Origin of the sequence: Streptomyces sp. NPDC005898, assembly GCF_040629635.1 — a bacterium.
GTDB lineage: Bacteria > Actinomycetota > Actinomycetes > Streptomycetales > Streptomycetaceae > Streptomyces.
This window is the reverse complement of record NZ_JBEXWC010000003.1, coordinates 278,018-467,688: the sequence shown is the minus strand read 5'-3', so window position 1 is coordinate 467,688 and position 189,671 is coordinate 278,018. Positions and strand designations below refer to the sequence as shown.

At 70.6% G+C, this 189,671-nt stretch carries 162 protein-coding genes and 3 pseudogenes (1 of these 165 cut by a window edge); 47 read left to right on the top strand and 118 right to left on the bottom strand.

All coding sequences use genetic code 11. The annotated features are described in order from the left end of the window. A pseudogene (locus tag ABZ385_RS07385) lies at positions 1–100 on the bottom strand (TetR family transcriptional regulator); the annotation flags it as partial. Positions 101–233: 133 nt separating this feature from the next. Here ABZ385_RS07385 and ABZ385_RS07380 point away from each other — a divergent pair. From ABZ385_RS07380 to ABZ385_RS07340, 9 genes and pseudogenes are all read left to right on the top strand, one after another. Continuing rightward, complete coding sequence (locus tag ABZ385_RS07380) at positions 234–2,192, top strand: RiPP maturation radical SAM C-methyltransferase (RefSeq protein WP_358910263.1); 1,959 nt, start codon at positions 234–236, stop codon at positions 2,190–2,192. 17 nt (positions 2,193–2,209) lie between these two features. Beyond that, a complete protein-coding gene (locus tag ABZ385_RS07375; protein WP_358910300.1) occupies positions 2,210–3,133 on the top strand; it encodes a TauD/TfdA family dioxygenase in 924 nt (307 codons plus the stop codon). Positions 3,134–3,155: 22 nt separating this feature from the next. Beyond that, a complete protein-coding gene (locus ABZ385_RS07370; RefSeq protein WP_358910262.1) occupies positions 3,156–4,481 on the top strand; it encodes an MFS transporter in 1,326 nt (441 codons plus the stop codon). Further along, positions 4,459–4,734: an MbtH family protein gene (locus ABZ385_RS07365; RefSeq protein ID WP_358910260.1), complete on the top strand. Its 276-nt coding sequence runs from the start codon at positions 4,459–4,461 to the stop codon at positions 4,732–4,734. The genes ABZ385_RS07370 and ABZ385_RS07365 overlap by 23 nt, the downstream gene beginning before the upstream one ends. 52 nt (positions 4,735–4,786) lie before the next feature. Continuing rightward, entirely contained in the window at positions 4,787–8,110 is a 3,324-nt protein-coding gene (locus tag ABZ385_RS07360; RefSeq protein ID WP_358910258.1) for an amino acid adenylation domain-containing protein, read from the top strand. After that, positions 8,107–15,033 (top strand): amino acid adenylation domain-containing protein, encoded by a 6,927-nt coding sequence (locus ABZ385_RS07355; protein ID WP_358910256.1) that lies wholly within the window; start codon positions 8,107–8,109, stop codon positions 15,031–15,033. The genes ABZ385_RS07360 and ABZ385_RS07355 overlap by 4 nt, the downstream gene beginning before the upstream one ends. Continuing rightward, complete coding sequence (locus ABZ385_RS07350; RefSeq protein WP_358910254.1) at positions 15,030–19,208, top strand: AMP-binding protein; 4,179 nt, start codon at positions 15,030–15,032, stop codon at positions 19,206–19,208. The genes ABZ385_RS07355 and ABZ385_RS07350 overlap by 4 nt, the downstream gene beginning before the upstream one ends. A gap of 223 nt (positions 19,209–19,431) precedes the next feature. Beyond that, positions 19,432–20,934, top strand: coding sequence for a cellulase family glycosylhydrolase (locus ABZ385_RS07345; protein WP_358910298.1), 1,503 nt, complete (start codon positions 19,432–19,434; stop codon positions 20,932–20,934). A 67-nt stretch (positions 20,935–21,001) separates the two neighbouring features. Beyond that, a pseudogene (locus ABZ385_RS07340) lies at positions 21,002–21,592 on the top strand (transposase); the annotation flags it as partial. 5 nt (positions 21,593–21,597) lie between these two features. Here ABZ385_RS07340 and ABZ385_RS07335 read toward each other — a convergent pair. Together ABZ385_RS07335 and ABZ385_RS07330 are read right to left on the bottom strand one after the other, a co-directional pair. Continuing rightward, positions 21,598–22,002: a hypothetical protein gene (locus ABZ385_RS07335; protein ID WP_358910253.1), complete on the bottom strand. Its 405-nt coding sequence runs from the start codon at positions 22,000–22,002 to the stop codon at positions 21,598–21,600. Positions 22,003–22,215: 213 nt separating this feature from the next. Continuing rightward, positions 22,216–23,100 (bottom strand): hypothetical protein, encoded by an 885-nt coding sequence (locus tag ABZ385_RS07330; protein ID WP_358910251.1) that lies wholly within the window; start codon positions 23,098–23,100, stop codon positions 22,216–22,218. Between the two features lie 516 nt (positions 23,101–23,616). Between ABZ385_RS07330 and ABZ385_RS07325 the strand changes: the two are divergent. Beyond that, positions 23,617–23,838, top strand: a pseudogene (locus tag ABZ385_RS07325) (alpha/beta hydrolase); the annotation flags it as partial. Between the two features lie 336 nt (positions 23,839–24,174). Here the strand turns inward: ABZ385_RS07325 and ABZ385_RS07320 are convergent. The 4 genes from ABZ385_RS07320 to ABZ385_RS07305 form a co-directional block, all read right to left on the bottom strand. Further along, positions 24,175–25,017 carry a MerR family transcriptional regulator gene (locus ABZ385_RS07320; RefSeq protein ID WP_358583343.1) on the bottom strand — a complete coding sequence of 281 codons (843 nt, stop codon included), beginning with the start codon at positions 25,015–25,017 and terminating at the stop codon, positions 24,175–24,177. A 206-nt stretch (positions 25,018–25,223) separates the two neighbouring features. Next, positions 25,224–26,057 carry an alpha/beta hydrolase gene (locus tag ABZ385_RS07315; RefSeq protein ID WP_358696351.1) on the bottom strand — a complete coding sequence of 278 codons (834 nt, stop codon included), beginning with the start codon at positions 26,055–26,057 and terminating at the stop codon, positions 25,224–25,226. Between the two features lie 107 nt (positions 26,058–26,164). Further along, the gene (locus ABZ385_RS07310; protein ID WP_358910249.1) at positions 26,165–27,004 is read right to left on the bottom strand and encodes an alpha/beta hydrolase; all 840 of its coding nucleotides are present in this window, start codon (positions 27,002–27,004) and stop codon (positions 26,165–26,167) included. Between the two features lie 407 nt (positions 27,005–27,411). Continuing rightward, positions 27,412–28,593 carry a serine hydrolase domain-containing protein gene (locus ABZ385_RS07305; RefSeq protein WP_358583348.1) on the bottom strand — a complete coding sequence of 394 codons (1,182 nt, stop codon included), beginning with the start codon at positions 28,591–28,593 and terminating at the stop codon, positions 27,412–27,414. A gap of 387 nt (positions 28,594–28,980) precedes the next feature. Between ABZ385_RS07305 and ABZ385_RS07300 the strand changes: the two genes are divergently transcribed. Continuing rightward, positions 28,981–32,079, top strand: a complete 3,099-nt coding sequence (locus ABZ385_RS07300; protein ID WP_358910247.1) for a BTAD domain-containing putative transcriptional regulator — start codon at positions 28,981–28,983, stop codon at positions 32,077–32,079. A gap of 122 nt (positions 32,080–32,201) precedes the next feature. Here the strand turns inward: ABZ385_RS07300 and ABZ385_RS07295 are convergent, their stop codons facing one another. Then, complete coding sequence (locus tag ABZ385_RS07295; protein ID WP_358910246.1) at positions 32,202–32,783, bottom strand: sigma-70 family RNA polymerase sigma factor; 582 nt, start codon at positions 32,781–32,783, stop codon at positions 32,202–32,204. Between the two features lie 496 nt (positions 32,784–33,279). Here ABZ385_RS07295 and ABZ385_RS07290 point away from each other — a divergent pair, with 496 nt between their 5' ends. Continuing rightward, the gene (locus ABZ385_RS07290; protein ID WP_358583394.1) at positions 33,280–33,513 is read left to right on the top strand and encodes a beta/gamma crystallin domain-containing protein; all 234 of its coding nucleotides are present in this window, start codon (positions 33,280–33,282) and stop codon (positions 33,511–33,513) included. Between the two features lie 556 nt (positions 33,514–34,069). Here the strand turns inward: ABZ385_RS07290 and ABZ385_RS07285 are convergent. Then, positions 34,070–34,387 carry a cupin domain-containing protein gene (locus tag ABZ385_RS07285; RefSeq protein ID WP_358583354.1) on the bottom strand — a complete coding sequence of 106 codons (318 nt, stop codon included), beginning with the start codon at positions 34,385–34,387 and terminating at the stop codon, positions 34,070–34,072. Between the two features lie 487 nt (positions 34,388–34,874). On the opposite strand from ABZ385_RS07285, the gene ABZ385_RS07280 reads away from it, so the two are divergent. Further along, positions 34,875–35,330, top strand: a complete 456-nt coding sequence (locus tag ABZ385_RS07280; protein ID WP_358583356.1) for a hypothetical protein — start codon at positions 34,875–34,877, stop codon at positions 35,328–35,330. Positions 35,331–35,491: 161 nt separating this feature from the next. On the opposite strand, the gene ABZ385_RS07275 is transcribed toward ABZ385_RS07280, so the two are convergent. The 4 genes from ABZ385_RS07275 to xylB all read right to left on the bottom strand — a co-directional run bounded on the left by ABZ385_RS07275 (position 35,492) and on the right by xylB (position 41,127). Further along, complete coding sequence (locus tag ABZ385_RS07275) at positions 35,492–37,015, bottom strand: aldehyde dehydrogenase family protein (protein WP_358583358.1); 1,524 nt, start codon at positions 37,013–37,015, stop codon at positions 35,492–35,494. Positions 37,016–37,287: 272 nt separating this feature from the next. After that, the gene (locus ABZ385_RS07270) at positions 37,288–38,565 is read right to left on the bottom strand and encodes a GAF domain-containing protein (RefSeq protein WP_358910245.1); all 1,278 of its coding nucleotides are present in this window, start codon (positions 38,563–38,565) and stop codon (positions 37,288–37,290) included. A 45-nt stretch (positions 38,566–38,610) separates the two neighbouring features. Further along, on the bottom strand, positions 38,611–39,210 hold the full coding sequence (locus tag ABZ385_RS07265) for a peptidoglycan recognition family protein (protein ID WP_358583362.1): 600 nt from the start codon (positions 39,208–39,210) through the stop codon (positions 38,611–38,613). 462 nt (positions 39,211–39,672) lie between these two features. Continuing rightward, positions 39,673–41,127, bottom strand: coding sequence for a xylulokinase (gene xylB / locus ABZ385_RS07260; protein WP_358910243.1), 1,455 nt, complete (start codon positions 41,125–41,127; stop codon positions 39,673–39,675). A 123-nt stretch (positions 41,128–41,250) separates the two neighbouring features. Here xylB and xylA point away from each other — a divergent pair, with 123 nt between their 5' ends. Next, positions 41,251–42,417, top strand: a complete 1,167-nt coding sequence (gene xylA, locus ABZ385_RS07255) for a xylose isomerase (protein ID WP_358696361.1) — start codon at positions 41,251–41,253, stop codon at positions 42,415–42,417. 155 nt (positions 42,418–42,572) lie between these two features. On the opposite strand, the gene ABZ385_RS07250 is transcribed toward xylA, so the two are convergent. Beyond that, positions 42,573–43,913, bottom strand: coding sequence for an SWF or SNF family helicase (locus ABZ385_RS07250; RefSeq protein WP_358910241.1), 1,341 nt, complete (start codon positions 43,911–43,913; stop codon positions 42,573–42,575). After that, entirely contained in the window at positions 43,910–46,789 is a 2,880-nt protein-coding gene (locus ABZ385_RS07245; protein WP_358910239.1) for a DEAD/DEAH box helicase, read from the bottom strand. Before ABZ385_RS07245 ends, ABZ385_RS07250 begins: the two co-directional genes overlap by 4 nt. A 251-nt stretch (positions 46,790–47,040) precedes the next feature. Between ABZ385_RS07245 and ABZ385_RS07240 the strand changes: the two genes are divergently transcribed. After that, positions 47,041–48,096, top strand: coding sequence for an acyl-CoA desaturase (locus ABZ385_RS07240; RefSeq protein ID WP_358910237.1), 1,056 nt, complete (start codon positions 47,041–47,043; stop codon positions 48,094–48,096). A 146-nt stretch (positions 48,097–48,242) separates the two neighbouring features. Continuing rightward, positions 48,243–48,425, top strand: coding sequence for a hypothetical protein (locus tag ABZ385_RS07235; protein ID WP_358583373.1), 183 nt, complete (start codon positions 48,243–48,245; stop codon positions 48,423–48,425). A 79-nt stretch (positions 48,426–48,504) separates the two neighbouring features. On the opposite strand, the gene ABZ385_RS07230 is transcribed toward ABZ385_RS07235, so the two are convergent. Further along, a complete protein-coding gene (locus ABZ385_RS07230; RefSeq protein ID WP_358910235.1) occupies positions 48,505–49,365 on the bottom strand; it encodes a hypothetical protein in 861 nt (286 codons plus the stop codon). A gap of 100 nt (positions 49,366–49,465) precedes the next feature. Further along, positions 49,466–49,792, bottom strand: coding sequence for a hypothetical protein (locus ABZ385_RS07225; protein WP_358583376.1), 327 nt, complete (start codon positions 49,790–49,792; stop codon positions 49,466–49,468). 114 nt (positions 49,793–49,906) lie between these two features. Between ABZ385_RS07225 and ABZ385_RS07220 the strand changes: the two genes are divergently transcribed. Continuing rightward, positions 49,907–50,812 carry an oxygenase MpaB family protein gene (locus ABZ385_RS07220; protein WP_358910233.1) on the top strand — a complete coding sequence of 302 codons (906 nt, stop codon included), beginning with the start codon at positions 49,907–49,909 and terminating at the stop codon, positions 50,810–50,812. Here ABZ385_RS07220 and ABZ385_RS07215 read toward each other — a convergent pair. After that, a complete protein-coding gene (locus ABZ385_RS07215) occupies positions 50,789–51,322 on the bottom strand; it encodes a PadR family transcriptional regulator (RefSeq protein ID WP_358696412.1) in 534 nt (177 codons plus the stop codon). The genes ABZ385_RS07220 and ABZ385_RS07215 overlap by 24 nt on opposite strands. A 137-nt stretch (positions 51,323–51,459) precedes the next feature. Here ABZ385_RS07215 and ABZ385_RS07210 point away from each other — a divergent pair, with 137 nt between their 5' ends. Next, positions 51,460–52,218 (top strand): alpha/beta hydrolase, encoded by a 759-nt coding sequence (locus ABZ385_RS07210; RefSeq protein ID WP_358910296.1) that lies wholly within the window; start codon positions 51,460–51,462, stop codon positions 52,216–52,218. 77 nt (positions 52,219–52,295) lie between these two features. Here ABZ385_RS07210 and ABZ385_RS07205 read toward each other — a convergent pair whose 3' ends face one another. Together ABZ385_RS07205 and ABZ385_RS07200 are read right to left on the bottom strand one after the other, a co-directional pair. After that, positions 52,296–52,895 (bottom strand): class I SAM-dependent methyltransferase, encoded by a 600-nt coding sequence (locus tag ABZ385_RS07205; protein WP_358910231.1) that lies wholly within the window; start codon positions 52,893–52,895, stop codon positions 52,296–52,298. 134 nt (positions 52,896–53,029) lie between these two features. Then, entirely contained in the window at positions 53,030–53,458 is a 429-nt protein-coding gene (locus ABZ385_RS07200; RefSeq protein ID WP_358696417.1) for a PPOX class F420-dependent oxidoreductase, read from the bottom strand. Between the two features lie 92 nt (positions 53,459–53,550). Between ABZ385_RS07200 and ABZ385_RS07195 the strand changes: the two genes are divergently transcribed. Both ABZ385_RS07195 and ABZ385_RS07190 read left to right on the top strand, forming a co-directional pair. Continuing rightward, positions 53,551–53,964, top strand: coding sequence for a roadblock/LC7 domain-containing protein (locus tag ABZ385_RS07195; protein ID WP_358696418.1), 414 nt, complete (start codon positions 53,551–53,553; stop codon positions 53,962–53,964). 174 nt (positions 53,965–54,138) lie between these two features. Next, positions 54,139–55,062, top strand: coding sequence for a DUF6397 family protein (locus ABZ385_RS07190; RefSeq protein ID WP_358910229.1), 924 nt, complete (start codon positions 54,139–54,141; stop codon positions 55,060–55,062). Between the two features lie 46 nt (positions 55,063–55,108). Here ABZ385_RS07190 and ABZ385_RS07185 read toward each other — a convergent pair whose 3' ends face one another. The 4 genes from ABZ385_RS07185 to ABZ385_RS07170 form a co-directional block, all read right to left on the bottom strand. Further along, a complete protein-coding gene (locus tag ABZ385_RS07185) occupies positions 55,109–55,633 on the bottom strand; it encodes a tetratricopeptide repeat protein (protein WP_358910227.1) in 525 nt (174 codons plus the stop codon). A 127-nt stretch (positions 55,634–55,760) separates the two neighbouring features. After that, positions 55,761–56,954 carry a winged helix DNA-binding domain-containing protein gene (locus ABZ385_RS07180; RefSeq protein WP_358910225.1) on the bottom strand — a complete coding sequence of 398 codons (1,194 nt, stop codon included), beginning with the start codon at positions 56,952–56,954 and terminating at the stop codon, positions 55,761–55,763. A 37-nt stretch (positions 56,955–56,991) separates the two neighbouring features. Beyond that, positions 56,992–57,894 carry an acyl-CoA thioesterase II gene (locus ABZ385_RS07175; RefSeq protein WP_358910223.1) on the bottom strand — a complete coding sequence of 301 codons (903 nt, stop codon included), beginning with the start codon at positions 57,892–57,894 and terminating at the stop codon, positions 56,992–56,994. Between the two features lie 46 nt (positions 57,895–57,940). Further along, positions 57,941–60,505, bottom strand: coding sequence for a DUF3516 domain-containing protein (locus tag ABZ385_RS07170; RefSeq protein WP_358583398.1), 2,565 nt, complete (start codon positions 60,503–60,505; stop codon positions 57,941–57,943). 70 nt (positions 60,506–60,575) lie between these two features. Between ABZ385_RS07170 and ABZ385_RS07165 the strand changes: the two genes are divergently transcribed. After that, positions 60,576–61,370, top strand: a complete 795-nt coding sequence (locus ABZ385_RS07165; protein WP_358583389.1) for a metal-dependent hydrolase — start codon at positions 60,576–60,578, stop codon at positions 61,368–61,370. Positions 61,371–61,438: 68 nt separating this feature from the next. On the opposite strand, the gene ABZ385_RS07160 is transcribed toward ABZ385_RS07165, so the two are convergent. From ABZ385_RS07160 to ABZ385_RS07145, 4 genes are all read right to left on the bottom strand, one after another. After that, positions 61,439–63,229, bottom strand: a complete 1,791-nt coding sequence (locus tag ABZ385_RS07160) for an ABC transporter ATP-binding protein (protein ID WP_358910294.1) — start codon at positions 63,227–63,229, stop codon at positions 61,439–61,441. A 32-nt stretch (positions 63,230–63,261) separates the two neighbouring features. Beyond that, a complete protein-coding gene (locus ABZ385_RS07155) occupies positions 63,262–65,172 on the bottom strand; it encodes an ABC transporter ATP-binding protein (protein ID WP_358910221.1) in 1,911 nt (636 codons plus the stop codon). A 78-nt stretch (positions 65,173–65,250) separates the two neighbouring features. Beyond that, positions 65,251–67,032, bottom strand: a complete 1,782-nt coding sequence (locus ABZ385_RS07150) for an ABC transporter ATP-binding protein (protein ID WP_358584247.1) — start codon at positions 67,030–67,032, stop codon at positions 65,251–65,253. Then, positions 67,029–68,975, bottom strand: coding sequence for an ABC transporter ATP-binding protein (locus tag ABZ385_RS07145; RefSeq protein WP_358910293.1), 1,947 nt, complete (start codon positions 68,973–68,975; stop codon positions 67,029–67,031). Before ABZ385_RS07145 ends, ABZ385_RS07150 begins: the two co-directional genes overlap by 4 nt. A gap of 249 nt (positions 68,976–69,224) precedes the next feature. On the opposite strand from ABZ385_RS07145, the gene ABZ385_RS07140 reads away from it, so the two are divergent. Together ABZ385_RS07140 and ABZ385_RS07135 are read left to right on the top strand one after the other, a co-directional pair. Beyond that, positions 69,225–70,010 carry a L,D-transpeptidase family protein gene (locus ABZ385_RS07140; protein WP_358584249.1) on the top strand — a complete coding sequence of 262 codons (786 nt, stop codon included), beginning with the start codon at positions 69,225–69,227 and terminating at the stop codon, positions 70,008–70,010. A 100-nt stretch (positions 70,011–70,110) separates the two neighbouring features. Continuing rightward, positions 70,111–71,745, top strand: coding sequence for a peptide-N4-asparagine amidase (locus ABZ385_RS07135; protein ID WP_358910219.1), 1,635 nt, complete (start codon positions 70,111–70,113; stop codon positions 71,743–71,745). 108 nt (positions 71,746–71,853) lie between these two features. On the opposite strand, the gene ABZ385_RS07130 is transcribed toward ABZ385_RS07135, so the two are convergent. The 3 genes from ABZ385_RS07130 to ABZ385_RS07120 all read right to left on the bottom strand — a co-directional run bounded on the left by ABZ385_RS07130 (position 71,854) and on the right by ABZ385_RS07120 (position 77,082). Next, on the bottom strand, positions 71,854–73,344 hold the full coding sequence (locus ABZ385_RS07130) for a Gfo/Idh/MocA family oxidoreductase (RefSeq protein ID WP_358910217.1): 1,491 nt from the start codon (positions 73,342–73,344) through the stop codon (positions 71,854–71,856). A 207-nt stretch (positions 73,345–73,551) separates the two neighbouring features. Then, complete coding sequence (locus ABZ385_RS07125; RefSeq protein WP_358910215.1) at positions 73,552–76,482, bottom strand: FAD-binding and (Fe-S)-binding domain-containing protein; 2,931 nt, start codon at positions 76,480–76,482, stop codon at positions 73,552–73,554. A 144-nt stretch (positions 76,483–76,626) separates the two neighbouring features. Continuing rightward, on the bottom strand, positions 76,627–77,082 hold the full coding sequence (locus ABZ385_RS07120) for a MarR family transcriptional regulator (protein WP_358584254.1): 456 nt from the start codon (positions 77,080–77,082) through the stop codon (positions 76,627–76,629). Between the two features lie 117 nt (positions 77,083–77,199). On the opposite strand from ABZ385_RS07120, the gene ABZ385_RS07115 reads away from it, so the two are divergent. Together ABZ385_RS07115 and mltG are read left to right on the top strand one after the other, a co-directional pair. Beyond that, a complete protein-coding gene (locus ABZ385_RS07115; RefSeq protein ID WP_358910213.1) occupies positions 77,200–79,005 on the top strand; it encodes an ABC transporter ATP-binding protein in 1,806 nt (601 codons plus the stop codon). 43 nt (positions 79,006–79,048) lie between these two features. Further along, positions 79,049–79,864 carry an endolytic transglycosylase MltG gene (gene mltG, locus ABZ385_RS07110; protein ID WP_358910211.1) on the top strand — a complete coding sequence of 272 codons (816 nt, stop codon included), beginning with the start codon at positions 79,049–79,051 and terminating at the stop codon, positions 79,862–79,864. A 28-nt stretch (positions 79,865–79,892) separates the two neighbouring features. Here the strand turns inward: mltG and ABZ385_RS07105 are convergent, their stop codons facing one another. From ABZ385_RS07105 to ABZ385_RS07085, 5 genes are all read right to left on the bottom strand, one after another. Beyond that, the gene (locus ABZ385_RS07105; protein ID WP_358910209.1) at positions 79,893–81,002 is read right to left on the bottom strand and encodes an NAD(P)-binding domain-containing protein; all 1,110 of its coding nucleotides are present in this window, start codon (positions 81,000–81,002) and stop codon (positions 79,893–79,895) included. A gap of 38 nt (positions 81,003–81,040) precedes the next feature. Continuing rightward, positions 81,041–82,216, bottom strand: coding sequence for an LLM class flavin-dependent oxidoreductase (locus ABZ385_RS07100; protein ID WP_358699931.1), 1,176 nt, complete (start codon positions 82,214–82,216; stop codon positions 81,041–81,043). Between the two features lie 2 nt (positions 82,217–82,218). After that, positions 82,219–83,265, bottom strand: coding sequence for an ABC transporter substrate-binding protein (locus tag ABZ385_RS07095; RefSeq protein WP_358910291.1), 1,047 nt, complete (start codon positions 83,263–83,265; stop codon positions 82,219–82,221). A gap of 78 nt (positions 83,266–83,343) precedes the next feature. Next, entirely contained in the window at positions 83,344–84,102 is a 759-nt protein-coding gene (locus ABZ385_RS07090; protein ID WP_358584259.1) for an ABC transporter ATP-binding protein, read from the bottom strand. After that, positions 84,075–84,968 (bottom strand): ABC transporter permease, encoded by an 894-nt coding sequence (locus ABZ385_RS07085; RefSeq protein WP_358910207.1) that lies wholly within the window; start codon positions 84,966–84,968, stop codon positions 84,075–84,077. The genes ABZ385_RS07090 and ABZ385_RS07085 overlap by 28 nt, the downstream gene beginning before the upstream one ends. A gap of 420 nt (positions 84,969–85,388) precedes the next feature. Between ABZ385_RS07085 and ABZ385_RS07080 the strand changes: the two genes are divergently transcribed. From ABZ385_RS07080 to ABZ385_RS07070, 3 genes are all read left to right on the top strand, one after another. Further along, complete coding sequence (locus ABZ385_RS07080) at positions 85,389–85,811, top strand: secondary thiamine-phosphate synthase enzyme YjbQ (RefSeq protein WP_358910205.1); 423 nt, start codon at positions 85,389–85,391, stop codon at positions 85,809–85,811. 103 nt (positions 85,812–85,914) lie between these two features. Next, complete coding sequence (locus ABZ385_RS07075) at positions 85,915–86,472, top strand: PadR family transcriptional regulator (protein ID WP_358584262.1); 558 nt, start codon at positions 85,915–85,917, stop codon at positions 86,470–86,472. 46 nt (positions 86,473–86,518) lie between these two features. Then, positions 86,519–88,240 (top strand): acyl-CoA dehydrogenase family protein, encoded by a 1,722-nt coding sequence (locus tag ABZ385_RS07070; RefSeq protein ID WP_358910203.1) that lies wholly within the window; start codon positions 86,519–86,521, stop codon positions 88,238–88,240. A gap of 52 nt (positions 88,241–88,292) precedes the next feature. Here ABZ385_RS07070 and ABZ385_RS07065 read toward each other — a convergent pair whose 3' ends face one another. Further along, positions 88,293–88,709, bottom strand: a complete 417-nt coding sequence (locus ABZ385_RS07065; protein WP_358584264.1) for a Fur family transcriptional regulator — start codon at positions 88,707–88,709, stop codon at positions 88,293–88,295. A 218-nt stretch (positions 88,710–88,927) separates the two neighbouring features. On the opposite strand from ABZ385_RS07065, the gene katG reads away from it, so the two are divergent. From katG to ABZ385_RS07045, 4 genes are all read left to right on the top strand, one after another. Beyond that, positions 88,928–91,159, top strand: a complete 2,232-nt coding sequence (gene katG / locus ABZ385_RS07060) for a catalase/peroxidase HPI (RefSeq protein ID WP_358910201.1) — start codon at positions 88,928–88,930, stop codon at positions 91,157–91,159. A 225-nt stretch (positions 91,160–91,384) separates the two neighbouring features. Next, positions 91,385–92,749 (top strand): FAD-dependent oxidoreductase, encoded by a 1,365-nt coding sequence (locus ABZ385_RS07055; RefSeq protein ID WP_358910199.1) that lies wholly within the window; start codon positions 91,385–91,387, stop codon positions 92,747–92,749. Positions 92,750–93,078: 329 nt separating this feature from the next. Beyond that, complete coding sequence (locus tag ABZ385_RS07050; protein WP_358910197.1) at positions 93,079–96,171, top strand: BTAD domain-containing putative transcriptional regulator; 3,093 nt, start codon at positions 93,079–93,081, stop codon at positions 96,169–96,171. Positions 96,172–96,448: 277 nt separating this feature from the next. Further along, a complete protein-coding gene (locus ABZ385_RS07045; RefSeq protein WP_358910195.1) occupies positions 96,449–97,120 on the top strand; it encodes a M15 family metallopeptidase in 672 nt (223 codons plus the stop codon). A 376-nt stretch (positions 97,121–97,496) separates the two neighbouring features. Here the strand turns inward: ABZ385_RS07045 and ABZ385_RS07040 are convergent, their stop codons facing one another. From ABZ385_RS07040 to ABZ385_RS07030, 3 genes are read right to left on the bottom strand one after another with little or no spacing between them, the layout of a single operon-like run. Next, on the bottom strand, positions 97,497–98,876 hold the full coding sequence (locus ABZ385_RS07040; RefSeq protein WP_358910193.1) for an aldehyde dehydrogenase family protein: 1,380 nt from the start codon (positions 98,874–98,876) through the stop codon (positions 97,497–97,499). Further along, the gene (locus ABZ385_RS07035; protein ID WP_358910191.1) at positions 98,876–99,472 is read right to left on the bottom strand and encodes a helix-turn-helix domain-containing protein; all 597 of its coding nucleotides are present in this window, start codon (positions 99,470–99,472) and stop codon (positions 98,876–98,878) included. Before ABZ385_RS07035 ends, ABZ385_RS07040 begins: the two co-directional genes overlap by 1 nt. Before the next feature lie 3 nt (positions 99,473–99,475). Then, positions 99,476–100,171 carry a type 1 glutamine amidotransferase domain-containing protein gene (locus ABZ385_RS07030; protein ID WP_358910189.1) on the bottom strand — a complete coding sequence of 232 codons (696 nt, stop codon included), beginning with the start codon at positions 100,169–100,171 and terminating at the stop codon, positions 99,476–99,478. Between the two features lie 171 nt (positions 100,172–100,342). Between ABZ385_RS07030 and ABZ385_RS07025 the strand changes: the two genes are divergently transcribed. Then, positions 100,343–101,260: a DNA-binding protein gene (locus tag ABZ385_RS07025; RefSeq protein WP_358910188.1), complete on the top strand. Its 918-nt coding sequence runs from the start codon at positions 100,343–100,345 to the stop codon at positions 101,258–101,260. A 110-nt stretch (positions 101,261–101,370) separates the two neighbouring features. On the opposite strand, the gene ABZ385_RS07020 is transcribed toward ABZ385_RS07025, so the two are convergent. Beyond that, a complete protein-coding gene (locus ABZ385_RS07020; protein WP_358700238.1) occupies positions 101,371–101,949 on the bottom strand; it encodes a TetR/AcrR family transcriptional regulator in 579 nt (192 codons plus the stop codon). 292 nt (positions 101,950–102,241) lie between these two features. Here ABZ385_RS07020 and ABZ385_RS07015 point away from each other — a divergent pair, with 292 nt between their 5' ends. The 4 genes from ABZ385_RS07015 to ABZ385_RS07000 are packed head-to-tail and all read left to right on the top strand — an operon-like array spanning position 102,242 to position 107,049. Continuing rightward, complete coding sequence (locus ABZ385_RS07015; RefSeq protein WP_358584161.1) at positions 102,242–102,784, top strand: 2Fe-2S iron-sulfur cluster-binding protein; 543 nt, start codon at positions 102,242–102,244, stop codon at positions 102,782–102,784. Further along, on the top strand, positions 102,781–103,773 hold the full coding sequence (locus tag ABZ385_RS07010; RefSeq protein ID WP_358910186.1) for a xanthine dehydrogenase family protein subunit M: 993 nt from the start codon (positions 102,781–102,783) through the stop codon (positions 103,771–103,773). Before ABZ385_RS07015 ends, ABZ385_RS07010 begins: the two co-directional genes overlap by 4 nt. Beyond that, positions 103,770–105,908: a xanthine dehydrogenase family protein molybdopterin-binding subunit gene (locus tag ABZ385_RS07005; RefSeq protein ID WP_358910184.1), complete on the top strand. Its 2,139-nt coding sequence runs from the start codon at positions 103,770–103,772 to the stop codon at positions 105,906–105,908. Before ABZ385_RS07010 ends, ABZ385_RS07005 begins: the two co-directional genes overlap by 4 nt. After that, entirely contained in the window at positions 105,901–107,049 is a 1,149-nt protein-coding gene (locus ABZ385_RS07000; protein ID WP_358910182.1) for an XdhC/CoxI family protein, read from the top strand. Before ABZ385_RS07005 ends, ABZ385_RS07000 begins: the two co-directional genes overlap by 8 nt. Here ABZ385_RS07000 and ABZ385_RS06995 read toward each other — a convergent pair. The 5 genes from ABZ385_RS06995 to ABZ385_RS06975 all read right to left on the bottom strand — a co-directional run bounded on the left by ABZ385_RS06995 (position 107,028) and on the right by ABZ385_RS06975 (position 115,384). Continuing rightward, complete coding sequence (locus ABZ385_RS06995; RefSeq protein ID WP_358910181.1) at positions 107,028–109,268, bottom strand: glycosyl hydrolase; 2,241 nt, start codon at positions 109,266–109,268, stop codon at positions 107,028–107,030. The genes ABZ385_RS07000 and ABZ385_RS06995 overlap by 22 nt on opposite strands. Positions 109,269–109,334: 66 nt before the next feature. Continuing rightward, a complete protein-coding gene (locus ABZ385_RS06990) occupies positions 109,335–110,126 on the bottom strand; it encodes an SDR family oxidoreductase (protein ID WP_358910290.1) in 792 nt (263 codons plus the stop codon). A 151-nt stretch (positions 110,127–110,277) separates the two neighbouring features. Further along, the gene (locus tag ABZ385_RS06985; protein WP_358910179.1) at positions 110,278–111,828 is read right to left on the bottom strand and encodes an FAD-dependent oxidoreductase; all 1,551 of its coding nucleotides are present in this window, start codon (positions 111,826–111,828) and stop codon (positions 110,278–110,280) included. A 120-nt stretch (positions 111,829–111,948) separates the two neighbouring features. Continuing rightward, positions 111,949–113,988: a CocE/NonD family hydrolase gene (locus ABZ385_RS06980; protein WP_358910177.1), complete on the bottom strand. Its 2,040-nt coding sequence runs from the start codon at positions 113,986–113,988 to the stop codon at positions 111,949–111,951. A gap of 82 nt (positions 113,989–114,070) precedes the next feature. Further along, positions 114,071–115,384 (bottom strand): ATP-grasp domain-containing protein, encoded by a 1,314-nt coding sequence (locus tag ABZ385_RS06975; RefSeq protein ID WP_358697695.1) that lies wholly within the window; start codon positions 115,382–115,384, stop codon positions 114,071–114,073. Between the two features lie 122 nt (positions 115,385–115,506). Between ABZ385_RS06975 and ABZ385_RS06970 the strand changes: the two genes are divergently transcribed. Then, complete coding sequence (locus ABZ385_RS06970) at positions 115,507–116,172, top strand: endonuclease (protein ID WP_358910175.1); 666 nt, start codon at positions 115,507–115,509, stop codon at positions 116,170–116,172. 90 nt (positions 116,173–116,262) lie between these two features. Here ABZ385_RS06970 and ABZ385_RS06965 read toward each other — a convergent pair whose 3' ends face one another. The 5 genes from ABZ385_RS06965 to ABZ385_RS06945 form a co-directional block, all read right to left on the bottom strand. Continuing rightward, positions 116,263–117,660: a VWA domain-containing protein gene (locus ABZ385_RS06965; protein WP_358910288.1), complete on the bottom strand. Its 1,398-nt coding sequence runs from the start codon at positions 117,658–117,660 to the stop codon at positions 116,263–116,265. Positions 117,661–117,704: 44 nt separating this feature from the next. After that, positions 117,705–118,574, bottom strand: coding sequence for a MoxR family ATPase (locus ABZ385_RS06960; RefSeq protein ID WP_358910173.1), 870 nt, complete (start codon positions 118,572–118,574; stop codon positions 117,705–117,707). A 284-nt stretch (positions 118,575–118,858) separates the two neighbouring features. Continuing rightward, positions 118,859–119,299 (bottom strand): nitroreductase family deazaflavin-dependent oxidoreductase, encoded by a 441-nt coding sequence (locus tag ABZ385_RS06955; RefSeq protein ID WP_358584140.1) that lies wholly within the window; start codon positions 119,297–119,299, stop codon positions 118,859–118,861. Between the two features lie 95 nt (positions 119,300–119,394). Continuing rightward, on the bottom strand, positions 119,395–119,802 hold the full coding sequence (locus ABZ385_RS06950) for a CoA-binding protein (protein ID WP_358910171.1): 408 nt from the start codon (positions 119,800–119,802) through the stop codon (positions 119,395–119,397). A gap of 55 nt (positions 119,803–119,857) precedes the next feature. Continuing rightward, entirely contained in the window at positions 119,858–120,433 is a 576-nt protein-coding gene (locus ABZ385_RS06945; RefSeq protein WP_358584137.1) for a TerD family protein, read from the bottom strand. Between the two features lie 154 nt (positions 120,434–120,587). On the opposite strand from ABZ385_RS06945, the gene ABZ385_RS06940 reads away from it, so the two are divergent. After that, complete coding sequence (locus ABZ385_RS06940) at positions 120,588–120,998, top strand: BlaI/MecI/CopY family transcriptional regulator (RefSeq protein ID WP_358584166.1); 411 nt, start codon at positions 120,588–120,590, stop codon at positions 120,996–120,998. Positions 120,999–121,021: 23 nt separating this feature from the next. Beyond that, complete coding sequence (locus tag ABZ385_RS06935) at positions 121,022–121,954, top strand: M56 family metallopeptidase (protein WP_358910169.1); 933 nt, start codon at positions 121,022–121,024, stop codon at positions 121,952–121,954. A gap of 32 nt (positions 121,955–121,986) precedes the next feature. On the opposite strand, the gene ABZ385_RS06930 is transcribed toward ABZ385_RS06935, so the two are convergent. The 7 genes from ABZ385_RS06930 to ABZ385_RS06900 all read right to left on the bottom strand — a co-directional run bounded on the left by ABZ385_RS06930 (position 121,987) and on the right by ABZ385_RS06900 (position 128,307). Next, positions 121,987–122,442 carry a TerB family tellurite resistance protein gene (locus tag ABZ385_RS06930; RefSeq protein ID WP_358584133.1) on the bottom strand — a complete coding sequence of 152 codons (456 nt, stop codon included), beginning with the start codon at positions 122,440–122,442 and terminating at the stop codon, positions 121,987–121,989. A 45-nt stretch (positions 122,443–122,487) separates the two neighbouring features. Further along, positions 122,488–124,395 carry an ABC transporter ATP-binding protein gene (locus ABZ385_RS06925; protein WP_358910167.1) on the bottom strand — a complete coding sequence of 636 codons (1,908 nt, stop codon included), beginning with the start codon at positions 124,393–124,395 and terminating at the stop codon, positions 122,488–122,490. Continuing rightward, positions 124,392–124,835 (bottom strand): lasso peptide biosynthesis B2 protein, encoded by a 444-nt coding sequence (locus ABZ385_RS06920; RefSeq protein WP_358910165.1) that lies wholly within the window; start codon positions 124,833–124,835, stop codon positions 124,392–124,394. The genes ABZ385_RS06925 and ABZ385_RS06920 overlap by 4 nt, the downstream gene beginning before the upstream one ends. Further along, the gene (locus tag ABZ385_RS06915) at positions 124,832–125,086 is read right to left on the bottom strand and encodes a lasso peptide biosynthesis PqqD family chaperone (RefSeq protein WP_358584127.1); all 255 of its coding nucleotides are present in this window, start codon (positions 125,084–125,086) and stop codon (positions 124,832–124,834) included. The genes ABZ385_RS06920 and ABZ385_RS06915 overlap by 4 nt, the downstream gene beginning before the upstream one ends. A 31-nt stretch (positions 125,087–125,117) precedes the next feature. Continuing rightward, positions 125,118–126,956, bottom strand: a complete 1,839-nt coding sequence (locus ABZ385_RS06910) for a lasso peptide isopeptide bond-forming cyclase (RefSeq protein ID WP_358910163.1) — start codon at positions 126,954–126,956, stop codon at positions 125,118–125,120. 26 nt (positions 126,957–126,982) lie between these two features. Beyond that, on the bottom strand, positions 126,983–127,093 hold the full coding sequence (locus ABZ385_RS06905) for a keywimysin-related RiPP (RefSeq protein WP_358584124.1): 111 nt from the start codon (positions 127,091–127,093) through the stop codon (positions 126,983–126,985). A 539-nt stretch (positions 127,094–127,632) separates the two neighbouring features. Beyond that, entirely contained in the window at positions 127,633–128,307 is a 675-nt protein-coding gene (locus tag ABZ385_RS06900; protein ID WP_358910286.1) for a 4'-phosphopantetheinyl transferase superfamily protein, read from the bottom strand. A gap of 169 nt (positions 128,308–128,476) precedes the next feature. Between ABZ385_RS06900 and ABZ385_RS06895 the strand changes: the two genes are divergently transcribed. From ABZ385_RS06895 to ABZ385_RS06880, 4 genes are all read left to right on the top strand, one after another. Then, entirely contained in the window at positions 128,477–129,103 is a 627-nt protein-coding gene (locus ABZ385_RS06895; RefSeq protein WP_358910161.1) for a YigZ family protein, read from the top strand. A 95-nt stretch (positions 129,104–129,198) separates the two neighbouring features. Next, positions 129,199–130,362, top strand: a complete 1,164-nt coding sequence (locus ABZ385_RS06890; protein ID WP_358910159.1) for an exonuclease SbcCD subunit D — start codon at positions 129,199–129,201, stop codon at positions 130,360–130,362. Further along, positions 130,359–133,409: an SMC family ATPase gene (locus ABZ385_RS06885; protein ID WP_358910157.1), complete on the top strand. Its 3,051-nt coding sequence runs from the start codon at positions 130,359–130,361 to the stop codon at positions 133,407–133,409. The genes ABZ385_RS06890 and ABZ385_RS06885 overlap by 4 nt, the downstream gene beginning before the upstream one ends. A gap of 352 nt (positions 133,410–133,761) precedes the next feature. Then, positions 133,762–133,953 (top strand): hypothetical protein, encoded by a 192-nt coding sequence (locus ABZ385_RS06880; RefSeq protein ID WP_358910155.1) that lies wholly within the window; start codon positions 133,762–133,764, stop codon positions 133,951–133,953. Between the two features lie 69 nt (positions 133,954–134,022). Here the strand turns inward: ABZ385_RS06880 and ABZ385_RS06875 are convergent, their stop codons facing one another. From ABZ385_RS06875 to ABZ385_RS06730, 30 genes are all read right to left on the bottom strand, one after another. After that, positions 134,023–134,427 (bottom strand): hypothetical protein, encoded by a 405-nt coding sequence (locus ABZ385_RS06875; protein ID WP_358910153.1) that lies wholly within the window; start codon positions 134,425–134,427, stop codon positions 134,023–134,025. A 504-nt stretch (positions 134,428–134,931) separates the two neighbouring features. Then, positions 134,932–135,231 (bottom strand): YgjP-like metallopeptidase domain-containing protein, encoded by a 300-nt coding sequence (locus ABZ385_RS06870; RefSeq protein ID WP_358910151.1) that lies wholly within the window; start codon positions 135,229–135,231, stop codon positions 134,932–134,934. Between the two features lie 23 nt (positions 135,232–135,254). Further along, the gene (locus tag ABZ385_RS06865) at positions 135,255–135,614 is read right to left on the bottom strand and encodes a hypothetical protein (protein ID WP_358910149.1); all 360 of its coding nucleotides are present in this window, start codon (positions 135,612–135,614) and stop codon (positions 135,255–135,257) included. A gap of 66 nt (positions 135,615–135,680) precedes the next feature. Further along, positions 135,681–136,175 (bottom strand): hypothetical protein, encoded by a 495-nt coding sequence (locus ABZ385_RS06860; protein ID WP_358910148.1) that lies wholly within the window; start codon positions 136,173–136,175, stop codon positions 135,681–135,683. Beyond that, positions 136,172–136,528 carry a hypothetical protein gene (locus ABZ385_RS06855; protein WP_358910147.1) on the bottom strand — a complete coding sequence of 119 codons (357 nt, stop codon included), beginning with the start codon at positions 136,526–136,528 and terminating at the stop codon, positions 136,172–136,174. The genes ABZ385_RS06860 and ABZ385_RS06855 overlap by 4 nt, the downstream gene beginning before the upstream one ends. Before the next feature lie 112 nt (positions 136,529–136,640). Then, on the bottom strand, positions 136,641–138,317 hold the full coding sequence (locus ABZ385_RS06850) for a ParB N-terminal domain-containing protein (RefSeq protein ID WP_358910145.1): 1,677 nt from the start codon (positions 138,315–138,317) through the stop codon (positions 136,641–136,643). A 28-nt stretch (positions 138,318–138,345) separates the two neighbouring features. Further along, entirely contained in the window at positions 138,346–138,966 is a 621-nt protein-coding gene (locus tag ABZ385_RS06845; RefSeq protein ID WP_358910143.1) for a hypothetical protein, read from the bottom strand. Positions 138,967–139,034: 68 nt separating this feature from the next. Beyond that, positions 139,035–139,427, bottom strand: a complete 393-nt coding sequence (locus tag ABZ385_RS06840) for a hypothetical protein (RefSeq protein WP_358910141.1) — start codon at positions 139,425–139,427, stop codon at positions 139,035–139,037. Between the two features lie 103 nt (positions 139,428–139,530). Next, on the bottom strand, positions 139,531–140,598 hold the full coding sequence (locus tag ABZ385_RS06835; RefSeq protein ID WP_358910139.1) for an N-6 DNA methylase: 1,068 nt from the start codon (positions 140,596–140,598) through the stop codon (positions 139,531–139,533). 85 nt (positions 140,599–140,683) lie between these two features. After that, complete coding sequence (locus ABZ385_RS06830; protein WP_358910137.1) at positions 140,684–141,256, bottom strand: hypothetical protein; 573 nt, start codon at positions 141,254–141,256, stop codon at positions 140,684–140,686. Position 141,257: 1 nt separating this feature from the next. Then, positions 141,258–141,383: a hypothetical protein gene (locus ABZ385_RS06825; protein ID WP_358910136.1), complete on the bottom strand. Its 126-nt coding sequence runs from the start codon at positions 141,381–141,383 to the stop codon at positions 141,258–141,260. Between the two features lie 138 nt (positions 141,384–141,521). After that, positions 141,522–142,535: a DUF3560 domain-containing protein gene (locus ABZ385_RS06820; protein ID WP_358910135.1), complete on the bottom strand. Its 1,014-nt coding sequence runs from the start codon at positions 142,533–142,535 to the stop codon at positions 141,522–141,524. Continuing rightward, positions 142,532–142,768, bottom strand: coding sequence for a hypothetical protein (locus ABZ385_RS06815; protein WP_358910133.1), 237 nt, complete (start codon positions 142,766–142,768; stop codon positions 142,532–142,534). Before ABZ385_RS06815 ends, ABZ385_RS06820 begins: the two co-directional genes overlap by 4 nt. After that, the gene (locus tag ABZ385_RS06810) at positions 142,765–143,454 is read right to left on the bottom strand and encodes a hypothetical protein (RefSeq protein WP_358910131.1); all 690 of its coding nucleotides are present in this window, start codon (positions 143,452–143,454) and stop codon (positions 142,765–142,767) included. The genes ABZ385_RS06815 and ABZ385_RS06810 overlap by 4 nt, the downstream gene beginning before the upstream one ends. Continuing rightward, the gene (locus ABZ385_RS06805) at positions 143,451–143,765 is read right to left on the bottom strand and encodes a hypothetical protein (RefSeq protein WP_358910129.1); all 315 of its coding nucleotides are present in this window, start codon (positions 143,763–143,765) and stop codon (positions 143,451–143,453) included. The genes ABZ385_RS06810 and ABZ385_RS06805 overlap by 4 nt, the downstream gene beginning before the upstream one ends. Before the next feature lie 74 nt (positions 143,766–143,839). Continuing rightward, positions 143,840–144,148 carry a hypothetical protein gene (locus ABZ385_RS06800; protein ID WP_358910128.1) on the bottom strand — a complete coding sequence of 103 codons (309 nt, stop codon included), beginning with the start codon at positions 144,146–144,148 and terminating at the stop codon, positions 143,840–143,842. Between the two features lie 82 nt (positions 144,149–144,230). Continuing rightward, the gene (locus ABZ385_RS06795; protein ID WP_358910126.1) at positions 144,231–144,566 is read right to left on the bottom strand and encodes a hypothetical protein; all 336 of its coding nucleotides are present in this window, start codon (positions 144,564–144,566) and stop codon (positions 144,231–144,233) included. Positions 144,567–144,734: 168 nt separating this feature from the next. Next, complete coding sequence (locus ABZ385_RS06790) at positions 144,735–145,190, bottom strand: hypothetical protein (protein ID WP_358910125.1); 456 nt, start codon at positions 145,188–145,190, stop codon at positions 144,735–144,737. A gap of 28 nt (positions 145,191–145,218) precedes the next feature. Next, positions 145,219–145,737: a hypothetical protein gene (locus tag ABZ385_RS06785; protein ID WP_358910123.1), complete on the bottom strand. Its 519-nt coding sequence runs from the start codon at positions 145,735–145,737 to the stop codon at positions 145,219–145,221. After that, positions 145,734–146,138 carry a hypothetical protein gene (locus ABZ385_RS06780; protein WP_358910121.1) on the bottom strand — a complete coding sequence of 135 codons (405 nt, stop codon included), beginning with the start codon at positions 146,136–146,138 and terminating at the stop codon, positions 145,734–145,736. The genes ABZ385_RS06785 and ABZ385_RS06780 overlap by 4 nt, the downstream gene beginning before the upstream one ends. Positions 146,139–146,322: 184 nt before the next feature. Next, positions 146,323–147,177, bottom strand: coding sequence for a hypothetical protein (locus ABZ385_RS06775; RefSeq protein ID WP_358910119.1), 855 nt, complete (start codon positions 147,175–147,177; stop codon positions 146,323–146,325). A gap of 88 nt (positions 147,178–147,265) precedes the next feature. Then, positions 147,266–148,411, bottom strand: coding sequence for a hypothetical protein (locus tag ABZ385_RS06770; RefSeq protein ID WP_358910117.1), 1,146 nt, complete (start codon positions 148,409–148,411; stop codon positions 147,266–147,268). A 91-nt stretch (positions 148,412–148,502) separates the two neighbouring features. Then, positions 148,503–149,603, bottom strand: coding sequence for an AAA family ATPase (locus tag ABZ385_RS06765; RefSeq protein ID WP_358910115.1), 1,101 nt, complete (start codon positions 149,601–149,603; stop codon positions 148,503–148,505). 32 nt (positions 149,604–149,635) lie between these two features. Beyond that, the gene (locus tag ABZ385_RS06760) at positions 149,636–149,977 is read right to left on the bottom strand and encodes a hypothetical protein (protein WP_150220395.1); all 342 of its coding nucleotides are present in this window, start codon (positions 149,975–149,977) and stop codon (positions 149,636–149,638) included. A 249-nt stretch (positions 149,978–150,226) separates the two neighbouring features. Then, the gene (locus ABZ385_RS06755; RefSeq protein WP_358910113.1) at positions 150,227–150,784 is read right to left on the bottom strand and encodes a hypothetical protein; all 558 of its coding nucleotides are present in this window, start codon (positions 150,782–150,784) and stop codon (positions 150,227–150,229) included. A 77-nt stretch (positions 150,785–150,861) separates the two neighbouring features. Then, entirely contained in the window at positions 150,862–151,245 is a 384-nt protein-coding gene (locus ABZ385_RS06750; protein ID WP_358910111.1) for a hypothetical protein, read from the bottom strand. Between the two features lie 889 nt (positions 151,246–152,134). Beyond that, the gene (locus ABZ385_RS06745; protein ID WP_358910109.1) at positions 152,135–152,344 is read right to left on the bottom strand and encodes a hypothetical protein; all 210 of its coding nucleotides are present in this window, start codon (positions 152,342–152,344) and stop codon (positions 152,135–152,137) included. Positions 152,345–152,348: 4 nt separating this feature from the next. Then, the gene (locus tag ABZ385_RS06740) at positions 152,349–153,413 is read right to left on the bottom strand and encodes an N-acetylmuramoyl-L-alanine amidase (protein WP_358910107.1); all 1,065 of its coding nucleotides are present in this window, start codon (positions 153,411–153,413) and stop codon (positions 152,349–152,351) included. 56 nt (positions 153,414–153,469) lie between these two features. Beyond that, positions 153,470–153,829 carry a hypothetical protein gene (locus ABZ385_RS06735; RefSeq protein WP_358910106.1) on the bottom strand — a complete coding sequence of 120 codons (360 nt, stop codon included), beginning with the start codon at positions 153,827–153,829 and terminating at the stop codon, positions 153,470–153,472. Positions 153,830–154,401: 572 nt separating this feature from the next. Continuing rightward, entirely contained in the window at positions 154,402–154,527 is a 126-nt protein-coding gene (locus ABZ385_RS06730; RefSeq protein WP_358910105.1) for a hypothetical protein, read from the bottom strand. A gap of 276 nt (positions 154,528–154,803) precedes the next feature. Between ABZ385_RS06730 and ABZ385_RS06725 the strand changes: the two genes are divergently transcribed. Then, positions 154,804–155,661, top strand: a complete 858-nt coding sequence (locus ABZ385_RS06725; protein ID WP_358910103.1) for a hypothetical protein — start codon at positions 154,804–154,806, stop codon at positions 155,659–155,661. 213 nt (positions 155,662–155,874) lie between these two features. On the opposite strand, the gene ABZ385_RS06720 is transcribed toward ABZ385_RS06725, so the two are convergent. From ABZ385_RS06720 to ABZ385_RS06590, 27 genes are all read right to left on the bottom strand, one after another. Continuing rightward, positions 155,875–157,185 (bottom strand): hypothetical protein, encoded by a 1,311-nt coding sequence (locus tag ABZ385_RS06720; protein WP_358910101.1) that lies wholly within the window; start codon positions 157,183–157,185, stop codon positions 155,875–155,877. Positions 157,186–157,201: 16 nt separating this feature from the next. Then, positions 157,202–158,278, bottom strand: coding sequence for a hypothetical protein (locus ABZ385_RS06715; protein WP_358910099.1), 1,077 nt, complete (start codon positions 158,276–158,278; stop codon positions 157,202–157,204). A 21-nt stretch (positions 158,279–158,299) separates the two neighbouring features. Further along, the gene (locus ABZ385_RS06710) at positions 158,300–159,232 is read right to left on the bottom strand and encodes a hypothetical protein (RefSeq protein WP_358910097.1); all 933 of its coding nucleotides are present in this window, start codon (positions 159,230–159,232) and stop codon (positions 158,300–158,302) included. Further along, positions 159,229–160,140, bottom strand: coding sequence for a hypothetical protein (locus ABZ385_RS06705; protein WP_358910095.1), 912 nt, complete (start codon positions 160,138–160,140; stop codon positions 159,229–159,231). Before ABZ385_RS06705 ends, ABZ385_RS06710 begins: the two co-directional genes overlap by 4 nt. Continuing rightward, on the bottom strand, positions 160,137–165,113 hold the full coding sequence (locus ABZ385_RS06700; RefSeq protein ID WP_358910093.1) for a phage tail tape measure protein: 4,977 nt from the start codon (positions 165,111–165,113) through the stop codon (positions 160,137–160,139). Before ABZ385_RS06700 ends, ABZ385_RS06705 begins: the two co-directional genes overlap by 4 nt. Positions 165,114–165,175: 62 nt before the next feature. Continuing rightward, complete coding sequence (locus ABZ385_RS06695; RefSeq protein ID WP_358910092.1) at positions 165,176–165,385, bottom strand: hypothetical protein; 210 nt, start codon at positions 165,383–165,385, stop codon at positions 165,176–165,178. A gap of 116 nt (positions 165,386–165,501) precedes the next feature. Beyond that, entirely contained in the window at positions 165,502–166,095 is a 594-nt protein-coding gene (locus ABZ385_RS06690; RefSeq protein ID WP_358910090.1) for a hypothetical protein, read from the bottom strand. Further along, positions 166,092–166,526: a hypothetical protein gene (locus tag ABZ385_RS06685; protein WP_358910088.1), complete on the bottom strand. Its 435-nt coding sequence runs from the start codon at positions 166,524–166,526 to the stop codon at positions 166,092–166,094. Before ABZ385_RS06685 ends, ABZ385_RS06690 begins: the two co-directional genes overlap by 4 nt. Before the next feature lie 320 nt (positions 166,527–166,846). Further along, positions 166,847–167,416, bottom strand: coding sequence for an SMI1/KNR4 family protein (locus ABZ385_RS06680; protein ID WP_358910086.1), 570 nt, complete (start codon positions 167,414–167,416; stop codon positions 166,847–166,849). An 87-nt stretch (positions 167,417–167,503) separates the two neighbouring features. Next, on the bottom strand, positions 167,504–169,870 hold the full coding sequence (locus tag ABZ385_RS06675; RefSeq protein ID WP_358910084.1) for a hypothetical protein: 2,367 nt from the start codon (positions 169,868–169,870) through the stop codon (positions 167,504–167,506). Between the two features lie 625 nt (positions 169,871–170,495). Further along, positions 170,496–170,912 (bottom strand): hypothetical protein, encoded by a 417-nt coding sequence (locus ABZ385_RS06670; protein ID WP_358910082.1) that lies wholly within the window; start codon positions 170,910–170,912, stop codon positions 170,496–170,498. Between the two features lie 14 nt (positions 170,913–170,926). Then, positions 170,927–171,166, bottom strand: a complete 240-nt coding sequence (locus ABZ385_RS06665) for a hypothetical protein (RefSeq protein WP_358910080.1) — start codon at positions 171,164–171,166, stop codon at positions 170,927–170,929. Beyond that, a complete protein-coding gene (locus ABZ385_RS06660) occupies positions 171,163–171,564 on the bottom strand; it encodes an HK97 gp10 family phage protein (protein ID WP_358910078.1) in 402 nt (133 codons plus the stop codon). Before ABZ385_RS06660 ends, ABZ385_RS06665 begins: the two co-directional genes overlap by 4 nt. Then, on the bottom strand, positions 171,561–171,983 hold the full coding sequence (locus tag ABZ385_RS06655) for a DUF6093 family protein (RefSeq protein WP_358910076.1): 423 nt from the start codon (positions 171,981–171,983) through the stop codon (positions 171,561–171,563). Before ABZ385_RS06655 ends, ABZ385_RS06660 begins: the two co-directional genes overlap by 4 nt. Further along, positions 171,976–172,344 carry a hypothetical protein gene (locus ABZ385_RS06650; protein ID WP_358910074.1) on the bottom strand — a complete coding sequence of 123 codons (369 nt, stop codon included), beginning with the start codon at positions 172,342–172,344 and terminating at the stop codon, positions 171,976–171,978. The genes ABZ385_RS06655 and ABZ385_RS06650 overlap by 8 nt, the downstream gene beginning before the upstream one ends. A 264-nt stretch (positions 172,345–172,608) precedes the next feature. Next, positions 172,609–173,712 (bottom strand): hypothetical protein, encoded by a 1,104-nt coding sequence (locus tag ABZ385_RS06645; protein ID WP_358910072.1) that lies wholly within the window; start codon positions 173,710–173,712, stop codon positions 172,609–172,611. A gap of 1 nt (position 173,713) precedes the next feature. Beyond that, positions 173,714–175,798, bottom strand: coding sequence for a methyltransferase, FxLD system (fxlM, locus tag ABZ385_RS06640; RefSeq protein WP_358910070.1), 2,085 nt, complete (start codon positions 175,796–175,798; stop codon positions 173,714–173,716). A 13-nt stretch (positions 175,799–175,811) separates the two neighbouring features. Further along, positions 175,812–177,077 carry a lanthionine synthetase C family protein gene (locus ABZ385_RS06635; protein WP_358910068.1) on the bottom strand — a complete coding sequence of 422 codons (1,266 nt, stop codon included), beginning with the start codon at positions 177,075–177,077 and terminating at the stop codon, positions 175,812–175,814. Beyond that, entirely contained in the window at positions 177,064–180,165 is a 3,102-nt protein-coding gene (locus ABZ385_RS06630; protein WP_358910067.1) for a lantibiotic dehydratase, read from the bottom strand. Before ABZ385_RS06630 ends, ABZ385_RS06635 begins: the two co-directional genes overlap by 14 nt. A gap of 84 nt (positions 180,166–180,249) precedes the next feature. Next, entirely contained in the window at positions 180,250–180,429 is a 180-nt protein-coding gene (locus ABZ385_RS06625; RefSeq protein ID WP_358910065.1) for an FxLD family lanthipeptide, read from the bottom strand. Positions 180,430–180,467: 38 nt separating this feature from the next. Further along, positions 180,468–180,599, bottom strand: a complete 132-nt coding sequence (locus tag ABZ385_RS06620; RefSeq protein WP_358910064.1) for an FxLD family lanthipeptide — start codon at positions 180,597–180,599, stop codon at positions 180,468–180,470. Positions 180,600–180,702: 103 nt separating this feature from the next. Next, the gene (locus tag ABZ385_RS06615; protein ID WP_358910062.1) at positions 180,703–180,879 is read right to left on the bottom strand and encodes an FxLD family lanthipeptide; all 177 of its coding nucleotides are present in this window, start codon (positions 180,877–180,879) and stop codon (positions 180,703–180,705) included. A gap of 315 nt (positions 180,880–181,194) precedes the next feature. Next, positions 181,195–182,115: an endonuclease/exonuclease/phosphatase family protein gene (locus ABZ385_RS06610; protein ID WP_358910060.1), complete on the bottom strand. Its 921-nt coding sequence runs from the start codon at positions 182,113–182,115 to the stop codon at positions 181,195–181,197. Positions 182,116–182,233: 118 nt separating this feature from the next. After that, a complete protein-coding gene (locus ABZ385_RS06605; RefSeq protein WP_358910058.1) occupies positions 182,234–182,569 on the bottom strand; it encodes a hypothetical protein in 336 nt (111 codons plus the stop codon). Beyond that, a complete protein-coding gene (locus ABZ385_RS06600; protein WP_358910057.1) occupies positions 182,566–183,051 on the bottom strand; it encodes a hypothetical protein in 486 nt (161 codons plus the stop codon). The genes ABZ385_RS06605 and ABZ385_RS06600 overlap by 4 nt, the downstream gene beginning before the upstream one ends. Before the next feature lie 10 nt (positions 183,052–183,061). Then, positions 183,062–183,628, bottom strand: a complete 567-nt coding sequence (locus ABZ385_RS06595; protein WP_358910055.1) for a hypothetical protein — start codon at positions 183,626–183,628, stop codon at positions 183,062–183,064. Further along, a complete protein-coding gene (locus ABZ385_RS06590; RefSeq protein WP_358910053.1) occupies positions 183,625–184,182 on the bottom strand; it encodes a hypothetical protein in 558 nt (185 codons plus the stop codon). Before ABZ385_RS06590 ends, ABZ385_RS06595 begins: the two co-directional genes overlap by 4 nt. Positions 184,183–184,825: 643 nt before the next feature. Here ABZ385_RS06590 and ABZ385_RS06585 point away from each other — a divergent pair. Beyond that, positions 184,826–185,782 (top strand): hypothetical protein, encoded by a 957-nt coding sequence (locus tag ABZ385_RS06585; RefSeq protein WP_358910051.1) that lies wholly within the window; start codon positions 184,826–184,828, stop codon positions 185,780–185,782. 48 nt (positions 185,783–185,830) lie between these two features. Here the strand turns inward: ABZ385_RS06585 and ABZ385_RS06580 are convergent, their stop codons facing one another. From ABZ385_RS06580 to ABZ385_RS06570, 3 genes are all read right to left on the bottom strand, one after another. Next, entirely contained in the window at positions 185,831–186,808 is a 978-nt protein-coding gene (locus ABZ385_RS06580; RefSeq protein WP_358910049.1) for a hypothetical protein, read from the bottom strand. Between the two features lie 614 nt (positions 186,809–187,422). Continuing rightward, positions 187,423–188,457, bottom strand: a complete 1,035-nt coding sequence (locus ABZ385_RS06575; RefSeq protein WP_358910047.1) for an NAD-dependent epimerase/dehydratase family protein — start codon at positions 188,455–188,457, stop codon at positions 187,423–187,425. Between the two features lie 147 nt (positions 188,458–188,604). Further along, positions 188,605–189,153: a hypothetical protein gene (locus ABZ385_RS06570; RefSeq protein WP_358910045.1), complete on the bottom strand. Its 549-nt coding sequence runs from the start codon at positions 189,151–189,153 to the stop codon at positions 188,605–188,607. 252 nt (positions 189,154–189,405) lie between these two features. On the opposite strand from ABZ385_RS06570, the gene ABZ385_RS06565 reads away from it, so the two are divergent. Beyond that, positions 189,406–189,671: the 5' portion of a WhiB family transcriptional regulator gene (locus ABZ385_RS06565; protein WP_358910043.1), read on the top strand. 55 nt of this gene lie beyond the right edge of the window; the window shows 266 of its 321 coding nt (coding positions 1–266); the start codon lies at positions 189,406–189,408; its stop codon lies beyond the right edge, outside the window.

Here is a 189,671-nt window from a genome sequence, read left to right as displayed (position 1 = left end):
CGGCGGTGATCCACATGCGTACGGTCATCCGGAGCCGGGGGCCCGGCGCGGCCACGTCCAGGTGGGCGAGGATGTGCTCGGCGGCGGCCCGGCGCCGACCACGGTGAACGCCGCTGTGTGGCGACAGACAGAGAACCCGGGTCCCGTCGGAACTCACCCCGCGTCCGCCGCAATCCCCGTTGGCCTGAACGTCTCTGCCGACTCGAGCCACGGCGCGACTAGACTCGGAATGAATGATCACGGGGAGGCCGCAGTTGTTGCATGTCGCTTTAGTGAACATGCCGTTCGCCGACTGGAATCGTCCGTCATTCGCCCTGGGGCAATTGTCGACTCTCGTACAGCGGGAGTTCGACGGCCGGGCGCGAGCGCACGTGTGCTATCTCAACCAGGACATGGCCGAATTCTTCGGGACACGTCTGTACGAAGACCTCTCCGTGAGCCACGACCACGTGGACACGGGAATCGGGGACTGGTTGTTCCGGCACATCGCCTTTCCCGGCGAGGCCGACACCGCAACCGAATACTTCCAGCGCTATTACCGGGGCGCCCGATGGGCCGACTTCCGTGAGCGGATCCTGTCGGCGCGGGACGGACTGCGGGAGTTCTGCGAGGAGCTGATCGACCGCTACCGGCTCGATCAGGCCGACATCGTGGGGTTCAGTTCGATGTTCGCCCAGCATGTGCCGAGTATCGCCCTGGCGCGGCTGATCAAGGAGCGCAGCCCGCGGACGCTCGTCGTGCTGGGCGGGGCGAACTGCGAGGCGCCCATGGGCGCGGTGGTCGCCGAGCAGGTGCCGGCCGTCGACTTCGTCTTCTCCGGGCCCGCGCTGAACACCTTCGGCGAGTTCCTGCGGTGTGTCCTCGACGAGGACCTGGAGCGCGCCGACGCCGTCCCGGGAATCCTCTCCGAGCGGAACTGCCGAGACCCGCGCTACCGCAAGGCCATCGGCGCGGACCGCGACATAGACGACTTCTTCCTGCCCGACTACGACAGTTTCTTCGAGGCACTGGAAGGCCACCCCGAGCTGCGGCGCACGGGTACCAGCAAACCCATGCTGTTCTTCGAGACGTCCCGCGGCTGCTGGTGGGGGCAGCGTTCGCACTGCACCTTCTGCGGCCTCAACGGCCAAAGCATGGACTTCCGGGCCATGGCGCCGGTCCTGGCGGTCCAGCAGTTCGAGTGGCTGTTCGGCTTCGCGCCCACCTACACCTCGCTCTTCTGCACGGACAATGTCATGCCACGCAATTACCCGCGTGACGTGTTCCCCCGGCTCGACCCGCCGCCGGGGGCCGAGATCTTCTACGAGGTCAAGCTCCCGCTGAGCCGGCAGGACCTGCGCGCCATGACGGACGCGGGCGTCACCGTCGTACAGCCCGGCATCGAGGCGCTGTCCTCCTCGACGCTCAAACTCATGGGCAAGGGCACGACCGCGTTCCAGAACCTCCAATTCCTCAAGAACTGCGAGGAGTTCGGGATCAAGCCCGAGTGGAACCTGCTGATCGGTTTCCCCGGCGAGGGCCCGGAGGTCTACCGCAAGTACGCCGAGGAGCTGCGCGACTTCGTCCACCTGGTGCCGCCGCACGGCGTGTACATGGTGCGCTTCGACCGCTTCAGCCCCTACTTCAAGCGCAGCGACGAGTACGGGCTCGACCTGAAGCCGGTGGACTACTACTCCCTGACGTATCCCTTCGACGAGTCGGCGCTGGCCGACCTCGCGTACTTCTTCGCCGACCAGAACCTGGCGCCGTACATGCTCGACGCGGTCGAGTGGCACGACGAGCTGAGCGGACTGATCGCCCAATGGCGCGCGGCCCGGTCCGGGGAGGACGGGGCGGTCCGCCGCGAGCTGCGGCTGGTCGCCGGTGACGACGGCCGGCTCACGGTCCGGGACTCCCGATCCGGAACTCTCCAGGAACGCCCGGTCGACGCGGCCACCGGTCGGCTGCTGCGCCGGCTGTCCTCACCGGCCAAGCCCGAGCAATTGGCCAAGGACTGGCCGGAGGGCCCCGACGACCTGCGGCGACGCCTGGACGCGCTCACCGAACAGCGGTACCTCTTCACGGAGAACGGCCGGGTGCTGAGCCTGGTGCTGACCGGAGCGGACGGAGAGACCGAGGAGCCGCCCCGGCAGGAGCCCGCCGCGGTCGGCGCCCGGCGGCTGCTGCCGCTGCTGTCGGAGGCACCGCGATGACGGTCGGGGCCACCCCGATGCTCCCGCTGGTCGTCGAGGGGCACGGCGAACCGGCCGGGCCACGGCTGCGCGCCCGGCGCAGGGACCTGCGGGCCGCGCTCCGCGACCGCGGTGCGCTGCTGCTGCGCGGCTTCGACGTGGGCGGCGCCGACGGCTTCGCGGACATCGTCCGCGCGCTCTCCGGCGAGCCACTGCCCTACACCGAGCGCTCCTCCCCGCGCAGCGTGATCAAGGGGAACGTCTACACGTCCACCGACTACCCGCCCGGCGAAGAGATCTTCCTGCACAACGAGAACTCCTACCAGGCGAGTTGGCCACTCACGCTGTACTTCCACTGCGTGCGCCCGCCGCTCACCCGGGGCGCCACCCCGCTGGCCGACACCCGCCGGGTGCTGACGGCCGTCGACGGCGAGGTGCGCCGGGAGTTCGTCCGGCGCGGCTGGACGGTCGTACGCAACTACGGCGACCTGGTCGGCCTGCCGTGGCAGGAGGCCTTTGCCACCGCGGACCGCGCGGAGGTCGAGCGGTACTGCCGGGAGCGGGGCATCGAGGCGACGTGGCTGCCCGGCGGCGGCCTGCGCACCCGGGCGGTCCGCGAGGCCGTGCGCCGGCATCCGGCGACCGGCGAGCCGGTGTGGTTCAACCACGTGACGGTCTTCCACGTCACCACGCTGCCGGAGTCGGTCCGGCGCGGGCTGCTGGAGATGCTGGGCGAGGAGAACCTGCCCAGCCAGACGTACTACGGCGACGGCGAACCGATCCCGGACGACGTCATGGACCATCTCCGGGCCTGTTACCGGGCGGCGTCGACCCGCTTCGACTACCGTGCGGACGACGTCCTGGTGATCGACAACATGCTGGTCTCGCACGGCCGCGAGCCGTTCACGGGGCCCCGCCGGATCGCGGTCGCCATGGCGGAGCCGTACACCCCCGACCGCTAGCCCCAGGACGGAACACCCCCACATGGTCGCGCGTTCGCTCCGGTCCAACCGGGACTTCTCCGTCTTCTGGGTGGTCCAGGCACTGTCCGAGGTCGGCAACGCCTTCTCCCTGGTGGCGCTTCCGCTGCTGGTGCTGCACACCACCGGCTCGGCGGCGCAGATGGGACTGCTGACCGCCGTCGCGGGCGCCACCTCGCTGCTCACCGGCCTGGTGGGCGGCTCCTGGGCCGACCGCTTCGACCGGCGGCGGCTGCTGATGCTCTGCGACGCCGCCCGGCTGGTGCTGTACGGCGCGATCCCGCTCTGCTGGGCCCTGAGCCCGCAGATCTGGCTGCTGTACGTGGTCATGGCGCTGGCCTCGGTCTTCGAGATGCTGTTCAAGATCACGTACGTGACCGCCGTGGCGAACCTCGTCGACAAGGAGCAGATCGTCGCGGCGAACGGCCGGCTGGAGGCGACGAACGCGATCGCGTACATCGCGGGCCCGGCGCTGGCCGGTGTGGTGGCCGGGTTCTTCGGGCCGACGGCCGCCGTCGCCATCAACGCGGGCAGCTTCGGCATCTCCCTCGTGGGCCTGGTGTTCATCAGGCTCAGACCCACCGCGCGGCCACCGGCCGACAGGAGCGAGACCGAGAGCAAGGCGGGCCGGGCCCGGAACGGGCTCGCCGGCTTCCGGACCGGCGCCGCGTTCCTGTGGCACACGCCGGTGCTGCGGGCGCTCACCGTGCTGCTGACCGTCACCACCTTCCTCAGCCTGGGCATGACCGACGTGTTCATCTACCACCTGCGCCACGGGCTGGGCCAGGACGAACGCACGGTGGGCTACGTCCTCGCGCTGGCCGGAATCGGCACCTGCGTGGCCGCCGCCGCGACCGCCCGGCTGCGCCGCTCCTGGGGCTTCGGCCGGTGCTGGCTCGGCGCGCTGAGCCTGTGCTCGGTGTCCGTACTGGTGCTGGGCCGTACCGGGCGGGTGTCCGTGGCGGCCGTGACGATCTGTCTGTACTCCTTCGGCATGGCGCTCGCGGGGGTCTGCTCGATGTCCCTGCGGCAACAGGTCACGCCGGACCATCTGCTCGGCCGGGTCACCTCGGCGTTCTGGACCATCCACGGCAGCCTCGCGCCCCTCGGCGCCGCCCTGCTCACCGCCCTGGTCGGCATGCTGGGGACCCGCGGGCCGCTCACCGCGGTGGCCGTCGTCTTCCTGGCCGTGGTGGTGGCCGCCGCCTTCACCCCCATCCGCCAGCGCCACCCGGAACAGACCGCCGTACCGCCCCGGCGGACGCGGCCCGCCGACACGTCGCCACCACGAGAGGAGAGCCACGGGGATGACACCGAAGCCCGACGATGACGAGCGGCCGTACAAGGTCGTGGTCAACCACGAGGAGCAGTACTCCATCTGGCCCGCCGACCGGGGCAACCCGGCCGGCGGGTCGGACGCGGGCAGGACAGGACCGAAGGCCGACTGCCTCGCGCACATCGCGGACGTGTGGACCGACATGCGCCCCTTGAGCCTGCGCCGCCGTCGCCTGCGGGAAGGCGGACAGGGCGGACAGGACGACCACGACGCACCGTCGGCGGAGGGCGCCGACCGGGCGGGCTGACTCCCCGGCCCCCTCACCGCACCCGCCGTACCGCGAACCAGGGAAGGCCATCGTGCACGACGACCTGGAAACACGACCGCCGGCCGACTCGGCCCAGGCACCCCGGCTGCCGCTCTCCCACGCCCAGGAACGACTCTGGTACCTGGAGCAGATCGCCGCCGGCGCCCCCGTCCACCACGTGTCCGCCGCCACCCTCGTCGAGGGCCCACTCGACGCCGAGCGGATCGCGGCCGCGCTGCGGGACTGCGCCTGCCGCCACGAGCTGCTCCGCAGCACCTTCGACGACCGCGGGGACGGTCCGCGCCGTACCGTCCGCGCCACGGCCGAGGTACCGCTGCGGCGACTGGACATCGGGGGCGCAACAACGCCCGAGTCGCGACTGCGCGGTGTGCTCGCCGAGGAGAGCGCACGGCCCTTCGCCCTCGACCTCGGGCCCGCGCTGCGCGCCACCCTGGTGCGCACCGGCGAGGAGCGGCACGTGCTGCTGCTCACGGCCCACCGCATCGTCGCCGACCGGACCTCGCTCACCGTGCTGGAACGCGAACTGGCGCAGCACTACGCGGCGTTGGGCGAGAAGCGGCAGCAGCTCCCGCCCGCGTCGCCCTCGTACGCGGATCCGACGGCCCTGGAGAGGCAAGCTTCGGACGGAGAAATCTCGTACTGGAAACGGCAGTTGGAGGATTTCGAGCCGCTCGACCTGCCGCTCGACCGGACCAGGCCGAGGACGCCGACCCACCGGGCGACGCTCCGCGAGCTGCTCCTGGACGCCCGGCACACCGAGGCCCTGCGGCGGCTCGCCCACGAGGAGGACATACCCGCGTGGGCGGTCTTGGCAGCCGCCTTCGCCGTGCTGCTGGCGCGCTGGACGGGCCGGCCCGACGTGGCCTTCGCCACCCCCGTGGACCGGCGCCCACCGCAGGTCGCGCGGACGGCGTTCGGGCCGTACGAGGACCTGCTCCTGCTGCGGGCCGATCTGACGGGCCGCCCCTCCTTACGGGAAGCGGTCCGCCGGGTCGCGCGCACCCGGGACGAGGCGGAGCGGCACGCCGCGGTCCCCTTCGGGCGGCTCGTCCAACTCCACGGCCAGGAGCGGGACCTGAGCCGCCATCCGCTCTGCCAGGCGGTGTTCGCCGTGACGGGCGCGCGGCGTACGGGGTTCACCGCGGCGGGGTGCACCACGTCCGCGCTCACCCCGGACGACGCGAGCGTCCCCTATGACCTGCTGTGCACGGTGACCGACGACGAGGAAGGCGCCGACGGGCGGGGTGGCCTCGGGGCCGAGCTGCGCCTCGCGTCCGACCTCTGGCTGCCGGAGTCGGCCGACCGTATGGCGAGCGCCCTGCGCGCCCTGCTCACCGCCCTCGCCGAGAACCCCGACCGGCGGATCGGGGACATCCCGGTGCTGTCGCCCGAGGACCGGGCCCGGCTCGACGCCTGGAACGCGACCGAACGGCCGCTGCCCGAACCGGCCACGGTGGACGGCCTGTTCCGCGCGTGGGCGGACCGCACCCCGCAGGCCCTCGCCCTCACCGAGCGCACCGGCACCTGGACGTACGCCCAGCTGCGGGAGCGGGCCGGCCGCGTCGGCCGGAGTCTGATCGCCGCCGGCGTCACCCAGGACTCCGTCGTCGCCCTGCACATGCGGCGCTCCGCCGACCTGGTCACCGGCATGCTCGGCGTGCTCCTGGCCGGCGGCGCCCCCCTCGTCCTCGACCCGGCCCACCCCGAGGAACGGCTGCGGGGCATGGCCGCCGACGCCGACGTCTCGGCCGTCCTCAGCCGCGCCGAACCCCCCGCCTGGCTGCACGACTTGGGCGTACCCGTCCTGCGGCTCACCGACGCGGAACAGGTCGGCACGGCGCGGCAGCAACTCCCGGCGGCCGACCCGCTCCTACCCGCCCGCTCCCACCCCCTCGGGCTGGCCGCCGTGGTGCACACCTCCGGCTCGACCGGGCGGCCCAAGGCCGTCGGGATACCCCATCGGGCCGTCGTACGGCTGATCACCGTGACCGACTACGTGTCCATCGGCCCCGGCGACGTCCTGCTGCACCTCGGCGACCCGGCCTTCGACATCACCGCCTTCGAGGTGTGGGGGGCGCTGTGCAACGGCGCACGGGTGGAGGTGCTGCCCGGCGACGAGCCCCTCGGACCCGACGAGGTGCTGGCCGCACTGCGCGAGCTGCGGCCCACGATCGTCGCCCTCACCGGCACCCTCTTCAACCGGGTGGCCGACATCGACCCGAGGTCCTTCGGCGGACTGCGCCATCTCTTCGTCGTCGGCGAGGTGATGGACCCCCGCCGCACCCGCGCGGTGCTGCGCGGCGGCGCACCCCCAGCCCATCTGCACAACGGCTACGGCCCGAGCGAGAACGCGACGTTCTCCACGACCCACCTGGTGGACCGGCTCCCCGAGGACGCCCCGAGCGTGCCCATCGGCCCCGCCCTCACCAACACCACGCTGCACGTGCTGGACCCGGAACTGCGCCCCGTGCCGATCGGGGTGACCGGCGAGCTGTACGTGGGCGGACCGGGCGTCGCCCGGGGCTATCTGGGCCGCCCGGGCCACACGGCGGAACGCTTCGTGCCGGATCCGTTCGCCGCCCGGCCCGGTGCGCTGATGTACCGCACCGGCGACCTGGTGCGCAGGCTCCCGGACGGGGCGCTGGACTTCCTCGGCCGGGCCGACCAGCAGGTGAAGATCCGCGGCTACCGCATCGAGCCGGGAGAGGTCGAGGCCGCCCTGCTGGTCCGCGACGACGTGCGCGAATGCGTCGTACGGGCGGTCGACGTCGCCGGGGACCGGCGGCTCGTCGCCTACGTCGTCCCCGCGCCGGGGCGGCGGCCCTCCCCGCCGGAACTGCTGGGCGCGCTGCGGGGCCGGCTGCCGTCGCACATGGTGCCCGGCCATGTCGTCCTGCTCGACGCGCTGCCCACGACACCCAGCGGCAAGATCGACGCGCGGGCGCTGCCGGGTCTCACCGAGGGCGCGGCCGGCCCGCCGGACGCCGGCACGGTGGCGCCGAGGACGGCGACGGAACGCGCCCTGTGGGAGATCTGGGCGGACGCCCTGCGGGTGCGGTCCTTCGGGGTGCACGACAGCTTCTTCCTCGTCGGCGGCCACTCGCTGCTCGCCTCGGTGGTGCGGACCTCGGTCCGCGAACGGCTCGGCGTGACCCTGCCGTTGCGGACCCTGTTCGACGTGCCGACCCTGGCCGGCCTCGCCGTCGAGGTCGAGCGGGCCACCGCCGGAGCGGCGGCCGTACGGCCGAGCGAGGAAGCGGGCGACGGATCGGCACAACTCGACGGCCTGGTGGCCGAACTGGAGCGGCTCGCCGAATCCCGGCGCGCCGAGGGACGAGCGGGGGGAACCGCATGACGCACACGACGAGGACGACCGACGCGACCGAGGCGGAACTGCGGGGCCGGATCGAACGCCTCCCCGCCGGACAGCGGGCCCTGCTGCGCCAACGGCTGTGGCAGAAGGGCGCCCCGACCGGGCTGCCCGCCCTGGACGACGACGGCGAGGCCCCCGCGTCCTTCACCCAGCGCCGGATGGCGTTCCTGTGCGGGCTCGATCCGGACAGCCCGGCCTACCACAGCCCCGTCGTGCACCGCCTCACCGGACCGCTGGACGACACCGCCCTCGAAGCCGCCCTCAATGACCTGCTGCGCCACCACGCGGCCCTGCGCACCGTCCTGCCGGTCCGGGACGGCCGCACCGTGCAGCGGGTCCTGCCGCACCGGCACCGCGCGCTGCCCGTCGTCGACCTGACCGCACTGCCCGCCGCCGAGCGGCAGGCGGAGGCCGAGCGGCTCGCCCGGGTGGACGCCGGGGAGCGGTTCGACCTGGCCGAGGGGCCGCTGGTGCGGTTCCTGCTGCTGCGTGTCGCCGCCGACGACGCGGTCCTTGCGCTCACCTTCCACCACGCGGTCGTCGACGGCTGGTCGCTGGGCGTCCTCCTGAACGACCTCGGCACCGCGTACGGGGCGCGCCTGGAGGGGCGGGAGCCCCGGCTGCCCGTCCACACCGTCCAGTACGCCGAGTACGCCCGCTGGCAGGAGGAGTGGGCCGAGGGCGACGAGGCCGCCGCCCAACTCGACTACTGGGAGCGTCGGCTGACCGGCGCCCCGGACCCGATGCCGCTGCCCGCCGACCGCCCCCGGCCCGAACGTCCCGAAGGGCGCGCCGCTTCCACGGCGTTCACCGTCCCCGCGCCCGTCACCGACGAGCTGCGCAAACTGTCGGCCCGCACCGACAGCACCCTGTTCATGGTGCTGCTCGCCGCGTTCCAGATCGTGCTCGCCCGGTACGGAGGCCACGACGACGTGGTGGTCGGCACCCCCGTCGCCAACCGGCGGTACCGCGGCTTCCACGATCTGGTCGGCTTCTTCGCCAACTCGGTCCCGCTGCGCTCGCGGGTCGCCCCGGAGACGTCCTTCGCGGACTTCCTCACCGAGGTCCGCACCACGTGCCTGGAGGCGTACGAGAACCAGGACGTGCCCCTCGACCTGGTCGCCCGGCGCCTGCACCCGCAGCGCAGCCCCGGCCGGAACCCGGTCTACCAGGTCAACTTCACCCTCCACAACACACCGCTGCGTCCCGTGCGCACTCTGCCGGGCGGGATCGGTCTCACCCCGCTGGACCACCTGGACCACGACGCCGCCCGCTTCGACCTCGACCTGAACATGTGGGAGACCGACGCCGGACTGGAGGGCCGGCTCATCCACGCCACGGACCTGTTCGACACCGCGACCGGCGAGCGGCTCGCCCGGTCGCTGGGCGTCCTGCTCGCCGCCGCGGCCGCCGCCCCCGACACGCCGACCGGTGAACTGCCGCTGCTGACGGCCGAGGAGCACGACCAACTCCTGCGCGAGGGCCGCGGCGCGGCCCCCGCCCGCCCCGAGGACATGCGCGTGGACCGGCTCTTCGCCGCACGGGCGCGCACCGCCCCCGACACGGTGGCCGTGTCCGCGCCGGGCCGCGCCGACCTGACCTTCCGGGACCTCGATCGACACGCCAACGGCCTCGCCCACCGGCTGCGCGGCCTCGGCGCCGGTCCCGGCCGCGCGGTCGCGGTGCTGCTGCCCCGCACACCCGAGGCGGTGGTCGCGCTGCTCGCCGTACTGAAGAGCGGCGCCGCGTACGTGGCGATCGACCCGGCCTACCCGCCGGCCCGGCGCGCGTACATGCTGCGCGACAGCGAGGCCGTCCTGCTGGTCACCGACGAGCCGCCCCAGGACCCCGGCGTCCCGGTCGTCGTGCCCGACCCGGACCGGCTGGCCGAGGAGGCGACCGCGGCACCCCCGGAGGGCGGCGGCGGATCCGACGACCTGATGTACCTGATGTACACCTCCGGCTCGACCGGCGGGCCCAAGGGCGCCATGCTCTCCCACCGCCAGGTCGCCAACTACCTGCTGTGGGCGGTGGAGACCTACCTGCCGCCCGAGGCGGACGGCGCCGTCCCCGTGCACTCCTCGCTGGCCTTCGACCTCACCGTGACCAGCCTGTTCGCCCCGCTCCTGGCCGGCCGGCGCCTGCTGCTCGCCGACGACTCCGGCACACCCGGCGAGGGCCTGCGCGCCTCGGCGGCGGCGGACACCGGCCTCGGCTTCGTCAAGCTCACCCCCTCGCACCTGAAGATGCTGGAGGACTCCCCGGCCCCCGCGCGTGCGGGGCAGTGGACCCGCACCCTGGTCGTCGGCGGCGAGGAACTGCACGAGGAGCGGCTCGCGGCCTGGCGCACGGGTGTCGAAACACCCCGGATCGTCAACGAGTACGGCCCCACCGAGACCGCCGTGGCCTGCGCGGCGTACGACAGCGCGCACCCGGTCGGCGGCTTCGGCCGGGTGCCCATCGGCAGGCCGGTGCACCACGCCCGGCTGTACGTGCTGGACGAGGCGCTGAACCCGGTGCCACCGGGCGCGCCCGGAGAGCTGTACGTCGGCGGGGCGGGTGTCTGCCACGGGTACTGGAACCGCCCCGGCCTGACGGCGGAGCGCTTCGTCCCCGACCCCTTCGGCGACGAGCCGGGCGGACGTCTGTACCGGACCGGTGACCGGGTGCGCCGGACGACCGCCGGGGCCCTCGAGTACCTCGGCCGTCTCGACGACCAGGTCAAGATCCGCGGCCACCGGGTCGAGCCGCAGGAGGTCGCCACCGCGCTGGCCGGGGACCCGGCGGTCCGGGAGGCCGCCGTGATCGCGCACGGCCCCACCCCCGAGTCCCGGCGGCTGCTCGCCTTCGTCAGCCCGGACACCGACGCCGGCGCACCGGCGGACACGGCGGCCGAGACGGACTGGGTGAGCCACTGGCGAACGCTGTACGAGGACACCTACGGCAGCGCGGAGCGTCCCGCCGATCCGTCGTTCGACCTGGCCGGCTGGAACAGCAGCTACACCGGCGAGCCGATCGGGGCCGACGCGATGCGCGAGTGGCTCGACGCCACCGTCGAGCGCATCCGCGCGCTGCGGCCGCGCCGGGCCCTGGAGATCGGCTGCGGCACCGGCCTGATCCTTGCCCGGATCGCCCCCGACTGCGACTTCTACCAGGGCGTCGACCTGTCCGAGCAGGTCGTCGAACGCCTGCGGCACGGACTTGCCACCGTCGTCGACGCCCCCGGACGGATCGGGCTGCGGGCCGACCCCGCCCATCGCGCGATCCGCCCGGGCGAGACGTACGACACCGTGATCCTGAACTCCGTGGTCCAGTACTTCCCGTCCGTCGACCACCTGACGGCCGTCCTGGAGCAGGCGATCGACGCGCTGCCCGCCGGGGGGCACATCTTCCTCGGCGACCTGCGCAACCTCGCCCTCCTGGACGCCTTCCACGCCTCCGTCGCGGCCCACCGGGCGAAACCGGGCACCCCCGACGCCGTCCTGCGCGCCGAGACCGCCTGGGGCGTGGAGACCGAGAACGAACTCTGCCTCGACCCCCGGCTCTTCGGCGCGCTGACCGCACGGTGGCCGCGGATCACCTCGGTGCGCGTCCTGCCCAAGCGGGGAACGGCCGACAACGAACTGACCCGGTACCGCTACGACGCCATCCTCACCGTCACCGGGGAGGACACGGCGGACGACCCCGGCCCCGGAACCGCGACACCACGGGAGCGGGACTGGCAGGCGGAGAGCCTGGACCCGGACGGGCTGGACGCGCTGCTCGGCGCCGAGCGCCCCGACCAGCTCGTGCTGCGCGCCATCCCCAACGCACGGCTGACGGAGGACCTGCGGCTGCTGGCCCGCCTCTCCGGCACGGCGCCGGACACCGTACGGCCGGGCGCCGACCCGGAGGAGCTGTGCCGCCTGGCCGCGCGGCACGGATACGACGCCGAACCGAGCTGGGCCGAGGGACGGCCCGACGGCTGCTACGACCTGCTGCTGCACCGCCGGGGAACGCCCCCGCCCGTGCTGCCGCCCGTCGTCACCGTCATGGAACCGGACCGGCTCGCGACCGCACCGCTGTGGCGCCCCGCGGCGCTCGCCGCCCTGCCCGGGATCGAGTCCCGGCTCGCCGGACGGCTGCCCGCGCCCCTGCTCCCCGCCCGGTACATCGTGCTGCGCCGGATCCCGCTCAACGCCAACGGCAAGATCGACCGCGCCGCGCTCGCCGACCTTTCGCTGATACCCGAGGAAACAGGCGCATCCGGGCGGCCGGAGACCGAACTCACCCCCACCCAACGGCGGATGGCCGCCATCTGGACCGAACTCCTCAACCGCGACGGCATCCGCGCCGAGGACGACTTCTTCGACCTCGGCGGGCACTCCCTGCTCACCTTCCGGCTCGTGTTCCGGCTGCGGGAGGAGTTCGAGGTGGAGGTGCCGATCCGCGGTCCGTTCGACGCGTCCACCCTCGCCGCCCTGTCGGCCCTCGTCGACGGCCTGGTCGCCGAGAAGAACCGGCCCGTGCTCCCCGCGCTGGCCCCCGTCGAACGGGAGGGGCCCGTACCGGCCTCGTTCGCCCAGGAACGCCTGTGGTTCCTCCACCAGATGGACCCGGGCACCGCCCAGTACAACTTCCCGGTCTTCGTCCGGCTGACCGGCGAACTAGACGTCGACCTGCTGCGCCGGGCGCTCGCCGGGGTCGTACGGCGGCACGAGGTGCTCAGGACCGTGATCACCACCCGGGACGGGCAGCCGTTCCAGACCGTGCTGCCCGCCGAGCCGCCCGCGCTTCCGCTCACCGACCTGACGCCGCTCCCACCGGAGCAGCGGGAACCGCAGGCGCGCCGGCTGGCCAAGGAGCAGTACGCCGAACCCTTCGACCTGGCCACCGGGCCCGTACTGCGGGCCGGGCTGCTCCGCCTCGGCCCGGCGGACCACGTCCTGCTGCTGACGGCCCATCATGTGACCGTGGACGGCTGGTCGGCCACCGTCCTGCTGGACGAACTGGCCGAGCTGTACACGGCGGCCCGCGAGCAGCGCCCGCCCCGGCCGGCCGAACTGCCCGTGCAGTACGCGGACTACGCGATCTGGCAGCGTCGGCTCGCCGAGGCCGGGCACTTCGACCACCTGGTGGAGCACTGGACGGCACGCCTGCGGGGCATCCTCGACCTGCCCGGACTGCCCCTGGACCGGCCGCGCCCGGCCCACCCCGAACACCGGGGCGAGAGCCTGCGCTTCCGGATCCCGGCCCCGGCCGCGGACGGGATGCGCGCGCTGTGCCGGGAGGAGGACGCCACCCTGTTCATGGCGCTGCTCGCCGCCCTGTACGCGGTGGTGAACCGGCGGAACGGGGAGACCGATCTGGTGGTCGGCTCGGACGTCGCCGGCCGCTCCGACAGCAGGACCGAACCGCTGATCGGCTTCTTCGTCAACCAGATCGTGCTCCGCGCCGACCTCACCGGCGCCCCGACCTGGCGGCAACTGCTCGGCCGTACCAAGGAGGTGGCCCTGGACGCCTACGCGCACCAGGATCTGCCGTTCGAGGAGGTCGTCAAGGCCCTCAGTCCGCCCCGCACCCGCAACCAGAGCCCGCTGTTCCAGATCAAGCTGGTGCTCAACAGCAACCGGCGGGCGGCCGACACCATGGCCGGGGCGCGGATCAGCCCGTTCACCGTGGACCTCATCGACACCAGCCGCTTCGACGTCACCCTCGTCCTGGAGGACGACGACGAGGGGATCGCCGGATTCCTCAACTACGACCCCGACCTCTTCGACGCGTCCACGATGGCGGAACTGCGCGAGCAGTACGTCACGCTGGTCGCGGACATGGCCGCCCGCCCGGACGCCTCGATCGCCGACGCGCCCCTGCCGACGGCGGCCCGCGAAGCGGCCGGCCGCCCGAGGCGACGAGGCCCCGGTGTCCTGCGCGGCATCAAGCCGACCAAGGTCGCCGTGGCCCCGGACGACATGGTCGTACGGGAGCCGCTACGAGAGGGCGCCGACCTGCCGCTCGTGCTGCGGCCGGCCCGCGCCGACGTCGACCTGGTGGCCTGGGCCCGCACCCACCGCACCCGGCTCGACACCGACCTGGAACGGCACGGCGCGCTCCTGTTCCGGGGCTTTTCCGTCACCGACCCGGACGCCCTGGAGCGCTTCGCCTCCGTGTTCGTCGACCACCTCTTCGGCGAGAACGGCGAACACCCGCGCGCCGCACTCGGCGGCAACGTCTACACGCCGGTGTTCTTCCCACCGGAGGAGAAGCTCCTGTGGCACAACGAGAACTCCTTCAACGACGAGGGCCCGACCCGCATCTGGTTCTGCTGCGCCCGCCCGGCCGACTCCGGCGGCGAGACACCCGTGGTCGACAGCCGCGCCGTCCACCGGGCGCTTGACCCGGCGCTGCGCGAGGAGTTCACCGCCAAGGGGGTCATGTACCTCCGCACCTACGGCACCGGCCTCGGACTCGACTGGCGGGACGTCTTCAGGACCGGGGACCGGGCCGAGGTCGAGGCCCGCTGCGCCCGGCAGGGCCTGCGCCACGAGTGGCACGGCGACCGCTTGCACACCACGGCCGTCCGGCCCGCCGTGCTGCGCCATCCGCGCACCGGCGAGTGGTCCTGGTTCAACCAGGCACAGCACTGGCACACCGCCTGCCTCTCCACCGACGTACGGGATTCGCTGCTGGCCACCATGTCCCCGGAGGAACTCCCGCGCAGCTGCCGGTTCGGCGACGGCACCGCCATACCCGACGAGGCCATGCACGAGATCCTGCGGGTCTACCGGGAGCTGGAGGTCTCCTTCCCCTGGGAGCGCGGAGACGTGCTGCTGCTCGACAACATCCTCACCGCCCATGCCCGCAACCCCTTCCGCGGCGAGCGCGAACTCCTCGTCGCCATGGGCGACATGGTGAGCTACCGGTGACGGCGGAGACGGAACAGCCGCGGCAGGTCGAGGGGTACCGGCTGTCGTTCCGGCAACAGCGGCTGTGGGAGCTGGCCCGACTCGGCGTGCCGTCCTGGGCCCAGGTGCTCGTCACCCTCGACGGCGAGCTGGACACGGACCGGCTCACGGCCGCGCTGCGCGACACGGTGGCCCGGCACGAGAACCTCCGCTCGACCCACCGGCCGGTGCCGGGCGCCCGCACCGCGCTGCTCGTCGTCCACGACGCGGACCGGCCGGGCCCGCGCTGGACCCACGAGGATCTGACGCACCTGGACGAGACGGCGCGCCCGCACAGGATCGCGGAGGAGGCCCGCGCTCGACGGGAGTTGCCGCACGGCGGGCCGGACGACCCGGTGCTGCGGGCGGCCCTGTTCACCCTAGGCTCCCGCCGGCACGCCTTGCTGCTCACCACCACCGCCCTGGCGGCCGACGGCCGGGCGCTGCGGCTGCTCGTCGACGAGCTGGCCGAGCGGTACGGGGGCACACCGCCCACCGACGAGGTGCTGCAGTACAGCCAGTTCGCCGAGTGGCAGTACCAGGAGTTCGGCGAGGAGCCACCGTCCCCGGCCCCCGACGGCCCCGCCGCACGATTGTCCCTGCCGCTGCCGCTGCCGCTGCCGTTGCGTCGGCGGCCCGGCGCCGGCCGATCGGATCGGCGTACCGTCACCGCGCCCCTGCCGGACGGTGTCACGGACGCCGTCCACGCCTACGCGCTGCGCCGCCGTGTGCGTCCGGGAGCTGTGCTGCTCGCCTGCTGGCAGATGCTGCTGGCCAGGGTCGGCGGACAGCCCGACGTCACGGTCGACGCGCTGCTCGACGGCCGGGAGTTCGAGGAGACGGCCACCGTCATCGGCCCCTTCGCGCAATGGGCCGAGGTCACCGCGCGGATCGACCCCGGTGTGGTCCTCGACGCCCTCGCCGCCCGCGCGGACCGCGCCCTGACCGACGCCGAGGAAGCCCGGCAGGACGCCCCTTCCTCCGGTGCCGGGGAGCAGCCCGGGCGTGACATCGGCTTCGCCTGGACGGACGTCCCGGCACCGCGGTGTGCCGACGGCGTCACCTTCACCGTGGCCTGGGACGACGTCGAGACCGAGCCCCATGCCCTGCGGCTGGTCTGCGCGCTGGGTGCGAAGGACGGGCGTACGACCTGGCACTACGACGGCCGTCAGTTCGACGACGCCTATGTACGGGTGCTCGCGGACCAGTACGCGACACTGCTCGCCGGGGCGCTGGCCGCGCCCGCCATGCCCGTGCGCGAGGTCCCTCTCCCGTACGGGCTGCCGGCGCGCCGCCCGGAGTCCGGGGCGGGCCGGTGCCTGCACGAGCTGGTCGAACGGCAGGCCCGACGCACCCCGGACGCCCTCGCCGTCGTGGCCGGAACCGATCGGCTGACCTTCGGGGAACTCGACGCGCGGGCGAACCGGTGGAGCGGTGTGCTGCGCGCCCGGGGAGTCGGGGTCGAGATCCCGGTGGGGGTGCTGGCGGCCCCCTCGGCCGCGCTGGTCGTGGCGCTGCTGGCCGTGCTCAAGGCCGGCGGGACATATGTGCCGCTCGATCCGTGGCTGCCGCCCCTGCGCTCACGGGAACTGCTGGAACGGGCCGGATGCCGCCTGCTGCTCACCGACCGGCCGGACGAGGCGGTGACGGCCGAGGGCGTCGCGTGCGTCGACCTGCGCGGCCTGCCGCCCGCCGGTACGGACGCGGAGGCGGAACCCGGGCCGCCGTGCGAGGTGGGGCCGGACCATCTCGCGTACATCATGTTCACCTCCGGCTCCTCCGGGACCCCGAAGGGGGTGATGCTGCCCCACCGGGCCGTGTGCGACTACCTGCTGTGGAGCGCTCGGACCTACCTCGCTCCGGGCGCCGTGCACGACGACGGGGGAGAGGGGGCGGGCAGCGGGAGTGACGGTGGCGGTACGGGCATGGGCACTGGCGGCCTCGGTGATAGTGGCGGGGGCGGTAGCGGCGGGGATGGCACTGGCGCTGGCGGTGGCAGTGATGGCGAGGGCGGTGGCAACGGTGGTGGCGGCAGCGGGGATGGTGTGGGCGGGGGCGGCGGCAGCGGTGATGGCGAGGGCGGTGGCAGCGGTGATGGCGAGGGTGGCGGCAGCGGGGATGGCGGGGGCGGTGGCAGCGGGGATGGCGGGGGCGGTGGCAACGGTGATGGTGAGGGCGGCGCGATGGCGCACTCCTCGATCGGCTTCGACCTCACCGTCACGAGTCTGTTCCTGCCGCTGGTCACCGGTCGTCCCGTCCTCCTCGACCCCGCCTGGCGCGACGCCCTCGCCCTCTCCGTGGACCTGGCGGACCGGGCCGGCCTGGACCTGCTCAAGCTGACCCCGTCCCACCTGAAGGTGGTCAACCAGTCCGTGGCACCGGAGGACTTGGCCGGCACCACCGGCTCTCTCGTCCTCGGCGGTGAGGCTCTCGACCGGGACGCGGTCGACACCTGGACGGCAAACGCCCCGGGGACGAGGATCTTCAACGAGTACGGGCCGACCGAGACCGCGGTCGGCGTGTGCGTGCACGAGATGGGCGCCCACGAAGGCCCCGGCCCCGTGCCCATCGGCCGGCCCATGGACCACGCCGAGGTCCTCGTCCTGGACGGGGACCTCACCCCGGTGCCGGTGGGCGTGCCGGGGGAGATCTACATCGGCGGCACGAGCCTGGCCCGCGGATACCTGGACGCCCCCGCCGCCACCGCCGAACGGTTCGTACCGCACCCCTTCTCACCGGAACCCGGCAGCCGCCTGTACCGCTCGGGCGACCTGGCCTGCGTCGGCCCGGACGGCCTGATCCGGTATCTGGGGCGAGTGGACGACCAGCTCAAGGTCAACGGCGTACGGGTGGAGCCCGAGGAGATCCGGGCCGCGCTGCTGCGGCACCCCGCGGTGCGGGACGCCGCGGTCGTCCTGGTCGCGGACGAGGAACGCGGCGACCACCTGGCCGCCTGTGTCGTCGCCGACGACGTCCCCGCCGCCACGCCACGGGCCCTGCGCGCCCACTTGGCGGAGCGGCTGCCGGCACAACTGGTGCCGGCCACGTATGCCAGGACCGGGGCGATACCCCTCACCCCGAACGGCAAGGTGGACCAGGCCGCGGTGCGGTCACTCGTCCGGGCAGACGGCACCGGGTCCCCGATCTCGTCGCCGGGCGGAGTCGGCACGCCGTCGACCGACCCGGTGGAGGCCGCCGTGGCCCGGGTCTTCGAGGACCTGCTCGACGTCGCCCCCGTCGGCGCGGACGACGACTTCTTCGAGCTCGGTGGCCACTCCCTGCTGGCCGTACGGCTGATCGCACGGCTCAACGGGGAGTTCCACACCGCGCTTCCGGTGCCCGTCCTGTTCTCGGAACCGCAGCCGGGGCAGGGGAGGGCGGCCACACCGAGGCACCTGGCCCGGCTGCTGAAGGCGGGCGACGCCGTGCCGCCCGCCCTCCCGGACGACATCGTGGCACTGCGGCCCCGAGGCGAGGGCACCCCTCTTTTCTGCGTCCACCCGGCGGGCGGCGAGGCCACCGGCTTCCGCCATCTCGCCGCCTGCCCCGAGCTGCGGGGCCCGCTGTACGCCCTCCAGACGACGCCGGACGGTGCCGACGAGGACCGGAGCGTCGAGGCGCTGGCCGCCCGCTATCTGACGGCCGTACGCGCGGTGGCGCCGACCGGCCCGTATCTGCTGCTGGGCTGGTCGATGGGCGGGCTGGTGGCCTTCGAAATGGCCCGGCTGCTCGAACTGCGGGGTGAGCAGGTGGAGATGGTCTTCCTGGTGGAGAGCTACCTCTCCGCACAGCTCCCGGAGTTCGAGGAAGACGACGGGGACGACGGGGGTGACGAGCTGGAGAAGCCGGGCCCTGTGGCGGCGGAGGAAGACATGACCGCCGCCGAGGCGCTCCGGCTGGCTCTCCGGCGGCGCACCAACCGCGCCCATCTGCGGGCCGCCCGGGCCTACCGCCCGTCGCGGTACGCCGGCCCGGTCGCACTCGTCCAGGCCGACAAACAGGACGCGGACTTTCGGCACGCCGCGATCCGCTTCTGGTCCCGCGTCTGCGCCCCCGCCCAACTGACCCCCCACACCCTGGAAGGAGACCACCTGACCCTGTTCGAGCCCCCGTACGTCACCGAACTCGCCCGCCTGATCGACCGGATGACGCGGTAGCCCAGGGATGTAGGGGAGCGGAGCGGTGGCGTGCTGGTCCTGGCGGTGGGGGGTTCCCGGCGGCCCGTGTCCCGTGTCGTCGGTTCGCTGGTGTGTGCGAGCGGTTCCTGATAGGTGCGGTGCGAGCGGAGTGGATACACGTACGTGACCGCGTGTCCCCGAGTGGCGGAGGTCTGGCATGGGCAAGCGTTTCACGCGGCGGCACCTCGGCCTGATGGCTCGGATGGCTCCGATGGCCCGGATGGCGCTGCTCGCGCTGATCGGCCTGATCGCCGCCGCCCTGCTCGGTGCGGGTTTGCCGCCGGCCGCTTCGGGGGGAGCGGAGAGTGGGCGCACCGCCACCGTTGCCGGCGCCGTCAGGAGGGCCACTTCCGGTGGCGGGTCCGCAGCCGCCCCTATCACCACCGGTATACCCCGCCTCACCGACGCCCGCGGCCGCACACTCACCCTGCGCGGCTGGAACGTAGAGGACAAGATCCACCACGGCCCGGACGCCCTCAGCGCGATCACCGAGCGGCACTTCGCCGACTTGCGGGCCAACGGCTTCAACTTCGCCCGCCTGCTGGTCTTCTGGGACGACCTGGAGCCGCGGCGCGGGCACTACAGCGAGCCCTACCTGCGCAAGATCCGACGCATTCTGAACTGGGCGCACAAGCACGGGGTGCACGTCGTCATCGACGCCCACCAGGACGTGTTCGGGCCCGAGTTCGGCCATCGCGGGATCCCCGCGTGGGCGACGCGGACCGACGGGCTGCCGTTCACCGCGCACCCCGAGGACTGGTTCGCCGAGTACTTCGAACCCGCCGTCCAGCGCGCTTTCACCCACCTCTATCAGGACGCCGACCTGCAACGCGCGCAGGCCCGCATGTGGCGCCTGCTGGCGGACCGCTTCGGCGGACACCCCGCGGTCTTCGGCTACGACCTGCTCAACGAGCCGATGGGTGAGCTGCGTGCGGGTGAGGACCTGGCCAGTGCCGCACGCCGCATCGAGGCGACGCAGCTCACCCCGATGTACCGCCGCCTCGCCACCGCCATCCGCACCCGCGACCGCCTGAACCACTTGTTCATCGAGCCGACCCCGATCGTCGGCGAAGGCGTACCCACCGGCCTGGGAAGCGTCCCCGACGAAGGCCTCGTCTACGCCCCGCACTTCTACAACACCGCCATGGAGGCGGGCGCCGACTACGACCCGGCGGCCGGCTGGATCACGGCGTACGAAAACGCCGTCACCACCTACCCGCGCAAGCACTCGATCCCCGTCGTGGTCGGTGAGTGGGGCCCGCTGAACAGCGGCCTGCCGAACATGCGCCGCTTCCACGACGACGCCCTCGCCTCCTTCACCCGCTACTCCTCGGGCTGGGCGGCCTACGTCTGGTGCTACGGCGGCGGCTACTGCGCCCTCGACCCCCAGGGCCGCTTCCGTACGAACAAGGAACGCACCGCCACGCCGTACGCCCCGGCAGTCGCAGGCACCGTGCGCACCGAGGCCCACGACCCGGCCCGCGCGACATACCGCCTCGCCTACCGCTCGACACGCCGCCCCGGCACCACCGTGCTGTCGCTGCCACCGAGCACCACCGGCTGGCACATCAAGGTGTCGGGCCGCACGGCCCACCCCAGCACCCGAAGCGTGCCACCGGGCCAGGCCCGACAGGTACGCGTACGGGCATCCGAGGCAACAGAGGTGAAGGTGACAGTAAGCCCGGCCTCCGGCCTCCCGGACTGAGACCCGGGCCGCCCCAGTTCCCCAGTCCGACTTCGCGTGTCGTCACTGCCCTCGCCAGGGTCACCGGCCACCGCCTCCGCCCCGAACGACGCCATCGCCACCCGGGGCGGCTACGTGTTCCCGATCGAGTGGCGCTCGTCGGCGTCATGTACGTGCTGCGGACCGGTGTCGCGTGGCGTGCCGTCCCCGCAGAGGCGGTGGGCTGTTCCGGGGTGACGGCTTGGCGTCGGCTGCGGGACTATCCGAGGCCGGCGTCTGACTCGTCTGCATGCCGCCTTGTTGACCGAGCTTCGTCGCGCCGGCCTGCTAAACCTGGACGACTGCTCCGTGGACGGATCGCACGTCCGGGCGCTCAAAGGGGGGACCACGTCGGACCCTCACCTGTCGATCGGGCCCGCTCTGGCTCGAAGCACCACCTGACCGTCGACCGGCCGCCGCCTGCTGTGAAGCGGGGCATCAAGCCGATGATCGCCCGGCGCGGCGTCGTTCACGGCTCCGGACTGGCAAGGTGCGCTGGGTGGTCGAGCGGGCCTTCGCCTGGCTGCACCAGTTCAAACGGCTCCGTACCCGCTACGAACGCCGCGCCGATCTCCACCAGGGCCTGCTCGAACTGGCCTGGAGCCTTATATGCCTGCGCCGCCTGCGAAGCTCATCCTGAAGCACTCAACTGGCGACGCTGAACCACCCCGGTCGCACCTCGTTCAGAAGCGGTTCCAGGGACAGCACCGCGGTCCGCAGGATCTGATCCGTGACGTCAAGAGGCTCGGGCAGGCTCAGCCCGTACCGGCGCAGCCGCCAGAGGTCGAAGATTTCGCTCCCGTCGGGCGCGAAGTCGACATCGACCTCGGTGCCGTCGTCGCTGACGAAGCGGCACCCTGCCCCATGAACTGTGTAGGAGTAGGTGCCGGCCTGCCCGAACCGGCTGATGATCCGGCGCGAACGGACCAAGTCGAGGACATCTGCGAGACGCTCAAGCGAAGGGATCGCCGCCCGCATGGCTTCGTCAACCGCGCTCAGAGCGTCGACGTAACCAAACACGAGCTCCCGTGCATCCTCTACCCGTTCCATATGATGTCCTCCCCCTGAGCCCGTGGCTGCAGGGGATTGTTCCATGGGCTTCACGCGTCTCCGCAGGGCCGCGTCCCAGACGGCCCATTGGCTCCGCCGCGTCGTAGGGACGTGCTACCGGCACGCCCATGACACACGTGACGGTGCGGGAAACTGCTGCACGGCCGAGCTGGCGTCCTGCTTCCGAGGCTCAGCCGCAAGAGTCGCCCCGCCTCAGTCCGTGGCGGTCCACTGGGGCGCGGGGGAGGGGCCAGGGCGGGCGGTGATCGGCTCGCCTTTGGCCCAGTCGCGGTACTCCACCTGGAAGGACTCGTAACCGGTCGCTGTGTCGGCCGCCGAAGGCACCCGGGTCTCCAGGTTCTTGGGCAGGTCGCGCGCGGTGACGACCAACGTGAAGCGGACGGTGTCGCCGGAGCGGGCGGCCGCGTAAGGGCGGTAGAGGGCGCCGATGGCCGGGTCGGCGGCCAGGGCGCGCAGCGGGGTGCTGCCGGTGAGCGTGCGGGTGCCGCCGTCCTGCTCGGTGCGCACACCGGTGGCGCCGTCGAGGAGCGCCTCGATGTGGGCGGGCTGGGCCAGCCACCGGGTCTCCAGGGCGGCGTGGAGGTCGGCGTCGTCCTCAGCCGCCGCGGTCGCGTCGGGCTCGGTGCGGTATTCGCCGCCCGGGCCGGTCCCGGGCCCGGCCATCGCCTCGTGGGGAGTAATGGTGGCGCGGTCGCCGATCAGCACCACCTCCGGCGGATACCAGGGGTGGCCCTCGCCCCCGTCGTAGGCGACATGGGTCGCCGCCTTCGCGGTGTCGGCGTCGACCAGGTCGAGGCGCGCCTGGCCGTGGAACGAGTCGGACGCACCGAGCTCGCGTGCTTGGACGTCGACACCGACCCGCCGCTGGGCCAACATCGCGGAGCCGACGGTCTCGGCCCGGGAGCCGGCCGGTGCGGCGGCGGACGCCTGGGACCCGCCGTCCTTGCCGGGCCACCACAAGTGGGCGGCCAGGCCGCCCAGGGCGCCGACCACCAGGCCGACGACGACCGCCACCGCCACCGCCATCGCGCGACGGCGCGGCCGCGCGGACCGCCGCGGGGACTCTTCCTCGGACATGACCCAGCCCCCTTCAGCACCGCCCCGGCACGAGAAGCGCCGCGTCCCGTACACGGTAGGGCCGCCGGGGCGCACACCACGGTGCTTCACCGGATTCTTTGCGGGCCGAATGAACCAACGCGCCGCAGTGGCCAACTGACGGACGTCAACCCCAGCAGCCGGTCGGCCGTCTCGTGGTAGTCCCGAACCGGGTCCCGCTCCGAACCAGCCGAACGAAAGGCGCCTGACTGTCAAAGGACCAGGTCAGGCGCCTCTCTGTACGCCTCTAGAAGAAGCCGAGCTTCTTCGGTGAATACGAGACGAGGAGATTCTTCGTCTGCTGGTGGTACAGCACCCGTACCCCGACTGACCAGGGAAAACGGTGCTTTGTAAGCCCTTCACGCGGGGGCTGGTCCGGGAATGGTCCGGATCTCGTCGACGTCCCCCTTCTCGCCGGCGACCTGGAGAACGGCACCGCCAAGCTGGTCAGCACGCAGTCCATCAGCCGTGTCCCAACGGCAATGGGGCCCCACCTGCTACATCGATGACGACGGTTACCGCGGCGGCTTCACCGCGGACGACATCGAGGAACTGTGGGGGTCGCTGGATTCGAACTATCTGGGCTGGTCCTCGGCGATGGCTCCCGTGATCACGGGGAATCCGGAGCGGCCGGAAATGGGTAAGGAGCTGACCAACGGTTTCTGTGCCACTGACCCCGACATGGCGGCAGTCTTCGCCCGCACGACGTTCCTGTCAGACAAGCGTCTGCTCCAGCAGGCCCAGGCTACGGCGGACGCGGCGGGTGAGATCGACTGGGACGTCTTGGTCGACTCCACCGTCGTGCGGGCGCACCAGCATGCGCCGGCGCGGTCAGGGCCGCCAGGGCCACAACGAACGGGGCTGCGATGCTCATCGTGCGGCGCGTTTTGGCAGTCATTGTTCCTCTTCACTGATTGAGGGTTCGCCCGGAAGGTCAAGGGCACGCCCACGTTTTCGCAGATCAACGCCGCTGCCACATGGGTGCCCCCAGAGCGGTGTGAGTGGGCTTCGTAGTCGCGGACCGACACGCATGGACCGGCGACGGCGGTTCTGAGGTCACTCGACGGCGCTCGGCTCACGGAACTCACACAAGGCCACGGCAGTTTCGACCCCGTTGGGGTGCAGCAGACAGCGCATACGGGAGGTGTCGGCGTAAGCGCCGTCAAAGGGGTGCGCGAGGAGACGCGACAGGGCAGTGGCGTGCTTGGCCATCGAGCTCCTGCCCGGCATGAAGATCGACAGCTCGTCACGCGACCCGAACGTCTCCACCTCGATGTCGGCAGGCAGAGACGCCAACGTCTCTTCATCCGCCGTGACGGGGACTTTGACCAGCCAATGCGGTCCCTCGCCGGCGTTGACTCGGCTCTTCTGCTCCGGCGTCTCGGTGGCCAGGGCCCGCCACGGCGTCCCGGCTACCACGCCTCCGTACGACTCCACGGTCCTCACCACGTGCTGAACAGCGGCAGCGACCGCGGCGTCGGCCGCATTCCAGTCGTACCGGTTGCGCCCGGCGGGCGGGCGCGGCACCAGCTTCGACGCCACGGTCATCTCGTCCACGTGGCGCAGGACCGCTTCGGGAGGCGACGCGAGCAACTCGCGTGCGTCCCTGATGGCCTCGTCTTGGATTCGGCGCTGCCGACGTACCTCCGTCACGTGCTGCCGCAGGAGGATCAGTGCCTCGTCAGGTTGGTCGAGAGCGCGTCGGACGAGCGTCACGCTCATACCGGTGCCGCGCAGTACGGCGACCAGCATGGCCCGTTCGACCTGCCCGAACGTGTAGGAGCGGTAGCCGGTCCACTCGTCGACATCGGCCGGAACGAGCAGGCCTTCGGCGTGGTAGTACCGAAGTGTCTGCGGCGGCAGGTCACACATCTCACTGAACTCACTGATCGACAACATGCTGCCATCCTCGGCCTTGCAGCGACCGCAAGGTCCAGTCCCGAGCCCGTGCCACGTGGAAGCGGCACGGGCCTGTCAGCCCGCGCTACGTCGAGGCCCCACGGCGAACGGTCCTGCCGTGCAGCAGCGGGGGTACGGCTCAGCTTCCCGCCCGGGGCGTGACCGGCCGCTTGCCGTCTCGCGTCAGGTGAGGCGTCGGCCGCTGGTCACTTGGCGAGGAACGCGAGCAGGGCGTCGGTGACTTCCCGAGCATGGGTCCACAGCAGGCCGTGCGGTGCGCCGTCGATGACGACGTAGTCGGCCTGCGGGAGTGCCTGGTGGAAGCGCTCCCCGGTGGCCTCGATGGGCAGGATGCGGTCGGCGGTGCCGTGCAGGATCAGTGCCGGAACGTCGATCTTGGACACGTCGGCACGGAAGTCGGTGGACCAGGTGGCCACGCAGGCCAGGGAGGCGTACGAGGAGGCACCGGCGGCCACGTTCCAGCTGTTGCGGACGGCTTCCTCGCTGATGCGCGTGCCGAGGTTCTCGTCGAGGTTGTAGAAGTTCTCGTAGAAATCCGTGAAGTAGGCGTAGCGGTCGGCGGTGACGGCACCTTCGATGTCCTTGAAGATGGTGCCGTCGACGCCGCCGGGGTTGTCGTCGGTCTTGAGGAGGAAGGGCTCCAGCGAGGCGAGGAAGGCGGCCTTGGCGATCCGGTCGGAGCCGTAGGTGCCCAGGTAACGGCCGACTTCACCGGTGCCCATGGAGAAGCCCACCAGAACGGCGTCGTTGACGCCGAGGGTCTCCAGGACCACGTTCAGGTCGGCGGCGAAGGTGTCGTAGTCGTAGCCGGTGGTGGGCTGGCTGGAGCGGCCGAAACCGCGCCGGTCGTACGTGATCACGCGATAGCCGGCCGACAGGAGTGCGGCGGACTGCTTCTCCCAGGAGTGGCCGTCGAGCGGGTAGCCGTGGATCAGCACGACCGGCTGCCCCGCGCCGTGGTCCTCGTAGTACAGCTCGATGCTGGTGGAGTTTTCCTGGTCGACGGTGATGAACGCCATGGTGGTTGCTGCCTTCCGGTGTGAATACGTCTGAGGGTGAAGTGCACGGTCGGGCACGGCTGTGCGGGTGCGGTGAGGTGTGACGGGCGACAGGGCGGGCCCGTCGGTCATCGGACCGTGCGGGCTGCTTGCTCGACGATGCGGGTGACGGCGTCGGGGCGGGACACGGATACCGCGTGTGACGCGTCGACGGTCGTCGTGCGGGCCTTGGCACGGGCCGACATGTAGCGCTGGGTGGCCACGGGGATGTTGCGGTCTCCCGTGGTGACCAGCGACCAGGAGGGGATCGTCTTCCAGGCGGCCTCGGTGGACCTCTCCTCCAGTGCGGCGACGGCGATCGGCCGCTGTCCGGTTGCCATGAGCCTGGCCTTGGCCGCCGGCACGTCCGCGGCGAACTGGCTGCGGAACTTCTCGGGCTTGATGTACACGTCCGCGCCTTGACCGCCGCCGGGCAGGGAGTAGTTGACGGACTCGACGGCCTGGCCGAGGGTGCTCCCGGGGAACTTGTTCGTCAGCCCGATCGAACTCTCGCCCGTGTCGGGGAGGAACGCCGCGATGTAGACCAGAGCCTTCACCTTGTCCTCCATGCCCGCGGCGGCCTGGCTGATGACGGTGCCGCCGTAGGAGTGGCCGACCAGGACCACGGGCCCGTCGACGTGTTCGAGGACGCTGCGCAGGTAGGCGGCATCGCTCGCCGGACCGCGCAGCGGGTTGGCGGCCGACACCACCGGATAGCCGGCGCGCTGCAGCCGGGCGACGACACCGTCCCAGCTCGCGGCGTCGGCGAACGCTCCGTGCTCCAACACGATCGTCGGACGTTCCGCGTGGTGGGGCGTCGCGCCCGCGGTGCCGGGCAGGGTGACGGCGGCGACGGACAGACCTACGGCCGCGGTGACACCGAGCAGTGCGGTTCTGCGGCTCGGGCGGACGTGGCGGGTGATGCGCATGCGTGAAATCCCTCTTGGTCGGTTGATGGCCCTCGACGGGCGGGCCAGGCGAAACAGGCCGACATGTTCGAGGAGCAAGGCCCCGAGCCGCCTGGCGTGTGACTGAGTTGACGTACGTCCGCACCATGTGTCCGGCCCGGACCGGGGCATTGCTCTCGTCCGGTCACCGGGAGTGGGGCGTCCTTCGTCTCGTATGACGACTCGTATTACGACGGGACGGCCGGGCCGGTTCACTCGGAAATGAGCTGCTCGTTCCCGGGCAGTGGAATGGCTGTGCGGGCCACGGCGATCAGCGGCTTCCCGCCGTGATCGATTCCATGGCCGAAGGGATGCCGCGGAGCTCACGCTGCGAGGCGATTGCCGCGTCGCACCGGCTGCCGCGCTCCGGCCGCGGGCACGGGTACACCTCAACCGGCGGACTCCAAGACTTCGTAGACACGCCTGAGGTAGCTGTACGTGCGCTCCGAGCCGAGGATGCCGTCGCCCACCCGGTTCATCACGTACGAGAACGTGACGCGCCGGTCGAGGTCCATCACGACGATCGAACCGCCCCGACCGACCCAGAAGCAGATCCTTCCGGTGGGCATGTGCGGCATCGTCCTCGGATCGGCGAGCGCGTAGCCCATGCCCCAGCGGACGGGGACGCCCAGGAACAGGTCGACTCCATCGGCCTGGACGTCGAACACCTTGTCCACCGTCTCCGCGGAGAGAAGCCGTAGGCCGTTGACCCGGCCGCGCCGTGAGATGACGGAGAGCGCTCGGGCCATGCCTCGTGCGTTGCCGTGACCGTTGACGGCTCCGAGTTCGGCGGAGCGCCACCGCGGGGTGTCGACGTGCTCGTCACGCGCGGGGCTTCCGAACAGCGTCTTGGTGAAGATCCCGTCGGGATCGAGGCCGGTGGGTATACCGGAGAGCTGCGAGGGCGCCACCAGATCGGCGATGCGCGGCCAGTCGGCTTCGCGCGCACCGAGCTGGACATCGGCTCGCGCCGGCTCGGCGATCTCGGTGTCGACGAATTCCCTCAGAGTACGGCCACTGACCCGCCGGACGAGTTCCCCCACCAACTGTCCTTGGGTCTGCACGTGGTAACCCGAAGCGGAGCCCGGTTCCCACCAGGGTGCCTGCGCCGCCAGCCGGGCACTCGCCGTGGGCCAGTCGTACAGGTCCTCCACGGAGAAGGGCTGCTCCCAGCCGGAAAGTCCCGAGGTGTGGGCCAGGACGTGCCGCACCTCGATGTGCTCCTTTCCCCGGGCGGCGAACTCGGGCCAGTAGTGCGCGACCGGGCGGCGCAGATCCAGTGCGCCCCGGTCGACGAGGATGAGGGCCGCGAGACTGGTGAGGGTCTTCGTGGTCGACCACATGCTCACCAACGTGTCCCGTTGCCACGGAACGGTCCGCGCTTCGTCCGCGTGGCCACCCCACAGATCGACTTCCATGACCCCGTCCACATCGACGGCGATCGATGCCCCCAACTCCTCGCCGGCTTCGAGATGTGCTGTCAGCGCCGCTCGTACCGGTTCGAACCGGTCGGTGCTCGTTCCCTCGACGATCATGTTCTTCTCCGCTCTGGACGACAACCGTTCGCTCACTCAACGGGTTGTACGTCGCAGCGGTTCACGCGTCGCCGCAGGTCATGACGCATGGCGTCTGTTCATGTGCCGCGCCCGAGGGGGCCGGTGACGGAGCCGTCCGCCGACGCGCCGATGCGCTCGCCTTCTCCGCGGAGGTGCTGGTTGACGAGCCCTGCCGCCGGATGACGTCCTGCTATTGTCCTGTCCGATATGCGGGAAGCGGACAACGGGGTCCTCATCGCTCCTGTGCCCTGAGCCGCCGCCACACCCTTCCTGTGGTGCCCGGTGGAGCCGAGGCCGGTTTTCGTCACCGCGCGATACGTTGTCCGTGTGCCGGATCCTGGTCAGGTGTGCGTCCCAGGGGTGACGCCGCCGGTGGAGATTCTGTTGGGTACGGTGACAGCTGTGGTTCAAGGTCTCGACTTCGGACTGCTGGGTCCGCTGGAGGTGCGGCGGGCGGGGGCGGTGCTCGATCCGGGTCGGCGCAGGCAGCGACTCCTGCTGATTCGTCTGCTGCTCGCCGACGGCCGGGCGGTCTCTCCGCAGACTCTGTTCGAGGAACTGTGGCCGCAGCAGCCGGGGCGTGCACCGAGCGCGGCCATGGGTTCCCTGCACGCCCACATCAGCAAGGTACGCGCGACGCTGGAACCCCAGCGTCTGCGCCGCCAGGGGGCGTTCGAGGTGTTGGTCACCGAACCCTTGGGCTATGCCCTGCGTGTGCCGCCCGAGAACCGTGACACCGTACGCTTCGAGCGGTCCGCCGCCCAAGCACACCGGTACTTGGACCAAGGCCGACCCGATCGTGTCGTGGAGGAGGCCCAGAAGGCCCTGGGCATGTGGCGCGGCACGGCGTTCGCCGACGCAGCGCACCACCTGTTCGCCGTCCAGGAGACAGCACGTCTGGAGGAGCTGCGGCAGACCACTCGCGAGATCCACACCACTGGCCTGCTCCTGCAAGGCCGGATCACCGAAGCCCTCAACGCGGCAGAGGAGATAACCGCGCAGCACCCGCTGGGCGAAACCGGCTGGGCCCTGCTGCTGCGAGCGCTGTACCTCGCCGGCCGGCACCCCGAAGCCCTGCAGCGCTACACCGACGTGCGCCGGCATCTGGCCGACGAGCTCGGCCTCGAACCAGGTCCGGCCCTACGCGCTCTGCACCAGGGCATCCTCCACCACGACCTCCCGCCTCTGCACCCGGCCGACCTGACGAATGACACGGTGATCCAGCACGACCGCCGTCCGAGAGGCACCACCACGTCCGGGGCACCGGACGGGGGCGAGGCGACCTCGTCGACCGGCCCGGCCGTCGACCGACCCGACGACACGGAAGCCGAGTCCGACACACGTGGCGCCCCGGTCGCGGACGGCGGGAGAGCAGCGTCCCTTCCTCCGTCATTGGCACGCCCGGCGCAACTGCCGCGCGACCTGCCGGCGTTCGCGGGACGGGCGACCGAAGGCGCGTGGCTGTCCACAGCCATCGGTGCGACGGGCCACCCCGGACCCACCACTGCCCCCGCCGTGGTCATCAGCGGCGCTCCCGGTGTCGGCAAGACCACCTTCACGATGCACCACGCGCACCGCATCGCCTCCTCGTTCCCCGACGGGCAACTCTTCGTCGACCTGTGCGGATTCCACCCGCACGCACCCGCCGTCGAACCCGGTAGCGCCCTGCACGGCTTCCTCACCGCCCTGGGCGTCCCCGCCCCGCGCATCCCCGAAGACACCGCCGGCCGGAGCACACTCTTCCGCAGTCTCCTCGCCGACCGGCGGGTCCTCCTCGTCCTGGACAACGCCCGCGAGGAGCAGCAGGTGCGCCCACTCCTTCCCGCGGGAGCGGGCTGCCTCACCCTGATCACCAGCCGTAACCAGCTTCTCGGCCTCGTCACCACCGACGGCGCCAAGCCCCTCCGGCTCGCGCTGCCCACACCGACCGAGGCGCACGAGGCCCTCGAACGACGTCTGGGACCCGAACGACTCGCCGCCGAGCCCGCCGCCGCAGCCGACATCATCCAGCTGTGCGGACGGCTTCCCCTGGCCATGGCCGTGGTCGCGGCCCGCGCCGAACTCGACCCCGGGCTCCCCCTCCACGCCGTGGTCGACGACCTGCGACACACCCACGGCGGACTCGAGGCATTCACCGGCTCCGACACCACCACAGACGTGCGCACCGTCTTTTCCTGGTCCTACCAGTCACTCGATGAGCAGGCCGCCCGGCTCTTCCGCCTGCTGGCCCTGCATCCCGGCCCCCACATCACCGCCCCCGCCGCGGCCAGCCTCGCCGGCCTTTCCCTCGCCCGGACCCGCCGCGCACTCGGCGAACTGCTCAGCTCCTGCCTCGTGGAACAACCGCTGCCCGGTCGCTACAGCCTGCACGACCTCCTCCGCGGCTACGCCACCGAGCTCGCTCACGCCCACGAGACCGGCCAGGGTCGTCATCACGCCACTCTCCGGATCCTGGACCACTACATGTTCACCGCCTGCGAGGCAAACCGGTTCCTCAAACAGGACACATCGCACGACCTCGAACTCGGCACACCCCGCTCGGGCGTCACTCCGGAGGAACTCACCACCGTCGAGCAGGCGACCCGATGGCTCACCGCCGAACACCACGTGCTGACGGGCCTGCTCCACACCGCCGTCAGCCAGCAGCTCGACCCTCACATCACGGGGCTCGCCTGGTCGCTCAAGGAATACCTCAACCGTCAGGAGTTCTGGCCAGAAGCCATCGCCGCGCTGACCCCCGCCCTCGAAGTGGCCCGGCGTCGGAACGACCTCCTCGAAGAGGGCCGCTGCCTACGGCACCTGGGCGGGATCCACGGCTACCTCGGCCATCAGGAGCAGGCCCTGCAGCAGCTGCAACACGCGACAGCGATCTTCGCAGAGCTCGACGACATCGGTGAACAGGCACGAGCCCACTACGTCACGGCCTGTGCGCTGTTCCTGTTCGGGCGGACGGGGGAAGCCGTGGCGGCCTCCGAGCGGGGACTGGAACTCTCCCGGATGACAGGCGAAGAGTTGTGGTTGGCCGAGTGCCTCCTCGAGCTCGCCTGGTTCCATTCCAACCTCGGGAACCTCGAGAAGAGCCTCGTGTACAGCGAGGAAGGCATCGCCTTGTTCCACCGCCTCGACGCGCCCTGGCAGCTCGCCCAGGGGTGGGACATCCTGGGCCACAACCTTCGCCTGCTCGGCCGCTACGAGGAATCGGTGACCACTTACCAGCGGGCGTCGAGGGCGTTCGGTGAACTGGGAGACCACAGGAACGCCCTCGGCACCCTGATGCGGCTCGGCGACACCCGGCTGGCCATGGGCGACCGGGAAGGGGCACGGGCGGACTGGGTCAACGCCCTCCAAGACGCTGAAGCGCGGGCGATGACACACAGCGCTCAGCAGGTCCGTGACCGGCTCGCCGCCCTCGACATGAATGAGGACCCCGCGCCCACCGTGCCCGAGAGGGCGGTCGGGAAGCACAAGCTTCCTGTTCCGAGGAGCAAGGGTCCTGCATGATGCTCCCGTCGGCACCCGTCGTACTGGTTTCCCTCGCGCGCGCGTGTACTTGAGACCTGTCAGGCCTCCCAGCCTGGATCACAGGACCCGTTGACGACCGTGCGACCGGGGCCGCGCCATGGTCACACCCCTAGGATCCCCTGCTTCTCCAGCGCTCTGCGCAACGCCCGTATGGCGTAGAAGGCGCGGCTCTTGACGGTGCCCGCCGGTATGCCGAGGTGCTCGGCCGCTTGGGCAACGCTGCATTCCAGGTAGTACATGAGGCGGATGACGGTTCGCTGCTGCTCGTTCAGCTCCCCCAGGGCCTGCGCCACCACATGGGAATCGATCGTGGATGCCGTGTTGTCGCTGGAGACGTCCAACTCCTCGACGGACATGTGCTCCAACGGCCGCACCTGACGCGCCCGGTGATGGTCGATCGCGAGATTCCTGGTCACGGTGAACAACCACGGTCTGAGGCTGTCGCCGCGGCTGCCCAGGAAACGGGCGTGTTTCCAGGCTCGGGCCGCAGTCTCCTGGAAGACGTCCTCCCCCTTGTGCCAATCGCCGTCCAGCAGTCGCGCGGCATACCGGACGAGCAGCAGGCCGTACTGGTCGTAGATGTCTCTGATGAAGGCGTCACAGTCAGCGTCGGAGGTGAGGTTCCGATTACGCGACCAGGTCGGAGCGGAGGCAGTGGTCCGCGTTTCCGTGATTCCGTTCATGCGTGGTGCTCGATCCTGTCCAAGTGTTCCGTGGCGTGCTCAGCCGCATGCGCGGACGAACGGCTCACACACTCGCCGGAAGCCCTTCGCGGGACCTTGTCGCTTTCTTGCCGTTCCGTAGGGGCCGAAGTACTGTCCCGACTGCCGGAACGAGGGAGGTGACCCGTTCTCGGACCGCTCGTACATCTCGGCGGCTGTGATCGGCGAGCTCGGCATGCCTCAACTGCACTTCCTTATCGCGACCGCCGTCCGAAGCAAGGCACTCGAGTGGTGAACGGGAGTGCCCTTTCTCCCGTTGCGTTGATGGGACGTGCATGCGTCCCTGCGTTGCCGCCGTGCGCTGTCTCCCTCGGCGGCACCGCACCACCATGGAAGGAACAACTCACCAGTGAAGCGCTTCATCACACGCCTCGCAGTAGTAGCGGCAGCCGGAGCCGTAGCCGTGGTTCTGCCTGCTTCGTCGGCGTCCGCCATCAACCGCGTCGGTTGCTCTGAAATGGGTTACCTGACGCTTCACAACGCAGGCGGCTCCCTCTGCTTCGCCAACGCGGGGGCGGTAAGCGTGGCGATCTACGGCGTCGACCAGATCTGGACCGGCAACAACAAGGTCACGTTGGAGTACGTGCCGAGGCTGGGCGCGCCGGCGACCAGCGGAACCGTGGAGAAGTGGAGTTACGGGAAGATCACCGGCGAGCCCCTCCACAAGATCACGAAGATCAGGATCTGGTAGCACCCTTCCGCGATCGGCGCGCCCGTCGCACGACGCCGGTGGCATGTCCGTAGGCCGTGCCCACGGGTGTGCCCGGCCGGGCCACGATCCGCGCGAGGGCGAAAAGGGCGCGCTTGTGCGGCGGTAGTCCGCAGCGGCGGTCGCCCTCACGCCGACAAGCATCGTGACCCGGTCGACCGGCTCATACGGCAGGGCAAGTGCGGCAGGACAGGACCCACCAGGGCTCTCGAGCCGGCAGGTTGAGACTTCGAACACCTCACCCAACGGCACGGGAGCCCTGCCCGCTGCATACGCTTCTCATGGGTCGCTACAAAAGGGCAGGTCCCGAGCAGGTCCCGAGCAGGTCCCGACGCGGCTAGAGGGCGTCCGCCTGTCGCGACAGCGGATCAGGACCCACCGGGGGCTCCGAGAGGCTCGCCCCGCTCGACAAGATCGCGAGCGAGGCATACGCCCGGTGACCGCTAACTCGGCCGACCCCCGGCACCGGCCGACGCATCAGCCGCACCCTCCACACAGTCCTTGCCCTCCTGGCCGATGACTACGCAGTCGGAAAGACTCAATGGGTGTACGTAGTGACCAGCGGCTTCGTCTCGTCGACGACGTAGGTGGACAGCATCATGGTCGTCACCTTCCCAATGTTGCGGGCATTGTGGATGGTGTCAGAGGGGATGAAGAAGGGGTCACCCGTGCGAAGCCGCAGGGTGGTCCCGTCGTCGAACTCCATGGATACATCGCCGCGGACGATGTATCCGACTTCCACTCCCGGGTGGCTGTGGCGGCCCGATTCCCTGCGCCGCGGTATCTCGACGAGGGTCTGCACGGTCTTCCAGCCCTTGGCGGGCGAGGGGTTCTCCTGGAGCAAGGTGCGCGTCACGCCGTCGGTCGGGGCGTGAACGGACGAGTGATGACCACGGAATGGCGTGGAAGCTGCCTCAGCGGTCGAGGCAGAAGCGACGGCACCGAGCGCGCCGGCTGCCGCCACGCCACTGGTCCGCAGAAGAGAGCGACGATCCAACATGATGAACTCCCCGATCGACAGGCGGAATTGCCTTTCTCCCCTGTGAACGCCCGCGACAGCGTGACGGTTCAGGCCCACCTTGTTCTTTCTGGTCCGAGAACCGTCGCGCTGCGCTGACGTACGCCCTGCCACATCGGAGAAAGTGGGGTGCGGCGGTTGCTCGGCAGCGCGGGCGCGGACTCCATCTGGAGGCGTTCTTCGGCTGTATGTACTACGCGGTCGTGCGGCCGGGGGAGGTCATTCACCTCCGCCTCGAACAGTGCCATCTACCCGAGACCGGGTGGGGGATGCTCAACCTGTCGGGCGGCATCATCACCGCGGGCAAGGAGCGCACGACGGCGCGGTGCACGAGGTGCACTCGCTCAAGCGTCGCGCGGCTACCGCGACCCGGCCGGTGCCTATCCCTCCGAAGTTCGTGCGCGTCCTACGTGCGCACATCAAACGGTTCGGCGTGGCGCCGGACGGTCGGGTGTTTCGGAACCAGGCCCGCACCTACGTGGACGCTTCCGCAGATGGCATTACGTGGGCGCGGGCACGGAAGCATGTCCTGACCCGCACGGAAGTCGCCTCCGGTCTGGCCAAGCGGCCCTACGATATCCGGCACGCCGGGATCTCGTTCTGGTTGTACTCCGGGGTGGACCCGGCCGAATGCGCTCGCCGCGCGGGCCAGAGCATCGAGGTCCTCTTCCGGCATTACGCCACGTTCCTGGATGGCGTGAGGGAGCAGGCCAACCGGCTGATTGAGCAGTCCATGCAGGAGTGGGGCCGCGTCAGCGAGGGCGCGACGCTCGAGGGGTAAGCCGGGATGTGGACCGGAAATAGACCGGAAGAGCTGGTCAGGGACGGGATGACGGCGGGAGGAATTGGGAGTTGTGGCGCACATCGATCCCCGCTATGAATGGGTCGAGCGGAAGGCGCCTGACCGGCAAAACCCCAGGTCAGGTGCCTTCTCTCGAGCCCCTAGAAGAAGCCGAGCTTCTTCGCCGAGTAGGACACCAGGAGATTCTTCGTCTGCTGGTAGTGCTCCAACATCATCTTGTGCGTCTCCCGCCCGATGCCCGACTGCTTGTAGCCGCCGAAGGCCGCGTGCGCCGGATAGGCGTGGTAGCAGTTCGTCCAGACGCGGCCCGCCTGGATGGCCCGGCCCGCCCGGTACGCCTTGTTGATGTCCCGCGTCCACACACCGGCACCGAGCCCGTAGAGCGTGTCGTTCGCGATCTTGATGGCGTCGTCGAAGTCGTTGAACGACGCGACCGAGACGACCGGGCCGAAGATTTCCTCCTGGAAGATCCGCATCCGGTTGTCGCCTTCGAAGATCGTCGGTTGGACGTAGTAACCGCCCGCCAGATCGCCGTCGTACTCGATGCGCTGCCCGCCCGTCAGGACCTTGGCGCCCTCCTGCTGGCCGATGTCCAGGTAGGAGAGGATCTTCTCCAGTTGGTCGTTGGAGGCCTGCGCGCCGATCATGGTGTCGGTGTCCAGCGGATGCCCGGCCTTGATCTGCTCGGTGCGGGCGATCGCCGCTTCGAGGAACTCGCTGTAGTGCCCGCGCTGCACCAGCGCCCGCGACGGACACGTGCAGACCTCGCCCTGGTTGAGGGCGAACATCGTGAAGCCCTCAAGCGCCTTGTCCCGGAAGTCGTCGTCCGCGGACCACACGTCGTCGAAGAAGATGTTCGGTGACTTCCCGCCCAGCTCCAACGTCACCGGCTTGATGTTCTCGGAGGCGTACTGCATGATCAACCGCCCCGTCGTGGTCTCCCCGGTGAAGGCGACCTTGGAGACACGCGGACTGGACGCCAACGGCTTGCCCGCCTCGACGCCGAATCCGTTGACGATGTTCACGACACCCGGCGGCAGCAGGTCGCGGACCAGGCTCATCCAGTAGTGGATGGAGGCCGGGGTCTGCTCGGCGGGCTTGAGGACGACCGCGTTGCCGGCCGCGAGCGCCGGCGCGAGCTTCCAGGTCGCCATGAGGATCGGGAAGTTCCACGGGATGATCTGCGCGACGACGCCGAGCGGCTCATGGAAGTGGTACGCGATGGTGTCCGCGTCCACTTCGCTGAGCGACCCCTCCTGCGCGCGGATGACCCCCGCGAAGTAGCGGAAGTGATCGATGGCGAGCGGGATGTCGGCCGCCAGTGTCTCGCGGATCGGCTTGCCGTTCTCCCAGCTCTCGGCGACCGCGAGTTGTTCGAGATTGGCCTCCATCCGGTCGGCGATCTTCCGCAGCACGTCCGCGCGCTCGGTGACGGACGCCCGCCCCCACGCGGGCGCCGCCGCGTGCGCCGCGTCGAGGGCGCGCTCGACGTCCTCGGCGGTGCCCCGGGCGATCTCGGTGAAGGGCCGCCCGTTGACCGGGCTGGGGTTCTCGAAGTACTGGCCACGGGCGGGAGCCACGTACTCGCCGCCGATGAAGTGGTCGTAGCGCGACTCGTAGGAGACGATGGCGCCCTCGGTGCCGGGCGCTGCGTAACGGGTCATCTTGGCTGGCCTCCCGGGGAAGACTGCCCGCCGTTGGGCAGCTCTCGCCCGGAGGCTAGAACCACGGACGTTGCATCCACGTTGCGTTCCCCTTCGCGCTTTCCTTCGGGTCCTCCTTCTGGGCTGCTGAGGGCGAGGGTCGCTCCTTCCCGGGGGCGGCCGCGGCTGATGCCTTCCCCCCTCGGGGCCGGTGAGCGGTCCCCGGCCATCCCAGGGCCCGTGGGCGGTGCCTGGCCACCCCCGGCCCCGAACACACCCCCCTCGGTGAGGGATCAGTACGACTGCACGGCGCTCCGCCCGGTCACGGCCAGCTCCGCATCGAGCTCGCGCAGGCGGGCCAGAGTGCCGGGCGTCGGACGCAGTGCGGCCAGCGCCCGCCACGCCACCAGATCCTCCTCGCCCCAGGGTGTGTGCACCCAGTCCGCCAGCAGGTCGGGGTCGTTGTGGCCGACCAGCGCCGCCCGCAGCTGGTCGGCGAGTCGGCGCCGCAGCCGGACCAGAGCGGGCGCCCGCGACTGCGGCAGCAACGGCCCGGCATACGCGGCGGCGGCCGCCGCCACCGCACCCACCGCCAGGCGACGCTCGACCGTGTCGACGTCACACTGCACGGGCTCCGCCAGACGGTACGGCCGCGACCGCAACAGCTCCGCCCCGAGCGCCCGCCGCAACCGAGCCATCTCGGCGCGCAATGTCACCTGCGGAACCGACTCGTCCTCGTACAGCGCGTGCAGCAACTCGTCCCCGCTCAGCCCCTCCGGATGACGGGCGAGCAGCACCACGATCTCGCTGTGCCTGCGACTGAGCCGCACCTTGCGCCCACCCGCCACTAGCAGCGCCTCGTCCCGGCCCAGCACCGAGAGCTCGACGCCACCCCGGGCTCTCGCGGAAGGAGCCAGCAACGCCAGTTGGGACTCGGCGGCCCTCGCGACCGCCTGCACGAAGGCGAGACTGTGCGGATGCGCCAGGCCGTTCCCACCGGTGATGTCGACCGCCCCGAGCAACCGCCCGGTCCGCGGATCGTGCACCGGAGCCGCCGCGCACGTCCAGGGCTGCACCCGCCGCATGAAGTGCTCGGTGGCGAAGACCTGCACGGGCCGGTCCAGGGCGACCGCCGTTCCCGGCGCGTTGGTCCCCACGGCGGACTCGGCCCATCGCGCCCCTGGTACGAAATTCATCCGGTCCGCACGCCGCCGCGCCACCGCGTGGCCCTCGACCCACAGCAACCTGCCCTGCCCGTCGCATACGGCCAGAAGGTGCTCCCCGTCCATCGCGAAGGTACCCATCAGCTCACGGAACAACGGCATCACCCTCGCCAGCGGATGCTCCGCACGATAGGCGCCGAGGTCGCCGTCGGTCAGCTCCACCGCCGCGCCGCTCCCCTCCGGGCTGACCCGCGCCCTGGCCGACCTGCGCCACGATTCGGCCACCACCGATCGCACCGGCCGGACGACCGTGCCCGCCGCGGTGAACGTCTCATGTGCCTGCCGTACCACCCGCTCGCGCTCGGCGGGATCGGCACCCGGCTCCAGGGCCACCCATGGATCGGTCAACTCGGCCTCCCGCTCCCTGCCGGGACTCGGTGAACATTCTGTCGTTCAGGCAAAGTTGACGAGGCGTATGTAGCGCGACCAGTCCCAGTACGGTCCCGGATCCGTGTGGTCCGATCCCGGCACCTGATAGTGGCCGATGATGTGCTCGCGGTCCTTGGGAATGCCGTACTTCGAGCAGATGGCGGCGGTCAGCGCGGCGGACTGCTCGTACATCGCGTTGGTGAAGTACTGGGGCTTGTCGATCCATCCCTCGTGCTCGACTCCGATACTGCGCGTGTTGTACGTCCAATTGCCCGCATGCCAAGCGACATTGCGGTCACGGACACACTGGGCGATGTGACCGTCGCCGGAACGGACCACATAGTGGGCGGACACCTTCTTCGCGGGATTCTGGAAGATGGCGAGCGTGTCGGCGTACGTCTCCTGCGTGACGTGGAGGACCACGTAGTCGATGGGGTAGGTGCTCGGGCGGCTGGCAGCGGTGTAGTTGGACGTACTGGCCGGCACCCACTCGGCCAAGGGGTAGTCGACCGACAGAGCCTGGGCGCTCGCGCGTGCGGTGGGCACGAGCGTCGCGGGCACGGCGGCCGCGGCGGCGCCTTGCAGCAGTCGGCGCCTGCTGGGGAAGCGTCTTGTCCGATCCATGACTGACCTGCCTCTCATTGAGGAACGGCTGGACTGACGCGAATTCCCCGGGCTGTGGGGGGACACCGTCACCTCAGTCGGCCGATCGCGGCCTCGCGTGAATTACGTTACGGCGCCCGCTGGTTGAGACGGAAGGGCAGAGCTCGCATCTGTGTACGGCAGCGCATTTGTGGAAATCTCGGCCACCCGTATGGGGGACAAGAGGATCATTCTGCGGTGGCCGCGGTGGCCGCGGTGGCCGCGGTGACTGGAGTGGCCGGGGTGGCGCCGGTAGCTCCTGAGGTCAGGGAGGTTCCTGCGGCCAGGGCGGCTCTAGCAGTCAGGACGGATCTCGCGACCAAGGCGGCTCCCACGGCCAAGGCGGCTCCCACGGCCAAGACGGCCACAGCAGCCGCGCCGGCCTGGCCACGGCAGCCGCCCCGGCCCGGGCCCCGGCGACGGCAATCCCACCGGTCAAGAGCATCACTCCCCTTGCCGCACCGCCTTCGTCAGCGGCGCCGCATCGGAGAGCACTCGGGAGATCCGCGCCAACGCCGCCTCATCCCGCTCGACCGGATCGAGTACGGGCCCATGGGCCGTACCCCAGCGCCGGGCGATCGCCCCGGGGTCCTCGCCGGTGAGGACCCCGGCTGCTTGCGCGGCGGCGCCGAGGGCCACAAGCTCCTGCGCTCGGGGCACTTGCACGGGGCGACCGGAGAGGCGACGGACCGCGTTCTGCCAAGCCGCACCGCGCGCCCCGCCACCGATGAGCAGGAGCGGCGACGAGCGGTCGGCGTCCTCATCCAGGACGAGGTCGAGGGCGCCCAGCAGTGAGTGCACGGCCCCGTCGTACGCCGCCTGCAACAACTGCCCGGGCGTCGTGTCGTGCCGCAGGCCGTGCACCATCCCAGAGGCGTGGGGGAGGTCCGGCGTCCGCTCACCGTCCAGGTAGGGCAGCAGCGTGACGGTGCCCCCCGGTTCCACCGCCTCGCGGTCCAGGCGCAGCAACGCCGCCACCCGGTCGACGGCCAGCGTGCAGTTGAGGGTGCAGGCCAGCGGAAGCCACGCACCACGCGCGTCCGCGAACCCCGCCACCGTGCCGGTCGGGTCCGAGGGGCGGCGTTCCGAGACCGCGTACACCGTGCCCGACGTGCCCAGGCTCAGCACCGGCGTGCCGGGACGCAGGCCGAGGCCCAGCGCGGCCGCCGCGTTGTCACCGGTACCGGGAGCGACCAGCGTCCCCTTGGAGAACGGCAGCGCACTGTCGCCACGTACGGTGCCGACGATCTCGCCGGGACGCGCGACCCGGGGCAGCAGCGCCGGATCGAGGCCCACCATGCCGAGAATTTCCTCGTCGTAGGTCTCCGGAGCCGACGCCCACCACCCGGTCCCCGAGACGTCGCCGCGGTCCGTGGTGGCGAGTCCGGTGAGGCGTTCCGTGAGGTAGTCGTGGGGCAGGCGCACGGCGGCCGTGGCGCGCGCGGCCGCCGGCTCGTGCTCGGTGAGCCAGGCCCACTTCGTCACGGTGAAGGAAGGCCCAGGAACACTCCCGACCCGATCGGCCCACTCCTTGGGACCACCGAACCGCTCCAAGAGGGTTCGTGCCTGTGCGGCGGAGCGCACGTCGTTCCACAGGAGCGCGGGGCGCACCGGTGCACCGTCCTTGCCCAGCGTGACCAGCCCGTGCTGCTGGCCCGCGACCGACACCGCGGTGGCCTCCCGGGCCACGGGCCCGCACTGCCCCAGTGCCGCGCACAGCGCCTCCCACCACTCCCGGGGATCGCTCTCACGCCCCTCGCCCGAGCTGACCCGGTGCGGTGCCTGGCCGCTCGCCACGACCTGGCCGGTGGCCGCGTCGACGACCAGCACCTTCGTGGACTGCGTCGAACTGTCCACGCCGACGACAAGAGGTCCCTGAGCTGATGGCGCTGATGACATGACGTCTCCGTTCCTGTGGCTCTCCGGGGCCTGCCCCGAAGATTCTTCCCACCGACCTTCCCAGCGAGGCCCCCGGATACTAATTTGTAAAGTGACATGACGAAATAGTCGAGGGAGCCACACATGAACTACCGGCCCACTCCAGAGGACAAGTTCAGCTTCGGCCTGTGGACTGTCGGCTGGCAGGGGCGTGACCCGTTCGGGGACGCCACCCGGTCAGCACTCGACCCGGCCGACACGGTGCGCCATCTGGCCGAACTGGGCGCCTACGGAGTGACATTCCACGACGACGACCTGATCCCGTTCGCCTCGACCGACGCGGAACGCGAAGGCCACATCAAGCGCTTCCGGCAGGCCCTCGACGCGACCGGCCTGGTCGTACCGATGGCGACCACAAACCTCTTCACCCACCCCGTCTTCAAGGACGGGGCGTTCACCGCCAACGACCGTGACGTGCGCCGATACGCCCTGCGCAAGACGATGCGCAACATCGACCTCGCGGTTGAGTTGGGCGCGCGCACCTACGTCGCGTGGGGCGGCCGGGAAGGAGCCGAGTCCGGGGCCGCGAAGGATGTCCGCGACGCGCTGGACCGGATGAAGGAGGCCTTCGACCTGCTCGCCGAGTACGCCACCTCGCAGGGGTACGACATCAAGTTCGCGATCGAGCCGAAACCGAACGAGCCGCGCGGCGACATCCTGCTGCCGACGGTGGGACACGCCCTCGCCTTCATCGAGCGCCTGGAGCGGCCCGAACTGTTCGGCGTCAACCCCGAAGTGGGCCACGAGCAGATGGCGGGACTCAACTTCCCGCACTCCATCGCCCAAGCGCTGTGGGCGGGCAAGCTCTTCCACATCGACCTCAATGGCCAGACCGGCATCAAGTACGACCAGGACCTGCGGTTCGGCGCCGGGGACCTGCGCAGCGCCTTCTGGCTGGTGGACGTCCTGGAGAGGGGTGGTTACGAGGGGCCGCGGCACTTCGACTTCAAGCCGCCCCGTACGGAGGACCCCGAGGGAGTGTGGGCCTCGGCCGCCGGCTGCATGCGCAACTACCTGATCCTGCGGGAGCGGGCCGCCGCCTTCCGCGCCGATCCCGAGGTACGCGAGGCCTTGAGGGCGTCGCGCCTGGACGAGCTGGCGCTCCCCACGGCGGACGACGGGCTCGCCGGACTGCTCGCGGACCAAGGCGCCTACGAGACCTTCGACGTGGAGGCGGCCGCCGCGCGCGGGATGGCCTTCGAGCACCTCGACCAGCTGGCCATGGACCACCTCCTGGGCGTGCGGGGCTGAGGCCAGGACGTGTGAGGCCGAGAGTCCGGATGTGCGGGGGCCTTGCGGCCACCGCACATCCGGGCGTTGCCTCGGGATCCTTGGGCTCAGTAGGGGTGCGACAGTCCTACGTACGTCACCGACGTCTCCACGCCCCTGTCCGCCAGCCGCCCTTCCTACGTACTCGTCTCGCTCGCCACGGCCAGAGCGGTCGCCGGATCGTGGGCCGCCGGCCCCGCCGGGACCCAGCGGCCGCGTTCCTCGCGGTAGGGCCACCAACGACCGTCGGGCCCATGGCGCAGTTGAGCGAAGCCCACCACGGTCCACCGGTTGCGGGCGGCCTGCAACCGCGGGCGCTCGCCCTCGTCCCACGCAGCTTCCAGCGCGGCACGCGCGCGTGCCAGCGCATCCCCCTCGGGCGTCCACTCCTGTTCAAGTATGTGCAGCGCGGCGCGACCCCCGTACCGCCAGGCCCGGACCGCGAGCGCGAGACCGTCCGGCCCGCGCTCCGACACCTCCGCCAACCGCGCCTCGACCGTCGGCCCCGGAGCAGCCGCGGCCAGGCGCACGGCGTCCTCGCTCACCGACAACTCCTCCTCGACAGGGTGTCCCTCGTGACCGGGCACGAGCGCGTCAGTCAGCATCCGGCACGCCTCGGCGGCCGCCTGTGCCGCAAGGAACTCGACCGCGGCCACGTCGAGGCCCGCTGCGGGCTCCGTCTCCGTGTCGAGCGCCGGCGGCGATCCCGGCCCGGAGGGCGCCGCGGGCAGCTCGGGAAGCGGTGGCAGGATGGCGCCGTCCGCGTACGCCTCCGCGGCGCTGACGCCCTCTGGAGCGGCATCCTGGTGCTCCTCAGGGTGCTCCGGGGCATCGGTGCGCCCGGCGCTGCGCACGTGGAGCGCGTCCAGGAGTTCGCGTTCCCCGCGGCCCCGCATCAGCAGCAGCACGAAGGGATCCTGGTCGAGCAGCCGCGCGACCTGGTAGCAGAGCGCGGCCGTGTGCCCGCAGTGGTCCCACGCCTCGCAGTCGCACTCCGCCTCCAGGTCCCCGATGCCGGGCAGGAGTTCGACACCGGCGGCCGAGGAGTCCTCCACCAGGTGCGGCGGCATGTCACGGTCCAGGAGTGCCGCGATGTGTCCGGCCTGCTCGACGGCCATCGCCAGGAAGCGATCCCACTCCTCCGCGCTCAACTCCTGGAGCAGCACATCGGAGCGGTGCGGTGTGCCGTCGCGGTCCTGCACGACCGCGGTGATCCGGCCCGGCCGCACCGAGACCGCACCCACCGCGCCCGCGCGTGCCAACCGGCGTCCCGCTTTCAACTGGCCCAAGTCGAGGGCGGTGTCCTCGAGCGCCTTCAGCCAGGCCTGGCCCCACCATGTTTGTGCGAAGCCCTGCCCGCGCGCGGGCGGCATGGCTTCGAACGTGCGCTCGTCCGCCGCTCCAGGATCACGAGCACCCGTCACCGCTCCGGCGCGCCCATCCCCGTACGCGTACTCCTCGTCATGGATGTCGCTCATCGGGTCCCCCCTCGCAGCTCGACCAGATCGGACAGTTCGGCGTCGGTCAGCTCGGTCAGAGCGGCCTCTCCGGAGCCGAGTACGGCGTCCGCCAACTCCCGCTTGCGCAGCAGCATGTCGGCGATGCGGTCCTCGATGGTGCCCTCCGCGATCAACCGGTGCACCTGCACCGGCTGTGTCTGCCCGATGCGGTACGCACGGTCGGTGGCCTGCGCCTCAACGGCGGGGTTCCACCAGCGGTCGTAATGCACGACATGTTCGGCACGGGTGAGGTTCAGCCCGGTGCCCGCCGCCTTCAGGGAGAGCAGGAAGACGGGAACCTCTCCGTCCTGGAAGCGCTGCACCATCGCCTCACGCGTCCCGACGGGCGTGCCGCCGTGGAGGAACTGCGAGGGGATGCCACGGTCGGCCAGATGCCGCTCGATCAGCCGCGCCATCTGGACGTACTGCGTGAAGACGAGCACGCTCGCGCCCTCGGCGAGGATCGTGTCCAGCAACTCGTCGAGCAGCTCCAGCTTGCCGGAACGGCCCGAAATCCTGGGCTCGTCCTCCTTGAGGTACTGCGCGGGGTGGTTGCAGATCTGCTTGAGGCCCGTGAGGAGCTTGACGATCAGACCCCGGCGCGCGAACCCGTCGGCCCCGGAGATCTCGGCGAGTGTCTCCCGCACGACGGCTTCGTAGAGGCCCGCTTGCTCCGCGCTGAGCGAGACCGCGCGATCGGTCTCCGTCTTCGGCGGGAGCTCCGGCGCGATCCCGGGGTCCGACTTGCGCCGTCGGAGCAGGAACGGACGCACCAGCTGTCCGAGCCGCTCCGCGGCCCCAGGGTCCGCGCCGCTCTCGACGGCTTGGGCGTAACGCGTCCGGAAGGTCGCGAGTTTTCCGAGCAACCCCGGAGTCGTCCAGTCGAGGATGGCCCACAGCTCGGAGAGGTTGTTCTCCACCGGGGTGCCGGTGAGCGCCACGCGCGCGCGTGCCTGGATGGCGCGCAGTTGCCTGGCCGTCGCCGAGTACGGATTCTTGACGTGCTGGGCCTCGTCGGCGACGACCATGCCCCAGGCCGTCCCGCCCAGCCGGTCCGTGTCCAGCCGCATCGTGCCGTACGTGGTCAGGACGAACTCGCCGTCCGCGAGTCCTTCCAGGTCCCGCTGGGCGCCGTGGAACCGTCGCACCGGCGTGCCGGGCGCGAACTTCTCGATCTCGCGCTGCCAGTTGCCCATGAGGGACGTCGGACAGACCACCAGCGTGGGGCCAGCCGTGTCCTCGTGGGTCTGGCGGTGCAGATGCAGCGAGATCAGCGTGATCGTCTTGCCGAGGCCCATGTCGTCGGCGAGGCAGCCGCCGAGACCGAGGGACGTCATGCGCGCGAGCCAGTTCAGGCCGCGCAGCTGATAGTCGCGAAGCTCCGCGGCGAGGGCCTCGGGCCGGCCGACGGGCTCCATGCCCTCGGGGTCCGCGAGCCGCTCGCGCAGCGTGGCGAGCCACCCCGTCGGCTCCACGTCGACGCGCCGGCCGTCGACCTCGGTGGTGCCGGTGAGTGCGGCGCCGAGGGCATCGATCGGTGTGACCTTGCGGTCCTGCCGGTCGCGGGCGCGGCGCGCCTCCTCGGGGTCGATGAGTACCCACTGGTCGCGCAGACGGACCACGGGGCGGTTCGCCTCGGCGAGGCGGTCGAGTTCGTCACGCGTGAGTTGCCGGTCGCCCAGGGCGAAGCGCCAGTTGAACGCCAGCAGTGCCTCCGTGGAAAGGAACGAGGGGGTGTCCGCGGACGGCTTGAACGGGCTCTTCTCGCCGCCGTCCTGATCACCGTCCGGCGGACCGATGACGGCGCGCGCGGTGAGACTGCGGGCCAGCTCTCGCGGCCAGTGCACATCGACGCCCGCGGCCGCGAGCATCCGAGTGCCCCCGCCCAGAAGGTCGGTCACCTCTTCGTCGGCGAGTTCGATCGCGTCGGGCACGGTGGCCGACAGCAGTGGAGCGAGTGGGGGCCACGCGCGCGTGGCGCGCCGCAGCGCGAGGAGCGTGTCCATGCGTGCTCGCGGTCCGAAGGCCTGCCCCGTGGCTCCGGCACCGGCCCACACCTCAGCGGTGTCCGCGACGAGCCCGGGATCGCTGACGCTGTGCAGTTGCAGCACGGCGCGGAACGGCAGACGGGTGCCGTCCTCGGTGACCGAGACGAGCCCGGGGATCTCCACCCGCAGGGAGATCCGCACACCGGCGTCATGGCCCGCCGCCACATCGGCGGCCCAGGCCCGCTGTTCGGGTACGTGTTGCGGCTCCCTGGCGGCGAACACGGGTCCGCCGGCGGCCGACGGCGCGGCGGGGGAGCGTGGCAGAGTGTCGGCGACCGCGTCGAGGAACCGGCGCAGCAGGCTCTCGGGCTCGGGCAGCCGCAGCGGTACGGCGGAGTCCAGCGGCAGGGCGTGAGCGGCCGGCGGCATCGCCGCGGCGAGCTCGCGCAGCCGCTGCAGATCCGCGGTCCCCAGCGGACCGGCACGCCAGGAGTCGTGGTCGCCGGGAGTCAGGCCGGGCAACAACAGTCCACGAGCAGCGAGTTGCAGTGCGAGGACGCCTGCCGCCCCCCAGAAGGCAGCCGTCGGGTGCGATCCCGATGCGGCACGCGCGCGGGTGAGGACCGGCAGCGCGGCACGCATGGGAAGCAGGACCGCGGGCACCGTGCTGAGTTCGATGTCCTCGCCCCCGGGGACGGCGACATCCACTTCCTCGAAGGCGCCCCCGACGACCGAAGGCGGTTCGGTGCCATCAGGGCGCCAGAAGGCCATGCGGCCCCCGCGGGCGGGGTCGCCGGGCACGAAGAGCACGGAACAGTGCGACAGTTCGGAGACCTCGGAGAGGGGAATGGCAGGGATCCTGTGCACAGCGATGGGGCATTCCTCAAATTTGACTACTGAGACCGGAGCGGCCGAGAGTACAGGACTCGAGCCGCCCTCGGCCCGCATCGAATGGTGTTCCCCGTCACATCTCCTCTCAGGGGGGTGGGGCCAACCCCCCTGACCCATGGTGCTGGCCCCCCGGCGAACGTGGGTGGTGGCGCCATAGTTGCGGAAGGCCCCCGATCCGTACGTTTCAGAGGTCAGCCCCTGTCGTCTCGGATACCGGAGACCCGCCCATGCCCCAAGCCGCAGCAGCACTCGCGGAACGCCCCACGGCCGGCGTCGGCGAGCAACCCGCCGGAAGCGAATTCGCCCCCCTTCTGCGCACTGTCAAGGAGCAGGGCCTTCTGAGCCGACGTGTCGGCTGGTACACGCGCACCATCACGGCCAACACCCTGGCGCTGCTGGCCGTGGGTGCCGGGATGTTCGTCATCGGAGCCTCGTGGTGGGTGCTGCTGCTTGCGCCCGTGCTGTCCGTCCTCTGCGCCCGCACGGCATTCATCGGCCATGACGCGGGGCATTCACAGATAACCGGCAACCGATCCGTCAGCCGTGTCCTCGGTCTCGTGCACGGCAATCTACTGCTCGGGATGAGCTCCGCCTGGTGGAACGACAAGCACAACAGACATCACGCCAACCCCAACCATGTCGACAAGGACCCCGACGTCGCGGCGGACGTCCTCGTCTGGACCACCAGACAGGCACGTCTGCGTGTCGGATTCCGCCGCTGGCTCACGCGCAACCAGGCCTGGCTCTTCTTCCCGCTGACGCTCCTCCAGGGCGTCGCCATGAAGATCTACGGCTTCCAGGACCTTCGGCGCCAGCCCCCGCGCGAGCGTGCCGTGGAAGGAGTGCTCCTCGTCGCCCACCTGGCCGGCTACGTGACCTTGCTGCTCGTCACCATGCCTCTGGGGCACGCGCTCGCCTTCGCCGCCATCCACCAGGCACTGTTCGGCCTGCACCTCGGACTCGCCTTCGCACCCAATCACAAGGGCATGGAGATGCCCGACCCGGACGGGGAGCGCTGGGGCCACCTGCGCCGCCAGGTCCTCACCTCGCGCAACGTCCGCGGTGGTCTGCTCACCGACTGGTTCCTCGGCGGACTCAACTACCAGATCGAGCACCACCTGTTTCCCAGCATGCCCCGCCCTCATCTGCGACTCGCCCAGCCCGTGGTACGCGCATACTGCGCCGCGGCCGGCATGTCCTACGCGGAGGCCGGCTTCGTCGACTCCTACCGTCAGGTGCTGCGCCACATGTACGAAGTCGGCGAGCCCCTGCGGGTCGAATAGGGCGACCGGGCGTGGTGTCGGCAACCAGTAGGGGGGCGACTCAGCAGTCTCTCAGGGTCTCTCAGGGTCGCGATCAGGAACCGCGGTGCCACCGGCGCCGTTCTTCCAGACAGAGAGCGGCACCAGCCGCGAAGGAGGCGACGGGCATGTCGAGGAACGCGAAGATTGCCGCGGGTGGTGTCGCGGCCGGGCTCATCATGCTGTTCTGGCTGCCCTGGTGGGCCGCACTCCTGATCGTGCTCGGAGTCCCCGTGGCCGCCTATCTGGCACTCGACCCGGGGCAGCGGCGCAGGCTGCGTCGTGCCAGACGCAGGGAGCTCGGCCGCTGAGACCGGACCGCCGAGTCCACCGCGGAGCCAGCCCGATGACCGGGCGCGGACACTCCTCACGTCGGGCCGTCGACGGTGCTCAGGCGGGACGGACCGCCATCTCGTCGAGGGCCTCCAGGAGCGCGGGAAGCGCCGGCCCACGACCCACCGGCAGCACCTCGCCGGGCTCCTCGTCCAGAAGGACGAACGCGATGTCGTCGGTTCTGGCGACCATCGACCAGCCGGGACCGTCGGCGCGCAACGTGCGGGCGTCCCCCGAGGCGAAGGACGAGCGCACCCGACCCAAGGGCGGCGGAGTCTCCAGATAGGCGCGGGCCTCGGTGAGGACACGTCGGACACCAGTCATCGGCGCCTCGCAGGCTTCCGCCGATGTGACGCCCGGGGCCCCGTCCGATGTGAAGCCGACACCTTCCGCAATACCGGCATCATCCGAGAAGTCGGCATCATCGACCTGCTCCCGCCACTTCGCCCACTGCAGGGCTATCTCGTCGGCGCCGAACCGCCGCTGAGCCGGGCCCCAGCCGTCGGCTCGCGGCGGAGCGAGTGGCTGTCGTCCCTCGCACCTGGAGTCGGGTTCAGGGTCGTGTGGAGCGGGCACGCCGGGCGCCGCGACAGCGACCGCGAGAGGCCACCCGGGCAGCGCGGCCACGACGGTGTGCTCCTCGGGGGACAGGTCGTACTCCATCCCGCAGTCCCAGGAGGCGATCGCCACGGCGACGAGAGAAACGTCGTCGACGACGACCGTCCACCGCGCCCCGCCACCGTCCTGGCCGAGCACCAACCCGTAACCGGCGGCGAGCGGCGCCAGACCGAGCGCCGCACAGGCCTCCGGATAGTCGTCGCCCAGCACGCTGGGGAACTTCGCGGGCGTCAGGAGCACCGCCGTCAGCACGTACAGCGCGTCGTCATCGGCGACGACAGCGTCGTCCGTCCCAGGCATGCCGGCCTCCCTTCGCTTGATCCGTCGGCGCACCCTAACCAGTCGCCCCGGAAACCGTCGAGGGGTGGACGGTCAGGAGAATCACCGGACGCCTGTCCCGTTACGTCTCGTGGGGAGCGGGCGACGACTCAGGACGCGGCAGACCCAGCAGCGTACGAGCCACCTCTCGGGGGGACTCGTCGCGTTCCCTCGCGAGGGCGATGACGGCCCGGCACGCGAGTTCGCTGACGCCGAAAGACAGCGCCTCCGGAGAGACCCACCCCGTGGCCTCGTCCATCTCGTCCTGATCGTCCTCGGCGCAGGCCGCCACGTACACGGCGGCCGCTTCGAAGAGATTGTGCGGGCGTCGGCGCTTGCTCGGCGCCGGCGCGCGTTCCCCGACGCCCCGCTTGCCAGCGGGCAAGTACTTGCGGAACCTGGCAAACATATGGACGACCTTCCCCCGGAACGGCTGCCCCCGGAATGACTTTCCTCGTTGCTCTCTGCGGTGTCCCTCACCAACGTAGAGTGAGTACTCCGGTCGCAGAAGGGGGACCACGCGGTGAAGCGTTTCGAGCGGCTCAGGCAGATCAGGCGCCTCGACCCGGAGCGGGACCACCTCGAGATCTACCGGCTCACCGCGACCCTCGAGTTCCCGTGGGACTACACGCGTGCACTCGAACTGGCCCTGTACCGCACCTATGCGGTGCCCAGTATCGGCCGACTGCTGGCGGCGACAGCCGAACTGACGGACCGTACACAGAAGAGGTACGACGACACGGCGCTGCTCCTCGACGCCGTAGTGGAGCACGGATTCGGCAGTGACGAGGGCCGCACGGCGATCCGCCGCATCAACCAGATGCACCGCAGCTACGACATCAGCAACGATGACATGCGCTACGTACTGTGCACGTTCGTGGTCATGCCCAAGCGGTGGATCGACTCCTACGGCTGGCGCAGACTCTCGCGCCATGAGACGGCTGCCGCCGCCGTGTACTACCGCACCCTCGGGCAGCACATGGGGATCAAGGAAATCCCGGCCTCGTACGAGGAGTTCGAACGCTGCCTCGATGACTACGAAGAGGCCCACTTCGGCTGGGACCAAGGGGCGCGTGAGGTGTCCGACGCGACCCTCGCCCTGATGGCGTCCTGGTACCCCCGCCCCCTGGCGCCCGTGTTGCGCTCCGCGACCCTCGCCCTGCTGGACGAGCCCCTGTTGCGCGCGTTCCGCTACGAACAGCCGAGTGCGGTCGTTCGCTCACTGGTCAGGGGCGGCGTGCGACTGCGTGGACGCGCCGTACGGCTGATGCCGCCGCGGAGCACGCCGCGCTACGCCCGACAGAACCGGGAGATCAAGGGCTATCCCGAGGGGTACGAGGTCTCCGAGCTCGGGTCGTTCCCCGTGCCGGGCCTCCGCGGATGTCCGGTCCCGCATCAGGGCAGGTCAGCGGCCGCCCCCGCCGAGTGACGCCAAGGTTTCGCGCAGCCAGGTGAGTTCCGCCAGGCTGGTCGCGCGAGCGATCTGCAGAATGCCGCGCCGGAAGGGGTCGTCGAGTTCCTCCGCGCGCAGCGGCCGATCTCCGTCATAGAAGAAGCTCGCCGGCTCCTCCAGAAACGCCAACCGCCTGCGCAGCACCGCGGCTTGGGCCGTCTCGTCGTCCAGATGGCGCAGGAAGGCGAGAAGCGTGAACCAGCGGTTCTCGTCGGTGATGTCCCCCCGCGCCGGGTCCGCGAGCCGGTTGCGGAGCTCCTGCCTGCCGTCCGATGTGAGAGTGAGGACATGTCGCGGCGCCGCGACGGCACCTGGTTGCGTCTCGCGGGCGAGGAGGCCCGCCTTCTCCAGCCGTTTGATGGCGGGGTACAGAGTGCTCTCCGGGACGGGCCGCACGTGCCCGGTCAGCGCGTTGATCCGCTTGCGCAGCTCATAGCCGTGCAGGGCGGAGTCATGGAGAAAACCGAGGATGGCCAGTTCGAGCATGGCCAGCATTCTGCCGCACCCCAGCTCCACCCGGTGTACATCACATACGCAATACATCGGTGACGATGTATTGTCGGTGGCTCGTGACGGACGAGCACCGTCAGGGATGAACGGAAGGGCGAAGGGCGGCCATGGCCATGCGTGAGGTGCGCTTCGACGCACAGGGCAGCATTCTGCGATGGACGGAGGTCGACGGGGCCGAACCGGCACGGGTGTACGTCCACGGTCTCGGTTCGGCGTCGACCGTCTATCACGCCCACATCGCCGCCAGACCCGAACTGGCAGGCCGACGCTCGTTGTTCGTGGACCTCCCCGGTCACGGCATCAGTGACCGGCCCGCCGACTTCGGTTATACGCTCGACGACCACGCGGAAGCGTTGGCCATGGTTCTTGACGAGGCTCGGGTCGCGGAGGCGGAGATCATCGCGCACAGCATGGGCGGCGCCGTCGCCATCGTGCTCGCACATCGGCGCCCCGAACTGGTGTCGCGCCTGGTCCTCACCGAGGCCAATCTGGACCCCGACCCGCCGTTGACGGCGGCCAGCAGCGGCATCGCCACGTACACGGAGGAGGACTTCGTCAACGGCGGCGGCTACACGCGCGTGCTGGAGAAGGTGGGACCCACCTGGGCGGCCACCATGCGGCTCACCGACCCTCGGGCCCTGCACCGAAGCGCGGTCGGTCTCACGGCCGGGACGAGGCCCACGATGCGCCGCATGCTGATGGCGCTGCCCATGGACCGCGTCTACGTGCAGGGCGCGGCGTCCGGGGACCTCCCCGGACGGGACGCACTGACGGCGTCCGGAGTACGGCTGGTGACCGCTCCCGGAGCGGGGCACAACGTCATGTTCGACAACGCCGAGGCGTTCGCCGCCGTGGTCGCCGGCCGTTCCTGACTGTCGTCCTCGATGCGCCGAACATCCGCACCAGACCGGAAGGCGGGGCCTGACGCGGGCCCGAGCGCCGGGCGGGCTCAGCCCTCTCGTGCGGCCAGGGCGAGGAAGCGGGCATCCTCGTCGACGTACGACGTCATGCGCCAGCCGGAACCGGCGAGGAGCGGGCCGAGTCGGGCTTCCGCCCGCAGATCGTCCGGGGTGATCTGCCGTCCCTGCCGGGCCGCGAGCGCGGCCCGGCCGATGGGATGGAAGAGGGCGAGCAGGCCCCCGGGGCGCACCACGCGCCGCAACTCCCGCAGATCCTCCGCCGGACGCGGCAGGTGTGAGATCAGCCCGGCACCGAAGACGGCGTCGAATGACCCGGTGCGCAGCGGCAGGCGCTCCACGTCGGCGAGCAGGAGCTGCCCGGCGCGGTCCCTGCCCGCCCGCCTCGCGGCCTCCAGCATGGCGGGCGTCAGATCGGCGCCGAGGACGACCCCCGTGGGGCCCACGGCCTCCCTCAGAGGTGGGAGGGCGCGTCCGGTGCCGCAGCCCGCGTCGAGTACCCGCGCCCCCGGACGAAGGCCCAGTTCGGCGACAGCGGCCCGGTAGGCGGGGCCGTCATCGGGGAAGCGGGCGTCCCAATCGGCGGCGCGGGCCGTGAAGAAGTCCTGGACCTGTGTCGGGTCATCGCTCATGCGAGCCATGATCCCTCAAGGAACCGTGCACGCGTGGGGTGCACTCGTTCGAGCATGACGCGAGCGGTCAGGGCCGCCGGGTGCATGCCGCCAGGCTGCTCGGCTCGGTGCGCTGACCTCGTCGGTGCGCCGACTCAGTCGGAGACGTCGGCGTATGCGAGCACCTTGTCGATCGTCACGCGCACCAGGAGTTCGCCGGGGACGCCGTTGCGCTTGCCGAACTCCTCGGCGCGTTCCTCACCCATGTACCGCGCGCCGAGCCGAGTGGCCCAATGCCGCACCTGGTCGATGTCCTCGATCAATTCGGCGTGGCCCTGCAGAACGACGAACGCGAACGGCGGCCGGTCGTCGTCCACGCACAGGGCCACGCGCCCATCGCGGGCCAGGTTTCGTCCCTTGACCGTTTCCTTGCCGGTGTTGAACACCAGGTCATCACCGTCGAGCAGAAACCAGATCGGTGCGATATGCGGGGCGCCGTCCGCTCTGACGGTCGAGAGCTTGCCGGTTCGGGTGCCGTGCGAGACGAAGTCCCGCCACTGTTCATCGGTCATCTTCTGTGCCATGTCCCCATCATGCTTGCCGGGGCGCCGGTCGTGGGGAAGGCTGGCAGGTCAGATCCTCCGGCCAGGGGGAGCGGACACGGGGAGACGGGACCATGGGGCAGAGCACGGGGCTTGGCTGGCTGCTGGACGACCTGACGCGACGGATGGAACATGTGCGCCATGCGCTGGTGCTGTCCAACGACGGGCTGGTGACAGGTGCGAGTTCGGACCTGGAGCGCGAGGACGCGGAGCACTTGGCCGCGGTCTCCTCGGGACTCCACAGCCTCGCCAAAGGGTCGGGGCGCCACTTCCGCGCCGGCAATGTCCGCCAGACCATGATCGAGTTCGATGACGCGGTCCTCTTCGTGACCGCGGCGGGCGACGGCAGCTGCCTGTGCGTCCTCAGCTCCGCCGAGGCGGACATCGGCCAGGTCGCCTACGAGATGACGCTCCTCGTGAACCGTGTCGGGGAGCACCTTGGCGTGGGGGCCCGCCACCCGGAGCGCACGCCGAGCGTGGACCTTTGATCGGCGTCGTGGGCCTCTGACCAGGCCTGACACTGCCACGACCCAGGCTTGACGCTGCCACGATCCAGGCCTGACGCCGCCACGACAAGAGTTATCCACAGGCTCAGCGAAGGTCGTGGTGATCGGGCTACGGTTTTTCCCGAGAGCAATCACGTCTCACGGGGGAGCAGCACGATGACAGGTGACACCATCACGCAGCCGACCACGGCTTCGGCCGCTCGGCCGTCGTTCACGTTGAACGGCGCCGCGAGGGAGCTGGGTCTCAAGCGCGGCGAGTTCGACCTCGCGGTCATGCTGGGGCGCATTCGTACCTTGGGGGACGGGGCCGGCGGTCAGCGCCGGGTCACCCGCGAGGAGATCGCCCGAGTACGGGGTGGGGAAGGCTTTCCCGAGGCGCTGCGCGAGAGCGTCAGAGCCGTGGGCACCACCGAGGGCGCGGACATGATGGACATCAGCCCGGCCCGCTTCACCCGGCTCGCCCGCGTCGGCGCTCTGACGCCGGTCAAGTTCTACCTGAACAGGTACCGAGCGGTCGTCTGGCTCTACCTCGCCCAGGAGCTACGGCAGTTCGTCGAGGCTGAAGCCAATGCCGACCTCCTCACGAGGCGTCTGCCGGGACCGTTGCGCGCACAGCTCGAAGAGGGGCAGGACCTCAGGGCGCGCAACTGGCGCGGCAGGTACGCGGACTTCCTGCTGCGGCAGTCCGAGGACCCGTGGGAGCGCGTCGCGGCCATGGCCTCCCTGCTCGATCCGGCGCAGACCGCGGAGATCGTCAGCGATCCGTACGAACGCGCCTACCTCAACCGGCTCAAACCCGCACCGCGCTCCCAGGGAGCAGCGGATTCACCCGTGGCGCGCATCGTCGAGAGGATCACGACCGCGGATGACCCGGACGAGATCCGTTGGCTGCGCTCCAGCCTGCTGATCGGCCTCATGCAGGCCCGCTCACTCCGCCCGGCGCCCCGGCCCGCGCCACGGCCCGCGGATGAACCGCGGGCTTCCACCGAAGAACGCGAGCCGCCGACGGATGCCGTGGTCGACGTGCCGGTCCAGGAGAGCCGGGGCCTGCTGACATGGTTGCGTCGCAGACGTACCTAGGCTCACGGCGCGACGTCACCCGCGTCGCCAGGGCCGAACCGTCGCCTCAGACCGTTGCGTCCAGGTCTTTGGCGTACTCCTCGATGGCGGGCCGATAGCCCGCGATGTCCGGGTCGTCGCTCGTGGCGGCGAGCAACCGCAGGAGCATTTCCATCGCATCGTGTGTGCGGCCGGTGTTGTACAGCGCCATCGCCAGGAACGTCTTGAGGGCACCGTCATCGGAGAACTCCGCCGCCGCAGCGCTCAGGGTGGTGACGGCTTCCTCGTAGCGGCCGAGAATCCGGTAGGTGCTGCCAAGCCCCAGAAGGGCCCCGCGCCGATCGCCCTCAGTGAGGCCGGCACCGGCGAGCGCGCGCTCGTAATACGGGACCGCCTCGGCCTCCAGACCGAGCGTGTCGTGAACCCAAGCGGTTTGGTACGCCACTTCGACGTCCTGAGGAAACCGCGAGGAGAGGGCCACGAGCCGATCGCGGGCCTCCTCCTTTCGACCTGCCTCGCGCAAACCGACGGCCTCGGCAAGCAGCCGATCCCGTTCCCCGCCCTCGACCACATTCCCACCCGAGCCGCTCATGTCCCCGCCGTCCCCTCACTGCCTTGCCCACTGAAGTTGCGCTGTCTGACGTGACCGCCCTGAATCGTTGCATGGAACGGAGACACACATGCCCGGCCATTGCCGCCCGAACTCCGCCCGCCGGTCGTCAACCGGCCAGTTCCTCCTCGAGCCACGTGCGGCCACGGGTGCGCGCGGCCAGTCGTACACCGCCCAGCCGTTCGGCGAGACGCTCGGCCTCGGCCCGCACCGCACTCCGCGCGTCCGATCCGACGTCTTCGAGGAACCCGCACACGATCTCGCCCTGGCCGTCCTGGGCCCAGCCGCCCACGATGCGGCCGTTCCACCACAGGGAGGGGCCGATGTTGCCGTTCCTGTCGAACAGGCGCGGGCCGTGGTCGCCGAGAAACCAACCGCGGTGCTGCCACCCCATCGGCGTCGAATCCAGCGCCGGCAGCAGCGCCGCCCAGGGCTCCGGCGCGGGCGTCTCCGCCACGTCGTCCGGCAGGAGAAGGCCGCTCTGTCCGTCCAAGTCGACCTCGACGGGGCGCAGTTCCGACAGGGCCCGCTTCGTCTGGGTCTTCGTCCACCCCGCCCACCAGCACAGGTCGTCCACCGTGGCCGGACCGAACACCCGCAGCCAGCGCCGGGCGAGCTCGGTCTGCGCGTCCTGGGTGCTCCAGTCGGTGAGTCCACCGGGGAGCCAGTCCGTCAAAGGCGCCCAGCGGTACTGGTGCGAGGTCCACGTGCCGCGGGGACGGCCACGCACGACATGCCCCTCGGCGGCGAGCAGCAGGAGGAGCCTGCTGGCCAGCTTCTGCCGACCCTCGTAGCTCTTGCCCCGCGACACCACCAACTCCGTGCCCAGCCGAGGGTCGTCACTCGCCAGCTCGGCCGCGGTCGCCTCACCCCGCTCCTTGAGGGCCCGCAACGCCGCCTCCTCGGCGGCCGCCAGCCACGCGGTGACTCCCGCCGTGTCGGCGGCGACCCCGGCCTCCGCCAGCATCCTCAGCACCAGGCGACGCTCCCGGGCGGCGACAGCCCGCGAACACGCGGCCTGCAGAACGGGAGCGACATCGAGGGAGGTCACGAAGACCGTGCGGCGCATTCCCAGCAACCGGATCAACGAGCGGTCCTGGTAAAGCGCCCGCTCGACGTCCGCCACCCGGCCGTCCCGCATACGGGCCCAGGCGCCCACGTACACCGACGACGGATCGGTCCCGTGCAGCGCCAGCAGCGACCGCGCCACCTCAACCGGATCGTCCGCCCTGGTATCGGCCGTCAGCCGGTGGCGCACCGCCAGACGCGCCCGGCGCTCGGCCACATCGATCCGCCGCAACATCCCTCCCGAATCTGTCCCCGGTTCTGTCCCCGGTCGCTCACGCGCCCGCCGTCGGACTGTCCATGTGGCGCTCTCCGTAAGGGCGGAACAGCCCTTCCTGGACGACCGACACCAGGAGACGGCCCTCGGTGTCGTAGATGCGGCCCCGGGCGAGACCGCGTCCCCCGGTCGCGATGGGGGACTCCTGGTCGTACAGGAACCAGTCGTCCGCGCGGAACGGCCGGTGGAACCACATGGCGTGGTCGAGCGACGCCATGTCGAATCCGCGCGGGCCCCACAGCGGCTCCACCGGGATACGCACGGCGTCGAGGAGCGTCATGTCGCTCGCGTAGGTGAGCGCGCAGGTGTGCACGAGCGGGTCGTCGCCCAGCGGGCCGACGGCGCGCATCCACACCGCGCTGCGCGGCTCGGCGTCCTTGATCTCCTCGGCCGTCCAGCGCAGGCGATCGACATAGCGGATGTCGAAGGGCTGACGACGCGCCATGCGCTGCAGCTGCTCGGGGAGCGCGCCGAGGTGCTCCTTGATCTCCTCCACGACCGTCGGAAGGGACTCCGGGTCGGGAGCGACGATGCGTGGCGGCAGCTGGTGTTCGAAGGCGCCCTGTTCGGGCTGATGGAAGGAGGCGGTGAGGTTGAAGATGGTGCGGCCCTGCTGGACCGCGGTGACGCGGCGCGTGGTGAAGGAGCGACCGTCCCTCACCCGCTCGACCTGGTACACGATGGGCACGCCCGGGCGGCCCGGACGCAGGAAGTACGCGTGCAGCGAGTGCACCGGCCGGTCGCCCTCAGTGGTGCGGCCGGCCGCCACCAGCGCCTGTCCGGCGACCTGCCCGCCGAACACCCGCTGCAGGGACTCCTCGGGACTGCGGCCCCGGAAGATGTTGACCTCGATCTGCTCCAGGTCCAGCAGATCGACCAGCCGGTCGGCGGGATTGTTCATGGCAGTTCCTCGACTCCTGTCCGGGACGCGCGGATCCTCGGGGCGGTCAGAGCTGGCCGACGTCCGTGACCCGGACGACGGCACGGCCCTCCTCGTCGGAGGCCGCGAGATCGACCTCCGCGCTGATGCCCCAGTCATGGTCGCCGTTCGGGTCGGCGAACGTCTGCCGGACGCGCCACAGACCGTGGTCCGGATCCTCCTCGATGAGCAGGAGCTTCGGGCCACGGGCGTCGGGGCCGGTACCGAGATCCTCGTACTCGTCCCAGTACTTGTCCATGGCCTCGCCCCAGGCGTCGGCGTCCCAGCCGGACTCGCCGTCCATCTCGCCGAGCTCCTCGACATGGTCGAGAGCGGCCAGCTCGACCCTGCGGAACAGAGCGTTGCGCACCAGGACGCGGAAGGCGCGGGCGTTGGCCGTGACCGGCTTGACCTGGTCGGCCTTCTCCTGGGCCTCCTCGGCCGTCATGACCTCGGGGTTCGCCAGCTGCTCCCACTCGTCGAGGAGGCTGGAGTCGACCTGTCGGACCATCTCGCCCAGCCAGGCGATCAGATCCTCCAGGTCCTCGGACTTCAGGTCGTCCGGGATGGTGTGCTCCAGGGCCTTGTACGCGCCGGCGAGGTAACGCAGCACGATGCCCTCGGTGCGGGCCAGCTCGTAGAAGGACGTGAACTCGGTGAACGTCAGCGCCCGCTCGTACATGTCGCGGACGACGGACTTCGGGGAGAGTGGGTGGTCACCGACCCACGGGTGGCTCGTGCGGTACGTGTTGTACGCGTGGAAGAGCAGTTCCTCCAGGGGCTTCGGGTAGGTGATGTCCTGGAGCCGCTCCATCCGGTCCTCGTACTCGACGCCGTCCGCCTTCATCAGCGCCACGGCCTCGCCGCGCGCCTTGTTCTGCTGGGCGGCGAGGATCTGGCGCGGGTCGTCGAGGGTGGACTCGACGACCGACACCATGTCGAGCGCGTACGAAGGCGACTCGGGGTCGAGGATGTCGAAAGCGGCGAGGGCGAACGTGGACAGCGGCTGGTTGAGCGCGAAGTCCTGCTGAAGGTCGACCGTCAGGCGCACGACACGGCCCGTGGCGTCCGGCTCGTCGAGCTTCTCGACGACACCGCCGGCGAGGAGCGAGCGGTAGATCGCGATGGCCCGGCGGATGTGCCGCAGCTGCTGCTTGCGCGGCTCGTGGTTGTCCTCGAGGAGGTGACGCATCGCCTTGAAGGCGTTGCCGGGGCGGGCGATCACGGACAGCAGCATCGTGTGCGTGACCCGGAAGCGGGAGGTCAGCGGCTCGGGCTCGGACGCGATCAGCTTCTCGAAGGTGTTCTCGGTCCAGCCCACGAAACCCTCGGGAGCCTTCTTGCGGACCACCTTGCGACGCTTCTTCGCATCGTCACCCGCCTTCGCGAGCGCCTTCTCGTTCTCGATGACGTGCTCGGGCGCCTGCGCGACGACGAGGCCCGCGGTGTCGAAGCCCGCGCGCCCGGCCCGACCGGCGATCTGGTGGAACTCCCGCGCGCGCAGGGTACGGACCCGACTGCCGTCGTACTTGGTGAGCGCGGTGAACAGCACGGTGCGGATCGGGACATTGACGCCGACACCGAGGGTGTCGGTGCCGCAGATGACCTTGAGGAGTCCGGCCTGGGCCAGCTTCTCGACCAGGCGGCGGTACTTGGGCAGCATGCCCGCGTGGTGCACGCCGATGCCGTGGCGGACGTACCGCGAGAGGTTGCGGCCGAACTTGGTGGTGAAGCGGAAATTGCCGATCAGATCGGCGATCTTGTCCTTCTCCTCGCGCGTGCACATGTTGATGCTCATCAGCGACTGCGCACGCTCGACGGCCTGGGCCTGCGTGAAGTGCACGATGTAGACGGGCGCCTGTTTCGTCTCGAGCAGCTCGGTGAGCGTCTCGGTGATCGGCGTCAGACGGTACTCGTACGACAGCGGCACGGGGCGCGTCGCGGAGCGCACCACCGAGGTGGGCCGGCCCGTGCGGCGCGTCAGGTCCTTCTCGAACATGGAGACGTCGCCGAGCGTCGCCGACATGAGGATGAACTGGGCCTGGGGCAGTTCGAGCAGCGGGATCTGCCAGGCCCAGCCGCGGTCCGGCTCGGCGTAGAAGTGGAACTCGTCCATCACCACCTGGCCGATGTCGGCGTCCTTGCCGTCACGCAGCGCGATCGAGGCGAGAACCTCGGCGGTGCAGCAGATGACGGGGGCGTCGGAGTTGACCGACGCGTCGCCCGTGAGCATGCCGACGTTCTCGGTGCCGAAGAGTTTGCACAGGTCGAAGAACTTCTCCGACACCAGCGCCTTGATGGGCGCCGTGTAGAAGGTGACCTTGTCCTGGGCGAGAGCCGTGAAGTGGGCACCCGCGGCCACCAGGCTCTTGCCCGAACCGGTCGGAGTGGACAAGATCACGTTGGCCCCGGAGACCACCTCGATCAGCGCCTCCTCCTGAGCCGGGTAGAGGGTGATCCCCTGGTCCTCGGCCCACGAGGAGAAGGCTTCGAAGAGGGCATCGGGGTCGGCATCCGGCGGCAGCTGATCAATAAGGGTCACACCCCCATCTTGCCTTCCTTCCCTCCCGATGCGGGAACCGGACGTCCCCATGAAGATCACGGCCGCTACGCTGTGTCGCCAACGGGGCGTCAGAAGACTGGAAATGGGGCGGGCAGCAGCAATGATGGGACCGGCGCACTCACTGTCGGGGGCCGCGGCCTGGCTCGGCGTCGGCGCGGCCGCCGCGGCCGCGGGGCACACGATGCCCTGGCCGGTCCTGCTCGCAGGGGCCCTGATCTGTGCCGGGGCGGCGCTCGCACCCGACCTGGACCACAAGTCCGCGACCATATCGCGTGCCTTCGGGCCCCTCTCGCGGGGCGTGTGCGAGATCGTCGACAAACTCTCGTACGCCGTCTACAAGGCGACACGCAAGCAGGGGGACCCGCGTCGCTCGGGCGGGCACCGCACACTGACGCACACCTGGCTGTGGGCGGTACTGATAGGGGCGGGCGCCTCGGCCCTGGCGATCTTCGGTGGACGCTGGGCGGTTCTCGGGCTTCTCTTCGTCCACATGGTGCTCGCCATCGAAGGCCTGCTGTGGCGGGCGGCGCGCGGGTCGAGCAGCGATGTGCTGGTGTGGCTGCTGGCCGCGACGAGCGCCTGGATCCTCGCCGGGGTCCTCGACAAGCCCGGCAACGGTTCGGACTGGCTGTTCACCGCGCCCGGCCAGGAGTATCTGTGGCTGGGACTGCCGATCGTGCTGGGCGCGCTGGTGCACGACCTGGGGGACGCGCTGACGATCTCCGGGTGCCCGATCCTGTGGCCCATCCCCATCGGACGCAAGCGCTGGTACCCCGTCGGGCCGCCGAAGGCGTTGCGCTTCCGGGCCGGCAGCTGGATCGAGCTGAAGGTCCTGATGCCGGTGTTCATGCTGCTCGGAGGCGTGGGCGGCGCGGCCGCACTCAACTTCATCTGATCGCCGGCGCCCCTTGGACCGCTGACCCTTCCCGGACCGCCAGCCTTTCGTGGGCAGCCGGCCCCGGCTCAGGTGTGGGCCCGAGATCTCGGGGCCGGCAGGTGCTCGCCGTGCCAGGAGTGCCAGAGCGCGGCGTAGGAGCCGCCGCTCGTCACCAGGTCCTCGTGGGTGCCGAGTTCTGTCACCCGACCGTCCTCCATGACAGCGACACGGTCCGCGTCATGGGCCGTCTGGAGACGGTGGGCGATGGCGATGACCGTTCTCCCGCGCAGGACAGCGGCCAGCGCCCGTTCGGTGTGGCGTGCGGTGGTCGGGTCCAGGAGTGCGGTGGCCTCGTCGAGGATCAGTGTGTGCGGGTCGGCGAGCACGACTCGGGCCAGCGCCAGCTGCTGGGCCTGCGCACCGGTCAGCCGATGTGCGCCGGAACCCAGCTCGCTGTCCAGGCCGCCCGGCAGCTCCGCCGCCCACTCGGCGCCGACCGCCTTCAGGGCGGCGAGCAGCTCGTCGTCCGTGGCGGACTCCGCCGCGATCACCAGATTGTCCCGGAGTGTGCCCAGGAACACGTGGTGCTCCTGGGTGACGAGGACGACCTGACGGCGCAGCCGCTCGGGGGACAGGTCGATGACCGGGACCCCGCCGACGGTCACCGCGCCCTTGGCCGGCGCGTCGACCCCCGCGAGGAGTCGGCTCAGGGTGGTCTTGCCCGCGCCGGAGGGGCCCACGATCGCCAGGCGTTCGCCGGGCCGTACGGACAGGTCGACACCGCGCAGGACCTCGGCGCCGTCGCCGTAGGCGAAGTGGACACCGCAGACATCGATGCGGTCGTCTTCAGGGGCGCGGTCGGCGGACGCGGGCGGGGCGGCCGGTCCGGAAGGTTCCGTCGGTTCGACCGCCAGGCCTTCGACACGGGCGAAGGAGGCTCCGCTGCTCTGCAGCTCCTCGACCCGTTGCAGGATCGTGTCCAGCGGCTGGGAGAGCTGACGCAGATAGAGCGCCGAGGCGATCACCGTGCCCAGGCTCACCGCGCCGTGCCCGTGCAGCGTGCCGCCGACGAGGAGCACGGCGACCACCGGGACCACGTACGAGATGTCGATGGAGGGGAACAGGACACTGCGCAGGAACAGGGTGCGCTCCCGGGAGACGACGCACCGTTCGATCTCCTTCTCGCTGTCCGCGATGCGACGCTCCCGCAGACCGAAGGCCTCGATGGTGCGCGCCCCGGACGCGGTGGCGGCGAGCACCTCGGCGAGCGCGGAGTGGGCCTCGCCCTGGGCGAGGTAGGCGGCGCGGGCCTGCCGCAGGTACCAGCGGGTGGCGAACCAGATGCCGATGAGGCCGAGCACTCCACAGGCACCGAGCAGCGGATCGAGCAGAAACACCGCACCGAGGATGAACAGCGCCTGCACGGCTGCCACGAACACGTCGGGCCCGGTGTCGCGCAGCGTCTGCCCGGCGGTCGCGACGTCGGAGGTGCCGCGTGCCGTGAGATCTCCCGCGCCGGCACGCTCGACGACAGAGGCGGGCAGCGCGAGCGCCCGGTCGACGAACTGTTCGCGGATGCGGGCCAGGGTGCGCTCGCCGAAGCGGTGTCCGAGGTGGCGGGCGTGGCGCGCCAGGAGGAGTTGCGCCAGGGCGGCGACAAGGATGCCGAGGGCGAGGCGGTCCACGGCCTCGACGCTTCCGCCGTCCTTGACCGTGTTGACGATACGGCCGAGGAGCCAGGGGCCGACCAGGCCCGCGGCAGCGGCGAGCGCATTGAAAACGATCATGGCGGTGAAGGTCCGGGCGTCCCGCCGTATCAACGCCCACGCGGCGCGGCGGACCTGGTGGGGGCCGGCGACGGGCAGGTGCCCCGGCATGGCTTCCGGGCCGCCATCCATGTGGCTGGTCGTCATCGGAGGGCCTCGTGACTCGGTTCGGGGGATGCGGGTGGTGCTGGTGTGCCGTCGTGCTCCTTGTCGCCGTCCGCTGGTTCCGGCTCTGCGCACGCACTCGAAGTATTGGAGCCTCGCGAGACCAGGCTCCGGTAGTCCGGGTGCGTGGCCAGCAGGTCGGTGTGGCGGCCGACGGCGGCCACACGGCCCCCGACCAGGTGGTAGACGATGTCGGCCTGGTCGAGGAGGAGAGGAGAGGTGCCGGCCACCAGGGTCGTGCGACCGCTGCGGGCGGCGCGCAGCCGAGCCGCCATCCTGGCCTCGGTGTGGGCATCGACAGCCGAGGTGGGTTCGACCGCCAGCAGGATCTCGGGGTCGGCGAGCAGGGCGCGTGCCAGGCGGATGCGCTGGCGCTGGCCTCCGGAAAGGTTGTGGCCCTGGGCATCGAGGCGGGCGTCGAGCCCGCCGGACAGGCCGAGGACGATGTCACGGGCCACGGCCTCGTCGATCACACGGGCGAGGGCCTGGTCGTCCGGGTGCAGGCGGCCGGATACCGCCGCGCGCAGCGTACCGGCGAAGAGGTCTGCTTCGTTGTCGGCGACGAGGATCCGGGCGCGGACCTGGTCGAGGGGGACGGCGTCGAGGCGGACCTCGCCCCAGGTGGCCGCGGAAGGAGCGAACCGGCCGAGCCGGTCGACGACAGCCACGGCCTCCGACGGCTGGGCGCTGATGAGCGCGGTGAGGACGCCGGGTGCGACTTCCACGCCGGACAGCGGATCGCGCAGCACAGCGGACGGTCCGGGTGCCTCCGCGGAGCCGTCACACTCGCCGGGGGAGCCCGCCTCCATGGGCGCCTCATGCTCGCGAGTCCCATGACTGCTCCCTCCACCCTCTTTCGGCTCCCGCCCCTCTTCGGCGGTGAAGTCCTCCGGCTCCAGGTTGAGGAAGCGCACGACCCGGCGGGCCGAGACCAGGCCCCGGCCGATGTCGTAACCGCTCTCGATGAAGGACGACACCGGCACCACGAGCACGGCGACGTACCCGTAGACGGCCACCAGTTCCCCGACCGTGATGGTTCCCTCGGCGGCCATGCGGGCGGCGAGCCACGTCACGGTGGCGAGGAACACCGTGGGCAGTCCGAGCGCGAAGGCCTGGATCCAGCTCATCGACGAGCCCACGCGGTAGCCGTCATGGAGCAGCTTTCGCGAACCGTCGCGGTAGCGAGCGGCGAAGCCCCCCTTGCCGCCGAGGCCGTTGAGTACGCGCAGGCCGCCGACCAGGTCGCCGAGGACGGCGGCAAGGGCGCCCTGTCGTTCCCGGTAGGCGGTCTCCGCGCCTTGCAGGCGCCCGAGGAAGGGGCCGACCAGCAGGGCGAGCACGGGCACCCCCACCAGCACCACCACCGCGAGCAGGGCGGAGACGGACAGCAGCAGCACGGCCACCACCACGTAGGCGGCGACCGCGCCCACGCCGGGGCCCGTCACGGTGAGGGTCTGGCCGATGACGCCCACGTCGGAGTGCCCGATCGTGACGACCTCACCGGCCGAGACACGGCGGGGCAGCGCGGCGCCGAGGCGGGTCGCGTGGTCCACCACCACGCGCACGGTGCGGAAGTAGGCGTCCAGCCGGACCCGGGTCATGGTGCGGTGCCGCATGATCGACAGCCAGGCGTCGAGCACCCCGATGCCGAACAGGGCGGCCGTCCAGCCGAGCAACGCCCCCTGGTCGCCGGGCCGCAGACCGTCATCGATGGCGCGCGACAGGACATACGGAGGCAGCGTCAGGCCCATCATCCACACGGTGCCGAGCACGGCCCCGCCGGCGACGCGCCGCCACTGCATGGCGGTGACCCACCAGAGATAGCGGGCAGCCCCGCGCCGATCGGGGACACCGGGGTCCGTGGAGGGATCCGAGCAGGGTGCGGCCATCCACGTACCCTAACCACCCCGGCAAGGGCGAGCCGAGAGACGTCAGGCCCGCCCCTACCCCCACACGGACCGTCGAGGCTATCCGTGCCAGGACCGCCACAGTGCCGCGTACGCCCCGTCGGCGGACACCAGTTGGTCGTGGCTGCCGAGTTCGCTGATACGGCCGTTCTCGACCACCGCGATGACGTCCGCGTCGTGCGCGGTGTGCAGGCGGTGGGCGATCGCCACGACGGTGCGGCCGTCCAGGACACGGGCGAGCGAGCGTTCCAGGTGCCGTGCGGCACGCGGGTCGAGCAGCGACGTCGCTTCGTCCAGGACCAGGGTGTGCGGGTCGGCGAGGACGAGCCGGGCCAGCGCGATCTGCTGGGCCTGCGCGGGTGTCAGCGCGAACCCGCCGGAGCCGACCTCGGTGTCCAGGCCGGCGTCGAGCCCCCGTGCCCAGTCGGCCGCGTCGACGGCGCCGAGCGCGGCCCACAGTTCGGCGTCCCGCGCACCGGCCCGGGCGAGCAGGAGGTTGTCGCGGAGGGAGCCGACGAAGACGTGGTGCTCCTGGTTGACCAGCGCCACATGGGAACGCACTTCCTCGGCCGGCATGTCCGACAACGCGGCGCCGCCCAGCGTCACTTGCCCGGTGCGCGGGCCGTAGATGCCGGCGAGGAGCCGCCCCAGCGTGGACTTGCCCGCGCCCGAAGGGCCGACGAGGGCGACGCGCGAGCCGGGCTCGACGGCCAGGGACACCTCGCGCAGCACGTCCACGCCCTCGCGGTAGCCGAAGTGCACGTCGTCCGCGAGGACGTCACGGCCATGGGGGACCAGCGACGCGTCACCCGCGTCCGGCTCGATGTCGCGCACGCCGACGAGCCGGGCCAGGGACACCTGCGCCACCTGCAGCTCGTCGTACCAGCGCAGGATGATCCCCAGGGGGTCGACGAGCATCTGGGAGATCAGCACACCCGCGGTGAGCTGGCCCACGCCGATCCAGCCCTGGAGGACGAAGACTCCACCGATCATCAGCGTCGAACAGAGCACGGTGGTGTGGGTGAAGTTGATCACCGGGAAGAGGACCGAGCGCAGGTAGAGGGTGTAGCGCTCCCATGCGGTCCACTCCTTGATGCGGCGTTCGGACAGCTCGATGCGGCGCTCGCCGAGCCGGTGGGCCTCGATGGTGCGGCCCGCGTCGACGGTCTCCGCGAGGGCGGCGGCCACGGCGGCGTATCCGGCGGCCTCCGAACGGTAGGCGGCGCCCGCCCGCTTGAAGTACCAGCGGCAGCCCACGACGAGGAGCGGTACGGCGACGAGGACCGCGGGTGCCAGTGGCGGCGCGGTCACGACCAGGCCGCCGAGCAGCAGCGCCACCCACACCACGCCGATCGCGAGCTGCGGAACGGCCTCGCGCATGGCGTTGGCCAGGCGGTCGATGTCCGTGGTGATCCGGGAGAGCAGATCGCCCGTCCCCGCGCGCTCCAGGACACCCGGCGGCAGCCCGACGGACCGCACGAGGAAGTCCTCCCGCAGATCGGCCAGCATCCGCTCGCCGAGCATCGCCCCGCGCAGCCGCACCTCCCGTACGAAGTAGGCCTGCACGGCGAGGGCGAGCGCGAACAGGCCGATGGTGCGCTCCAGATGGAGGTCGCGGGCACCGTGAGAGACCTTCTCGACGAGGTCGCCGAGAAGGTACGGGCCGGCCATCGAGGCGACCACGGCGAGTGTGTTCACCGCGATGAGCAGCAGGAAGGCCCGGCGGTGGCGTCGGAACAGGTCGCGTACGTAAGCGCGGACGGTCGCGGGTGCGCCGATGGGCAGGGTGTCCGCGGTCGTCGGGGCCGCCGGGTCGTACTCCGGTGGCGCCAGGCCGATCATGCCGTCTCCTCGATGTCGAATGCCGTGAGGGCGTCCGCGCGGGCGCGCTCGTCGTCGGTCTCGCGGGTCACGACCGCGCGGTATCGCGGTTCGGCGTGCACCAGTTCGCGGTGCGAGCCCACGGCCGTGACCTCGCCGCCGGCCAGGAAGACCACCCGCTCGGCGCGGTCCAGGAGCAGGGGCGAGGAGGTGAGCACCACGGTGGTGCGTCCGGATCGCAGCCGGCGGATGCCGTCGCCGACCCGCGCCTCCGTGTGCGAGTCGACGGCGGACGTCGGCTCGTCGAGTACCAGGACCTCGGGGTCGGTGACCAGCGAGCGGGCCAGGGCGAGGCGCTGGCGCTGGCCTCCGGAGAGGGAGCGGCCGCGCTCCGTGAGGTGGGCGGCCATCGGGTCGTCGTCCACCGAGGCCTGGGCGAGGGCGGTCAGTACGTCCGCGCACTGGGCGGCCGCGAGCGCTTCCTCGGGGGTGACGGCCCCCGAGGCGGGCACGTCGAGGAGGTCACGGAGCGTTCCGGAGAGCAGCACGGGATCCTTGTCCTGGACCAGGACGGCGGTACGGGCGGCGGACAGCGGCAGGCCGTCGAGCGGTGCGTCCCCGAGGCGTACGGACGGCAGGCCCGAGGCCTCCTCGAAGGCCGGGTGGCCGCCGAGACGTTCGGCGATTCTGCCCGCCTCGTCCGGGTCGCCGCAGACCACGGCGGTGAACCGGCCGGCCGGGGCGAGGAGCCCGGTCACGGGGTCGTACAGGTCGCCGGTGGCCCGGGCGCCGCCCGGCCACGGGCGTGCGGCGCGCCCTCCACCCACGACGTCACCGGCTGCCTCGGCAGGCGGCGGCTCGGCCGGGCCGAAGGGCCTGCCCGGGGCGTGTTCCCGGTCCTGCCCCGAGGTCCGGCCCGAGGCCTGCTCCGGCATCCGCGCCGCACCGGAACCGGCCATGGGCTCAGCCGTGCGTTCCAGGGCCAGCACCCGTGCCGCCCGCTTCGCGGAGGGGCGGGAGAAGGAGTACGCCATGGCGATCTCCTCGAAGTGCCGCAGCGGGTAGTTGAGCAGCATCACCGCGCTGTAGACGGTGACCAGTTCGCCGACGGTGATCCGGCCCTCGCGGGCCAGATGCACGCCGTGCCAGACGACCGCGATCAGCAGCAGCCCCGGCATCAGGACCTGGGTGGCCGAGATCACCGCCCACATGCGGGCGCTGCGCACCGCGGCCGTTCGGACCTCCTGCGAGGCGCGGCGGTAGCGGTCGAGGAAGAGTTCCTCGCCGCCGATGCCGCGCAGGACCCGCAGACCGGCGACGGTGTCCGACGCCAGTTCGGTGGCCCGTCCGGCCTTCTCGCGCTGGAAGTCGGCCCGCCGGGTGGCGCGCGGCAGCAGAGGGAGCACGGCGAGCGCGAGCACCGGCATCCCGGCGGTGACGACGACGCCGAGCGCGGGCTGGTAGACGAGGAGGCCGACACAGACCAGGACGACTGTCAGGGCGGCCGCGGCGAACCGCGACAGGGTTTCCACGAACCAGCCGATCTTCTCGACGTCTCCGGTGGAGACCGCGACGACCTCACCGGCCGCGACGCGCCGGGTGAGGGCGGAGCCGAGCCGGGCGGTCTTACGGGCGAGGAGCTGCTGCACGCGGGCCGCGGCCGTGACCCAGTTGGTCACCGCGGTGCGGTGCAGCATCGTGTCGCCCAGCGCGATCCCCACGCCGAGGAGACCGATCAGCATGCCCGCGAGGGCGAGCCGTGCCCCGGACCGGTCGAGTACGGCCTCGACGGCGAGGCCGACCATGTAGGGCAGGCCCGCGATGGAGGTGAAGTGCAGCAGGCCCCAGGCGAGGGACTTCAGCTGCCCCCCGAGTTGGTTGCGGCCCAGCCACCACAGGAAGCGTGGCCCTGACCGGACATCAGGGAGGCCGGGGTCGGAATACGGAAGATCGCGAATCTGCATGACGTCCCAGGACTCGGAGCGGCTGCCGTCGGCTCGGGTGGGCCGCGAGGCGACGAGATCTCGCACGTGAGACCACGGTCGGGCTCGGGCCAGGGGAAGCGGGCGGCGGTGACGAGCTGTGAAAGGTTCGCCTCGGACGGTGGTCCGAGGCAAACGGTTTTCCGGCCGGGGGTAAAGAATCGGCTCCGAACCTCGCGTCGGCTCCGAGGCCGGGCGGGGGAACCGGACGCCGGATGCGACCATGGGCGGATGCGTATAGCCGGTGCGGTGCGAGCGGTGGTCGCGGCAGCGGCCTGCGGTGTCCTTCTGACGTCCTGTGGGAGCGACGGCTCGTCACAGGCGAAGACGAAGGACGACACCAGAGCCGGGGGAGCGGGCGGGGCGGGGGGCGCCGACCGGCGCGCCACCGGCCTGAAGAGCATCCCCGCGGTCGGCGACCGCCTGCAGGCGCGGATTCCCGCGGACTCCCGGCAGGTCCTCGCCGTGTACGGCGACGGTGAGGACTCGGCGAAGTCGACCGTCGTGCTCTACACGAAGGCCGCGAAAGCCGCAAAGCCCTCACGGGCCGAACGCGGGGAGAAGGACGCCACCTGGTCGAAGGTCCGCAGTTGGTCCGCCCACAACGGCAAGAAGGGCTGGACCACCGACCACCGCGAGAACGACAAGCGCAGCCCCGTCGGAGTGTTCACGCTCAGCGACGCGGGCGGTGTCCTCGCCGACCCGGGGTCCAAGTTCCCGTACACGAAGTCGTCCTCCATGCAGGCGCCGCACTACTGGCCCAAGACGCACTGGCACGATTTCGACTACGTCATCGCCATCGACTACAACCGCGCCAAGGGCACCCCGCCGAACGACCCGACGCGCCCGCAGGGGCAGGCGAAGGGCGGCAGCATCTGGCTGCACATGGACCACGGCAGCGGCACATCGGGCTGTGTGAGCCTGTCCAAGTCGGCCATGGAGTACCTGCTGCGCACCCTGGACCCGAAGCAGCACCCGGTCGTGGTGATGGGGGACAAGGCGAACCTCAAGGCGTGAACGCGGCCATGGAGGCCGCGGGGACGCAGGCGTGAGCACGGATATCAGTGGGGCCGAGGCCCCATTGCGGTGCACGACGACTGCCCCATAGAACACCTCCATGAGAAGACGCGTCATGTCCATGCTCGCGGGACTCACTCTCGCCGCGAGCGCACTCCTCGGCACGGGCCAGGCCACGGCCACGGCCGTCACCACACCCCCCGCCGAGTTCGGCACCGACTGGCACGACCCGTTCACCGCCGCGCCCCCGGTCCCCAAGCCGCGCACGAAGTCCTGTGCGGTGACGGTCGCCGAGGCGCGGTTCAAGGACTTCACGCCCTTCCAGGGGCGCTACACGCCTCCCGAGGAGTGCGGTGACCGCTGGGAGAAGGTGGTGCTGCGTCTGGACGGCAAGGTCAAGGGGCGGCAGTACGACCGGCTCGGTTATCTGCGCATCGGGGGCGTGGAGGTGTTCCGCACCTCCACTCCGGAGCCGTCCCCCGAGGGCATCGCCTGGTCCGTCGAGAAGGACGTCACCCGCTACAGCGAGACGCTGGGGCACGACCAGACGGTCGAGATGCTCATCGGGAACGTCGTCGACGACACCTACACGGGAATCATCGACGTCAAGGTCACACTGACGTTCTACGCGAAGAAAAAGGCGGCCGGGGTGAAGGCCGAGGCGGGGAACGCGCCGCCCGACCGCGTCCTCCCCCTGGGGGACGCGGTGAGGGACGGCGCCGCCCTCACCACCCCGCGCAACAGCGAACGCATCGTCGCCGAGGTCTACGCGACCGGCTCCGGCGGCGGCTGCGAGGAGTACTGGTACCTGACGGTGCCCGACACCGCGCCCTACTCCTGCACAGCGGACGACGGCCCCTACCGCGAGGTCCAGATCAAGGTCGACGGACGACTGGCCGGGGTCGCCGCGCCGTTCCCGACCGTGTGGACCGGCGGCTGGTCCAACCCGTTCCTCTGGTACGTGATCCCGGGCCCCCGCGCCTTCGACATCAAGCCCGTCGAGTACGACCTGACGCCGTTCGCCGGGCTCCTCAACGACGGCCGCCCGCACGAGGTGAAGGTCTCCGTCGTCGGCGTACCGAAGGCGCGGGCCGGCTGGAGCACCCCGGCGAACGTGCTGGTCTGGCAGGACGAGAAGCGCGAGCACGTCACCGGCGCCCTGACCCGCCATCGGGAGGGCGCCCCCACGAACACGTCCACGTACACACCCGCTTCCGGGGAGGTCGCGCACCGGCTCGACACCAGGGGCGGCCACCGGCTGAGCGTCTCCGGGTACGTGAACACCTCGCACGGCCGCGTCGCCACGACCGTGACCCGCACCCTCGCCACCACCTCCGCGCACCGCTGGACCGACGGCGAGTCGCTGGACGCGCTCCAGGCCACCTGGACCGACCGCGAGACGGTCACGACGGGCGGCGGGGCGGTGCGCACCGATCGCACGTACACCATGGACGGCACCACGACGCTCGGTACGGGAGACCGGCTGCGCACCGCAATCTCGCTCGGTGACCGTGCCGAGAAGGTCGTGACGCGCGGCCACCGGCGTGTGGGTGGGTCGGTGACCGACGACCGGTACGAGGGCGACGCGTCGTACCTCACTCAGGTGCCCCGCGAGGAGCGGCACGCCGTGGGCACCTCCCGCGAGCGCTATCGGCAGTACGGCGACACGGGCTGCCACGACCGTACGTTGGCGACCGTGCAGGGCGTACTGACGGAGGACCGACTGCGCTGCTGAGCTGGCCCACGACCCACGGCCCACGGCCCACGGCCACCGTCAATGGCCCACGGCCCACGGCCCACGCCCCGACGGCCCAGGGGGTCACGCCGAAGCCGGCAAGTACGCCTACGCGTCAGGCTTCGGCTTCGGCGAGTCCACCCCCGGACGCTCCCTCTCCCACAGCCCACGAGTGAAGTCGGGGATCGCCTGCGGCGCCCCCTTCGCCTTGATCGACAGGTGGCTCAGCGGCACGGGTGCCGTCCACGTCGCGGCGTCGTACACGTCGAAGTCCGGGACGAGGCCGAGCCGCATGGTCTGCATCAACCGGAAGATCATGATGTAGTCCATGCCGCCGTGGCCCCCCGGCGGGTCGGCGTGCTCCTTCCACAGCCAGTGGTCGAAATCGGCGTACTCGGAGAAGTCGGCCCACTTGTCGTCCGTGTGGTCCGGTTCGAGGTAGACGCGGGCGGGGTAGTCCTCGAAGACGCCCTTCGTGCCGCCCAGGCTGTTGACGCGGCTGTAGGGGTGCGGTGTCGAGACGTCGTGCTCCAGGCGGATGACCCGCCCCTTCGCCGTCTGAACGAGACTGATGGTGCGGTCGCTCTCGATGTACGTCTCCTTCCAGCTCGGGTCGCCCGCCGGCATGTGCGCCTCGCGGTACTCGGCGAGGCCGAGCGCGGGAGTGCCGAAGCTGGATATGTGGGTGACACGGTCGCCCCGGTTGACGTCCATGTAGTTGGCGACCGGGCCGAAGCCGTGGTTGGGGTAGAGGTCACCGCGCAGCCGGGTGTGCCACAGGCGGCGCCACGGCCCCTCGTAGTAGTCGGGGTCGAACATCAGGCCGCGCAGATCGTGGTTGTAGGCGCCCGCGCCGTGCAGCAGCCGGCCGAACTTGCCCGCGTGCGCCATCCGCAGGACCCGCATCTCGTTCTTGCCGTAACAGCAGTTCTCCAGCTGCATGCAGTGTCTGCGGGTGCGCTCCGAGAGGTCCACCAGCTCCCACAGCTCGTCCAGACGCATGGCGAGGGGGCACTCCACGCCCACGTGCTTGCCGCCCAGCATCGCCGACTTGCAGATGGCGAAGTGGGAGTCCCAGGGCGTCGCCGCGTACACGAAGTCGATGTCCCCGCGCCGGCACAGGTTCTCGTAGTCGTGCTCGCCCTTGGTGTACGTCGCCGGGGCCGGCTGACCGGCGGCGGTGACCTTCTGCGCGGCGGCCGCCGCCTTCTCCTTGACCGGGTCGCAGAGGGCGACGACGCGGACACCGGGAATCGCGAGGAACAGGTCGATCATGGAGCCGCCGCGGTTGCCGAGCCCGACGATGCCGACCCGTACCGTGGAGCGCCGCTGGAACGGCACGCCGATCATCGTCCTGCCCTTGCGGGCCGGCGTCTGCCCCGCGTCCTCGGCGGCGGCGCCGGTGGAGGCGGCTGCCGGCGTACCGGCATGTGCCGCGCCGCCCGCGAAGGCGCCGACACCGAGCCCGGCCCCGGCGAGCCCCGCCGTGCGCAGCACCGCGCGGCGCGAGCGGCCGTCTCCGGGTGTGCTCGTCGTTCCCGCCGCGCTCTCCTCGGGAGGGGCGCCGTCAGGGGTCGGTGTCGCGTTCTCGTCGTGCATCGGACCTCCGTAGCCTTATGTCGGGTGGTCTCCGCCACTGGGGCGGAAGCCACCCTGAGGGGGCCGCGACGGGGACGCAAGAGACGGAAGTGGTCGAGGAGTTGGACTTCTCCGCAGGGAGATCCGGACCGCACGGCGCCAGAGCTGAGGCGCGGATCGCACGGCACCAGGGGTGAGGTCCGGGAGCGAGGCCCCGCAGACCCACAGTCACACGCGGGGGAGCGGGCGCGTCGCACGCTCCAGTTCCAGAAGTACGGAGTGGTACCCGCGACCCGTGGCATGGTCCATGCCGACCTCGCACATGCGGTTCGCCGAGAGGTGGGCGTCGAAGGGGCGGGCGGTGACCTCGGCGGCCTCCTTGCGGGTGGCCGACTCCGTGAGTTCCCGGTGGAGCATGCCGCGGTCGCCCGCGAACGCGCAGCACCCCGCGTCGTCGGGCACGACCACCTCGTCCGCGCAGGCCTCCGCGACGGCGCGCAGCTGCGGCTCGTCCCCGAGGTGGTGCGTGGAGCACGTGGGGTGTAGGACCGCGGAGGCGATCGTGCGGTGCACGGTCAGGTGGGGGAGCAGCTCGTCGGCGGCCCAGACGACGGAGTCGAGGACGGTCAGTTCCCGGTGCAGGGCGCGGTTGTCGGCCGTCAGATACGGCACCACCTCCTGTGCGATGCCGAGCGTGCACGACGAGGCGTCGACGACCAGCGGCAGCCGGCCGCCCGCGGTCCAGCCCCAGGCCGCCTCGACGACGCGATTGGCCATGACCCTGTTGCCGGCGTCGTACCCCTTGGAGTGCCAGATCGTCGCGCAGCACGTCCCGGCGACGTCCCCGGGAATCCAGACGGGCCTGCCCGCGCGCGCGGAGACCGCCACGACCGCCTCGGGCAGCGAACGGTCGCCGGGGCCGCCGAAGACGCGGTTCACGCACGCCGGGTAGTAGACGGCCGCGGCGCCCGCGCGCGCGGTGCGGGGCAGGGTGCGCGGCGCGGCGCCGGGCATCCCCGGCAGCCACTCCGGGACGAGGTCGGGGCGTACGGCCTTGCGGGCGGTGCGGGTCACCGCGGTGAGCAGGCGGTCGTTGATCCGGTCCGCGGCGGCCACCGCGAGCCGCGCGGCCGCCTCGACGCCCTTGAAGTGGCGCGCGGCGAACGCAGCCGCCCGCTCCTCGCGCCGTGAGTGCCGCGCGTGCCGGAAGTCCTTCATCAGGGCGCCCGTGTCGATGCCGACGGGGCAGGCCAGTTTGCAGGTCGAGTCGCCCGCGCAGGTGTCCACGGCGTCGTATCCGTACGCCTCCACCAGGCCGTCCTCGACCGGGGAGCCCGGCGCCTGGCGCATCATCTCGCGGCGCAGGACGATGCGTTGACGCGGCGTTGTGGTCAGGTCACCACTGGGGCAGGTGGGTTCGCAGAAGCCGCACTCGATGCAGGGGTCGGCGAGGGGCTCCACCTTGGGGATGGTCTTCAGGCCCCGCAGATGGGCCTTGGGGTCACGGTCGAGCACCACGCGCGGGGCGAGTACGCCGTCCGGGTCGATGACCTGCTTGGTGCGCCACATCAACTCCGTGGCTTTCGGGCCCCATTCGAGCTCCAGGAAGGGGGCGATGTTGCGGCCCGTGGCGTGCTCGGCCTTCAGGGAGCCGTCGAAACGCTCCACGGTCAGTCGGCAGAACGCGTCCATGAAGGCGGCGTAGCGCCGCACGTCGGCGGGCAGCGCCGCGTCGAAGGCGAGCAGGAAGTGGAGGTTGCCGTGCGCGGCGTGGCCCGCGACGGCGGCGTCGAAGCCGTGGCGCGTCTGGAGGTCCAGGAGTGCCTCGCAGGCCTCGGCGAGCCGGCCCGGTGGCACCGCGAAGTCCTCGGTGATCAGCGTGGTCCCCGCGGGGCGGGCGCCGCCGACGGCGGTGACGAACGCCTTGCGCGCCGTCCAGTAGCCGCCGATCGTCCGCGCGTCGCGCGTGAAGGTGTTCGTCACGGACGGGACCGGCGCGATCAGTTCGAGCCGCCGCACCACCTCGGCGGCCGCCGCCTCGTACGCCTCCCGGGTCGCTTCGTCCGGCGCCCGGAACTCCACCAGGAGCGCGGCCGCCGACTTCGGGAGCCGGGCCCAGTCGGCCGGCACCCCGCGCACGCTGACCGAGGCACGCAGCGTATTGCCGTCCATCAGCTCGACGGCGAGCGCGCCCGCCGCGTTGAACAGCGGCACCGCCGCCGCGGCCGCAGGCAGCGAGGGGAAGAAGAGCAGCGCGGCGCTCAGGTGCCGCTCCAGCGGCAGCGTGTCGAAGACGACCTCCGAGATGAAGCCGAAGGTGCCCTGCGAGCCGACCATCAGACCGCGCAGGATCTCCACGGGCGTCGCACCGTCGAGAAAGGCGTCCAGGCGGTAACCGTTGGTGTTCTTGATCTGGTGCTTGGCGCGGACGCGGGCCACCAGCTCCGGGTCCGCCTCGATCTCGCGTTTGATCGCGAGCAGCCCCTCGCACAGGGCGGGCTCGGCGTGCGCCAGCCGCTCGTCGGCGTCCGGCTCGCCCGTGTCCACGACCGTGCCCGAGGGCAGGACGAAGGTGAGCGAGGCCACCGTGCGGTAGGAGTTGCGGGTGGTGCCCGCGGTCATGCCCGAGGCGTTGTTCGCGACGACGCCGCCGATGGTGCAGGCGACGGCGCTCGCCGGGTCGGGGCCGAGCACCCGGCCGAAGCGGGCGAGGGCGGCGTTGGCGCGGACGACCGTGGTGCCGGGGCCGATGCGGGCCCGCTCGCCCGAGCCGAGCACCTCGACGCCCGCCCAGTGCTTGCGCACGTCGACCAGGATGTCCTCGCCCTGGGCCTGGCCGTTGAGCGAGGTGCCCGCGGCGCGGAAGACGACCTCACGGCCCTTGCCGTGCGCGTAGGACAGGACGGCCGATACGTCGTCGATGTCCTCGGGGACGACCACGACCCGCGGCACGAAGCGGTAGGGGCTCGCGTCGGACGCGTACCGCACCAGGTCGGAGACCTTGGTGAGGACCTTGTCCGCGCCGAGCAGCGCGGTCAGTTCGCGGCGCAGCGGCTCCGGGGTGCCGGCGGCCCCGTAATCCGGCACCCGGTCCGGTGACGGGCCCGCGGCGCGCGCCGGGGGGCGCAGGGCGTCCGGCTCGGGCTCCAGCAGCGGCATGGGCTCTCCCTCGACGGCGGCGACGAGCCGATGACGACCCCTTCCCGCGGGTCAGCAACGGCCTTCCGGTCCTTCCGGCGCGCCAGCAACGGCCTTCCGGTCCTTCCGGCGCGCCAGCAACGGCCTTCCGGTCCTTCCGGCGCGTCAGCAACGGCCTTCCGGGTCGTCCAGCAGCGCGGTCAGCAGTCCGCCGAGGACCTCGCGCTGTTCGGCGGTCAGTGGGGCCAGGATCTCCTCCGCGGCGGCCCGGCGCGCGGCGCGCAGCTCTTTGAGGGCACTGTGCCCCGCATCGGTCAGTTCGATCCGGATGACCCGGCGATTGCTCGGATCCGGCACGCGCCGCACCAGGGCGCCCGACTCCAAGGTGCCCGACTCCAGGGCGTCCACCAGGCTCGTCACCGCGCGGGGCACCACTTCCAGGCGCTGCGCGAGGTCGGCCATGCGCGGCGGCGCCTCGTAGTGCGCGAGGGTGCGCAGCAGCCGGGACTGGGCCGGGGTGATGCCGACCGGCCCCAGGTGGTGCTTCTGGATGCGGTGCAGCCTGCGGGTGAGCCGCAGCAGCTGTTCGGCGAGGGGGCCGTCGGTGTCCGGGGCGCTCATGACGGGAAGTCCGGGGTACGCATGGCGGGAACATTATCAGGACCTAGTGCATTGTGAGTATAGGTAACAGTGAGCTATGCTCCCCGAAGAGCACCGTCCGACCTCCCGTAGGAGCCCATGCGTCACGACGAACCCACCTGGACGCCGCCGCCCCAGGCCCCCGGCCAGGAACCGCCGCGGCAGCTGCGCCGCATCCTCCGCCTCTTCCGCCCCTACCGGGGCCGTCTCGCGATCGTGGGCCTGCTGGTCTGCGCCGCCTCCCTCGTCTCGGTCGCCACCCCCTTCCTCCTGAGGGAGATCCTCGACACAGCGATCCCGCAGGGGCGCACCGGCCTGCTGAGCCTGCTGGCGCTCGGCATGATCCTGAGCGCGGTGGTCACGAGCGTCTTCGGGGTCCTGCAGACCCTGATCAGCACCTCCGTGGGGCAGCGGGTCATGCACGACCTGCGCACGGCCGTCTACGGCCGGCTGCAGAGCATGTCCCTGGCCTTCTTCACCCGCACCCGCACGGGCGAGGTCCAGTCCCGCATCGCCAACGACATCGGCGGCATGCAGGCGACCGTCACCTCCACCGCGACCTCCCTGGTCTCGAACCTCACGAGCGTGATCGCGACCGTCGTCGCCATGCTCGCCCTGGACTGGCGGCTGACCGTCGTCTCGCTGCTGCTGCTCCCGGTGTTCGTGTGGATCAGCCGTCGCGTCGGCCGTGAGCGCAAGAAGATCGCCACCCAGCGCCAGAAGCAGATGGCGGTGATGGCCGCGACCGTCACCGAGTCGCTCTCCGTGAGCGGCATCGTCCTCGGCCGCACGATGGGCCGCGCCGACTCGCTCACCCGGTCCTTCGCGGAGGAGTCCGAGCGGCTGGTCGACCTGGAGATCCGGTCGAACATGGCGGGGCGCTGGCGCATGGCCGTCATCTCGATCGTCATGGCCGCCATGCCCGCCGTCATCTACTGGAGCGCGGGCCTGGCCTTCCAGCTGGGCGGCCCGACCGTGTCGATCGGCACGCTCGTCGCCTTCGTGTCGCTCCAGCAGGGCCTGTTCCGGCCGACCGTCAGCCTGCTCTCCACCGGCGTGCAGATCCAGACCTCGCTCGCGCTCTTCCAGCGCATCTTCGAGTACCTGGACCTGACCGTCGACATCACCGAGCCGCCCCGGCCGGTCCGCCTCGACGCGATCAGGGGCGAGGTCCGCTTCGAGGACGTCGAGTTCCGCTACGACGAGAAGTCCGCGCCCACGCTCCAGGGCATCGACATCGCGATACCCGCGGGCGGCAGCCTGGCCGTCGTCGGGGCCACCGGCTCGGGCAAGTCGACCCTGAGCCACCTCGTCCCCCGGCTGTACGACGTCACGGGCGGCCGCGTCACCCTCGACGGCGTCGACGTGCGCGATCTGGACTTCGACACCCTCGCGCGGGCCGTCGGCGTGGTCTCCCAGGAGACCTACCTCTTCCATGCCTCGGTCGCCGACAACCTCCGCTTCGCCAAGCCCGACGCCACCGACGAGGAGCTGGTCACCGCGGCCCGGGCCGCCCAGATCCACGACCACATCGCCTCCCTGCCCGACGGGTACGACACGGTCGTGGGCGAGCGCGGCCACCGCTTCTCCGGAGGCGAGAAGCAGCGCCTGGCCATCGCGCGCACCATCCTGCGCGACCCGCCGGTCCTCATCCTCGACGAGGCGACCAGCGCCCTGGACACCCGCACCGAGCGGGCCGTGCAGGAGGCCATCGACGCCCTGTCGGCCGACCGCACCACCCTCACCATCGCCCACCGGCTCTCCACCGTCCGGGGCGCCGACCAGATCGTGGTCCTGGAGGCGGGGCGCACCGCCGAGCGCGGCACGCACGAGGAGCTCCTGGCCCGCGACGGGCGGTACGCCGCCCTGGTCCGCAGGGACGCCCAACTGGAGCCGACAACCTAGATATATGTCGGGAATAAGACTATTTACGGGTTAATGTGCCCCCATGCAGACCAAGACTCCGCGACGGGGCACGATTCGACTGACGCGGCGGGGCCGGATCGCCCTGATCGCGACCGGAGCCGTCGTGGCGGCCACCGCCGTGGCGGTGCCGCTGCTGCTCCCGGACGACGACGCGCACCCCCAGACCCTGACCATCCCCGAGGGCTGGCGATCCACCCAGGTGTACGCGGCCGTGGACAAGGCCCTGAAGGTGCCGCCCGGCACCACGAAGAAGGCCGTGCCCAAGGCCGGTCTGAAGCTCCCCCGCGACGCGGGCGGCAACCCCGAGGGCTATCTCTTCCCGGCGACGTACCCGATCGACTCGCGGTCGACCCCGGCGTCCGTCCTGTCGTACATGGTGAACACGGCCAACAAGAAGTTCGGCGGCGGCCAGGTCACGGCGGGCGCCGAGCGCAACACGGTGAACGTCTACCAGACCGTCACCATCGCCAGCATGGTCGAGGCGGAGGCGGGCTCGAAGCAGGACATGGGCAAGGTGGCCCGGGTCATCTACAACCGCCTGGACCGGGGCATGCCGCTCCAGATGGACTCCACCATCAACTACGCCCTCAACCGCTCCACGCTGGCCACCAGCGACCGCGACACGAAGGTCGACAGCCCCTACAACACCTACGCCCGCATGGGGCTGCCGCCCACGCCCATCGGCAATCCCGGTGAGGCGGCGATGCGGGCGGCGGTCAGCCCGGCCGCGGGGGACTGGCTGTACTTCGTGACGGTCAAGCCGGGGGACACGCGCTTCACGGCGGACTTCGAGGAGCACCAGAAGAACGTCGTGGAGTTCAACAAGCAGAACTCCTGAGGGGCGAGCACCCGGAGGGGGCGGGGGTTCACACCGCCGCCGGGGCTCCCGCCAGCAGCCGCTGGATGTCGCGTACGGCGGCGCGTCCGGCGCGGTTCGCGCCGATCGTGCTGGCCGAGGGGCCGTACCCCACCAGGTGGACGCGGGGGTCGGCGGCCGCCCTGGTGCCCTCCATGCGGATGCCGCCGCCGGCCTCGCGCAGCCGCAGCGGCGCCAGGTGGTCGATCGCGGCACGGAAGCCCGTGGCCCAGAGGATCACATCCGCCTCGACGTGGCGCCCGTCGTCCCACGCGACGCCGGTCGGCGTGATCCGGTCGAACATCGGCAGCCGGTCGAGGACCCCCTCGGCCCGGGCCCGCCGGATCGCGTCGTTCACCGGCAGGCCCGTCACCGACACGACACTGCGCGGCGCCAGCCCCCGACGGACGCGCTCCTCCACCATGGCCACCGCCGAGCGGCCCCGGTCCGCGTCGAACGGCCCCTCGCGGAACACCGGCGGGCGCCGGGTGACCCAGGTGGTCCCGGCCGCGTACGGGGCGATCTCCATCAGGTGCTGCGTGCCGGACGCGCCGCCGCCGACGACGACCACCCGCTGCCCGGCGAAGGCCTCGGGCCCCGGGTAGAGCGCCGTGTGCAGCTGCCGGCCGAGGAAGGTGTCCTGGCCCGGGTAGCGCGGCCAGAACGGCCGGTCCCAGGTGCCGGTCGCGTTGATCAGCGCACGGGCCGACCAGGCACCCGCCGAGGTCTCCACGAGCAGCCGCCCGTTCTCGCCCTCGCGCACCCGGCGCACGTCCACGGGGCGCCGTACCCGCAGGTCGAAACGGTTCTCGTACGCCGCGAAATACGCCCCCACGACCTCCGACGAGGGCCGCTCGGGGTCGGCGCCGGTCAGTTCCATGCCGGGGAGCGCGTGCATGCCGTGCACCTTCCCGTACGTCAGGGAAGGCCAGCGGAACTGCCAGGCGCCGCCCGGCCGGGGCGCGTGATCGAGGACCACGAAGTCCCGGCCGGGCTCGAAGCCGACCCGCCGCAGGTGGTAGGCGCCGGACAGGCCCGCCTGCCCCGCGCCCACGACGACCACGTCCACGTCCTGCGCCACCGCTCCGGCGACCGCGTCTCGTACCCCGATGTCGTTCACGTTTCTACTAACTTCCCCGGGGTCCGGGATCTTCCCCGCTACCGGGGCGCGCCCGGTGTCCGCAGGACAGGGGCCCCGGCGGAAGGGACGTCCGGCACCGCCCGGTGCAGCAGGCCGCGCTGAGCCAGGTCGGGGATGACGCCCTCCCCGAACCAGTACGCCTCCTCCAGATGCGGATAGCCGGACAGCACGAAGTGCTCGACGCCGAGCGCGTGGTACTCCTCGATCCGGTCCGCGACATCCGCGTGGCTGCCGACCAGGGCGGTGCCCGCGCCCCCGCGGACGAGCCCCACCCCGGCCCAGAGGTTCGGCGCGATCTCCAACTGGTCGCGGGAGCCGCCGTGCAGCGCGAGCATCCGCTGCTGGCCCACCGACTCGCTGCGTCCGAGGGCCTCCTGGGCCGCGGCGACCGTCTGCGGGTCGAGGTCGTCCAGCAGCCGGTCCGCGACCGCCCAGGCCTCGGCGGCCGAGTCGCGGGAGATGGTGTGCAGGCGGATGCCGAAGCGGACCGTGCGCCCCTCCCGCTCGGCGAGGTCCCGGATCCAGTCGATCTTCTGCTTGACCTGCCCCGGCGGCTCGCCCCACGTCAGGTACACGTCCGTGTGCCGCGCCGCGACCGGGCCGGCCGCCGCCGACGACCCCCCGAAGAAGATCTCCGGCAGCGGATCGGGCGGCAGCGCGGTCAGCCCGCCCTCGACCTGGTAGTGCTCGCCGGTGAAGTCGAAGGGCGTGCCGCTCCACACCCCTCGTACGACCGAGAGGAACTCATCGGTGCGGGCGTAGCGGCGATCGTGGTCCAGGTGGTCGCCGAACCGCCGCTGTTCGGTCGAGTCGCCGCCCGTGACCACATTGAGCAGCAGGCGGCCGCGCGTGATGCGCTGATACGTCGCCGCCATCTGCGCGGCGAGCACGGGGGAGAGGACTCCCGGGCGGAAGGCGACGAGGAACTTGAGCCGCCGTGTGTGCTGGGCGAGCGCCACCGTCGTCAGCCAGGCGTCCTCGCACCACGTGCCGGTCGGCGTGAGCACCGCCTCAAAACCCAACTGCTCGGCCGCCTTGGCGATCTGCGCCAGATACTCGATGTCCGGGGCTCGCACGCCGCTCACCGGTGTGACGCGGGAGCGCGTGATGCCGCCGTCGGTGTACGCGTGCCGGTCCACGAGGGTGCGGCCGTCGCCGCCGGTCGGCAGGAACCAGTGGAGATGGACGTTCACGGTCAGGACTCCTCGCGGTAGGTGCGCGGCTCGCTGGTGGAGGGCGGCAGATCGCCGTTGAACCGGGTGTCGACGAAGTCGCCGAAATCGACGCGGCGCGGGATGAGCTCGAGCCCGGCGAAGGTGTCGGCGATCTCCTGCTCGGACGACACGACGTTCTTGTCGACGGCCACCGGGATCCGGGTGCCGTTGGTCCGCTTGACGGCGTCCAACGCGACACCGTAGGGCAGGCCGGTGTCCTTCGCCCAGACCTTCGCCCACGCCCGGGGGTGCTTGTACACCCACTCCTGTGCGGTGCGCAGGCGCCGCAGATAGTCGGCGACGGCAGCGGACTTCTTCTTGTCCCGCAACGCGCCGGGCGCCGCCACCTGGAAGCCGAGGCCGTTCACGACGCCGTCCCCGTCGGTCAGGACACGGCCCTTCTTCCCCCGCAGCACCTGCGAGGTGTACGGGTCCCAGACGGCCCAGGCGTCCACCTTGCCGCTCGTGAACGCCGCCAGCGCGTCGGCCGGCTGGAGGTACTTGACCTCGACGTCCTTCAGGCCGAGGCCCGCCTTCTCCAGGGAGGCGATCAACTGGTAGTGCGCCGACGAGCCCTGGGCCACGGCCACGGACCCCCCCTTCAGGTCGCGCGGCGCCTTCAGGGGCGAGCCGTTCGGCACGAGGATCGCCTCGCCCGCCGCGGTGCCGCGCGTCGCCGCGACCACGGAGATCTTCGAGCCCGCGCCCGCCGCGAACACCGGCGGCGTGTTGCCCACCCCGCCGACGTCGACCGCCCCGGCGTTCACGGCCTCCAGGAGGGGCGGTCCCGAGGTGAAGGTCGACCAGCGGATCTTGTACGGCAGGCCGTCGAGCTGCCCGGCCGCGCGCAACACGGCCTCCGAGCCACCCTTCTGGTCACCGACATTCAGGGTGAGCGACCCCTGGCCGTCGACGCGTCCGCCGGAGCCGCCCACCGAGGTGCCGGCGGCGGAGGTGCCGGAGCAGGCGGCGAGCAGCATGGCCACAGGGAGCAGGAGAGCGGCCGGGGCGTGGCGGGGCCGTCGCATGGTCTTGTTTCCGGGCATGGTGGTGGTTCCGATCGTCGGATGTGGCACAGGGGTCGTCGGATGGGGCACAGGGGCGGTTCAGGTGGTGGCGGTCCCGGCGGGCGTCTCGACGCCGAGCCGCTGGAGCAACTCCTCGCGCAGCGCGGTGAAGCGGGGGTCGGAGATCCCGCGCGGCCGCTCCAGGCCGATCCGGGTCTCGTACGCGATCACGCCCGCGTCCATCACGAGGACCCGGTCGGCGAGGAGCACCGCCTCCTCGACGTCGTGCGTGACGAGCAGCACCGCGCAACCGCGCCGCTGCCACAGCTCGGCGACGAGCCGCTGCGCCCTGACGCGGGTGAGGGCGTCGAGCGCGCCGAACGGCTCGTCGAGCAGCAGCAGATCGGGCTCGCGCACCAGCGCGCGGGCCAGTGAGGCACGCTGGGCCTCGCCCCCGGACAGCGTCCTGGGCCAGGCGTTCGCCCGCTGTTCCAGGCCCACCTCGGCCAACGCCCGCTCGGCGACGGCGCGTTCGGGCCTGCCCGGCAGGCCGAGCAGCACATTGCGCCACACCCGCTTCCAGGGCATCAGCCGTGGCGCCTGGAAGGCGACGGCCTTGCGGCGCGGCACCAGCACGGTGCCCGTGATGTCGCGGTCGAGGCCGGCGAGGACGCGCAGCAGCGTCGACTTGCCGCAGCCGCTGCGTCCGAGCAGCGCCACGAACTCGCCGGGGCGGACGTCGAGGCGCAGGTCGTCGAGGACGGCACGGCCGTCGAAGGTGCGGGTGAGCCCCTCCACGCGCACGGCCGGTGCCGTGTCCGCCGCGGGGGTCACCGGCCGGTGAACGTCGGTCGCCATTGCAGCAGCAGCCTTTCGAGGGTGCGGACGAGGAGATCGGCGAGGAGGCCGAGGAAGGCGTAGACGATCAGGCACACCACGATCACGTCGGTGCGCAGGAAGTCACGGGCCTGGACCATGAGGAAGCCGAGGCCGGAGTCGGCGTTGACCTGCTCGGCGAAGACGAGCGCCAGCCAGGCGATGCCCAGCGAGTAGCGCAGGCCCGTCAGGGCGCCGGGCAGCGCGCCCGGCAGGACGACGTGCCGCACGAGCCCCCACCGCGACAGGCCGAGCGACTCCCCGGCCTCGATCAGCTGCGTGTCGACGCCCCGGATGCCCGCGTACACGTTGAGGTAGAGCGGGAAGGAGACGCCGAGCGCGATGATGGCGATCTTCGGTGTCTCGCCGATGCCGAACCAGATGATGAACAGCGGGATGAGCCCGACGAACGGCACGGTGCGCAGCATCTGCACCCCCGCGTCCACGAGGTCCTCCCCGACGCGGAAGAGCCCGGAGAGCAGTGCGAGGGCCGCGCCGGTGACCGTGCCCAGCAGCAGCCCGACGGCGACCCGCCGCAGCGAGACCCCCATGGCGGAGGTCAGCGATCCGTCCGAGACCAGCTCGGCGCCGACCCGGGCGACGGTCCCGGGCGAGGCCAGCACGTCCTCGGCCAACACGCCGGTGGCGCTGAGCAGTTGCCAGACGGCGAGGAGAAGGACCGGCCCCGAGGTGCGGCGGAGCCAGCGGGGGACGAGGGCGCGACGGCTGGAGGAGGGGACGAGGCGTTCGAGTGCCGGAGCGGGGTCCGGTCCGGGTCCAGGTGGCGATGTCTTGGATATGACGGAAATGTCGGGTGAGGCGTGCGGTGACGCATGACTGATGCTCACAGGCGCTCCATGGCGGGGCAGGGGGAGCCGGCGGCGGTGGCGGGTCTCAGCGCGCTTCAGATCGGCGTACGCGCGTCAGACGTACGGCGCGTACGGCCGCTCGCCCCCGCTCGGTGACCGCGAGGAGCACGGCGGACCGGAAGAGGGGGAGCGGGAAGAAGTGAAGAGGCGAAGGGGTGGGCCGACCGGCCGGGACAACGGCGAAGAACAGGAGGGCGAAGCCGTGAAAAGGCGTCAGCGGCCGCGGCGACACGCGGAGGAGGCCACCCGCAGCAGGTCGATGTGACCGCGCGTGATGAGCAGGGCTGATCGCGACATGCCGCAGAACGTAGCCACGCCTTGCGCGCAGGGTCAATGGCGTCTCGAAAGACGGACGCCCGGTATCGCAGACCGAGAGGCGGGATGGGGGAGGATGGGGGTATGTCCGATGCGTTCACCACCCGAGTCCTGCGAGTCACCACCGGTTCCCGCGAGACGGTCCACGACCTCACGCATGACTGCGAGGCCTTCCTGCGCGAGGCGGCGGCCGGCCGTGACGGCCTGCTCAACATCTTCGTGCCGCACGCCACGGCGGGCGTCGCGATCCTGGAGACGGGCGCGGGCAGCGACGACGACCTGCTCGCCGCGCTGCACACCCTGCTCCCCGCCGACGACCGCTGGCAGCACCGCCACGGCAGCCCCGGCCACGGCCGCGACCACGTCCTGCCGGCCCTCGTCCCGCCGCACGCGACCCTGCCGGTGGTGGCCGGGTCCCTGGAGCTCGGGACCTGGCAGTCGGTGTGCCTGGTCGACACGAACGTCGACAACCCCGAGCGCCAGGTCCGCCTGAGCTTCCTCGGCTGACCGGGGCCGCCGGCGCGACGGGTCGGCGATCTCGCAGGTGAGCCGTGTCTCACTGGGCCGGTGCCGCTTGTCTATGCAACGAATTGCATAGAAGGATCGGCGCATGGCGCTAGAGCACGCGATCCTCGTCTCGCTGCTGGAGAAGCCGGGCTCCGGCTATGAGCTGGCCCGGCGGTTCGAGCGGTCCATCGGCTATTTCTGGACCGCCACCCATCAGCAGATCTACCGCGTCCTCAAGCGCATGGAGGGCGACGGCTGGATCGACGCCCGCGCGGTGGCGCAGCAGACCCGGCCGGACAAGAAGGAGTACTCCGTCACCGCCGCCGGGCGGTCGGCCCTGACCGCGTGGCTGCACGAGCCCATCGCGCCCGAGAGCGTCCGGCACGAGCTGGCCGTGAAGATCCGCGGCGCGGCGTTCGACGACCCGGCCGCACTGATCCGCGAGGTCGAGCGGCACCGCCAGGAGCACGCCGACCGGCTCGCGCGCTACCTCGCGGGCGAGCGGCGCGACTTCACCGGCCCACAGGCTCCCGCGGCGCCCGACGCCGGGCGCGAACTCCAGCACGTCGTGCTGCGCGGCGGCATCGCGTACGAACGCATGACGCTCGACTGGCTCGACGACGTGATCGCCACCCTCCACCGGCTCGGCCCCCAGGGCTGAACCGGGCCACCCATCCCGACCCCCGACCAGGAAAAGGCGACCCCTCATGGCCGACGCGCTGCTGTTCAACCCCCGGACCTACGACCCGACGCACTTCGACCCCGAGACCCGCAGGCTGCTGCGCGCGACCGTCGACTGGTTCGAGGCCCGCGGCAAGCGCAGGCTGATCGAGGACTACCGCTCGCGCGCCTGGCTGGCGGACTTCCTGGAGTTCTCCGCCAAGGAGAAGCTGTTCGCGACGTTCCTCACGCCCGCGTCCGCCGCCGACGGACACCCGGACAAGCGCTGGGACACCGCCCGCATCGCCGCCCTCAACGAGATCTTCGGCTTCTACGGCCTGGACTACTGGTACGCGTGGCAGGTCACCGTCCTCGGCCTCGGCCCGGTCTGGCAGAGCGAGAACGCCGCGGCCCGCACCCGGGCGGCGGAACTCCTCGAACAGGGCGAGGTCTTCGCCTTCGGCCTGTCCGAGAAGGCCCACGGCGCCGACATCTACTCCACCGACATGCTTCTCACGCCCGACGGCGACGGCGGCTTCCGGGCGAGCGGCTCCAAGTACTACATCGGCAACGGCAACGCCGCCGGCCTGGTGTCCGTCTTCGGCCGCCGCACCGACATCGAGGGCCCCGAGGGCTACGTCTTCTTCGCCGCCGACAGCCGCCACCCCGCGTACCACCTCGTGAAGAACGTCGTCGACTCCTCGAAGTTCGTCAGCGAGTTCCGCCTCGACGACTACCCGCTCACGCCCGACGACATCCTGCACACCGGCAAGGCGGCCTTCGACGCCGCCCTCAACACCGTCAACGTCGGCAAGTTCAACCTCTGCACCGCCTCCATCGGCATCTGCGAACACGCGATGTACGAGGCCGTCACGCACGCCCGGGGCCGCGTCCTCTACGGCCGGCCCGTCACCGACTTCCCGCACGTGCGGCGCGAGCTGACCGACGCCTACGTACGCCTCGTCGGCATGAAGCTGTTCAGCGACCGCGCCGTCGACTACTTCCGCTCCGCGGGTCCCGACGACCGCCGCTACCTCCTCTTCAACCCGATGACGAAGATGAAGGTGACCACCGAGGGCGAGAAGGTCATCGACCTGATGTGGGACGTCATCGCCGCCAAGGGCTTCGAGAAGGACAACTACTTCGCGCAGGCGGCGATCGAGATCCGCGGCCTGCCCAAGCTGGAGGGCACGGTCCACGTCAACCTCGCGCTCATCCTGAAGTTCCTGCGCAACCACCTGCTGGACCCGGTCGCCCACCCGCCGGTGCCCACCCGCCTCGACGCGGCCGACGACGCCTTCCTCTTCCGGCAGGGCCCCGCCCGCGGCCTCGGCGCCATCCGCTTCCACAACTGGCGCACCGCCTTCGACACCTACGCCGAGGTGGCGAACGTCGCCCGCTTCCGCGAGCAGGCCGACGCGCTGTGCGAGTTCGTGACGAGCGCCGCCCCCGACGAGGCGCAGAGCCGCGACCTGGACCTGCTGCTCGCCGTCGGGCAGCTGTTCGCGCTCGTCGTGCACGGCCAGCTGATCCTGGAGCAGGCACGCCTGACCGGTCTCGACGGGGACGTCCTCGACGAGCTGTTCGCCGTCCTGGTGCGCGACTTCTCCGCCCACGCCGTCGAACTGCACGGCAAGGACTCGGCCACCGAGGAGCAGCAGCGCTGGGCGCTGGGCGCGGTACGGCGGCCGGTCGTCGACGACGCCCGCTCGGCGCGCGTGTGGGAGACCGTCGAGTCCCTCGCCGGAGCGTACGAGATGGCGCCCTGACGGTCCTCGGGACGGGCGCGGCCGGGCACGGAACAGCCCGGCCGCGCCCGTGTCATGTGCGGGCGCACTCGGGGCACCGGCCGCGGTAGGTCACCTCGACGTCCGAGACGGCGTAGCCGAACCTCTCGGAGTCCGGCAGGTCGCGTAGGGGGTCGCCCCCGGGGTGCACGTCGCGGATCGTGCCGCAGTCCGCGCACACCAGGTGCTGGTGGGGGCGGCGGGCGTTGGGGTCGTAGAGCTTGGCGCGGCCGTGGGTGGTCACCTCGATCACCTCACCGAGCGAGACCAGCTCGCCGAGCGTGTTGTAGACCGTGGCGCGCGAGATCTCCGGCAGCCGGGCCGCGGCGCGCGCGAGCACCTCGTCGGCGGTGAGGTGGATGTGGTCGCCGTCGAGCACCTCGGCGACCACCCGGCGCTGGGCGGTCATCCGCCAGCCGCGTCCGCGCAGTCGTTGCACCAGGTCACTCATGGCCACCAGCCTTACTGTGCGTCGTCCGAGAAATGACTTCGTACGGGCCTGTCTGTCGTATTGACTTGGACTAGGTCCATCGTAGGATCGGATCCGGCCGTCGGCCAAGAGTCAGGGCAACAGCGGGGAAAAGTACGTGACTTGACCCGGGCCAGGTTCGTGGACGCGACCGTCCGCAGTTTCGAGCATCGTGATCCGCCCCGTCCGGAAGGATTCCCATGACCGAGAACCATGACGCGATCGTCACCGACCCGAAGCCGGAGGAGGTGTCCGGCTGCCCGGTCGAGCACACGCGCGCCCCGCACCCCACCCAGGGAGGCGGAAACCGCCAGTGGTGGCCGGAGCGGCTCAATCTGAAGATCCTCGCCAAGAACCCCGCCGTGGCCAACCCGCTGGGCGAGGAGTTCGACTACGCCGAGGCGTTCGGTTCCCTGGACCTGCCGGCCGTGAAGCGGGACATCGCGGAGGTCCTCACCACCTCCCAGGACTGGTGGCCCGCCGACTTCGGCCACTACGGCCCGTTCATGATCCGCATGGCCTGGCACAGCGCGGGCACCTACCGCATCAGCGACGGCCGCGGCGGCGCCGGCGCCGGACAGCAGCGCTTCGCGCCCCTCAACAGCTGGCCGGACAACGCGAGCCTCGACAAGGCCCGCCGCCTGCTGTGGCCGGTCAAGAAGAAGTACGGCCAGAGCATCTCGTGGGCCGACCTCATGATCCTCACCGGCAACGTCGCCCTGGAGTCGATGGGCTTCGAGACCTTCGGCTTCGCCGGCGGCCGCGCGGACGTCTGGGAGCCCGACGAGGACGTCTACTGGGGCCCCGAGACCACCTGGCTGGGCGACGAGCGCTACACCGGCGACCGCGAGCTGGAAAACCCCCTCGGCGCGGTCCAGATGGGCCTCATCTACGTCAACCCCGAGGGCCCCAACGGCAACCCGGACCCGATCGCCGCGGCCCGCGACATCCGCGAGACGTTCCGCCGGATGGCGATGAACGACGAGGAGACCGTCGCCCTGATAGCGGGCGGTCACACCTTCGGCAAGACCCATGGCGCGGGCCCCGCCGACCACGTCGGCGCCGACCCCGAGGCCGCCCCGATGGAGCAGCAGGGGCTGGGCTGGAAGAACTCGTACGGCACCGGCAAGGGCGCCGACACGATCACCAGCGGCCTCGAGGGCATCTGGACCAACACGCCGACCACCTGGGACAACAGCTTCTTCGAGATCCTCTTCGGATACGAGTGGGAGCTGTTCAAGAGCCCGGCGGGCGCGCACCAGTGGCGGCCGAAGGACGGCGCCGGCGCCGGGACCGTCCCCGACGCCCACGACGGGTCGAGGTCCCACGCCCCGACGATGCTCACGACCGACCTCTCGCTCCGGTTCGACCCGGCCTACGAGCAGATCTCGCGCCGCTTCCTCGCCGACCCCGGCGCGTTCGCGGACGCCTTCGCCCGCGCGTGGTTCAAGCTGACCCACCGCGACATGGGCCCGGTCGCGCGCTACCTCGGCCCGGAGGTCCCGCAGGAGACGCTGGTGTGGCAGGACCCGCTGCCCGCGCGCACGCACGAGCTGGTCGACGCGGCCGACGTCGCCGCCCTCAAGGCCCAGGTCCTCGCCTCGGACCTGACGGTCTCCCAGCTGGTGTCCACCGCGTGGGCCTCCGCGTCGTCCTTCCGCGGCAGCGACAAGCGCGGCGGCGCCAACGGCGCGCGTATCCGCCTGGAGCCGCAGAGCGGCTGGGAGGTCAACCAGCCCGACCAGCTGGCCACGGTGCTGCGCACCCTCGAAGGGATCAAGGAGAGCTTCGACTCCGCGCAGAGCGGCGGCAAGCGGATCTCGCTCGCCGACCTCATCGTGCTCGCCGGCGCCGCGGGCGTCGAGCAGGCCGCCAAGGACGCCGGCCTCGCCATCGAGGTGCCCTTCACGCCGGGGCGCGTCGACGCGACGCAGGAGCAGACGGACGTGGAGTCGTTCGCCGCGCTGGAGCCGGCCGCCGACGGGTTCCGCAACTACCTCGGCAAGGGCCATCGCCTGCCCGCCGAGTACCTGCTGCTCGACAAGGCCAACCTGCTGACCCTGAGCGCCCCCGAGCTGACGGTCCTCGTCGGCGGTCTGCGCGTCCTCGGCGCCAACCACCAGGGGTCGCGGCACGGCGTCTTCACCGCCACCCCCGGGGTGCTGACCAACGACTTCTTCGTCAACCTCCTCGACCTGGGCACGGAGTGGAAGTCGACCTCCGAGGCGCAGGACGCCTTCGAGGGCCGCGACCTCGCCACGGGCCAGGTCAGGTGGACCGGTACCCGTGCCGACCTCGTCTTCGGCTCGAACTCGGAGCTGCGCGCGGTCGCGGAGGTCTACGCGAGCGATGACGCGAAGGAGAAGTTCGTCAAGGACTTCGTCGCGGCGTGGGACAAGGTCATGAACCTGGACCGGTTCGACCTGGCCTGATCCGTTCGGCCTGCTCCGCTCCGGTCCTCGGAGTCCACGCAGGTCAAGCGCGGCGCCCGGCTCGGGCGGCCCTCGCGGGCCGCTGTCCGAACCGGGCGCCGACGCCCGGGACGACCCATAAGGCAGCCTTATGGGGTCATAAACCCGACCCGGCTACTTACTTAGGCTTGCCTCAGTTTAGGCTTCCCGGTGATTACCTGATCACCGCTCGAAGGGAACCTGAACATGCCTCGCCCTCTGCGGGTCGCCATCGTCGGAGCCGGCCCGGCAGGGATCTACGCCGCCGACGCGCTGCTGAAGTCCGCGGTGGCCGTCGAACCCGGTGTCTCGATCGACCTCTTCGAGCGGATGCCGGCCCCCTTCGGTCTGATCCGTTACGGCGTGGCCCCCGACCACCCGCGCATCAAGGGCATCATCACGGCCCTGCACCAGGTGCTCGACAAGCCCCAGGTCCGCCTGTTCGGCAACGTCGACTACCCGCGCGACATCAGCCTGGACGACCTGCGCTCCTTCTACGACGCGGTGATCTTCTCCACGGGCGCGACGGCCGACCGCGCCCTGGACATACCCGGCATCGACCTCGACGGCTCCTTCGGCGCCGCGGACTTCGTGTCCTGGTACGACGGCCACCCCGACGTGCCGCGGACCTGGCCGCTGGACGCGGAGAAGGTCGCCGTCCTCGGCGTCGGCAACGTCGCGCTCGACGTGGCGCGCGTCCTCGCCAAGACGGCCGACGAGCTGCTGCCGACCGAGATCCCGGCCAACGTGTACGAGGGCCTCAAGGCGAACAAGGCGCTGGAGGTCCACGTCTTCGGGCGCCGCGGCCCCGCACAGGCCAAGTTCAGCCCGATGGAGCTGCGCGAACTGGACCACTCCCCGAACATCGAGGTCATCGTCGACCCCGAGGACATCGACTACGACGACGGCTCGATCGCCACGCGGCGCGGCAACAAGCAGGCCGACATGGTCGCCAAGACCCTGGAGAACTGGGCGATCCGCGACGTCGGCGACCGCCCGCACAAGCTCTTCCTGCACTTCTTCGAGTCGCCGGTCGAGATCCTCGGCGAGGACGGCAAGGTCGTCGGCCTGCGCACCGAGCGCACCGCCCTGGACGGCACCGGCAACGTCAAGGGCACCGGCGAGTTCAAGGACTGGGACCTCGGCGCCGTCTACCGCGCCGTCGGCTACCTCTCCGACGAACTGCCCAAGCTGCCCTGGGACGTCGCCTCGGGCACCGTCCCCGACCAGGCGGGCCGCGTCATCGAGGAGACCGGCGAGCACCTGCGCTCGACGTACGTCACCGGGTGGATCCGCCGCGGGCCCGTCGGCCTCATCGGCCACACCAAGGGCGACGCCAACGAGACGGTCGCCAGCCTCCTGGACGACCGCGAGAACGGCCGCCTGCACACGCCCCAGGCGCCCGCCCCGGAAGCCGTGGAGGCCTTCCTCACCGAGCGTAACGTCCGCTTCACCACCTGGGAGGGCTGGTACCGCCTCGACGCCGCCGAGAAGGCGCTGGGCGAGCCGCAGGGCCGCGAGCGCGTGAAGATCGTCGAGCGCGCGGACATGCTCGACGCCAGCGGCGCCTGAGGCGCACGCCGTCAGCGGCGCCCGCGGAGCACGCACGGGTCGTCGGCCGAGGTGACGTACGTCGCCGGGCCGACGACCTGCTCCTTGCGGAGAACCGCTCGTCCCCGAGCGCGCAGACATGCCGCGCGCACTCTCCCCTGAACCCGGGCCCCGGGTCCAGGGCGCCCGGCATGGTCACGCATGGCTGATTCCCTGTGCACCAGATGGAGTCGGCACCGAGCGGACGTACCATGACCAGTCGATCGGGGGCGCGATCAGGGTGAGGGGCCGGGGAGCGAGGATTCGGGGAGCGGGGGGCGGTGCGGGGCTGAGGACCCATGGAGATGGGCGTGGACACGGACATGCACTACCGCTTGCTGGGGCCGGTCGAGGCGTGGCGTGAGGGCCGTCGTCTGGCCCTCGGCGGCCCCAAGCCCCGGGCGCTGCTCGCCGCCCTGCTCCTGGAGCCGGGCCGAGTCGTCTCCGCCGACGCCCTGATCGACGCGATCTGGGGGGACAACCCGCCCGACACCGCCCGGTCCCTGATCCAGTCGTACGTCTCGGCGCTGCGCCGCGCCCTGTCCGCCGACGTCATCGAGACACAACCGCCCGGCTATCTGATCCACGCGGACGCCGAGGTCGTCGACCGCGCCACGTTCGAGAGGCTCACGGCCCTCGGCCGGCGGGCGGCGGCCGAGGGCGACCACGCCGGCGCGGCCCGGCTCCTGAGCGAGGCCCTCGCCCTGTGGCGGGGTCCCGCACTCGGCGGCATCGGCGAGACGCTGCGGGCCATGGCCGACCAGCTCGAAGAGGCCCGGCAGGCGGCCCTGGAGGAGCGCATCGCCGCCGACCTCGCCCAGACGGGCCGCGAGACGGAACTGGTCGCCGAACTCACCGCCCTCGTCGCCACCCACCCCACCCGCGAGCGCCTGCGCGGCCAGCTGATGCTCGCCCTGTACCGGCTGGGCCGCCAGGCCGACGCGCTCGCCGTCTACGCGGAGGGCCGCGAAGTGCTCGCCGAGGAGCTGGGCATCGACCCCGGCCCGGGACTGCGGGCGGTGCACGAGGCGATCCTGCGGGCGGACGAGGAACTGCTGCCCGCCGCCCAGCACGCCCCGACCGCCGCCGCCCCCGGCGCCCCGCCCCCCGCCCGCTCCCACGACCCGGGCCCGCCGCCCGCCCCCGCTCTCCTGCCGCCCGCCATCGGTGACTTCACCGGACGCGAGGAACAGCTCGCCGAGATCCGGGCGGCGCTGACGGGCCCGCCAACGCGCGAGGCCATGCCCGTCGTCGCCGTGACGGGGCCCGGCGGCGTCGGCAAGTCCGTCCTCGGTGTCACCGCCGCGCACCGGGTCGCCGAGGCCTACCCGGACGGGCAGCTCTACGCCGAACTGCGCGGCGCCACCGACCCCGTGGCCCCCGGCGAGGTGCTCGGACGCCTGCTGCGCGCCCTCGGCGCCGACCCGCCCGAGGGCGACGCCGAGCGCAGGGACCTCTTCCGCAGCCTGGTCGCGGGGCGCCGCCTGCTCCTCGTACTGGACGACGCGGGCAGCGAGGCACAGGTGCGGCCGCTGCTCCCCGGCAGCGCCACCTGCGGCGTACTGATCACCGCCCGCGCCCGCCTGGGCGCCCTGCCCTGCACCCACCGCACCGAACTCGACGTGCTGGACACCCGGCCCGGCGCCGAGCTGCTCGCGCGGATCGCCGGTGAGCGGCGCGTGCGCGACGAGCCCGACGCCGTGCGCCGCGTCGTCGAACTGTGCGGCGGCCTCCCGCTCGCCCTGCGCATCGCCGGCGCCCGCCTCGCCACCCGCAGACACTGGACGGCGCGCGCACTCGCCGAAAGGCTCGCCGACGAACACCACCGCCTGGACGAACTCGCCGTCGGCGACCTGGAGGTCCGCGCCGGCCTCGGCCTGAGCTACCGCGCCCTGGACGCCCCCGCCCGCACCGCGCTGCGCCGCCTCGGCCTGCTCGCCGCGCCCGACGTCGCCTCCTGGGTGATCGCGGCCCTGCTCGACGTGCCGGAGGCCGAGGCGGACCGCGTCGTGGAGCAGCTCATCGACGCCCAGCTGCTGCACTGCACCGCCGTCGACCGCGCCGGACAGGCCCGCTACCGGCCGCACGACCTCGTGCGGGTCTACGCGGCCGAACGCGCCGAGGCCGAGGACTCGCCCGCCGAACGCTCGGCCGCCCTCGGCAGGGCGCTGGGCGCCGGGCTGTGGCTCACCGCCCGCGTCGCCTCCGCGACCCCCTCCGGAGCGGTCGAACTGCACCGCGGCTTCCTCGATTCGGGCGGCCCGGTCGGCGCCGCCTCCGACGCCCTGCGCCACCTCGTGCGTCCCGTCGGCCCCAAGGCCACCAGGCGGGCGCTCGCCGACCCGGCCGCCTGGTTCGAGGCGGAGGCCGACGCCTTCGCCGCCGCCGTCGAACGCGCCGCCGCCTACGACCTGCACACCCTGGCCTGCGAGGCCGCCGCGGCCCTGTGCTCGTCCGCGTACGCCGTCGGCAACCGCTTCGAGGCCTGGTGGCGCAGCCACGACGCGGCGCTCGCCGCGGCCCGCCGCGCCGAGGACCGCTCCGGTGAGGCCCTGCTGCTCATCGGGCTCGGCCAACTGCGCTACGAACAGGACCGCTTCGCCGAGTCCCAGGACTACTTCCGCCAGGCGGCCGGGCTCTGCGCCGAACTCGGCGACGCGCGCGGCCGGGCCGCCGCCCTCGCCGGCCTCGGCAGCGCCCTGCGCGAGGCGGGCAGATTACGCGGCGCCCTCGATGTGCTCACCGAGGCGGTCGAAGGCTTCCGCGCCCTGCGCGACGACCCGGGACTCGGGCTCTCCTGCCGGTTCGCCGGCACCGTGCACCTCGAACTGGGCGAACACCAGGAGGCGTTCGCCCACCTCGACGCCTCGCTGCGCGCCTACCGCCGGCTCGGCAGCCGCCGCGGCGAGGCGCTCACCCTGCGCTCGCTCAGCCTCGTGCACCGGGCGCTCGGCGCCTACGAGCGGGCGGAGGAGCTGGCGGACCGCGCGGTGGACCTCCTGCACGCGCTCGGCGACCCGCTGATGTCGGCGTACGCGGTGCAGGCGCGGGCCAAGTGCCGCTTCCGGCGGGGCAGATGGGCCGAGGCGGCCGTCGACCTGCGGGACGTCCTCGCCACCTGCCGCTCGCACCACGACCGCTTCGGCGAGGCGCTCGCCTTGCGCACCCTCGGCGAATGCGACCTCGCGGCGGGCCGTCCCGAAGCCGCCGAGAAACACCTCACCGCCGCCGCCGACCTCTGGGCCGCCCTGGAACTGCCCCTGCCCAGGGCCCGCACACTCCGCGACCTCGCCACGGCGCGCGAGGCACAGGGCGACCGGGCACGGGCGCTCGCGCTGCGCGCCGAGGCACGGGAGGTCTTCGCCGCGTACGAGGCCCGGGAGCTGGCCGAACCGGCCGGGTGACCCGCCCGGCCGGGGCACGGACCGCTTGGCGCGGATTTGCAGAGAACTTGCAGCGGTGTGCGACATGCTTTCCATGTCGGCGGAACCAAAGGGTCGACAGCAACGGGGGACCCGACGGGGGAAAGGCCGCTGTTGCCTCGCACGGCCCATACGACCGCGAAGTCGGCCGTATGGGCCGTAGCTCGTGTGAAGCCACTGGAAGGCGGGGGACTCCGGGGGCGGGCGACGGCCCGCCCCCGGAGCTGTGCCCGCCACTCCTGCCACGAAGGGGCCGAGCATGCCGCCGATCGTCCTCATGAGCGACCCGCGCGTCACCGGCATCCCGGTCCAGGAATGCGGCGAACCGCTCGTCGACCTGCGCCGGCTGCCCTTCGTCGACGTCGACGAGCGCCTCGCCGACCCCGCCGGGGCCTACGCCCAACTGCGCGAGGGCGTCGCCTGGCGCCTGGCCCGCGCCGCCCGGCTGCTCCCCGAGGGGCTGCGCCTGCTCGTCACCGAGGGCTACCGCCCGCTCGACCTACAGATCAGGTACTTCGACGAGTACGCCGCCGAGCTGAGAGACGCCCACCCCGACTGGTCGGCGGAGCACCTGCACCGGCAGACGAGCCGCTCGCTGGCACCGCCGGAGGTGGGCCCGCACGTCGCGGGCGCCGCCGTCGACGTGACGCTGTGCACGACCGACGGGGCCGAACTGGACCTCGGCACCCCGGTGAACGCCAGCCCCGAGGAGAGCGACGGCGCGTGCTACACCGACGCCGACCGCATCTGCGCCGCGGCCCGCCGCAACCGCCGCACGCTGAGCGCGGCGCTGGTCACGGCGGGCCTGGTCAACTACCCCACGGAGTGGTGGCACTGGTCCTACGGCGACCGCTACTGGGCCCACGTGACCAGCGCCGCGACCGCCCGCTACGGGCCGGTGACCCGGGCGGCGGGGGAACCGACGGGGTGAGGTGAGGGTGATGGGGGACATGTGGGCCGTGGGGCTCGCGGCGACCGCGCTTGTGGCGGCCGTGATCGCCGTCGCGGAGAAGGCCAGGAACAGGCCCGAGCGAAAACCCGGCACGGACGCGCGGAGCGCGCCGCGACGGGGCGAGGGCGAGAGCTGGGCCGCGGGCGGCGCGGTGGCGGGCTGCGGCGCCTCGGCGCCCGGCCGCGGCGCGTCGCACGACACCGACTCGTCGTGCGACGGAAGCTCTTCGTCCTGCGGGGACGGGGGCGGCGGGTGCGGGGGGTGCGGATGCGGCGGGTGACCCAGGGCGCTCGCGCCGCCCGGGGCCACCCGTGCTGTCCTCGTCGCGGACGGCGCTGTCGCCGCCCTCATCCGGTCAGCGGGGCGAGGCCTGGCCGAGCGGCACGTCGAGACGGGCGCGGCGGTGGCTGAACGCGGCGATCGAGTGCGGGCCGTGGTAGCTGCCCATGCCGCTCTCGCCCACGCCGCCGAACGGCAGCTCGGGTACGCGCAGGTGGGCCATCGGGAGCCCGAAGCCGAGGCCGCCGGACGAGGTCTCGGCGGCCAGCCGCCGCCGGGTGGTCTCGTTCTCCGTGAAGCCGTACAGGGCGAGCGGCTTGTCCCGGTCGTTGATGAAGGCGATGGCCTCGTCCAGGTCGGCGACCTCCACGAGGGGCAGCACGGGGCCGAAGATCTCCTCACCCATGACCGGGTCGTCCCCCCGCACGGCGGCCAGGACGGTCGGCGCGATGTAGAGGTCGTCGCGGTCGGTCCGCCCGCCGAACACCGTGGTGCCGGAGCCGAGCAGCGCGGACACCCGGTCGAAGTGCCGCTCGTTGACCATGCGGCCGTACGCCTCACTGGCCTGCGGGTCGGGACCGAACATGCCCTCCACCGCCTCGGCGAGGGCGACTTCGAGGGCGCGGGCGGTGGCCGGGTCGGTCAGGACGTAGTCCGGGGCGACGCAGGTCTGCCCGGCGTTGCGGAACTTGGCGTCCGCCAGGCGCCTGGCGACGGTGGTGACGTCCGCGTCCCGGTCGACGAACACCGGTGACTTGCCGCCCAGTTCGAGCGTGACCGGGGTGAGGTGTTCGGCGGCGGCGCGCATCACGATGCGGCCCACCGTGCCGTTGCCGGTGTAGAAGATGTGGTCGAAGCGCTGGGCGAGCAGCGCCGTGGTCTCCGGAACGCCGCCCTCGACGACGGCGACCGCCTCCGGGTCCAGGTACCGCGGCACCAGGCGGGCCATCAGCGCCGATGTCGCCGGGGCCAGCTCGCTCGGCTTGAGTATGACGGCGTTGCCCGCGGCGAGGGCGCCCGCGACCGGCACCAGCGAGAGCTGGACCGGGTAGTTCCACGGCGCGATGACCAGGACGGTGCCCAGCGGCTCGTACTGCGTCCCCGCCGTCGATCCCTCGGGGAGTCCGGCGAGCGCCTTCGGGTCGAGGTGGCGCGGGGCGAGCCACTGGGCCAGGTGGGCCAGCGTGTGGTCGATCTCCTGTACGGGCAGGTCGATCTCGGCACCGTTCGCCTCGGGGCGGGGCTTGCGCAGATCGCTGTACAGCGCGTCGGCGATGGCCTCGCGGTTCTCGGTGAACAGCGCGCGCAGCCGGGTCAGCTGCTCCTCGCGCCAGGCGAGGGGCCGGGTGCGGCCGGTGGCGAAGGTGGCGCGCAGCCGGGTCACGAGGGCCGCGATGTCTTCCTCGGTGAGCGTGGCGGCTTCGGTGGGGGTGTGGGGCGTGACGCTGGTGGTCATCAGGATGTTCCTCGATCAGTGGGGGGAAGAGGGTGGGTGCCGGGGGTGGGGGGAGCGCCGAGCAGGCCCGTCGCGAGAGCGGCGGTCGCCGGGGCCAGCAGCTCCCGGGCCCGGGGCATCGGCTCGAGGCCGACGACCAGGGCGACGCAGATGTCGGCGGCCTCGGCCGGCTCGACGCCCGGGGCGGTGCCCGCCTCGGTGAACAGCGCGGTCAGCAGGTCGCGCAGGTCGGAGCCGAACGTCGTGCAGATCTCGCCGAACAGCCGGGCCTTGCCGTCGAGCAGCTCTGTGGCGTGCGGGGAGTCCCCGGCCAGCTGGAGCACGAGATCGAGCTTGGCGGCCAGTACGCCGTGCAGCCGCTCCGCGTAGGGGGCGTCCGCCCCGGCCGCCTGCCGGGCCCGCAGGAGCGCCTGTTCGTGGAGGCGCCCTGCGAGCCGGCGGAAGGCGTCGTCCTTGTTGCGTACGTACTGGTAGACCGCGGACCGGGACACGCCCATGGCGGCGGCGATGTCGTCCATCGTGGTGCGTCGCGCGCCGTACCGCTTGAGGCAGTCGTAGGCGGCGTCGAGGACCTCGTCGAGCCGGTCGGTGGCCATGGGTCAGGCCAGCTTCTTCAGGAGTTCCTCCGCCAGCGGGGCGGAGGAGGCGGGGTTCTGGCCCGTGACGAGGTTGCGGTCGACGACCACCTTCGGGGCCCAGGGCTCGCCCTCCTGGAAGTCGGCGCCGAGGGCGACGAGACGGTCCTGGAGCAGCCACTTCGCCCGCTCGGCGAAGCCCGCCTGCCGCTCCTCGGCGTTGGTGAAGCCGGTGAGGCGGTATCCCGCGAAGGGGTTGGTGCCGTCGGCCTTGGTGGCGGCGAGCAGGGCGGCCGGGGCGTGGCAGACCACACCCAGGGGCATGCCGATCTCCAGGGCCAGCGTGAGGAGCTTGCCCGAGTCGGCGTCGACGGCGAGGTCCTCCATGGGGCCGTGGCCGCCGGGGTAGAAGACGGCGGCGTACTCGGCGAGGTCCACGTCGGCCAGCTCCACCGGCCGCTGGAGCTCGGGGAAGTCGGCGAGCGCGGCGGCGACCTTGTCGGCGCCCTCCTGTCCGCCGTTGACCTCGGGGGCGAGGGAGCCCTGGTCGACGGTGGGGACCACCGCGCCCGGGGTGGCGACGACGATCTCGTGGCCCGCCGCCTTGAACACCTGGTAGGGGGCGACGGCCTCCTCGGCCCAGAAGCCGGTCGGGTGCGTGCTGCCGTCGGCCAGGGTCCAGTGGTCGGCGCCGGTGACAACGAAAAGGATCTTCGACATGGGGGAGACCTCCGGGGTTGGTGGTTCTGACGTTCCGTGCTCAGATCGTCAGTACGGCGATGTCTCGACGGTAGACCCATCGGACATAACTATCCAATGCGGAAATAAATACCTCCCATCGGAAATCCGATGGGAGCATGCGGAATAGAGACGCAAGGGGAGGGGACGGCCATGGAGGGGCGGGGCGGCGACCAGGAGGCATCCTCGGTCCCCACGGTCATGCGCGCGTGCCGACACCTGCTCGCACTCGATGCCGAGCACGGCCCGCGGGCCGCGGTGCCCGCGCTGCGCACGGCCGCACGGGGCGTGCCGGAACTGTCCGTCGAGCCTGAGAGGCTGCGGCACCTGGACGGCGAACTGCTCGCCGCGCTCGCGGAGTTGTCCGAGGTGATCGGCTGGATCCTCTTCGACGCCGGGCAGCACCGCCGCGCCCACCGGGCGAACGGGCGGGCGCTGGCGCTCGCGGAACTGTGCGGCGACCGCTGGACGGCCCGCCTCGTGCTCCTGAACCACGCGATGCTCCAGACCCACGTCGGCCGCCCCCGCGCCGCCCTCGCGACCACCGCCCGGGTGCCGGGCCCCCGGCCCCTCCCGGCCAGGGTCGCCGCCCTCGTCCTGATCCGCCGCGCCCACGCCGTCGCCCTGCTCGGCGGCGACCGTGCGGCCGCGAGGCTGGTCTCCCGGGCCGGGAGCCGCTTCCTGGATGGAGCCTGCCGCCACGACCCGCCCTGGGCGTGGTGGTTCGACGAGACCGAACTGCTCGGCCATCAGGGCTGGGTCCTGGCCCGGCTGCGGCGCTGGGACCGGGCCCTGCCCCTCCTGCACCGGGCGGCCACCGCCCCCGGCGGCCCCTCCTACCGCGACCTGTTCGGCGCGGAACTGCTCGCGGCGCTCGCGGCGGCCGGCGACTGGCGCGAGGCGGAGACGCTGGTCGCGGACCTCGTGCCGCGCGTCGCCGGCGTCGCCTCCGCCCGCACCGCGGAGTCCCTCACCGCCACGGCGACCCGGCTGAAGACCTGTGCGACCGCCCCCGCCTCCCTGCGCGACGGGGCGGCGCACCTGCTCGCGCTGCTCGGCACGGGGAAATGATCGCCGGCGCCCGGAGCTGACCGCCCGGCGCCCGAAGGTGACCGCCCGGCATCCGTAGGTGGCCACCTCACGTCCGTAGGCGGCCGCCCCCCCCGCCCGAAGGCGGCCACTCAGCGTCCCGGGGCGCCGGCCCGCAACCCGTCCATGACCAGGTCCATCAGGCGCCCCGCCCGCGCCTGCCAGTCGCCGTGCGGGTCGATCTGCCACAGCCCGGCGATGGCCAGCAGGAAGTCGTCGGGCGTCACCCCGGGGCGGATGGTGCCCGCCTCCTCGTTCGCCTGGAGGAGGAGCGTCACGGCCCGGGTCAGCGGCCCGGGGCCCACCCCGGCCAGCGAACCGAGCGCGCTGGTCGCCCGGCGTATGGCATCCGCGAGTCCCGCCTTGGCCATGGCGTACCGGACGAGGCGGTCCATCCACTCCCGCAGGGCCTGGTCGGGCGGGCGGGTGTGCAGCAACTGGCAGGCCGCGTCGGAGACCTGCTGCACCTCGTAGCGGTAGACCTCGAGGACGAGGGCCTCGCGGTTGGGGAAATTGCGGTAGAACGTGCCCTGCCCGACGCCCGCCTTCCGCGCGATCACGCTCAGCGGCGCGTCGCTCGCCCGGGTCAGCTCCGCCAGGGCCACTTCCAGGATGCGCTCGCGGTTGCGCTGCGCGTCCGAGCGCAAGGGTGCGTCCTTGTGCTGCCCCACTCGCTCTCCTCCCGCGCCCCACGGCCCGATTCGGTCTTGCTAAGCGGACAGCTGTCCACTAAGTTCGAAAGCTAATGGACAACTGTCCGCTTACGGTCACCATAGCGCCGCACGCGTCCGCGCGGGGACAGTCCGCTCTCCCGGACCGCCCTCGCCGCGCGCTCGCCCGGGCCGCTCTCTCCCGCAGAGGCGCCCCCACCGCCCTCCCTCACCTTCTCCTGATCCAGCGCCTGACTCCCGGCTCGTGGCCGGGACCGCCTCGTTCGACGCGATTCGCGAAAGAAGGCCGCTCATGGCTCCACCGACGTCCAGTGCTCTCACCCTCCACGTCAACGGCGAGAAGCACACGCTGACCGTCGACCACCGCACCACCCTGCTCGACGCGTTGCGTGAGCGGCTCGACCTCACCGGCACCAAGAAGGGCTGCGACCAAGGCCAGTGCGGCGCCTGCACCGTGCTGATGGACGGCCGCCGCGCCCTGTCCTGCCTGCAACTCGCGGTCGCCGCCGAGGGACGCGAGATCACCACCATCGAGGGCGTCGCCGACGGCGACCGGCTGCACCCCGTGCAGCAGGCTTTTCTCGACCTCGACGGCCTCCAGTGCGGCTACTGCACCCCCGGGCAGATCTGCTCCGCCCTCGGCGTGATCGAGGAGCACGCGGCGGGCTGGCCGAGCGCCGTCACCGCCGACCTACGGCCCGAGGCCGGCGTCCCCGAACTGACCGCGGAGGAGATCCGCGAGCGGATGAGCGGCAACCTCTGCCGCTGCGGCGCGTACGTGTCCATCGTGCGGGCGGTCGCGCGGGCGGCGCACACCGAGGAGGAGGCGGTATGAGGGACTTCCGCTACCAACGGGCGCACGACGTGTCCAGTGCGCTCGCCTTACGCGGCGCCGACCCCGAGGCGCGCTACCTCGGCGGCGGCACCAACCTCGTCGACCTGATGAAGACCGGCGTCGAGCGCCCGGCGCTCCTCGTCGACGTGCGCGAACTGCCCCTGGACGGCATCGAGTCCACCGACGGCGGCGGGCTGCGCATCGGGGCGACCGTCACCAACAGCGACCTCGCCGCCCACCCCGACGTACGGCGCCGCTACCCCGCGCTGGCCCAGGCCGTCCTCGCCGGCGCCTCCGGGCAGCTGCGCAACATGGCGACCGTCGGCGGAAATCTGCTCCAGCGCACCCGGTGCGCGTACTTCACCGATCCGCACACGCCCTGCAACAAACGCCGGCCCGGCAGCGGCTGCGCCGCCCTCCAGGGCGAACACCGCAACCACGCGATTCTCGGCGCCACCGACCACTGCGTGGCCACCCACCCCTCCGACATGGCAGTCGCGCTCGCCGCGTTCGACGCCGCCGTCACCTACGAGAGCGCCGAAGGACCGGGCCGGCTGCCGCTTGCGGAGTTCTACCTCCCGGTGGGCGACACCCCGCACCTGGAGACCGCCCTGCCACCCGGCGCGCTGATCACCGGCGTCACGCTGCCCCCGGCCCCGGTCGCAGCCCGCTCCCGTTACCGCAAGGTGCGCGAGCGCGCTTCGTACGCCTTCGCCATCGGCTCCGTGGCCGCGGCCCTGGACGTGCGCGACGGTGTCGTGCGCGAGGCGCGCCTGGCCTTCGGGGCCGTCGCGTCCCGGCCGTGGCGTGCCCACGAGGCCGAGCGGGCGCTGACCGGGGGCCCGGCGAGCGCCGAGGCCTTCGCCGCCGCCGCGGACGCCGAACTGGCCGCGGCCCGGCCCCTGCCCGACAACGCGTACAAGGTGACGCTCATGCGCAACCTCGTCGTGGCCCTGCTGAGCGAACTCACCGAGGAGGCCAACCGATGACCACGACGACCGGACCCACCGCGGTGACGGGATCCGTCGGCGCCCCGCGCACCCGCGTCGAGGGCGTGGACAAGGTCACCGGCGCCGCGCGCTACGCGGGCGAGATCCCCTTCGCCGGCCTGGCCCACGGCTGGCTGGTGCTGTCCACTGTCACCCGCGGCCGTGTTACCTCCGTGGACACCGCGCCCGTCCTCGCGATGCCCGGCGTACTGACCGTCCTGCACCACGGCAACGCCCCGCGTGTGGACACCCGTTACGAGGGGCTCCTCGGGCGCCCCGACCCCACCGTCGGGCTCTTCCAGCACGACCGGGTGCCCTTCGCGGGCTGGCCGGTGGCCCTCGTCGTCGCCGAGACGCCCGAGCAGGCGAGGGAGGCCGCGGAGGCGCTCGTGGTGCGGTACGACCAAGAGGCCCACGACATCGCGTTCTTCGCCGGACGCCCCGGCACCTACACGCCGGACACCGACGGCACACGGACGGCGAAAGGCGACCTGGAAGCCGAGTTGCGGGCTTCCGCCCACGTCGTGGACGCCGAGTACACCACGCCCGAAGAGCACCACAGCATGATGGAACCGCACGCGGCCACCGCGCGCTGGGACGGCGGCCGTCTCGACGTCGTCGACTCCAACCAGGGCAGCGCCTGGGTCGCCGACGAGCTGGCGAAGCTGTTCTCGCTCGACCCGGCCTCGGTGCGGGTGCGCTCCGAGCACGTCGGCGGGGCCTTCGGCTCCAAGGGCCTGCGCGTCCACCAGGTCGCCGCCGTGATGGCGGCGACCGAGCTCGGCCGCCCCGTGCGCGTCGTGCTGACCCGCCGCCAGATGTTCTCCGTCGTCGGCTACCGCAGTCCCACCGTGCAACGCGTCCGGCTGGGCGCCGAATCCGACGGACGGCTGCGCGCCCTGGACCACCAGGGGCAGAACCTCACCTCGACCATCCACGAATTCGTCGAGCCCAGCGCCGGCTTCGCCCGCCCCATGTACGCCGCCGACGCGCACCACACCGTCCACCGCGTCGTGCCCCTGGACGTGCCGACGCCCACCTGGATGCGGGCTCCCGGCGAGGCCCCGGGGTCGTTCGCGCTGGAGTGCGCGCTCGACGAACTGGCCGAGAAGTGCGGCATGGACCCCATCGCGCTGCGCGCCCGCAACGAACCGGAGGCGGGCCCCGTCTCCGGGCTGCCGTTCAGCAGCCGCAACCTCACGGCCTGCTTCACCGAGGGCGCCCGCAGGTTCGGCTGGGCGGAGCGCGACCCGCGGCCCCGCGTGCGCCGTGAAGGGCGCTGGCTGCTCGGCACCGGCACGGCCGCCGCGACCTTCCCGGTACTGGTGGGCCCGGCCACGGCCGCCGTGACGGCGCGGCCCGACGGCACCTTCGCCGTGCGCATCACCGCCGCGGACATCGGCACCGGCGCGCGGACCGCGCTCACCATGATCGCCGCGGACGCGCTGGGGGTCGCGCCGGAACGCGTCCGTCTCCACATCGCCGACAGCGACTTCGGGCCCGCGATGATCGCGGGCGGTTCGATGGGCACCCGCTCCTGGGGCTGGGCCATCACCCTCGCCGCGCGCGAACTGCGGGAGAAACTGGTCCCCGGCGGTGACATCCCGGCGGACGGCATCACCGCGCGCTCCGACACCGGGGCCGCCATCGGCGCGCTCAGCGAGAAGGAACGCCACTCCTTCGGCGCGCAGTTCGCCGAGATCGCCGTCGACGTCGCCACCGGCGAGGTACGCGTACGGCGGCTGCTCGGCATCTTCGCCGTCGGACGGATCATCAACCCGCTGACCGCCCGCAGCCAGTTGATCGGCGGCATGACCTGGGGCCTGTCCATGGCGCTGCACGAGGAGGCCGTCAGGGACCGCGCCTCGGGCGCCCCCGTCGGCGCCGACCTCGCGGGCTACCACATCGCGGCGCACGCCGACGTGCCGCCCATCGAGGCGGACTGGGTGGACGACCCGGACCCCGACGACCCCCTCGGGATCAAGGGCATCGGAGAGATCGGCATCGTGGGCTGCGCGGCGGCGATCGCCAACGCGGTCTGGCACGCCACGGGCGTCCGCCACCGCCACCTGCCGATCCGCCCCGACCGGGTCATCGAGGACCCGGCGAGCCGGGCGGGCGTCAGCAGTGCTTGACATCGCCGCTGACCTGCACCAATGGGTCCAAGAAGGCCGGGACTTCGCGGTCGCCACCGTCGTCGGCGTCGGCGGCAGCGCACCGCGCGGCCCCGGCGCCGCCCTCGCCGTCGACGGCGAGGGGACGGTCATCGGCTCGGTCTCCGGCGGCTGCGTCGAAGGCGCCGTGTACGACCTGTGCGTCCAGGCCCTCCAGGAGGGCAGGGCGACGGTCGAGCGGTTCGGCTACAGCGACGAGGACGCCTTCGCGGTCGGCCTGACCTGCGGCGGCGTCATCGAGGTGCTGGTCACCCCGGTGGCCGCCGACGCGTCGGACAGGGCGGTCCTCGCCGCCGCCCTTTCGGCCGCCGCCGAGGGGGCGGGCGCGGCCCTGGCACGGATCACCCGGGGCCCCGCCGACCTGCTCGGCAGGCCGCTCCTGGTGCGCGCCGACGGGACGTACGAGGGAAGCCTCGGCGCCCATCCGGAGCTGGACCGCACGGTGGCGGGGGAGAGCCGTGCCCTCCTCGCGGCGGGCCGCACCGGCGATTTCGCCCTCTCGCGGAGCGGAGCGCGCTGCGAGAGCGACCTGACGTTCCTGGTCGAGTCGAGCGTGCCGCCGCCCCGCATGATCGTGTTCGGGGCCGTCGACTTCGCGGCGGCCCTGGTGCGCGCCGGGAAGTTCCTCGGCTACCACGTCACGGTGTGCGACGCCCGCCCCGTCTTCGCCACGCGGGACCGCTTCCCCGAGGCGGACGACATCGTGGTCGAGTGGCCGCACCGCTATCTCGACCGCACGGCGACGGACGACCGCACGGTCCTGTGCGTGCTCACCCACGACGCCAAGTTCGACGTGCCGCTGCTCGCGGCGGCGCTGCGGCTGCCCGTCGCGTTCGTCGGCGCGATGGGCTCGCGCCGCACGCACGAGGACCGCCGGCGCAGGCTCCGCGAGGTCGGCGTCACCGAGGAGGAACTGGCCGCGCTCCACTCGCCGATCGGCCTCGACCTCGGCGCCCGCACCCCCGAGGAGACCGCCCTGTCGATCGCCGCGGAGATCGTCGCGACCCGGCAGGGCGGCACCGGCCTGCCGCTGACCGGCTCCCGGACGCCGATCCACCACGAGGCACCCGGGAGCCGCCGTCAGCGGGTCGTCAGCTCGTAGAAACCCCGGCCGAACGTGGCGGCCACCAGGCGGCGGTGCCCGGCGTCGTACTCGATGTCGTCGACGGGCACCGCGGGCATGCCCCGGCCCAGCCGCGACCACGTCGGACCGCCGGAGCGGGACGTGAACACGCCCTGGTCGGTGCCGACGTGCAGCCGCCCGCCGTGCCCGAGGACGAGGTCGTTCACGGGCGCGTCCGGCAGATTGCCCGACAGGTCCTTCCAGTGCCGTCCACCGTCGGAACTGGCGTACACATGCGCCTTGTGGGACCCGGAGCGATAGGCGGAATGGGTGGTGTACACGCGCTCGGGGTCGCGCGGGTCGACGACCACGCGGGTCACCCAGGAGCGGCCCTCGGCCCGCTTCGTCCAGTGCGCGCCCAGATCCTCGGTCACCCACACGCGGCCGTCGTCGGTGCCCGCGTAGACCGTACGGCCGTCCCCCGCGGGCGCGACCGAGGTGATCGTGCCGTAGTTGGCGTAGAGCGGGTCGGGCCCCGGGCCGCCGGACAGGTCGGGGCTGATGGGCCGCCAGGTCTCGCCGCCGTCCGTGGAGCGGTTGAGCACCTCGGAGCCGTAGTAGAGGACCTTCGGGTCCTCGGGGTCGAGGACGACGGGCGTGAACCAGTTGCGCCGCTTGAACGTCGTGCGGTCCGCGAAGTAGGCGAGGGTGTCGCCGCCGTCCGTGGAGCGGAAGCAGTTGCCGTACTGGTAGCAGGCGAAGACGTGGTCCGCGTCGGTCGGGTCGATCAGGTTCTCCTCGCCGTCACCGCCGAGGTACTCGTTGAAGCGGGGCCCGCCCCAGGAGCGCAGCGAGCCGTTGTCCTGGGCGCCGCCGGAGAGCCGGCCGGTGTCCTGCGGGGTGATGGCCGCGCTGTAGAGCTGGGTGTACGGCTCGTGCCGTGCCTTCACCCAGCCGCCGTCGCCGTTCGCGTCGGAGCGGTAGACGCCGCCGTCGTTGCCGAGATAGACGCGGCCCGGCCTGCGTGGGTCCCACACCATTGCGTGCTGGTCGGCGTGGATGCCGGTGTCGTCGGCGCTCCAGGTGGCGCCGCCGTCCTTCGTCGCCAGCAGCGGCACGCCCGCGACCTGCACATGGTCCGCGTCCCTCGGGTCGGCCCACACCTTGCCGAACCACCAGCCGAACGTCGACTGCGAGTCCGTCAGCTTCTGGTCGGCGGGGGTGCGCCGCCAGGTGTCGCCGCCGTCGGCGGAGGCGTAGAAGCCCTCGAAGGGCCCACTGGTCCGGTTGACGATGGCGTACGCCTTGTCGCCCGCGACCGCGAGACCGATCCGCCCCACGTCCGGGCCCTGCGGGGGCAGTCCGCCGCCGAGGCGCCGCCAGCTCCTGCCGTCGTCGTCGCTGCGGAAGATCCCCGAGCCCACGCCGCCGTACGTGCGCAGTGCGGGCGTGCGGCGGTGGTCCCACAGCACGGCGTACAGCCGCTTGCCCCGCACGACGATCTCGGTCGCGCCGGTGAACTCGTTGGCGCCCGACAGGATCCGCCGCCAGGTCTTGCCGCCGTTCTCCGACCGGTAGACACCGCGGTCGCCACCGCCGTTGTAGAGCGAGCCCGCGGCGGCCACGTGGATGCGGCGCGGGTTCCGCGGGTCCACCGTGATGGCGCTGATGGCCCCGGAGTCGCGCAGACCGATCCGCCGCCAGTGCCGGCCCCCGTCCGCGCTGCGGTAGAGCCCCGTTCCTTCGTACGTGATGCTGCCGCCGCCCGGGTTGGGCTCGCCGGTGCCCGCGTACAGGGCGCCGTCCGGGCCGGTGGCGACCGCGCCCATGGCCTGCGTGAGGCCGTCGGGCCACGCGGAGCGGAACGTCCGGCCCGCGTCCGTGCTGCGCCAGATCCCGCCGCTCGCGGCGGCCGCGTACACCGTGTCCGCCCGCTTCGGGTCGAGCGCGAGCGACACGATGCGGCCGCCGATGTTGGTGGGCCCGAGCGCCTTCCACCGCCCGCCGGTGGTGGGCAGCCGACGCGCCTGCGCGGCGGCGTTCTCGTGGGCGTGGCGGGGGATCGACTCGCCCGGCACGGTCTTTTGCAGGTACCGGTACTCGGCCGGTGCGGCCGGCCCGCGGACGGGGCGGTAGACATCACCGGGACCGGGCGGCGCCGCGCCCGCCTGCCCGGCCGCCAGCAGGACGACGCCCGCGAGCGGGGCGAGAACCAGATGAAGCAGGCGTCTGCGCATGAGCACCCTCTTCTTCGGCATGGCCATAACAAACGGTGCCGACGTTACGAGAGGGGGCGGGGGAGCAGAAGGGGAAAGCAGGCCTTCCTACGTGAGGCCGCCGTTGCTCATCAGCAGCTGGCCGTTGACCCACTCGCCCTGCGGGGAGCAGAGGAAGTCCACGAGATGCGCGGTGTCCTGGGGAGTACCGTGCCTGCCGAGCGGGGTGCGGCGGACGCAGTGCTCGCGGACCTCGTCGGGCATCCAGCCGGTGTCGACCGGCCCGGGGTTGATCACGTTGGCGGTCACGCCGAGGTGGCCGAGTTCGTGGGCGGCGGCCAGGGTGATGCGGTCCAGGGCGCCTTTGCTGGCCCCGTAGGGCAGGTTGCCGACGGTGTGGTCACTGGTGAGGCCGATGATCCGGCCGGTGCCCCGTTCCGCGGTGAAGCGGCGTCCGAACTCGCGAATGAGCAGCCAGGTGGCGCGGGCGTTGACGGCGAAGTGGCGGTCGAAGCTCTCGACCGTGGTGTCGAGCAGCCCCGAGTCGACGGATTCGCAGTGACTCATCACCAGCGCGGTGACCCCGCCCCTTGCCTTCTCGACCGCGTCGAAGACGCGGGCCGGGGCGTCCGGGTCGGCGAGATCCGCTTCGATCGCGGTGGTGGCGGCGCCGAGTTCGGCGAGGGAGCGGCTGATCGTCTCCCGCGCGCCGGGCTCGCTGCCCCAGCTCATGCGGTCGTCGTAGGGGGTCCAGTAGGTGAAGGCGATGTCCCAGCCCGAGGCGGCCAGCCGGCGGGCGATGCCCGCGCCGATACCGACCGTGCGGCCCACACCGGTGATCAGGGCGAGCGGGCGGTCCCCGCGCGCCGAGGAGCCTTGCCCGCGGCCGGGCCGGTCCATCGCGGTGTCGGTCGTCACGGGCCGGAATGCTCCCCGAACGACACCACGGCGTCAATCGCTTTCCGCCACCGCGAGGCCCGGCCCAGGGGACGTGGTGACGTGGGCGCCAGGCCTGGCCGAGCACTTCTGTCAGGGCGTCCCGTGCGGGCGCTCACGCCTCGGGCAGCTCCCTGGGTTCCAGGGGGCGCGTCGCCGGGCCCTGGAGGACCGTGCCGTCCGTGGCGAAGCGGGAGCCGTGGCAGGGGCACTCCCAGGTGGTCTCCGCCGCGTTGAAGGAGACCAGGCAGCCCAGGTGGGTGCAGCGGGCGGAGACGGCGTGGAGTGCGCCGCTCTCGTCGCGGTGCACGGCGCAGCGGCGCCCCTCGACCCGGACCACCGCCCCGGAGCCCGCGGGGATCTCGTCCACCGAGTCGACGTGGGTGCGCAGCCGGTCCCCGACGAAGTGCTTGGCCACCTCCGCCTGCTGGCCCAGCAGCGCGGGCGCCTCCCGTACGGTCTTGAGCAGCCGGCGCGGGTCGTAGAGGTCGGCCCAGGGGGACTTCTCCCCGCGGACGAGGCGGGCCAGCAGGCTGCCGGCCATCACGCCGCCGCTCATGCCCCAGCCGCCGAAGCCCGTGGCCACGTACGTGTGACGGGCCCCGGGGTGGAAGGGGCCGACCATGGGCACGCCGTCGGTCACGGAGTTGTCCTGGGCCGCCCAGCGGTAGGCCGTCTCCGCCACGTCGAAACGCTCCCGCATCCACGCGTCCAGCCTCCGGAAGCCGGCGGCGGCGTCGCCCGTGCCCGGGGTGAAGCCCTCACCCGTGACGATGAGGAGCCGCCCGCCGTCGTCGCCGTACGGCGCGGTGCGCACCGAGCGCTTGCCCCCCTCCTGCGTGATGTACATGCCGCCCGGATCCTGTCCGGGGGCCAGGGGAGCGGCGACGACGAGTTCCCGGTTGGCCGAGAGCCGGGCGAAGAGCAGAGCGCGGTCGAAGACCGGGTAGTGGGTGGCGACGACGACGTCCTTCGCCGTGACCGTGTGCCCGGACTCGGCCGTCACCTTGCACGGAGAGCCCTCGCGCAGACCGGTCACGCGGGTCCGCTCGTGGATGACGCCGCCCCGCGTCCGCAGGTCCTCGGCCAGCGCCAGCAGATAGGCGCGGGGATGGAACTGCGCCTGGTCGTCGACGCGCACCGCGCCCGCCACCGCGAAGGGCAGGCCGGTGACCTCCGTGTACTGGGCGGGCAGCCCGGCCTCCCGCGCCGCCTCGGCCTCCGCGCGCAGCTCGTCCGTGCCGTCCGGGCGGGTGGTGTACGTGTAGGCGGGCGCGCGCTCCAGCTGGCAGTCGATGCCGAGTTCGGCGCCGACGGCCGCCACGTGCTCCACCGCCTCCTGCTGGGAGCGCGCGTACAGCCGGGCGGCCTCGGGCCCGCGGGTCCGGCGCAGCCGGTCGTACACCAGGGTGTGCAGCGAGGACAGCTTGGCCGTGGTGTAGCCGGTCACCCCGGCGGCGATGCGGTCGGCTTCCAGGACGGCGACCGTACGCCCCTCGCGGGCCAGCTCCCAGGCCGTGCTGAGCCCCGCGATGCCGCCGCCGACCACGGCGACGTCCACCTCGATGTCCTGCGCCAGCGGTGGGTACGACGTCGGGTCGCTGGTGTCCATCCAGTACGACTCGGGCCGGCCCGGCAGTGGCCCGGTGCGAGGTGCGTCGGCCATGGTGGCTCCCTGGTCTCGGGGGTGATCGTGGGTGGTACGGGTTCCCCCCTCCCCGCCGGGTCAACCCGGCGGGGATCTTGCCCACAGGCTACGCACAGCGGACACGACGCGCTTGTGGGCTCAGAGCCAGTCGCGTGGCAGCGTCTCGTTCCACGTCCGGGAGAAGACGCGGCGCTCGCCCTCGTAGCCGTCGAGCGTCGCGTCGACGAAGAAGCGGCCCTCGTCGCACCGCAGCACCGTGCGGGTGCGCACGCTCACGTCCCAGTCGTCCCGCGTGAAGCGCATCGTCCAGGCCGACTCGCCGGACACCGAGGTGAAGTCCTCCCCGGTGGACGTGTACCGCTCGAACGCGCGGCAGCCCACGTCCAGGCCGATGTCGTCGTACCGCACCGTCCCGCGGTCCTTGACGATCTCCAGCGCCGAGTCGTAGTTGACCAGGTCGCGCCGGACCTCCCAGCGCTGGTCCGGCGGCGAGAGACGGGTGGCGGACAGCGGCTCCGCCCCCTCGGGCTCCTCGAAGGGACGCTGCGGCGCGTTGTCCGGCTCCGCGACCGGCCGCACCGGCAGCCGCAGCGCGCTGGAACCCTCGTACACGCTGAGCAGCACCGGTCGGGGGGCCGGCCAGGCGAGCGGCCAGTACGAGGTGGACAGCGAGAGCCGGATGCGGTGCCCGGGCGGGAAGGACTGGGCCACGCCGTTGAGCTGGAGGGTCGCGCGGTAGCGGCGGCCCGGTTCCAGGGGCTCGGGCTCGCCCGTGCCGTCCCTGCGGGTCAGGTTGAGCACGCCGTACGTCACCCGGGTGGCCCGCCCGTCGGGGGCGACGTCGGAGATGCGGGCGGCGACCATGGCCACCGGCTCGCTGACCGACAGGTCCAGGTCGACGGCGGGCGAGCCGAGGATCTCCACCGCCTCGGTCAGCTCGGGCGAGTCGAAGACCAGCGAGCCGCCGTCCTCCTCGCGCTGGTCGTAGGGCAGGTCCGGCGGAGCGTTGTAGGACGCCCACTTGCCCGCGAACTGGCCCACCGACAGCGGGGACTGCACCGTCATCGCCTCACCTGCGGCGTCCGGCTCCACCACCGGTTCGCCCTGCCAGGCGATGCGGTGGCGCAGCAGGGGGCGGGCGACTTCCTCGATGTGCGGCGAGGGCCAGCGGGGCTCGCCGACCCAGCGGCCGGGCCGCTCCTCGTAGGAGGTGGAGGGCGGCACACTGTCCTGCATCCAGGCCCGCAGCATCGGGCCCTCCATGACGCCGTTGTCCTCGCCCTTGAGCCAGTGGTCCCACCAGCGCACCACCTCCTGGAGGTAGCCGATGGCGGGGCCGGGCTCACCCAGGTGCGGATACTTGTGCGACCAGGGGCCGATGAGGCCCTTGCGCGGCACGTCCAGGTTGCCGAGCAGCCGCGTCACGGCGTTGGAGTAGCCGTCCGCCCAGCCGCTGGAGGCGAGGACGGGACAGCGTACGTCCTGGTAGTCCTCGCAGACCGAGGCGTGCTTCCAGTACGCGTCGCGGCGCTGGTGGCGCAGCCACTCCAGGACCCAGGGCCGGGTGCCCTCCATGCGCTCGTGCCACATCTCGCGCCAGCGGTCGCCGACCACGGCCGGGTCCGGCGGACAGGTGCCGTAGGCGAACATCGTGCCCGCCTCGGCGAGGTTGTCCGACAGCATCGCGCCGCCCATGTAGTGCATGTCGTCGGCGTACCGGTCGTCCGTGAACGATGAGATGACGATGGCCTTCAGGCTCGGCGGCCGGCGGGCGGCGACCTGGAGCGCGGCGAACGCCCCCCAGGAGATGCCCATCATGCCGGTCGTCCCGTCGCACCAGGGCTGCTCGGCCAGCCAGGCGAGCACCTCCTCGGCGTCGGCCTGCTCCAGCTCCAGGTACTCGTCGCGCAGCACGCCCTCGGAGTCACCCGTGCCGCGCACGTCGACGCGCACGCACGCGTAGCCGTGCCCCGCGATGTAGGGGTGGTGGATCGAGTCGCGCACGGAGCTCAGATCGCGCTTGCGGTACGGGATGTACTCCAGGACGGCGGGTACCGGAGTCTCGTCCGAGCAGGTCGGGCGCCAGATCCGCGCCGACAGCCGGGTGCCGTCGGACATCGGGACGACGACATGCTCTTCCTCTTTGGTCGCGTACGGGAGATTGCCCACGTGACGCATGGGGCCGTGCCATCCTCTCGGTCGGTTCCTCCGCCGGGCAGGCGGAATCGGGGTCCAGGGGCGGGGTGCCCGCTCGCGTGCTTCAGTCGTTGGTCACGTCGCGGCCGCCGGGCTCGGTGCCGTCGAAGGTGAGCCCGAGCGCGGCCACGCACCGGTCGTACTTGCGCCGCAGGTCCTCCTCGTCGTCACCGCCGATGGAGAAGTGCGCCAGCTCGTAGCTGTAGCTGTCCTGGTGACCGGCGTCGGAGAGCCGCTGCCCCTCCTCGACCAGCACCTCGATCCGCACGTTCCCGATCTCCCGCTCGATGCGGTCGATCTCCTCGCGCGACGGCACGTCGTGCACCACACCGTCGGCGAACCACCGGTAGTACCACTTGGCGGAGGTCGCGCAGGGGCCCTCGCGGTGCGGCAGCGCCGGGTCCTCGTCGAAGGCGAGGCTGACCATGCTGTGGTGGTTGGCGACGCCGTCGACGTACTCGAACAGTTCCGCGTGCGCCTGCGAGTGCCGGGGGTTGATCTCCAGCAGGTTCAGCTCGTCGTTCGACGGGTCGTAGAAGTACTCGATGCTGAAGGTCGCGTCGTCCATGCCTATCTGGCGCATCACCCGCTCGGACACGTCGTGCAGGCGCCGCACCACGGGCTCCGGCAGGGTGGAGGGGTACTGATGGCGCAGGAAGCACGAGGAGTCGGGGTAGTTGATGGAGTCGAGCACGCCGTAGACGGTGACCTCACCGTGGCGGACGTACCCTTCCACCGCGACCTGGATCCCCGACAGCGCCTCCTCGGCGAGACAGACCTGGGCGCCGATCCCCGCCATCTCCTCGGGCAGCTCGATCTGGTCGAGGATGTATTCGAAGGGACGGCCGACCGTGCCGATGCCCTCCTTGATCCTCGCCACGGCCGCGTCGAACTCCTCCTCGTCCTTCACGCCGTAGGCCAGCTTCGAGGAGTACGACAGCGCCGGCTTGAGCCACATCGGGAAGCGCACGCCCTCGGGCGGCCGCGGCGTCTTCGCCGTCAGGTCGACCCGCCCGAAGCGCGGATGCTCGTCGATCACCTTCTGCTGCTCCAGGCGGCTCCAGTACTTGTGCTCGCACTTGACGACCGACTCCAGGCTGGTGCTGCGGGTGCCGTAGCGGTCGCCGAGCATCGCCACGAGCGTGCTCACCGGGAAGTCCCAGTAACCGACGATCGCGTCGATGCTGCCGTCGAAGGCGTCCAGCACCTTCTGCGCCTTCTCCAGGAGGTCGGGGACGGACACCTCACCGCCCTGCAGCTCCTCGATCGTCAGCAGCGGATGGAACGTGCAGTCACCCGCGTGCGGGATGGCGTTCAGCGTGGGCACATTCGCTTCGTCCAGACCGATCACGAACACGTTCTTACGGCTCACAGCCACGAAAAGATCCTTTCTTGGGGTCGAAGGGGGTGTGTACCCGAGGTGCCGACCCGCACACGTCGGCCATGAAAAGCGGAAAACCGGCCATGATGAGCAGGGAGGAACCGACCGGGAGGAGAACCATGGCCGACCGACGCAGGCGGGACCAGGCCGTCGTCCGCGCCCTGCTCGACGCCCACGGCCGCACCTACGCCGAGGACGCCGGCATCCGGCTGCGGGACACCCCGCAACCGCTGTACCAGCTGCTCGTCCTGTCCGTGCTGCTCAGCGCCCGCATCCGCGGCGCCGCCGCCGTCGGCGCCGCCAGGGAACTCTTCGCCGCCGGGCTGCGCGATCCGCGGCGCATGGCCGGGGCGTCCTGGCAGCAGCGGGTCGACGCGCTGGGCCGCGGCGGCTACCGCCGGTACGACGAGCGCACCTCCACCCAGCTCGGGGACGGCGCCGAGCTGGTCGAACGGGAGTACGGGGGTGATCTGCGCCGGCTGCGGGAGGCGGCGGGCGACGACGACAGGGCGCTGCGCGGGCTGCTCCAGGAGGTGCCCGGCCTCGGCCCCACGGGTTCGGACATCTTCCTGCGGGAGGTGCAGCGCGTGTGGCCGGATCTGGCGCCCCGCCTGGGGGAGAAGGCCTTGCAGGGGGCGCGGCGCCTCGGCCTGCCCGACGACCCGAAGGAACTCGTGCGCCTCGCGGGCGACGCGGACCCGGCGGCGCTGGCGGCGGCACTCGTCCGGGCTGCCTTGGACAAGACGATCGCGCAAGAACTGACCGCCGAGCCGGACGGCTCCTGAGCGGGGGCCGGGCCGCCCGCTGAGCGGAGGTTCAGCAGCGTCGGGCTCCGGGGCCAGCAGGGTGTGCTTGGGCGACGGTCCGGCCGTGCGTCACACCGGCAGCAGGCGTGCGATGAGCGCGCCGAGCTGCCGGGCGTTGCGGCACTCGTGCATCTCGACCAGCTGGGCGTACGCGTACGCCGCCGAGTCGCCCGTCGACCACTGGGAGCGCTGCTCGGGGTTGAGCCAGTACACCTGGCGGGCCCGCTCGGCGATGCGCCGCAGCGCCGGAAGATTCGGGTCGCTCATGTTCGTCCGGGCGTCCCCGAGGACGAAGACGGTGGAGCGTGGGCCGACCGCGTCGAGGTGGCGCTCCGCGAACTCGCCCAGGGACGTGCCGTAGTCGCTGCTGCCGTGCCACCCCGTCACCGTCGCCTCGCCGAGGATGCGGGCGCCGAGCCCCGCCGGATCGGCCGAGCCGTGCGTGAGCAGTCCCGTCACCTCGTCGACGCGGTTGACGAAGGCGAACACGCGCACCTTGCTGAACTGGTCGTGCAGCGCCTGCACCAGCAGCATCGTGAAGTTCGCGAACCCCGCCACCGAACCGGACACATCGCACAGCAGCACCAGCTCGGGGCGGGCGGGACGGCGCCGGCGCAGCACCGGCCGCATCGGCACCCCGCCGGTCGACAGGGAGCCGCGCAGCGTGCGCCGCAGGTCGATGGTGCCGTGCGCGGCGAGCCGGCGGCGGGCGGCCAGGCGGGTCGCGAGCCTGCGGGCCAGCGGATGCACGGTCCGGCGCAGCTCGTCCAGCTGGGCGCGGCCCGCGAGCAGGAAGTCGACCCGGTCGGCGGTGGTCGCCACGGCACGGAGCGCGATCTCCCGCGTGCCGCGCCGCTCGGCGACCCGCCGACGGGCCTCGGTCCGCACGCGCTCGCGGAACCCTTCGATGCGGCGCCGGATCTCGTCGGCCTCCAAACGGTCCGTGAACGCGGCCTCCCCGGAGGTCTCCTCGCCGGGCCCGCCGTCTGGGCGCGCCCGCAGGGCGGCCAGAACGCGGGCGAGGAGCGTTTCCGGCCGCAGTCGGCCGAGCGTCTGGTGGGCGGACCAGCCGTCCGAGCCCTGCCCCGCGCCGCCCGAGCCGTAGCCGCCGAAGCCGTCCACCGCCTCCGCCGCCAATCGGGCGAGCAGGGCCTGGTCGTTCGCGGCGAGGGCGGCGACCAGACGTTCGCGCAGTGCTTCCCGGTCGGGCTCGCCGCCCCCGCCTTGACCGCTCGTGCCGTCGGGCGCGCCCACACCCAGCGGGAAGTAGAGGTCGAAGACGGGATCGAAGACGGCCCGCTGGCCCTCCTGGTGGAGCAGCGCGGCGGCCAGGCCCTCCCGGACGCGTTCGCGGTCGGCGAGACCGAGCGCTTCCAGGGCGGCCGCCGCGTCGACGGTCTCACCCGTGCCGATGCGCAGGCCGTGGGAGCGCAGGGTCGCGACGAGACCGGTGAGCCGACCGGCCATCCCCTCGGGAGCGGCCGTCGCCGGCGGCCCGTCGGGGAGCGCTGTCACAGCGCGTCCAGGTCGAGCTTGGCCGCCGCCTTCAGCACGTCGTCCTGGTGCTTGAGCAGGACGCCGAGGCTGTCGCGTACGACGGTCTCGTCCAGGGTGGCGGCGCCGAGCGCGAGCAGGGTGCGCGCCCAGTCGATGGTCTCGGCGACGGACGGCACCTTGCGCAGGTCCATGGCGCGCAGCGCGCCCACCACCCGCACCACCGACTCGGCGAGCGCCTCGTCCAGGCCCGGCACCTTCAGACAGACGATGCGGCGCTCCAACTCCTCCTCGGGGAACCCGATGTGCAGGAACAGGCAGCGCCGGCGCAGCGCCTCCGACAGTTCCCGACTGGCGTTGGAGGTGAGCACCACGAACGGGCGGCGCTCCGCGCTGATCGTGCCCAGCTCCGGCACCGTGACCTGGAAGTCGCTCAGGACTTCCAGGAGCAGGCCCTCCACCTCGACGTCGGCCTTGTCGGTCTCGTCGATCAGCAGGACCTTCGGCTCGGCGCCGCGGATCGCCGTCAGCAGCGGGCGCGGGAGCAGGAACTCCTCGCTGAAGATGTCCGTGCGCGTCTCGTCCCACGACTCGTCGCGGCCGGCCGTGATGCGGAGCAGCTGCTTGGCGTGGTTCCACTCGTACAGCGCGCGGGACTCGTCGACGCCCTCATAGCACTGGAGCCGGACCAGCCGGGCGCCCGCGACCTGGGCGACGGCCTTCGCGAGCTCCGTCTTGCCGACGCCGGCCGGGCCCTCCACCAGGAGCGGCTTGCCGAGCCGGTCGGCCAGGAAGACGGTCGTGGCGACCGCGGGCGAGGCCAGATAGCCACTCTCGGCAAGGCGGGCCGCGACGTCGTCGACGGATGTGAAATACCCGGTCGTCATGCTCAGTTCTCCCGATTCGTCCATCCGGCCCGCGCCCCGCTGACCTCATGCGGCTCACCCTCGACCCGCCACTGGTACCTGATCAGCTCGGAACGCCACCCACAACACGCGGCCGCGATGTGCGGCACACATCACGGCCGGCCGCACGACCCCGCACCGGAACTCGACGGATGCTGGCGGACGCGACGATCACCGTGCGCTGTGCCGACCTCACGGCGACCTGGGTGAGCTCAGCCTGACAGGCGCTCAGGACGTGACGGCCGCTCTCCGGGCGAGACGGGTGCTCAGGACTCGACGGGGGTCAGGACGAAGACCGGGATCTCGCGGGTCGTCTTCGTCTGGTAGTCGCTGTAGTCCGGCCACACCGAGACCGCCCGCTCCCACCACACCTTCCGCTCCTCGCCGGTGACGACGCGCGCGTGGTAGTCCTTCTTCACCGGGCCGTCCTGCAGTTCCACGAGCGGGTGGGCGACGAGGTTGTGGTACCAGGCCGGGTGCGCGGGGTCGCCTCCCTTGGAGGCCACCACCGCGTACTCCCCGCCGTGTTCGACGCGCATCAAGGGATTCTTGCGCAGCTTCCCGCTCTTGGCGCCGACCGATGTCAGCACGATCACGGGCGTGCCCCGCATCGTCGTGCCCTCGGTGCCGCCGGAACTCTCGTAGAGCTCGGCCTGCTTGCTGGCCCAGTCCCACGTACCCGGCTCGTACTCTCCAGTCAAAGGCATGCCCTGCTCAACGGAGCGGCGGACGTTCCGTATTCCCGGCGGGGAGAAAGGCATCGGCCAGAGTGGCGGCAAGAGCGGGCGGAACGCCGCCGGCCTCAGCCCAGCCGTGGGATCTCGATGGCGGGGCAGCGGTCCATGACCATGGCCAGGCCCGCCGTGCGCGTCCGCGCGTACGCCGCCTCGTCGATCACGCCGAGCTGGAACCACACCGCCTTGGCGCCGGCCGCCACCGCCTCGTCGGCCACCTGGCCCGCCAGGGAGCTGTTGACGAACACGTCGACCACGTCCACCTGGAACGGCACGGCGGACAGGGACGGATAGCCCTGTTCGCCGTGGACCGTCGCGGCCTTCGGATGGATCGGGACGACGCGCTTGCCGAAGCGCTGCAGGACGGCCGCGACGCCGTACGCCGCCCGGTCGCGGTTCTCGGACAGGCCCACCACGGCCCAGGTGTCGCCCAGCCCCGTCAGGATCTCGCGCACCGTCTCCTGGTCGCCGTACATGACCTGCCTCCTCCACACTCGAACACTCGCGGCCGGATGCCGCCCGGGGCCTCGGTCAGACGTTCACGCCGAAGTCCGACGCGATGCCCCTCAGTCCACTGGCATAACCCTGGCCGACCGCACGGAATTTCCACTCCGTGCCATGGCGGTACAGCTCGCCGAAGACCATGGCGGTCTCCGTCGAGGCGTCCTCCGAGAGGTCGTAGCGCGCGATCTCGACGCCGTCCGCCTGGTTCACCACGCGGATGAAGGCGTTGCGGACCTGGCCGAAGCTCTGCCCGCGGTTCTCGGCGTCGTGGATCGACACGGGGAAGACGATCTTCGAGATCTGGGCGGGCACCTGGGCGAGGTTCACCTTGACCGCCTCGTCGTCGCCCTCGCCCTCACCGGTGAGGTTGTCGCCCGTGTGCTCGACCGAACCGTCCGGGCTCGTCAGGTTGTTGTAGAAGACGAAGTGCTGGTCGGAGACGACCTTGCCCGAGTCGTCGCAGAGCAGCGCGCTGGCGTCCAGGTCGTAGTCCGTGCCGGTCGTGGTGCGCACGTCCCAGCCCAGGCCGACCAGGACGGCGGTCAGGCCCGGGGCCTCCTTGCTGAGCGAGACGTTGCCGCCCTTGGCCAGGGAAACTCCCACGATGTCCTCCTGAGATCCGAGTTCCGGGTGCTTGCTTTCGTAGAATCCGTCCACGGAATCTACAGGAATGTAGAAGCGGGTGGGGTGCTCATGGCCCGTTACGATGTGGCGTTCCCGGCCGAGGAGCACCATGAGGCTGGAGGGAGAACCGGGCATGGAGCGTGACGACCACGAGCGCGAGCAGCGCCGGCCACGGCTGCGCCGCCGCGCCCAGGGCGAGCTGGAGCAGCAGGTGCTCGCCGCGCTGCACGCCGCCCGCGGCCCCGTCAGTGCCGCCTGGGTGCAGGAGCGGATCGGCGGCGACCTCGCGTACACGACCGTGATGACGATCCTCACCCGCCTGCTCGCCAAGGACGTGGTGACCCGGGAGCGCGCGGGCCGGTCCTTCGCGTGGACCTCCTCCTCGGACGAGGCGGGTCTCGCCGCCTTCCGGATGCGCAAGGTGCTCGACGCCGAGAGCGACCGCGAGGCGGTCCTCGCCAGCTTCGTCACGACGCTGACGCCCGACGACGAGCAGCTCCTGCGTGAGCTGCTCGGGCGGGCGGGCGCCGGAACCGACGACTGACGGCCGATGGGAGCCTCTGCCTGATGGGCGTCTTCGTCTTCCTGCCCCTCGTGCTGCCGTTGACCGCCTGGCCCGTCGCCCGCCTCGCCGAGCAGCATCTGCACCCGCGCACCGCCACGCGCGTGCTCACCGCCGTCGCCGGGGTGATGGCCCTGTGCAGCACGCTGTGTCTGGCCCTCCTCATGGTCGTCGGCACGGCCCAGCTGCCGGGCAACCCCCTGCCGGACGGCTGGTCGGACCCCGAGGTGCGCGCCGCCGTGCCCTACGACGAAGTGGCGGGAAAGGCCGCGATCCCCGCGCTGCTCGCCGTGTGCGCGGCGTGCGCGCGCACCCTGTTGCGCCACGCGCGTGTCCGGCGTCGGGGTCACCGCGCGCTCGGCGCGCTCCCCGGTACGTCCGTCGCCGTGCTCCCCGACGAGGTCCCCTACGCTTACGCCCTCCCCTCGCGGCGCGGTGGCCGCGTCGTCGTCACCACCGGCATGCTGACCCGGCTCGCGGCACCCGAGCGGCGCGCGCTGTTCGCGCACGAACGGGCCCATTTGGCGGCCCGGCACCACCGGCATCTGCTGATCTCCCAACTGGCGGCCCGCGCCAATCCGTTCCTGCGGCCGCTGCGCACCTCCGTCGCCTTCACGGCCGAGCGGTGGGCCGACGAGACGGCGGCGCTCGCCGTGCGGGACCGGCGGGTCGTCGCCCGCGCGATCGGCAAGGCGGCCCTGGTCTCACGGGGCGCCCCCGCGCCGGCCCTCGCGGGATTCGCCGCGCCGGGGCCGGTGCCGCGCCGCGTCGCCGCGCTGCTCGCCCCGGCGCCCGCCGCGCGCACGCGCCCCTCCCTGTTCACCGCCGTGGGGCTCGCCCTGTGGGGCGCGGCGTTCGGCACCGCCGTGTCCGCCATGTCCTCGGCGAACTCGGCGGTCACGATGGTGCTCATCCTGCGCGCGGCCACGCCGCTGTGAGAAGGGCCGACGACGCGACTCGCGACAGACGCCTACAGGTCGAACTCGTGCGGCGGGAGGTCGAGCGCGAAGCACGCCTCGCGCACCACGGCCTGCTCGTCCTTGTCGAAGTCGCCGTCGGCGCCGCCGATGACTATGCCGATCTGAATGACGGCACGGGCCTCCGCGGGCTTCTTCCTCGCCTTGGCGACTTCCTGGAGGAGGCTGACCTTGCCGAACGCGAAATCGGCGGTCAACTTGTCGACACAGGCGTCGAAGCGGCGGCGCAGGTCGTCCGCCGGGAAGTTCTGCAGCACCTCGTTCGTCCCGATGAGCTGCGCCACGCGCAGGCGTTCGGCGGCGTCCACGGTGCCGTCGGCGGCCGCAACCAGGGCGCACATCGCCATGCTCGCGTCGCGGAAGGCGCCGCTCTTCAGGTCGTTCTTCTTCGCCGTCAGCTGGGTCTGCATCGTCGACGCGGACTCCTTGAACCGGTCCCACAGGGCCATGAGGAACTCCCCAAACATATCGGTGTTTCTACAACACTGTAGAAACTAGCAGTCGGGCCGAGAAGTTCCCGACCCGGCCGACGGCCTGGGGGCCCACTCGTCCTTGGGCGCGGCGGCCGGGTGCAGCATCTGACCGGCCGCCAGTTCGCGGTACAGGGGGCTGACGGCGAGCAGCTCCTCGTGGCCCGCGCACGCGGTGGCGCGGCCGTCCTCCAGGACGACGATCTGGTCCGCGTGCTGGACCGTGGAGAGCCGGTGTGCGATCACCAGCAGGGCGCATTCCCGCGCCGCGTCCCTCATCACCGCGGTGAGCGCGGCCTCGTTGATGGCGTCGAGGTGCGAGGTGGGCTCGTCGAGCAGGAGGAGTTCCGGGCGGGCGAGCAGGGAGCGGGCCAGGGCGACGCGCTGGCGTTCGCCGCCCGAGAGCGTGTTGCCGCGCTCGCCCAGCATGCCGGACAGGCCACCCTTGAGCCGCCGTACGACATCGTCGAGCTGGGCGAGTTCGACGACGCGCCGCACCTCGGACTCGGGGGCGTCGGGCACGGCGTAGGTGATGTTGTCGCGCAGGGTGCCGTGCACGACGTGGGTGCTCTGGTCGACGACGGCGATCCGCTCGCGGCATTCGGCGCGGGTCAGGTCGGTGGAGGGCCGCCCGTCGAAGAGGAGGGCCCCGGAGTCCGGTTCGTAGAACCTCGCCACCAGGGCGAAGATCGTGCTCTTGCCGGCGCCCGACCGGCCGACCAGCGCGGTGTGACGTCGGTGGGGGACGGAGAAGCTGACGCCGCGCAGGACGGGCCGGCCGGGGTCGTAGCCGAAGGTGAGGTCGCGCAGCGCGAGGGCGGGCACGCCGTCGGAGCCGATGCGCCGCGTCGCCTCCCGAGTGCGCGCCCGTACGGTCCGGTGCCCGGGGTCGGCTTGGCCTCCGGGCCCCTCCCCGCGCTCCGGATCGGCCCGCCGTCCGGCGGGGGAGGGCTCCACGGGCAGGGTCAAGGCCTGTTCGATGCGCTGGTAGGCGCCCATGCCCCGCTGGATCAGACCGGCCGCGCGGAACACCGACGACAGGGGCAGGACGAGGTAGGAGGCGTACAGCAAGAAGGCGACGAGGTCACCGAGGGAGTTCGCGCTGCCCGTGACGCGCAACCCGCCGATCACCAGGACGAGCAGGAAGGAACCCTGGACCGCCAGTTCGACGGCCGGACTCATCAAGGACGCGAGCCTCGCTGTCCGTACGCCCGCCTCGTACGCGGAGTCGACGCGCTCGCCGACGCGCCGCGCCTCGCGCTCCTCGGCCCCGTGGACGCGGACCATCGGCAGGGCCCCGAGGGCGCGTTCGAGGTCGGAGGCGATCGCGCCGACCGAACCCTGCATGTGCTCGGAGGCGGCGCGGATGCCCTTCAGGAGCGAGGCGACGACGCCGGCCGCGACGGCCACGGTCAGGGCGACCAGGACGAGCAGCAGCGGATCGAGCCACATCATCAGGGCGATCGCGCCGGCGGCCACGAGAGCGCCCGTGACGAGGTCGACGAGGGCCTGCGAGACGACCTCCCTGAGCAGGGTGGTGTCGGCGGTCACGCGGGAGATCAGGTCACCGGTGCGATGCCGGTCGTACTCCCGCATCTCCAGCCGCAGCAGCCGCGCGACCAGGCCGTGGCGGAGCTGGCGTACGACTCTTTCGCCCATGCGCTCCAGGACGAAGCGGCCGACGGCGCCCGTGGCCGCCTCGCCGACGAACAGCGCGGCCAGGAGCAGCAGAAGGGGCCAGTACGCCCGTCCGCCGTCGCCCGCGTCCACGATGTGCTTGGCGACGAGGGGCTGGGCGAGCCCGAGCGCCGAGCCCACGAGGGTGAGCGCGCTCGCCACGGTGACGGAGGCCCGGTGCCCGCTGGTGAGTCCGTACATGGTGGCCACCGCGGCCCGAGTCGAGCGGTCGGGCGCCTTCGCGGTCGCTGTCATGGGCGCCGCGACCGGCTCGTGACCAGGGGGCCCACCGCCAGCAGCCGCGCGAAGTAGTCGTCCGGCATGTCCTCGCCCACGGGCCGGCCCTCCGCCTCGATCCACGCGTGCGCGTTGAACGGCGGCACCACGCTCGCCCCCGTGCACCACGTGGCCCAGCCGCCCGTCAGCCGGCACAGCAGGACCGCGCCCAGCGAGCGGGGCAGGCACCCCTTGGGCCCGGCGCACAGCAGGCTGACCGCGCACATCGCGTCCCGGGCGTTCTGGGCCTGCGCGGCCGTGGCCGGTGCGGCTCCCCGGCGTACGACAGCCAGGACGGCGCGGATCCGGCGCGGGGGCAGCAGCGACAGCACGACGGCCGGCAGCAGGACGAGGCGGGCCCCCAGGCGCCGGTTGAAGGGCACGCCGGTGGGCCGCACCAGGGCGCTCGGCGTCGTCATGAGGCCAACCCCGACTCCCGCAGCTCCCGCACGAGATCCGCGACGTCCTGCTCCGCGCGGGGCCGGCTGATGTCGAACTCCGCGACGAGCGCGTCGACGGCCGCCGCTTCCCCGCCACCGTCCAGGAGGGTCCGCACGACCAGGGTGCCGGTGGGGTTGAGTTCCCAGTAGTCGCCGCTGCGCTGATCCAGCAGGACCGTGCCGTAATCGGTCTTCGTGGTGCAGACGTCGGGGCCGAACCGCAGTGCCATGGTGGGTGTCTGCCTTTCTCCGGGGGCGTGCCTAACGGGTACGGGCGGGGGACAGGCCGCGCAGCCATACTTCGGCGGCGATGGTGGAGTACAGGATGGCGTCGCGCAGCCCGGGGGCGGAGGGCCGCTGCGCGAGCCGGCGCAGCGCGTCGCCGTCGACCAGGCCGAGCTCCTCCAGCCGGGAGTTCTCCCACAGGGTCGCCAGGTCGGCGCGGTGCCGGCGCAGACCGTCGGCGGCGTCCATCGCGGCGGCGGCCTTGGTGGTGCGCCGCAGGCACGCCTCGGGCACGATGCCGCGCATCGCGGCGGTGAGCACGGGCTTGTAGGCCCAGGGCGTGACACGCTCCTGCGGCCGGATCGCCAGACACGCCTCGATGACGCGGTCGTCCAGGAACGGCGAGGCCATCGGCACCCCGGCGCGGGCCGCCATGCGGTCCCACTGGCGGATGATGCGGGTGCAGGAGCGGATCTGCTCCAGATCGGCGTGCATGCCCCGGTCCGGGTGCAGCGGGGCGACCGTCGAGGCGGCCTCGCGCAGCGCCCGTTCGGCCATGCGTCCGGCGTCGGGTGTCACCCAGTCGAAGAGGCGCGGCGGCATGCCCCAGCCGAGGCCGGTGGCGACCGACGCGGGGAGCGGGGCGCGCAGGTGACCGGCGGCGTCGGCGAGGCATCGCCCGTACGCGCGGGAGTCGGCGAGGGCGCGGACCGTCCCGCCGAGCGGCCACTGCCACAGCGCCCGGAAGCCGCGGAGCTGCCGCAGCGCGAGAAGCGGACGGGTGCGCGCCAGCCGGTGGTAGTACGCCTCGGAGCACCAGGCCACGTGGTCACCGCCGATGCCCGTCAGGTGCACCCGGCTGCCGCGCGCCGCCATCGCGGGCAGATGGCGCAGCACCCGCGAGCGGTCCATGACGCCGATGGTCGGTTCGTCCAGCAGGTCGTCGATGCCCAGGAGGTCGTCGTAGACCAGCGGTGAGGCGTCCGCGTCCCACACCACGTGCTCGACGTCGGGCAGATGTCGCGTCGCCTGCTCGGCCCAGTACAGGTCGGTGTCGGCGGGATCGCGCCCCGGCCAGGTGCTGGCCACGACCTTGGCCGGGGACCGGTCGGCCAGGAAGCAGACGGAGGTGGAGTCCAGGCCGCCGGACAGGTCGCAGCTGACCACGCCTCCTTGGCCGGTACGGGCGTTCACCGCGGCGCCGAGGGCCTCGCGCACCAGCGGAGCGCCGTCGGCGAGCGTGCGGACCGGACGCGGCGGATGCCACCACCGCGAGTGGCGTACGGTCCGTCCGTCGGCGGCGACGATCAACGCGCTGTCCGGGGGGACAGCGGTGACCTCGCGCCAGAGGGAGGTCTCGAAGAGCGGGTAGGGGACCGGCCACAGCAGCCGGACGGCGAGCCGTTCCACGTCGGATCCGCTGCCCAGCGCGGCGGCGAGGACGTCGGCGCGGGTGGCGGCCACCGGCACGCCGTCCACGACCGCGTGGAACACCAGCCGGAGCCCGGAGGCCGTGCCCTGCACCCTCATTTGCCGGTCCAGGGCGGCGACGAGGTGGAAGCTGCCGGGCAGTGAGCGGGCCAACGCGTCCAGTTCGGCCAGATCGCGCAGCCGCCGGGCCCGGGCCTCCAGTTCGGCCGCCTCGACGGGACAGCAGCCGATGACGGCCAGGGCGGCGTGGCCGGCGCGGGCCGTGACGATCTCCTGGTCGTCCCACTGGCCCACCAGCCATGGCCGGCCCGAAGGATGGTGGAGGGTCCGTGTTCCGGGGCGGGCGAAGGTGCGGGCCACGGCGGCCGCCTCCGCACGGTCGTGGAAGACCGTGAAGTGCGCGTCGCCGGGGCCCGTCCCCGCACTCTCGTGCAGTTCAGTCATGACGTCGTGTCAGAACCGTCGCTCCGTCAGTTCTTGCTCAGGATGAGCCGGTCGTTGCCGGAGCGCGCCAGGAGCCCGGTCTTCTTCCGGAACGTTCCGAGCCGGACGAGTGCCGGTGCTTCGTAGGCCTTCTTCATGACCCCTCCTCAGGTTGCGGATCGACACCCCTTCCCTCGGCGGCGGTGCGCTGGGGCTCCGTCGGCCTGCCCTGACCCCATCGGGGGGCCGGGGCGAGGAAGTGGGCACAGCAACCAGCTAGGTGCATGACCGGAAGGTGCTGCAAGAGCATGAAAGGAAGTATGACGATACGAAAAAGGCTTATCTGGAACCGTGTTCGCGCCCTTACTCGCCGGTCGAGTCAGGATCGGACACGTGTCGACCACGGTGCGAACAAGTGGAGACAAAACGTTTCCACCTGCGCATCGGACTGCCCCGGCGAGGGTCCGGTCGCACGGGGACGACAGTCGGGTCGGGAGGGGAGCCGCCGGGGCGCATTCACCGGTGCCGGCGCGCTCCATCTTTTTCAGCCTCCGCCGTGACCGGGGCGGCCGGATCCTCACTTCGGCGCCGACGTCATCGAGGGCGGGACAGCCGCGCTGCTCGCCCCCTACCTCGACGCGCCGCACAGCTGCGGCATGGCGCGCGTGCCGGGCACCTGGCCGGCGGGCCGGCCCGCCTATCGCGCGGCGGACGCCTGGCGTACGCCGACCGGCAGGACGATCGCCGTGGCGGCTATCCCGTCGCGGACCGTCCACCGGCCGGAGAACACCGTCAGCTCGGCGCCCTCCACCACGGGCCCCGCCACGAGCAGCCGCGCGGTGAACGTGCCGGCCGGGTCCAGCTCCAGCCGGGCGTCCTCGAAACCGAGCCAGCGCCCGGTCAGGGGGAACCACGTCTTGTAGACCGACTCCTTGGCGCTGAACAGCAGCCGGTCCCAGGGCGTGCCCGGATACCGGGCGCCCAGCGCGGCGAGCGCGGCACGCTCCGTCTCGTCGGCGATCAGCTTCAGGACGTCCGGGTCCCGCAGCGGCTCGCCCGGCTCCGCGTCGACCCCGAGCGAGATCACCTCGCCGGCGCGGGCCACGACGGCCGCGCGGTACCCCGCGCAGTGCGTCATGCTCCCGACGACCCCGGAGGGCCAGCGGGGCGCTCCCCGCTGCCCCGGCAGGATGGGGGCGGGCGACACCCCGATGCGCCGCAGCGCGGCGCGGGCGCAGTGCCGCACGGTGGTGAACTCGTGGCGCCGCTTGGCCACCGCGTTCGCCACCACCGCCTCCTCCTCGGGGAAGAGCACGGCGTCGGCCGGGTCGTCACGGGTCTCCACGACGGTGACGGGCGCGGCGGCCAGCAGGGATGCCAAGGGGCCGGGGGATTCCGGGACTTGGCGCACGGATATCGAGGGGGACGTCACGAGAGATCACCGTACCCGGCCGAGGCGCCCGCGCGCGGGGACAGTGACGTGCGCCACCCGGCGCCGCTCCCGGCTCGGGCGGCGCCCGCCGAGCACCTACGCTGGCGTGATGCAGGACGAGTACCGCACAGTGGCCCGCGAGGGCGTGCACGAGACCGAGATCAACCGCTCGCGGTTCCTGTGCACCCTGGCGCCCGCGGCCACCGAGCGGGAGGCGCAGGACTTCGTCGCGCGCGTCCGCAAGGAGCACCCGACGGCCACGCACAACTGCTTCGCGTACGTCATCGGGGCCGACGCGGCGATCCAGAAGGCCAGTGACGACGGCGAGCCCGGCGGCACGGCGGGTGTCCCGATGCTCCAGATGCTCACCCGCCGGGACATGCGGTACGTCGCCGCCGTCGTCACCCGCTACTACGGCGGCGTCAAGCTCGGCGCGGGCGGTCTCATCCGCGCCTACGGAGGAGCCGTCGGCGAGGCGCTCGACGCCCTTGGCACCGTCACCCGCCGCCGCTTCCGCCTGGCCACCGTCACCGTCGACCACCAGCGGGCCGGCAAGGTCCAGAACGATCTGCGCTCGGCCGGCCGCGAGGTGCGTGACGTTCGTTACGGCGAGGCCGTCACCATCGAGATCGCTCTGCCCGACGCCGACGTCGCCGCCTTCCGGGGCTGGCTGGCCGACGCCACCGCGGGCACCGCCGTGTTCGACCTCGGGGGAGAGGCGTACGGGGACGCATGACGTCGCGGGTGCCCCCGGGAGCCGGGGCGCAGGAGGCGTACGGATACGGCGGTGGCCGCCCGTGATGTCCGACCCGCCCGTTAGTCTCGGGGATCATGAGGCTGCTGCACACGTCCGACTGGCACCTGGGCCGCTCGTTCCACCGCGTGAACATGCTCGACGCCCAGGCCGCGTTCATCGCGCACCTGGTGGCGACCGTGCGCGAGCGCGAGGTCGACGCCGTCCTGGTGGCCGGTGACGTCTACGACAGGGCGGTGCCGCCGCTCGCCGCGGTCGAACTCTTCGACGACGCCCTGCACCGGCTCGCGGACCTCGGCGTGCCCACCGTGATGATCTCCGGCAACCACGACTCGGCGCGCCGCCTCGGCGTCGGCGCGGGCCTCATCGACCGCGCCGGCATCCACCTGCGCACCGCCCCCGCCGCCTGCGCGGACCCCGTCATCCTCACCGACGACCACGGGGACGTGGCGTTCTACGGCCTGCCCTACCTCGAACCGGCCCTGGTCAAGGACGAGTTCGGGGTGGACAAGGCGGGCCACGAGGCCGTCGTCGCGGCCGCCATGGACCGCGTACGGGCCGACCTCGCCACCCGCGCGCCGGGCACCCGCTCCGTCGTGCTCGCCCACGCCTTCGTCAGCGGCGGCCAGGCCAGCGACAGCGAGCGGGACATCACCGTCGGCGGGGTCGCGTCGGTGCCCGCCGCGCTCTTCGACGGCGTCGACTACGCCGCGCTCGGTCACCTGCACGGCAGCCAGACGCTCGGCCCGCGCGTGCGCTACTCCGGCTCGCCGCTGCCGTACTCCTTCTCCGAAGCGGACCACCGCAAGAGCATGTGGCTGATCGACCTCGGCCCCGAAGGGGAGATCGGGGCCGAGCGCCTCGACTGCCCGGTGCCGCGCGCGCTGGCCCGCATCCGGGGCACCCTGGACGAGCTGCTCGACGACCCCGCCCTCACCAGGCACGAGGAGGCGTGGATCGAGGCCACCCTCACCGACGCCGTGCGCCCCGACGACCCCATGGCCCGGCTCTGCGCGCGCTTCCCGCACACCCTCAGCCTCCTCTTCGACCCGGACCGGGCCCCCGACGACCCGGACCTCTCCTACGCCCGGCGCCTCGAGGGCCGCAGCGACCAGCAGATCGCCGAGGACTTCGTGGCCCATGTGCGCGGCGCCGGGCCCGACCCGCACGAGCGGGCGGTCCTGCGGTCCGCCTTCGACGACGTCCGCACGGACGACACCGTGCACGAGGTCGCCCGATGAGACTCCACCGGCTGCGCCTCACCGCGTTCGGGCCCTTCGGCACCACCCAGGACATCGACTTCGACAAGCTCTCCGCCGCCGGCCTCTTCCTGCTGCACGGGCCGACCGGCGCCGGCAAGACCTCCGTCCTGGACGCCGTGTGCTACGCCCTGTACGGCTCGGTGCCGGGCCCCCGCCAGGGCGGCGGACAGGGCATGACACTGCGCAGCGACCACGCCCGGCAGGACACCCGCACCGAGGTGTGCCTGGAGCTCAGCGTCGCCGGGCGCCGCCTGGAGATCACCCGCATGCCGCCCTGGGCGCGGCCCAAGAAGCGCGGCACCGGCACCACCACCGACAAGGCCCAGAGCTGGCTGCGCGAGCGCGCTCCCGAGGGCGGCTGGAAGGACCTGAGCCGCTCCCACCAGGAGATCGGCGAGGAGATCACCCAGCTGCTCGGCATGAGCAAGGAGCAGTTCTGCCAGGTCGTGCTGCTGCCCCAGGGCGACTTCGCCCGCTTCCTGCGCGCGGACGCGGAAGCGCGCGGCAAGCTGCTCGGCCGCCTCTTCGACACCCGCAGGTTCGCCGCCGTCGAGCAGCGGCTCGCCGAGCAGCGGCGCACCACGGAGACCGAGGTCAAGGACGGCGACGCGGCGCTCCTCGCCGACGCGCACCGCATGCAGCAGGCCGCCGCCGACGACGGCGGGGAAGCCGAGCTGCCCCTGCCCGGCCTCGCGCCCGGCGACCCGGGCCTGGCCGCCGAGGTCCTCTCCTGGGCCGCCGTGGCCCGCGCGAGCGCCCGCGAACGCCTCACCATCGCGCGGTGCGCCCTCACCACCGCCGAATCCGCGCAGGCCGCCGCCGAACGCCGACTCGGTGACGTACGGGAACTGGACCGGCTGCAGAACCGCTTCGCCGAGGCACGGGAGCGCGCGGCGCGGCTCCAGGCCCGCGAGGAGGAGCGGCGCGAGTACGAGCGGCGCCTGGAGCGGGCGCGCAAGGCCGAGACCGTGGCCCCCGCGCTCGCCCTGCGCGACGCCGCCGAGGCGGAACACCGCCGGGCCGCCCAAGAGGAGGCACACGCGCGTGGCCGCCTCCCCGAGACGTTCGCGGACTCCGGCGCGTCGGGGCTGGCCGCCGCCGCGCGCAAGGCGGCCGAGGAGCTGGGCGGCCTCGGCGCCGCCCGGCGCGCGGAGCAGCGGCTCGCCGACATCGCCGCCGAACGCGCCGCGCTGGAGCGGCAGGAGCGCGCCGACGACGACCTGCTGCGGGAGGCGTCCGGCTGGCTCGACGGCTGGGAGGGGACCCGGGCCGCCCTCCAGGAACGCGTCGAATCCGCGCGGGAGGCCGCGACGCACGCCGAGCGGCTGGCGGGCCGCCTCGAACCGGCCCAGGACCGCCTGGACGCCGCCCACCGCCGCGACCGCCTCGCCCGGGAAGCGGCGGCGGCCCACGAGCGCGCCCTGACCGCGCGCGAACACGCCGGGGCCACCCATGAGCACTGGCTCGCTCTCAAGGAACAGCGCCTGACGGGCATCGCCGCCGAGCTCGCCGCACGTCTGACGGACGGCGAACCGTGCGCCGTGTGCGGGGCCACGGAGCACCCCGCTCCGGCCGGCAAGAGCGCCGGACACGTGGACCGGCGCACCGAGGAGGAGGCGCTCACCGCCCACCGCGCCGCGCTGGAGGCCCGCACGGCCGCAGAGCGCGCGCTCGGCGACGTCCAGGCCTCCCTGACCGCGGCCACGGAGGCGGCCCGCGGTGGCGCGGGGCGCCGGACCACCGGTGAACCCGGGGAGGCGGAACCGACCGTCGAGGAACTCGACAGGATTGTGGCGGAGTTGCGGCGGGCGCACGCCGAGGCCCGCGACCGCGCTTCAGGGCTGCACGCCGCGCGGGAGGCGCTCGCGCGGGCCGAGCGCGAGTACGACCGCAGGACCGCCGAGCAGCAGGAGGCCGCCCGCCGCGCCGCGTCCCGCGCCACCCTGCGCGAAGCACTCGACCGCGAACAGGACGTGCTGGCAGCCGAGTTGACCCGGGCGCGCGGCGCCACCGGCAGCGTCGCCGCCCGCGCCGCCCAGCTCGAACGGCAGACCGCGCTGCTCACCGAGGCGGCCGACGCCGCGCGCGTCGCCGCCGACACCGCCGAGCGCCTCAAGGCGGCGGACGCACGCCTGGCCGACGCCGCCTTCCGCGCCAAGTTCGACACCCCTCGGGCGGCGGCCGAGGCCCTCCTCGACGACGCCCGCCACCGCGAGCTGCAACACCGCATCGACGCCTGGCGCGACGAAGAAGCCGCGGGGCGCTCCGTCCTCGCCGAACCGGACACGGCCGCCGCCGACCGGCAGCCGCCCGCCGATCTGCCGGCGGCGCGTGCCGAGGCCGAGGCCGCGGGACGGCGGCTGCGGACGGCGGCCTCCGCGCGCGACGCCGCGGCACGCCGCTGCGCCGAACTGGACCGGCTCTCCGCCCGCACGGCCGCGGCGACGCGCGCACTGGCGCCCCTGCGCGCCGCCCACGACCGCGTGGCCCGGCTGGCCGGCCTCGCCGCGGGCACCTCGGCGGACAACGAACGCCGGATGCGCCTGGAGTCGTACGTGCTGGCCGCCCGCCTGGAGCAGGTGGCCGCCGCCGCGACGGTCCGGCTGCGTCGGATGTCGTCCGGGCGCTACACCCTGGTGCACTCCGACGACCGTACGGGGCGCGGCCGTTCGGGCCTCGGCCTGCACGTGGTCGACGCGTGGACGGGCCGGGAGCGCGACACGGCGACCCTCTCGGGCGGCGAGACGTTCTTCGCCTCGCTGGCGCTGGCGCTGGGCCTCGCGGACGTCGTCACCGACGAGGCGGGCGGCGTACGCCTGGACACGCTCTTCATCGACGAGGGCTTCGGCAGCCTGGACGACCAGACCCTGGACGAGGTCCTGGACGTCCTGGACTCACTGCGCGAGCGGGACCGCAGCGTAGGAATCGTCAGCCACGTCGCTGACCTGCGACGACGCGTGCATGCGCAGCTGGAGGTGGTGAAGGGGCGGGACGGTTCGACGGTGCGGCAGCGGGGCGGAGGGTGAGGTCCCAAACCCTCGATTCCGGATCGTGCCCTGTCTTACCCGGCTTTTCCGTGACCGTCCTTGCCCTTCTGTCCCCCGCGTGTCCCCCGGAGAGCCTCCAGGACCAGCTGCTGCGTCTACTTGTTCCGCCAGTCTGACGTCCTTGCAGGTAGGACCTCACGACGGTTTTTCTTGACTACCGCTCAGAGTTCGCGGCGGAGGCGGCCATTGCCTTTCACCGGCCCCCCGGGCGGGGCTCTGCTCCGATGCGCGGTGTAGGTCGTTCACCGGGACGAACTGGCAATCCTCGTTCAGCGACGAACTGGGTACGGCTACTCATGCGCGGCTTGTGAGCGCCGCCTACGCTCGCCAGATGCCTGACAAATCGCACACTTCTGGCAGGAGGGGGCTGGTCTGCTGCCTGCTGTTCACTGTTCTGCCTGTCGTCTGGTTGGTTGCCGCCCCGGTTCTGCCGGAGCGGGTTCTTTGGTTTCCGTTCTGGATGAGCGCCGCGATCTGGAATGGAGCGGATGGCCAAGGCGGTATCAGCAGCCTGTTCGGCTGACAGTAGGCAGGAGGGCGTCCGCAGCTGCTGTCGCAATGTGCAGGACGGCAGCCGGTACGTTTTCGCGGTTCAGGGCGTCCCGGACCTCGACCTCAGGGGTGTGCACTTCATGCAGTGTGAGGAGCACAGTGCGGCCTCCCGTTGCGTCTGGTGTTTTCCGCAGGTTTGGCAGGAGGCGTCGGGGTGTTCGGTGAACTCGACGTCTGGTGAGCCGCAGGCTGTGCAGCGCACGTCGTGCAGGCGGGGCAGCTTTCCGTTCTGGTCGAGTGGGCCGGCGGCGTAGCCCTGGAGTTGGATGTGGGCGCTGTGCAGGTCGACTTCGGGTATGTCTGGCCGTTCGCGGTTGATGTACAGCCAGGCCTGGTGGCCGATGGTTCGGTTCGACGTGCGTGGGTCTGCTTCGAGTTCGGTTGTCCAGTAGCGTCCGTTCGGTGAGGGGCCGAGGCCGTCTTCGGCTGCCTCGTAGTAGGTCACGGCCCAGACGGCGTACCAGTTCTGTCCCAGGCCGGGGCGGTATGCATTGGTACGTGGGGGTGTCACTGCTGTTGTTTTTCCTTGTGGTTGGGGTGGAGGGGTGGGTCTGGGGTGGTGAGCCGTCCGAGCCAGAGTCGGCGGAGGGCGTTGTTGAGGTCGTGGTTGCTGGCGATGGAGGGGAGGTTGAGGGTTCGGCGGATGAGTTCGTGGAGGAGGGTGGGCGGGAGTTGAGCTGTGGCCCAGTGCAGGGTGAGTCCGCGGGTTGGGTGGTTGCGTGCCCAGGTGGTGCGCATTCGAGTTGAGAAGGTGCCTGTTAGTGGCGGGTTTGTTGTGTGCGTGGTGATCTGATCGTGGTGTGTTTTCAGCCATTCCTGTCCGGTGGTGGCGTAGAAGTTGATGATGGTTCGCTGCGCTTTGTCGGGGTTAAGTGCTGTGGTGTGCCGGAGGGCGAGTCGTGCTCCGGTGGGGGTCTGGCGTAGGCGGGTCAGCGGCTCCTCTTGTTCGTTATCGGGGGTGATGTGCAGGTTGGTGCGGTTGTTCGAGAACGTCGAATTGTGAGCCGGGGGCGAGTTCCTTGAGGGGGTCGTCGGGGGTGGTCTCGGCGAGGTGGGTGAGCTGCCGGTAGATCCATGGGCGGCGTCGTTCGACGAGTGCGGTGGCTTCTGCGTCGGTGGTGGTGTTCGGGCCGCGGACGATGATGTCGCCTTGCCTGCTGACGGTGACGGTGGGGTGGGTGCGGTGGGTGGTGTGGATGAGGACTTGGATGGCGCCGACGGTGATGGCGCGTTCGCTGTTATAGGTCACGATACAAAGCACTCTTCTTGGTTTCAGCTCGGCTGACCGCAGGCCTGGCAGACCCACGCCTGCGGGGTGCCGTGCAGCATGAGGTCAAGGACTCGGCGGGCGCGGCTGGGACACATGGCGCAGGTCAGCTCGAAGGTGCGCAGCATCCGTATGGGGAGTCCGGGTTCCTCGGGGTGCATCGTGAGGGGTGTCCCTTTGCCCTGAGCGTTGATGATCAGGCGGGTGCTCGCGGCGGGGTGGGCCTGGATGGAGCGGATGACCAGGTGGTCGTCGGGCGCTTCAGGCAGGGCGAAAGCGTCCTTGGTTCGCAGGCGTGAGACCGGGACCGGTGCGGTGATGGGCACGGTGACGATGAAGCCTCGCGGGGCGGGGGTTGAGGGCACGGTGGTTCTCGTTCCGGGTCGGTCGAGCGGGCGGCTGGTTGTCAGCGGATGGTGTCCCCGCGGGGGTCATGCCGCCGTTCCCTTGTCTGGTCGTGGGTGTGGATTGGTGTGCTTCAGGGTGGCGGCCGCTGTCGCGTGGGTGTACTGCTCGGCGGCGTCGTAGTTCCCCGGGGTGCCGAGGGTGATCGACAGGGCGAGGAGGAGGCCGGTGATGATCGCGCCTTGTTCGGCGGTGCGGGTGGGCGGTATGACCCGGTGCGTGGTGGTGTCGAGGCCGGATAGGAGTTCCAGGCGCCGGAGGTGGATCTCGGCTGCGAGCCGGAGGCAGACTGGTTCGACGTGGCGCTGGCGGTGCCGGCGGTCGGCGGCCTGCTGGTGCAGGTCGCGGTTGAGTAGGCGATGGCAGCTTCCGCAGAGATGCTCGGGGGCGGGTTCGGGGATCTCGCGCAGGGCGAGTCGTCCGCAGCGGGTGAGGACGAGTTGGTTGGGATCGGGCGGCCAGGTTGCGACGGTGACGAGGTGGGGCTTGCCGGAGAGCGATACGCCGTAGGTGTGGTTCATCGGCTGGCCTTGTCGTTGATGAGCCGCAGGAGGTAGGCGATGTCGGTTGGGGCGTGTGCGAGCAGGAGGGCGGCGGCCTCGGCGGCGGCGAGCGCCTGGGCGGGCTGTTCTTCGTCGGGTGCGTGGTTGCACAGGACTTCCGCGACGCGAGCACCGCCGGGTTCGAGGAGTTCGAGGGATGTGTGGACGGCGTCGGGGTCGTTGGCGTTGACGAGTGCGCCCTTTTCGGTCCAGTCGGTGCGGTGGAGTTCGAGTGGTGGCAGATTCGCGGCGCTGAGGTGGGCTGTGATGGTGGCGATGCGGTCGGCTTCTTGGGGGGTGAGGGTGGTGTCGTGCTGGGGAGTGGGGGTCACGGGTGAGGTCCGTTCGGTGGGTGTGCGGGGGTGACGCCCCCTCCTCTTGATAAGTAAATTCTACTCTTCATTGAGGGAGCGTCAATCGCGTACGTGCAGGTCAGAGGCGGGGTCAGGCTGCTATCGGTTCAGCCGCCTGCGGTGACTCGGCCCCCTCCTCGGCGGCGGGTGCCTGTGGCTCGCCGCCCTCCGCTTCGGCCTGTGTCTTCGCCCGCTCTTCGCCTGCCTTGAGGGTTTGCGCTTCGATGTCGGACAGCGTGTATCCCTCCGACTTCAAGAACGCCAGCCACCGAGTGGTCGCGGGGCTGGGGCCGCCGCGCCAGGCGCTGTCTCCCATGGCCTGCTGCTCGTACGCCGCACAGGTGAGTGCCAGCAGGATCTGCCAGCGTCGTGACGCCGGGGTCACCGCGATCAGGCCTGCGAAGGGGTCGCTGACCCGATTCCATTTCCCGCTCTGCTTGGCGTTCGGGTCCGGCACCCGCAGAAACGTGCTCGTCAGCGACGTGTCGTGGGTTCCGATGAAGTGCTCGAACATGTACGTCGTGCCGGTCAGCGTCGACAGGATGAGCGACCATGCCGCCGTGGAGGCGTTGCCCTTGCGCGTGCACAGGGAGGCCAGGAACTCGTGCCGCACCGGCCTTGCCGCGCGCCAGGCCTTGTTGTTGGCGATGACGGTGCGCCGGGCCTGCAATGCCTCCTCCCGGCTCCCGTGTTCCCGGCTGTCCTTTGGAGCGTCAGGGGCGAGCTGGTGCCCGCACTTCTGCCAGTCCTGGCAGAGCCAGACGGCCACCGGTTCGGTGCGGTCGAGGTAGGCGGCGTGGCCGGGGCAGGAGGTGTGTTCCTTGGCGTCCAGGGGGGCGCCGTCTGCCGTCACCAGGTGGGTGAGCGGGCGGGAGGAGGTGACTGTCCAGTCCCAGGTTGGGGAATGGAGGGGGATGCCGGCTTCGGCGAGGTCCTCCATGATCTCGTTGCGTGCCGCCTGGTCGGCCAGGCGCTCGCGCAGCTCCTGCATCTCGTGCGCCCAGTGGCCGCGCTGGCCGTTGCCTTCCTCGATGTCCCGCTGTTTCGCGGCGCGCAGCCAGGCGAGGGCGTAGTCGAGGTCCTGGACCTCGTGGAGGTCGGCCATTTCCAGGAAGTCGAAGTCGTAGTTCAGGGCTCGCTTCAGCAGGTTGTCGCTCAGTTTGTCGGCGGTCTCTGCGGCCTTGACCTGCTTGGGGCTCAACCCCAGGGTGCGGGCGTGCTTCGCCTTGCGGGTCTTGCTGATCTTCATGAGCGAGAGCTGCCGGACCGCTGCAAGCTCATCGCGTGCGGTGGCGGCCGTACGGTGCTTGTTCTCGATGAGGCTGAGCGTCAGCGCGTCATCGTCCACCCCTGTCAGGTCGGTGCGAATGATCACCGGGACCTTGCGGTAGGGGCGGCCTTTGGCTGTCGCCTTTTCCGCGGCGAGGACGGCCGCCTTGCAGCGGCGTTGCCCGAAGATGACGCCCAGCGTCTCGCCGTCCTCCTGTGGGCGCAGCAGCAGCGGGGTCTGCACGCCGACCTCTTCGACGGAAGCGATCAGCTCGGCGTCCGGTTCGGTCGTATCCGGCTCCCCCGGGTTGGGCTCCTCGGCGGTGTCCTCGTGCTCGGCGTCGGCATCTGTGGTGCCGGTGGCGGAGGTGCGCGACTTGCGGTGGTTGTAGGGGTCGATCACCAGGGTGCGCGGGTCGACCCAGGTGAACGTTCCGTCAAACCCCTCCACTCCGACGGGGGCCTTGGCGGTGGGCTGGGTGGTGTCGGTGACGGTCATGGTGCTCCTTCTCAGATCCGGGCGGGTGTCAGCTGGTGATGGTCTTCGAGCTGGTACGGCGAGGCTTGGTCTCCTTCGGCTTGGAGGCCGCCTTGCGTGTGCGGGGCTTGGGGTCCGCCTTCGGCTTCACGGTGCTCTTGCGTGTGCGGGCCTTGGGGGCCTGCGGCGGGGGTGCGGACTCGGCCGGCGCCGAGTTGGCGGCCGCGCTCGCGGGGGGCTGGGGCGGGCGGCTGCCGCGAGAGGTGAGGAGGGGGCGGTGCCCCTCGAAGGCGGGGAGCAGCACGGCGCGGACGGCGTGGAGAGTTGCTTCCAGCGGTGTCTCGTCGCAGGTGAAGGTGACGCCGGTGCTGTAGCGCACGCCTTGTGCCAACGGCAGCACGCCGTCCTCGGGCGTGGTGTCGGGCGGGGTGCCGCCGATGGCGAACGTCTGAAGGGCACGGCCGCTGAACAGCAGGCGCAGGCCGATCGCACGCTGGTCGGGGCCCGCGAGGTGGAGACAGTCGCCTCGGTCGGCTACGGGCTCCCAGGGGCCGAGTTCTGTGGCGATGGCTTCGGCAAGCCGGTGCAGGTCGGCCGGGGAGAGGGTGGGCGGCTCCTGTGCGTCGTCGTGCTGCGGGGCGGTGTGCTGTGGGGCGGGGGTCGTGCTCATGGGGTGGGGGTCCTCTCTACCGGGGAGTTGGTGCGGGGCGGCTGAACGGGCCGCTCCGCGAGGGTGTTTCAGGGGAGGTGAATGAAGACGGAAATGCCGTCGGGGTGTTGGGGGCAGAGGGCTTTGATGGCGGACGCGGGGGCGTCGAGGAGCGCGGTCAGCTCGCCGTCGTCCGTCACCTGAGCGAAGACGACGGGGCCTTGCAGGCTGTGGCCGAGACCGCCGCCCAGCTCGTCAACTGCGAGTGAGGCATAGAAGTTGGGGTGCTTGCCCTGCCGGTGCTCCCCGGCCAGAGCGACGACAGCTGTGCCGTCCGGCTGCCTGATGCGGGTGACGACTTCCAGCGAGGCGCGTACCGCCCGTCCGAGGATCTTCCTCTGTTGGTGAAGGGCCGCACCGAGGTCAAGGTCGGTGACCTTGCCGTCCAGGTCGATGCGCAGGGCACGGGTGGATTCGGTCATAGGGATCTGTCTCCTTGGGGTGTTCTCGCTTCAACCGATAACTAAATACTACTCTCCTCGGGGGGTGGGTCAACTCCGTTTCCCCAGGTCAGTAGGGGGGGTGTCAGGCGGCGATGGACTCCAGCAGGCGCTGCATCTTCCTGATGCCCGCGATGGCGCTGGCCTTTCCGAACACCTCGTCGCGATGCTCGAAAACGGCCCGGGCCTCCTTCATCGCGTCTTCGACTGCCTTCGGATTCGCCAGCGCATCGGCACAGGCGACGGTCACCCGAGGCCCGAGCTCCCAGACGATCGCGTTCACTGCGGCACAGGCGGCCGCGATCGGGTCGATGTCCACCATCGACCACTGGAAGTTCTTTGGGTCGGCCCCGTGTTCGCGGATGCGCTGAGCCGCCGCCCGCAGCAGGCCTCCGCTGCCAGCGCAGGGGTCGTGAAGGTGCATGCCCTGCTTCGGGGGGAGGAGGGCGAGCTTGAAGTCGGCCAGATTCTCCAGGGTGATCATCTCGCTGAGGGCTTCCGCGATCGGAGCGGGGGTGTGGTACTCGCCAAGGCCTTTCTGCGCGCCGTGGGAGCGCATGCTCGTCATCACCGGTGAGAGCACATCAGTGGCGGAACGCAGGTAGGGGTCCTCGTGGCCTGTCAGGTCCAACAGGCCCTGCCTCAGGGCTGTTTCGGTGATCGCGCGTACCGCGTGCTCACGGTGCCGGTCCACGTCGTCGTTGAGCCACTCGTGCAGAATGCGGGCGCGATCGATCAGGTCGGGGCGGTGCAGCCAGTGCGTCGACCAGATCTCGCGGAGCATGCAGATCAACTGTGGGCCGTCCTGGTTGAGGATCTGCTCTTTGAGGTCGGGCCCCTGGAGATCCTTCTGCCGTATGAGGCACAGAGCGGCGACCACGCCGATGGGCACCTCGATGGCGGTCCCACCGTGCAGGTTGTGCCAGCGCGCTGCGACAGCTTCACCTATCTCCAGTGCGCGCCGGTGCGGTTCACGGACCGGGCGCGGGCCGCTCGAGCGCCGGGGCTGTTGCGGTGAGGGCTCAATGGTGGGAACCGCCTTCGGGCGCGGCGCCTGTTTCACAGCCTGTGGCTTCGGCGGTGCGGCGAAGGTGGCCGGCACCGGCGCGGGGTCGGAGGCCAGGTCTGCGAAGAGGTCGAGCTGCTGGGTCACGATGGGGGGCCTTTTCGGTGAGGGGCGTGGGTGTGCGACGGCCCGCCCGGGGTGTGGGCGGGCCGTGAAGGCAGGAGGGGTGGGGCTAGCCGAGGTCGATCCAGACGACGCCGAAGGGCGTATGCCAGATGTGGGTGAGTGCCGCTTTGTGGATGTCGGCGCGGACGTCGTCCCAGCGGATACGACCGAATCTGTCCCGGTATGGCTCCAGGTCCCAGGCCGCGTCGGTCCCGGCGACGGAGGCCATGACCTCTCCGATGGAGTCCCCGAAGCCGATGATCCGCTCGCGGTAGCGGTGATGGGTGGCGTGCACTTCCTGCTGCCACTCCTCATCGCGCTCGACGTGCTGGCCATCGAGCGGACTGCGTGCCCAGCCGTGCTCGGTGATCGCGTCGTGTTGAACGAGGGCCACCCACGCCGCCGCCCGTGCCTGAGAGCGCGCGGCGGGGGTGAACACGACCTCGCTGACCGTCATCTGCAGGGCGTGGGCGGGATCATTCATCACCGCGGCCCGGTCGGCGTGCCGCGCCAGGGCCACGGAGCGCGCGGCCACTTCGGTGCGCGCCTGCCAGTGCGGCACCAGGTACACGCACGTTCCGTCGTCCCGGTCGGGGTGCCACAGGGTGATCCGCCACATCCCGCGCATCCAGCCCGCCATGTCAGACCGAGCCCAGTTCATAGATGCGGGCCAGGGTGAGGGTGGCGGAGGCGAGGGTGCGGGGTGTGGGTTGGAGGCCGTTGAGATAGACGCTGATGTCGGGAGCGTCCGGGCTGGTGGTGCTCATGCTGGTGCGTGCCGTTCGTGTCGAGCTGATAGGTGAGGGGGGAGGGGGCGGAAGGAGCTTCCACCTCCCTCCCGATAGCTAAATTCTACTCTCAATTTGGGGTGGGGCAACTGCGGAGCCCCAGCTCAAAGGGAGGGGTTACTGGTCGCTGTCCGCCTGAAGGAGCTGGGCGATCTCCTCCGCCTCCATGCGGCCGAAGACCTCGTCATACCGGACGGTGCGGGTCCTGCCGCCGAAGGAAGCGTTCTCCGCGGTGACGACCTCGGAGCGGACGCTGAGGATGCTCGGCACGGTAACCGACTTCGGGTTCACCCCCAGCACTTGGAACCACCGCCCGCTTATGCGGGCGAAGTCACCCACCGAGAAGTCCGCCGGCCCCCAGACCTTGAAGCCGTCCGCCTTGGCCTCCTCGATGACCTCCTTCCAGAACTCGATCTCCTCGGTCAGCTCGTGGTGCCGCCGCTGAAGCTCGGCCACGGTCTCCGGGCTGGCGTTGTCCCCGGCTGACTCACTCTTCTGCCTCCGTTCGACGTGCCGCAGAGCCGCGCGGAGTGTCCCAAGGCGCCGCAGCGTGCGGCGGGGCGCATTGCGGAACCCCTCGTAACCCTCGGCGGCCGCCGCCCTGGCCGCCCAGTGCTCGGCGCGCTCAGCCTCGGCGATGGCCGTGCCCATGTCGCTGTGGATGCGCTCCTGATCGCGTCGCGCACGCCGCTCAGAATGATGTCCGGCGAGGATGGGCTGGCCGAAGGGGATCGCGGAGGCGATCCGGTGGGCCATCTCCCGCCGCTCGGCGGAACGATCAGCGGCCCGCCCGGCCCTCTTGCCGGATCGCTCGGCCCGCGCCTGGGCCTGCTTGACGCGCTCTGCCTCGGCTTCGGCGAAGGTGCGGCGAGTGTCCTCGTCGATGGTCACCGCCACCTCGAAGCCTGCGGTGCGCAGCCGGGCGGCGAGGGCTTCGAGCATGCCCTGCGAGGCCCGCTTGTCACGGCTGTGGGGCAGGTACCAGCAGTCCAGGTTCCGCGAGAACCGCGCAGGGACGGTGTAGCCAGAGGGGTAGTGGCGGGTGCGCAGGACGGCGGATGCCTCGTCGCCCTTGCTGGTCCCGTGGATGAGGGTGCCTTCGCTGCGTGTGTGGGTGATCTCGATGGTCACTGACTGGTTCCTTCCCGGAGGTCGCGCTTGGGGACGGGGGTGAGGGAGAGTCCGGTGTGCCAGCCCCCGAAGATCTCCTGTGCTGCTGGACGTGAGGTGTGCAGCTGGTACCAAGTGCCGTGTTGGGCCAGGCTTTGGACATCGGTGATCACGAAGACGACCGGCGTGCCGTCTCGGTCGGCGAGGTGTTGGCCCGAGGTGCTGCGCAGCCACACGTGCGTGCCAGCCCTCATGAGTTGGCCTCCGGCTGGCCGGACAGGCCGATCAGCAGCAGCGCCGCCTCCAGGGAGACCTTGAGGTCGTCTCGATCGAAGGCGAGGGAGGACGCCGCGATGTGTGCCGAGTGCATGCCGGAGCAGAAGCTGGGGCGTGATCCCTCGGGGTATTGCTGGGCCCACTCGGCGGCGTACCGGGTGAAGACCCGTACGTACTGGAACGCGGTGCTCAGCGTCTCGGCCTGACCTGCCTGTGCTGCGCGGGCCTCCCATGCGGTGCGCAGCAGGACATCACGCCGGACCTCCGGCGAGACGCGCGCCCAAAGCGAGTACAGGCCCAGGCTGGCACTGGCCTTCCCAGTGTCGCCGTGAAAGAGCGTCAGGGCGTTGCTGAGGAGCGTGTGGAGGGCGGCAGCCTCCTTTGTCTCGTGTCCGGCGGAGGCCTTCGGTGGAGTGTCGTTCATGGTCTTCGCTTTCGTCGAAGTGGTGGCGTGGGAGGGCCACCAGGTCGTACGGATCTCGGGGTTGTGCGGGCCTGGCCGGCGGGAGAAGTCGAGCGCGGTGCGGACGTGGTACTCCCAGGAGCCATCTGGCCAGGGCCCTTGGCGGTCGATGACGGGTGCCGTGCCGTCCGGGAGGCGGCGGGCCCACTCCTGATGGGTGTGGCTGACCCGGGTGCCGACCGGCAAAGGGTGCGCGGTCATGCGGGTGCCGTCTTCGAACAGTGGTGAATCGCATCGAGATGGCGGGCCGCGGTGATCAGCGCGCAGGCTTCGGTGGTCCGGCCCAGCTGCCTGAGGGCGCACGCCTCGAACATCAGGGCCCAGTGGTGTGCTGGCACGGAGTCGGTGAAGGCGTCAAAGTCGTGCGGGCGTCGGGCTGCGGGCAGCCGTTCGTAGGCGGTCGCGACGATGCGCTGCACGGCGGTGGTGACGCGTCTGATCTGGGCGCTGTTCAGCCGCAGGTCGTTGATCACGTCGGCGGCGGCGTCGAGCGGTACATGCTTGTCGAGCACGGTGCGGTGTCTTTCCAGATGGAAGGGGATGGAGGCCGGGCCTGATCCGGCCCGGCGCCAGGTGGCTTGGTGAGTCAGTAAGAGGCTGTGCCGAAGAGCAGCCACCCCCTCTCGCCGGAGTCGGTGGTGATCGGCAATGCGCCGGCGGGGCCCCATTTGCAGGAGATCCGCGGGTCGTCGGCGTGAACGAGCTGCTCGGCGCGAGCAGTTGCCGCCCGTTCGCTGCGCCGCGGTTCGTCGATCAGCGCCACCGTCTCCTTCTCCGCGACGGTGCCGGTGAACCCGGAGTGCCCGTGCTCCCACCGGTGGTGGCTGCGGGCGGCGTTGAAGGCCGTGGTGAGGTCGGGACCGGTGGCCGGGGTGTAGAAGTCGATGGCACCCATCAGGCGTTCCTTTTCGTGGAGTTCGGGGTGTGGGCATGGCGCGGCCCGCCTCGATGTGAGGCGGGCCGGGGGAAGTTTTGTCTCAACGGATGTGTATGCGGCGCCGGTTGGTGCGTATGACGCGGGCCTGGCGGTCCTTTTGCTGGTAGATGTCGGCGAGTGCGTTGTCGGCATCCACTACCGCGGTGACCGCGTCGTCGAGCACGGCGGCCCTTGTGGCGGGCGGGAGGGAGTGGAACCAGGCCTCCATGGCGCGGCCGTCACGCTCCTCGATGCCGAGCAGTCCGGCGTAGGTGCCCCATGCGTGCACCGTCAGGTGTGCTGCCCACTCGATGGCGGTCGCTGCCTGCTCCTCGGTGATCCGGTGTTCTGTGGCGACCTGGAGCACGGCGAGCGGGTCGGGCAGTGGTGCGTGCATGGGGCTTCTTCCTTCGGTGGTCCGGCGGTTCGTTTCCCTCACCGCTCTAAGTAAATTCTACTATCTAAGGAGGGGGTGTCAAAGCGCGCCACCTGTCGCGAGGTGCGGGGTGCGCGCCGGTCCTGGCGCCGATATCGCTGCCCTTCAGCGCCAGCGCGGGACGGCGGGTCACGCGGCTGGCGCGAGAGCCTTGCCGCGCGTCGCCCGCTTACGGATGCTGGCCGCGCCCGCGCGGCGCACGTCGGCCCGCTGGGCCGTCACCCGGCACTCACCGCAGAGCGGTTCACCGAGCCGCCGATGTCCCTTCACCCCGCTGCTCGTCCCACACGTCCCGGCTTGTGTCGGGAGCTTGGGCAACGGCTCTACCCCCTCGGCGCTCGCCGCGACCTTGCCGTTCACCCAAAGCCGCGCCGCGCACACCCCGTCGAAGTGGTTGGCTGCCGGGCGGACGCGGTCGTAGCAGCGCACGATGAACGGGCAGGCGGCGCACCCCTCCAGCAACGGGCCGCAGGCTTCCAGAAGTTGCTGCGGCTTGCGCAGCAATGATTCCTCGGGGAGGTATCCGTCAAGGCCTGCGCACGGGGCGTTCTCGGTCCACGCGGTGGACGATGTTGAGGTGATCACGAGGGCTTGCTTCCTGGTGGAGGGAGGTTCAGAAGAGGGGTGGGTGCGCGACGGCGGCAGGCAAGATCGCGTCCAGCGCGGCGGCGGCCCGAAGCTGGAGAGCTGAGTTCTGGCGCGACCACCTGCGGTAGAACTCCCGCTCCCAGGTGGCGGCGTCGGCGTACAGGCCTGGGCAGGGCACATAGGCCTTCTCGTGTTCCGCCTGCCGTGTGACCGCCTCGCGCAGGGCTCCGTAGCGGACGGCCGTCATGCGCGCCTCGATGGTCTCCCGCACGTCAGACCAGGTGAGGGTGTCCGCGCGGACACCTCTGCTGGTGTCGAGTTCGTACCGGAACCCGCCGGGCGCAGGCGTCCACCGCGCCAGCGCCCCGGCATCCGGCTCGCCCTCCAGGCGGCGAACGGTCGAGCTCCCGCAGCGGCGGCTGAACTCGCGACTGCCCCATGCGCTGCGGGACGCGCTGTCGGCCAGGTCCGCGAACTCCAGGAGCTGCGCCGGCATGAAGAAGTCCCGGACGGCCATCTGCCGGTCATCGTCGGAAAGCCTCATGCCGCCGCCCCGGCCCGGCAGGCGACGAGATGGGCGGTGACGGCCCCGGTGGCCTCGTCGAGGGCGAGACTGCCAGCCGCTTCGCTGGCCGGGTCCTGCGGGACCGTGTCGTAGACGGCGCACCGCCAAGACGGGCTGGGTGAGTCCTCGGGGACGTGGGTGATGTGCCATCCCTTGAGGGACTGCCGCCGTAGCGGCAGGGCGTCCTGTCCCGCTACGACGATCAGCGAACCGTCCGCGGTGTAGGCGCAGACTGCAAGACCCCCACGGGTCTCGACGTAGGGGTGCAGTCCGCAGGATTCAAGGGCCGCGTACAGATCGCTGTAGGCGGCGAGCGCCTCCAGCTCCTCCGGGCCGTACGCGGCGCGCGCGGCGGCGGCCATCGAGGCAGTGTCCAGCATGAGCATCCGATCTGAATGGATATCGCGACCTATTAGAAATCGCACCGGTACCGGTCTGTCAATTCGAAGAGGGAGGGTTCAGGGGTGCACCCGGGGCTCGAACGGCTCGCGTTCACGTAAATTCTACTCTATTGCCGGATCGTCGGCTCGCCCCCGGCAAGCCAGGCGAGGTAAAGAGCGCGACCTATCTTGGACCGCCAGGAGTGCGGTCCGCCTTCTCCCGGGCTTGCGCCTGCCGAATCTCCTCCAGTCGCTGACGAGCCACGGCGGACAAACCCTGCGCGTCCGGCTGGCGCCGCACAGACTTCAGCACCCGCTCATTGGCCTCACGCCGAGAAGCCTTGACCTGCTCCTTCTCTGCCTGTTGCTGCGCCTCCCGCTGCTTGCGCGGACTGGTGCCGCAGGCGCGGCAGCGACGGCCAGGCTGATCGACGTGAGCCACACAGCCGCCGCCCTCCAGGCCCGACGAACCGAATGCCTCTACGGGCGCCCCTGGAGCGACAGCTGCGGGGGAAGGGGGGTTCTGCTGTGGGTAATTGGTGTGGTTACTAACTAGAAAGCCTGAAGAACCGGCGGCGGGTGCACCTGTGGCGGGTTCACCGACGCCTGGTGAACCGACGCCTGAAAACCCGTCCTCGGTCTCAGAGCCCTCATCCTCCACAGTCTGTGGAGACTGCTCGGCTTCGGCTTTCAGCCTGCGCTCGACCCGCCTGACCACCTGGCGGGCGTACTCTTCGGCGGCCCAGTCCTGCGCAGTGTCGTACACCTCCGTGATCCGGATCAGCCTTCCGTCGCTCAACCGCTCCGTGATCACCCGGTAGTAGCCGCAGTTGCGCAGCTCGCGCAGCACGGCCCGCACCGCATCCCGGCCCTCCGTGCCCATCTTGGCGATGGACTCGGCGCGTACCTGCCAGTCGTCCGGCTTCGCGACCAGGAACGCGAGGACCCCTCGCGCCCGGAACGACAGTCGGGAATCTTCCAGGGTGGCCGTCGGCAGCACGGTGTAACCGGAGCTGAGGTGGCGGCGCAGGATGGTCACGGAGCATGCCTCCAGGGCAGTACAAGCAGCAGAGCAAGGGTGATGAAGGGGAAGGCGGGCCCGGCCTCGCAGGCCCGCCAGGGAGCCGTCAGGGCCGCGTACGGGCCCGTGTGACCTTGATGGTGCGCGCGGTCTTCTGACCAGCGGCCTTGCGGCGGGGAACGACCATCCCGGCACGGCGGAGGATTGCCACCATGGCGTCGGTGTCCGGAACCATCGGCACGGTCAGATCGGCGTTCTCGAACTCCTCGACCATCGCGGCGACGTCCGTCTCCTCCTTGTCGTTGCCGCCGCTCCAGCCCAGGTGGTTCTCGCCGTAGTTGCCTTCGGGGGAGTCATCGAGCATCGCCCGCGCGAGTTCCTTGACCCGCTTCGCCTCCCTGAAACGCTCGTGAGCCCGCACGTAGTCGGCAAGGGCTCGGGCCCGGCCCTCGTCATCGTGAACAAGGATCGTCTGCGCGGGCCGCCCAGGCGCGGCACCGGCCCAGCAGGTCTGCATGAACGCGCAGTTGTCGCAGATCACGGACAGGCCCGGGCCCTCGTGATCGCGCCGCAACTGCTCCGGCGCATCGGCTTCCAGAACCCGGTCCACCCACCAGCGTGCTTCCGTGGCCAGCCATTCGTCGAAGGCGAACTCCTGCACGTGTTCCTCGCCCGTGTCGCGGCACACGAACCTGAACCGGATGCGCTGAACATCCACCGGGCCCAGACGGTGCAGGTACCGCTGGCCGGGCATGTCGGCGAAGCCGACCGTGCGCAACAAGTCGGCGTACAGCAGGACCTGGCGCATCTCGGCAGCAGTCGGCCCGTAGCGCACGACGCGGTCCCAGACACGAGAGGACTTGGTCTTCACGTCCTCCACGGTCACCACATCCGCGGGGCGCACGGGCCGGTGGCGCTTCGGCAGCCGCGCGGCCGTCGCCGCGTCGAGCTGTACGACATCGACATGTCCGCGCAGCGTCGCGTCAGCAACCGTGCGCTCCACCAGCCACCCGTACTCGCGGCGCGCGTCTTCGAGCAGCCCTTGGTGGATGTACGTGCCGAGAATGGCGGCCCGTTTGTCTCCGGGGTTCGTCCGCTCCGCGCCGGCCAGGATGTATCCGGCGCGGCGTGCGCAGATGGTGTCCGACGCCCCGAGCTGAGTCTGTACCGAGCGCGGGCGCCGAGCGTCAGCGGCTCGTGCGGCATCCCAGATCGACAGGGGTGCGGGTGCGCTGGTCGTTGTGGCGGTCACAGCAGTCTCCAAGAAGGCGCGCCGGGGCCCGGCCCGTCACGCGGCGGGCCCCGGCAGCGCAGGGGAAGAGGAAGAGGGGAATGGAGCGCAATCAGGCGGCGAACTCGACGCCGGGCTCCTCGGCGGTTGTGCCCTCGGCGTGCTGGTCCTGCTGCTCGCTGGCAGCAGCCCGCAGGCGGGACGCGTCATCGCTGGTGGGGTCGCTGAGCTTCCTGGGGTTCTTCAGCTCCGTGGCCGCACGCTCGATCGCCGCACGGACCACCAGCACCTCGTCGCGATCCAAACCCTCATCGGCCTCGACCCGCCGCCACAGCTTCTTCAGCGCCTCCACGCCCTGCACGGCGGCCTCGTGCACCTTCGGCATCCACGCCTGCGCGAGATCACCCGTCAGCTCCGGGGTGGGCTTGGGCTGGTTGTGGATCGAGCAGCCCATCAGGCCGAACACGAGCTTCTCGATGGAGAAGTCCGGCATCGGCTTCGGCTGCCCGCCGCGCGGCACCTGGAACTTCAACGAGCGCGCGCCGATGATCTGCGGCGGCTCCTCGCGGCGCATACGCACCCACACCGTCGCATCGAAGGCCAAGGACTTGTGCGCCTCCACCCGCCAGTCCTTCGTGCGCGGGATCGGATCGCCGTTTCCGTCGACCGCCGCGACCTCCTTGCCGCGGGCCAGAAGAACTACGATGCCGGGCATGGTGCGCACCAGGTACATCACCCGCTGCCACCGTTCGGCCGCGTCGTTCCAGAGGTTCATGGACGGCTTGACCTCGGCGTCCGGGTCCTGCCTGAGGGCGTTCTGGCCCGTCCGCGAGCGCCTGGCCCGCTCGTTGGTCCAGTTCACGAGCATCCGCCACAGCATCGAACCCGAGTCGATGACCAGGACGACCGGCTTCTCCTTCGCGACAGCCGCGCGGGTCGCCTCCGCGTGCACGGCTTCGATCTGGCCGAGGATGTCGCGGTAGGTGCCGTTGTGCTCGATCAGCAGGTAGTCCGCACCGGGCACGTTCGCGTACTCGTCGGCGGTGTCCTCGCCGAGCTCCAGCCAGTACGCCTGGCCGGTCTGCTCGCAGCCGGTGAACTCCGCTGCCTGATGGCTCTTTCCGCTCTTCTCCTCGCCTTCGATCAAGACGATCGGCCAGGGGATCACGCCAGTGGGCTTACGGGTCCGCAGCTTCGGTATCGGGCGGTTCACGCACATCTCCAGTCTTTGTATCGGGACCTATTTCAAGGTGTGCGGAGTTCCCTGGTCTCGAACAGGGCCGCCCACTCGGGATGCCGCTGGACCAGCAGCCGGACGTAGCGGGAACGGAAGTCGTTGTTCAGCTTGAACGGCTCGCCGCTCGTGGCGCGCCCGTACTGCCAGCGCAAGACCTCGAAGAGCATCCCGATGCCGATGCGCCGCAGCCCGCGCTTGGCGCAGTCGGCGGTCAGCGACTCCAGCTGCACCAGGATCCACGGGTTGAGCTGATGGAACGCCTCGAAGCGTTCCTGAATGCTCGCCCCAGCGATCCCCGGCCCCGGGTGTCGCAGCGGTGCGATCGACAGCTCCATCTGAACGGGGACCATGCAACCCTCCATAGTTTTCATCGCGACCTATATTGCGCCATGCCTTGCCGGGGAGCACAGGCACCCCCTCACACCTTCGATGGAAATTCTACTATCCATCTTGGGGGGCGCAACTCCGTGGGACCCGCCTACCAGTGCCCCATCGGCTGACCCCAACGCCCCGCCAGGCGCCAGGCCGACGGCTGCCGTACCGACTCCGTTGGCCTCACCAGGGAGACGCCGGTGACGTGCCCCGTCGGCCGCGCGAAACTACTGAACCTTGTTCCCCCGCTGCGAGAAGAACGACCCCGGGCCCTCGTATCGGCCGTGCTCCAAGGCCTCGGCGACATCCTCACGCAACACCCAGATCTTCTTGCGTGACTTCTCCATCGTGGTCGGCGCATGTGCGAGCACCGACTCCAGCAGCCACACCTTCGAACCGGACAGGGCGTAATCCGGCTCCGCCACCCGGCCCGAACCAGCCTTCGCAGCCTGACCGACAGCGACCTGCGTCACCCCGAACAGCTCCGCGTACTCCTGCGCACCGACCAGTGCGGGCAGCTCACCCTTCTTGCGCGGCCGCACCCTTGCCCCCTGCTCCACCTCCAGCGCAGCAAGCTCCTCCGCGTCGAGCTGCCGGCCACGAGAGCCCGGCGGCAACGCCAGCGACTCCACGAACCCCCCGGGCCAGACCGGCTTACCCGAAACGATCACGGCGTCCTCGTAGGAGAGGACGCCCCGGTGAATCCACGTATTACTGACCACTTCCGGCTTGATGCGGTACACCCGCCCGATCTCCTGCCGACCACACAACAGCGGCTTCGCCACCTCTGCCTCCTCTCCATCACGACATATCCAAGAGAGCAGAATAGTGCTAGCAACCGCGGATTCGATCCCCGAGGGCCCTAAGGGGCGAAGCCCCCATTGGGGAAGACCGTGGAGAATCGGCGGAAGTCCTGCCGAAACGTGATGATGAGGCCCAGAAGAAGAACGCCGGCACCGATCCAGGGCGCGATAGCCGTCATCCCGAGGAAGTGCGCGCCGATCCCTGCGGCGAGAGCCGTCACCAGCACTGCGGCAAGTTGTAACGATTCCCAGTCCTTCGGCGGGACGAGGTCCTGGATCATCTCCTCAGGGAGTAGCGCCCCCACCTGACCGGCTGAGTACTGTTCCGCGATGGTCACCAAGGCATCAGCGATGTCTGCGACGACGAGGTCCGGATCTTCTCGGCTGAGTCTGGCCTCCTGGTCGCGGAGATAACGGACTACTCGACCTGCGTGGTCCTTCAAGCCCCTCCGGCGATGTGACCACCACGGCACCGTGCCCCTGCCTCGCCAGGCCCTACGGACTCGCCTCTCCACAGTGCGGAGGTCCGACGCCAGCTTACGAAGCGCCCGACGCTGCATGCCGCCCCGAGCACCGTGGACCTTGGCGCAGCTCTCGACTGTGTACAGCAGGGTGGCTACCGGAAAGTGACGGCTCAGGGTCGCCGAGGCTGAGTACGTCACGGCGACGCCCAAGGCCAGACTCAAGAAAACCTTGACTCGGACTTCGCGGCCCGCCTGACTCACCTCGCCATCCAGCCACAAGTCCGCCAAGGCCACTGCGCCCAACCAGACGAACAGGAACCTGGCGATTAAGTTGGGGGCCCACGCCCAAGAGCTGCGGTTCCGATGAAAGCAGGCCCGCCACGTAGGGTGCGACAAGGGCCAACGGGCCAGATCGAGCCTCTGCATCGCATCTCTGTACTCGCGAAGCTGCATTCCGGTCATACGCCGGATGCGGCGGTCCCGGAGTTCCAGCAGCCAATGCAGCCCGCGAGCCACCGCATGGGCGGCCCTGTCAGCGCAGCGATCCCGCCACGCCCGTGCAGGGCCTGTCACACGGCTGATCGTCAATGGAGTCCCCCTCCACCCCAAGCGTGCGGCGGCAGCCGCATCAGCAGATGAAGGCAACCACGATCTGCACACGCCCGCCGAGGAGATGCCAACTTACGCTCGGATGAGTGATTTTGGGAGTCAGCGGCGACACTGATTGGTTCCGGAAAGCGCACCCCGATCTCCTGGGGACTGCTCGGCCTGGCCCCCTACCTCCCTTGCCGGGCACGAATCAGCGATCCCTTCCCCGCGAGTACATGCGGGGAAGGGATCGCGCCAGATTGCTACGTCGCCGTTACGGCTATGCCACAGCGGGCGGCTCCTGATGAAGGGCCTTGGCCGTCTTGCGGTCCTCCACCCGCTGAACGGCCTCACCGGTACCGAGGATCGCGGCGACCAGGGCGAGGATGAGCCCCGTCGGCAGGCCATCCACGAAGTAGGCGACGAGGGCCAGCGCCGCGGCGGCGATCGTGTAGAGGCGGGTGCTGTGCGCGTGAATGAAGTCGATCAACGTTCTACTTCCCGTAGGCAAGTTCGTGCAGGAGACTCCAGCCCCGGCGGCCGATCGCCGGATCGTCGGGGTGACCTGCGGTGAAAAGGTTGTGCTTCCGGTTGAAGGCGGCGACGGCCTTCTGCGTCTGCGGCCCGTACGCGTCGGACAGCGGCACCGACCGGTCAAGCCAGCCAGCGTCCTTCAGCGCCTTCTGGAGACCCTGCGCAGACGGTGCCGAGCGGCCCGGAGCAAGACCCTCCGGAAACGGAGGAGCGGAGTAGGAGCCGGCGCTCGACTTCCCCGGAACGGTGAGCTTCTGCCCCGCCTTGATCACGAACGGCTTCTTGATCTTGTTGGCCTGGGCGAGAACCTCCCAGCGGACGCCGAGCTTCTTGCCGATCCCAGACAGCGTGTCGCCGCTCTTGACCACGTAGGTCGACGAGCCCGCCGGCGAACCCCCCGCTGAGCCGCTGTTCGAACCTGCGGCAGACGGCTTCGACTTCAGCCGGGCAGCCACGCGCTCGCGCAGCCAACTTATGGTGAAGCCCTTGGGGTCAACCTTGCCGGGCTGCCACTCCTTGTGGCCGATCACGCTCGCCGCGCTCCAGCCGTGTGCGCGGCACAGCGCCGCCGCCGCCCGCTCGATCGCCTCAAGCTGCGCCTTCGGCCACGGGTCCGTGCCATCACCGCGGTTCTCGCACTCGAAGCCGTAGAAGTGCGTGTTGCCGTCGGTGTCCGCCTCGTTCGCAGCGGGAAGCCCGCGCTCGGCGATGACGGCCCGCAGCACGTCACCATCACCGCGGCCCGCGTGGTTCGTTCGGCCGTGACCGATCAGGTACACGGTGCCGTCCTTGGCGATCATGCCGTGACACAGCGGCCCCGGCAGACCCGCGTAACCGCGCTCAACGATGCTGACCGTATTGCTGGTACCCGAGGTCACGGTGTGGTGGATCACCACACCGTTCACCGGACCAAACGGCCCCTTGTGGTTCCTGTTGTGGGTTCTCCACCCCGGCCGCTCCACCACGTGCACGCCTTCGGCGCGCAGCGCGGCAACGAGACGATCGGCACTGATAGGTGTCGCCACGATCGGCGCTCACTATTCTCCCCGCACCCCAACTACAACCCCTGGCCCCAGGCCTGCTACGAAGCGGTACCTCGAGAGACGAGCCACAGCTGGAGGGCCATCCAAAGCACCGGCGAGACGAACGAGCTGAACACCAGCCGACGCGTCGCCATCGCCTGCGCCTGATCCTCGCGGCGCTGCTGCTCCGTGCGCTCCAGACTCTGATCAACTTCGGCCCTCAACGTGCCAAAACCCGTCTCAAGACGTGCGATCCGCTGCTCCACGCCGCGCTGATCCGCCCGGTACACGTCCTCGGTCACAACGTGATCAAGACGTGCCGCCAGCCGTGCGAGGTCGCCACGAAGATCCTCTCGGAGCTGCGAGACGGCGCGGTGCAGCTCCCAGAGCGTCGGCTCGGCGCTGGGAGGCATGGACACTGCGATCACTCCTGAGCAGCCCCGAGCCCTACCGTGATCGTACGGGGGTGAAGAAGAAGGGCCTCTGACCTGCCCCTTTGCTGTGCCGACTCGATGGCGTGCAGCAAAGGGCGACCGCCACGTGACGTCGGCTGGGTCACCGTTCTGGCCTGTGAAGAAGAGCTGGAAAGGGCACGCAACTGCAACGGAGAAGAGTCCGAATGATGATTGAAGATTTAACGATAAGTGCTGAGTGGAGACGTCTCCAATGCGAGAGCCACTCAGGGTCTTACAGCAAGTCTGATGTATCGAAGTTGGGATGTGACACGCAAAGCTTGCCGTTCCACTGCTGTGGGTTACCGCAATCAACTAGGCTCGGGAGTGCCCGCCAAGAGATGAGAACTTAGACATAACCTTCTGAGGACTTTGACAGATGTGATGTCGCAGCGAGCTTGACCGCCAACAAGCCCGCACTCGTCCTTACGCACAGCACGGTGCCCCCGCCCGCACCACGCAGGGTGCAGGACAGGGGCGCCCTGTGGGAGCGGCCGCAGAGCCGCCGACCCCGATGGGTCAAGCATCGGGGTCGGCTTCTACGACATGGCCTCCACGAGCCCGGTTGCCACCGCGGACGCGAACGCGGATACGACCGCGCCGATGACGATCAACGCCAGCTCGCGGCGACCCAGCCGCTGAAGCCACTCCCTGTACTTACGCATGCGGAACCTCCTGTTAGTCGTCCCCGATCCCGATGGCCGGGACGTGGGTGAGACAGAAGGGGCAGCGCGTACGCACGAGTTGAGGGTAAGCCGAACACCACGCTCAGCGACGCCATTTGGTGAAAACCGGGCCGCCGCAGCTCGCGTCTACGGACGTAGAGCGCGAGACACCGTTGCCGAAACAGCGGAGGAGCCCTTTTGCCGCTTGGGGCCCCGGGCCTCCCTAAGTCCGCCAGAGTGGTGCTCGGTCGCCCCAACGGCGGAAGGACGCCCCCCATGGTCGGAAGCTTCTTGTACTGGTCGGACCGCGCCATCCAGAGGCTCGCGGAAGATAACGGCGTCGAGTTGACGGGCCGAGCGCGCTGGACGGTGGGCATCGGCGCCGGGGGTCTCCAGGCGGGCCTCGGGGGTCGGGAGCGCCTCACCCGCAACCGGCTGGAGGAGGCACGGCGAGTACGGCGAGCACTGGGCAGAGCCGTGATCGAAGACTTCGCCATGCCGCCGCCCGCCGCGTTCATTCAGGTCACCGGGCGGGTCTCGTTCGCTCAGTTTGAGGGGATTTACGCGAAAAACCCGGGGGCGCTACTGCACCTCCAGACACGTAGCCCGGCGGGCCAACGAACCGACGTCTGTCTGTTCGGGAGCCAGGACAACGTCAGCGGCTTCGGCCCCTGGGACGACTTCGAAGGCGGCTGGATCTCCTCCGAGGCGCCCGCGGTCGACAAGTTGCTCCGGGCCGGCGACGGAGACGGGCCCCCGACCGAAGACGATGCGGAAGCCCTCGCTGTCGAGGCACTGAAGATCGCCCTGCACCAAGGGATGACGGGTACCGACGAGGAACACGTAGGCCGCCCCGAGACCCGCGGTTACACCGTTGGTCACAACGGCGACTGCACTGTGCTCGCGAGGGTCTACACCGACGTCGTCCTGGAGGCTGGTCGGTGGCACTTCCATGAAGGAGACCCGCTTGCCGGTGCTGAACGGATCATCGTGGGCAGGCCGTTGTGGGTTCGAGCCGTGCACCCTGAGGCGACCATCCGGTACGCGGACCTCCGGGGTGGGACGCGATGGCGCTGGTTGCGAAGGATGCGCCTGCTGCCGCGACGCCAGCCCAGAACGGGAACGGCACCGTGATGAGCTGGGTGGGCCAGCAGGCTCTAGGCCGGGGAGGCGTGAAGGGGTTCGAGATCGGTGAAAGGCTGACCGCACCGCATGCAGATCCCGCGGTAGATGGGTGGCTCCGCGTTCGCATAGAAGATCGCTGTGAACGGCCGCCCCGCTACAGGGCATTCCGGTGTGCGGCAGGTGGCGGTCATGGTGACCGGTATCGGGTCGTCCATGGGTGGTTCAGTCCTCTCCGATGATCATCCAGTGCACGAGGGTTGGTGTGGTGTTGGTGCGGTGCACCCAGATGGTCAGGCCGCTCGATGAGACAGCCGTGACGCCGACCCCGACGACGGTCTTGCCGGGCACGGAGGTGACGGGGGTGACGAACGCCCGGAAGTTCTTCCCCTTGATGTTCCCGCCGCTCAAGGTGATGGACGTGGGTTTGTTCGCCACCGGGGTGACGGTCGCCGTGCCCATGGAGACGTTGTCCGACCGCAGCACGCCCGCCGCCCGGATCGATGCCGCGGACAGGGTGGCGGCGCCCGGCCGCAGCGACAGGCTGCCTCCGTCCTCCCCGGACCCAAGTTGTGCCGAGTTCTTGCTGAGGAAGAGGCGCCCGCCGGCCGGTTTGGCTCCCCTGGCGGTGATGCGCTCCGCGGCGAAGAAGTCGTTGCCGAAGAACGTCCGCCACCGGTAGACGCCGTTGTCGTCCGTGTCGGTGAACGTCCCCGAGTTGATGCCGATGTTCGCGTCCGAAGGGCTGGAGCCGCTGACGTTGATGTAGGCCTGGTTCGAACCGTCGACGGACGCCCAATAGATGAACGGATAGACGTCGTTTGGCTCCATGCCGATCGCCGAGCCGTTCGTGCCGATCGCCCGCAGCCGGGCCGCGTTCAGGACGATGCGCGGCCCCTCAGCGGCAGTCTGCACCGTGGCGCCGGTGATGATCTTGCCGTTGATCGCGTCCGCGTCCAGGAGGTCCGCGGTGATCGCCCCAGCAGCAACATGATCGCGCCGCACGACCCCTTGGCCCAGGTCCTCGGACGCGGCCCGGCGCGCTGTGGCCTCCACCGCCTCGGACGGCGGCCCGGGAGTGCCGGAGGTGTTCACGGCGACCAAGCGCACCCACACGGGCCCGTAGTGATTGACCGCCACGGTCACCGACGCCCCCGACGCAGCCTCGATCGTCGTGGTGGGCCAACGCAGATCCGGTTGCCCGGCGCGTGAGGACAGGACGTGCACCTGCACGCGGGACAGATCCAGCGGCGCCGGTTGCCCGCCGGCGAAGGCGCCGTCCCAGGTGATGCGCACGCCACCGAGCACCGGCTCCACCACGGCCGGGGAGGGCATGGGCGGCCGGGGGCCGTTGACCGCGGTGACGCCGCTGGTGCCATCCGGCTGCTGGCCGATGACCGCGCGCAGCGAGCCGTTCTCGTCGTACACGTCGACCGCGCCGTTCTCCAGGCTGGCGTTGACCAGCTTAGGGGCACGGATCATGGTCTGCACGAGCTTTTCCAGGCGGGCCAGGCGGGCGCCGATGTCGTTACGCACAAGAGTTCCTTCGAGGTCAGGCGGCGGTCGCGTACTGGTGGGCGCCGGCCGGTTCGAGCTGGAGCTGGGCCATCTCGCCCGAGTCGGTGTCGGGGCGGATCGTGAAGCCGGTGATGCGGCACCAGCCCGACCAGTTCGCCCACTCATCGCGCACCGAGACCTGCACGTCATCACCGACCTGCCACGATCCGATCGGCGCGGCAGGATGATCGCGGACGGTGATCTCCTCGACGTGCCCGAGGCTCTGCCGCCAGGCCCGCTCCCTGCGGGCCCGCTGCGCGAGCGCATCGCGGCCGCGCACCTCCGGCAGCTCCAGGACGTGCTCCAGGCGTAGCCGTTTGTTGCGCACCGCGTCGATGGCCCGCTGTTGTGAACGCCCCTCACCGGCGCCTGTGGCGATCACGACCTGCGCGTACTCGTCCGCGCTGTAGGTGACCGGCGTATGGCCGACGATGTTGGTGTCCGAGCTGAACGCGATGTCGCTGCGGCGCGCCCCCAGACGCGGGTAGCCGACCCGGATCCGCCGCACCGGATGCCGGTCCTTGCCCCACCAGGTGGTGCAGGTGTAGTCCGGCGCATCAGGCGCCTTGATCAGATCGTCGAAGAGGTCGCCGAGCACCGGCGTTTCCCACCAGCGTGAATGCCACGGCTCTGCCGGGCTGCCCACCTTGGCCGTCGACGTCGTGTCGTCCACGGTGATGCCCAGGCTGCCGTCCGGGACCGACTGCGCGTAGGTGACGATGTCCCGCATCACCCGGCACGGGTCGGCGTTCACGTACGGGCCGCGCCCGCCCAGCTCCCCGTCCAGGTCATGCCGGTACTGCAAATACGACGACCACCCCGCGGCCTCGACCTGCATCGTGCCGCCGTCCGGTTCGGTCTGCCAGACGATGCCGCCCCACCGGATGCGCCCGCCCTCCTCGGCGTACAGCAGCGTGTTCCCCGGGTCCGTCAGCCCAGGATGCGACCACGCCAGACGAGGAGACAGTGCGCCCCGCAGATGGCCCGGCCCGTTCAAGTCCGGGCCGAACTCCACCCCCCGCAGAGGCAGATCATGGGACAGCCACTCGCCGGTCAGGGCGTGCTGCGTCAAATACCGGTACGCCACCGACCGCTACACCGGGCCTTCGGTGAACTCGACATCGGCGATGATCGACGTACCCCCGTCGACACTCAGGTCACCCTTCCAGTCCTTCGCCATCTTCGCCTGCATGTACAGCACCTGCGTGGTGCCCCGGTAGGAGGCGGGCAGCGTCAAGGTGTCCGCGACCACCGTCGTCTGCCGACGTACGACCTGGCCCTGGTTGTCGTCCACGACCGTGTCCTGGCCGTGAACCGTGCCGAACACGAGCTGGAGCTTCCCGTACAGCGAGTCGAAGTCCATCCGCAGACCCGCCACCGTGATGGTCACGATCATCTTCGTCGCCCACGCCGGCACCGGTATCTGCCAGCGCGCCTCGGGCGGCCAGTCATGCCACTTGTCGTCGTCCTTCCACGCCTTGCTCATCTTCGTCGGATATGCCGTGTAGAGGGTGCGCTCCCTGCGCGGGTTCGCCACCCGTCGCAGATCACGGATCATCCCCGCGGTGACCGTCCCCGTGCTCGCGGGCAGATCGACACGAGCCAACGGCACCCCCGTCACCCCCTTGGGCACTACAGAGGCGGTGGAGGACACGTTGGGGATCACGTCGAAGAAGTTGACCGCGTCCTTCGCCGGATCGAGGCCGCCCTCAAACTCCGGGTCCTGCACCCGCAGCACGATCAGATCCGAACGCGGCGCAGCACCCGTCGGCGCGATATCCACCGTCGCCGTGCCGATGTTGTACGCCGTGTACGAGCCCTGCCACGCCGACGCCTTCCCGCGGATCACCGCAGAGCCGTCCGCGATCTGCACCCCGCCACCCGGAACAGGCAGAGGCGCCACCTTGAGGTCGGCGGCCTCGGTCACCCCCTCCGATCCGTGCGACAGATCCTTGATCATCTGCCGGAACGTCTGGGCACTGTGGGTAGCGCCGTTCACCAGCAGCGGGGCCTGGGCGAGCGTCATCGAACGAGGTTCTCCTTCGGGTTCACGAGGGTCTTGAACGCGTCACGCCACACCACCGTCAGGCGGGCGGACGCAGTGGGATCGGCAGCGGTCCAGCGCACTTCGCTGCGGCCCTTTGGCAGCCGGAAGCTGCCCAGCGGCGAGGTGGTCGCGACGGTGCCGCCGTCCTGCCGCGTCACCGTGCGGCGCCCGGGCCGGGTATCGACCCGCACGTATTCGCCCGCCGGCACAGTGATCCCCAGATCGATACGCCGCCCCGTCTCCACATGAGTGATCACCGGGTTCGCGCACGGCCCGTGCACGGTGATCACCGGGTAGGCGTCGACGGTGCCGTTGTTGGTCACCCAGCCCGGCCGGTCCTGCCCCGACTGGTCGCCATCGCTCACCCGGATCGGCGCCTGAACCGGGGCGGTGAATCCGCCACCGGACAGCCAGCCCAGCCGCAGCCCCACCGACTGCTCGACGTCGGCGTAATACCGCGAATCGGGAGCGGTGAACTCAAGATCGAGAGGAACCCAGCCCAACGCGGCCTGCCCCCACGACGCTTCCACCTTGCGCAGCCGCCCGAACAGGACTCGGACCGGAGCACCGGGCCATTTGATGCGCAGCGCGGTCACCGCGCCGCCCACCGTGCGGACCCGCGGATCATCGGCGGCTTCCTCCAGCTGGGCGACGATACGGGCCGCAGCAACAGGATCGCCCGGCGTCTTCACACCGCAGTCGATGCGCAGCGTGCGCGCCTCGTACCAGTCCGCGCCGAGCCATGCCCCATCCGCGTTCGGCTGCTCCACCACCTCACCCCGCACAGCGGGACGGGCCAGGCCCTCGATCTGCGCGACCGGCACGCTCGTGCCGTGCCCGAGCCGCACCCCGGCAATCTCCAACTGGAAATCGGTGAGTTCACTCATCGCAGGACACCGCCTCGGCGGGCACGCCGCATCTGATAGGAGACGGTCGCCGCGATGTCGTCGGCCGTGGCGGCAGACCCGGAGACGTGGATCGTCTGCTGTCCGATCGCCGGAGCCTGGTGTACCACCGTGATCCGCCCGCGCCCGGCGTGCGCGTCGACCAGCCGACGCGGGGCGAGGCCGTATCCGAACCGGTCCGCAGTCTCAGCCAGCACCGCTGTTGCCCGGCCCCGCTTCGCGCCGGCGTGCGGGATGTAGGACTCCGCGACCGTCTCGGGCTCCGCGAACTTGATCAGCCCCTGGGGTGAGGAGTACACGCCCGGCTCCCAAATCCCGCCGTTCGCGTACGCCTTGCCCGCGTTCGCCTTCACCAGGTCGGACAAGAACCGGTCGGCCTTGCCCGTTTTCCTGATGTGACTCTTTGCGAGGTTCCCGACCTCGATAATTCGGTCCTCGGCCAGCCCCGTCGCCTCGGCCACCGAGTGGATGCCCTTGTTCTTCGACAGGGCCCCGACCAGCTTCACCAGGTCCGCGAGCTGGTCACCGTCGAGAGAGGTCGCCGCCTTCTTCGCCGCGGTGTTGGCCTTCTGCGCCTTCTTGCGGTCCTTCACCGCCTGAGCGGCCAGCGCCTCCGCGTTCTCATCGCCCTGCTCGGCCAGGCGCTGCGCGAGCGCCGTGTACCCGCGCGAAGCAAGCGTGGTCAGGTTCTTCTGGAACGCGCTGTTGTTCTTGACGGCGTTGTTCAACTGGCCGGTGAAATCGTTCAGCGTTGCCCGCGCCGTACCAGCGAGCTTGGTGAGCTGGCTGGCCATGTCACGCACGTACCGGTTCGAGCCGTGAGCCATCTTCCGGGTCAGCGCGACACCGTCTTCGCCCATGTCCTCCAACGCCTTGGCGACATCCGTGCCCGCCCTGCGAGCCACCGTCGCCAGGTCATTGCGCCAGCTCTTTGCCGTGTGTACGGAGCGGCGCAGGTTCTTCTCGAACAGGCGCAGGTCGAAGTGCTCCTTGCCGCCCTTGCCCTTGCGCTGTGACTTGGGAATCACGTCCGACACCGTCAGCCCGGAGGAACCCAGCGGCTGATAGGACCAGTCGGACAGGCCGCCGGAGGCGTTGTAGACGACCTGGCCGCCAAAGCGCCGAGCCACCTCGTTCAAAATGATCTTCGAGCGCGCCCGCTTACTGGGGGCCAAAGGGAGGTAAGCCTCGCCCTGAGTCTCGTCCTCCGCCCACACTCGCCAGGTGCCGCCGCGCGCGATCTGCGCGACATGGTTCTCCTTGCGGACGCCGCCGTCCGCGTAGGTGACGATGCCGCCATCGGCCTTGCCAAGCCGGTACCCGTCCTTGTCGGGCCCGTAGTTGCCGCCCTGCTGGTGAACGGTGTTGATGTACTCGGTCCGGTAGACGCCGATGCCGATGGTCTTGCCGTGCAAGCTGTCGATGGCGCCCTGGATCGTGGCCACGTTGCCCGTCGCGGCGCCGACCGGCACCGACACGTAGACGTTCTTGCTCGCCGGGATGGCGGTGATCGAGAAGCCGAGCGCCTCTAGCTGCCGCCGGGCCTCCGCCGTGGGCGCGCTGATGGGGATCATCCGGCCGGGCGGGAGACCGGCGATCTTCTGCTTGACCTCCTCCAGGCTGGTGATCGTCGACTGCGTCGCCGACGTGACACTGACCTTCTTGCTGCCGGGGGTCTCCGCGATCTTCGCGATCAACGAGTCCAGGTCTGTGCGCGCGGTCTCGGTGGGTGCGGTGACCTCGACGCGACGGTCCTTGAGATCGTGGATCTTGAAACCGAGGTCCTCCAGGTCCGCACGAGCATCGTCGGACAGGGTGGCGATGGTGATCGTCTTCTTGTCCGGGTCGGCCTTCAGCGTCTGCTGGACGGCGATGAGCTCGGCCATCGCCTCATCCATGCCGGCCGTCTGCAAGACGAGCGACACCTGCTCAGGCACCAGACCCGCACTGTCCGCCAGCCTCGTTGCCTGCTCCGCAGACAGGCCGAACCCTTCAGCGGTGGACAGCGCCGACTCACGGGCCGTCGCCATCTGCGCCTGCGCGGCCTTCAACGCCTCCGGCACGGTCTTCCCGGACGCCTCCGCGTACTGGTACGAGGCCAGCGCGGCATCCGCGGAATTCGTCGAGAGGCCTTGCAGAAGGTCGTACAGCTTCTGGCCGTTGCGGGTGACGGTCGACAGCGAGCCGTCCATGTTCAGCAGGGACTTGCCGTATCCCTGCGCATGGTCGACCCCGCCCTTCAGGGCGTCGGACGCATCCGACACGGACCGGTTCAACCGGCTCTCCGCCGCAGACAGGTCCACCGATCCGCCCGCGAGGATGTTCAGCGCATCGTGCAGGGCGCGGGCCCGCGAGTCCGCGTCCGCGGTCGTGTCCGACAGGCGGCGCATCGCGTCGGAGAACTGCCCGAACGGTCCCACCGCACTGGCCGCCGAACGCCCCCCAGACCCTGTGGCGTCCGCGAGATCCTTGGCGTCCTTCACGGCGTGCGACATCTCGCCCTTGACCGAGCCCAGCGCATCCGCGGCCCGGCCCGCCGCGAGGCCTTGGTCGTTGTAGGCCTTCGCCGCGCCACCCTGCGTCGCGACCCACTCGACGTTGGCCTCCGCCGTGTCGTTCAGCCGCTTCTGCAGGGCGTCGAGGCCGCCGTCCTGGCCCAGGTAGGCGTCCGTGAGCTCACGAGCCTTCACCCCGGCCTTCGACATGACGTCGACCAGCCGTTCCTTGCCGTCGAAGACCTTCGTGTCCATGACGGACTGCGCGGCTACCGCGCGAACGTTGCCGTTGATGGCACCGTTCGACTCTTGCAACGCCTGGGTGAGACTGCTGATCCGCGACTGGTGCTCCGCCGCTGCCTGAGCTGCCTGCTGCTGATGCGAGGCGAGCATCGACAGCGCCACACCCGCACCTGCGAGCGCCACACCCCACGGGCCGCCCAGCGCCCCCATCAGCCCTCGGGCAGCGCCACCGACCCCAGCGCCGATCGCCCTCGCCACCCCGGTGATCGGGCCGGAGGCGCTGCGGAACGCGCTGGTCATCTGCCCGATGACCGGAATCCGCGTCTGCATCACGGCCAGGGCTTGTCCAATGCGGCCGATGGACTGCCCCTGCGCGGAGGCGAGCCGCTCCTGCACCCGCATCTGGTCCCCGAGCGACCGGTACGCGCCGACCACAGGACCGGACACGGTCTGCCCCAGGCGCGCCATCACCGGGGCGACCCTGCGGGCCATCAGCATCGCGACGATCGCCGTCTGAATGGGGCCGGGCAGAGCACCGAAGGCGCGCACCAGTCCGGCGACGACATGCCCGATCGGGACCAGCACGGCTGAGGCGGCGCCGGCACCGGAGGAGATCAGGTTCAGGGCCGTGACGATGATGTCGAGCGCCGTCCCACCAGCATCGGCCTCCTCGGCGACATCGCTGATGGATTCCGCCACGGGCGCCGCAGCCGAGGCCGCGTTGTCGAGAACATCGAGGAGCGCGTGCCCCGCGTTCACCAACACGTTCACGCCCGCTGCGGCAGCGTCGAAAGCCAGGTCCTTCACCGGCCCGCCCAGCCCACCGAGGGCGCCCTTCACCTCACTCAGCCCGGCCGAGACGGCCTTCGACGCCGACGGCCCGGCCAGCGTGTAGAGGTCGTGGACGTAATCCAGGGCCCCTGCGATACCGGGCGTCGCAGCGGAGATCCCTGCGGTCAACAGCCGGGTGACCTTCTCCAGACCCGGCGCGGCCGCCGTGTACAGAACCTGACCGGCGTTCTTCGCCTGCGTCTTGAGGTGGGTGACCGCACCTGATAGCCCCTTGGTCTGCGAGGCGGCGATCTCACCCGCTGCCCCCGTCCGCGCGATCGCGGTGTGCATCTGGTCGAAGGACTCGACACCCTGGTGTGCCAGCGCCGACGCACCCGCCAGAGCAGGCTTGCCGACCACATCGGCCAGAGAGCCCAGGAACTCCTTCTGCGACATCCGGTGCTGGGCCTTCTCCAGACCCTCGACCACCGTGCGCAGGCCCTTGAAGTTGCCCTGGGCGTCGAACGCCTCGATCCCAAGCTCGGCCAGGCCCTGCCTGGCCCGCGCGGTGGGGCGCGCCAGGTTGGTGAGCATCCCGCGCAGGGACGTTCCTGCTTTGGAGCCGAGGATGCCGGAACGGGCCAGCATCGCCACCGCTGTGGACGTGTCCTCGATCGAGATGCCCAGCTGAGCGGCGACAGGGCCGGTGTAGGACATCGCGTAGTAGATGTCCTGCAAGCCGCCCGAAGCGGCGTTCGCCGATGCGGCCAGCACATCGGCGGCACGTCCGGCGTGGTTCGAGCTGAGCCCGAACTGGTCCATGACGTCGCCCAGGTAGCGGGCGGAATCGGCGGCGCTGAGGTTGTCAGCTGCGGCCAGCTGCATCGCCGCGCGGGCGTTGGCAATGCTCGACGTAGATGTCTGGCCCGCCTTGGCGAGCTCCAGCATCGCGTCCGCAGCCTTCGCCGCCGACGTACCGGGCAGTTGCAGGTCCGCCCCCAGCTCGCGGGCCTTGGCGGCGGCCTGCACCATCTCCTGCCCGTTGGCATTGGTGACCGCGCCCCACTTGTTGATCGCGCGCTGGTACTCGTTGCCTTCCTTCGCGATCTCCGCGAGCCCGGCGACGATGCCCCCGCCAACGAGCAGGCCGCGCAGGTGGTGGGCTTCCTGCCGGGCGCTGAGCAGCCCCTGACGCAGTTGCCGCATCGAGGCATGCCCGTCCGCGCCGACACGACGTAGCCCCGCCCGGGCCCGGTCCGCGTCACGGCCCAGGCCCCGAAGCCCCGAAGCGGAGCCCCGGGCGCCCGAGCCGATCTGGCGAAGGTTCCGGTTGAGGGCATCGGTGTCCCGGCCCAGCCTGCGCATCGCGCGCGAGGCCTGCCGGATCTCCGACAGGAGGTTCGTGAAGTCCGCTCGCGCCTGAACGCTGAGCGTGTAGGACGACACCCGCCGGCGCCCTTACTCCCCACGCGCCCTCTCGAAACCCCGCCCCTCACCCACCCACCCGACTACGCGCGCGGGATCAACCCGATGCGCACCCCGTAGCCGTCGGCCCCATCGGGTACCTGGTCCTGCTCGTGCGCGATCAGCTCGCAGCCCGGGCAGCGCACCGTCGTGGTGACGTACGCGAACCGGTCCCCACCGTGCTCCTCGTCCCACTCCGCAGGCCGGGTCCCGCACCCGTCACAGACGCTGCGCCGGAAGGCGGCGAACGCCAACGCCTTCGCGCGGTCCAGCTCACTCCAACGTCCGTCGCCTGCCCCGAGGAACTGCGAGTGCGGGATGGCGTACCGGTCGCACAGCCCCAGCTCCGCCCGGAGCTGTGCGTCCGTGATCAGCCTTTTCCCAGCTCCACGGTGGACGTACGCACAATCTGCTGCGCCTGCCACGCTGCCGCGAACAGCGCGTTCGACTCTGCGACTGGCCACGAGTCGAGCAGATCCTGGGCGTCCGCCTCGCTCATACCCTCCACCGTCGCCCCGTGATCATCCCGTTCGATGTGTGCCGCGGCGATCAGCGCGGCGGGGAACGTCTCCGGATTCCATGCGTCACCGTCCTCGGCCTGAGCCTCGGTCGGGGGGAACCTCTTGATCAGTCCGTCCAGAATGGGCCGGGGCAGGGCCTTGAACGTCAGCTCCGTGGAAACGTTGTCGAAGAACTCCTGTGCCTCTTCGACGGCCTGTTCTGCCGCGAGCGTCGCCTCGCTGTAATCGCGCCCGTTCTCCGCGTCCGCCCTGCGGCAGCGCGCGAGCTCACGCAGTGTCTCGTCCAGGTGCTGCTTGGCGTGCAGGTCATCGCAGATCACCAGCGTGTACTCGGGGAGCTGCCGGGCCCGCAGCTTCGCCAGCTTCGCTGCCCAATGCGCATCCTTCGCCACGGCGGCGGCCGGTGCGACAGGTGCCTTCACGTCGCTCGTCACCGGCGTCACTTCTCCACCTTCGGCGGGACAGTGGCAGCCGGGATCGCGGCATCCTGCATCGGCTTCTCGGTGATCGAGAAGCTGACGGTGAACTTGGCGGCCTCGTTGTCCGTCGAGTAGTTCGGACTGCGGGAGCCGACACGCACCGGAAACACGTCCATGGACCGCGAGCCGGGAACGTCGCCCTTGCGCAGGAAGACGACCCAGCCGGTTTCGTCCTTCTTGAGGAGCTGCTCGATGTCGTCCGACACCTTGTCCTCGTAGAAGCCGAGGCTGCTGTCATCGGCCTGGTCGGTGCCAGGGATCTTCGACTCGAATGTCGAACCGAGGTCGGGAACGTCGATGGCCTGGTTCGACAGGGCCCAACCGTCGATCGCGGCGATGGCATCCGTGAGATCAGTGCCGGCGACGAGCTCAGCGCGGGTGGGCACGTGACTCATGTCATTGATGCTGTTGAGCCACAGCACGCGGGTTACGCCGCGCCGGGAAAACTTCTTAACCTGCAAGGCTTGCTGTCCGATTCCGGGACGGCAACCCCGAGGATTTAGAGGCCCCGCCCCTCGACGACTGTCGGGGAACCGGCCCAAACCAGAAGTGGCTGGGCGTCCGCGCGGGGCCTCCGCGGTGAGGAGCAGGAGGCACTGCCGAAGACGGGCCGTGGCTGCATAGCGATCACGATACAGCGGCCAACGAACACCGTGCTGGCCACGTCCTACAGCACTTGATCAGCCACGAAAGGAATCACCTTTCACGACGTGCCCTAACCCCTCACGTTGGCCCAGACGAGTGTTCCCGGAAAGTCGGTGTCCATATCGATGGCCCGCCACTCGGCACCGTCACCCATGACGGCGATCCACGGGGGTGGGGATGCCAGGGCGTTTCCGATGACTTCGAGCGCGGCCGACAGGGATGCCCACGCCGGGCTTTCGAACCAGCAGTAGCCCGTTTCCTCGACGTCCCAGGACCCGAGATGCCCCGTCTGGGTGTCGACGACGAGCTGCATCTCGCCCAGCGCGCCGATCGGCACGATCAAGCGGCTGTCGCCCCAGCCGTAGTGATCGTTTTCCAGCTTGTACTCGAGCGTTCCGAGATGCTCCTCAGCAATCCGACTGACGCTGCAGAGCGTGTACTTGGACGGGAGGACGTCGGTGGACCCCGACCCGTTGTGCCGTAACAGTGATTGCTCGACATCCTCTGGCAGCCGCACGCCAAGCACGTTGTAGAGGTCGTCCAGCTCGGAGCGGGTGCACGGACCCGGCAGAGGCTGTTCTTGCGGAGCGTACTGGTCCAGCCAGCGTTCGATCTTCTCCCACGACTCATCCACCGACACGTGTCCTCCACTCGACGAGAGACCGACATGTGGTGCCGGTCCCGCCGTAGCGGGACCGGCACAACCTAGGAAATCATCAGACGCATGCTACGGGCACGGGTTGGTCAGCACTCCCGCCACGGGACGCTGTTGTTCCCGGCAAGCTGTACGCGTCTGCTTGGATTGTGTCTCGTACGTGACCTCGCTCCTGACCTCTCTGAGGCTCTTGGCTGTCAGAGTGAAGGACACGAAGCGAGGCCGGTAGATGGTGGGATCTCGGTAGTGGGCGCCGCTAGAGGCAACGCTGTTGTCGAAGTTGTTCACGTTGTAGGACATGGTCCAGCGGCTCCCTGACGCCAGGGACGGATGGACGTGAGCGTTGTAGGAGAAGCACCTGCCGTCTTCTTCCTTGCCCGCGGCCACGCAGTCCCCGAAGGGCACGGGGCCCCCTTCGGGCATCCGGAAGACCTCGTCGTCGCCATCCATATGCCCGAAGGCGCCGAAGGGGTCGCAGCCGAACCACAGGCGGACCTTTCCGCTGAACGCGTCCGTGCTGTCCTGACTGATGACCACGAAGTTGCCCTTGAACGGCGTGACGCTGTATTCGTTAGAGATACCGGTCAGAGCGGTGTCGCCTTCGGTTTCTCCGTACATCCATGAGCTGCGGCTTGAGTTGAGGTACTGCCACTTCTCGGGCTGGGCGATGTTGGTGCCCTTGACACGGGCGATTCTCATGCCCTTGTTCACGGCTTTGCTGTCGACACCGTAAATGTATGTATAGCCGTCACCGCTCTGCTCGGCGGACATGACGGCCGATCCCCACTGGATACCCGTGTCGGAGCGAAGTGGCTGAATCGATGCCGGTTTTGTGAGATTGCTGGTGTCGAACGTCGCGACCATAGATCGCTTGATCTTGAATTCCCAGGCTCCCGGGCCGTACTTGTACCACTCGTGGAAGACGACCTGAAGGTGTTCCTTCCCACCGATGGTGGTCACGAGGCCGTCCCCGAGCCAGTACCAGTGCCCCGACGCCGGCTGGGGCATGATCGCTTGCTTGTCAGGGCCAGTGATGGTGGTCAGATTGTCCCCGACCTGGGCCACGAACGTACTGTTGATCAGCGGCGCGGTCAGGGGCCGCGTGCCGTTGTCGTTCAAGGGGCCGAGGAAGGTGTCGGAAAAGAGCCACAGGCGGCGGCCGTCACCGAGTGTCACGCTGTAGGTGGAATCACCTCCGGTCCATCCATCGCGTGTCGTTTCCGCGTACTTATTGAAAAGGGCTTCCGGGTAGGCTTCCGGCTCTGCCTGTTTGGCCTCAACAACGGAATTCGCCGGACACTGGCTGTAGCTGACAGGCGCCGCGACGCCAGAAGGTTTGGCGGGCCCTCCATAGTCACCGCCCGCCGGAGTGACCAAATGGACGTAAAACTTGTCCTTATTGAGCATGCGATTGACCCGGTAGAATGCTGCGAGGTCCTGTCCGGCAGTTTTGTTGTGACTGCTCGTAATGGGGTCTACGGAAAAGTGCCTGAATCCGTCATTGGGGGATTGCTTACTCGCACCTTCGACTGCGCCCTCGTATGTTGACGCATACGGGTACTCGTCACACTGGCGGTCATAACCCGCCGATGTTGCGTAATCCGCCCCGTAGAATTTTTCGCACTGACTCACGGACTTAGTCCGGTTAGCCTCCTTCTTTGCGCCACCCTTCTCGTAAAGGCGTGTAAGCGGGTCCTTGCTCTTCGGTGATCCAGGAATATATTTTTTATGCGCTGATGACGGCTCGGTGTCATCCGGGGTGTTCTGCGCTCTCCATACGTGCTTAGTCTGCTCTTCCCACTGCGGACGAGAGTCGAATGCATATGTTACTGGTTGGCCGTCATCGAATACGCAGCCTTTCCACTTCCCGACGTAATGTGCCGAGTCGCATCGGAAGGGAACGCCTTCGATCCGGTTTATTTCTGCCGCCGAGAATTCGATACCGAATTTGTGTCGAGCAACCTTGTCGCCTGTGAGGGATCCCTCCGGCGAGGAGAAGGTGATCCACTGGTTCGAACCGGTCGGCTCATCGCGCCACTTCTGCAATGTATCGGTCCGGTTGCCCGTGACACTGCAGTTCGAGCCGCAGTCGCCCTTTATGCCGAATTGCTGGCCCCAGTTCGGACTCCCGGTGGTGCGCCAGTTATCCAACTGAACCCACACATCCACATTGCGGTTACTCGCTTCCCCTGTTGTCCCCAGGGCCGTGAGCCTGAACCTGATCGAGTCGTCGCCATCCACGTACAGGATGTCTCCCATGGCGCACCAGTGCGTACGGTCCATGATCTTGTGGATCTTGCCGCCCGAATAAGGGGCGTTTCGGCACGTGTTCATGTCTGTTTGCGCGACCGAGCTTCGCTTTTGGGATGCCCGTTCCTCATAACCAGGAGAGTTCCGGTACATGTACCGGGAAAGGTCCATTCTCTCTTCAGGGGTCATCGGCCCCTTCTGTCGTTCCCAAGTTACGACCTCCTTCCTCGCTGCCGGTGGGTTGCTCCCGTCAGAGTCTTGCGCCGCCGTCAGTGCCGTTGCGACTAGGGCCGCGACGATGAGAGCGATCAGGGTGCGTAACGGGCGTCTTCGCTTCAACCTGTGCCATCCAAATATGCAGGGAGTTGCTGGAGCGCACACAGTGAAGTAGATGGGGATGGCATCCGGCAAGGTCTGGCTGCGTGTCGAGCCGCAGATGGCTCAAACCTCCCTGGCTCCCCGCCTGATGAGATTCACAACCGGAATGACATCCAAAGGGAGAGCCGTCTTCAAACTCCCTGCACAAGGCATGTGAGTGGTGTGACGCACGATGCTGAATGGAACGTCCGGCTCAGCCCTTGATCGAGGAACGTCTGGTTCGGGCCACTGCGAGTTCCGCCTGCGGGTCTGAGGAACGGACAGTGAACCTTGCTTGAGCTGCTGGTGCCGCGAGGCATCTAGTCGGACCGTCCGCCGGTATTGACGCGGCGCCAACTGATAGACGGCATACGGCGCCGGACTGTTCACTAGGCGAGAGACGGGAGGTGGCGTCGTCCGCTCATGCAAGTATGTGCTGGCACCTGCACCTCTGCCCTTATGAGGTTTCCGAAGCTGATAGCTCATACCGCTGGACCGCGGTCACCACGTCCACGTCAGCCCCGGCCTCCTCCAAGCCGTCGTCGAGGAGTAGCTGTCTTGCCCAGACGTCGGTGCCTGGCGCTTTGATTTGGTACACCCACTGACCCGAAGCTCCGCGAGCAAGCACAGCGCGCCGTACCTGGTCCGCTAGCCACTCGGCCTGGTCCTCTCGATCGGCCACCACCGTCACCTGGTACACGAAGTGGGCATCCTCCGTCTTGTCGGCCAAGGGTGCGCCGGTGTACCGGCTCTCCAGCGGGTAGAGCACCGAGTAAGGCCTGGGACAGGGGTGCCCGGCAACGAGAGGCAGCCGCCCACGACCACAAGGCTTCCCCGTAGCCACGGCGAGCATGGCCTGGAAGGCCGCGGTCACGTCGGCTCTGTCGATCACAAGTCACCGCCAGCGAAGTACGCGGCAGCGGGCCCTTCGACGCTGATCACTCCGTACCGGCACAAGCCGAGTGCGTCCCACTCCATCACTCCGGGAGTCGTGAGGATCGACAGAGTCCGCTCCCCGTCCTCATCCAGAACCTCCGCCACGACCACTGCACGGGCCAGGAGGCCGCGCTCGTGCTCGGCGAGCACCCCAGCCAGAGCTTCCTCAAGGTTGTCGGCAATGTCGGTCACAGCTCCTCCGCCACCGCTTGACCGAGCGCATGAACCAACAGGGGCCCGAAGGCGCTAACTGCCGGGCCTAGGTGAGGGAACGGACGCTGGTTGTAGTGGCGCCCCAAGCTGTCCACGCCGACGAAGCCGAACTCCAGCCGGCGCCCTTGGGGGGCATTGGTGCCGACCTCGGCCACGATCACCGGGCCCGTCCGGTGGACATCGGACTGCCATGATGCCCGGTACTGACCGGTGATCACGCGAGGCCCGGGCCGCCCAGATGCATTGTGCTGCACCTGCATTACCAAGGCCTTCGCGCTGTACCGCATCGCCGTCTCGGCTGCGTTCACCGCTGCCCTGCCGTTGCGACTGAGTGCGCCAGCAAGATCCGACGGGTGATGAAAGCCACCACCGCTCACCCGGTCACCGGCTTCCGGTTGTGCTCCTCCAGCCACACCGTGCGCAACACGGGAAACGACGACACTTCGCCTTGCGCGGTGACCCGGTACTTCCGGCCCACCGCCTGCCCGTCACGGGCCTCAACTACTAGGACGGAGTCGTCCTCCCGCAACTCGGGTGCGTCCAGGGGCAGCAGAAGCCGGTATCCGGCAAGTACCTCCTCGACCCATGCACCGTTCAGCCCGGCACCTTTGGTGCGGATCCGCTCCTGATGGGCGTACAGGCCCGCCTTATCCGCATACACGGTCACCACAGCCCCCGGCACGAGATCGCCGGTCGCTGGGTCCAGCACGTCCTCACCAGCGTCACGGCTGACGCGGATCATGTCCGGCATCAGATGGCGTTCGGCGAAGTGGGCTATCCCTGACTGATCAAGCACTCGCAGCCCACTCCTTCAGCTGCGCCAGCACCCCGCGAGTCAGCTCGCCCGGCTGCCTGTCCAAGTCATTTCGGTCGAGCACAGCCTCATCGAGCTGCTGCCAGTCCACTGCGTCCAGGAAGCCGATCACCACATGCCGGACATCAGCGGGTGCCACGACCACCTCGGCCATGCCGTCGAACTGTGTACCCCGCCAACCCTGCTGCACGTACAAAGTGATTTCTGGGCCCTCGTCGGCGGTCTGCGTGATCCGATACGCCTCGACTGCGGACGCCACATCATGCCCATCGACCTCAATCACAGCGGGCTCGCCCGGGCGGGCCGCGATCCGAACTCGACGGGGCTCCACAAACGTGCTCATGCCTTTGACTCTAGGTGCGCGAACCGCACAACCCGCAGAGCGACGGAACACGTCCGATCTTGGCTGACGTAACGTGATCTGAGTTCCATCCGAGCTTGCTGGCTGCACTGCTCAATCGGTGCTCCGCCCCTACTCACCGGAGCGGAGCACCGGCGCAAACCGCGTGATCCAATAAGCGCAAGCACCTGAGGTATTTGGTCCCAGGCAGCGGGTGGGACGGTGAATCCAGATGCGCGGAGTAGGTCCGCGCAAGACCGTTCTCATTCAGAGAGCAGGGTGCCGTCCAGCAAGGTGGTGGTTCGCTACCTGGGTACTGAGTTCCACGGCACCCAAGAGACTTTGCTGCAAGTGCGCAGGGATGCGGCCCTGCCCGAGACCAGTCGATATCAATAGGTCTGACACCGTGTGCAACTCGTCTTGGGTCATCCGGTCACGACACGTTGCGTGATCGAGTACATCCCGGGCGACGTACCCGTCTGCATGTGTGATCGCGCCTTGGATGAGTTGCCGGGCCAACCCGAACTGCTGGTTGTGAGAGGAGAGGTCGAGCATGGCCAGCCCAACACGGCTTCGGAATACCGCAAGTTCGGGCGTCTGGTCGAGCGCCTGGTACTGCTTCACCATGGTGGCGGTGGAGCCGGCATTGCGCGCTCCGGCTGCGGTGAGACAGAGCATGGCGAGGCACGCAGCGACAGGGCGTTCCCAGGCCTCCGACAAGGTGCTGTTGCTGAGGAATTCCAGAGCTTCCTTGGGCTGGCCATCGAGGCAGCGGCCCAGTACCTCCACCTGCCGTCCATCGAAGAGGCGCTTGCCTATACCTCGGAGCTGCTCGCAGTGTGTCCGTGCGCGTCCCCATTGGCCTGCTGTGACGAGAGCCCGGGTGCCGTCGCCGAGGAGGATGGTCCATAGCCATTGGCACACCTGTTGATGGTCGACCGTGGAGTGCGTGAGGTGTCGGAAGGAAATGGGGTGGCCATCGATGACCGCTTCTGACTTCGCTTTCACTGCTTGGTTGAGGGAGTCGAGCAGTTGGTACGCGCCGGCGCCGTCACCGTCGCGGATACGTAGGCGGGCCAGGTTGACCAGGGGCTCCAGCGCGTACCGGGCTTCCTGCGCGCCCAGGGGCTGGGCGCGCAGGAAGCCTTGGGTGTGGCGCCAGCACAGAACGCGCGCCAATTCCGGCAGGCCGCAGTCACTCGCGATCAGCGCCGCCTTATTCAGCGCGACGGTCGCAGAGGTCACCTTGGCCTCTCGCTTGGCGGCGTCAGCCAGGTCGCTGATCTCCCGGACCCGGTCCGCGAGGGACGGGCAGGGCGGGTGCGGGCGGGCGACCAGGGGGAAACGCCGTGCTATCTGGCCGACGTCCATGTCACTGCCATTCGATGACGATGCGGTTCAGCTCATTGTCGAAGGCGAAGCGACCGGGTTTCGACGTGGAGGGCGCCGCGTCGAGCGGCTGGATCTCGAAGCCGACGTCGAGGCTGCGGAAGTCACGGTCCCAGGTCTGGACCTGCTCGGCGACGCGTCCGGCCAGCGCCTGCGCGTCGGGGCCGTGTCCGATGACACCGAACTCGTACAGGGTGGCGCCATCGGGGGCCTTCTCGGCGGCCGGTCGCCGGGTGAGGTAGGTGAGCGTGCCGCCCTCGACGACCGCGGTGGAGGACGGGTAGGGCGCCGTGAGAAGGCCGTTTTCGACGGCTTCGGGCTGTGCGGGCATCCGGCTCAGCCCGTTGGGCATGGTGCAGGTGAGCCACAGCTCCAGGTACTCCGCCGACTCCGGACCCCGGAAGGTGACGCCCGTCCACACCTCGGCGCGCGGCTGCCGGAAGATGTCGCTCAGGGCGTCGGGGTCGACCGTCTGGTCTCCGTTGGTGACGAGGGTGACGGTGTTGTCAGGGTCCAGGGAGACGAAGACGCGCGGGTCGTCGGCGATGCCCCGCCGCAACGGCATGAACGTGTTCATCTGGCTGCCGACGCTGCGCCAGGCTCCGTCCTGGTGCTCGAAGGCGATCGAGCGGGAGACGCTGCCGCGCAGGCGCAGCGGGGTGAGGAGGCGTCCGCCGGGGGCGAGCTGGTCGAGCCAGGCGTGAGGCACACCGTGCGCGCCGACCGTGGCGATGATGCGGTCATACGGTGCGTTCGGGGCGTGGCCTACTGCTCCGTCCCCGAGGATCACTTCCACGTTGTGGATGTCGGCTGCGGCCAGTCCGGCACGGGCGCCGTCCACGATGTCCTCGTCGACGTCGATCGTGGTGACGTGGCCCTTCTCTCCGACGAGATAGCCGAGGAGACCGGCGTTGAAGCCGGTGCCGGCCCCGAGTTCCAGGACTTTCTGGCCGGGCTCGACCTCGAGCTGGTCCAGCATCATGCCGACGATGTCGGGCTGGGAGGCGCAGCTGATGGACGTGCCGCTTTCGTCGAGCTTGGTGTTCACCGGGGCGTTCCCGTACGCCTTCTTCAGCGGGGCGTTCGGGAGGAAGAGGTGCCGGGGTACCGTCCGCATGGCTTCCTCCACGTGGGGCGTGCTCACCCATCCGTTTTCGACCAGGTGGTCGATCAGCTGATGGCGCAGGCGGTCGGCTGAACTGGCTTCGATGGTGTCACTGTTCACCCCGGTGACCGTAGTGGTCTGCGGCCTCGCAGCTTGGTCGGACGCGGCGTTGTCGCTCGTTCCCATGACTACCTCTTTCGCGAGTGTTGACAAGGTGTGCTGGTCCTGTGCTGGCAGGCCCAGGCGGTTCCAGTGGAAGATCGCGTGGTGGGCGATCACAGCTCGCAGCCCGCGCTCCAGGCGGCCCTGGCGGTTGAGGTCTGCGAGCTGCTGGCCGAACCACTCGAACGTGGCTATCCAGTCGGCCAGGGGTGTAAGGCAGCCCTCGGTGACGCTGCTGCTCGTGGCGCTGACGTCGACCGTCATGAGGCGATGGACGGCCGCCTTGTGCCGTTGAGAGTGCCGAGCGTTGTCACCGCGGCGTTCAGCTGCGACCCGCGCCCAGACGTCGCCCTGCTCGTACCAGTCGAGTCCCGCTGCGCGCATCGCCACGCTGAGCAGGAGGACCCCCAGCTCACGGCGCCCGAGCCCGGTCGCCGTCTGCTCGCGGGCCATCTCCTCCAGGAGGTGATGGCTGTCGTAGTGGAACAGGGTGTGCGCGATCTTCATGGCGGCCGGACCGCCGAAGGCCGTCTCTTCCGGCTCGTAGATGCCCCGCGTCCACGAGGCGAGGACACCAGCAGCGACCAGCTCGTCCAGAGCAGCGTCCAAGCCCTTGGCGGAGTCCGGGCCCGCGGGCCGGTATCGCACCCGCCACGAGGGGAACTTCCGCAGGAACGACCACTGCCCCAGGTCCGGTTCCAGGTCAATCAGCACCGGAAGCAGGTACTGGACGGCGGTGGTCTCCGTGCGGTCCCAGTCGGTGAACCGGATGAGGCGCTGTGGCCATTCGTCCGCTGCCATGTTCTCTCTCCTCTCATACCGAGTTGGTCAGAAAGCAGGCGTCCCAGCCGGACGCGGACGGCGTTCCGGTCTGGAAGGAGTGGAGGGCGAGAGCGACACCTGCGGCGCCTTCGAGGAGCCCGATGTCGCCGCCGTCGGGAGCGTCGAGCAACGAGGCCGTCAGCGTTCCGGGGGCGGTATCGGTGATCGGGGCCAGGAGCCGGGGCAGGCATTCGGTGAGGCCAGGGGTGATGGCATCAGCGGCCACGAGTTGCGTGATGTGCGCCAGGCCAGCGAACCCGTGGCACAGAGAGACATCTCCGGTCGCGCCGAGCTGACCGGGGTCAGTCATCGCCCGGAGGAGCGCACGCTCGGCCGCACGCTGGCGGTCACGGTCGTTGAGGGCGAGGGCAGCGAGCTGCTGGGTACGGGCGAACCCCGCCGTCCCGTAGCACCAGGACGGCCGTGCCGGGCCCGGGCCGGGCACGCCGGATCGCAGCTGTTCACGGGTGATCCAGTACGGCCACCACGGGCCGGAGGGGCCCTCCCGCTGCCACTGGTCGAGCCAGGCCAGGACGCGGGTGATCGCCTCGCGGTGGCCTTCGACAGTGACACCGCGGCGTGCAGCGAGGGCGAGCAGAGCGAGGGGGCCGCTGATGCCGTGGGCGACGCCGTTGTTGGCGTGCCCCGCCGGAAAGCCCGGGGACGCTTCGCCGGAGGGGGCGAGGTGGCTCCACCAGCCGGGCAAGACCTCGCCATCGTGTGTGACCGGCTCGGTCAGCCTGACCAGGTACGCCAGGACCTGCCGGAGCAGTCCGGTGTGGACATCACGGTGCAGCAGGAGGGCGCCCATCCCGCTCAGGCCCCGGATCGTGTCGAACTCGGCCAGCTCTGGCGTCTCGCCCCGGTCCATGCGGGCGTGGGCGCTGGCCAACCGGCCCCGGATCGCCGACGTGACGTACTGGTCGAGGGTGTCCAGGGCGCGGGCGTACCGTCCGGGCCGGTCGGCGGCGGCATGCAGGGCAAAGGCGAGAGCGGGCGCACCGTAGTAGAGGTGGCTGTCGGGGCCCCCGACGGCCGGTTCTTCTGCGGCGCAGGCAAGCCAGTCATGCGCCCGCTGCCACGGCCCCTGGCCCGTGCGGGCCCGTTCGATGTGCAGCAACGCGACGCCGACGGCGCCGTGCGCCAGGGACTGCGGCCACCATCCCTGACGGTGATCCAGCGACCGCACGGCCTGCGGTTCGGCAAGACGCTCTGCGATGGTGTCGGCGGCATCCCGTGTTTTGTCACGCAGGTCCATGGTCATCTCCTCGATGGGCCCAGGCTTTTGCGACGGCGTGGGCCAGCCGCATGCACATGCGTTCGTCGTCCTTGTCGATGCCGACAGCGCGGATGTGGTGGGCGTGCAGCAGCGAGTCCAAGACCAGGTCCGGGTCCATGCCGTCGGATGCGTTTAGCCGTTCCCGGTAGCGGACCAGGGCCTCGTCGCGCTCCCCCCAGGCGGCCGCGATCGCCGCGCCCCCAGGGGCCGCGCGCAACGCCGCCCAGTCACGGGTCGGATCGGCCACGCGTACGGCCTCTTCGAGCACTGTCCGGTCCACGGGACGCGGATCGGTGATCCGGCCGTGGCTGATCAGCCAGCCCATGCCGTCGGCGGTGCTGCCGGTGAAGGCCACAGCGAGAGCGATGAAGTTCGCGGCGGTGAGAGCCTGGGGGTGAGGGCGCTTGTTCTGGGCGAACTGGACGGCCAGGGCGCGGGAGTCCGCGGCGAAGACGTCCTCAGCGAGGCTCATCAACGGCCCGGCGCCCCACCTGCCGGTTTCCGGGTAAGAGGTCGCGAACCGCATTTCGCTCAGCAGTCCGGCCCGGCGCAGCCCGGCCGCCCACACACTCACCCGGTGCGCGGTGAGCGTGAAGTCCTGCGCATGGGGGACCGCGATGCGCAGGCGCAGATGCCAGCGCGGGTCGCGGTAGCGCATGTACCACCACTTCGGCGGCGCCTCCCATTGGTCGAGGAGCGCGGGAAGGTGGTGGGCCAGAATCGCCGGTTGTCGTTCGACGTGCCCATACAGCGTGACCAGCAGCCACGGAGCGGACCCCGGGAGGTGACCGTGGTCGCGGGTGAGGAGCCGGTCAGCGGTCACGGGCGGCACGGTCGGCCACTGCGGCGTCCGGGCGGCCGTCATCGGGACGACGATCTCGTGGGCCCGGCCCCCGAACCACCCGCTGTCACACCCCCCTTCGGTCAGGACGGCCGTTCCGCTGTTGTCCAGGTGGGCGCGCAGCAGCGCGAGGTGTGCGCGCACGGAGAGGTCCAGCGGGAGCCCCTGGTCGCCCTCGGTCAGTACGACGGCGTCCGGCACGCGGCGGCGCGTGCGCCACTCGTCGACCGCCTTGTGCCATTCCTCCCATGAGGCGCGGCGGCCGGGCAGCTCCGACCCCTCCAGCCGCCACCGGGCTGGAGAGAGGATCGTGCGGCCGTACCGCACTCGCGGCAGGTACGGGAGGGATGTGGCAGACGCCCACGGGAACGGGGTCAGGACGGCGGCCTGGGAGCGGCTGATCTCGCTGAGGAATCGTGCGAGCGGCGGCGTGTGGGCCCGCAGGTCGAGAGCGTGCAACGTCATCGGGTCCAGCAGGCACCCGCGGGAGAGGGAGACGAGGTAGAGCCTGCGGCGGTCACAGCCCACCGCGAGGTCATCGAGCGTGATGGTGCGCTCATCGGCCGGACGGTGCTCGGCCAGGCTGATCACGCCCGGCAGGAGTTCGGGCACGCGGGTGACGTTGGCGTCACAGCGATCGAGCGGTGCGAAGGAGACCTGCGTGGGCAGCGCGCCGGGCGCATTGACCGGCACCTGTTCCAGCACGGCGGCCGCACGGGCCTGGTCGGCAGGTTCGAGCAGTCCCAGGCACCGGCCGCTGCTCGTGCCGATGCCCCGTGAGGGAGCGATGCTGTGGAGGGCGAAGTCACCGTTGGCCAGAGCGGCCTGCGAAGTCGCATGGACCTGGAAGCGCAGCTCCAGGTGGGCCGGTACCTGCATCGTGTCTGCATCGCCGAGCGTCAGGGCGCGGAGCAGCTCCTCATCCAGAAGGATCTCGTCGCGGCCGTCGAGCACGGCGGCCTGGGCTAGCGAGAACAGCCGCTGTTCACGGGCGGTCACGACCTCCCGCTGCTCGGGTTCCTCATCCCGGTAACCGGCGGGGAAACCGAGTCCCACATCCGGGTCGACGACGTCCCGCACAGGGATGAGGGAGTTGATGCCGTACCGCTCGAAGAACCGGTTGTGGAAATCCTTCCACGCAGGCGTGCCGAAGGGGTACGCAGTGAGCCGCGACAGCACGGTGGCGGCCTTCTCCGCCTCACGGGCAACCAGCGGAGGCAGAGTGAGGGAGCAGTCCAGGCGCAGGTCCACCGTGATCGGCTGGGCCTTGACGGTGCTCAACGTCATCATCTTCAGCTGCAAGGCGAAGCGCAGACGCCGTCCATCTGCCGGGGCGAGCACCTGCTGGTTGTGCTGGGTGATGGCATTGCGGAGGAGCTGTAAGTCCGCCACGACGTCCGCGCACTGTGCCGCGTCGACGGCGTCGAGCTGCTGGACCAGGTGATCGAGAGCGTCGAGGACGGCGGACGGTGCGTGCAAGCTGCTGATGAGCACGCCGCGCTGGACCAGGCTGGTGATGAGACCTTCCACCCGGGACGCGGGCACGTCGGGGAACTCGGCCTTCACCCTGTCCACGAGCGTCTTGAAGGGGGCGGGCGAGGCGGCGGCTTCCACGGCAATCCGGGCGGCGGCGGTATAGCGCAGGGACACTTCCGCCGCGGGGCCGTTCTCGGTACGGCGCGAGCGGGGAGGGTAGGGCACCACCAGCCGATCGCCGCGTACGTAGGCGGTGTTGTTGGCCATCACGGGCAACTGCCGTAAAACGTCGGGGCAAGCCTCCAGACGGCTGACCAGGTCAGCGATCCAGGCGCTGTCGGCGCGTACGACGGCGCGATGCCATTCACCCCACGCCCACTCAGGCCGCTCTCCGAAGGAGGCGGGCGCGATTCCCGCGAACAGGCCGTGCGGTGTCGCCCGGCCCGTCATCCGCAGCACGTACCGAATGACGGACAGCACCGTGCGGCGAAGCGGACGGGCCTCCGGCCGGGGCGCCGAGCACAGCGTGTGAACCTGCTGTGCCAGCAAAGGGCTGGCCTGATCGATGGCCTCCGCAATCCCGGCTACCGACCAGACCTCGCGCAACCACGTCTGCCACCGGCTCCGGCTGGCCGGGGAGCCGTCGCTCAAGTCCGGCCACGCCGGCAGCGGCAGCGTCGCGTATCGGGCGGCGCGCACGAGCGCCGTGTCTGCGCACCGGTACAGCGACCCGGCGTTCCTGGAATCCATGCACCCTCCCTGTTCTGTGAGGACCGGGGGTGTCAGCCCGCGCGGCGACAGGCCGCGCGGGCTGACAACCGGCCGTGCGTGTGGTCAGGCCACGTTGGTGGCGCAGGACCCCTGGCAGCTCGGCTTGCACCCGTCATCCGTCAGGTTGATCAGCGAAGCCGACCCGTCACCGGACTCGAGGACACTGATGTCCAGGTCGAACGCGTCGCTGCCCGCCGCCGTACTCGGAGGCTGCGCCTGGTCCTTGATCGTGTTGCTGCTCATGCTGATCTCTCCCTACTCGTCGTGCACGGGTTGGCAGGTCAGGCCACGTTGGTGGCACACGGGCTGGAGCAGGTACTGCCGCAGCCGTCGTCGGTGAGGTTGATCAGCGTCGCCTGCTCGTCGCCGGACTCCAGGACGCTGATGTCGAGGTCGAACTCGTCGGGTTCCATGCGTTCTCCTCGGGGGTGTGCGGGATTGGTTCGCGCAGGTGCAGTGATCGCTGGCGTGCGGCGCGAGCCCGCGAGGGAGCCGTGCCGTACGCCTCGTGTGTGGTCAGGCTCCGCTGGAGACGCAGGCGTTGCCGCACGTCGCGGCGCAGCCGCCTTCGGAAGCAGCGGTCAAGCTGACGGCCCCACCGGACTCGATGACGCTGATGTCGAGGTCGAACGGGTCCTGCGAGCGTGCGGCCGGCGCGGTCTGCGGTCCGGCTTCTTTGAGGTTGTTGGGCACTGCAAGTCCTCCTCAGTTCACGGGCGTTACGTAGCGATGGCGCTGGTTCTGAGTTCTTCAGGGGACGTGGACTGTAGGGCGCTACCGGCCCCCGGCCTTCGTAACCACCTCGCATTCCTCCCTTGGCCAGACGGACATGCGCGGGGAGAGAGCGGTGCGAGAAGTCCTCTCCTCACGCGGTTCTTCCGATGCCGAGCCTTGATTCAGGTCCGCCATCGGGTGCTGCACCCGCCTGCCACCGACGACAGGCGGGCGGTTGAGGGGCGGCTACTTGCCTCCCCCCGCAGGAGGCAGCCGTCGCACCGCGCGCAGCCGTTAGGCGGCGTCGGGCACGTCAACCGACAAGACCTGGCACAGCCGAGTGAGGCTGAAGGTGGCCACGACCGGAGGGTGATCACTTGCTTCGATCACGTCGTCATTGACGATGACCTCTACTTTGGTCAGCGTGTTGGCGATCTGCGGGGTGGCATAAATCCGGTCGATTCGTTGGGGCCCACCCTGGTCCTTACGCCACAGTGACGCGGTAGGCGCGAGGGCTTCGGGCTGGCCCAGGGCCGTCGCGGCATGGTGCGCCAAGTCCACGAGGAGCGGGGGTTGACCGTGGTGCTCGCCCGCAAGAATCTCGTCCGGGACGGTGTCGGAGACCCGAGCGCCGTCCCGCTCGATGGTGCGGTGTTCGAAGTGGCTCCGGTCAGTGACCGCGCTCCAGTCCGGCAGCGGCGTGGTCTCGTCGGCGGTGTGCGGGTAGGAGTTCGTGTCGCCCCCGATGATCGCCGCCATGCCGGGCTTGGCGAGGGTCGTCAGCCGCTTCGCTTCGCTCGCGCGCCTGGCCGGGTCGAAGGAACACAAGTGGATGGAAGCAACGCTGAGCTTCTTCCGCGCATTGTTGATCCGGAAGACCGGGTTGCAGACGGGATGCCACATGGCCGTCGCGTGCTCGAAGTACTCGGTGGGCTGGCACATCCGGTCGGCGTAGACGCCGGTTGGGTTGGCTGACTCCGGCGTCGCGCCAGCGAGGAACGGGCGGTGACCGCCCAGCCGTGCGGCTTCCTCCCACATGGCACGAGCCCCATGCATGTGCGCCCGAGTCAGCTCCTGGCGCAGGAGCAGGTGCGGTTGGATCGACGCCATGATGTCCATGGCGAGGTGCCATCGATGGTCGGTGCCGTCGCGGTCGACACCGTTGTGCTCGACGTTGAAGATCGCCACGCGGAACTCGTCGTCGCGTTCGCTCATGAGGTGTTCCTTGAAGGACGGTCCGCGTCGGCAACCGCGGACGGGTAGTGGCCGGGCAAGTACGTACGTATCGACGGGAAGGTTCAGGCCGATGTCGGTGCGACGGCCCCCAGGAGGATCACGGCACCCCCGTGTCTCGCTTGATCAGGTCGAGCAGCTCCTGCGCGGCACGGGCCAGCGCCAGGGAGTACTGCCACAGCTCGTAGTGGTTCGCTCGCTCATCGGGACGCGCGCGCGGCAGGACGAGGCCTTGGGCCCGCTGATAGGCGGGGTGGTCACGCGGGACCGCGGGCAGCAGTGCTTTTACGTCGGCGGTGAGGGCAGTGACGTGCACGACCAGCGTGGCTCGCGCAGGCATCGCCACCCCTGGGCGCATCGTTTCGAAGATGGTGCGTTCGACGGAGGCGATATTCACGCGGACGTTCGTCGGCGGGGCGTCGTGGCTGATCGTCATGACGTCGCTCCCTGCTCGTCGAGCAGCGGGAGGAAGGCGAGGAAGACTCGGCGTTTGTGCAGGTAGGTGAGGACCCGCTCATATGTGGTGTCATCGAAGGTGAGGGCCGCGCGGTTGGCTGCGAGGATGCCGCTGGCGAACCCCAGGGAGGCGTATTGGCACGCAGCCCCGAAGGCGCGGCGCTCCTCAAGGGGCACCTCCGGGTCGAGGTCGCAGAAGGAGCTGCCCGTGACGGGCCAGCCCTGCTGCTCCTCGGCGAAACGGCCGAGCTGCGCCAGCCCCGTGCGTCGCTCGTCTCCGGTTGTCGCCACTACGTACGGGGCCACGGTGATCGTCCGGCCGCTCCGATGATGCTCTTCGAGGAGTTCCGCCATGTAGTCGTTGCGCAGGCCGGCGAGCTGGGCGGCACGGTTCCCGGGTGAAACGGGCGGTTCGTCGTAGTGGAGGTACGCACCGACAGAGAGGTCGCAAAGTCTCGTCACGTCGGCCGCCTCACATGGCCCGCAGCTCGGCTGCGAGCAGCACTTCGTGCGGTACGGGGGCGGGCTGGAAGGTGTCGAGGAAGCCTCGCAGGGCGAGCGGGGGGACTAGCCGGTCGCTTTTGAACGGCCGTAACCAGTAGGCGCCGGGAGGGTCCGTCTGGGCGAGGGGCGGCAGACCGATCTGATGCGGCCGACCCAGGCAGATGGCGTACTGGTGCGGCTCCCACCGCTCGCTCGTACCGGGTGGCACGAGCCAGTACAGCCACGACCGCACCGGGTCCTCGATGACCGGCCCGCAACCGTCGAGCTGCACATCATCCAGGAGGTGAACGATGGCCCGCGCGGCGTCCCCGCTCGCCGTAGCCACCACATCGAACAGCGCGCCACCCAGCGGCAGACAGGCCGAGCGGCCGTGTGTGAGAGCCATGAGGTTCTGCACACGGGTGGCCAGATCCCCCATATCGGCGGCCACCTCCTCGCGGCGGATGGTCTGCTGCTGAGGGGTGAACGCGACCGGGCCAGCCGGCCGGATCGTCCGATCCGGAGCGGCAACCCTTTGGGGCAGAGGCGTGGTCATGCCATCGCCCCCGGGTTGAGCACGGCCTGCACCGTCTTCCCGGAGCCGTCCTCATTCGCCGCGTACCCGAGCGTGGCGCCGAAACTACGCGCCTGCCACAAGCCAGGCCGACGTCGTTCGGGTCCCGTCGGCTCCCATCCCAGCACTTCCGCGAATGCAGGGAACTGCGGCATCAGATCCGACACCTCGATGAGCAACTCACGCGTTCGGATCTCCGCGAGACGTAGGGGGACCTGGACGATGCCGCCATGCCGGACAGCGTTGTCCACGAGCACCGCCACCACCCTGCTGGCCAGCTCGACGTCGCCCGGCCAGTGGGCCACGGTGAGCCGTGACCGACTCTGGATACGGGCGCTGCTGGCGGCTATCCCGGCGAGCTGATACGTCGTCCACCCGGAGCTGTCCTCCAACCCGAACGTCGTCGACCACTCCCACGTTGCAGCATCGACGATAGGGCGCAGTAGGACGGCGTGCAGACCAGTGTTCTCGCCAGTTGGCTGCGGCTCGTTCTCAGTGCCAACGCTCCTGACGACTTTGCTTGGGGAGGAGTGCATGGGGGCTCCAGCTGCTCATCATCCGTCCTCCGCCGAGCGGCGAGGGGAGATCAAGGTTCGCGGCACCTTGCTGGACTCGCCATGTCGTGGCGAGTACCACCTCGCGCTCATACGGGTGATGCAGGTATCACCGACATGTCACCGGGGAACCACATCCCCCCAAGATCCCTACGCGCGGCCCTTGTTGGGTGATAGTGGAAAGCGGAGTCGCCAAGGTTGCTATGCGCGGCCCGTGTACGAATCCGCTGGAAAGGAATCGTCGGCCATGGATGCGCGGACACTGCTTCAAGTGCTGGTTCGTGATCGGGGCTGGACCTTTGACCGCTTCAGGCATGCCTACGAGAAGGCCGCCCGAGAGGTCGCAGCAGCAGCCGGCGAGCCCCCTTCTACCGTGACGGTAGAAGAGCAAACGTTCCGTCGATGGACCTCAGGCCGAGTCAAGGGACTCCCGAATCATCCAGCTCCGCAGGTTCTGGAGCACATGTTTGGGTACTCCGCGCGACAACTCCTGGACCCGCCGACCGAACACCCCTCGGCTTCAGCCGGGCACCAAGTACTTGCGCTCAACGAAAGCGAACTAGCGATGACTGCTCGGGACGCAGCCGCACACGCCGGTGACGCCGCCTCCCTCAGCGTGCCGGACATGACACTCGACCAGCTCGACGACGACATCGTGGACCTGGCCCGCGCCTACAACCGCACTTCCCCGGTCGAGGTCTACCGCCGGGCCAAAGAACTTCTGGACGTCGCCCAGTCCCTGCTGGAGAGAACACAGGTACCCCGTCAGCGGACCCGCGGATACCTTGCCGCAGGCCAGTCCGCGGCCCTTCTCTCAGCGATCTCCTTCGACCTCGGTTCTCTCCCGTCGGCCGTATCGCTGTCCCGCACTGCTGCGCTCTACGGCCAGGTCATCGAGCACGGCCCTCTTCAAGCCTATGCGCATGGCGCACTCGCCTTCCTGGCGTACTGGGGCGGCCGCCCCTCCGAAGCTGTCCGGCTCGTGCACACTGCCCAGACTTTTGGGGGACTCGGCGATACGGCCCGCATTCGCCTGTCCGTCATCGAAGGCCGCGCCTACGGGCACCTTGGGGACAAAGCCGCGTCAGAGCGTGCTGTGCGCAGGGCCCTCGAACAGAACTCGGGGACTCGAGACGAACTGCACGATGACGTCGGCGGCGAGTTCGGCTTTCCCGACGACCGCGTGGCCATGAGCAACGCCACGACCTACCTGCTCCTGCGTAACTCCGAGGGGGCGGAGACGGCAGCGCACAGTGCCCTGCACCTCCTGGGCAGCAAGCCCGAAGACCAACGCCCGCTTCTCGTCTCGTCCCAAGCGTCGGTAGACCTTGCCCGCGCCCGGCTTCTGCGTGGCGAACTCGACGGTGCACAGGAAGCTCTTGAACCCGTCTTCCAAGTGCCCACCGAATGGCGAGGCGCGGGGACGCTGGAACGCCTCGCCGCCGTCCGCTCCAGCCTCTGCCACCCCACTTTCGCCGACGCCGCAGAAGCGAGCACTCTCGGCGAACGCATCGAGGAGTACAGCGCGGCGGCCACCGCTCATAAGCTCGGCGCCACCACCCCACTGGCCATCGGAAGTTGACGGGCCCCGACGGACTGTGGAGCGCAGCTCGGGCGGCGGGAGTACCGGTCAAGCCACCGTGTCGATCCGAGTAGCGCACACCGCGAGCAACGCCTCCAAGTCGGCCAGCACATCTCCGCCCGCGTTCTTGTTGTGGGGCAGCTCGTCCAACGCCGTCGCCACCTTCACCTCCAGAACGGTGACCGCGTCGATCGGCAGGAACGCTCTCCCTAGCAGCCAATACCCGCTGTCGATTCTCGTCAGCAGATCCCGGTGCACCTCATCCCAACTTCGCACTAACGCCGCTCGTTTGGTCTCATCTGGACTGTCTGCGAGCTCCTCCAGGTCCCGTACCAACGTCTGAACGTCCGCGTGGACACGGGTGCACAGCTTCCGCATCCGTGTCCATGTCTTGTGGCTTGAGACGACCACGGCTACCCCTAAGGTGACCGCCACGGTCAGGACCGCCGCCGGGTACTCGGGAAGGACGACCATGTACACCATGGCTCCCACCATGCTGATGCCCGCAGCGTTCGATACCGTACGGGTGATCACGGCCCGTGAGATGCGCCCGTGCAGACGGACCAGCGGAGCATCCTTCGGTTCGTTGATTTCCGCGAAAATGGGGAGCAGGCCCCAGATAGACATCAGATTCGTGGTGTCACCGAGGTACCTGGTCGGCCGCGCGGTGTCCAGGTTGAGAAAGAGACGCCACCCGTACAGCACGATGGCTGCCACGGCTGCCCACCACAGCAATATTTGTACGTCTCCTCGGCGCCGGACCCACTCGGGCGACTGCCACCTCGCCGAGACCCGCTCCGAAATATCCGCCCTGAGCCCGGGAAGCGTGAACGCCTGCCAGTGCCGGGCCGAACGGCCCGCCAGCACGATGCCACCGAAGACGCACACCAAGCTGACTGCCTTGTCCGGGACGGTTCCGTAGTCCCACCGCGCATTGCCCCAAGTACCAGCTGCGATCCCGACCGGGAACAGGACAAGCCGCCAATGGGTACGAACGAGGCCAGTGCCCCGACTTCGGATCGACATGGCTCCACTCTTGCGCCAGACCACCGAGTCGCACTGCGACTTGAGGCTTATCAGAGGATTCCGGGCTGGACGGCCGAACTGGGCCAGCCAGCCCGGCGCAAACACCGAATCGGAACCCTCATTGCGGGTTCCGAGACTGGTTCTCAGTTTGTTCGTTAACTGTTCGAGGCCGTGGCACCATGTACGGCATGACGACCAAACGAAAGGTCCATGCCGCGTAGACGGCCAGGACGCATCCGGGCCAGCATCCCGGCCCGACAACAGTCACAGCACTCAAGGCCGGCCATCGACCGCCTCTCCTCGCGAGCGTTGGCCGAGATAGTTCGTCTTGAACGCACTCGGAACTATCTCCAGCCGGGTGACACCAGCGCGGCCTTGCACCTGTGGAAGGACTACGTCCACCGCCCCGCACACGAACTCTGGCGCGACGACGAGTTCGGCAACGTGCACTGGTACTGCTGCGGCAACCCTCTCGATGGCCGTGCCCTACTCGACGGCGTAATCCGAGCAATGTCACCTCGCGGAGCCCGTGAACTCCGAAAGATCATCGAAAATCTGGACGCCTCCATGGGCCCGTCTTACCCGGCCACAGGCCACCGAAGGTAAATGCAAACTCAGGCTCCCAGTTCCTGCAGGATCCGAGCTTCCTTCGCCGTTGAGATGCCGTGCTCAGCCCACCGTGGATGCTCCACTGGACGACCCCCACCTTGCATCCACTCCCATGTGCCAGTAATCGTCTCCACCAGGGGCCGACACCGCAGCCCGGCAGCCTGTGCCCGGGAGGAGTCGACGTTCCACACGCCCGCGCTCGTACGCCAGAGCGGCAGCTCGGTCCACTGCTGCACACCCCGCTTGATCAGGAGGTCGTCCGGTGCCCAGACAAGATGCCCATCACTGCCCGTAGCCTCCAGACACGCAGTGAGGAAGCCGTCCATCGTCTCGCGGCCCACAGGCGCCGTCACGTTGAACGCGCCGCCGCTGCCGGATGCGGCGGCCTGGTCGAGCGCGAAGGCGGCAACGTCCCTGACGTCCACGGGCTGGATCGACGCCTCCGGTCGCCCCGGTGCGAGGATCGCCCCGCCCTTCTCTGCCCTTCGCAGCCACCAGGGGAGCCGCCCCACGTACTCGCCCGGACCCAAGATCACCCCAGGGCGCAGGATCGAAACGCGGTTTGTTCCGAAGGCTGCCAGCGAGGCTCGCTCAGCGCCCGCCTTCTGCCGTCCGTAGTACCAGTCAGGACCGTCCCAGTTCGCAGGCAGCCGCCCGTACTCGGCGTCGGCATCAGCGGGCCCGTCGAGGAGTTCGGACGCTTCCGTCAACGGCTCGTTCGGCCACCCTCGATACGCATTGACCGTGGAGATGTATACGTACTTGCCTGTCACCGGCTCCAGCGACTTGGCGCCAGCCAGGACATCCCTCGGGGCGAGTTCGGAGGCGGAGGTGTCTATCACGGCGTCCCACGGCCCGTGCTGGGCGAGTGCCGCAAGGTCTTCTTTCACCGTGCGGTCACCGTGGATCTCCCGCGTTCCTTCGGGGGCCTTGCCCGACCTACCTCTGTTGAATGCCGATACGGACCACCCCCGGTCAAGTGCGGTCTGAGCGACAGCTCGTCCCAAGAACCAGGTCCCACCAAGCACGAGAATCCTCATGACGCTGATCCTGCCCGCTGAGCCCGTACTTGCGCCACGCTGACGTAGGAGGCGGCGCAGCCTGGCAGCCGCAGGAGGCGGCCGCGTGGCTCGACGTGGAACCGTGGAGGACGCTGCTCATGGCCGACTTCGCGGAGCCAACGCCATCTAGAGCCAGCTGGCCCGCATGCTCGTCACCGTTCCGGGACCCATGTCATCCTTCGGCTGCCCGAGCTCGCCGGCCCACACCCGCTCCAGCATCCGGCGGACGGTCCCCATGATCTCGGGCGCCGCATTGCGCAGGCCGTCGGCATCCGCCGCCGAGATTTCCTCCGGGGCAATGCCAGCCTCCTTCAGCAGGCTAGAAATGTTGGTGAACTTATCTGCCAGCCAGGGCAGCGGATCATCAGACAACTCCTCGACGAAGGTCCGCGGGCCGGGTTCCCAGCCGACGACGTTGGGATGGTGGTGTGTGCGGTCGAACGTGTTCGGCGCCGCGTTCGCGTCCTGGAGGAGATCCACCCGCCAGAGCGGGCGACCGATGGTGATGGGGCGTGCGGCGTAGATGGAACCCGGCAACTCGTCGCTCTCGAAGACACGTAGCTCCAGCCGTACACCGCGCTCGGGGCTCTCCTGCCCGTGGAGCGGTTTCGGGTTGAGGAAGTAGAGGTCGCTCACCACGACGCCGACCCGCTCGAAGGCGAATGCGTACAACACGTGAACCCCCTGGGCTACTTGTGAAGCAGGCCAAACCTGTGTCGCCGAGCCTACGGACATCCGCTCTCACACCATGAGCGAGAACTGGACAACGAAACCATGCCCTTGGCTCCCGCTGTCAAGGGTGCGGTCACCCATAGGAGTTGGCTCTGACGGCGCCCCCTTAGACGTCCCTCGTCGGCTGTACTGTCGGTGGGCCGCCGTCCCTTTTGGGCGGGCTGGCCCGTCGATTGGGGAGAGGGCGACGTCCTGATGGTCACAGATGAGCAAGCGTGGAGCGCGCGGGCACGGTGCCGCACCGCGGACGCCGACCATCTGTTCGTCGAGGGCGCGGCGCAGCAAAAGGCAAAAGCTTTATGTGCTGGTTGTCTCGTACGAACCGAATGTCTCGCTTACGCACTCGACCGTCGCATTGAGCACGGCATCTGGGGTGGCATGACGGAGCGGGAACGGCGCGCACTGTTGCGGCGCCGGCCCTTGGTGACCTCCTGGCGCAACCTGTTGGAATCGGCCCGCAC

Bases quoted from the DNA above. Each gene is read 5' to 3' on its own strand.
- ABZ385_RS07035 (WP_358910191.1), bottom strand. From the start codon at position 99,472: ATGGCCACCGACCGGCTCGACGAGGTCCTCGACGCCGCCTACGACTGC.
- ABZ385_RS06705 (WP_358910095.1), bottom strand. From the start codon at position 160,140: ATGAGTGAACTCACCGATTTCCAGTTGGAGATTGCCGGGGTGCGGCTC.
- ABZ385_RS07080 (WP_358910205.1), top strand. From the start codon at position 85,389: ATGTCCGATGCGTTCACCACCCGAGTCCTGCGAGTCACCACCGGTTCC.
- ABZ385_RS06910 (WP_358910163.1), bottom strand. From the start codon at position 126,956: ATGACTGAACTGCACGAGAGTGCGGGGACGGGCCCCGGCGACGCGCAC.
- ABZ385_RS06990 (WP_358910290.1), bottom strand. From the start codon at position 110,126: ATGGACCGGCCCGGCCGCGGGCAAGGCTCCTCGGCGCGCGGGGACCGC.
- ABZ385_RS06580 (WP_358910049.1), bottom strand. From the start codon at position 186,808: ATGTCGATCCGAAGTCGGGGCACTGGCCTCGTTCGTACCCATTGGCGG.
- ABZ385_RS06620 (WP_358910064.1), bottom strand. From the start codon at position 180,599: ATGGAACCCGACGAGTTCGACCTCGACATCAGCGTCCTGGAGTCCGGC.
- ABZ385_RS07165 (WP_358583389.1), top strand. From the start codon at position 60,576: ATGATGGGACCGGCGCACTCACTGTCGGGGGCCGCGGCCTGGCTCGGC.
- ABZ385_RS06940 (WP_358584166.1), top strand. From the start codon at position 120,588: ATGGAGCGTGACGACCACGAGCGCGAGCAGCGCCGGCCACGGCTGCGC.
- ABZ385_RS06965 (WP_358910288.1), bottom strand. From the start codon at position 117,660: ATGGCCGGTCGGCTCACCGGTCTCGTCGCGACCCTGCGCTCCCACGGC.
- ABZ385_RS07320 (WP_358583343.1), bottom strand. From the start codon at position 25,017: ATGTTGTCGATCAGTGAGTTCAGTGAGATGTGTGACCTGCCGCCGCAG.
- ABZ385_RS06810 (WP_358910131.1), bottom strand. From the start codon at position 143,454: ATGACCGCGCACCCTTTGCCGGTCGGCACCCGGGTCAGCCACACCCAT.
- ABZ385_RS07265 (WP_358583362.1), bottom strand. From the start codon at position 39,210: ATGGATCGGACAAGACGCTTCCCCAGCAGGCGCCGACTGCTGCAAGGC.
- ABZ385_RS07095 (WP_358910291.1), bottom strand. From the start codon at position 83,265: ATGCGACGGCCCCGCCACGCCCCGGCCGCTCTCCTGCTCCCTGTGGCC.
- ABZ385_RS07380 (WP_358910263.1), top strand. From the start codon at position 234: ATGATCACGGGGAGGCCGCAGTTGTTGCATGTCGCTTTAGTGAACATG.
- ABZ385_RS06950 (WP_358910171.1), bottom strand. From the start codon at position 119,802: ATGTACGGCGACCAGGAGACGGTGCGCGAGATCCTGACGGGGCTGGGC.
- ABZ385_RS06575 (WP_358910047.1), bottom strand. From the start codon at position 188,457: ATGAGGATTCTCGTGCTTGGTGGGACCTGGTTCTTGGGACGAGCTGTC.
- ABZ385_RS06785 (WP_358910123.1), bottom strand. From the start codon at position 145,737: ATGAGGCTTTCCGACGATGACCGGCAGATGGCCGTCCGGGACTTCTTC.
- ABZ385_RS07175 (WP_358910223.1), bottom strand. From the start codon at position 57,894: ATGAACAATCCCGCCGACCGGCTGGTCGATCTGCTGGACCTGGAGCAG.
- ABZ385_RS07030 (WP_358910189.1), bottom strand. From the start codon at position 100,171: ATGTCGAAGATCCTTTTCGTTGTCACCGGCGCCGACCACTGGACCCTG.
- ABZ385_RS07010 (WP_358910186.1), top strand. From the start codon at position 102,781: ATGAGGGACTTCCGCTACCAACGGGCGCACGACGTGTCCAGTGCGCTC.
- ABZ385_RS07005 (WP_358910184.1), top strand. From the start codon at position 103,770: ATGACCACGACGACCGGACCCACCGCGGTGACGGGATCCGTCGGCGCC.
- ABZ385_RS06760 (WP_150220395.1), bottom strand. From the start codon at position 149,977: ATGGTCCCCGTTCAGATGGAGCTGTCGATCGCACCGCTGCGACACCCG.
- ABZ385_RS06880 (WP_358910155.1), top strand. From the start codon at position 133,762: ATGCCTGACAAATCGCACACTTCTGGCAGGAGGGGGCTGGTCTGCTGC.
- ABZ385_RS06830 (WP_358910137.1), bottom strand. From the start codon at position 141,256: ATGGCGGGCTGGATGCGCGGGATGTGGCGGATCACCCTGTGGCACCCC.
- ABZ385_RS07310 (WP_358910249.1), bottom strand. From the start codon at position 27,004: ATGCGCATCACCCGCCACGTCCGCCCGAGCCGCAGAACCGCACTGCTC.
- ABZ385_RS07055 (WP_358910199.1), top strand. From the start codon at position 91,385: ATGCCTCGCCCTCTGCGGGTCGCCATCGTCGGAGCCGGCCCGGCAGGG.
- ABZ385_RS07290 (WP_358583394.1), top strand. From the start codon at position 33,280: ATGGGTTACCTGACGCTTCACAACGCAGGCGGCTCCCTCTGCTTCGCC.
- ABZ385_RS07235 (WP_358583373.1), top strand. From the start codon at position 48,243: ATGTCGAGGAACGCGAAGATTGCCGCGGGTGGTGTCGCGGCCGGGCTC.
- xylB (WP_358910243.1), bottom strand. From the start codon at position 41,127: ATGTCATCAGCGCCATCAGCTCAGGGACCTCTTGTCGTCGGCGTGGAC.
- ABZ385_RS06930 (WP_358584133.1), bottom strand. From the start codon at position 122,442: ATGGCCCTGTGGGACCGGTTCAAGGAGTCCGCGTCGACGATGCAGACC.
- ABZ385_RS07155 (WP_358910221.1), bottom strand. From the start codon at position 65,172: ATGGCCGCACCCTGCTCGGATCCCTCCACGGACCCCGGTGTCCCCGAT.
- ABZ385_RS07370 (WP_358910262.1), top strand. From the start codon at position 3,156: ATGGTCGCGCGTTCGCTCCGGTCCAACCGGGACTTCTCCGTCTTCTGG.
- ABZ385_RS07150 (WP_358584247.1), bottom strand. From the start codon at position 67,032: ATGATCGGCCTGGCGCCACCGGAGTACGACCCGGCGGCCCCGACGACC.
- ABZ385_RS07090 (WP_358584259.1), bottom strand. From the start codon at position 84,102: ATGGCGACCGACGTTCACCGGCCGGTGACCCCCGCGGCGGACACGGCA.
- ABZ385_RS06935 (WP_358910169.1), top strand. From the start codon at position 121,022: ATGGGCGTCTTCGTCTTCCTGCCCCTCGTGCTGCCGTTGACCGCCTGG.
- ABZ385_RS06905 (WP_358584124.1), bottom strand. From the start codon at position 127,093: ATGAAGAAGGCCTACGAAGCACCGGCACTCGTCCGGCTCGGAACGTTC.
- xylA (WP_358696361.1), top strand. From the start codon at position 41,251: ATGAACTACCGGCCCACTCCAGAGGACAAGTTCAGCTTCGGCCTGTGG.
- ABZ385_RS06960 (WP_358910173.1), bottom strand. From the start codon at position 118,574: ATGACGACCGGGTATTTCACATCCGTCGACGACGTCGCGGCCCGCCTT.
- ABZ385_RS06915 (WP_358584127.1), bottom strand. From the start codon at position 125,086: ATGGCACTGCGGTTCGGCCCCGACGTCTGCACCACGAAGACCGATTAC.
- ABZ385_RS07145 (WP_358910293.1), bottom strand. From the start codon at position 68,975: ATGCAGATTCGCGATCTTCCGTATTCCGACCCCGGCCTCCCTGATGTC.
- ABZ385_RS07070 (WP_358910203.1), top strand. From the start codon at position 86,519: ATGGCCGACGCGCTGCTGTTCAACCCCCGGACCTACGACCCGACGCAC.
- ABZ385_RS06885 (WP_358910157.1), top strand. From the start codon at position 130,359: ATGAGACTCCACCGGCTGCGCCTCACCGCGTTCGGGCCCTTCGGCACC.
- ABZ385_RS06590 (WP_358910053.1), bottom strand. From the start codon at position 184,182: ATGCACTCCTCCCCAAGCAAAGTCGTCAGGAGCGTTGGCACTGAGAAC.
- mltG (WP_358910211.1), top strand. From the start codon at position 79,049: ATGCAGACCAAGACTCCGCGACGGGGCACGATTCGACTGACGCGGCGG.
- ABZ385_RS07130 (WP_358910217.1), bottom strand. From the start codon at position 73,344: ATGCACGACGAGAACGCGACACCGACCCCTGACGGCGCCCCTCCCGAG.
- ABZ385_RS06955 (WP_358584140.1), bottom strand. From the start codon at position 119,299: ATGCCTTTGACTGGAGAGTACGAGCCGGGTACGTGGGACTGGGCCAGC.
- ABZ385_RS06710 (WP_358910097.1), bottom strand. From the start codon at position 159,232: ATGACGCTCGCCCAGGCCCCGCTGCTGGTGAACGGCGCTACCCACAGT.
- ABZ385_RS06795 (WP_358910126.1), bottom strand. From the start codon at position 144,566: ATGCACGCACCACTGCCCGACCCGCTCGCCGTGCTCCAGGTCGCCACA.
- ABZ385_RS06895 (WP_358910161.1), top strand. From the start codon at position 128,477: ATGCAGGACGAGTACCGCACAGTGGCCCGCGAGGGCGTGCACGAGACC.
- ABZ385_RS07180 (WP_358910225.1), bottom strand. From the start codon at position 56,954: ATGTTGCGGCGGATCGATGTGGCCGAGCGCCGGGCGCGTCTGGCGGTG.
- ABZ385_RS06815 (WP_358910133.1), bottom strand. From the start codon at position 142,768: ATGAGGGCTGGCACGCACGTGTGGCTGCGCAGCACCTCGGGCCAACAC.
- ABZ385_RS06625 (WP_358910065.1), bottom strand. From the start codon at position 180,429: ATGAGCAGCAACACGATCAAGGACCAGGCGCAGCCTCCGAGTACGGCG.
- ABZ385_RS07335 (WP_358910253.1), bottom strand. From the start codon at position 22,002: ATGGAACGGGTAGAGGATGCACGGGAGCTCGTGTTTGGTTACGTCGAC.
- ABZ385_RS07065 (WP_358584264.1), bottom strand. From the start codon at position 88,709: ATGAGTGACCTGGTGCAACGACTGCGCGGACGCGGCTGGCGGATGACC.
- ABZ385_RS07355 (WP_358910256.1), top strand. From the start codon at position 8,107: ATGACGCACACGACGAGGACGACCGACGCGACCGAGGCGGAACTGCGG.
- ABZ385_RS07345 (WP_358910298.1), top strand. From the start codon at position 19,432: ATGGCTCCGATGGCCCGGATGGCGCTGCTCGCGCTGATCGGCCTGATC.
- fxlM (WP_358910070.1), bottom strand. From the start codon at position 175,798: ATGGCAGCGGACGAATGGCCACAGCGCCTCATCCGGTTCACCGACTGG.
- ABZ385_RS07200 (WP_358696417.1), bottom strand. From the start codon at position 53,458: ATGGCACAGAAGATGACCGATGAACAGTGGCGGGACTTCGTCTCGCAC.
- ABZ385_RS06595 (WP_358910055.1), bottom strand. From the start codon at position 183,628: ATGACCACGCCTCTGCCCCAAAGGGTTGCCGCTCCGGATCGGACGATC.
- ABZ385_RS07160 (WP_358910294.1), bottom strand. From the start codon at position 63,229: ATGCCGGGGCACCTGCCCGTCGCCGGCCCCCACCAGGTCCGCCGCGCC.
- ABZ385_RS07115 (WP_358910213.1), top strand. From the start codon at position 77,200: ATGCGTCACGACGAACCCACCTGGACGCCGCCGCCCCAGGCCCCCGGC.
- ABZ385_RS06645 (WP_358910072.1), bottom strand. From the start codon at position 173,712: ATGGACGTCGGCCAGATAGCACGGCGTTTCCCCCTGGTCGCCCGCCCG.
- ABZ385_RS07015 (WP_358584161.1), top strand. From the start codon at position 102,242: ATGGCTCCACCGACGTCCAGTGCTCTCACCCTCCACGTCAACGGCGAG.
- ABZ385_RS07045 (WP_358910195.1), top strand. From the start codon at position 96,449: ATGCCGCCGATCGTCCTCATGAGCGACCCGCGCGTCACCGGCATCCCG.
- ABZ385_RS07375 (WP_358910300.1), top strand. From the start codon at position 2,210: ATGCTCCCGCTGGTCGTCGAGGGGCACGGCGAACCGGCCGGGCCACGG.
- ABZ385_RS07140 (WP_358584249.1), top strand. From the start codon at position 69,225: ATGCGTATAGCCGGTGCGGTGCGAGCGGTGGTCGCGGCAGCGGCCTGC.
- ABZ385_RS06860 (WP_358910148.1), bottom strand. From the start codon at position 136,175: ATGAACCACACCTACGGCGTATCGCTCTCCGGCAAGCCCCACCTCGTC.
- ABZ385_RS07190 (WP_358910229.1), top strand. From the start codon at position 54,139: ATGACAGGTGACACCATCACGCAGCCGACCACGGCTTCGGCCGCTCGG.
- ABZ385_RS06840 (WP_358910141.1), bottom strand. From the start codon at position 139,427: ATGACCGAATCCACCCGTGCCCTGCGCATCGACCTGGACGGCAAGGTC.
- ABZ385_RS07230 (WP_358910235.1), bottom strand. From the start codon at position 49,365: ATGCCTGGGACGGACGACGCTGTCGTCGCCGATGACGACGCGCTGTAC.
- ABZ385_RS06610 (WP_358910060.1), bottom strand. From the start codon at position 182,115: ATGAGCGAACGCGACGACGAGTTCCGCGTGGCGATCTTCAACGTCGAG.
- ABZ385_RS07120 (WP_358584254.1), bottom strand. From the start codon at position 77,082: ATGAGCGCCCCGGACACCGACGGCCCCCTCGCCGAACAGCTGCTGCGG.
- ABZ385_RS07135 (WP_358910219.1), top strand. From the start codon at position 70,111: ATGAGAAGACGCGTCATGTCCATGCTCGCGGGACTCACTCTCGCCGCG.
- ABZ385_RS07075 (WP_358584262.1), top strand. From the start codon at position 85,915: ATGGCGCTAGAGCACGCGATCCTCGTCTCGCTGCTGGAGAAGCCGGGC.
- ABZ385_RS07210 (WP_358910296.1), top strand. From the start codon at position 51,460: ATGCGTGAGGTGCGCTTCGACGCACAGGGCAGCATTCTGCGATGGACG.
- ABZ385_RS06995 (WP_358910181.1), bottom strand. From the start codon at position 109,268: ATGCCGAAGAAGAGGGTGCTCATGCGCAGACGCCTGCTTCATCTGGTT.
- ABZ385_RS06725 (WP_358910103.1), top strand. From the start codon at position 154,804: ATGGTCGGAAGCTTCTTGTACTGGTCGGACCGCGCCATCCAGAGGCTC.
- ABZ385_RS07125 (WP_358910215.1), bottom strand. From the start codon at position 76,482: ATGCCGCTGCTGGAGCCCGAGCCGGACGCCCTGCGCCCCCCGGCGCGC.
- ABZ385_RS07275 (WP_358583358.1), bottom strand. From the start codon at position 37,015: ATGACCCGTTACGCAGCGCCCGGCACCGAGGGCGCCATCGTCTCCTAC.
- katG (WP_358910201.1), top strand. From the start codon at position 88,928: ATGACCGAGAACCATGACGCGATCGTCACCGACCCGAAGCCGGAGGAG.
- ABZ385_RS06650 (WP_358910074.1), bottom strand. From the start codon at position 172,344: ATGAGCACGTTTGTGGAGCCCCGTCGAGTTCGGATCGCGGCCCGCCCG.
- ABZ385_RS07025 (WP_358910188.1), top strand. From the start codon at position 100,343: ATGGAGGGGCGGGGCGGCGACCAGGAGGCATCCTCGGTCCCCACGGTC.
- ABZ385_RS06825 (WP_358910136.1), bottom strand. From the start codon at position 141,383: ATGAGCACCACCAGCCCGGACGCTCCCGACATCAGCGTCTATCTCAAC.
- ABZ385_RS06920 (WP_358910165.1), bottom strand. From the start codon at position 124,835: ATGACGACGCCGAGCGCCCTGGTGCGGCCCACCGGCGTGCCCTTCAAC.
- ABZ385_RS07185 (WP_358910227.1), bottom strand. From the start codon at position 55,633: ATGAGCGGCTCGGGTGGGAATGTGGTCGAGGGCGGGGAACGGGATCGG.
- ABZ385_RS07250 (WP_358910241.1), bottom strand. From the start codon at position 43,913: ATGAGCGACATCCATGACGAGGAGTACGCGTACGGGGATGGGCGCGCC.
- ABZ385_RS07040 (WP_358910193.1), bottom strand. From the start codon at position 98,876: ATGACCACCAGCGTCACGCCCCACACCCCCACCGAAGCCGCCACGCTC.
- ABZ385_RS06850 (WP_358910145.1), bottom strand. From the start codon at position 138,317: ATGACCGTCACCGACACCACCCAGCCCACCGCCAAGGCCCCCGTCGGA.
- ABZ385_RS07315 (WP_358696351.1), bottom strand. From the start codon at position 26,057: ATGGCGTTCATCACCGTCGACCAGGAAAACTCCACCAGCATCGAGCTG.
- ABZ385_RS06985 (WP_358910179.1), bottom strand. From the start codon at position 111,828: ATGGCCGACGCACCTCGCACCGGGCCACTGCCGGGCCGGCCCGAGTCG.
- ABZ385_RS07195 (WP_358696418.1), top strand. From the start codon at position 53,551: ATGGGGCAGAGCACGGGGCTTGGCTGGCTGCTGGACGACCTGACGCGA.
- ABZ385_RS06585 (WP_358910051.1), top strand. From the start codon at position 184,826: ATGACACTCGACCAGCTCGACGACGACATCGTGGACCTGGCCCGCGCC.
- ABZ385_RS06980 (WP_358910177.1), bottom strand. From the start codon at position 113,988: ATGCGTCACGTGGGCAATCTCCCGTACGCGACCAAAGAGGAAGAGCAT.
- ABZ385_RS06925 (WP_358910167.1), bottom strand. From the start codon at position 124,395: ATGACAGCGACCGCGAAGGCGCCCGACCGCTCGACTCGGGCCGCGGTG.
- ABZ385_RS06635 (WP_358910068.1), bottom strand. From the start codon at position 177,077: ATGGACCTGCGTGACAAAACACGGGATGCCGCCGACACCATCGCAGAG.
- ABZ385_RS06605 (WP_358910058.1), bottom strand. From the start codon at position 182,569: ATGACGATCAGCCACGACGCCCCGCCGACGAACGTCCGCGTGAATATC.
- ABZ385_RS07215 (WP_358696412.1), bottom strand. From the start codon at position 51,322: ATGCTCGAACTGGCCATCCTCGGTTTTCTCCATGACTCCGCCCTGCAC.
- ABZ385_RS06730 (WP_358910105.1), bottom strand. From the start codon at position 154,527: ATGCGTAAGTACAGGGAGTGGCTTCAGCGGCTGGGTCGCCGCGAGCTG.
- ABZ385_RS07365 (WP_358910260.1), top strand. From the start codon at position 4,459: ATGACACCGAAGCCCGACGATGACGAGCGGCCGTACAAGGTCGTGGTC.
- ABZ385_RS06970 (WP_358910175.1), top strand. From the start codon at position 115,507: ATGGCCGACCGACGCAGGCGGGACCAGGCCGTCGTCCGCGCCCTGCTC.
- ABZ385_RS07330 (WP_358910251.1), bottom strand. From the start codon at position 23,100: ATGTCCGAGGAAGAGTCCCCGCGGCGGTCCGCGCGGCCGCGCCGTCGC.
- ABZ385_RS06845 (WP_358910143.1), bottom strand. From the start codon at position 138,966: ATGAGCACGACCCCCGCCCCACAGCACACCGCCCCGCAGCACGACGAC.
- ABZ385_RS07205 (WP_358910231.1), bottom strand. From the start codon at position 52,895: ATGAGCGATGACCCGACACAGGTCCAGGACTTCTTCACGGCCCGCGCC.
- ABZ385_RS06685 (WP_358910088.1), bottom strand. From the start codon at position 166,526: ATGAGTCACGTGCCCACCCGCGCTGAGCTCGTCGCCGGCACTGATCTC.
- ABZ385_RS07225 (WP_358583376.1), bottom strand. From the start codon at position 49,792: ATGTTTGCCAGGTTCCGCAAGTACTTGCCCGCTGGCAAGCGGGGCGTC.
- ABZ385_RS06800 (WP_358910128.1), bottom strand. From the start codon at position 144,148: ATGGGTGCCATCGACTTCTACACCCCGGCCACCGGTCCCGACCTCACC.
- ABZ385_RS06780 (WP_358910121.1), bottom strand. From the start codon at position 146,138: ATGCTGGACACTGCCTCGATGGCCGCCGCCGCGCGCGCCGCGTACGGC.
- ABZ385_RS06890 (WP_358910159.1), top strand. From the start codon at position 129,199: ATGAGGCTGCTGCACACGTCCGACTGGCACCTGGGCCGCTCGTTCCAC.
- ABZ385_RS06630 (WP_358910067.1), bottom strand. From the start codon at position 180,165: ATGGATTCCAGGAACGCCGGGTCGCTGTACCGGTGCGCAGACACGGCG.
- ABZ385_RS07170 (WP_358583398.1), bottom strand. From the start codon at position 60,505: ATGGGGACGTCCGGTTCCCGCATCGGGAGGGAAGGAAGGCAAGATGGG.
- ABZ385_RS06675 (WP_358910084.1), bottom strand. From the start codon at position 169,870: ATGACCCCTGAAGAGAGAATGGACCTTTCCCGGTACATGTACCGGAAC.
- ABZ385_RS07295 (WP_358910246.1), bottom strand. From the start codon at position 32,783: ATGAACGGAATCACGGAAACGCGGACCACTGCCTCCGCTCCGACCTGG.
- ABZ385_RS07240 (WP_358910237.1), top strand. From the start codon at position 47,041: ATGCCCCAAGCCGCAGCAGCACTCGCGGAACGCCCCACGGCCGGCGTC.